200 protein-coding genes, 3 tRNA genes, 2 pseudogenes and 1 riboswitch are annotated in these 227,517 nt (G+C 69.3%); of the genes and pseudogenes, 97 read left to right on the top strand and 108 right to left on the bottom strand.

Annotated features, from left to right (window positions below; all coding sequences use genetic code 11):
* The coding region (locus AC4GY7_RS14495; protein WP_491115389.1) for a transposase at window positions 1-230 on the top strand (230 nt) is incomplete at its 5' end.
* Between the two features lie 114 nt (window positions 231-344).
* Here AC4GY7_RS14495 and AC4GY7_RS14500 read toward each other — a convergent pair.
* The 3 genes from AC4GY7_RS14500 to AC4GY7_RS14510 form a co-directional block, all read right to left on the bottom strand.
* Window positions 345-1,277, bottom strand: a complete 933-nt coding sequence (locus AC4GY7_RS14500) for an MlaA family lipoprotein (RefSeq protein WP_491115391.1) — start codon at window positions 1,275-1,277, stop codon at window positions 345-347.
* A 261-nt stretch (window positions 1,278-1,538) separates the two neighbouring features.
* Window positions 1,539-3,116, bottom strand: a complete 1,578-nt coding sequence (gene serA / locus AC4GY7_RS14505; protein WP_491115393.1) for a phosphoglycerate dehydrogenase — start codon at window positions 3,114-3,116, stop codon at window positions 1,539-1,541.
* Window positions 3,117-3,263: 147 nt separating this feature from the next.
* Window positions 3,264-4,421 carry a phosphoserine transaminase gene (locus tag AC4GY7_RS14510; RefSeq protein ID WP_491115395.1) on the bottom strand — a complete coding sequence of 386 codons (1,158 nt, stop codon included), beginning with the start codon at window positions 4,419-4,421 and terminating at the stop codon, window positions 3,264-3,266.
* A 271-nt stretch (window positions 4,422-4,692) separates the two neighbouring features.
* On the opposite strand from AC4GY7_RS14510, the gene AC4GY7_RS14515 reads away from it, so the two are divergent.
* Window positions 4,693-5,346, top strand: coding sequence for an extensin family protein (locus AC4GY7_RS14515; RefSeq protein ID WP_491115397.1), 654 nt, complete (start codon window positions 4,693-4,695; stop codon window positions 5,344-5,346).
* A 47-nt stretch (window positions 5,347-5,393) separates the two neighbouring features.
* Entirely contained in the window at window positions 5,394-6,269 is an 876-nt protein-coding gene (locus AC4GY7_RS14520) for an LOG family protein (protein WP_443585266.1), read from the top strand.
* A gap of 169 nt (window positions 6,270-6,438) precedes the next feature.
* On the opposite strand, the gene AC4GY7_RS14525 is transcribed toward AC4GY7_RS14520, so the two are convergent.
* Entirely contained in the window at window positions 6,439-7,143 is a 705-nt protein-coding gene (locus AC4GY7_RS14525; protein ID WP_443585265.1) for a c-type cytochrome, read from the bottom strand.
* Between the two features lie 125 nt (window positions 7,144-7,268).
* On the opposite strand from AC4GY7_RS14525, the gene AC4GY7_RS14530 reads away from it, so the two are divergent.
* Window positions 7,269-8,159, top strand: a complete 891-nt coding sequence (locus AC4GY7_RS14530; protein ID WP_491115400.1) for a prephenate dehydratase — start codon at window positions 7,269-7,271, stop codon at window positions 8,157-8,159.
* Window positions 8,160-8,162: 3 nt separating this feature from the next.
* Here the strand turns inward: AC4GY7_RS14530 and AC4GY7_RS14535 are convergent, their stop codons facing one another.
* A complete protein-coding gene (locus tag AC4GY7_RS14535; RefSeq protein WP_443585263.1) occupies window positions 8,163-8,945 on the bottom strand; it encodes a hypothetical protein in 783 nt (260 codons plus the stop codon).
* 94 nt (window positions 8,946-9,039) lie between these two features.
* Between AC4GY7_RS14535 and AC4GY7_RS14540 the strand changes: the two genes are divergently transcribed.
* Window positions 9,040-9,711 (top strand): HAD family hydrolase, encoded by a 672-nt coding sequence (locus AC4GY7_RS14540; RefSeq protein WP_491115402.1) that lies wholly within the window; start codon window positions 9,040-9,042, stop codon window positions 9,709-9,711.
* 150 nt (window positions 9,712-9,861) lie between these two features.
* On the opposite strand, the gene AC4GY7_RS14545 is transcribed toward AC4GY7_RS14540, so the two are convergent.
* The 8 genes from AC4GY7_RS14545 to glpK all read right to left on the bottom strand — a co-directional run bounded on the left by AC4GY7_RS14545 (window position 9,862) and on the right by glpK (window position 18,848).
* Window positions 9,862-10,605 (bottom strand): nucleotidyltransferase family protein, encoded by a 744-nt coding sequence (locus AC4GY7_RS14545; RefSeq protein ID WP_491115404.1) that lies wholly within the window; start codon window positions 10,603-10,605, stop codon window positions 9,862-9,864.
* The gene (locus tag AC4GY7_RS14550; RefSeq protein ID WP_443585260.1) at window positions 10,602-11,516 is read right to left on the bottom strand and encodes a hypothetical protein; all 915 of its coding nucleotides are present in this window, start codon (window positions 11,514-11,516) and stop codon (window positions 10,602-10,604) included. The genes AC4GY7_RS14545 and AC4GY7_RS14550 overlap by 4 nt, the downstream gene beginning before the upstream one ends.
* Entirely contained in the window at window positions 11,513-12,574 is a 1,062-nt protein-coding gene (locus tag AC4GY7_RS14555) for a diacylglycerol/lipid kinase family protein (protein ID WP_491115406.1), read from the bottom strand. The genes AC4GY7_RS14550 and AC4GY7_RS14555 overlap by 4 nt, the downstream gene beginning before the upstream one ends.
* 131 nt (window positions 12,575-12,705) lie before the next feature.
* On the bottom strand, window positions 12,706-14,040 hold the full coding sequence (locus AC4GY7_RS14560) for a lipopolysaccharide biosynthesis protein (RefSeq protein ID WP_491115408.1): 1,335 nt from the start codon (window positions 14,038-14,040) through the stop codon (window positions 12,706-12,708).
* 17 nt (window positions 14,041-14,057) lie between these two features.
* Window positions 14,058-15,200 (bottom strand): CDP-alcohol phosphatidyltransferase family protein, encoded by a 1,143-nt coding sequence (locus AC4GY7_RS14565; protein WP_491115410.1) that lies wholly within the window; start codon window positions 15,198-15,200, stop codon window positions 14,058-14,060.
* A gap of 210 nt (window positions 15,201-15,410) precedes the next feature.
* The gene (locus tag AC4GY7_RS14570; protein ID WP_491115412.1) at window positions 15,411-16,538 is read right to left on the bottom strand and encodes a hypothetical protein; all 1,128 of its coding nucleotides are present in this window, start codon (window positions 16,536-16,538) and stop codon (window positions 15,411-15,413) included.
* Window positions 16,535-17,257, bottom strand: coding sequence for a phosphocholine cytidylyltransferase family protein (locus AC4GY7_RS14575; RefSeq protein ID WP_491115414.1), 723 nt, complete (start codon window positions 17,255-17,257; stop codon window positions 16,535-16,537). Before AC4GY7_RS14575 ends, AC4GY7_RS14570 begins: the two co-directional genes overlap by 4 nt.
* Window positions 17,258-17,348: 91 nt before the next feature.
* Window positions 17,349-18,848 carry a glycerol kinase GlpK gene (gene glpK, locus AC4GY7_RS14580; RefSeq protein ID WP_491115416.1) on the bottom strand — a complete coding sequence of 500 codons (1,500 nt, stop codon included), beginning with the start codon at window positions 18,846-18,848 and terminating at the stop codon, window positions 17,349-17,351.
* Window positions 18,849-18,891: 43 nt separating this feature from the next.
* Here glpK and AC4GY7_RS14585 point away from each other — a divergent pair, with 43 nt between their 5' ends.
* Window positions 18,892-20,370: a glycerol-3-phosphate dehydrogenase gene (locus AC4GY7_RS14585; RefSeq protein ID WP_491115418.1), complete on the top strand. Its 1,479-nt coding sequence runs from the start codon at window positions 18,892-18,894 to the stop codon at window positions 20,368-20,370.
* 12 nt (window positions 20,371-20,382) lie between these two features.
* On the opposite strand, the gene pncB is transcribed toward AC4GY7_RS14585, so the two are convergent.
* The gene (gene pncB, locus AC4GY7_RS14590) at window positions 20,383-21,687 is read right to left on the bottom strand and encodes a nicotinate phosphoribosyltransferase (protein WP_491115420.1); all 1,305 of its coding nucleotides are present in this window, start codon (window positions 21,685-21,687) and stop codon (window positions 20,383-20,385) included.
* A gap of 84 nt (window positions 21,688-21,771) precedes the next feature.
* Between pncB and AC4GY7_RS14595 the strand changes: the two genes are divergently transcribed.
* The gene (locus AC4GY7_RS14595) at window positions 21,772-22,479 is read left to right on the top strand and encodes a FadR/GntR family transcriptional regulator (protein ID WP_443585251.1); all 708 of its coding nucleotides are present in this window, start codon (window positions 21,772-21,774) and stop codon (window positions 22,477-22,479) included.
* A 579-nt stretch (window positions 22,480-23,058) separates the two neighbouring features.
* Here the strand turns inward: AC4GY7_RS14595 and AC4GY7_RS14600 are convergent.
* The gene (locus tag AC4GY7_RS14600) at window positions 23,059-24,858 is read right to left on the bottom strand and encodes an IlvD/Edd family dehydratase (RefSeq protein WP_491115422.1); all 1,800 of its coding nucleotides are present in this window, start codon (window positions 24,856-24,858) and stop codon (window positions 23,059-23,061) included.
* A 12-nt stretch (window positions 24,859-24,870) separates the two neighbouring features.
* Complete coding sequence (locus AC4GY7_RS14605; protein WP_491115424.1) at window positions 24,871-25,974, bottom strand: aldose epimerase family protein; 1,104 nt, start codon at window positions 25,972-25,974, stop codon at window positions 24,871-24,873.
* Window positions 25,975-26,131: 157 nt separating this feature from the next.
* Between AC4GY7_RS14605 and AC4GY7_RS14610 the strand changes: the two genes are divergently transcribed.
* Genes AC4GY7_RS14610 through AC4GY7_RS14630 form a run of 5 tightly spaced genes read left to right on the top strand, consistent with a single transcriptional unit; the run spans window position 26,132 to window position 30,941 of the window.
* Window positions 26,132-27,442, top strand: a complete 1,311-nt coding sequence (locus AC4GY7_RS14610) for a sugar MFS transporter (protein ID WP_491115426.1) — start codon at window positions 26,132-26,134, stop codon at window positions 27,440-27,442.
* A gap of 10 nt (window positions 27,443-27,452) precedes the next feature.
* Window positions 27,453-28,346: a 2-dehydro-3-deoxygalactonokinase gene (locus AC4GY7_RS14615; protein ID WP_491115428.1), complete on the top strand. Its 894-nt coding sequence runs from the start codon at window positions 27,453-27,455 to the stop codon at window positions 28,344-28,346.
* A 32-nt stretch (window positions 28,347-28,378) separates the two neighbouring features.
* Window positions 28,379-29,017 (top strand): 2-dehydro-3-deoxy-6-phosphogalactonate aldolase, encoded by a 639-nt coding sequence (locus AC4GY7_RS14620; RefSeq protein ID WP_491115430.1) that lies wholly within the window; start codon window positions 28,379-28,381, stop codon window positions 29,015-29,017.
* The gene (gene araD1, locus AC4GY7_RS14625) at window positions 29,014-30,003 is read left to right on the top strand and encodes an AraD1 family protein (RefSeq protein WP_491115432.1); all 990 of its coding nucleotides are present in this window, start codon (window positions 29,014-29,016) and stop codon (window positions 30,001-30,003) included. Before AC4GY7_RS14620 ends, araD1 begins: the two co-directional genes overlap by 4 nt.
* A complete protein-coding gene (locus tag AC4GY7_RS14630) occupies window positions 30,000-30,941 on the top strand; it encodes a Gfo/Idh/MocA family protein (protein WP_491115434.1) in 942 nt (313 codons plus the stop codon). The genes araD1 and AC4GY7_RS14630 overlap by 4 nt, the downstream gene beginning before the upstream one ends.
* Window positions 30,942-31,270: 329 nt before the next feature.
* Here AC4GY7_RS14630 and AC4GY7_RS14635 read toward each other — a convergent pair whose 3' ends face one another.
* Genes AC4GY7_RS14635 through AC4GY7_RS14645 form a run of 3 tightly spaced genes read right to left on the bottom strand, consistent with a single transcriptional unit; the run spans window position 31,271 to window position 34,214 of the window.
* Window positions 31,271-32,509 carry an adenosylmethionine--8-amino-7-oxononanoate transaminase gene (locus AC4GY7_RS14635; protein ID WP_491115436.1) on the bottom strand — a complete coding sequence of 413 codons (1,239 nt, stop codon included), beginning with the start codon at window positions 32,507-32,509 and terminating at the stop codon, window positions 31,271-31,273.
* Window positions 32,506-33,123, bottom strand: a complete 618-nt coding sequence (gene bioD, locus AC4GY7_RS14640; RefSeq protein WP_491115438.1) for a dethiobiotin synthase — start codon at window positions 33,121-33,123, stop codon at window positions 32,506-32,508. Before bioD ends, AC4GY7_RS14635 begins: the two co-directional genes overlap by 4 nt.
* On the bottom strand, window positions 33,120-34,214 hold the full coding sequence (locus AC4GY7_RS14645; RefSeq protein ID WP_491115734.1) for an 8-amino-7-oxononanoate synthase: 1,095 nt from the start codon (window positions 34,212-34,214) through the stop codon (window positions 33,120-33,122). Before AC4GY7_RS14645 ends, bioD begins: the two co-directional genes overlap by 4 nt.
* Before the next feature lie 128 nt (window positions 34,215-34,342).
* Between AC4GY7_RS14645 and AC4GY7_RS14650 the strand changes: the two genes are divergently transcribed.
* On the top strand, window positions 34,343-35,242 hold the full coding sequence (locus AC4GY7_RS14650) for an SGNH/GDSL hydrolase family protein (protein WP_491115440.1): 900 nt from the start codon (window positions 34,343-34,345) through the stop codon (window positions 35,240-35,242).
* Between the two features lie 7 nt (window positions 35,243-35,249).
* Here the strand turns inward: AC4GY7_RS14650 and AC4GY7_RS14655 are convergent, their stop codons facing one another.
* Both AC4GY7_RS14655 and AC4GY7_RS14660 read right to left on the bottom strand, forming a co-directional pair.
* Entirely contained in the window at window positions 35,250-36,242 is a 993-nt protein-coding gene (locus tag AC4GY7_RS14655; protein WP_491115442.1) for a lactonase family protein, read from the bottom strand.
* Window positions 36,243-36,291: 49 nt separating this feature from the next.
* Entirely contained in the window at window positions 36,292-39,204 is a 2,913-nt protein-coding gene (locus AC4GY7_RS14660) for a TonB-dependent receptor (protein ID WP_491115444.1), read from the bottom strand.
* A 263-nt stretch (window positions 39,205-39,467) separates the two neighbouring features.
* Here AC4GY7_RS14660 and AC4GY7_RS14665 point away from each other — a divergent pair, with 263 nt between their 5' ends.
* Both AC4GY7_RS14665 and AC4GY7_RS14670 read left to right on the top strand, forming a co-directional pair.
* On the top strand, window positions 39,468-40,811 hold the full coding sequence (locus tag AC4GY7_RS14665; RefSeq protein ID WP_491115446.1) for an MFS transporter: 1,344 nt from the start codon (window positions 39,468-39,470) through the stop codon (window positions 40,809-40,811).
* Window positions 40,808-42,634 carry a DUF8034 domain-containing protein gene (locus AC4GY7_RS14670; protein ID WP_491115448.1) on the top strand — a complete coding sequence of 609 codons (1,827 nt, stop codon included), beginning with the start codon at window positions 40,808-40,810 and terminating at the stop codon, window positions 42,632-42,634. Before AC4GY7_RS14665 ends, AC4GY7_RS14670 begins: the two co-directional genes overlap by 4 nt.
* Window positions 42,635-42,643: 9 nt before the next feature.
* Here AC4GY7_RS14670 and AC4GY7_RS14675 read toward each other — a convergent pair whose 3' ends face one another.
* A complete protein-coding gene (locus tag AC4GY7_RS14675) occupies window positions 42,644-43,450 on the bottom strand; it encodes an inositol monophosphatase family protein (protein ID WP_491115450.1) in 807 nt (268 codons plus the stop codon).
* Window positions 43,451-43,518: 68 nt separating this feature from the next.
* Here AC4GY7_RS14675 and AC4GY7_RS14680 point away from each other — a divergent pair, with 68 nt between their 5' ends.
* Window positions 43,519-44,052, top strand: a complete 534-nt coding sequence (locus AC4GY7_RS14680; protein ID WP_443585235.1) for a peroxiredoxin — start codon at window positions 43,519-43,521, stop codon at window positions 44,050-44,052.
* Window positions 44,053-44,115: 63 nt separating this feature from the next.
* Window positions 44,116-45,186, top strand: coding sequence for a GGDEF domain-containing protein (locus AC4GY7_RS14685; protein ID WP_491115452.1), 1,071 nt, complete (start codon window positions 44,116-44,118; stop codon window positions 45,184-45,186).
* A 440-nt stretch (window positions 45,187-45,626) separates the two neighbouring features.
* On the opposite strand, the gene AC4GY7_RS14690 is transcribed toward AC4GY7_RS14685, so the two are convergent.
* Both AC4GY7_RS14690 and AC4GY7_RS14695 read right to left on the bottom strand, forming a co-directional pair.
* Window positions 45,627-46,247, bottom strand: a complete 621-nt coding sequence (locus AC4GY7_RS14690; RefSeq protein ID WP_491115454.1) for a YbhB/YbcL family Raf kinase inhibitor-like protein — start codon at window positions 46,245-46,247, stop codon at window positions 45,627-45,629.
* A gap of 4 nt (window positions 46,248-46,251) precedes the next feature.
* Entirely contained in the window at window positions 46,252-46,776 is a 525-nt protein-coding gene (locus tag AC4GY7_RS14695; protein ID WP_491115456.1) for an Ivy family c-type lysozyme inhibitor, read from the bottom strand.
* Window positions 46,777-46,817: 41 nt separating this feature from the next.
* Here AC4GY7_RS14695 and AC4GY7_RS14700 point away from each other — a divergent pair, with 41 nt between their 5' ends.
* Complete coding sequence (locus tag AC4GY7_RS14700) at window positions 46,818-47,246, top strand: DUF1810 domain-containing protein (protein ID WP_491115458.1); 429 nt, start codon at window positions 46,818-46,820, stop codon at window positions 47,244-47,246.
* Here AC4GY7_RS14700 and AC4GY7_RS14705 read toward each other — a convergent pair.
* Both AC4GY7_RS14705 and AC4GY7_RS14710 read right to left on the bottom strand, forming a co-directional pair.
* Window positions 47,238-47,585 (bottom strand): tRNA-binding protein, encoded by a 348-nt coding sequence (locus AC4GY7_RS14705; RefSeq protein ID WP_491115460.1) that lies wholly within the window; start codon window positions 47,583-47,585, stop codon window positions 47,238-47,240. The genes AC4GY7_RS14700 and AC4GY7_RS14705 overlap by 9 nt on opposite strands.
* A complete protein-coding gene (locus AC4GY7_RS14710) occupies window positions 47,572-48,246 on the bottom strand; it encodes a glutathione S-transferase family protein (protein WP_443585228.1) in 675 nt (224 codons plus the stop codon). Before AC4GY7_RS14710 ends, AC4GY7_RS14705 begins: the two co-directional genes overlap by 14 nt.
* A 42-nt stretch (window positions 48,247-48,288) precedes the next feature.
* Here AC4GY7_RS14710 and AC4GY7_RS14715 point away from each other — a divergent pair, with 42 nt between their 5' ends.
* Window positions 48,289-48,480 (top strand): hypothetical protein, encoded by a 192-nt coding sequence (locus tag AC4GY7_RS14715; protein ID WP_491115462.1) that lies wholly within the window; start codon window positions 48,289-48,291, stop codon window positions 48,478-48,480.
* Between the two features lie 239 nt (window positions 48,481-48,719).
* Here AC4GY7_RS14715 and gltB read toward each other — a convergent pair whose 3' ends face one another.
* The 4 genes from gltB to AC4GY7_RS14735 form a co-directional block, all read right to left on the bottom strand.
* On the bottom strand, window positions 48,720-53,243 hold the full coding sequence (gene gltB / locus AC4GY7_RS14720; protein WP_491115464.1) for a glutamate synthase large subunit: 4,524 nt from the start codon (window positions 53,241-53,243) through the stop codon (window positions 48,720-48,722).
* Between the two features lie 46 nt (window positions 53,244-53,289).
* The gene (locus AC4GY7_RS14725; protein ID WP_491115466.1) at window positions 53,290-54,723 is read right to left on the bottom strand and encodes an NAD(P)-dependent oxidoreductase; all 1,434 of its coding nucleotides are present in this window, start codon (window positions 54,721-54,723) and stop codon (window positions 53,290-53,292) included.
* A gap of 152 nt (window positions 54,724-54,875) precedes the next feature.
* Window positions 54,876-55,685, bottom strand: coding sequence for an undecaprenyl-diphosphate phosphatase (locus AC4GY7_RS14730; RefSeq protein ID WP_491115468.1), 810 nt, complete (start codon window positions 55,683-55,685; stop codon window positions 54,876-54,878).
* A gap of 79 nt (window positions 55,686-55,764) precedes the next feature.
* Window positions 55,765-56,694, bottom strand: coding sequence for a complex I NDUFA9 subunit family protein (locus AC4GY7_RS14735; protein WP_491115470.1), 930 nt, complete (start codon window positions 56,692-56,694; stop codon window positions 55,765-55,767).
* Between the two features lie 107 nt (window positions 56,695-56,801).
* Between AC4GY7_RS14735 and AC4GY7_RS14740 the strand changes: the two genes are divergently transcribed.
* Together AC4GY7_RS14740 and AC4GY7_RS14745 are read left to right on the top strand one after the other, a co-directional pair.
* Window positions 56,802-56,888: transfer RNA gene (locus AC4GY7_RS14740), tRNA-Leu, on the top strand.
* Window positions 56,889-56,980: 92 nt separating this feature from the next.
* On the top strand, window positions 56,981-59,317 hold the full coding sequence (locus tag AC4GY7_RS14745) for a GH92 family glycosyl hydrolase (RefSeq protein ID WP_491115472.1): 2,337 nt from the start codon (window positions 56,981-56,983) through the stop codon (window positions 59,315-59,317).
* Window positions 59,318-59,320: 3 nt separating this feature from the next.
* On the opposite strand, the gene AC4GY7_RS14750 is transcribed toward AC4GY7_RS14745, so the two are convergent.
* Together AC4GY7_RS14750 and AC4GY7_RS14755 are read right to left on the bottom strand one after the other, a co-directional pair.
* Window positions 59,321-61,132, bottom strand: coding sequence for a DUF885 domain-containing protein (locus AC4GY7_RS14750; protein ID WP_491115474.1), 1,812 nt, complete (start codon window positions 61,130-61,132; stop codon window positions 59,321-59,323).
* Between the two features lie 69 nt (window positions 61,133-61,201).
* A complete protein-coding gene (locus AC4GY7_RS14755) occupies window positions 61,202-63,148 on the bottom strand; it encodes a protein O-GlcNAcase (protein ID WP_491115476.1) in 1,947 nt (648 codons plus the stop codon).
* A gap of 123 nt (window positions 63,149-63,271) precedes the next feature.
* Here AC4GY7_RS14755 and map point away from each other — a divergent pair, with 123 nt between their 5' ends.
* Window positions 63,272-64,042, top strand: a complete 771-nt coding sequence (gene map, locus AC4GY7_RS14760; protein ID WP_491115478.1) for a type I methionyl aminopeptidase — start codon at window positions 63,272-63,274, stop codon at window positions 64,040-64,042.
* 12 nt (window positions 64,043-64,054) lie between these two features.
* On the opposite strand, the gene AC4GY7_RS14765 is transcribed toward map, so the two are convergent.
* Window positions 64,055-65,245, bottom strand: coding sequence for a PQQ-dependent sugar dehydrogenase (locus AC4GY7_RS14765; protein ID WP_491115480.1), 1,191 nt, complete (start codon window positions 65,243-65,245; stop codon window positions 64,055-64,057).
* A gap of 171 nt (window positions 65,246-65,416) precedes the next feature.
* Window positions 65,417-66,469 (bottom strand): NAD(P)-dependent alcohol dehydrogenase, encoded by a 1,053-nt coding sequence (locus tag AC4GY7_RS14770; RefSeq protein WP_491115482.1) that lies wholly within the window; start codon window positions 66,467-66,469, stop codon window positions 65,417-65,419.
* A 128-nt stretch (window positions 66,470-66,597) separates the two neighbouring features.
* Here AC4GY7_RS14770 and AC4GY7_RS14775 point away from each other — a divergent pair, with 128 nt between their 5' ends.
* The 4 genes from AC4GY7_RS14775 to AC4GY7_RS14790 are packed head-to-tail and all read left to right on the top strand — an operon-like array spanning window position 66,598 to window position 72,977.
* Window positions 66,598-67,551 carry a LysR family transcriptional regulator gene (locus AC4GY7_RS14775; RefSeq protein ID WP_443585215.1) on the top strand — a complete coding sequence of 318 codons (954 nt, stop codon included), beginning with the start codon at window positions 66,598-66,600 and terminating at the stop codon, window positions 67,549-67,551.
* Window positions 67,552-67,587: 36 nt separating this feature from the next.
* A complete protein-coding gene (locus AC4GY7_RS14780; protein ID WP_491115485.1) occupies window positions 67,588-69,072 on the top strand; it encodes an ATPase domain-containing protein in 1,485 nt (494 codons plus the stop codon).
* A gap of 4 nt (window positions 69,073-69,076) precedes the next feature.
* Complete coding sequence (locus AC4GY7_RS14785) at window positions 69,077-71,176, top strand: ATP-binding protein (RefSeq protein WP_491115487.1); 2,100 nt, start codon at window positions 69,077-69,079, stop codon at window positions 71,174-71,176.
* Between the two features lie 52 nt (window positions 71,177-71,228).
* Window positions 71,229-72,977 carry a histidine kinase famiy protein gene (locus tag AC4GY7_RS14790; RefSeq protein WP_491115489.1) on the top strand — a complete coding sequence of 583 codons (1,749 nt, stop codon included), beginning with the start codon at window positions 71,229-71,231 and terminating at the stop codon, window positions 72,975-72,977.
* A 41-nt stretch (window positions 72,978-73,018) separates the two neighbouring features.
* Here AC4GY7_RS14790 and AC4GY7_RS14795 read toward each other — a convergent pair.
* From AC4GY7_RS14795 to AC4GY7_RS14830, 8 genes are all read right to left on the bottom strand, one after another.
* Window positions 73,019-73,094: transfer RNA gene (locus AC4GY7_RS14795), tRNA-Val, on the bottom strand.
* Between the two features lie 64 nt (window positions 73,095-73,158).
* Window positions 73,159-74,142: a MarR family winged helix-turn-helix transcriptional regulator gene (locus AC4GY7_RS14800; RefSeq protein WP_491115491.1), complete on the bottom strand. Its 984-nt coding sequence runs from the start codon at window positions 74,140-74,142 to the stop codon at window positions 73,159-73,161.
* Window positions 74,143-74,288: 146 nt separating this feature from the next.
* Window positions 74,289-75,809, bottom strand: coding sequence for an NAD(P)(+) transhydrogenase (Re/Si-specific) subunit beta (locus tag AC4GY7_RS14805; RefSeq protein WP_491115493.1), 1,521 nt, complete (start codon window positions 75,807-75,809; stop codon window positions 74,289-74,291).
* Between the two features lie 111 nt (window positions 75,810-75,920).
* Window positions 75,921-76,220, bottom strand: coding sequence for an NAD(P) transhydrogenase subunit alpha part 2 (locus AC4GY7_RS14810; protein WP_254289026.1), 300 nt, complete (start codon window positions 76,218-76,220; stop codon window positions 75,921-75,923).
* Window positions 76,221-76,231: 11 nt separating this feature from the next.
* Window positions 76,232-76,447 (bottom strand): type II toxin-antitoxin system HicB family antitoxin, encoded by a 216-nt coding sequence (locus tag AC4GY7_RS14815; RefSeq protein WP_443585209.1) that lies wholly within the window; start codon window positions 76,445-76,447, stop codon window positions 76,232-76,234.
* Window positions 76,444-76,689, bottom strand: coding sequence for a type II toxin-antitoxin system HicA family toxin (locus tag AC4GY7_RS14820; protein ID WP_443585208.1), 246 nt, complete (start codon window positions 76,687-76,689; stop codon window positions 76,444-76,446). Before AC4GY7_RS14820 ends, AC4GY7_RS14815 begins: the two co-directional genes overlap by 4 nt.
* A gap of 2 nt (window positions 76,690-76,691) precedes the next feature.
* Complete coding sequence (locus AC4GY7_RS14825) at window positions 76,692-77,813, bottom strand: NAD(P) transhydrogenase subunit alpha (RefSeq protein WP_491115496.1); 1,122 nt, start codon at window positions 77,811-77,813, stop codon at window positions 76,692-76,694.
* Window positions 77,814-77,821: 8 nt separating this feature from the next.
* A complete protein-coding gene (locus AC4GY7_RS14830; protein WP_491115498.1) occupies window positions 77,822-77,944 on the bottom strand; it encodes an aa3-type cytochrome c oxidase subunit IV in 123 nt (40 codons plus the stop codon).
* 155 nt (window positions 77,945-78,099) lie between these two features.
* Between AC4GY7_RS14830 and AC4GY7_RS14835 the strand changes: the two genes are divergently transcribed.
* Window positions 78,100-79,521 (top strand): sigma-54-dependent transcriptional regulator, encoded by a 1,422-nt coding sequence (locus tag AC4GY7_RS14835; protein ID WP_443585339.1) that lies wholly within the window; start codon window positions 78,100-78,102, stop codon window positions 79,519-79,521.
* Window positions 79,522-79,526: 5 nt separating this feature from the next.
* On the opposite strand, the gene AC4GY7_RS14840 is transcribed toward AC4GY7_RS14835, so the two are convergent.
* From AC4GY7_RS14840 to glmM, 7 genes are all read right to left on the bottom strand, one after another.
* The gene (locus AC4GY7_RS14840) at window positions 79,527-80,408 is read right to left on the bottom strand and encodes a bestrophin family protein (protein ID WP_443585205.1); all 882 of its coding nucleotides are present in this window, start codon (window positions 80,406-80,408) and stop codon (window positions 79,527-79,529) included.
* 105 nt (window positions 80,409-80,513) lie between these two features.
* A complete protein-coding gene (gene folP, locus AC4GY7_RS14845; RefSeq protein WP_491115501.1) occupies window positions 80,514-81,569 on the bottom strand; it encodes a dihydropteroate synthase in 1,056 nt (351 codons plus the stop codon).
* A gap of 169 nt (window positions 81,570-81,738) precedes the next feature.
* Entirely contained in the window at window positions 81,739-82,887 is a 1,149-nt protein-coding gene (locus tag AC4GY7_RS14850; protein ID WP_491115503.1) for a site-specific DNA-methyltransferase, read from the bottom strand.
* Window positions 82,888-83,062: 175 nt separating this feature from the next.
* Entirely contained in the window at window positions 83,063-83,743 is a 681-nt protein-coding gene (gene rnhB / locus AC4GY7_RS14855; RefSeq protein WP_491115505.1) for a ribonuclease HII, read from the bottom strand.
* On the bottom strand, window positions 83,731-84,510 hold the full coding sequence (gene thiD / locus AC4GY7_RS14860) for a bifunctional hydroxymethylpyrimidine kinase/phosphomethylpyrimidine kinase (protein WP_491115507.1): 780 nt from the start codon (window positions 84,508-84,510) through the stop codon (window positions 83,731-83,733). Before thiD ends, rnhB begins: the two co-directional genes overlap by 13 nt.
* Window positions 84,511-84,854: 344 nt before the next feature.
* On the bottom strand, window positions 84,855-85,079 hold the full coding sequence (locus AC4GY7_RS14865; protein ID WP_491115509.1) for a DUF1272 domain-containing protein: 225 nt from the start codon (window positions 85,077-85,079) through the stop codon (window positions 84,855-84,857).
* Complete coding sequence (gene glmM / locus AC4GY7_RS14870; protein WP_491115511.1) at window positions 85,079-86,431, bottom strand: phosphoglucosamine mutase; 1,353 nt, start codon at window positions 86,429-86,431, stop codon at window positions 85,079-85,081. The genes AC4GY7_RS14865 and glmM overlap by 1 nt, the downstream gene beginning before the upstream one ends.
* Window positions 86,432-86,491: 60 nt before the next feature.
* Between glmM and AC4GY7_RS14875 the strand changes: the two genes are divergently transcribed.
* Window positions 86,492-87,742 carry a dicarboxylate/amino acid:cation symporter gene (locus tag AC4GY7_RS14875; protein ID WP_491115513.1) on the top strand — a complete coding sequence of 417 codons (1,251 nt, stop codon included), beginning with the start codon at window positions 86,492-86,494 and terminating at the stop codon, window positions 87,740-87,742.
* 90 nt (window positions 87,743-87,832) lie between these two features.
* Here AC4GY7_RS14875 and AC4GY7_RS14880 read toward each other — a convergent pair whose 3' ends face one another.
* Window positions 87,833-89,647: a peptide MFS transporter gene (locus tag AC4GY7_RS14880; RefSeq protein ID WP_491115515.1), complete on the bottom strand. Its 1,815-nt coding sequence runs from the start codon at window positions 89,645-89,647 to the stop codon at window positions 87,833-87,835.
* Window positions 89,648-89,760: 113 nt separating this feature from the next.
* On the opposite strand from AC4GY7_RS14880, the gene AC4GY7_RS14885 reads away from it, so the two are divergent.
* From AC4GY7_RS14885 to AC4GY7_RS14895, 3 genes are all read left to right on the top strand, one after another.
* Window positions 89,761-90,345, top strand: coding sequence for a nitroreductase family protein (locus AC4GY7_RS14885; protein ID WP_491115517.1), 585 nt, complete (start codon window positions 89,761-89,763; stop codon window positions 90,343-90,345).
* Window positions 90,346-90,390: 45 nt separating this feature from the next.
* A complete protein-coding gene (locus AC4GY7_RS14890) occupies window positions 90,391-90,747 on the top strand; it encodes a GntR family transcriptional regulator (protein ID WP_491115519.1) in 357 nt (118 codons plus the stop codon).
* Window positions 90,748-90,829: 82 nt separating this feature from the next.
* On the top strand, window positions 90,830-91,138 hold the full coding sequence (locus AC4GY7_RS14895) for an excalibur calcium-binding domain-containing protein (RefSeq protein WP_491115521.1): 309 nt from the start codon (window positions 90,830-90,832) through the stop codon (window positions 91,136-91,138).
* Here AC4GY7_RS14895 and AC4GY7_RS14900 read toward each other — a convergent pair.
* Together AC4GY7_RS14900 and AC4GY7_RS14905 are read right to left on the bottom strand one after the other, a co-directional pair.
* A complete protein-coding gene (locus AC4GY7_RS14900) occupies window positions 91,135-91,953 on the bottom strand; it encodes an arylamine N-acetyltransferase family protein (protein WP_491115523.1) in 819 nt (272 codons plus the stop codon). The genes AC4GY7_RS14895 and AC4GY7_RS14900 overlap by 4 nt on opposite strands.
* A 373-nt stretch (window positions 91,954-92,326) precedes the next feature.
* Entirely contained in the window at window positions 92,327-94,045 is a 1,719-nt protein-coding gene (locus AC4GY7_RS14905; RefSeq protein ID WP_491115525.1) for an acyl-CoA dehydrogenase family protein, read from the bottom strand.
* 36 nt (window positions 94,046-94,081) lie between these two features.
* On the opposite strand from AC4GY7_RS14905, the gene AC4GY7_RS14910 reads away from it, so the two are divergent.
* Complete coding sequence (locus AC4GY7_RS14910; protein ID WP_491115527.1) at window positions 94,082-95,005, top strand: L-threonylcarbamoyladenylate synthase; 924 nt, start codon at window positions 94,082-94,084, stop codon at window positions 95,003-95,005.
* Between the two features lie 257 nt (window positions 95,006-95,262).
* On the opposite strand, the gene AC4GY7_RS14915 is transcribed toward AC4GY7_RS14910, so the two are convergent.
* Window positions 95,263-96,321, bottom strand: a complete 1,059-nt coding sequence (locus AC4GY7_RS14915) for a flagellin N-terminal helical domain-containing protein (RefSeq protein ID WP_491115529.1) — start codon at window positions 96,319-96,321, stop codon at window positions 95,263-95,265.
* Window positions 96,322-96,608: 287 nt separating this feature from the next.
* Between AC4GY7_RS14915 and AC4GY7_RS14920 the strand changes: the two genes are divergently transcribed.
* The 18 genes from AC4GY7_RS14920 to fliS all read left to right on the top strand — a co-directional run bounded on the left by AC4GY7_RS14920 (window position 96,609) and on the right by fliS (window position 113,657).
* Window positions 96,609-97,925, top strand: coding sequence for a sigma-54 interaction domain-containing protein (locus tag AC4GY7_RS14920; protein ID WP_491115531.1), 1,317 nt, complete (start codon window positions 96,609-96,611; stop codon window positions 97,923-97,925).
* Entirely contained in the window at window positions 97,922-98,281 is a 360-nt protein-coding gene (fliE, locus tag AC4GY7_RS14925; protein ID WP_491115533.1) for a flagellar hook-basal body complex protein FliE, read from the top strand. The genes AC4GY7_RS14920 and fliE overlap by 4 nt, the downstream gene beginning before the upstream one ends.
* A gap of 3 nt (window positions 98,282-98,284) precedes the next feature.
* A complete protein-coding gene (gene fliF / locus AC4GY7_RS14930) occupies window positions 98,285-99,964 on the top strand; it encodes a flagellar basal-body MS-ring/collar protein FliF (RefSeq protein ID WP_491115535.1) in 1,680 nt (559 codons plus the stop codon).
* A complete protein-coding gene (fliG, locus tag AC4GY7_RS14935; protein ID WP_443585185.1) occupies window positions 99,961-100,980 on the top strand; it encodes a flagellar motor switch protein FliG in 1,020 nt (339 codons plus the stop codon). The genes fliF and fliG overlap by 4 nt, the downstream gene beginning before the upstream one ends.
* The gene (locus AC4GY7_RS14940) at window positions 100,973-101,755 is read left to right on the top strand and encodes a FliH/SctL family protein (protein ID WP_443585184.1); all 783 of its coding nucleotides are present in this window, start codon (window positions 100,973-100,975) and stop codon (window positions 101,753-101,755) included. The genes fliG and AC4GY7_RS14940 overlap by 8 nt, the downstream gene beginning before the upstream one ends.
* Entirely contained in the window at window positions 101,749-103,077 is a 1,329-nt protein-coding gene (locus AC4GY7_RS14945; protein ID WP_491115538.1) for a FliI/YscN family ATPase, read from the top strand. The genes AC4GY7_RS14940 and AC4GY7_RS14945 overlap by 7 nt, the downstream gene beginning before the upstream one ends.
* On the top strand, window positions 103,070-103,501 hold the full coding sequence (locus AC4GY7_RS14950) for a hypothetical protein (protein ID WP_491115540.1): 432 nt from the start codon (window positions 103,070-103,072) through the stop codon (window positions 103,499-103,501). The genes AC4GY7_RS14945 and AC4GY7_RS14950 overlap by 8 nt, the downstream gene beginning before the upstream one ends.
* Window positions 103,502-103,537: 36 nt before the next feature.
* Complete coding sequence (locus AC4GY7_RS14955; RefSeq protein ID WP_491115542.1) at window positions 103,538-106,090, top strand: flagellar hook-length control protein FliK; 2,553 nt, start codon at window positions 103,538-103,540, stop codon at window positions 106,088-106,090.
* A gap of 28 nt (window positions 106,091-106,118) precedes the next feature.
* The gene (locus AC4GY7_RS14960) at window positions 106,119-106,742 is read left to right on the top strand and encodes a flagellar basal body-associated FliL family protein (RefSeq protein WP_443585454.1); all 624 of its coding nucleotides are present in this window, start codon (window positions 106,119-106,121) and stop codon (window positions 106,740-106,742) included.
* Between the two features lie 3 nt (window positions 106,743-106,745).
* Window positions 106,746-107,684 (top strand): flagellar motor switch protein FliM, encoded by a 939-nt coding sequence (locus tag AC4GY7_RS14965; protein ID WP_491115545.1) that lies wholly within the window; start codon window positions 106,746-106,748, stop codon window positions 107,682-107,684.
* On the top strand, window positions 107,681-107,971 hold the full coding sequence (fliN, locus tag AC4GY7_RS14970; RefSeq protein ID WP_491115547.1) for a flagellar motor switch protein FliN: 291 nt from the start codon (window positions 107,681-107,683) through the stop codon (window positions 107,969-107,971). The genes AC4GY7_RS14965 and fliN overlap by 4 nt, the downstream gene beginning before the upstream one ends.
* A 4-nt stretch (window positions 107,972-107,975) precedes the next feature.
* Window positions 107,976-108,233, top strand: a complete 258-nt coding sequence (locus AC4GY7_RS14975) for a flagellar biosynthetic protein FliO (protein WP_491115549.1) — start codon at window positions 107,976-107,978, stop codon at window positions 108,231-108,233.
* 137 nt (window positions 108,234-108,370) lie between these two features.
* The gene (fliP, locus tag AC4GY7_RS14980; RefSeq protein WP_491115551.1) at window positions 108,371-109,195 is read left to right on the top strand and encodes a flagellar type III secretion system pore protein FliP; all 825 of its coding nucleotides are present in this window, start codon (window positions 108,371-108,373) and stop codon (window positions 109,193-109,195) included.
* Window positions 109,196-109,302: 107 nt separating this feature from the next.
* Entirely contained in the window at window positions 109,303-109,572 is a 270-nt protein-coding gene (fliQ, locus tag AC4GY7_RS14985) for a flagellar biosynthesis protein FliQ (protein WP_017980132.1), read from the top strand.
* Window positions 109,573-109,798: 226 nt separating this feature from the next.
* A complete protein-coding gene (fliR, locus tag AC4GY7_RS14990; RefSeq protein ID WP_491115554.1) occupies window positions 109,799-110,569 on the top strand; it encodes a flagellar biosynthetic protein FliR in 771 nt (256 codons plus the stop codon).
* Window positions 110,569-111,708: a flagellar type III secretion system protein FlhB gene (flhB, locus tag AC4GY7_RS14995; protein WP_491115556.1), complete on the top strand. Its 1,140-nt coding sequence runs from the start codon at window positions 110,569-110,571 to the stop codon at window positions 111,706-111,708. Before fliR ends, flhB begins: the two co-directional genes overlap by 1 nt.
* 51 nt (window positions 111,709-111,759) lie before the next feature.
* Window positions 111,760-113,259, top strand: coding sequence for a flagellar filament capping protein FliD (gene fliD, locus AC4GY7_RS15000; RefSeq protein ID WP_491115558.1), 1,500 nt, complete (start codon window positions 111,760-111,762; stop codon window positions 113,257-113,259).
* Window positions 113,259-113,657 (top strand): flagellar export chaperone FliS, encoded by a 399-nt coding sequence (gene fliS / locus AC4GY7_RS15005; protein ID WP_443585447.1) that lies wholly within the window; start codon window positions 113,259-113,261, stop codon window positions 113,655-113,657. The genes fliD and fliS overlap by 1 nt, the downstream gene beginning before the upstream one ends.
* Before the next feature lie 141 nt (window positions 113,658-113,798).
* Here the strand turns inward: fliS and AC4GY7_RS15010 are convergent, their stop codons facing one another.
* From AC4GY7_RS15010 to argH, 5 genes are read right to left on the bottom strand one after another with little or no spacing between them, the layout of a single operon-like run.
* A complete protein-coding gene (locus AC4GY7_RS15010; RefSeq protein ID WP_443585446.1) occupies window positions 113,799-114,752 on the bottom strand; it encodes a zinc transporter ZntB in 954 nt (317 codons plus the stop codon).
* A complete protein-coding gene (locus AC4GY7_RS15015) occupies window positions 114,749-115,507 on the bottom strand; it encodes a precorrin-2 dehydrogenase/sirohydrochlorin ferrochelatase family protein (protein ID WP_491115560.1) in 759 nt (252 codons plus the stop codon). The genes AC4GY7_RS15010 and AC4GY7_RS15015 overlap by 4 nt, the downstream gene beginning before the upstream one ends.
* Window positions 115,504-116,784: a diaminopimelate decarboxylase gene (lysA, locus tag AC4GY7_RS15020; RefSeq protein WP_491115562.1), complete on the bottom strand. Its 1,281-nt coding sequence runs from the start codon at window positions 116,782-116,784 to the stop codon at window positions 115,504-115,506. Before lysA ends, AC4GY7_RS15015 begins: the two co-directional genes overlap by 4 nt.
* Before the next feature lie 7 nt (window positions 116,785-116,791).
* A complete protein-coding gene (locus AC4GY7_RS15025; protein ID WP_443585443.1) occupies window positions 116,792-117,031 on the bottom strand; it encodes a hypothetical protein in 240 nt (79 codons plus the stop codon).
* On the bottom strand, window positions 117,028-118,395 hold the full coding sequence (argH, locus tag AC4GY7_RS15030) for an argininosuccinate lyase (RefSeq protein ID WP_491115737.1): 1,368 nt from the start codon (window positions 118,393-118,395) through the stop codon (window positions 117,028-117,030). Before argH ends, AC4GY7_RS15025 begins: the two co-directional genes overlap by 4 nt.
* A 16-nt stretch (window positions 118,396-118,411) precedes the next feature.
* Here argH and AC4GY7_RS15035 point away from each other — a divergent pair, with 16 nt between their 5' ends.
* Window positions 118,412-118,981, top strand: a complete 570-nt coding sequence (locus tag AC4GY7_RS15035; protein ID WP_491115564.1) for a TlpA family protein disulfide reductase — start codon at window positions 118,412-118,414, stop codon at window positions 118,979-118,981.
* 55 nt (window positions 118,982-119,036) lie between these two features.
* Here AC4GY7_RS15035 and AC4GY7_RS15040 read toward each other — a convergent pair whose 3' ends face one another.
* The 3 genes from AC4GY7_RS15040 to AC4GY7_RS15050 are packed head-to-tail and all read right to left on the bottom strand — an operon-like array spanning window position 119,037 to window position 121,683.
* The gene (locus tag AC4GY7_RS15040; protein WP_491115566.1) at window positions 119,037-119,834 is read right to left on the bottom strand and encodes a DUF429 domain-containing protein; all 798 of its coding nucleotides are present in this window, start codon (window positions 119,832-119,834) and stop codon (window positions 119,037-119,039) included.
* Window positions 119,834-120,640: an IclR family transcriptional regulator gene (locus tag AC4GY7_RS15045; RefSeq protein WP_491115568.1), complete on the bottom strand. Its 807-nt coding sequence runs from the start codon at window positions 120,638-120,640 to the stop codon at window positions 119,834-119,836. Before AC4GY7_RS15045 ends, AC4GY7_RS15040 begins: the two co-directional genes overlap by 1 nt.
* A 29-nt stretch (window positions 120,641-120,669) precedes the next feature.
* Window positions 120,670-121,683 (bottom strand): zinc-binding alcohol dehydrogenase family protein, encoded by a 1,014-nt coding sequence (locus tag AC4GY7_RS15050; RefSeq protein WP_491115570.1) that lies wholly within the window; start codon window positions 121,681-121,683, stop codon window positions 120,670-120,672.
* A gap of 92 nt (window positions 121,684-121,775) precedes the next feature.
* Here AC4GY7_RS15050 and AC4GY7_RS15055 point away from each other — a divergent pair, with 92 nt between their 5' ends.
* A complete protein-coding gene (locus AC4GY7_RS15055) occupies window positions 121,776-122,114 on the top strand; it encodes an L-rhamnose mutarotase (RefSeq protein ID WP_491115572.1) in 339 nt (112 codons plus the stop codon).
* Between the two features lie 7 nt (window positions 122,115-122,121).
* On the opposite strand, the gene AC4GY7_RS15060 is transcribed toward AC4GY7_RS15055, so the two are convergent.
* Genes AC4GY7_RS15060 through fucP form a run of 6 tightly spaced genes read right to left on the bottom strand, consistent with a single transcriptional unit; the run spans window position 122,122 to window position 128,417 of the window.
* Window positions 122,122-123,792, bottom strand: coding sequence for an alpha-L-fucosidase (locus AC4GY7_RS15060; RefSeq protein WP_491115574.1), 1,671 nt, complete (start codon window positions 123,790-123,792; stop codon window positions 122,122-122,124).
* A gap of 37 nt (window positions 123,793-123,829) precedes the next feature.
* A complete protein-coding gene (locus AC4GY7_RS15065) occupies window positions 123,830-125,041 on the bottom strand; it encodes a UxaA family hydrolase (RefSeq protein ID WP_491115739.1) in 1,212 nt (403 codons plus the stop codon).
* 5 nt (window positions 125,042-125,046) lie between these two features.
* Window positions 125,047-125,346, bottom strand: a complete 300-nt coding sequence (locus tag AC4GY7_RS15070; protein ID WP_491115576.1) for a UxaA family hydrolase — start codon at window positions 125,344-125,346, stop codon at window positions 125,047-125,049.
* Complete coding sequence (locus tag AC4GY7_RS15075) at window positions 125,343-126,377, bottom strand: aldo/keto reductase (protein ID WP_491115578.1); 1,035 nt, start codon at window positions 126,375-126,377, stop codon at window positions 125,343-125,345. The genes AC4GY7_RS15070 and AC4GY7_RS15075 overlap by 4 nt, the downstream gene beginning before the upstream one ends.
* 4 nt (window positions 126,378-126,381) lie before the next feature.
* A complete protein-coding gene (locus tag AC4GY7_RS15080) occupies window positions 126,382-127,113 on the bottom strand; it encodes an SDR family oxidoreductase (RefSeq protein WP_491115741.1) in 732 nt (243 codons plus the stop codon).
* Window positions 127,113-128,417, bottom strand: a complete 1,305-nt coding sequence (gene fucP, locus AC4GY7_RS15085; RefSeq protein WP_491115580.1) for an L-fucose:H+ symporter permease — start codon at window positions 128,415-128,417, stop codon at window positions 127,113-127,115. The genes AC4GY7_RS15080 and fucP overlap by 1 nt, the downstream gene beginning before the upstream one ends.
* 295 nt (window positions 128,418-128,712) lie before the next feature.
* On the opposite strand from fucP, the gene AC4GY7_RS15090 reads away from it, so the two are divergent.
* From AC4GY7_RS15090 to AC4GY7_RS15100, 3 genes are all read left to right on the top strand, one after another.
* A complete protein-coding gene (locus AC4GY7_RS15090) occupies window positions 128,713-130,638 on the top strand; it encodes a PAS domain-containing sensor histidine kinase (protein WP_491115582.1) in 1,926 nt (641 codons plus the stop codon).
* Window positions 130,639-130,657: 19 nt separating this feature from the next.
* Complete coding sequence (locus AC4GY7_RS15095; protein WP_491115584.1) at window positions 130,658-131,047, top strand: response regulator; 390 nt, start codon at window positions 130,658-130,660, stop codon at window positions 131,045-131,047.
* 478 nt (window positions 131,048-131,525) lie between these two features.
* Window positions 131,526-133,670, top strand: a complete 2,145-nt coding sequence (locus AC4GY7_RS15100; RefSeq protein ID WP_491115586.1) for a TonB-dependent siderophore receptor — start codon at window positions 131,526-131,528, stop codon at window positions 133,668-133,670.
* Between the two features lie 49 nt (window positions 133,671-133,719).
* Here AC4GY7_RS15100 and AC4GY7_RS15105 read toward each other — a convergent pair.
* A tRNA-Gln gene (locus tag AC4GY7_RS15105) sits at window positions 133,720-133,793 on the bottom strand.
* Window positions 133,794-133,948: 155 nt separating this feature from the next.
* On the opposite strand from AC4GY7_RS15105, the gene AC4GY7_RS15110 reads away from it, so the two are divergent.
* Both AC4GY7_RS15110 and AC4GY7_RS15115 read left to right on the top strand, forming a co-directional pair.
* Window positions 133,949-134,992 carry a Ppx/GppA phosphatase family protein gene (locus tag AC4GY7_RS15110; protein ID WP_491115588.1) on the top strand — a complete coding sequence of 348 codons (1,044 nt, stop codon included), beginning with the start codon at window positions 133,949-133,951 and terminating at the stop codon, window positions 134,990-134,992.
* Window positions 134,989-135,669, top strand: coding sequence for an RlmE family RNA methyltransferase (locus AC4GY7_RS15115; RefSeq protein ID WP_491115590.1), 681 nt, complete (start codon window positions 134,989-134,991; stop codon window positions 135,667-135,669). Before AC4GY7_RS15110 ends, AC4GY7_RS15115 begins: the two co-directional genes overlap by 4 nt.
* A 392-nt stretch (window positions 135,670-136,061) precedes the next feature.
* On the opposite strand, the gene rpoZ is transcribed toward AC4GY7_RS15115, so the two are convergent.
* Window positions 136,062-136,406, bottom strand: a complete 345-nt coding sequence (gene rpoZ, locus AC4GY7_RS15120) for a DNA-directed RNA polymerase subunit omega (RefSeq protein WP_443585427.1) — start codon at window positions 136,404-136,406, stop codon at window positions 136,062-136,064.
* Window positions 136,407-136,521: 115 nt separating this feature from the next.
* On the opposite strand from rpoZ, the gene AC4GY7_RS15125 reads away from it, so the two are divergent.
* A complete protein-coding gene (locus AC4GY7_RS15125) occupies window positions 136,522-137,691 on the top strand; it encodes a phospholipase D-like domain-containing protein (RefSeq protein WP_491115592.1) in 1,170 nt (389 codons plus the stop codon).
* Here AC4GY7_RS15125 and AC4GY7_RS15130 read toward each other — a convergent pair.
* Genes AC4GY7_RS15130 through AC4GY7_RS15180 form a run of 11 tightly spaced genes read right to left on the bottom strand, consistent with a single transcriptional unit; the run spans window position 137,625 to window position 148,414 of the window.
* Window positions 137,625-138,236, bottom strand: a complete 612-nt coding sequence (locus AC4GY7_RS15130; protein WP_491115594.1) for a histidine phosphatase family protein — start codon at window positions 138,234-138,236, stop codon at window positions 137,625-137,627. The two genes, AC4GY7_RS15125 and AC4GY7_RS15130, sit on opposite strands and share 67 nt — an antisense overlap.
* Window positions 138,233-139,009 carry an adenosylcobinamide-GDP ribazoletransferase gene (locus tag AC4GY7_RS15135; RefSeq protein WP_491115596.1) on the bottom strand — a complete coding sequence of 259 codons (777 nt, stop codon included), beginning with the start codon at window positions 139,007-139,009 and terminating at the stop codon, window positions 138,233-138,235. The genes AC4GY7_RS15130 and AC4GY7_RS15135 overlap by 4 nt, the downstream gene beginning before the upstream one ends.
* The gene (gene cobT, locus AC4GY7_RS15140) at window positions 139,006-140,022 is read right to left on the bottom strand and encodes a nicotinate-nucleotide--dimethylbenzimidazole phosphoribosyltransferase (protein ID WP_491115598.1); all 1,017 of its coding nucleotides are present in this window, start codon (window positions 140,020-140,022) and stop codon (window positions 139,006-139,008) included. The genes AC4GY7_RS15135 and cobT overlap by 4 nt, the downstream gene beginning before the upstream one ends.
* The gene (locus AC4GY7_RS15145; protein WP_491115600.1) at window positions 140,019-141,479 is read right to left on the bottom strand and encodes a cobyric acid synthase; all 1,461 of its coding nucleotides are present in this window, start codon (window positions 141,477-141,479) and stop codon (window positions 140,019-140,021) included. Before AC4GY7_RS15145 ends, cobT begins: the two co-directional genes overlap by 4 nt.
* Complete coding sequence (cbiB, locus tag AC4GY7_RS15150; protein WP_491115602.1) at window positions 141,467-142,378, bottom strand: adenosylcobinamide-phosphate synthase CbiB; 912 nt, start codon at window positions 142,376-142,378, stop codon at window positions 141,467-141,469. The genes AC4GY7_RS15145 and cbiB overlap by 13 nt, the downstream gene beginning before the upstream one ends.
* Window positions 142,375-143,145: an ABC transporter ATP-binding protein gene (locus tag AC4GY7_RS15155; protein ID WP_491115604.1), complete on the bottom strand. Its 771-nt coding sequence runs from the start codon at window positions 143,143-143,145 to the stop codon at window positions 142,375-142,377. The genes cbiB and AC4GY7_RS15155 overlap by 4 nt, the downstream gene beginning before the upstream one ends.
* The gene (locus AC4GY7_RS15160; RefSeq protein ID WP_491115605.1) at window positions 143,142-144,104 is read right to left on the bottom strand and encodes a FecCD family ABC transporter permease; all 963 of its coding nucleotides are present in this window, start codon (window positions 144,102-144,104) and stop codon (window positions 143,142-143,144) included. The genes AC4GY7_RS15155 and AC4GY7_RS15160 overlap by 4 nt, the downstream gene beginning before the upstream one ends.
* Window positions 144,101-144,910 carry an ABC transporter substrate-binding protein gene (locus AC4GY7_RS15165; protein WP_491115607.1) on the bottom strand — a complete coding sequence of 270 codons (810 nt, stop codon included), beginning with the start codon at window positions 144,908-144,910 and terminating at the stop codon, window positions 144,101-144,103. The genes AC4GY7_RS15160 and AC4GY7_RS15165 overlap by 4 nt, the downstream gene beginning before the upstream one ends.
* On the bottom strand, window positions 144,910-145,521 hold the full coding sequence (cobO, locus tag AC4GY7_RS15170) for a cob(I)yrinic acid a,c-diamide adenosyltransferase (RefSeq protein WP_491115609.1): 612 nt from the start codon (window positions 145,519-145,521) through the stop codon (window positions 144,910-144,912). Before cobO ends, AC4GY7_RS15165 begins: the two co-directional genes overlap by 1 nt.
* Window positions 145,518-146,498, bottom strand: a complete 981-nt coding sequence (locus AC4GY7_RS15175) for an aminotransferase class I/II-fold pyridoxal phosphate-dependent enzyme (protein WP_491115611.1) — start codon at window positions 146,496-146,498, stop codon at window positions 145,518-145,520. The genes cobO and AC4GY7_RS15175 overlap by 4 nt, the downstream gene beginning before the upstream one ends.
* Window positions 146,498-148,414, bottom strand: coding sequence for a TonB-dependent receptor plug domain-containing protein (locus AC4GY7_RS15180; RefSeq protein WP_491115613.1), 1,917 nt, complete (start codon window positions 148,412-148,414; stop codon window positions 146,498-146,500). Before AC4GY7_RS15180 ends, AC4GY7_RS15175 begins: the two co-directional genes overlap by 1 nt.
* Before the next feature lie 134 nt (window positions 148,415-148,548).
* A riboswitch (cobalamin riboswitch) is annotated at window positions 148,549-148,751 on the bottom strand.
* A 25-nt stretch (window positions 148,752-148,776) separates the two neighbouring features.
* Between AC4GY7_RS15180 and cobU the strand changes: the two genes are divergently transcribed.
* The 5 genes from cobU (at window position 148,777) to AC4GY7_RS15205 (ending at window position 156,337) form a co-directional block, all read left to right on the top strand.
* Window positions 148,777-149,331: a bifunctional adenosylcobinamide kinase/adenosylcobinamide-phosphate guanylyltransferase gene (gene cobU, locus AC4GY7_RS15185; RefSeq protein WP_491115615.1), complete on the top strand. Its 555-nt coding sequence runs from the start codon at window positions 148,777-148,779 to the stop codon at window positions 149,329-149,331.
* 175 nt (window positions 149,332-149,506) lie between these two features.
* The gene (locus tag AC4GY7_RS15190) at window positions 149,507-150,847 is read left to right on the top strand and encodes an MFS transporter (RefSeq protein WP_491115617.1); all 1,341 of its coding nucleotides are present in this window, start codon (window positions 149,507-149,509) and stop codon (window positions 150,845-150,847) included.
* Entirely contained in the window at window positions 150,844-152,973 is a 2,130-nt protein-coding gene (locus AC4GY7_RS15195; RefSeq protein WP_491115619.1) for an alpha-galactosidase, read from the top strand. The genes AC4GY7_RS15190 and AC4GY7_RS15195 overlap by 4 nt, the downstream gene beginning before the upstream one ends.
* Window positions 152,970-154,130, top strand: coding sequence for a glycoside hydrolase family 68 protein (locus tag AC4GY7_RS15200; RefSeq protein WP_491115621.1), 1,161 nt, complete (start codon window positions 152,970-152,972; stop codon window positions 154,128-154,130). Before AC4GY7_RS15195 ends, AC4GY7_RS15200 begins: the two co-directional genes overlap by 4 nt.
* Window positions 154,127-156,337, top strand: a complete 2,211-nt coding sequence (locus AC4GY7_RS15205; protein ID WP_491115622.1) for an alpha-galactosidase — start codon at window positions 154,127-154,129, stop codon at window positions 156,335-156,337. Before AC4GY7_RS15200 ends, AC4GY7_RS15205 begins: the two co-directional genes overlap by 4 nt.
* 70 nt (window positions 156,338-156,407) lie before the next feature.
* Here the strand turns inward: AC4GY7_RS15205 and AC4GY7_RS15210 are convergent, their stop codons facing one another.
* Both AC4GY7_RS15210 and AC4GY7_RS15215 read right to left on the bottom strand, forming a co-directional pair.
* Window positions 156,408-158,999, bottom strand: a complete 2,592-nt coding sequence (locus AC4GY7_RS15210) for a TonB-dependent receptor domain-containing protein (RefSeq protein ID WP_491115624.1) — start codon at window positions 158,997-158,999, stop codon at window positions 156,408-156,410.
* Between the two features lie 250 nt (window positions 159,000-159,249).
* Window positions 159,250-160,767: a tryptophan halogenase family protein gene (locus AC4GY7_RS15215; protein WP_491115626.1), complete on the bottom strand. Its 1,518-nt coding sequence runs from the start codon at window positions 160,765-160,767 to the stop codon at window positions 159,250-159,252.
* Window positions 160,768-160,874: 107 nt separating this feature from the next.
* Between AC4GY7_RS15215 and AC4GY7_RS15220 the strand changes: the two genes are divergently transcribed.
* The gene (locus AC4GY7_RS15220) at window positions 160,875-161,147 is read left to right on the top strand and encodes a hypothetical protein (RefSeq protein ID WP_491115628.1); all 273 of its coding nucleotides are present in this window, start codon (window positions 160,875-160,877) and stop codon (window positions 161,145-161,147) included.
* Between the two features lie 32 nt (window positions 161,148-161,179).
* On the opposite strand, the gene AC4GY7_RS15225 is transcribed toward AC4GY7_RS15220, so the two are convergent.
* Window positions 161,180-162,190 (bottom strand): aldo/keto reductase, encoded by a 1,011-nt coding sequence (locus tag AC4GY7_RS15225; protein ID WP_491115630.1) that lies wholly within the window; start codon window positions 162,188-162,190, stop codon window positions 161,180-161,182.
* 88 nt (window positions 162,191-162,278) lie between these two features.
* Window positions 162,279-164,312 (bottom strand): exopolysaccharide transport family protein, encoded by a 2,034-nt coding sequence (locus AC4GY7_RS15230; protein WP_491115632.1) that lies wholly within the window; start codon window positions 164,310-164,312, stop codon window positions 162,279-162,281.
* Window positions 164,313-164,449: 137 nt separating this feature from the next.
* On the opposite strand from AC4GY7_RS15230, the gene AC4GY7_RS15235 reads away from it, so the two are divergent.
* The 4 genes from AC4GY7_RS15235 to AC4GY7_RS15250 are packed head-to-tail and all read left to right on the top strand — an operon-like array spanning window position 164,450 to window position 169,394.
* Window positions 164,450-165,184 carry a polysaccharide biosynthesis/export family protein gene (locus AC4GY7_RS15235; protein ID WP_491115634.1) on the top strand — a complete coding sequence of 245 codons (735 nt, stop codon included), beginning with the start codon at window positions 164,450-164,452 and terminating at the stop codon, window positions 165,182-165,184.
* Between the two features lies 1 nt (window position 165,185).
* Entirely contained in the window at window positions 165,186-166,448 is a 1,263-nt protein-coding gene (locus AC4GY7_RS15240; RefSeq protein WP_491115636.1) for a hypothetical protein, read from the top strand.
* Entirely contained in the window at window positions 166,445-168,088 is a 1,644-nt protein-coding gene (locus AC4GY7_RS15245) for a glycoside hydrolase family 44 protein (RefSeq protein WP_491115638.1), read from the top strand. The genes AC4GY7_RS15240 and AC4GY7_RS15245 overlap by 4 nt, the downstream gene beginning before the upstream one ends.
* Entirely contained in the window at window positions 168,078-169,394 is a 1,317-nt protein-coding gene (locus AC4GY7_RS15250) for a lipopolysaccharide biosynthesis protein (protein ID WP_491115639.1), read from the top strand. The genes AC4GY7_RS15245 and AC4GY7_RS15250 overlap by 11 nt, the downstream gene beginning before the upstream one ends.
* Here the strand turns inward: AC4GY7_RS15250 and AC4GY7_RS15255 are convergent.
* Together AC4GY7_RS15255 and AC4GY7_RS15260 are read right to left on the bottom strand one after the other, a co-directional pair.
* Window positions 169,355-170,287: an NAD-dependent epimerase/dehydratase family protein gene (locus tag AC4GY7_RS15255; protein ID WP_491115641.1), complete on the bottom strand. Its 933-nt coding sequence runs from the start codon at window positions 170,285-170,287 to the stop codon at window positions 169,355-169,357. The genes AC4GY7_RS15250 and AC4GY7_RS15255 overlap by 40 nt on opposite strands.
* Window positions 170,284-171,939 carry an FAD-dependent oxidoreductase gene (locus tag AC4GY7_RS15260; protein WP_491115643.1) on the bottom strand — a complete coding sequence of 552 codons (1,656 nt, stop codon included), beginning with the start codon at window positions 171,937-171,939 and terminating at the stop codon, window positions 170,284-170,286. Before AC4GY7_RS15260 ends, AC4GY7_RS15255 begins: the two co-directional genes overlap by 4 nt.
* A gap of 136 nt (window positions 171,940-172,075) precedes the next feature.
* Here AC4GY7_RS15260 and AC4GY7_RS15265 point away from each other — a divergent pair, with 136 nt between their 5' ends.
* The 10 genes from AC4GY7_RS15265 (at window position 172,076) to paoC (ending at window position 182,946) form a co-directional block, all read left to right on the top strand.
* Window positions 172,076-172,327 carry an acyl carrier protein gene (locus AC4GY7_RS15265; RefSeq protein WP_491115645.1) on the top strand — a complete coding sequence of 84 codons (252 nt, stop codon included), beginning with the start codon at window positions 172,076-172,078 and terminating at the stop codon, window positions 172,325-172,327.
* On the top strand, window positions 172,317-173,528 hold the full coding sequence (locus AC4GY7_RS15270; protein ID WP_491115647.1) for an acyl-CoA dehydrogenase family protein: 1,212 nt from the start codon (window positions 172,317-172,319) through the stop codon (window positions 173,526-173,528). Before AC4GY7_RS15265 ends, AC4GY7_RS15270 begins: the two co-directional genes overlap by 11 nt.
* A 1-nt stretch (window position 173,529) precedes the next feature.
* Window positions 173,530-174,441, top strand: coding sequence for an amino acid--[acyl-carrier-protein] ligase (locus AC4GY7_RS15275; RefSeq protein WP_491115649.1), 912 nt, complete (start codon window positions 173,530-173,532; stop codon window positions 174,439-174,441).
* Window positions 174,442-174,451: 10 nt separating this feature from the next.
* On the top strand, window positions 174,452-176,275 hold the full coding sequence (locus AC4GY7_RS15280; RefSeq protein ID WP_491115651.1) for an alpha/beta hydrolase family protein: 1,824 nt from the start codon (window positions 174,452-174,454) through the stop codon (window positions 176,273-176,275).
* Between the two features lie 101 nt (window positions 176,276-176,376).
* The gene (locus AC4GY7_RS15285; RefSeq protein WP_491115743.1) at window positions 176,377-177,312 is read left to right on the top strand and encodes an XdhC family protein; all 936 of its coding nucleotides are present in this window, start codon (window positions 176,377-176,379) and stop codon (window positions 177,310-177,312) included.
* Window positions 177,309-177,896: a nucleotidyltransferase family protein gene (locus tag AC4GY7_RS15290; RefSeq protein WP_491115653.1), complete on the top strand. Its 588-nt coding sequence runs from the start codon at window positions 177,309-177,311 to the stop codon at window positions 177,894-177,896. The genes AC4GY7_RS15285 and AC4GY7_RS15290 overlap by 4 nt, the downstream gene beginning before the upstream one ends.
* Before the next feature lie 150 nt (window positions 177,897-178,046).
* A complete protein-coding gene (locus AC4GY7_RS15295; protein ID WP_491115655.1) occupies window positions 178,047-179,048 on the top strand; it encodes an XdhC family protein in 1,002 nt (333 codons plus the stop codon).
* A 72-nt stretch (window positions 179,049-179,120) separates the two neighbouring features.
* Window positions 179,121-179,774 (top strand): aldehyde dehydrogenase iron-sulfur subunit PaoA, encoded by a 654-nt coding sequence (gene paoA / locus AC4GY7_RS15300; RefSeq protein ID WP_491115745.1) that lies wholly within the window; start codon window positions 179,121-179,123, stop codon window positions 179,772-179,774.
* A complete protein-coding gene (locus AC4GY7_RS15305; RefSeq protein WP_443585392.1) occupies window positions 179,771-180,721 on the top strand; it encodes an FAD binding domain-containing protein in 951 nt (316 codons plus the stop codon). The genes paoA and AC4GY7_RS15305 overlap by 4 nt, the downstream gene beginning before the upstream one ends.
* Before the next feature lie 5 nt (window positions 180,722-180,726).
* Window positions 180,727-182,946 (top strand): aldehyde oxidoreductase molybdenum-binding subunit PaoC, encoded by a 2,220-nt coding sequence (gene paoC / locus AC4GY7_RS15310; RefSeq protein ID WP_491115657.1) that lies wholly within the window; start codon window positions 180,727-180,729, stop codon window positions 182,944-182,946.
* 43 nt (window positions 182,947-182,989) lie between these two features.
* Here the strand turns inward: paoC and AC4GY7_RS15315 are convergent, their stop codons facing one another.
* Together AC4GY7_RS15315 and AC4GY7_RS15320 are read right to left on the bottom strand one after the other, a co-directional pair.
* On the bottom strand, window positions 182,990-184,276 hold the full coding sequence (locus AC4GY7_RS15315) for an Hsp70 family protein (RefSeq protein WP_491115659.1): 1,287 nt from the start codon (window positions 184,274-184,276) through the stop codon (window positions 182,990-182,992).
* A gap of 84 nt (window positions 184,277-184,360) precedes the next feature.
* A complete protein-coding gene (locus tag AC4GY7_RS15320; RefSeq protein WP_491115660.1) occupies window positions 184,361-185,161 on the bottom strand; it encodes a SirB1 family protein in 801 nt (266 codons plus the stop codon).
* A 105-nt stretch (window positions 185,162-185,266) separates the two neighbouring features.
* Between AC4GY7_RS15320 and AC4GY7_RS15325 the strand changes: the two genes are divergently transcribed.
* From AC4GY7_RS15325 to AC4GY7_RS15340, 4 genes are all read left to right on the top strand, one after another.
* Complete coding sequence (locus AC4GY7_RS15325) at window positions 185,267-185,677, top strand: hypothetical protein (protein ID WP_491115662.1); 411 nt, start codon at window positions 185,267-185,269, stop codon at window positions 185,675-185,677.
* 93 nt (window positions 185,678-185,770) lie between these two features.
* Window positions 185,771-186,277, top strand: coding sequence for a 2Fe-2S iron-sulfur cluster-binding protein (locus tag AC4GY7_RS15330; RefSeq protein WP_491115747.1), 507 nt, complete (start codon window positions 185,771-185,773; stop codon window positions 186,275-186,277).
* Window positions 186,274-187,275: an FAD binding domain-containing protein gene (locus tag AC4GY7_RS15335; RefSeq protein ID WP_491115664.1), complete on the top strand. Its 1,002-nt coding sequence runs from the start codon at window positions 186,274-186,276 to the stop codon at window positions 187,273-187,275. The genes AC4GY7_RS15330 and AC4GY7_RS15335 overlap by 4 nt, the downstream gene beginning before the upstream one ends.
* Window positions 187,272-189,614, top strand: coding sequence for a xanthine dehydrogenase family protein molybdopterin-binding subunit (locus AC4GY7_RS15340; RefSeq protein ID WP_491115666.1), 2,343 nt, complete (start codon window positions 187,272-187,274; stop codon window positions 189,612-189,614). Before AC4GY7_RS15335 ends, AC4GY7_RS15340 begins: the two co-directional genes overlap by 4 nt.
* Window positions 189,615-189,626: 12 nt before the next feature.
* Here the strand turns inward: AC4GY7_RS15340 and AC4GY7_RS15345 are convergent, their stop codons facing one another.
* The gene (locus AC4GY7_RS15345) at window positions 189,627-191,390 is read right to left on the bottom strand and encodes a hypothetical protein (RefSeq protein WP_491115668.1); all 1,764 of its coding nucleotides are present in this window, start codon (window positions 191,388-191,390) and stop codon (window positions 189,627-189,629) included.
* A gap of 115 nt (window positions 191,391-191,505) precedes the next feature.
* A complete protein-coding gene (locus tag AC4GY7_RS15350; RefSeq protein ID WP_491115670.1) occupies window positions 191,506-191,712 on the bottom strand; it encodes a hypothetical protein in 207 nt (68 codons plus the stop codon).
* A gap of 378 nt (window positions 191,713-192,090) precedes the next feature.
* Here AC4GY7_RS15350 and AC4GY7_RS15355 point away from each other — a divergent pair, with 378 nt between their 5' ends.
* Entirely contained in the window at window positions 192,091-193,089 is a 999-nt protein-coding gene (locus AC4GY7_RS15355) for a helix-turn-helix transcriptional regulator (protein ID WP_491115672.1), read from the top strand.
* Between the two features lie 21 nt (window positions 193,090-193,110).
* Here AC4GY7_RS15355 and AC4GY7_RS15360 read toward each other — a convergent pair whose 3' ends face one another.
* Entirely contained in the window at window positions 193,111-193,686 is a 576-nt protein-coding gene (locus AC4GY7_RS15360) for a GDSL-type esterase/lipase family protein (RefSeq protein WP_491115674.1), read from the bottom strand.
* 114 nt (window positions 193,687-193,800) lie between these two features.
* Here AC4GY7_RS15360 and AC4GY7_RS15365 point away from each other — a divergent pair, with 114 nt between their 5' ends.
* Together AC4GY7_RS15365 and AC4GY7_RS15370 are read left to right on the top strand one after the other, a co-directional pair.
* The gene (locus AC4GY7_RS15365; RefSeq protein WP_491115676.1) at window positions 193,801-194,925 is read left to right on the top strand and encodes an SPL family radical SAM protein; all 1,125 of its coding nucleotides are present in this window, start codon (window positions 193,801-193,803) and stop codon (window positions 194,923-194,925) included.
* Entirely contained in the window at window positions 194,922-195,407 is a 486-nt protein-coding gene (locus tag AC4GY7_RS15370; protein WP_491115678.1) for a metallophosphoesterase family protein, read from the top strand. Before AC4GY7_RS15365 ends, AC4GY7_RS15370 begins: the two co-directional genes overlap by 4 nt.
* A gap of 24 nt (window positions 195,408-195,431) precedes the next feature.
* Here AC4GY7_RS15370 and AC4GY7_RS15375 read toward each other — a convergent pair whose 3' ends face one another.
* Window positions 195,432-196,862: a L,D-transpeptidase family protein gene (locus AC4GY7_RS15375; protein ID WP_491115680.1), complete on the bottom strand. Its 1,431-nt coding sequence runs from the start codon at window positions 196,860-196,862 to the stop codon at window positions 195,432-195,434.
* Window positions 196,863-197,073: 211 nt separating this feature from the next.
* Between AC4GY7_RS15375 and mepK the strand changes: the two genes are divergently transcribed.
* Entirely contained in the window at window positions 197,074-197,589 is a 516-nt protein-coding gene (gene mepK, locus AC4GY7_RS15380) for a peptidoglycan L,D-endopeptidase MepK (protein WP_491115682.1), read from the top strand.
* Between the two features lie 21 nt (window positions 197,590-197,610).
* Here the strand turns inward: mepK and AC4GY7_RS15385 are convergent, their stop codons facing one another.
* The 6 genes from AC4GY7_RS15385 to AC4GY7_RS15410 are packed head-to-tail and all read right to left on the bottom strand — an operon-like array spanning window position 197,611 to window position 203,619.
* Window positions 197,611-198,474, bottom strand: a complete 864-nt coding sequence (locus AC4GY7_RS15385) for an RDD family protein (RefSeq protein WP_491115684.1) — start codon at window positions 198,472-198,474, stop codon at window positions 197,611-197,613.
* Window positions 198,452-199,474, bottom strand: a complete 1,023-nt coding sequence (locus tag AC4GY7_RS15390; protein WP_491115686.1) for a stage II sporulation protein M — start codon at window positions 199,472-199,474, stop codon at window positions 198,452-198,454. Before AC4GY7_RS15390 ends, AC4GY7_RS15385 begins: the two co-directional genes overlap by 23 nt.
* Window positions 199,471-200,781 carry a DUF58 domain-containing protein gene (locus tag AC4GY7_RS15395; RefSeq protein WP_491115688.1) on the bottom strand — a complete coding sequence of 437 codons (1,311 nt, stop codon included), beginning with the start codon at window positions 200,779-200,781 and terminating at the stop codon, window positions 199,471-199,473. Before AC4GY7_RS15395 ends, AC4GY7_RS15390 begins: the two co-directional genes overlap by 4 nt.
* Window positions 200,778-201,734: an AAA family ATPase gene (locus tag AC4GY7_RS15400; RefSeq protein WP_491115749.1), complete on the bottom strand. Its 957-nt coding sequence runs from the start codon at window positions 201,732-201,734 to the stop codon at window positions 200,778-200,780. Before AC4GY7_RS15400 ends, AC4GY7_RS15395 begins: the two co-directional genes overlap by 4 nt.
* Complete coding sequence (locus AC4GY7_RS15405) at window positions 201,731-202,951, bottom strand: hypothetical protein (protein WP_491115690.1); 1,221 nt, start codon at window positions 202,949-202,951, stop codon at window positions 201,731-201,733. The genes AC4GY7_RS15400 and AC4GY7_RS15405 overlap by 4 nt, the downstream gene beginning before the upstream one ends.
* Window positions 202,948-203,619, bottom strand: a complete 672-nt coding sequence (locus AC4GY7_RS15410) for a DUF4129 domain-containing protein (RefSeq protein WP_491115692.1) — start codon at window positions 203,617-203,619, stop codon at window positions 202,948-202,950. Before AC4GY7_RS15410 ends, AC4GY7_RS15405 begins: the two co-directional genes overlap by 4 nt.
* A gap of 205 nt (window positions 203,620-203,824) precedes the next feature.
* Here AC4GY7_RS15410 and AC4GY7_RS15415 point away from each other — a divergent pair, with 205 nt between their 5' ends.
* Complete coding sequence (locus AC4GY7_RS15415; RefSeq protein WP_491115694.1) at window positions 203,825-204,634, top strand: hypothetical protein; 810 nt, start codon at window positions 203,825-203,827, stop codon at window positions 204,632-204,634.
* A 191-nt stretch (window positions 204,635-204,825) separates the two neighbouring features.
* On the opposite strand, the gene AC4GY7_RS15420 is transcribed toward AC4GY7_RS15415, so the two are convergent.
* A complete protein-coding gene (locus AC4GY7_RS15420; protein ID WP_491115696.1) occupies window positions 204,826-205,494 on the bottom strand; it encodes a UPF0149 family protein in 669 nt (222 codons plus the stop codon).
* Window positions 205,495-205,522: 28 nt separating this feature from the next.
* Complete coding sequence (locus AC4GY7_RS15425; RefSeq protein WP_443585367.1) at window positions 205,523-205,720, bottom strand: hypothetical protein; 198 nt, start codon at window positions 205,718-205,720, stop codon at window positions 205,523-205,525.
* 139 nt (window positions 205,721-205,859) lie between these two features.
* Between AC4GY7_RS15425 and AC4GY7_RS15430 the strand changes: the two genes are divergently transcribed.
* The 4 genes from AC4GY7_RS15430 to AC4GY7_RS15445 all read left to right on the top strand — a co-directional run bounded on the left by AC4GY7_RS15430 (window position 205,860) and on the right by AC4GY7_RS15445 (window position 209,222).
* Entirely contained in the window at window positions 205,860-206,624 is a 765-nt protein-coding gene (locus AC4GY7_RS15430; RefSeq protein WP_491115698.1) for a glycosyltransferase family 2 protein, read from the top strand.
* 124 nt (window positions 206,625-206,748) lie between these two features.
* Complete coding sequence (locus AC4GY7_RS15435; RefSeq protein WP_491115700.1) at window positions 206,749-207,627, top strand: PEPxxWA-CTERM sorting domain-containing protein; 879 nt, start codon at window positions 206,749-206,751, stop codon at window positions 207,625-207,627.
* Window positions 207,628-207,664: 37 nt separating this feature from the next.
* A complete protein-coding gene (locus AC4GY7_RS15440; RefSeq protein ID WP_491115702.1) occupies window positions 207,665-208,414 on the top strand; it encodes a PEPxxWA-CTERM sorting domain-containing protein in 750 nt (249 codons plus the stop codon).
* 109 nt (window positions 208,415-208,523) lie between these two features.
* Window positions 208,524-209,222 (top strand): DUF6445 family protein, encoded by a 699-nt coding sequence (locus AC4GY7_RS15445; protein WP_491115704.1) that lies wholly within the window; start codon window positions 208,524-208,526, stop codon window positions 209,220-209,222.
* Here AC4GY7_RS15445 and AC4GY7_RS15450 read toward each other — a convergent pair.
* The 5 genes from AC4GY7_RS15450 to AC4GY7_RS15470 all read right to left on the bottom strand — a co-directional run bounded on the left by AC4GY7_RS15450 (window position 209,219) and on the right by AC4GY7_RS15470 (window position 218,301).
* Window positions 209,219-210,703, bottom strand: coding sequence for a tryptophan halogenase family protein (locus AC4GY7_RS15450; protein ID WP_491115706.1), 1,485 nt, complete (start codon window positions 210,701-210,703; stop codon window positions 209,219-209,221). The genes AC4GY7_RS15445 and AC4GY7_RS15450 overlap by 4 nt on opposite strands.
* Entirely contained in the window at window positions 210,700-212,751 is a 2,052-nt protein-coding gene (locus AC4GY7_RS15455) for a glucosidase family protein (protein WP_491115708.1), read from the bottom strand. The genes AC4GY7_RS15450 and AC4GY7_RS15455 overlap by 4 nt, the downstream gene beginning before the upstream one ends.
* 55 nt (window positions 212,752-212,806) lie before the next feature.
* Window positions 212,807-215,464, bottom strand: coding sequence for a TonB-dependent receptor (locus AC4GY7_RS15460; protein WP_491115710.1), 2,658 nt, complete (start codon window positions 215,462-215,464; stop codon window positions 212,807-212,809).
* A 126-nt stretch (window positions 215,465-215,590) separates the two neighbouring features.
* Window positions 215,591-217,822 (bottom strand): glycoside hydrolase family 3 N-terminal domain-containing protein, encoded by a 2,232-nt coding sequence (locus AC4GY7_RS15465; protein ID WP_491115751.1) that lies wholly within the window; start codon window positions 217,820-217,822, stop codon window positions 215,591-215,593.
* A 98-nt stretch (window positions 217,823-217,920) separates the two neighbouring features.
* Window positions 217,921-218,301: a winged helix-turn-helix transcriptional regulator gene (locus AC4GY7_RS15470; protein ID WP_491115712.1), complete on the bottom strand. Its 381-nt coding sequence runs from the start codon at window positions 218,299-218,301 to the stop codon at window positions 217,921-217,923.
* A gap of 93 nt (window positions 218,302-218,394) precedes the next feature.
* On the opposite strand from AC4GY7_RS15470, the gene AC4GY7_RS15475 reads away from it, so the two are divergent.
* Window positions 218,395-219,456: an SDR family oxidoreductase gene (locus tag AC4GY7_RS15475; RefSeq protein ID WP_491115714.1), complete on the top strand. Its 1,062-nt coding sequence runs from the start codon at window positions 218,395-218,397 to the stop codon at window positions 219,454-219,456.
* A 123-nt stretch (window positions 219,457-219,579) separates the two neighbouring features.
* Window positions 219,580-219,957, top strand: coding sequence for a hypothetical protein (locus AC4GY7_RS15480; protein WP_491115715.1), 378 nt, complete (start codon window positions 219,580-219,582; stop codon window positions 219,955-219,957).
* Window positions 219,958-220,011: 54 nt separating this feature from the next.
* On the opposite strand, the gene AC4GY7_RS15485 is transcribed toward AC4GY7_RS15480, so the two are convergent.
* Both AC4GY7_RS15485 and AC4GY7_RS15490 read right to left on the bottom strand, forming a co-directional pair.
* The gene (locus AC4GY7_RS15485) at window positions 220,012-220,392 is read right to left on the bottom strand and encodes a response regulator (protein ID WP_491115717.1); all 381 of its coding nucleotides are present in this window, start codon (window positions 220,390-220,392) and stop codon (window positions 220,012-220,014) included.
* Between the two features lie 4 nt (window positions 220,393-220,396).
* Complete coding sequence (locus AC4GY7_RS15490; protein WP_491115718.1) at window positions 220,397-223,126, bottom strand: PAS domain-containing protein; 2,730 nt, start codon at window positions 223,124-223,126, stop codon at window positions 220,397-220,399.
* Window positions 223,127-223,842: 716 nt separating this feature from the next.
* Here AC4GY7_RS15490 and AC4GY7_RS15495 point away from each other — a divergent pair.
* The 4 genes and pseudogenes from AC4GY7_RS15495 (at window position 223,843) to AC4GY7_RS15510 (ending at window position 226,765) form a co-directional block, all read left to right on the top strand.
* Window positions 223,843-224,397, top strand: a complete 555-nt coding sequence (locus tag AC4GY7_RS15495; RefSeq protein WP_491115719.1) for a hypothetical protein — start codon at window positions 223,843-223,845, stop codon at window positions 224,395-224,397.
* 651 nt (window positions 224,398-225,048) lie between these two features.
* Window positions 225,049-225,143 (top strand): annotated as a pseudogene (locus AC4GY7_RS15500) (IS481 family transposase); the annotation flags it as partial.
* A 191-nt stretch (window positions 225,144-225,334) separates the two neighbouring features.
* Window positions 225,335-226,195, top strand: a pseudogene (locus AC4GY7_RS15505) (RNA repair transcriptional activator RtcR family protein); the annotation flags it as partial.
* A 6-nt stretch (window positions 226,196-226,201) separates the two neighbouring features.
* Window positions 226,202-226,765 carry an AAA-type ATPase lid domain-containing protein gene (locus AC4GY7_RS15510; protein WP_491115753.1) on the top strand — a complete coding sequence of 188 codons (564 nt, stop codon included), beginning with the start codon at window positions 226,202-226,204 and terminating at the stop codon, window positions 226,763-226,765.
* Between the two features lie 306 nt (window positions 226,766-227,071).
* On the opposite strand, the gene AC4GY7_RS15515 is transcribed toward AC4GY7_RS15510, so the two are convergent.
* Window positions 227,072-227,263 (bottom strand): hypothetical protein, encoded by a 192-nt coding sequence (locus AC4GY7_RS15515; RefSeq protein WP_491115721.1) that lies wholly within the window; start codon window positions 227,261-227,263, stop codon window positions 227,072-227,074.
* Window positions 227,264-227,517 lie beyond the last annotated feature (254 nt).

The following is a 227,517-nucleotide window of genomic DNA, read 5'->3' on the forward strand; positions in this document are numbered from 1 at the left end:
GACAAAGCGGCGCGTCCGACGCCTATCGCGCCACCCGCGGCGGCAGACCCGGCGTCAAGCACACCATGTTCATGGCCGCCCTCACCGCCGCACGCCGCCACCCCGACCTCAACGCCTTCTACCGCCGCCTCCTCGCCAACGGCAAAAAACCCATCGTCGCCACCGTCGCCGTCATGCGAAAACTCATCGTCATCGCCAACGCCAGGCTCAGAGACGCAGCCATCTTCTGAGTTGATGACGTAGGATTAAAGAACACCGCCCTCTGGATCAGGCAGTCCATATGCGACGGCCCTGCCCGCCAGGGGGAGGATGAAGAGGATCCCTCATCTCGAATGGCGATCAGCCTAGTGCGCCGGTACCGTGGCACGTGGCGGCGCATCCGCCGCGGGTGCCGGTGCGGGCGAGCGTTCCGGTGCGCGCACGGGCAGTTCCACCGTGGGGGCGCCGCCGCGCTGCTTCAGGCGGATCGGCGCGCTCGGTGCCTCGGTCATGCCGCCGATGCCGGATCCCATCCCCGCCTTGCGCCGGCCGTGCAGCCCGTCGATCTCCGCCTGCCGCCGCTGCAGGTAGAAATCGCGCGCATTGGCATAAGGGTCGCCGGGCGCCGCATCGATCGCCTTGTACGTCTGGTCGAATTCGGCACGATGATCGAGCGCGCCGAGCACCCCGGCGGGCACCGCGAAGCGGGGATCGGTCACCCCCTGCCCCAGCGTGATCGGCAGGATCAGCCGGTCGACCGCTCCGCCGAACAGGTCGCGGATCGTCGTCGGGCCGACCAGCGGCAGGTAGAGGAAAGTGCCGTTGGGCACGCCGTAGAAGCCCAGCGTATTGGCGAAGCCGTTGCTGCGTCGCGGCAGCTTGAACGGCTTGCGGCGGGCGATGTCGAACAGGCCGATCACGCCGACGGTGGTATTGACCACGAAACGCCCGGCGGTTTCCAGCGCCTTGCCGATCTTGTGCTGGAGCAGGAAGTTGAGGAAGACGACCGGTTCGCGCAGATTGTAGAGGAAGTTGTGGATCCCGTCGCGGACCGGCTTCGGCAGCGACTTGCTGTAGGCCGAGGACAGCGGACCGATCAGCGCGCGATCGACCGCCTGCGTCACCTCGAACGATTTGCCGTTGATGTCGGCGAACGGATCGGGCGCTTCCCAGTCGGCGCGCGCGGTGACGAGGATGTCGGTCTGCGTCCCCGCGTCGTCCTGAGGCAGTGCAGGCGGCGGCACCACGGGATCCGGCGTCGCGGGTGGTGCCGGCATCGGTGCGAGCGGCGGCTGCACGGCCGCTGGCCCGTTCGCGGCGTCGGCCGACTGCGGTGAGTCGGATGAAGCCGGCGTCGCACTCTGATCGAAGGGAAACACCGGCGGCGGGGCGACGGACGATGGCTGTCCCAACGACAGCATAATCGCAAGCATCGACACGCCCACTCGTCCCCCCGTTTCACGCCAGGCCCCGCCGGTGTCGCCTGCATAACCGCAACGCACGTGCAACGAAAGAGCGGGGGGGGGGGGCGGCCGGTTGCCCCCCCTTGGTTCAGACGATCAGAACGACAGGCCCATCGCCGTCTTCACTCCCGGCAACGCCTTCACCTTGCCGAGCAGGTCCGCATCCACCGGTTCGTCGACCGACAGCAGCAGCACCGCCTCGCCGCCCGCCTGACGGCGGCCGAGATGGAAGGTGCCGATATTGACCCCCGCCTCGCCCAGCGCGGTGCCGAGCCGGCCGATGAAGCCCGGCGCGTCCTCGTTGACGACATAGAGCATCGGGCCGGCGAGGTCGGCCTCCACCTTGATGCCGAACAGCTCGACGAGCCGCGGCGCCTGGTCGCCGAACAGCGTGCCCGCCACCGAACGTTCGCCGTCGGCGGTCTTAACCGACACGCGCAGCAGCGTGTGGTAATCGCCTTCGCGCTCGGTGCGCACCTCGCGCACCTCCATGCCGCGGTCGCGGGCGAGCAGCGGCGCGTTGACCATGTTGACCGTATCGGTCTGGTTGCGCAGGAAGCCCGCCAGCACCGCGCTGACGATCGGCTTGGCGTTCAATTCCGCCGCCGCGCCCTCGGTATGCACCGAAATGCGCGTGATCGCGCCGGTGGTCAGCTGGCCGACCAGCGACCCCAGCTTTTCAGCGAGCGCCATGTACGGCTTCAGCTTCGGCGCTTCCTCGGCGCTGAGGCTCGGCATGTTGAGCGCGTTGGTGACGCCGCCCGACACCAGGAAATCGGCCATCTGCTCGGCGACCTGGATCGCGACGTTGACCTGCGCTTCGGTGGTGGATGCGCCAAGGTGCGGCGTGGACACGAAATTGGGCGTGCCGAACAGCGGCGAGGCCTTGGCCGGCTCCTCGACGAACACGTCCAGCGCCGCGCCGCCGATATGGCCGCTGTCGAGCCCCTCCTTCAGCGCCGCCTCGTCGATCAGGCCGCCACGCGCGCAGTTGATGATGCGAACACCCTTCTTCGTCTTGGCCAGCGCCTCGGCCGACAGGATGTTGCGCGTCTGGTCGGTCAGCGGCGTGTGCAGCGTGATGAAGTCGGCGCGGGCGAGCAACTCGTCCAGCGTCACCTTCTCGACGCCCATCTCGACCGCGCGTTCGGGCGTGAGGAACGGATCGAAGGCGACGACCTTCATCTTGAGCCCGCGCGCACGGTCCGCGACGATCGATCCGATATTGCCCGCGCCGATCAGGCCCAGCGTCTTGGCGGTCAGCTCGACCCCCATGAAGCGGTTCTTCTCCCACTTGCCGGCCTGCGTCGAGGCATCCGCCTCGGGCAGCTGGCGGGCGAGCGCGAACATCAGCGCGATGGCATGTTCGGCGGTGGTGATCGAATTGCCGAACGGCGTGTTCATCACCACCACGCCCTTCGCCGACGCGGCCGGGATATCGACATTGTCGACGCCGATGCCGGCGCGGCCGACGACCTTCAGGTTGGTCGCGTGCTCCAGGATGTCCCTGGTGACCTTGGTCGAGCTGCGGATGGCGAGGCCGTCATACTGACCGATGATCGCCTTCAATTCGTCCGGCGTCTTGCCGGTGATCTCGTCCACCTCGACCCCGCGCTCGCGGAAGATCTGAGCGGCCTTGGGGTCCATTTTGTCGGAGATGAGGACTTTGGGCATGGGTTGGGTCCTTCCAAACTATCTAGAAATCAGCCCCATCCGTCACCCCGGCGCACGCCGGGGTCCATGCATACGGCCCGCTCCATTGGCGGCCGATCGCTGTCCATGGATCCCGGCTTTCGCCGGGATGACGGGGTGGCAGAGGTGTTAAGCGGCGCTCTTCGCGGTCGCGTAGGCCCAGTCGAGCCAAGGCCCGAGCGCCTCGATATCGGCGGTGTCGACGGTCGCGCCGCACCAGATCCTGAGGCCCGGCGGCGCATCGCGGTAGCCGGCGACGTCGAACGCCGCGCCTTCCTTTTCCAGCGCGGATGCCATGGCCTTGATGAAGCCCTCGTCGGCGCCGGCGACGGTCAGGCAGACGCTGGTCTTCGACCGCGACGCCGGGTCCTCGGCAAGGTGACCGAGCCAGTCGCGGTCGGCGACGATCCGGTCGAGTGCCGCCGCATTGGCATCCGACCGCGCGATCAGCCCGCCGGCACCCAGCGATTGCGCCCATTCGAGGCTCGCGATCGCATCCTCCACCGCCAGCATCGACGGCGTGTTGATCGTCTCGCCCTTGAAGATGCCCTCGGTCAGCTTGCCCTTGGACACGAGGCGGAACACCTTGGGCAGCGGCCAGGCGGGGGTGTAGCTTTCCAGCCGCTCGACCGCGCGCGGGCCGAGGATGATGACCCCATGGCCGCCCTCGCCGCCCAGCACCTTCTGCCAGCTGAACGTCGCGACGTCGATCTTTGCCCAGTCGATGTCATAGGCGAACACGCCCGACGTTGCGTCGGCGAAGCTCAGGCCCTCGCGGGTCTCAGGAATCCATTCGGCATCCGGCACGCGCACGCCGCTGGTGGTGCCGTTCCAGGTGAACAGCACGTCGTTCGACCAATCGACCTGGGTCAGGTCGGGCAGCTGCCCGTAATCGGCGCGGATCACGGTGGGATCGATCTTCAGCTGCTTGACCGCATCGGTCACCCAGCCTTCGCCGAAGCTTTCCCAGGCGAGCGTGGTCACCGGCCGTGCGCCCAGCATCGTCCACATCGCCATTTCGAAGGCGCCGGTGTCCGACCCAGGCACGATGCCGATCCGGTGCGTCTCTGGCAGGTTCAGAAGCTCGCGCATCAGGTCGATGCAATGTTGCAGCCGCGCCTTGCCGATCTTCGACCGGTGCGAACGCCCCAGCGAATCGGTGGCGAGCTTCGCGGCATCCCAGCCCGGAGGCTTGGCGCAGGGCCCGGAGCTGAAGAAGGGGCGTGCCGGCTTCGTCGTCGGCTTCTGCGCACCCGTAACGGCGGATGCGGTGGCGGTATCCGTCAATGTATCTCTCCTCACAGAGAGCGCGCGCCGCGTTGGGACGGCGTGGCCCGCCGACGGCCCTAGAGGCGGTCGGAGGGTTAGGCAAGCCGGATCGTCCGGGGCGGACTTGTTTGTTCTCCATCCGCTGACGCAAGGTAGCTGCCGTGTCCGGTCTGTATCCAGGCGTTTGCCGTCTCTCCTTCGTCACCCCGGACCCGTTCCGGGGTCCACCCGTCCCCGCCTGCATCGGCCAGGGCAGGCGCGGAACCGTGGATGCCGGACCGGGGGCGGCATGACGGGGAACCATCGGCGCGGCGCGCTCCTCCTCCCCCTCGCCCTCGCCGCCTGCGGCCGCACCGAGCGGCCCGCGCCGCAGCAGCGCGAATCGATCGCCACGGTGTCGGTGCGCGAGACGGCGCAATGCCTGGCCGACCTGCGCGCGATGAACGTCGCCTATCGCGTGCTGCCCGACACGGATTACGGCAACGGCTGCGGCCTGTCGGGCACCGTGCAGCTGGTCGAGATCGGCGTGCCGGTGACCGGCCTCGGCGCGGTGCGCTGCGGCGAGGCGCGGGCGTTTTCCGGCTGGATCCGCAATGCGGTGGCGCCGGCGGCGTATCAGATCCTCGGCAGCGAACTCGCCAGCGTGCAGAGCATGGGCAGCTACGCGTGCCGCAACGTCGTCGGCTCCGTGCGCAATGCCAGCCGCCGATCGGGGCATGCCATCGCCAATGCGGTCGACATCGGCGGCGTGACGCTGAAGGACGGGCGGCGGCTGAGCGTGCTCGGCGACTGGTCCTCGCCCGATCCTGCCGTGCAGCGCTTCTGGACGACGATCCACACATCGGCCTGCCGCCGCTTCGGCACGGTGCTGTCGCCGGCGTACAATGCCGCGCACCGCAACCACCTGCATCTCGAGGACGACGGCGCCCGCTTCTGCCGCTGACGATTTCGCCCGTTGAGGCAGGCCCGGCTTTGCTCTAACGCCCTCGGATGACTGACACACGCGTACCAGAGCGGGTCTTTCCCCGCGCCCGCCAGGATGCCGCCAGCGCCCAACAGGCGATCTCCACGCCGCAGACCGAACACCCCGCCTACCAGCTCGCCTTCCAGGACATGGACTTCCTGCTGCGCGAGGATCTGCGCCCGATCCGCTTCCAGCTCGAATTGCTCAAGCCCGAACTGCTGCTGGAGGAGGCGAAGATCGCCTCCACCTTCGTGATGTACGGTTCGGCGCGCATTCCGGAACCCGCCAAGGCGCAGGCGATGCTGGAGCTCGCCACCGACGATACGTCGCGCGCCATCGCGCAACGTCTCGTCGACAAGAGCCGCTATTACGAGGTCGCGCGCGAGCTGGCGCAGATCGCCAGCCGCGTACCGCGCGACCAGAACGGCATGCGCCAGTTCGTCGTCTGCTCCGGCGGCGGCCCGTCGATCATGGAAGCCGCCAACCGCGGCGCGACCGACGTCGGCGCCGAATCGATCGGCCTCAACATCGTGCTGCCGCACGAACAGGCGCCCAATCCCTATGTCACGCCGTCGCTGAGCTTCCAGTTCCATTATTTCGCGCTGCGCAAGATGCACTTCCTCTTGCGCGCCCGCGCCCTCGCCGCCTTCCCCGGCGGGTTCGGCACGTTCGACGAGCTGTTCGAGCTGCTGACGCTGATCCAGACCGGCAAGATCAAGCCGATCCCGGTGCTGCTGTTCGGCCGCGAATTCTGGGAAAAGGTGGTGAACTTCCAGGCCCTGGTCGACGAAGGCGTGGTCAGCCAGCGCGACCTCGGCATCTTCACCTATGTCGAGACCGCCGAAGAGGCCTGGGACGTGGTACGCGCCTTCTACGAGGAACAGGCGAAGAAGGAAGGCTGATCCCCCCACCTCCCTCTCCCCCCAGGAGAGGGAGGGAGGCGCGTCAGCGCCGGAAGGGTGAGGGCAGGCGCGGGACGGCACGAGGGACGCCACAAGCCGCCCCGCACCCAACCCCCACCTGTCGCCGCCTGCGACGGCTCTTCCTCTCCCGTCGGGAGAGGGCGTTACATCACTTCCCCGCCTTGGCGCCTTCGATCGCGGCGTTCGGATCAACCGAGGGTGCGCCCGATGCCGGCGTGCCGGTGTTGCCGAGGTTGTTCGCGGCATCGGTGTTGGTGATCGAATCCTTGGCGGCGTTAGTCGCCGGCTTTTCCGCGCCTTCCTTGGCCGGCGCGGCGCCGGCGGCAGGCGCGGCGGGCAGCGGCAGGTTGGAACCCTGGCTGTTCAGATAGGCGATGACGTTGGCGCGATCCTGCGGGTTGCCGAGGCCGGCGAAGGTCATCTTGGTACCCGGCGCGAACTTGCGTGGGCTGGTCAGCCACGCGTTCATCTTTTCGAAGTCCCAGTTGCCGCCGACGCCCTTCAGCGCGTCGGAGAAGGCGAAGCCGCCCTTGCCCTGGCCGATCGGCTCGCCCAGCGTGCCGTACAGGTTCGGGCCGATGCCGTTCGCCCCGCCCTGGTTGATCGTGTGGCAGGCGGCGCACTTCTTGAAGACCTCGGCGCCCTTGGCGACGTCCGCGGTCGGCAGCAGCGTCGCGATCGGCACGGCCGCGGCCTCGCCGCCGCCACCGGCTTCCTCGACGCCCTCGATCGCATAGCCCATCTTTTCGGGCCGCTCGCTGTGGAAGATCTGGCCGCCGACGATCGACAGACCGAGCGCGAGCCCGCAGGCTGCCAGCGTCCACCCGGCGATCGTATTGGTGCGGTTGTCCATCTGCCTAACGCTGCCCCTGTTTTCGTTGCATCTGCTGCTCGCGCGGCAAACCCATAGGAAACGGCGCCTGCCTTCGCAAGCGCGCGCTTGATGACGCAGCCGCAGCGCTTTACGCCCCCGCGGCCATGGAGACCTACGCCGCACCCGCCCGCCCGATCGTCGCCGCGATGACCGCCGCCGCCGCCGCCGCGCCGGATCGCGCCGTCGCCTTTCAGGGCGCACCGGGCGCGAACAGCCATGTCGCGGCGCTGGAGGCGTTCCCGGACGGCCTGCCGCTCCCCTGTTTCGCGTTCGAGGATGCGATCGATGCGGTGCGCGACGGACGCGCCGACTGCGCCGTCATCCCGATCGAGAATTCGCTGCACGGCCGCGTCGCCGACATCCATTTCCTGCTGCCCGAATCCGGGCTGGTCATCACCGGCGAACATTTCCTGTCGATCCGCCACGCGCTGATGGGCACCGGCCCGCGCGATGGGGTGACGGAGGCGATGAGCCACCCGCAGGCGCTGGGCCAGTGCCGCCACTGGCTGAAGGCGCACGGCATCCGCCAGGTATCCTATCCCGACACCGCCGGGGCCGCCGCCTATGTCGCCGAACGCGGCGATCCCACCGTGGCGGCGCTCGCCCCGCCGGGCGCGGCGGCGATCTACGGCCTCGACCTGCTGGGCGTAGACATCGCCGATGCCGAACACAACACCACCCGCTTCGTGGTGCTGGCGCGCGGCGGCAAGCCGCCGGTCGGCGACGGCCCCTGGATGACGACGCTGATCTTCGAGGTGAAGAACGTGCCCGCCGCGCTCTACAAGGCGATGGGCGGCTTCGCGACCAACGGCGTCAACATGACCAAGCTCGAAAGCTATCAGCGCGGCGGCAGCTTCGCCGCCACCGAATTCTACGCCGATATCCAGGGCAAGCCCGGCGACCCCGCCGTCGATCGCGCGCTGGAGGAACTCGGCTTCCATTCCAAATGGGTCCGCGTGCTCGGTACCTACCGGCGCGCGCGCGAACGGGGTTGAGGCTCAGCCCCCGCCGCCTTTCCTGCCGACGATGTCGTAGTGGATGCGCACCCATGCGCCGATCTGCGGTTTGCCGTTGACGCGGGGCGGGCGGATCTTGAACTGCCACGCCGCCTCGCGGATCGCGCGGGCGAGGCCCAGGCCGGGCCGCGAATCGCCCAGCTGCACGCAATCCTCCACCCGATAGTTCGGCGCGGTGCGGCAGGCGATCTCCGCCCAGGAGCCCGCCGGCACGTCGTGATGCGGCATATAGGGGTCGATCTGCGAGGGCACCGGCTCGATATACCATTCGGCGGCATAGAGCCTTTGCCCGCCCGGCCCGGTGCCGGCCGCGGCCGTGGTCTCGCCGTCGTTGCCGTCACCCTGCCCGTTCGCCGCGGCAAGCTGCTTGCCGGCGCTGCCGCCCGACCGGTCCGACGGGATCTTGCCGACGTCCGTCGCGGCATAATCCTTGCGGCTGAGCATCAGGTAACCGGGAAAGGGCGTATCGACCGGCGGCGTCACCGGCGTCTCCTCCGTCGGCGGCTTGGGCGCGGCGGGCGGCTCGGGCGCTGGGCGGCGGCTGGCGTTGGCCGCACGGGCCGGCGCCTTCTGGCTCTTGGTGGCGGTGGACTGGTTGTCGCCGACCGGCAGCATGTTGACCGTCAGCGACCGGCCCGGCTCCTTGGGCGCATCCAGCGGCGGCGCGAGGCGCAGCAGCAGGAAGACGATGATGAGGTGCGCAAGGATGGTGAGCGCGAGCGAGGTCGCGCGGCGGCGGTCCGACGATGGCTGATAGGACCGCATGGAACTTGCGCGCCTAGCGCGCGCCGCGGCGGGCCGCAACTGCTTCACGACCGCGTCATTCCAGCGCCATCTTCGCCCCCCAAGGCGGCGCGCGATGCAGCACAAAATCGCCTTCTACGATCTCGATCGCACGATCACCCGCGCCGGCACCTGGACGCCGTTCCTGCTGCACGCGGTGATCGCACATGCGCCGTGGCGGCTCGCGCTGCTGCCGGTCGTGCTCGGCGTCGCGGGGTTGCGCGGCATCGGGCTCGTCCACCGCGACACGCTAAAGCAGGTCATGCACCGCGCCGCGCTCGGCACGCTGACGCCCGACCGCGCCGAACGAATCGCGGCGGGCTGGCTGGCGCGCGTTGGCCCGGGCCAGATCCGCCGCGGCGCCCGCGCGCAGATCGCCGCCGATCGCGCCGCCGGCTATCGGATCGTCATCGCCACCGCCGCCTACGCCTTCTATGCCCGCGCCATCGCCACGGAACTGGGTGCGGACGCCCTGATCGCCACCCGCACCGCCACGGATGCGCGCGGCCGCCTGCTGCCGCGGATCGACGGCGGCAATTGCTACGGCCCCGCCAAGCTCGCGATGATCGAGGCCTGGCTCGCCGAGCAGGGGATCGCCCGCGACGCAGCGCACGTCCGCGTCTATTCCGACCATGTGTCCGACGTGCCCGTGCTCGCCTGGGCCGACGAAGGCGTCGCGGTGAACCCGCATGCCGCCCTCGCCCGCGTCGCCACCGCGCGCGGCTGGCCTCAGGTGGATTGGGATTAAACCGATTTGCGAAACGCGCGAGAGCGCGTTTCGAGACGGTGCCGGCCCGCTCCCCCGCCCGACCTCCCATCAAGGATACTCTGTGGGAGGTCGGGCGGGGGAGCGGGCCGGCACCGCGACATGCGCCCACGGCGCATGGCCAGACGAACGCTAGGCGATCAGGCCGCGCACCAGGTCGAGGTCGGCGGGCTTGTCGACATCCACCGCCGCCAGGCCATGCCGCGCCGCCACCGCCGCCGCCTTCACCCCCGCCACCGCACCGAGCCGGGCAAGCGCGTCGGCCAGCGTCAGCCGCCCGCTCAGGTAGCGCAGTAGCGTTCCCGCCCCCAGCCGGCGCACGATCCGCCACGGCCGCTTGCGGTCGCGCTCCACCGCCATCCACAGGCGCACCGCCCCCTCCGCCGCCGGACTGCGCAGCAGGAACAGGTTGCACCCGGACCAGTCGCCATCGGCGAAGCGCAGATAGGTCCGCCGCGTCGGTGGCGCATCGCGCGCGATCACGTCGCGGCGGGCGAGCAGCGCCGCAACATCGGCGTCGGCGGGCGTGTCGGCCAGGAAATCGCGCACCCATTCGGGCCGCAGCAGCGCATGATCCGCGGTGGTGACCAGCAACGGCGTGCCGAGCGCCGACAGGCCGGTGAGCGTGCTGAGGCTCGGCCCGGCGGCGGCATCGATCGGCTCCGCACCGATCCGCAGCGCCTCGGCCCGCACCCCCGGGCTGTTCGCCGATACCGCGATCCGGCCCGCGCCGGCCGCGCGCAAGGCGTCGACGACGCGCGCCAGCATCGTCGCCTCGCCCAGCCGGATCAGCGCCTTGTCATCGACGCCGGCATAGGCCGCGACCGGGTCCGTCCCGCCGCGCGATCCCGCCAGCACCAGCACGTCGAACGTCATGGCTGGCGGTTATGCCACACCCGCCACATCACGCCAGGCGCGGCGAGCACCGGATGCCGCTCGCGCCACGGCGTCAGCGGCAGTGCGACGCCGGTGTGCCGTTGCAGCTTCCACAGCCCATAGCGCGCCGCGCCGTCGAAGGTGAAGGCCGCCTTCACCAGCCGGGCGAGGTTGAGCCATTTGCCGCTGCGCTGGCGCAGCCACCAGGCGGCGAGCGTCGCCCGCCGGTCGGCCTCCTCCACCTGCGGCACATAATCCTCGCCGCGCCGTGCGTGGCCGATCCCCGCCCCCTGCCAGGCGAGCGGCAGCAGCTGCGCGAACCGGTCGGGCGCGAAGGCGATGATCTGCCGCTCGCGCCCCGGCGCCTCGACCCGTAGTTCGGCCGAATAGGTCTGCCGGAACAGCGCCAGCCAGTAATCGGCCGCGCTGCCGTGCTGGGGGCCGAGCACCGCGGCGAAGCGCGATGCGGTCGCCGCGGCATAGGCGACGCTGCGCACCACCCGCATGCGGATCAGCGGATCGGCCGCCCAGACCAGCGCGGCGGGCTGTGCGAAGCGCGTCCAGATCGTCGTATCCACCGTCCGCCCCTCGGCGGCGCGGCAAAAGGTGTCGAGCGGCATCGTCGCCACCTTGGCGCGGATCACCTGCGCGCCCAGCGTCACCTCGTGGAAGCTGACGTCCGGCCACAGCGTCCGCGTCGCCCAGGCGCGCAGTCCCCAGCCCTTGGGAGGGGGGGTGAGCACGTAGAAATCCAGCACGCCGTCGAGGTCGCCGGTGCGCAGCACCGATCCGTAGAACAGCACCGCGCTGCCACCCAGCCGCCGCACCACCTCGCGCGCGACGGCGGCGATGTCGGGGGCGACCGGCGTTTCCAGCTCGTCGGCGACGAACGACAGCAACGTCGCGGTCACGGCACCGCGAACCGGATCGGCGCTCCCGCCCGGATGGTCAGGTCGCCACCGGGATAATGTTCGCCGTCGAGGATGAACCCCTCGTCCGCCTGCACCCGCAGCGTGCGCGGATCGGACCGGGCGAAGCCCGCGGCGACCGCCGGGCTGCCGTCCGTGCCGGTCAGGATCGGCTTCAGCATGCGGAACAGGTGGCGCGGCGGCGCATCCACGGTCAGCATCTTGAGGCCGGCCCGCTGGCGACCGAACGGCTTCAGGCCCAGCGGCATCCGCTCCAGCGTGGAGGCGAGCAGCAGGTAGAGCGGCCGTGCCGTCGCCGGCGCGCCGTCCGCCGCCACCCGGATCGTGGTGCCGCGCCGCCAGGCGTTATCGGCGCCGCCGAACAGCGTCTGCGCGATGCTCCAGCCGAGCGACAGCGCCACGGCGATGCCGTTGAACGCGCCCGCCCGGTGCGTGCTCTGCGCCAGTTCGGTCGCCCGCACGAATCCGCCCATGCCGAGCAGGAAGCCGCGCGCATCAGGCCGCGTCGCCTCGCCGCGCAGGATCTCGACCGGCTCGCGCCGCACGAATCGCCCGGCGCGCGCCGCCGCGATCGCATCGCGCACCGCCCAGTCTTCGGGGATGCCCAGGTCCAGTGCCAGCGCGTTGGTCTTGCCCGACGGGATGATCGCCATGGCAGGCTGCGTATCGAAAATCCGCGACGCTGCCGTCATCACGTCCCGCAGCGTCCCGTCGCCCCCGTTCACCACCAGCAGGTCGATCCCGCGCGCCGCATAGTCGCGCAGCGTGTCCTCCAGCGCCTCGAACGTGTCGGGCGCGGCATAGGCGACGTCCGGCCAGTGATCGAGGCGCATGCCATGGCGCAGGTTGCGGTGGCTGCGGCCGTTGGCGATCACCCCCACCAGCAGCGGTGCGGACGCTGCCGGCGGCGGCTTGGCCACCGGCGGCAGGGCGCGGCTCGCCGGCGCGCGAAACGCCTCGGCGCCGCGGAACAGCGCGCGGCCTGCCGCACCCGTTCCAGCCGCACCGGCCAGCAGCCGTTTATCGATGCGCGTCGCCAACCCTGTCGCCTCCGTCACGCGGTCTTCATCAAACTGTCACAGAGGGAAATTTGGGCAGGATTACGGCCCTAACAAGACTCCTGATCCAGATTGCAACGATTTCGCCCGATCCAGCTGATTTGGAACACAACTCAGGCAGGGACGGATGGTTTCGCCTGCAACAGCGACCAGGTGGCGATCCCCAGCAGCAGCGCGACCACCAGCGCATTGACCAGCACCGCAATCGACACGCCGATCACCTCCAGCGTCGGGCTGAGCCAGAAACTGATGCCGAACAGCGCGATGATGCCGATCACTCGCGCGACGAAGGTGGCGCCGATGCGGTTGGCGGCGAGCAGCAATGGTTCGAACCCCACCGTGACGAGGTCGATGCACCCCGCCGCGGCCAGCCACAGCAGGATCGGATAGGCGCGGCCGAACGCCTTGCCGCCCATCAGCGTCAGCACCGGATGGCCGAACAGCACCACGATCAGGAAGGCGAAGGCGGCGACCACCGTCGCCATCAGGAACGACCGCAGGATCATCTGCCGCACGCGGGCAAGGCCGCCCGCCGCCACCGCCCGCACGATTTCGGGAAAGGCGGCGCGGGCGAGCAATTGCGACACCTTGGTCAGCGCCTGCGCCAGTTGCAGCGCCAGCCGGAACGCGCCGGCGGAGGCGGTGCCGACGGTGCCGCCGACCAGCAGCAGCGGGATCTGCTTGGCGGACAGGCCGAGCGACGAGCTCGCGTTGGTGGCGAGCGAGAAGCGCACGATGCCGGGATGGTCGCGCACCACGTCGCGCACGCCCGTGCCGCGCGCGAACAGCAGCCGCAGGTCGCCGGTCCGCGCCAGCGCCCCCCAATAGGCCGCCGCGGTCAGCACCTCGGCCAGGCCCCAGGCGATCAGGAAGCCGGTGACGCTCGGCAGCACAACCGCCGCCGTCACCGCGCCGATCAGCCGCACCACCGGCGTCACGCTGTCGGCCGCGGCGGCGAAGGAGAAGCGGTCGCGCAGCCGCAGGATGCCGAGTGGCGTCGAGCGGATCGACAGCAGTTGCGCCACGGTGAAGATCATCGTCGCGCGGGCATGGACCGGCCGCACGCCCAGCGCCTCGCCCCAGGTGCGGATGATGACCGCCGCCAGCACGACGCCCAGGATCGCGCTGGCGAGGTCGAGCAGCCCGCACGCCTTGAACAGGCGGGCGAGCCGCGCCTCGCCGCCGGGCTCGACATGCCCGGTGCCGTAGCGGACGATGATCTGCCACGTCTGGAAACCGACCACCGTCGCCAGCGCCTGGCTCGCCCCGGTGATGAGCGCGAAGCGGCCGAAGCCCTCGACGCCCAGCGTGCGGGTGACGATGGCGAGGTAGACGAGGCTCAGCACCGCCAGCACGCCGCGGCTCGCCAGCATCCAGCCGAGATTGCGCGCGATCGCCCGGATCGCGCCGGTCTTGGGCGCGTCCCCGCCCTGCGCCCCGCCGCTCATGCCGGGCGCGCCGCCGCTTACGCCAGCCAGCTGACGATCCTCTGCCCGCGCGCCGCCGCGGCCATCGCCTGGAACAGGCGGACGAGGTGAACGACCAGCGACAGCATCGTCCACACCGCCACCGCGACGATCCCCCAGTCCGGCCGCGTCACCAGCAGCCCGGCGAACAGGATCACCATGTTGGGATTGCGCCGCGCGGTGACCAGGCGGAACCGGCTGTCGAACCGCTGCCACACGTGGATGTGCATCCCGAACCGGGCGATGAACGCGCCCTCGATCAGCCGTTGCGCGACATAGCCGAACAGCATCGCGGCGATCACCGCGACGAAGGTATCGTGGCCGAGCGGCCGGCCGTAGGCGGCACACCCCGTCGCCCACGCCCACCACCAGAAGGGCGGATGGATCAGGTCGACGCCGTGATCCCAGGCATTGCCCAGCGCCGACGAGGTGATCGTGCAGCGCGCCAGCTTGCCGTCGACGGTGTCGAGCACCATGAAGACGAGGCCGATGGCAAGCCCGCTCCAGAACCAGCCATACCAGAAGGCGACCGTGGCGACGATGCACAGCACCGATCCGATCGCGGTCACCTGGTTGGGCGAGATGCCGGCGCGGGCGCACAGCCGGGTGAGCACCAGCGCCCATTCCGGCCAGAGATATTTGGTCAGCAGGTCGGTGACGCCCTTGTAGGCGCCGGTATAGCTCGCCCGCTCGATGGCGGGCACGCTGGCCGCGGTCAGCCGCTCGGCGAAGGGGCGCTCGCGCTTGCGCAGCGCTTCGTTGAAGATGCCGCCTTCGTCCTCCGCCTCGATCACCGCCAGATCCCCCGCCTCCAGCGGCAGGTCCGCCGCCATCGCCGCCGCGATCCGCGCCCGGCTGGCGCCGTCGACATGCGCCAGCACCGGCACGCCGCCGCGGGTCAGCACGGTGCCCGGCCGCGCAACGAGATGCGGCAGCCACGCGGGATCGAAGGCAAAGGCGCTGTTGGCGAGCAGCACGGCCCCCGCGCCCCCCGCCTCATCACCCATCGCGTCCGCAAACGGCAGCTTGCGCGCCGCCGCCAGCCGCCGCAGCCGCTCGGTGGTGCTCATCCCCCACAATGGCGTCGGGTTGCTGCCGACGGGAACCACGGTCGGTCGGGGCGAGGAAGCGGATGCGGCCATGACGCGTGCGATAGCGTCACCTTCGCGTCCGGGATAGTCGGGACGGATCAACCGCTTGGCGAGTCCCCGCCCCTCCCGTCATCCCGGCGAACGCCGGGACCCATGGCCTCGATCCGCCCGCGGTGGACACCCAACCCGCGTTCCGCATCCATGGGTCCCGGCGTCCGCCGGGATGACGACACAGATGTAAGGATCTGCTACCGCGAGGAATTACGTGCGACGCCCCAGCACCCCCAGGATCGCCGCCGCCGCCCGCGCAGGCGCCACCCCGCTCACATCCCCCAGCGATTCCGCCGCGAACGCCCGCTGCGCCGCCAGATAGCCGGCATGATCGCGCCCCGCCCGCTCCAGCGCCGGCAACAGCGTGGCGCGGTCGGTCACCACCTCCCCCGCCCGCCACATCGCGTAGCTCGCGTCCCCCTCCCACGTGACGCCGCGCGGGTCGAGGAACACGCACGGCCGCGGCCGCATCAGGAATTCAACCACCTGGCTCGACGTATCGCCCAGGTACAGGTCGGCGGCGGCGGTATAGCTGCCGTCGACCATCGCGAAGCTGTCGAGGTCGACATGCACGTCCCCCCGCCCCGCGATCGACGCGGCAAAGGCGCGGACCTCGGGCGCCTTCTCCGCCAGTCGCTGGTGCGGCGCGAAGATCAGGTTCCAGCGCCCGCTGGCGAGGATCGCCCGCACCGCCTCCTCGCCCCAGTCCCACCAGGACGAGCGATGCCGCTGCCAGTGCGGCGCATAGAGCAGCACCGGCCGTCCTTCCGCAAAGGCGAAGTCGCGGTGCGTCCGCTGGCGGAACCCCGCCTTGATATAGCCCACCGCCACCGTGCGGTCGCGCGCGACGCCGTGCGCGGCCAGCGCCGCGCGCTCCCGCTCCGCGGCGACGATCGTCAGCGCCGCCGCGCGCCGCCGCCGGTCGTCGCGATTCATCATCGATCCCGCGCCGTGCAGGATGTTCACGAAGCGCGCGCGCGTCGGCAGCACGGTCGGTATCCACAGGCTGGTCTGCTCCGCCGACACCACCACCCGCGTACCCCACAGCCGCGGCGCCAGCCGGGCGAGCAGCGGCAGCTTGGCGGGCAGCGGCGGATTGCGCCCCGCCTCCCACGCGCCGAGATCGCGATAGCCGGGCGCGCGGCGGAACCGCACCTTGGCCCGGTCACCCAGCCAGCCGCGCACCAGCGCCTCGTGCATCGAGGTCGCCACCCACACATCGATCGTCACGTCGGGCGCCGCCCCCGCCCCCGCCCCCGCCAGAGCCTCCAGCACCGGGTAGAGGTGCGGGATCAGCAGCGTCTCGCCGAGAAACAGGAAGGCGACGTCCGCCTTCACGCCTGCTCCGGACCCTGCTCGGCCCAGGCGGCGATATCCTCCGGCCGGTCGATCTCCTGCCAAGCGCCCGGCCCGGCGAGGATCGCGCGCACCGGTGCGTAGCGGGCAAGCTCCGCGATCACCGCATGGTGAAAGGCGTTGAGCCCGCCCGGACGGGCGATCACCGCCTCCAGTGCCTGCGCATAGGCATCGCCGCCGCCCGACACGATCACCCCCAGCGAGCGGTGCGTCGCGACATCGGCCTCCAGGTCCTTGGCCACCGCGCACACCTGCCCGTTGGCGACGGTCGCCAGCATGTCGTCGGTCGCCGCCTCCCGCAGCGGCTCGACCAGCAGGCCGACGCCCGGCCGCTCCGCCGCACCGGCCGCGGCGGCGATCAGCCCCTCGGCGAAGACGGTGTCGCCGTTCATCAGGCAGAACGGATCGCCCAGCAGGTCGCGCGCCATCCACACGCTGCCGATGCTGCTCGCCACCGACCAGAAGGGGTTGAAGACCAGCCGCACCGGCAGCGGCGGCGTCGCCCGGGCAAGGTGCGCACCGATCTGCCGGTAGCGATAGCCGCCGACGATCGTCGCCCGCGCGATCCCCGCCCCCGCCAATGCATCCAGCTGGTGATCGAGGATGCTGCGCCCGCCCACCTCGACCAGGCATTTCGGCATCTCGCGGGTCAGCGGCAACAACCGCGAGCCGATGCCCGCGCTGAGGATCACAGCTTGCATCGCGCGGGCCTTAGCGGTGGCAGGCGTATCGGAAAAGCTTTGGATTGAAGGCGTTCGAACAAGGCCGGCGTGCACCTTCGCGCGGCAAGGATCATCCCGATAGCGTCCGGCGCACCGCATCCTGCCACCCCGCCGCCAGCGCCGCGCGCCGTTCGGCCGGCATCGCCGGCGCAAAGCCGTCCGCCCGCTGCCACAGCCGCGCCAGCGCGTCGCAGTCCGTCCACACCCCCGTCGCCAGCCCGGCGTGAAAGGCCGCGCCCAAAGCGGTCGTTTCGAGATGCACCGGCCGCTCCACGGCCACGTCGACCATGTCGGCGAGGAACTGGCACAGCCAGTCGTTCGCCGCCATTCCGCCATCCACCCTGAGCGTCGCCGGCCGCGCGCCGCCGTCGGCGATCATCGCCGCGGCGAGGTCCATCGTCTGATACCCCACGGCCTCCAACGCCGCGCGCGCCAGATGTGCTGCGGTCGCGCCGAGCGTCAGACCGTAGATCGCGCCGCGCGCCTCCGGGTCCCAATGCGGCGCGCCCAGCCCGACGAAGGCCGGCACCATGTAGACGCCGTGGCTGTCGGGCACCTGCGTCGCCATGTCGCGCGTCTCGCGCGCATGGGTGATGACGCCCAGGCCGTCGCGCAGCCACTTCACCGCCGCGCCCGCGACGAAGATCGATCCCTCCAGCGCATAGGTCATCCGCCCGCCCAGCCGCCACGCCGGCGTGGTCAGCAGCCGATGCTGCGACGCGATCGCCTCGCCCCCGGTGTTGAGCAGCATGAAGCAGCCGGTGCCATAGGTCGATTTGGCCATGCCCCGCGCGAAGCACGCCTGCCCGAACAATGCCGCCTGCTGGTCGCCCGCCATGCCGGCGATCGGGATCGCGGCGTCGAACAGGCCCGGCGCGGTGGTGCCGAACAGGTGGCTGTTGTCGTGCACCGCCGGCAGCATCGCCATCGGCACGCCGAACAGCCGGCACAGCTCCTCGTCCCAGCATTGCCGCCGGATATCGTAGAGCGAGGTGCGCGCCGCATTGGTCACGTCGGTCGCATGCACCGCGCCCCCGGTCAGCCGCCACAGCAGGAAACTGTCGATCGTGCCGAAGGCGAGTTCGCCACGCTCCGCCCGCGCGCGTGCACCGCCGACATGATCCAGGATCCACGCGATCTTGGCGGCGGAGAAATAGGGATCGAGCAACAGGCCGGTCTTGGCACGCACCGCCGCCTCGGCGCCATCGCGCTTCAGCCCGGCGCAGATCTCCGCGGTGCGTCGGTCCTGCCATACGATGGCGCGATACACAGGATCGCCGGTGGCGCGATCCCATACCACCACCGTCTCGCGCTGGTTGGTAATGCCGATCCCGGCGATCCCGCCCGCGCCGACGCCGCTCTCGTCGATCGCGCGGCGCGCGGTTGCCAGCGTGTCGCGCCAGATATCCTCGGGATCGTGCTCGACCCAGCCCAGCGCAGGATAATGCTGCACGAACTCCGCCTGCGCCGTCGCCACCGGCCGCGCCTCGGCATCGAAGACGATCGCGCGCGTCGACGTCGTTCCCTGATCGATCGCGAGGACATGGCGGGGGGAGGATCGCTGTCGCATCGCGCCATGTTGGCGGCGCGGCAGTTTCGGGTAAAGTGCCGCGATGACGGATGTGGACCTGCTCGTCGTCGGCGGCGGCATCAACGGCACCGGCATCGCCCGCGATGCCGCCGGTCGCGGCCTGTCGGTGATGCTGGTCGAACAGGACGATCTCGCCGCGCATACCTCGTCCGCCAGCACCAAGCTGATACACGGCGGCCTGCGCTACCTCGAATATGGCGAATTCCGTCTGGTGCGAGAGGCGCTGATCGAGCGCGAACGGCTGCTGGCCATCGCGCCGCACATCATCTGGCCGCTCGCCTTCGTGCTGCCGCAGGCGGGCTCGCCGCGCCCCGCCTGGATGGTGCGGCTCGGCCTGTTCCTCTACGATCATCTCGGCGGCCGCCGCCGCCTGCCCGCGACCCGCACGATCGATCTCGCCCGCGACCCCCGCGGCGCCGGGCTGAAGGCGGGCGGCGGCCGCGCCTTCGTCTATGCCGATTGCTGGGTGGAGGACAGCCGGCTGGTGGCGCTCAACGCCCGCGACGCAGGCGATCGCGGCGCCGCCATCCGCACGCGCACCCGGCTGACCGCCGCCGCGCGTCGCGACGGCCGCTGGCACGCGACGATCGAGGATGCCGCCGGCAGCCGCACCGTCACCGCCCGCGCGCTGGTCAACGCCGCCGGCCCCTGGATCGCCGACCTCCTGTCGCGGATACCGGGCACGCGCCAGGATCGCGGCGTCCGCCTGGTGAAGGGCAGCCATATCGTCGTCCCGAAACTGTACGCGGGCGACCACGCCTTCCTGCTCCAGAATCCCGACCGACGCGTCGTCTTCGCCATCCCCTACGAGCGCGATTTCACCCTGATCGGCACCACCGACGAACCCTGGCAGGGACCGCCCGGCCGCGCCCGGATCGATGCCGATGAAACCGCCTATCTCTGCGCCACCGCCAGCCGCTATTTCACCAAAAGCATCACGCCCGCCGACGTCGTCTGGACCTATTCCGGCATCCGCCCCCTCTACGACGACCATGCCGCCAGCGCCTCGGCGGTGACGCGCGATTATGTGCTAGACCTCGATGCGGACGGCGGCGTCGCGCCATTGCTCAGCATCTTCGGCGGCAAGATCACCACCTATCGCAAGCTCGCCGAACACGCGCTGGAAAAGCTTGCGCCGACCTTCCCGCAGGCCGGCCCCGCCTGGACCGCGACCGCGCCATTGCCCGGCGGCGCCTTCGCCGATTTCGACGCACTCGTCGCCAGCCTCACCGCCCGCTACCCGGACCTGCCGCCGACGCTGCTCCACCGGCTCGCCCGCGCCTATGGCACCGACACCACATCCCTGCTCGGCGAGGCGCGCAGCATCGCCGACCTCGGCCGTCCCTTCGGCGGCGACCTGTACGCCGCCGAGATCGACTGGCTGATCACGCGGGAATGGGCACTTACCGCCGAGGACATCCTCTACCGGCGCAGCAAGCTCGGCCTCCACCTGCCCGCCGACACGGCCACGGCGATCGATGGCTATCTGGCGGAGCGATGACGATCCGTCATCTCACACGCTGACCGCGCTCACCGCCCGCCCGTCCGCGCCGAAGATGCGCAGGTAGCGTTCGATCTCCGCCGGGTCGCCCGTCGCCTTGGCGGGATTGTCGGACAACTTCACCGCGGGGCGGCCGTTCGCCCGCGTCACCTTGGCGACCAGCGAGATCGGCTCCAGCCCGGCGGCGCCATCGGGGTCGCAGCCGCGGAAGTCGTTGGTGAGGTTGGTTCCCCAGCCAAAGCTCATCCGCACCCGTCCGTGGAAGTGGCGATAGACGCGCTCGATGCTTTCCACGTCCATGCCGTCGGAAAAGATCAGCAGCTTGGTGCGCGGGTCCTGCCCCTTCGCCTGCCACCAGGCGATGATCCGCTCGCCCGCCTCGATCGGCGGCGCGCTGTCGGGACGAAAGCCGGTCCAGCCCGCCACCCAAGGCGGCGCATCGCGCAGGAACGCCTCCGTGCCGAACGCGTCGGGCAGCACCACCAGCAAATTGCCGTCGTAATGCGCCTGCCATTCCTCCAGCACGCGATAGGGGGCCGCCGCGACGCCGGCATCGTCGTCGGCCAGCGCGGCGAGCACCATCGGCAGCTCGTGCGCGTTGGTGCCGATCGCCTCCAGGTCGTTGTCCATCGCCAACAGCACGTTGGACGATCCGATGAAGCGCTGCCCCAGCCCCTCCTTCAACGCCTCGACGCACCAGCGCTGCCACAGGAAACCGTGCCGCCGCCGCGTGCCGAAGTCGGAGATGACGAGGTCGGGCAGGTCGCGCAGCCGCTCCACCTTGTCCCACAATTTCGCCTTGGCCCGCGCATACAGCACGTCGAGCGCGAACCGGTCCTTGCCCTTCAGCGCGGCGCGGGCGCGCAATTCGTTGACGATGGCCAGCGCCGGGATTTCCCACATCGTGGTGTGCGTCCACGGCCCCTCGAACGTCAGCTCGAACTGGCCGTCGACCTTGCCGAGGTGGTAGGGCGGCAACCGGAAATCGGCGAGCCAGGCGATGAAATCGGCCGAGAACATCCGCTGCCGGCCGTAGAAGCTGTTGCCCGCCAGCCAGATCAGCTCCTTCTTGGCAAACCGCACCTCGCGCGCATGGTCGAGCTGCGCGCGCAATTCGCCCTCGTCGATCACCTCGGCCAGCCGTACGGAGGTGGTGCGGTTGATGAGGCGGAAGGTCGCCTCCACATCGCCATGCAGGTGCCGGATCATCTGCAACATCAGCAATTTGTAGAAATCGGTATCGAGCAGGCTGCGCACGATCGGGTCGAGCCGCCAGTGATGGTCCCAGGTGCGCGTGGCGATATCGGTGACGGCCATGGCGGCGGGCGTACAGCGAAGCCATGGGCTTTCCAACCGTCCCCGACCGGCCTAATCGTGAAGCCACGGATCGGGAGAGCGGGATTGGCGAAGGGCGAACGACGGGAACCCTCGCATACGCTGATCGCCCGCGACCTCGGCATCGCCATCGTCACCGGCCAGCATCCGCCCGGCAGCGTCATCCCCGGCGAACTCGATATCGCGGCGGCGCGCGGCGTGTCGCGCAGCGTGGTGCGCGAGGGCCTGCGCATGCTGTCGGCCAAGGGCCTCGTCGAAAGCCGCCCGAAATCGGGCACGCGGGTGCGCGAACGCGCGCAATGGAACCTGCTCGATCCCGATCTGCTCGCCTGGATGTTCGAAGGGGAGCCGCCCGCCACCTTCGTGCGCAGCCTGTTCCAGCTGCGGATGATCGTCGAACCCGCCGCCGCGGAGATGGCGGCGCTGCTGCGCACCGACGATCAGCTGGCGCGGATGGATGCGGCGCTGGCCGGCATGGTCCTGCACGGGCTCGACACGCCGGAGGGGCAGGCGGCGGACCAGGCGTTCCACAACACCATCCTGGAGGCGACCGACAACGAACTGCTCGTCAGCCTGTCGGGCAGCATCGGCGCGGCGGTGCGCTGGACGACGATCTTCAAGTTCCGCGACCGCCGCCGCCCGCGCGATTCGATGCCGCAGCACCGCCGCCTCTACGACGCCATCGCGAGCCGCGACGCCCCCACCGCGCGCGACGCGACCATCGTCCTGCTGCAACAGGCGCACGAGGATACCCAGCGACTGTTGCAGGGCTAGGCCCGGGCCGGCCCCTCCGACCTCCGCGTCATCCCGCCCCCGTCAGCCCGACTTCGTCATCCCGACTTCGTTAACCCGATTTCGTCATCCCGACTTCGTCATCCCGCCCCCGTCATCCCGATTTCGGGATCTCGATTTCGTCATCCCGACGAAAGTCGGGACCCATGGACCCGCCCGGCCGGAGCATCCGGCGACACACCCGCCCCACGCCGCCTCGGTCCACGCCGAACGCGTCGAAAGCTTTCCACACACGGAATGCCGTTCGACAGGCGCGGACCAAACGGATCGGTTCCCATCCCCCGGCGCCATCACCGTCGACCGGCAGCCATCGGCCGGCCGCGTCCATGGATCCCGGCCTGCGCCGGGATGACGGAAAAGGGGGCACCGCAGCATGGGACAGGACGACCTCCGCCCAACCCCGTCACCCCGCGCAGACGAGGATCCCCCGCCACCCCGCGCCGGCGGGATCCATGGGCACTGCGCCAAGCGGGTCCGGGCCGCACCGTCAGCCGATATGGATCCCCGCCTGCGCGAGGATGACGGTCGTGGCGGTGTCGCGCCCTCGCCCGCCAGCCCCCGTCAGTGGTTGTCGCGCGGCAGCCCCATGGTCTGGGCGATGCGCTGGTACTTCTCCGCGCCCTCCAGGATCGCGCCGGTGTTCATCTGGCCCACCACGCTGCGCTGGATCTCCTGCCACGGCGTCTGGCTGGCGGGATAGGCATAGCCGCCCGCCGCCTCCAGCGCGGCGCGCCGGTCCATCAGTTCGGCGTCGGGGATCAGCACGTTGGCGGTGCCGGCCTTGAGGTCGATCCGCACGCGGTCGCCCGTCCTGAGCAGCGCGAGCCCGCCCATCGCCGCGGCTTCGGGCGAAGCGTTGAGGATCGACGGCGAACCGCTCGTCCCCGATTGCCGGCCGTCGCCGATGCACGGCAGCGCATGCACGCCCTCGGTGATGAGGTATGCGGGCGGGCGCATGTTCACCACTTCCGCCGCGCCCGGATAGCCGACCGGCCCCGCACCGCGCATGAACAGCAGCGTCTCGGGCGTGATGCCGGTCGCCGGATCGTCGATGCGGTGGTGGTAATCCTCCGGCCCGTCGAACACGACCGCCGGCCCTTCGAAGGCATCGGGATCGTCGGGATTGGAGAGGTAGCGCTGGCGGAACTCGGGCGAGATCACGCTGGTCTTCATCACCGCCGCGTCGAACAGATTGCCCGACAGCACGATGAAGCCGGCATCCTCCACCAGCGGCTGGCCGAACGGGCGGATGACCTTTTCGTCCTCGATGGCGACGCCGCGGCAATTCTCGCCGATCGTCCTGCCGTTGGCGGTCATCGCGCCTTCGTGGATCAGCCCCTCGCCGATCAGTTGGTTGACCACCGCCGGCACGCCGCCCGCGCGATAATAATCCTCGCCCAGATATTCGCCCGCCGGCTGCAGATTGACGAGCAGCGGCACCTTGTGCCCCTCCGTCTCCCAATCCTTGATCGGCAGATCGACGCCGATGTGGCGCGCGATCGCGGCGAGATGGATCGGCGCATTGGTCGATCCGCCGATCGCCGAATTGACGCGGATGGCGTTGTGGAACGCCTCCCTGGTCAGGATGTCAGAGGGCTTGAGGTCCTCGGCCACCATCTCGACGATGCGCTTGCCGGTGATGTAGGCCACCTCCTGCCGGTCGCGGTACGGCGCGGGGATCGCCGCCGATCCGGGCAGCGACATGCCGAGCGCTTCCGCCAGGCTGTTCATCGTCGTCGCGGTGCCCATCGTGTTGCAATAGCCGGTCGACGGCGCCGACGAGGCGACGAGGCGGATGAACTCGGCATCGTCGATCTCGCCCGCGGCGAGCAGCTGCCGCGCCTTCCACACGATCGTGCCTGATCCGGTGCGCTCGCCCTTGTGCCAGCCGTTCAGCATCGGCCCGACCGACAGCGCGATCGCCGGGATATTCACCGTCGCCGCCGCCATCAGCGCCGCCGGCGTCGTCTTGTCGCAGCCGATCGTCAGCACCACGCCGTCGAGCGGATAGCCGTACAGCACCTCGACCAGGCCGAGATAGGCGAGGTTGCGGTCGAGCCCCGCGGTCGGCCGCTTGCCCGTCTCCTGGATCGGATGGACGGGAAATTCCAGCACGATGCCGCCCGCCTCGCGCACGCCCTCGCGCACCCGCTCCGCCAGCACCAGATGGTGGCGGTTGCAGGGCGACAGGTCGCTGCCGGTCTGGGCGATGCCGATGATCGGCTTGCCCGACTGCAACTCGGCCAGGCTCAGGCCGAAGTTGAGGTAGCGCTCCAGATAGAGCGCCGTCATGTCGATGTTCGCCGGGTTGTCGAACCAGGCGCGACTGCGAAGCTTCGGGGCGGGGGTATCGGTGGTCATCTTGGGCTCCGGTCAGCGCGCCACGGACACGCGGTAGATCATGCGATGGTGATAGGGTTTGCCCGGATCGACCCGCGCCGATCCAAAGGCGGGCTGGTTGGGCGTATCGGGAAACTTCTGCGGTTCCAAGGCGATGCCATCGCCCATGCGATAGACGTGGCCCTGCTTGCCGACGAAGGTGCCGTCGAGGAAATTGCCCGAATAGAATTGCACGCCTGGCTCGGTGGTCAGCACCTCCAGCACGCGGCCCGACGCCGGGTCTTCCACCCGCGCCGCCAGCTGCGGCTCGCTGGTCAGCCCCTTGTCGAGCACGAAATTATGGTCGTAGCCGCGGCCGATCACGATCTGCGGATCGCGGCCGTCGCGGATGCCCGCGCCGACGATGCGCCCCTGCGTGAAGTCGAACACGCTGCCCGCCACCGGCTTCAGCTCGCCGGTCGGGATCAGCGCCTTGTCGACCGGGGTGAAGCGCCGCGCCGGAACGGTCATGCGGTGCGCATAGATGCCGCCCTGCGACCCCTCGCCGGCCAGGTCGAACAGCGCATGGTTGGTCAGGTTGATGATCGTCGGCTTGTCGGTGACGGCGCCCATGTCGATGGTCAGCGCGCCCTTGTCGTCCAGGCTGTAGGTGACGGTGGCGTCGACCTTGCCCGGATAGCCCTGGTCGCCATCGGGGCTGGTCAGCGTCATGGTCACGCTCGCCTGCGCGCCCGATTTCACCTCGGTGATCCGCCAGATCGCCTTGTCGAAGCCCTTGGTGCCGCCGTGCAGCGAATTGGTCTTGTCGTTGAGCGGCAGCTGATAGGTCTTGCCGTCGAGCACGAACTTGCCGTCGGCGATGCGGTTGGCATAGCGGCCGACCGTCTGCCCCCAGAAATTGGGATTGGTGACGTAGCTCGCCGCATCGTCATAGCCGAGCGTGATGTCGGCGAGCGTGCCGTTGCGGTCCGGCGCCTCCAGCGATTGCAGCGTCGCGCCCAGCGTCATGATGCGCGCGCGCACGCCGTTCGCGCCGACCAGCGTCACCGCCTCCACCGCCGTGCCGTCGGGCAGGGTGCCGAACGCCGTGCGTTTCGCCGTCGCCGCCTCGGCCTGCGCACCTGCCAGAGCCGTCATCCCGGCACCTACCATCATCACAGCCTTTCCGACCTTCATCGCACCCCTCCCGACGTGTATCCCGCCATTGACCCGGCGTGTGCCGGCTTTATAGTCTGACAAATGGCCGGGGCGCAAGGCGTCTGACAGGTCAAAGGGTGGAGAGGACACAAGGATCATGGCAGGACCGATCGGGACAGGTACGGGGCCGGTGGCCACCGGCGGCGGTGGACAGACCTATGGCAAGGCGCTCGGCCTGCTCGCCAGCCTGTTCTTCATGTGGGGCTTCATCACGGTCCTCAACGACATTCTGATCCCGCACCTGAAGGCGGTATTCGATCTCAACTACACGCAGTCGCTGCTGATCCAGTTCGTCTGGTTCATCGCCTATGGCGTCGCCTCCTTCCCCTCGGCCAAGCTGATCGAGCGCATCGGCTACAAGAAATCGATGGTCGTCGGCCTGCTCATCATGGCGGTCGGCGCGGTCGGCTTCCTTCCCGCGTCGCAATTCGCCTCCTACGGCTTCTTCCTCGCCGCGCTGTTCGTGCTGGCGAGCGGCATCACCTTGCTGCAGGTCGCCGCCAATCCCTACGTCGCGGTGATCGGCCCGCCCGAAACGGCGTCGTTCCGCCTCAATCTCGTGCAGGCGTTCAATTCGCTCGGCACCTTCGTGGCGCCGACCTTCGGCGCGATGCTGATCCTGTCGCGCTCCGCCTCGGGCACCACCGAGGGCGGCAGCGCCGCGCCGCTCTCCGCCGCGCAGCGCCTCGCCGACGCACAGTCGGTGCAGGTCCCCTATCTGCTCATCGCCGGCGTTCTCGTCCTGATCGCGGTGGTCATCGGCCTGTTCAAGCTGCCGCAGCTCGGCGCCTCGACCAGCCGCATCGCCGCCGCGGATCGCGGTCGGCATTCGCTGTGGCGTCACCGCAACCTGGTGTTCGGCGTTCCGGCGATCGGCATCTACGTGCTCGCAGAGATCTGCGTCGGCTCGCTGCTCATCAGCTTCATCCAGCAGCCGCACATCGCCAATCTCAGCGCCACCGAGGCGAGCCACTATCTTACCCTCCTGTGGGGTGGAATGATGGTCGGCCGCTTCGTCGGCGCCGCGATCATGCGCAAGATCGCACCCGAACGGCTGCTCGCCTTCAACGCGCTCGTCGCCTTCGTGCTGGTGATGACCGCGGTGCTCGGTTCGGGTCATCTCGCCATGTGGGCGCTGGTGCTTGTCGGCCTGTTCCATTCGATCATGTTCCCGACGATCTTCACGCTCGGCATCAAGGGGCTGGGGCCTCTCACCGAAGAGGGGTCCGGGCTGCTCATCATGGCGATCGCCGGCGGCGCGCTGGCGACCGTGCAGGCGTGGATCGCCGACCATTACGGTCTCGGCATCTCCTTCCTCCTGCCGGCGGCGTGCGAACTCTACATCCTGTTCTACGCGGTGTGGGGTGCGCGGGTGACCGCCGATCTCGGCGACGAAACCGTCGCATAAGGCCCCGCCCGTGACGCAAGCCCCCTCCCCCGCCGATGGCGCCGTCATCGCCATCGACTGGGGCACCACCAACCGGCGCGCCTGGCGGATCGAGGCGGACGGCACCGCCTCCGCCATGGTCCGCGACGGGTCGGGCGTGCTGGCGATGGCCGCGGATGATTATGCCTCGGCGCTCGCCGGCTTGCGCGACCGGCTGGGCGACCTGCCGGTGATCGCGGCGGGGATGGTCGGCTCGACGCGCGGCTGGCGCGAGGCGCCCTATGTCCCCGCCCCCGCCGATCTGCCCGCGCTCGCCGCCGCCGCGCTCCGCATCGACGATGCACGCGCGACGATCGTGCCCGGCGTCTCGCTGCTCGCCGATACCCGCGCCGACGTGATGCGGGGCGAGGAGATACAGGTGCTCGGCGCGATCGCCGGCGGCCTCGCACCCGCCGACGCCCTGTTCTGCCAGCCCGGCACCCACAACAAATGGATCGCCTGCGCCGATCGCCACGTCGTCGATGTCGCGACGGTGATGACCGGCGAACTCTTCGCGCTGCTGAAGGGGCACGGCATCCTCGCCGGCATGCTCGACGGACCGGTGGCGGACGGTGCCGCGTTCCGCGACGGCCTCGCCCGCGGTGCCGGCGCCAGCGACCTCGGCACCGCGCTGTTCGGGGTGCGCGCCGCCGTGCTCCTCGGCCGCCGCGCGCCGGAAGAGGCCGCCGCTTATGCCAGCGGCGTGCTGATCGGCTCCGACATCGGCGCCCGCGACGTGACCGCCGGCCCGGTCCACCTGCTCGCCGACGGCGCGCTCGCCGATCTCTACCGCACCGGCATCGAATCGCTCGGCGGCGCGACGATCCCGGTCGACGCCACCGCGGCCTTCCTCGCCGGCATCCACGCCCTGCGGCGGCTGCTGTGATCCGGCCCCCCCGCCCTACCGGAGTATCCAGCATGACCGATCCCGCGGCCCGGTTCGCCGAGGCCTTTGCCGCCTGCCCGCTGGTCGCGGTGCTGCGCGGCCTCACCCCTGCCGATGCCGAGGCCGTCGGCGATGCGCTGGTCGAGGCAGGCTTCACACTGCTCGAAGTGCCGCTCAACTCGCCCGATCCGCTGGTCAGCATCGAACGGCTGGCGCGCCGCTATGCCGGCCGCGCCATCGTCGGCGCCGGCACCGTGCTGACCCCGGCGGATGTCGATGCGGTGGCCGACGCTGGCGGCGAACTGATCGTCTCGCCCAACACCGATGCCGCCGTCATCCGCGCCTCCGTCGCGCGCGGCCTCATCTCGCTGCCCGGCTACTACACCCCGAGCGAAGGCTTCGCCGCGCTCGCCGCCGGCGCGCACGGGCTCAAGCTCTTCCCCGCCGAGGGTGCCTCCCCCGCCTTCCTGAAGGCGCAGCGCGCGGTGCTGCCCAAGGCGGTCAAGGTGCTGGCGGTCGGCGGCATCACGCCCGACACCATGCCGCAATGGCATGCCGCCGGCGCCGACGGTTTCGGCCTCGGCTCCAACCTCTACCGCGCCGGCAAGTCCGCCGCCGACGTCGCCCGCGACGCCACAGCCTTCGTCACCGCCGTGAAAGCTCTCGCATGACCCAGCCACGCCTGCTGCAACAGCGCCTGTCCGACGGCACGCGCCGCCTCCTCCTCGCCGAGAGCGAGGCGCACGTCCTCACCGGCCCCGCCACCACCCGCGAACTCGCCGCCGCCGCGATCGCCGAGGGCGTGTCGCTGCTCGACGCCGCCCGCGCGCGCCGTTCGGACAAGACGGTCGACCTGGGCGCCGCGCTGGCGGACGGCACGCTGCTGCCGGCGATCGACCATCCCGACAACGCGCGGCTGATGCTCGCCGGCACCGGCCTCACCCATCTCGGCTCGGCATCCGGCCGCGACGCGATGCACAAGGCCGCCGCGGAGGGCAAGCAGACCGATTCGATGCGCCTCTTCCTCGAAGGCATGGAGGGCGGCCGCCCCGCCGATGGCGCGGTCGGCGCGCAGCCCGAATGGTTCTACAAGGGCGACGGCCAGTCGCTGGTCGCCCCCGAAGCGCCGCTCACCTCCCCCGCCTTCGCGCAGGACGGCGGCGAGGAGCCCGAACTCGCCGGCATCTATCTGATCGGCGACGATGGCACGCCCTTCCGCCTCGGCCTCGCGCTCGCCAATGAATTCAGCGACCACGTCACCGAGCGGCACAATTACCTGTGGCTGGCGCATTCCAAGCTGCGGCAAGCCTCGCTCGGCCCCGAACTGCTGCTCGGCCAGCCGCCCGCCGACATCCGCGGCACCAGCCGCATCGAGCGCGACGGCGCGACGCTGTGGGAAAAGCCGTTCCTGACCGGCGAGGCCAACATGTCGCACAGCCTCGCCAACCTCGAACACCACCATTTCAAATACGCCGCCTTCCGTCGGCCGGGCGATATCCACGTCCACTTCTTCGGCACCGCCACCCTGTCGTGCGCCGATGCCGTCGAGACGCAGGATGGCGACCGCTTCGTGATCGAGGCGGCGCCCTTCACCCTGCCGCTGCGCAACACGCTCGCCACCGCAGCGCCCGCGCCGGTGACGGTGACGGCGCTGTGAGCACGCCTATCCGCCTCGCATTGGTCGGCATGGGCAAGATCGCGCACGATCAGCATGTGCCCGCTATCGCCGGCAATGCCGACATCGCACTCGCCGCCACCGTCAGCCGCAACGGCGAGGGCGTCGAGGGCGTGCCGCATTTCCGCGAGCTCGCCGATCTGATCGCGAGCGGCATTGCGATCGACGCGGTGGCGCTCTGCACCCCGCCGCAGGTCCGCCGGGCCATCGCCGCGCAGGCGATCGCACAGGGCTGGCACGTCTTCCTCGAAAAGCCGCCCGGCGCGACGCTGGCCGAGGTCGCGCAGTTGCAGGCGGCGGCGGCGGCGGCGGGGATCAGCCTCTTCGCCAGCTGGCATTCGCGCTACGCCCCCGGCGTCGAGCCGGCGCGCGCCTTCCTCGCGGACGCGCGCATCACCTCCGTCACCGTATCGTGGCGCGAGGATATCCGCGTCTGGCATCCGGGGCAGGCCTGGATCCTCGATGCCGGCGGCTTCGGCGTGTTCGATCCCGGCATCAACGCGCTGTCGATCGTCACCCGCATCCTGCCGCAGCCGTTCTTCATCACCGACGCCGAGCTCGATTTTCCCGCCAACCGCGACGCGCCGATCGCCGCCCGCCTCGCCTTCACCGACAATGCCGGCACGCCGATCCGCGCCGACTTCGATTTCCTCCAGACCGGCCCGCAAAGCTGGGACATCGTCGTGGAGACGGACCGCGGCACGCTGACGCTGCACGACGGCGGCGCCCGCCTCGTCCTGCCCGACGGCAGCGAGCCGGCGCAGGGCGATGCCCTCCACGGCGAATATGCCGGCCTCTACCGCCGCTTCGCGAAAATTGTCCGCGCCGGCACCAGCGACGTCGACATCGCCCCCCTGCGCCACGTCGCCGACGCCTTCCTCCGCGGCCGGCGGATCACCGTCGACGAATTCATCGAATAGGCACGCGAACCCAAATATCCGTCATCCCGGCGCACGCCGGGACCCATGGAGGCGATAGGCCGATGGGGGCGCGCCACCGTTGATCGCGTATTGTCCATGGGTCCCGCCGTTCGCCGGGATGACGGAGGCAGAGCGCCGCCTGCCCAGCGCGAACAAAAAGCATTTGGCACTGTTGGACGAACCGTGCCACCGCCTCGGCCATGCCGCACGCGCGCCCCTTCGCTGCGCCCTTCCCCATCCCGGTTCGAATATCGCACCCCCCGCATCCAGGCGCGACGTGTCGTCAACTTCGTAAACTTTGGAACGCCCGGTATGGCGCCACCCGCCGGTCAGACCATCTCCGCCGCCGCCTGGATCGCCGCATAGACCGCGTCCAGATCGGCATCGTCGATGCAATAGGGCGGCAGCACGTACACCGTGTTGCCGAGCGGCCGCAGCAGCAGGTCGCGGTCGCGGAAGAACGCCAGCAGCCGCGGCCCCAGCGCCGACAGATAATCCGCCCCCTCAGGCCCCAGGTCGACCGCCGCGATCGTCCCCAGCGTGCGGCCGTTGCGCACCCCGGACAGGCGCGCCAGCCGCGCCGCCTGCCGCGCCCCCAGATCGGCGACCCGCGCCAGCACCGGCTCCTCTTCCCAGATCGCGATGTTCGCCACCGCCGCCGCGCAGGCGATCGGGTTGGCGGTGTAGCTGGACGAATGGAAGAACATCCGCGCACGATCCTCGCTCAGGTGCGCGGCATAGATCGGCTCGCTCGCCATCGTCACCGCCAGCGGCACCGCGCCGCCGGTCAGCCCCTTGGACAGGCACAGGATATCCGGCACCACGCCGGCCTGCTCGCACGCCAGCAGCGTGCCGGTGCGTCCCCAGCCCGTCATCACCTCGTCGGCGATGAAGAGCACGCCCGCTCGCGCGCAGATCGCCCGCATCTCGGCCAGCACCCACGCCGGATAGGTCAGCATCCCCCCCGCCCCGACGATCAGCGGCTCGACGATCAGCGCCGCCGGTGCCGCACGGCACGCCGCCTCCAGCGCATCCAGCGTCGCCTGCTCCGCACCGGCCATCGGAAAGGGGATGGTCGCGACGTCGAACAGCAAGGGCGCATAGGCCTGGTTGAACACGCCGCGCGCGCCGACCGACATCGCGCCGATCGTGTCGCCGTGATAGCCATGCTCCAGCACCAGCAGCCGGTGCCGCGGTTCGCCGCGGTTGAGCCAGTAGCCGAGCGCCATCTTCAGCGCGACCTCGACCGCCGTGGACCCCGAATCGGAAAAGAACACCCGCGTCAGGCTGTCCGGCATCAGCCGCAGCAGCCCGGCGGCGACCGCCTCGGCCGGCTCATGGCTCCATCCGGCGAAGATGATCTGGTCCATGCTGCCCGCCGCCGCCGCGATCGCCGCCATGATCCGCGGATTGCGGTGGCCGTGCGTCGTCACCCACCAGCTGGAGATCGCATCGACGATGCGCCGCCCGTCGCGGGTGTGGAGCGCCGCGCCCTCCGTCCGCACCACGGTCGGGATCGGCTCGCCCAGGCCGTGCTGGGTGAAGGGGTGCCAGATCGGCGAACTCATGCGAAATCCTCCGTGCGGAAACCGGCGGCGAATGCCGCGGCGAGGGCACCGGCGTCGAGCGACGCGACCCGGTCCAGCCGCCCCAGCCGCCGCACGCCGCCGATCCGCGCGATCGTCGCCTCGCTGTCCTCCTGGCCCGCGCCGTTGAAGGCGATGCCCAGGATGGGCACGCCCCGCGCCCGCAGCGCCTCGATGGAGAGCAGGCTGTGATTGATCGTCCCCAGCGCCGTCCGCGCGACCAGCACCACCGGCGCGCCCCAGCGCGCGAACAGGTCGGCATAGAGCAGGTCGTCCGACAGCGGCACCAGCACGCCGCCCGCGCCCTCCACCACCAATGGGCCATCCACGGTCGGCAACGCCAGCTGGACGGGATCGATCGTCACCCCGTCGATCGCCGCGGCGCGGTGCGGCGAACAGGGCGTCGTCAGCCGATACGCCTCGGGCAGGACCGTGGACACGCCCAGCCGACGCACCGCATCACCGTCGCCGCCCTCGTCCAGCCCGGCCTGCACCGGCTTCCAATAGGTCGCGCCCAATGCCGCGGCCAAGGCGGCGGCGAACACCGTCTTGCCGACATCGGTGTCGGTTCCCGTCACCACGATCGTCCGCATCATGCCAGCACCGTTCCCAATCCAGCGATTCCCGCGTCATCGACGTTGAGCGTGATCGACACGCGCAGCCGCGCCGTGCCCGCCGGCACCGTTGGCGGCCGGATCGCGCGCACGTCATATCCCGCGGCCTGGCAGCGCGCGGCGAGCGCCACCGCCGCCCCGTCCGCGCCGACGATCACCGGCAGGATCTGCGATCCCGTCGCGAGGCCGAGCGCCGCTTCCGCCGCCGCGACCAGCGCCCACAGCCGCGCCTGCCGCTCCGGTTCGTCGACCAGACAGCGCAACGCCTCGCGCGTCGCCGCCGCGACCAGCGGCGACGGCGCGGTCGAAAAGACGAAGCCGCGCGCCCGGTTGACCATCATGTCGCGCAGCACCCGCGGCAGGCAGAGCAGCCCCCCTTGCGTCCCCAGCGCCTTGCCGCACGTGTGCAGCGTCACCACGGACTCGCTGTCGTGAAGCCCCTCCGCCAGCCCGCGCCCGGCGGTGCCGAACACCCCGGTCGCATGCGCCTCGTCGATCAGCAGCATGCCCTCGTGCCGGGCCGCCAGCGCAGCGAGGTCGGCGAGCGGCGCACGGTCGCCGTCCATGCCGTACAGGCTCTCGACGGCGATCCACGGCGTGCCGGTGCCGCCCTCGCCGCGCCACCGCCGGATCGCATCCTCGAACGCATTCACATCGTTATGCGCCGCCGCCACCCGCGGCGCGCGGCCCAGCCGCATGCCGTCATGCGCGCTGGCATGGACCAGCGCATCGTGGATCACCAGATCGCCCGGCTGCGGCAGCGTGGCGAAGGCGGCCATGTTGGCGGCATAGCCGGATGCGAAATACAGCGCCGCCTCGCTGCCGAAATGCGCGGCGGCCTCCGCCTCCAGCGCCTCATGCTCGGGATCGTTGCCGCGCAGCAGCCGCGATCCGCCCGATCCGATGCCGACGCCGCGGTCGAGCGCGCCCGCCACCGCATCGCGCAACCGTGCGGAGGCCCCCAGCCCCAGATAATCGTTGGACGCGAAATCGGCGCCCCGGCGGGGCACCAGTCGCCGCAGCCGGTCGGCGGCGTCGAGGCGGGCAAGGTCGTCGCGGTAGAATTGCAGCATCGCCTGCCCTGTAGCGCCCCTGCGGCGGCGCGTCATGGGCGGCGGCTATGCCTCGTGGCGACGACCGCACTGGCGTTCCACCGCCACGATCCGATACGGGGCGGCGGCAAGACAGGGAGTGCGATACGATGCGAAGGGTGATGCTGGCGGCGCTGTTGGCGGCGGCGCTTCCGACGACGACAGCGGCAACGGCAGGCGCGGCGACACAGCGCACGCCCGCCACGGCCGCGGCCCCGCGGACCATCCTGTTCATCGGCAACAGCTTCACCCAGGGCGCGCATTCCGCGGTGCGCAACTGGCATGCCGAAAGCGTCACCGACCTCACCGGCGCCGGCTATGGCGGCGTACCGGCGCTGTTCAAGGCGTTCACCGAACAGGCGGGGCTGCGCTATGCGGTCAGCCTCGAAACGCAGGGCGGCCAGAGCCTCGCCTTCCATTACGAACAGCGCCGCCACCTGATCGACCGGCCTTGGGACGTGGTCGTGCTGCAGGAATACAGCACGCTCGATCGCGAGCGGCCGGGTGACGCGACGCGCTACATCCGCGCCTCCGGCCAGCTCGCCTCGCTGTTCCGCGCGCGCAACCACGCCGTCCGCGTCGAACTGATGGCGACATGGAGCCGCGCGGACCAGACCTATCTGCCCGGCGGCCACTGGCACGGGCGGCCGATCGCCGCGATGGCCGACGATCTGCGCAGCGCCGCCGATCGCGCGCGCCGCACCAACCGCGCCGTCGCGGGCGTCATCCCGGTCGGCCAGGCGTGGAACCGGGCCTTCGCCGCGGGCGTCGCCGATCCCGATCCCTATGACGGCATCACCTTCGGCCAGGCGAACCTGTGGTCCTACGACCAGTATCACGCCAGCACCGCGGGCTATTATCTCGAGGCGCTGACCGTTTTCGGCGCGATCACCGGCGTCGACCCGCGCAGCCTCGGCCGCGGCGAACGCGCCGCCGACGAACTCGGCCTGTCGCCCGATCTCGCGGTATCGCTCCAGGCGGTGGCCCATGCCGAACTCGCCCAGCGCTGACGTTCGGCTACAGCGCGGCGAAGCGGCCCTTCGCCACCGCAGGGCCGGCGCGCGGCGGCCCCAGCCGGCCGTCACGCCCGACCGGCAGCACCGCCATCGCCGGGCTGCGCTCGTTGCCGACCAGCATATCGCCATGGTCCGGACGCAGCAGGAAAAATCGCGGCCAGTCGCCCCCGCAGGCCGCCTCCTGCACCAGCACCGGCCGGCGCGGATCGGCAAGGTCGAATGCGGCAATGGTATCGGGACCGCGATTGGACACGTAGAGCATCCGCCCCGGCGCATCGACCGCGATATGCCCGGCATACACCTTGGCAGGTCGTGCCAGCGTCGGTCGGCTGTCGATCGCGGTGAACATCCCGTCCGTGCCGATCGCCAGCGTCGTCACCCGGTTGGCCAGCTCGCAGGCGAGATAGGCGAGCGGCAGCGTCGGATGCCAGGCGATATGCCGCGGCCCCGATCCCGGCGGCGCGGCATAGGCGATGCGGGTGTCGACGATCCGCCCACGCTCCACGCGATGCGCGAACACCGCATCCGCCCCCAGGTCCACCGCGTACAGCCAGCGCCCATCGCGGCCGAAGCCCACCCAATGCGCATGCGGTCCCGCCTGCCGTTCCGCGTCGGGGCCGCGCCCTTCGTGCCGCACGACCTGCGCCGGACCGGCTACGCCGCGCGCGAGCCGGTGCAGCGACACGCTGCCCGCGCCGTAATCCGCCACCGCCGCCAGCCGGCGCGCCGGATCGATCGCCAGATGCACCGGTTCGCGACCGCCGGTCGCCACGATCGCGCCGAGCGCCCGCCACTCGCGATCATAGCCGCCGAGCCAGCCGCCGTCGCTTCGGCGGAAGAGCGCGAGCCGGCCCGCCTCGTGATCCACCGTCCACTCCAGCCCGATGCCGATCGCGAGCGGCCGTACCCGGTCGTCCGTGCCCAGTGCAAAGGCGCCGCCGTCGGACGATGCCGCCACGCCGTCGCGCTGCGGCAGGCGCGCCGAGGCCGGCACCGCCGCTCCTGCGGCGATGCCGGCGATCAGCTGGCGCCGGTCGATCCGATCAAAAGGCGTAGCGAGCCCCCAGGATGAACTGCCGCCCGCTGTGCGTCAGCACGTTCAGGCGGTTGGTGGCGTCGACATATTGATCGTTGAACTGGTCGGTCAGGTTGATCATCTCGAGGCTCAGTTTCAGCGCGTCGGTGATGTTGTAGCTCACCTGCGCATCGACGTTGGTGGTTTCGTTGGTGCCATTGTAGCTGTTCCCTTCGGTGCCGGGAACGGCCGTCAGATATTTCGACCGATAGGCGAGCGAACCGCGGATCGAGAAGCGCTTGGTTTCATAGTAAAGCGTCGCATTGGCGGCATTTTTCGACAGGCCGACCAGCGGCTGCGTCACCGTCGCCGAACTGGTGGCGGACAGCAGGTATTTGATGTTCGATTCGACCCGGGTGTAGTTCAGCAGCACGCCGAAATCGCGCAGGAAGCCGTTGAGGAAGGTGAAGGGCTGCTGCACGTTCACTTCGAATCCGCGCAGCTTGCCGCCGCTCGAATTGACCGGCTGGGTCACGGTGAACACGTCGCTCGGCGACGCCGCGCTGCCGGCGAGCAGCGAGGCGGGCAGGCCGAGGTCGGCGAACGGCACGTTGACGCTCAGCGTCTGGACGAAGGTGCCGATATCCTTCTGGAATGCCGACACCGCATAGACCGCGCCCTTGGTCAGATACCATTCCAGGCTGGCGTCGATATTGTTCGATTCGGTCGGCTTGAGATCGGGATTGCCCGAGCTGAAGCCGCGGTTGCCGCCCGAGATGTTGAGGTTGCCGCCCGGCGTCAGCGACGCGATGCCGGCCCGCGCCAGCGTCTTGGCGGCGCCAAGGCGGACGAGCAGCGTGTCGGTCAGATCGTAGACGAGGTTCACCGATGGCAGCCAGCGGTTGTAGCTCCGCGTCGCGGCGATCAGGCTCACCGATGTGCCGACGCCGGTATAGCCCGTCGACAGCTGGTTGGTGTGGACGTAGCGCACGCCCGCATCGCCGCGCAGCCGGATGCCGGCGTCCGCCAGGTTGAACTCGGTCATGCCCCACACGCCGGTGTCGCGCTCGCGCACCGTGATGTACGATCCACGCGCCGTCGCATTGTCGAGCCGCCCGACGGCGTAGAGCGGATTGGTGTAGATGCCGTAGAGTTCGGCGAACTTGTCGATATCCGGCACCACCCAGGCGGTCGGCGTGCCGTTGGGCAGGTCGATACCGCGGCCGAAGCCCGAATACAGCGTCGTCGCTGCCGCCAACTGCGCCGGGGTCAGCGTCTGCACCACCGTCTCGCCGGCGTTGCGGCGCCCTTCGGTGGACGAATAGTCGAACTGGCGCCAGTCGAGCCCCGCCTTCAGCTTGATGAGCGGGCTCGCCGTCCACTCGAGATAGCCCTTGGCGGTCTTGAAGCTGTTGTCGACGGTCTGCGGGCGTACGCGGACTTCGGAATTGCCGTTGGTGAAGGTGAAGTTGCCGGCATTGGTGACGTCGAACCCGGGCCGGATCAGCGGGAAGCGCGTCGAGAAATCGTAGACGAAAGTGTTCGAATTGACCGCGTCGATGGTCACCGTCGTCTGCGTCGGGTTGGTGAACTCCGACTTGGCGTAGCCGACCTCGCCGACGAACTTCAGCGCATCGCCGAACTTCTGTTCGAGGTTGGCGGTGCCTTGGTAGAAATCGGTACGCAGGATGTCGTAGCGGCTTTGCGAGCGTACATCGACGTTGTCGAAGGTGCCGCTGATGATGTTGCGGTTCGAATCCACCGTGCCCGAGCGGATGATCGTCTGCGGCTTGCCCGTGCCCGACCGGCTGAAGCTGATCGCCTGGATCTGCCGCTCGGCACGGGTGCCGTCGAGCCGCGAATAGAGGCCGTCGATCGACAGCAATGTCGCGGGCGTCGGCTGGAACTGAACGGACGCCGCCGCACCCAGCCGCTTCTGGTCGATCGCATAGCTGACGAGGCCGGGGATGCGCGGGTGGAACAGCGCCTGACCGGCATAATCGATCTGGTTCGCCGCGGCGCCGTAGTTGATCTGGCCGATCGTATAGCCGGCGAGCGTCGATGCCGGATTGAAGCCGCCGTTGAACCCGCCATAGGTCCAGCGGGTGATGTTGGCACCCTCTTCGCGCAGCTTGCGCTCCTCATAGGCGACCGACAGCAGCACGCCGAAGCGGCCATCGGCGCTGGTCGCCGTGACGAGGCCGGACAGCCGTGGCGTCGCCTTGCGGGCGAGGTCGTTGTAGCTCGCCTGCGCCGAGATCACCGCCGTCGGCTTCTTGTAGTCGAACGGCCGCGCGGTCTGGAGGTCGACCGTCGCGCCGAGCGAGCCTTCCTCGACGTCCGCGGTTGCCGTCTTGCGGACGGCGAGGCTGTTGAAGAGGTCGGAGGAGAAGATGTTGAAATCGAAGCCGCGGCCGCGGTTGACGCCGCCCGAATTGTCGGTGCCGCCGGTGGTGCCGATCGCCTCCATGCCGTTGATGCGGACGCGGGTATAATCGGGGCCGAGACCGCGGACCGAGATGTTGCGGCCTTCGCCGTTCACCCGGCTGATCGCGACGCCGGGGATGCGTTGCAGCGATTCGGCGAGGTTGAGGTCGGGGAATTCGGCGATGTCCTCCGCCTTGATGACGTCGACGGTCGCGGTCTGGTTGCGCTTGATGTTGATCGCGCTCGACAGGCTCTCGCGGAAACCGGTGACGACGATGTCCTGCGCGCCGCCCTCGTCCAGCGCCGGTGCATCGGCGACCGAGGCTTCGGGCGCGACCGCGGGCGAGGCGGGCGGGCTGGCGGTGTCCTGCTGGTTACCGGCTGCGCGGTTCGCCTTTTCGACGTTGGTCTCGGGCGCCTGCTGCGCAGCGGCGGGCAGCGCCGCCAGTCCGATCGCCGCGGTGGTCAGTCCCAGCGCGATTCGCAGTCCACGGATGCCGGACATGGCCATCATCGATCCCCTCGTCATGTGCGCCCGACCTGCCGTAACCGGTGTCGGTTCTGTCCTATCGGGGTAGCGCCGTGGCCGATGGCAAGGCCAACCTCAATCCGGCATGGATCGTTGCGCGACGTGCATGGGTAGCCCGACCCTCTCCCTCATCCAGCCATGAAGGGACTGGATCATCCCGCTTTTCGACTTGGACCGCCCGCCCGCCCGCCGCTAGCGTCCCGGCTTCGAACCCGCATGAGACGGGTCCCGTGCAAGGAGAGCGCCCGATGACCGCCGCCGCCGTCAAGGCCACCGCTGCCCCCGCCGCAGGCGCGCGCCCGACGCGGGTGCGACACCGGATCATCGCACTGATCTTCCTTATCACCGCGATCAACTATGCCGATCGCGCCACCTTCTCGATCGCCGGCACGCAGGCGTCGGGCGAACTCGGCCTGACGCCGGTGCAGACCGGCTACATCCTCTCCGCCTTCGCCTGGGCCTATGTGCTGGCGCAGATCCCCGGCGGCGCGCTGCTCGACCGGTTCGGCACCAAGCGCATCTATGCGGGCGCGATCGCGCTCTGGTCGCTGATGACCGCGGCGCAGGGGTTCGTCGGCCTGTTTCCGATCGCCTCGGCGGTCGCGACGCTGTTCGTGCTGCGCTTTCTCGTCGGGCTCGCCGAAGCGCCCTCCTTCCCCGGCAACGCCCGCCTCGTCGCCGCCTGGTTTCCCGGGCCGGAGCGCGGCACCGCCTCGGCGATCTTCAACAGCGCGCAATATTTCTCGCTGGTCGCCTTTGCGCCGCTGATGGGCTGGCTCGCGCACAGCTTCGGCTGGCGATCGGTGTTCTGGGCGATGGGGCTGCTCGGCATTGTCGCGACGCTCGCCTTCCTGCGCTTCATCCACAGTCCTGTGCGTCACCCGGCGATCAACCGCGCCGAACTCGACCATATCGAGGCGGGCGGCGGCCTCGTCCGCATGGAAGAGGCCAAGGCAGGGCCGCACACCTTCAAGCTCGCCAATGTGCGGCGGCTGCTCGCCAGCCGGATGATGATCGGCATCTATCTCGGCCAATATTGCATCAACGTGCTGACCTATTTCTTCGTCACCTGGTTCCCGATCTACCTGGTGAAGGAACGCGGCCTCAACATCATGGAGGCAGGCTTCGCCGCCGCCGCGCCGGCGCTGTGCGGCTTCGTCGGCGGCCTGGCCGGCGGTTTCGCCTCCGATGCGATCCTGAAGCGGACCGGCAACCTCGACCTCGCCCGCAAGGGGCCGCTGGTCGCGGGCATGCTGCTCGCGACGCTCATCATCGCCTGCGTCTGGGTAGAGGCGGAATGGCTGGTCATCGTGCTGATGGCGGTCGCCTTCTTCGGCAAGGGCATCGCCTCGCTCGGCTGGGCGGTGATGGCGGACGTCGCGCCCAAGCAGCTTGCCGGCCTGTCGGGCGGCGTGTTCAACATGTTCGGCAATATCGCCGGCATCGTGACGCCGATCGTCGTCGGCTATATCGTCGGCGCGACCGGATCGTTCGACTGGGCGCTGGTGTTCGTCGGCGCGCATTGCCTGCTGACCATCTTCGCCTTCCTGGTCGTCGTCGGGCCGATCCGCCGGCTGGAGCTTGCCGCATGACGATCGACCGCCGCCAGCTGCTCGTCGCCGGAGCCGCAGGCGCGCTGCTGCCCGCCGCCGCCCGGCCGCGCCCCGCCACGCTGCGCCTTGCGACGCCGATGGCGCCACCGCACTGGGCGGTGCTGCAACGCCGGCTGCTCGCCGCCAACGCCGCGGCCTGCGAGGCGTTCTTCGCCAAATATGTCGGCCCCGGCGACGCCTTGCAGGTGTTCGAGCGCTGGGGCGCCAACGATGGCCCCGATGACGCGGCGGAGGCGACCAACGACTGGGTCACCCTGCACGCATTGGGCGCACCCGATCGGCTGCTGACGCTGGCCCAGCGCTTCTGGGAGGGGCACCTCCGGCAATATACCGTCGCGCGCACCGTCGAGGTGCCGATCGCCCGCCAGGGCATGTATTACCGCGAATTCCCGGTGCAGATGGACTGGCAGCACAATAGCGAGGGCCTCACCACCTTCAACGTGATGGGGATGAGCGCGCCGCGCGATACCCGGCTGATCGACCGCACCCGCCGCTACGCCGATTTCTACACCGGCCGCGATCCCACGGTCGCCAATTACGATGCCCAGGCGCGGGTCATCCGCAGCGTCCTCAACGGCAGCCGCGGACCGATGCTGCGCCGGGCCACGCCGCTCGACTGGGCCGGCGACCCGTTCGACACCAGCGCCTTTCACATGGAGCATGGCGAGCAGAATTACGCGCAGACGCTCGCCCATTACGCCGAATATGGCGACGTTGCCGGGGACAATCCGCTCAACCTGCAGGCCACGACCCTTGGCCTCAACGCCTATGCGCTAGGCGCGGGCGAGCGGTATCGCGGCTGGGCGCTGTCCTACCTCGACGCCTGGATGGATCGCGCCCGCGCCAACGGCGACATTGTGCCGAGCTTCGCCGGGCTCGACGGCAAGGTCGGCAAGGACTGGTGGCGCGGCGTCTATGGCTGGGGCTTCTCGCCACAGGTGCCGCAAACCGGCAAGCGCGAGAACCGCAACCGCGTGCCCCGGTCGATCACCGCCTTCTACAACGGCCTGCTGCTGACCGGCGACCGCGAATACCTCCACCTCTGGCGTCGCCAGAATGCCCGCATCAACGCGGCGGCGAAGCGGATCGATGGCGTCCTGTCCGCGCCGACGATGTACGGTGCCGACGGCTGGTACGGGTGGAAGCCCGGCCCCTTTCGGCAGAGCGGGTTCGAGATCTGGTATGCGACGCAGGACTCCGCCGATCTCGCCGCGGCGGGCGAGCATCCGTGGATCGACTTCCTCCACGGCCGCAACCCCGGCTATCCCGAGCAGGCGCTCGCCGCCGACCTCGACCGCGTCGCCGCGCGGATCAAGGTGCGGGAGGAAGATCGCACGACGCGCATGCAGCGCCTCGCCGACTGGACGATCGACATCAACCCGGCGAGCGCGACCGCGCTCATCCAGACGATGACCGGCGGGCTGCATATCGCCCGCCCGCCCTGGTCGCCGACCAGCCCGCCGCAGGGCGGCGTGCCGCTGCATTGCCGCTTGCGCTATTTCGACGCCGATCGCCGCCGCGCCGGCGTGCCGGAGGATGTCGCCGCGCTGGTCCATGCGCTGGGCGACCGCTCGACCGAGGTGACGCTGGTCAACACCGGCGCCACCGCGCGGACATTGGTGATCCAGGGCGGCACCTATGCCGAGCACCGCATCGACACGGCCACGCTAGACGGCGCGACGCAGACGATCGGCGGCCGCGACCTGACCGTCCGTCTGGAGCCCGGCTGCGGCGCCCGGCTGACGCTGGCAATGACGCGCTACGCCAACCGGCCGACGCTCAGCTTCCCCTGGGATCGGTAGGTCCGGCCCTCAATGCTCGTGCGCGGTCGCGCGGATCGCCTCGAGCACGTCGTCGGACCGCGCCGGATCGCCGATCGCCAGCACGTGGCCGGCGCTCGCCGCGGTCAGCGGGTCGCCGTTCCAGTCGCACATCCGCCCGCCCGCGCCCTCGACCACCGGCACCAGCGCGGCGAAGTCGTACAGCTGCAACCCCGATTCCGCGACGATGTCGAGGTGGCCGCTCGCCAGCAGGCCGTAATTGTAGCAGTCGCCGCCATAGACCGGCCCCTGTCGCGGATGGCCGCCGGATGCCGCCGCGACCAGCGCCATGTAATGCGGCACGTCGCCTTCCGCGAACAGATGCGGACTGGTGGTCGCAAGGATCGCGCCCTCCAGCTGCGGGCAGGCGCGCGTCCGGGCAGGCTTGCCGTTGAAGGTCGTCGGCCGTCCGGCGACGCCGACCCAGCGTTCGCGCTGCACCGGCTGGTCGATGATGCCGAGCAGCGGCCAGCCGTCCTCGACCAGCGCGATCAGCGTGCCGAAGATCGCTCGGCCGACGGTGAAGCTGCGGGTGCCGTCGATCGGATCCAGGACCCACTGGCGGCCGGTCACCCCCGTTTTGGTGCCATATTCCTCGCCGATCACCCCGTCGCCCGGCGCCTCGGCATCGAGCAGCCGGCGCATCGCCGCCTCCGCCTCGCGATCCGCCTTGGTGACGGGGGAATGGTCGTCCTTCAGCTCGACGCCGTGCTGGCCGCGGAAATAGGGACGGATGGCGGCGCCGGCCGCATCGGCGAGGCGGCTGGCGAGCTGGATGTCGGCGGGGGTGATCGGCATGTGCCGATGCCCTATCGCGCGCAGGGCAGCCGCGCTAGAGTGAGCGCGTTATTCGAGAAGGATCGTCCATGCGCCTGCTGCCCGCCGCCCTCGCCGCCGTCGTCCTCGTCGCCGCTCCGGCCGCCGCCGCGGGCCTTGCCGTCGGTGCCAAGGCGCCGGCCTTCACCACCCGCGGCGCAGTCGCGGGCAAGGTCATCACCGTCGATCTGGCGCAGCAGCTCAAGAAAGGGCCGGTGGTGCTGTATTTCTTCCCCGCGGCCTTCACCGGCGGCTGCAATGCCGAGGCGCATGCCTTCGCCGAAGCGGTGCCGGAATTCCAGAAGGCGGGGGCGACGGTGATCGGCATGTCGGCCGACGACGTGCCGACGCTGCAGCGTTTCTCCAGCGAAAAATGCGCGGGCAAGTTCGCGGTGGCGAGCGCCGGCCCCGCCGTCATCAAGAACTACGACGTCGCGCTGAACGCAGGCGGCCGGGCGCTGACCAAGCGTACGAGCTATGTCATCGCGCGCGATGGCCGGGTCGCTTTCGTGCATGACGACATGAACCCGGCGCAGCACGTCGCGCTGACGTTGGCCGCGGTCCGCAAACTCGCCCATTCCTGACGCAAGCGCAACGCTACAATAACCTATACGGCATATACCGCAGGCGGGATTGAAGGGTGGGGCATGCGCGGGCCGTTCGCAGCGAGAAAGGAACAAAAGGGCAATCTGTTCTCGCGGATCGGGGCCTTTCTTGCCGATCAGGGCCTCAGCCCGGAGCCGGCGCATTACAACTTCGCCTATGACGTCATCACCAATCCGGACGGTGCCATCGCCCAGGCCGTCGCGCGGCTGACCGATGGCGGCGTCCGGCTGAGCCGGTCCGACATCGAGAAGCTGGGCGGCACCGTGGTCGTCGGTGCCCGTGTCATGGAGGCGCCGCCCGCCCCCCCCCAGCGCGGCGTGCCCGATTACGCGGCGCAGATCGAGGACGAGGCGGTCGAACTCGTCGCCACGACCCAGGCGCACGTCGATGATTTCGCGACCATGATGCGCGCCATGCAGGACGAGACGCGCGGCTTCGGCCGCGATCTGGCGCAGAGCGCCGCGGCGATCGGCCGCAACGTGCCGCAGCCTCAGGCGGCGGCGGGGCTGGACGAGATCGCCCGCATCACCGGATCGATGCTGAGCCGTATCCGCGAGGCGGAGGTGCGGCTGGCGCATGCGACGGACGAGGCGGATTCGCTACGCGCCAAGCTTGCCGAGGCGAACGATACGGCGCGCCGCGATGCGCTGACCGGCCTGCCCAACCGGCGCGCCTTCGACGAGGCGTTCGCGATCCGCCGCGATCGTGACGGCCCCTTCTGTCTCGCCGTTTGCGATATCGACCGGTTCAAGCGGATCAACGATGCGCATGGCCATCCCGTCGGCGATCGCGTGTTGAGCGCCGTCGGCCGCACCCTGGCCGACGAATGCGACGGCCATCTGGTCGTGCGCCACGGCGGCGAAGAATTTGCGGTGCTGTTGAAGGGCATCGATCTCGCCGATGCCGCGGCGCATCTGGACGGCGTGCGCGGCATGATCGCGGCCAAGCGGTTCCGCGTGCGCGAAAGCGACCAGCCGCTCGGTCAGGTGACGCTGTCGATCGGCGTCACCGCGGTGCAAACCGGTGAGATGATCGCCGATGCGTTCGATCGCGCCGACCGGTTGCTCTACACCGCGAAAAGTGGTGGCCGCGATCGGGTATGTGCCGCCTGATCCTGGCGAATATCCCCACCAGCGATGGCGGATTGCGCCAAACTCACGGTGGACGGCATCACTAATGGTGTGATTTCAACGACTTAGCTAAAGTGGCACGATGGCTGCAAAGCCCTTTGCATCGGAGCCGAACGGTTCGCTCCGAAAACCAAAGGGAACCCAATCATGTTCATCCGCTTCGAACTCGCCCAGCGCGCCGCCGTCTCGGTCGTTGCCGCTCTCGCCTTCGCCGCCGTCGCGATCAGCGCCGCCGTTCCCGTGATGCCGATCGCCTGATCGGTCCCGATCAACGGAGCCAACCCATGTATCGCAGCCTCTTCCTCGGTGTCGCCGCCTTCGCGACCACCATCCTCGTGCTCGCCAGCCAGGGCGGCACCATCACCGGCTGACGCCGGTCGACGGGCAGGCCCGGCGCACGATCGCCGGGCCGCCGCCCACCATCACGCCGCCTGTGCCGCCCCGACCGGGCCGACGGGCGCATCCTCACCCCGGCTATAGGTGCCGATCAACACGCCGGCGGCGAGCACATGCCCCGCCATCGCCTCCAGCACCGCCGCACGCCCCGGCGTCTCGCCCGGGTCGCCAGCCTCGCCGTCCAGCGCGAAAAGCTGAAAGGCATAGCGGTGCGAGCCATGCCCCGTCGGCGGGTCCGGCGGCAGCCATCCTTCGCGCAAATAGGAGTTGCGGCCGACATCGCCCTCGGGCGTGCCGGCACCGTTCCCTACGATCGCCCCTTCCGCCAGCCGCAACTCACCGGGCGTCATGCCCCAGACGATGGCATGCACCAGCGGCTGCGGCGCCGGCGCATCGGCGTCCTCCACCAGCAGGGCGAGACGCGCCGTACCGGCCGGCGGCGGCGTCCATAGCAAAGGTGGCGACACCCCCTCGCCATCCGCGGTGAACCGCTCGGGCAGCCTGGCGCCGTCGACAAACGCGGGGCTGGACAGGTCAAGCGCCGGCAGTCCGGCATCGAGTCCGAGCCGCACGATGCCGAGTCCGTCCATGCCGGCCCGTACGTCGCCCAGGGCCCGGCCCAGCCAGGCGGGAAGGTGTTCGAGCATCGGTCTACTCCTGCGGGCAATCGCCGGGACGGGTGACGGGAGCCGCGCCTGCCGCATACCAGCGGCTGCTCCCGCCCATCGTGGCGGCGTCGTGATAGCAAGCCGCGCCCTTAATTCCATCGGGCGCGACGAGGAACGTCCAGTCGTGGTCGCCGCAATTGTGCGGTTCGCAGCCATGCGCGGCGATGCGGCCGTCCGCGGTGCGGAAGATCGGCACCGTCACCGCATCGCGCATCGTGAAGCGGCGACGGATGCCCTCGTCCCCGACCGCATCGATCAGGGCGCGCGCCACCTCCGTCCGATCGTAGAAGCCGACGCCATCGACGGCATCGCCCGGATATTTGCCGACATAGGCGGTGATCGGGTTGCTGTGCTCCTGCCCCGGCAACGGCTTGGGCGGTTGCGTCGGCGGCGGCACGAAGGCCGCGGCGGCGCTGTCATTGGCGGCGGTGTCGGCACGCTTGCCGCTGCCGCAGGCGGCAAGCAGCAGGGCAGGCAGCAGCAACGGGGCAAGGGATAAGGCACGCATAAGGCGGGAACGCCGCTGACGCTCGACGGTTGCCCGCTGCTATGGCCGCAGACCTCGACCGTTTCGTTTCCGCACAGGCGCGCCTCTACCCGCAGGCGCTCGCCGAGCTGCGGCGCGGGCACAAGACCAGCCACTGGATGTGGTTCGTCTTTCCGCAGATCGCCGGCCTCGGCCGCAGCGACACCGCCCGCTTCTACGCCATCCGCGATGCCGAGGAGGCGCGCCGCTACCTTCGGCATCCGCTGCTCGGCCCCCGGTTGATCGAGGCCACTGCCGCGATCGTCGCCGCCACCGGCAGTGCCGAAGCGATCCTGGGCGGCATCGATGCGATCAAGCTGCGATCGTCGATGACGCTCTTCGCCGCCGTCGCCGACGATTCGGCACCGTTCGGCACCGCGCTGGCGCGCTTCTTCGCAGGAGAGGCCGATCCGGCGACCCTGACGCTGCTCGACCGCTCCCGATCAGAATAAACGGCCGCCGTTCGGCACCGGCAGGCTGGGGCCGATCAGCACGACCTTGCCGTCCGCATCGGGAAAGCCGAGCGTCAGCACCTCGGACATGAAGGAGCCGATCTGCCGCGGCGGGAAATTGACCACCGCTGCCACCTGTCGCCCGATCAGCGTTGCGGGCGCATAATGTTCGGTGATCTGCGCCGACGACTTGCGCACCCCGATCGCCTCGCCGAAATCGATGCGGAGCTTGATCGCGGGTTTGCGCGCTTCGGGAAAGGGCTCGGCGGCGATCACCGTTCCGACGCGGATATCCACCGCCTCGAAATCGGCGAATGCGATGCGATCAGAAGTCGACATTGTCGTAATGTGCCGGCGGACCGATCATCTCCATCCGCTCCGACAGCAGCGGCCGGAAGCTCGGACGGCTCTTGAAGCCGCGATACCAACGCGCCGTCTGGTCGTGCCCCTTCCAGTCGATACCGCCCAGATAGTCGGCGACGGAGATCTGCGCCGCCGCCGCCAGATCGGCGAGGCTCATCGTCGCGCCGCCCAGCCAGTTGCGGTGATCGAGCAGGTAATCGGTATAGTCCAGGTGACTGACCGCCGCCTTCATCGCCTCGCGCAGGCCCTTGGCATCGGGCGCGGCGCGGTGCGCCAGCCGCTTGACGACGCGCTCGTGCAGCAGCGGCCCGGTGACGTCGCGATAGAAATGCGTGTCGAACCACGTCACCAGCCGGCGAATTTCGGCGCGGTTGGCGGCCGTGCCGTTGATCATCGCCGCCTTGTCGACCGTTTCCTCGAAATATTCGCAGATCGCCATCGAATCGATCAGCGGTGCGCCCGGACGGCTGGCGTCGACCATCACCGGCGTCTCGCCCGCCGGGTTCATGTCCATGAACTCGTCGCGCCGCTCCCACGGCGATTCGCGCACCAGCTCATAGCCGATGCCCTTCTCGCCGAGCAGCAGCCGCACCTTGCGGCTGAAGGGGCACAGGGGGAATTGGTAAAGCTGCCACATGGCGCCCGTGTTATAAGCATGGGTGCACGGAGGGAAGCAGCGATGGATTCCGAAGACGGTGTTCGGCTGATGGATGGCGTGATTTATATCGACCACCCAGACATCGAAGCGGGGTTACATGCACTTGCAGAGCGATGGAACGTCAGCGTCGAGGATGCGCTCGGCATATCGTTGCGACGGGCACTGGCCGAACATGGAATAGCGTTCGACGCGCTTCCCGAGCTGCCCGGCTGACCGCGGCTCTTCGCGGGCCTCTGTCTCACCTGTGTTTCGACAGGATCCGCCCGAACGAATCGATGTGACGCAATCAAGCGCTAGCGTCGGGGAGAACGGCGGGGGCGTGCAGCGCGGCGGCACGGAACGCGCATTGGCTCGGCGTCGTCCACGCGAACACCAATCTTGTTATTCTACGGGACGCGTCTTCCGCCGTTCGCTCCGATAGATTGGAGCAGGCAGAGGAAGACGCGGCGCGTTTACTCCGCCGCCACCGCCTCCACCGTATCGTCGAGCGGGTGCGTCTGCCGCGACAGCATTTCCTTCGGGATCACCTGCCAGAAATCGCCGGCGATGCGATCCCAGTCGGCGAGCAGGCCCTTCGACCATTTGCTGTCGGTCGCCTTGGCATGGCGCTCGACCAGCGCCTTCAGCACGCCTTCCCAATGCGCCGAGGCGAGGCGCTGCCAGACGATGCTCTCGGGATTGGCGCGCCGTTCGAACGCGCCCTCGGGATCGTAGACGAAGGCCATGCCGCCGGTCATGCCCGCGCCGAAATTCTGGCCCACCTCGCCCAGCAGCACCGCAACGCCGCCGGTCATATATTCGCAGCCATTGGCGCCGCAGCCCTCGACCACCACGGTCGCGCCCGAATTGCGCACCGCGAACCGCTCGCCCGCCTGCCCCGCCGCCAGCAGCGTGCCGGAGGTCGCGCCGTAGAGCACCGTATTGCCGAGGATGGTATTATCCTGGCTCGCCAGTGGCGATGAGACGGCGGGACGCAGCACGATGGTGCCGCCCGACAGCCCCTTGCCGACGTAATCGTTGGCATCGCCGAACACCTCCAGCGTGATGCCGCGGCACAGGAACGCGCCGAGCGACTGCCCGGCGGAACCGCGCAGCCGGATGGTGACGTGACCATCGCTCAGTTTGCTCATGCCGAAGCGCCGCGTGATCTCGCTCGACAGCCGCGTGCCGACCGCGCGGTGCGTGTTGCGCACCGAATAGGTGAGCTGCATCTTCTCGCCGCGGCTGAACACGGCGGCGGCATCCTTGATGATCTGCGCATCCAGGCTGTCGGGTACCTCGTTGCGGAAGGTGCTGAGCGAAAAGCGTCGTTCGGCGTCGGTCGCATCGACCTTGGCGAGGATCGGGTTGAGATCGAGGTCGTCGAGATGCTCGGCACCGCGGCTCACCTGGCGCAGGAATTCGGTCCGCCCGATCACCTCGTCCAGGCTGCGCACCCCCAGCCGCGCCAGAATGTCGCGTACCTCTTCGGCGATGAAGGTCATCAGGTTGATGACCTTTTCGGGCGTGCCGACGAACTTGTCGCGTAAGCCCTGGTCCTGCGTGCAGACGCCGACCGGGCAGGTGTTGCTATGGCACTGGCGCACCATGATGCAGCCCATCGCGACAAGGCTCAACGTGCCGATGCCGAATTCCTCCGCACCGAGGATCGCGGCGATGACGATGTCGCGCCCGGTCTTGAGCCCACCATCGGTCCTCAGGCGGACGCGGCCGCGCAGGCCGTTGAGGGTAAGCACCTGATTGACCTCGGACAGGCCCATTTCCCAGGGCGTGCCGGCATATTTGACGCTGGTCTGCGGGGACGCGCCGGTGCCGCCGACATGGCCGGCGACCAGGATCACGTCGGCATGCGCCTTCGCCACGCCGGCGGCGACGGTGCCGATGCCCGACGAGCTGACCAGCTTCACGCACACGCGTGCACGCGGGTTGATCTGCTTGAGGTCGTAGATCAGCTGCGCCAGGTCTTCGATCGAATAGATGTCGTGGTGCGGCGGCGGGCTGATGAGCGTGACGCCCGGGGTCGCGTGACGCAGCTTGGCGATGAACTCGGTCACCTTGAAGCCGGGCAGCTGCCCGCCCTCGCCGGGCTTGGCGCCCTGCGCGACCTTGATCTCGATTTCCTCGCACGCGTTGAGATATTCGGCGGTCACGCCGAACCGGCCGCTGGCGATCTGCTTGATCGTCGAATTGGCGTTGTCGCCATTCTCGTAGGGCTTGAAGCGGACGGTGTCCTCGCCGCCCTCGCCCGACACCGCCTTGGCGCCGATGCGGTTCATCGCGATCGCCAGCGTCTCGTGCGCCTCTGGCGAAAGCGCACCCAGCGACATGCCCGGCGTGACGAAGCGCTTGCGGATTTCGGTGATCGCCTCGACCTGGTCGACCGGCACGCCTTCGTTGGGGAAGTTGAACTGCAACAGGTCGCGCAGATACACCGGCGGCAGGTCGGCGACGCCGCGGCTGAACTGCAGGTAACTGGTATAACTGTCGGTCGACACCGCCGTCTGCAACAGGTGCATCAGCTGCGCCGAATAGGCATGCGTCTCACCGGTATGACGCTGACGGTAGAAGCCGCCGATCGGCAGCTTCGCGACGCCTTCGTCCCAGGCCAGCTCGTGACGCACCATCGCCGAATGATGCAGCGAGGCATAGCCCTCGCCCGAGATCTTGGCCGGCATGCCGGGGAACAGGTCGTTGACGAGGCTGCGCGACAGGCCCACCGCCTCGAAATTATACCCGCCGCGATAGGAGGAGATCACCGCGATCCCCATCTTGCTCATGATCTTGAGCAATCCCTCCTCGATCGCATGGCGATGCCGCTTCAGGCACTCGTCGAGCGGCAGGTCGCCAAACAGCCCCCGCGCCTGCCGGTCAGCGATGGCGGCTTCGGCCAGATAGGCGTTCACCGTCGTCGCGCCGACGCCGATCAGCACCGCATAATAATGCGTGTCGAGGCATTCCGCCGAGCGCACGTTGATCGACGCATAGGAGCGCAGGCCGCGGCGGACGAGGTGCGTGTGCACCGCCGCCACCGCCAGCACGCCGGCGATGGCGATCCGCCCCTCCGACACATGCTCGTCGGTCAGGAACAGCTCGCTCTTGCCCTGCCGCACCGCCTGCTCGGCCTCGTTGCGGATGCGCTGGATCGCGGCGCGCAGCTTTTCGGGGCCGCCATCGGCGTCGAAGGTGCAGTCGATCTCGGTCGTGGTGCGGGCGAAATGCGCCTTCAGCCGCGCCCAATGCTGGCCCGTCAGTACCGGCGAATCGAGCACCAGCACGCGGTCGCGCTGATCCTCGGTATCGAGGATGTTGGCAAGATTGCCGAACCGCGTCTTGAGCGACATGACATAGCGTTCGCGCAGCGAATCGATCGGCGGGTTGGTCACCTGGCTGAAGTTCTGGCGGAAGAACTGGCTGATGAGCCGCGGCTTGTCGCTGATGACCGCCAGCGGCGTATCGTCGCCCATCGAGCCGACGGCTTCCTTGCCCGTCTCCACCATCGGCGACAGGATCAGCTCCATGTCCTCCAGCGTCTGCCCCGCCGCGACCTGGCGCCGGGCGAGCCCCGCGCGGTCGTAGCGGACCACGGCGTCGGGCACGTCGGGCAGATCGTCCAGCGTGTGGAATTCGCCGATCATCGCCGCATAGTCATGCTCCGACGCGATCCGGTCCTTCACCTCGCGGTCGGAGAAGACGCGGCCTTCGTCCAGGTCCACGGCGATCATCTGCCCCGGTCCCAGCCGCCCCTTGGCGACCACGGTCGATTCGGGGACGACGACCATGCCGGTTTCCGACCCGACGATCAGCAGCCCGTCGGAGGTGCGGGTATAGCGCAGCGGGCGCAGCGCGTTGCGGTCGACGCCGGCCACCGCCCAGCGCCCATCGGTCATGGCGAGCGCGGCCGGGCCGTCCCATGGCTCCATGACGGAGGCGAGATACTGGTACATCGCGGCATGATCGGCGGGGACGTCGGTGTCCTTCTGCCAGGCCTCGGGCACCAGCATGATCTTGGCGGTGGGTGCATCGCGTCCCGAACGGCAGATCGTCTCGAACACCGCATCCAGCGCCGCCGTGTCGGACGCGCCCGCCGGGATCACCGGCTTGATGTCTTCCGAATGTTCGCCGAACGCGAGGCTCGCCATGCGGATTTCGTGGCTGAGCATCCAGTTCTTGTTGCCGCGCACCGTGTTGATCTCGCCGTTATGGGCGAGGCAGCGGAACGGCTGGGCGAGCCACCATTGCGGGAAGGTGTTGGTGGAATAGCGCTGGTGAAAGATCGCGACGCGGCTCTCGAACCGCTGGTCCTGCAGATCGGGATAGAAGACCGACAGCGATTCGGCGAGGAACAGCCCCTTGTAGACGATCGAGCGGCAGCTCAGCGAGCAGACGTAGAAACCCTGAATCTGGGCCGCGATCACCCGCTTTTCGATCCGCCGCCGGACGAGATAGAGATTTTTCTCAAATTCCCCCGCACTCACCTCGTCCGGCAGCGGCCCGGCGATCATGATCTGCTCGATCTCCGGCCGGGTCGCCTGCGCCTTCAGGCCGATGACGGAGACGTCGACCGGCACCTGCCGCCAGCCGTAGATGGTGTAGCCCGCCTCGATGATCGCGCTCTCCACGATCGTGCGGCAGCTTTCCTGCGCGCCGAGATCGGTACGCGGCAGGAAGATCATGCCGACCGCCAGCCGATTCGGCAGCACCTTGTGCCCCGACGCGACCACCGCATCGTCGAAGAAGCGATGCGGCAGATCGATGTGGATCCCCGCGCCATCGCCGGTCTTGCCGTCGGCGTCGACCGCGCCACGATGCCAAACGGCTTTCAGCGCATCGACCGCCGACTGCACGACGCGCCGCGACGCGCGCCCATCGGTCGCGGCGACGAGCCCGACGCCACAGGCATCGCCCTCGGTGTCGGGGCGGTACATGCCATGTTCGGCAAGATACTGGCGCTGGTCGGTTTTCATCGCGTCGGTCATCGGTCCGGTCGCCTTCTTATCTGGCGTCATCATTGAAAGCGGCGTGTCAGGCGGCGACTTTGCCGGCCTTTGCCCGCGCCTTCAGCCACTTGTGCATCGTCGCGGCGACATCGCGGCCGTCGCGGATCGCCCAGACCACCAGGCTGGCGCCGCGGACGATGTCGCCGGCAGCGAACACGCCGTCGAGGCTGGTCATCAGCGTCTTGCCGTCGACCAGCACCGTGCCCCAGCGGCTGACGCCCAGCTCCGGCACGCCGAACAGCGTCGGCAGGTCCTCGGCATCGAAGCCCAGCGCCTTGACGACGAGGTCGGCATGGAGGGTGAAGTCGCCGCTGGGATCGGCTTCCGGCGCGCGTCGGCCGCTCGCATCGGGTGCGCCGAGACGCATCTTGCGTGCGCGCACCGTGCCGTCCGCGTCGAACGCGGCGGGCGCGGAGAGCCAGACGAACTCCGCGCCTTCCTCTTCGGCGTTGGTCACTTCGCGCTGACTGCCCGGCATGTTGGTGCGATCGCGCCGGTAGAGGCACTTCACGCTGGCGGCGCCCTGACGGATCGCGGTGCGCACGCAATCCATCGCGGTGTCGCCGCCGCCGATCACCACGACATGCTTGCCCGCGGCGTCGAGCTGCCCCTGGTCGAACGCAGGCACCGCGTCGCCGAAGCCCTTGCGATTGGAGGCGATCAGATAGTCGAGCGCCGCGACCACGCGATTGTCGTCGCCGCCCGCCACGTCCAGTGCGCGGGCGCGATAGACGCCGGTTGCGATCAGCACCGCATCATGCTGGCGGCGCAGGTCGTCGAGGCTCGCCTGCTCGCCGACGCCAAACCCTTCGTGGAAGACGATACCGCCTGCCTTCAGCCGTTCGACGCGGCGCATGACCACCGGCTTCTCCAGCTTGAAGCCGGGGATGCCATAGGTCAGCAGTCCGCCCGCACGATCGTGCCGGTCGTAGACATGCACCTCGTAACCGTTGCCGCGCAGATATTCCGCCGCGGAGAGCCCAGCCGGCCCGGCCCCGATCACCGCCACCGACTGGCCGCGTGCGGGACCCGGCACCAGCGGCTCCACCCAGCCCTCTTCCCAGGCGGTGTCGGTGATGAACTTTTCGACCGATCCGATCGTCACCGCGCCGTGGCCGGTGAACTCGATCACGCAATTGCCTTCGCACAAACGGTCCTGCGGACAGATGCGACCGCAGATTTCCGGCATGGTCGAGGTGGCGTTACTGAGTTCGTACGCCTCCCGCAGCCGTCCTTCCGCAGTCAGCCTGAGCCAATCGGGGATATGGTTGTGCAGGGGGCAGTGCACCGAGCAATAGGGGACGCCGCATTGCGAGCAGCGACTCGCCTGATCCTCGGCCGCGGGCGGAGCATAGCGCGCGGCGATCTCGCGGAAGTCCTCCGCACGATCGTCTGCGGCACGCTTGGCCGGATAGGCCTGCTCGCACCTTACGAATTTCAGCATAGAATCGTTCGCCATACCCGCCTCCGAAGTGCGGGATATTGCGTTGCCGCCACCCTGTCATCCTAAAAGTGACGTTTATGTCAATAGTGATGTCCTAATAATATCATTGCACAGTCAGTCGAGGACCTCGCTACACCATTCAACCAAAATATACGACCGTATCGGTATTAGTGAGTGGTGAGCAGCGCCAGTGCGACCCCGCCGACGACGATCCGATACCATGCGAAGGGGCCGAACCCGTGACGGCCGACTATCCCGACAAACCAGCGGACCACGAGCAGCGCGACGACGAACGACACGAGGAAGCCTGCGGCGATTTCGATGGGGCCGACGCTGCTGCCGCTGCGGATCGCATCCATATGCCCTGCCGTCTCCACGACGCTCGCGCCGAGCATCGTCGGAATGGCAAGAAAGAAGCTGAATTCCGCCGCGGTGCGCCGCTCGACGCCCAGCGACAGCGCGCCGAGGATCGTCGCGCCCGAGCGGCTGACGCCTGGGATCATCGCCAGGCACTGGATGAAGCCGACCCCCAGCGACGTCTTGGCCGAGACGGCCGCGATGCCGCGCACCGTCCCCGGCTTCACCAGCCGTTCGATCACCAGGATGGCGACACCGCCGACGATCAGCGCCACCGCGACCACCTTGGGCTGCAGCAGCAGCGCCTCGATATGCTTCTTGGCAAGGACGCCGATCACCGCCGCGGGGATGAAGGCGATCAGCAGGTTGCGCACGAACCGCATGGATCCCTCGTCGCGACGGATCAGGCCGGTGATGACGGTCCAGAACGTCCGCCAGTAGAGTACCACCACCGCCAGGATAGCCCCAAGTTGAATCACGATGTTGAACAGCTGCCAGCGCGCATCGTCATAACCGAGCAGCGCACCGGCGAGGATCAGGTGCCCGGTCGAGGAGACGGGCAGGAATTCGGTGACCCCCTCGACGATGCCGAGGATGATGGCGGCGATCAGGTCGTTCACAATGGTCCCCTAACAAACAGGTCCGCCGCCATAAGGCGGCGGACCCGATAGGGAAACGCCTAACCCGCCGCGCCGTGGATCAGGCCGCCAGCGTCTCGCTGCGCCGGCCGAAGCGACCGGATTTGCGGAAACGCACCAGATAGTCCGGCGCGATCGACGACAGCGGTTCGGACACGATGCCCAGGTCGGCCAGCCCCGGCGTACCTGCCGCAACGACGTTGTCGCGCTGGAGCATCAGCCACTGATCCTGCGTGATCGGCGCGAACGGCAGCCTGGCGAGCAGTGCGCCAGCGCCGTCCGGCAGTTCGACGATGGAGGGCGAGCGGCCGAGCGTCGCGGCGATCCAGCGGATGATCTCCCCCATGGACATGACATCGGGACCGCCCAGCTCGAAGGTCTGTCCGGCGAAGCGCGCGTCGGTCGCCGCCGCCACCGCATCGCCGACATCCCCGGCGAACACCGGCTGGAACTTCACGCCCGCGCGCAGCACCGGCACAATCGGCGCGCGCGCGATCATCGCGGCGAAACGATTGATGAACTGGTCCTCCCGGCCGAACACGATCGATGGACGGACGATGGCGGCACCGGGGAAGGCCGCGCGCACCGCCTCCTCGCCGCGCCCCTTGCTGCTGCCATATCCCGACGGCGCGGCAGGATCGGCACCGATCGCGGACACCTGCACCAGCGTCTCGACGCCCAGTGCCGCCGCCGCCTCGGCGACATTGCGCGCGCCGGTGACGTGCAGCCGCTCGAAGTCGCCCGCGAGCACCCCGACCATGTTGATGACCGCATCGGCACCGTTGACCGCGCGGCGCACGGTGTCGGGCAGCGTCACGTCGGCGGCGACGAACTGCGTCTGGCCGAGGCCACCGAGCGGCTTGAGGAACCAGGCGTGGCGCGGATCGCGCTCGGCGATGCGCACTCGCGCGCCACCGCGCAGCAGCGCCTGCACCACGTAGCGGCCGACGAAACCGCCGCCGCCGAAGATCGTAACCAGCTTGTCCTTCATCGCACGGGCCTTTTTTTCGTCGCTTTGCTGACAATCCGCCCATTGCCCCGCGAAACCCGTGTTGACAAGCGTGTGGAACGCCCCCTAAAGGCCGCCGCCTACCCCGTGCCCAGATGGCGGAATTGGTAGACGCACCAGCTTCAGGTGCTGGCGATCGCAAGGTCGTGGAGGTTCGAGTCCTCTTCTGGGCACCATTTTCTTCCCTCCGGATCGATCCGGAGGGGTTTACGGAAAACCCAGTGTTTGCCGCCCTTCCGCAATTGGGAACAGCGGCTTAGGCTGCGGCATGCGCCGATCCCTCCGCCTTGCCGCCGCCGTTATCGTCCTGCCGCTCGCCACCGCCGCGTTTGCGCAGAGCGTGGTTCCGCCGATCGAGGCGGTCGATCCGATGATCGGCACCGGCGGTGAGGGGCATACGTTTCCCGGCCCCACCGCCCCGTTCGGCATGGTGCAACTGTCGCCAGATACCGACACCGGCTGCGAGATCCGCGCCTGTTACGGCCATGCCGCCGGCTATCGGTACGAAGACCCGACGATCCAGGGTTTCAGTCACACGCATTTTTCGGGCGCGGGCCATTCCGATCTCGGCGACGTGCTGGTGATGCCGCAGGCGGGTGATACCGTAACGCTCGATCCCGGCGATCCGGCCAAGCCGGGCTCCGGCTATCGCTCGCGATTCGATCATGCGAGCGAGGTGGCGCATCCCGGCTATTATGCAGTGACGCTGGCCGATCACGGCATCCGCGCCGAGCTGACGGCGGGCACGCGCATCGGCGTCCATCGCTACGCCTTTCCCGCAGGGCGAGCGGCGCATCTGCTGATCGACCTGCGATCGTCGCTTTATAATTATCCCGGCAAGGTGCTGTGGTCGGGGCTGCACCTGCGACCCGACGGCACGCTGACCGGTTTCCGCGAGACGCGTGGTTGGGCGCCAGGGCGCAAGCTGTTCTTCGCGATGCGCTTTTCGGCTCCGCTGGTCGGCCATCGGTTCGTCGATCGCGACGCCGCCGTCACCTACAAGGGATTCCAGGGACCCGGGCGCGGCAGCGATGCCGTGGCGGAGAAGCTTGGTCGTGCGCTTGAGGCGCAGCTCGACTTCGGTACCCTCGCCGCGCCGCTGGAGGTGCGGGTCGCGCTGTCGGGCGTCGATGAGACGGCGGCGGTGGCCAACCTCGATGCCGAGCCGGGCGGCTTCGATGCGGTGCGTGCGAAGACGACGGCGGCGTGGACGCAGGCGCTGGGCGCGGTGGAGATCACCGCCCCTGCCCCGATGCGCCGCACCGTCTACACCGCGCTCTATCATGCCCTGCTCGCCCCGAGCATATGGAGCGATGCCGACGGCCGTTATCGCGGACCGGACGATCAGGTGCACACCGCCGACGGCTTCACCTTCCGGTCTACCTTTTCGCTGTGGGACACGTTCCGCGCCGAGCATCCGTTGCTGACGCTGGTGCAGCCGGCCGAGACGACGCGTGACGTCGTACGCTCCCTGATCGAGAGCCGCCGCGACAGCCCCTATGGCATCCTGCCGGTGTGGCAGTTCGCCGGGCGCGAGACGTGGACGATGATCGGCTATCATGCCGCGCCAGTGATCGCCGATGCCTATCTGAAGGGTATCCGTGGCTTCGACGCCGATGCCGCGCTCAATGCCATGGTCGCAAGCGCCAGCTATGCGCCCTACGGCGGGCTCGGCGACTATATGGCGCACGGCTACGTACCGATCGACAAGGAGCCGGAGGCGGCGTCCAAGACGGTCGAATATGCCTATGACGACTGGACCATCGCCCGGATGGCGCGGGCGATGGGGCGGACGGAAATCGCCGATCGCTTCGAAAAGCGCGCCGGCAACTGGCGCAACAGCTTCGATGCGAAAACCGGCTGGCTGCGCGCGCGCTTGTCCACCGGCGCGTTCCGCACGCCGTTCGATCCGACCGCGATCAACTACGGATCGGATTATACCGAGGGCAATGCCTGGCAATACAGCTGGTTCATGCCGCAGGATCAGGCCGGCCTCATCCGCCTGCTCGGCGGCGACAGGCCGACGATCGCCAAGCTCGACCGGATGTTCGACTTCGACACGTCGAAGCTCGACTACAGCCACGCCGAAGATATCGCCGGCCTGATCGGCCAATATATCCATGGCAACGAACCGAGCCATCACGTCGCCTATCTCTACGCCTATGCCGGTGCACCGTGGCGGACGCAGGAGCGGCTGGCCGAGATCGTCGGTTCGCAATACAAGCCGACGCCCGATGGCCTCGCCGGCAACGACGACCTCGGGCAGATGTCCGCCTGGCTGGTCTTCACCACGCTCGGTTTCTACCCCGTCGCGCCGGGATCGAACCAATATGTGATCGGTCTGCCCTTCGTCGATCGCGCGGTGCTGAACCTGCCGGGCGGCAAGCGCTTCACCGTCGTCGCCGACGGATTGTCGCCGGCCAACCGTTATGTCGGGCGCGTCACGCTGAACGGCGTGGCGCTGACCCGCAGCTATCTTCGCGACGAGGAACTGCGCGCTGGCGGAGAGCTGCGCTTCACGATGGCGGCACGGCCGAACACACGCTGGGGAAGAAGCGCGCGCGCGCGGCCGTACTCCATGTCGACCGAGCGGGCCCCTCGGTAGCGGCTATCGCTTCGCCGCCGCGATATAGCGCGTCACCTGTTCGTCGAGCACGTCGAGCGGCAGCGCGCCCTGGTTCAGCACCGCTTCGTGAAAGTCGCGGATATCGAAGCGGTCGCCGAGTTCGCGCCTGGCGCGGTCGCGCAGGGCGGCGATGCGCAGTTGGCCGACCATGTAGCTCGTCGCCTGTCCCGGCCAGTTGAAATAGCGGTCGACCTCGCGCGCGATATCGGTGTCGGATACCGAGCTGTTGGCGCGGAAATAGGCGATCGCCTGCTCGCGGTTCCAGCGCTTGGCGTGAATGCCGGTGTCGAGCACCAGCCGGATCGCGCGCCACATCTGCAACGACAGCATGCCGAACCGGGCATAGGGGGCCTTGTAGACGCCCATCTCGTTCGCGAGTCGCTCCGAATAGAGGCCCCAACCTTCCACATAGGCGCCATAGCCGCCGTACTTGCGGAACTTGGGCAGACCGACCAATTCCTGCTGGCGGGCGATCTGGAAATGATGCCCCGGCGCGCCTTCATGCGCGGCGATGCCGGCGACCTGCACCTTCTGCGTCTGGTTCATGTCGACCAGATTGACGTAATAGATGCCGGGCCGTGTGCCGTCCGCCGAGGGCGGGTTGTAGAAGGCGGTGGACGCGGTGCGCTCGCGCCATTTCTCCACCGCCCGCACCTCCAACGGTGCCTTGGGCAGGACGCGGAAGTAGCGCGGGGCCGCCGTCATTACCGTCGCGATCACGCCGCGTGCATCGGCGAGATATTGCTGCCGCCCGGCGTCGGTATTGGGATATTTGAACTGCGGATCGGTGCGCACCCGCTCGAAGAACTGCTCCAGCGTACCGGTGAAACCGACCTCGCGCTTGATCGCCTCCATCTCCTGCCGGATCGCGGCGACCTGGGCGAGGCCGAGCGCATGGATCTGGTCGGCGGTGAGATCGGTGGTGGTCGCGTTCTGGAGCTGGTTCGCGTAGAAGGCGGCCCCATCCGGCAGGTGCCAGGCGCCGTAATTGCCGGTGGACAAGGGCTCGATGGCATTGAGCGCGGCGAGCATCGTGTCGTAACCGTGGCGGAACGGCCCTTTCAGCGCGGCGGTGGCGTCGGCGATCAATTGCGCCTTGGTTGCGGCGGGTGCTTCGAGAGCGGCGACCTTCTTGCGCAAATCGGCGAGCAGGGTGGAGTCCGCTCCGCCGTCGAACGGCGCGCCGGTGATGATCGCCTTCGCATCCGCGCGGGCGGGAGCGAAGTTCACCCGGTTGGGCACGATGCCTGCAGCAGCCTGTTCGCGCATCCGCGCCGCGACTTCGCGCATCACGCGATCGGTGTCGCGCAGCCGTGCGATATAGGCGCGGGCGTCGGCGACCGTATTGACCTTGTGGTTGTTGATGAGCAGGGCAGGAATGTTGCCCGCCGGGCTGCCGTTGGTAGAAACGGGGAAATTCAGCCTGCGGAAGCGGGCCGAGCGGCGCGCCCGCTCCGCCTCATATTCGAACAACCGGTAGCTGACGCGTGCGCCTGCGCCGAGCTGGTCGGGGCGGAACTGGGCGTGCATCGCCTGTAGCTGCCGCTCCGTCAGGGCGAGCGAGCGGGCGGCACCCGCATCGGTATAATCATCCAGCCGGTCGTATTGCGTCTTGAGGCCAAGCTGCGTCTGCGATTCCGGGCTGAGGCTCAGCTGTTCCTCGAACGCCGCGTCGAGGAAACGCAGCAGTGCCGCATCGCGCGCCGTGGTATCGGCCGCCGCCAGCGGCACCGGCGCGCTTGCCTGGAGGATCGGCAAGGCCGGCAACAGCAGCAAAGCAACGACGAAACGCATGAAAAGCCCCCTGTTTTCGAACGCCGTCGCGCCCGTGATCCGATCACGCTAGCACGACGGCGCCCGACCTCAAGACGCGATCAGCCCCGGCGCATCGGCGATGAACCGGTCTAGCACGCCATCCGCGATCTTGACCGCCCCGCCGAACCGCGTGGCGCCGGGGATGGTCTGAACCGCCGCCGCCTGTGCCGCCAGTCGCTTGGCATCGGCGAAATAGCGGGCCGCGGCGGCATTGCCCTGATCGGCAGCGCCCAGGCCTGCCGCAGTCAATTGCAACGCCCGCCCCCACAGCTGCAGCGCGTCGAGCCACGGCCGTGCCTGCGTCGCGAAGCCCGGATCGACCACGCCCGACCGGATGATGTCGGACGCGTCGGCGAGGGCATCGGCCTGGGCGGCGAGATCCGTGATCGCCCGGCGCCGCGCATCGGCGTCGCCATCGGCAAGCCGTTCGCGCACGCCGTCCAGCACCGCCTTCAATCGCGGCGCCTGCTCCTGCCACGGATAGCTACCGAAGGTCGGGGCCAGATGCTGCGTGTCGAAGAAGGCGAGCAGCGCCGCCGTCGCCCGCGTGTCCCCGCCGGCAAGGTCGCGCGCCGCGGCATGCCAGGTGAGGTCCGCATCATAGCCGGCATCGTTCCACGCGAAGGCGAGCACGCCCGCCACCGCGACCCGGCTCGGCGCCTCCTGGTTCATCGGGTTGGACAGGATGCCGGTCAATTCGCCGGACAGCCCCGCCTCGCGCTTGGCATAGGGCGCCAGCAGCAGGCGACCGGCGGACTGGGCGTAATCGTTGACCGGATAATTGTCCCACAGCAGCGTCTTGCGCCCGAAGGCCTTGGTCGCGGCCTTGGCATCGGGGATCGAGATCGCAGGCGGCACCACGTCGGTACCGGTCCATTGCACTACGATCCGCGGGTCCAGCGTCTTGCGCAACGCCGCCTTGTAGGGGCTGTCCTTGGCATCGTAATATTCGGTCGGCACCATGATGAGCGGCCGCGCCTTGGGATCCTTGGCCGTCAGGTCGGCCTGCACTGCGTTCAGCAGGCGGGACTGGGCGATCCCCGCCGCCTCCGCGCCCGAGGCACCGAAAGCCGCCTTGTCCGCTTCGCAATTCCACTTGGTATATTCGATGTCGTCCAGCGCGACGTAGAAGCTGCGGATACCGATGCCGCGCAACGCGTCGAACTTGCGCTCAAGCGCCGCCGCATCGGCGGGATCGGAGAAGCAGATCGAGGGGCCGGGGGAGATGGCGTAGACGAAATCGACGTGATCGGCCCGCGCTCGCTGCGCCAGCGTGCCGAGCGCCGTCAACGTCGCCGCCGGATAAGCCTCACGCCAGCGGTCGCGGGCATAGGGATCGTCCTTGGGGCTGTAGACGTAGGTGTTGGCCTTTACGCTGGCGAGGAAATCGAGATGGCTGGTTCGGTCCGCCATCGACCAGGGTGCACCGTAGAACCCCTCGATGGTGCCGCGGATCGGCATGGCGGGATGATCGCGGATCACCAGCGCGGGCACCGCCGGCCGGCGCACCAGCTGGCGGAGCGTCTGCGCGGCATGGAACAGGCCGTCGGCATCGCGGCCAGCGAGCGTGATGAGCCCCCCGCCCCCACCGCCTGCGGTCACGGCGATGGTATAGCCTTCGGGCCGGTCATCGGGCGCCGCACCGCTCTGCGCCAGCGCGTCGCGTACGATCGCGGCGTCGGCGGCCCCGATGACGACGCGCGTCTGCGCACCGCCCTTGGCCACGCGTTGGGCGGAGGTGACCGCCTGCACGCCAGCCTCGGTCAGGATCGCGCGTACCAGTGCCACCGTCGCCGGATCGGTGCCGGGCGCGGCAACCAGGACCACCGATCGGCCGAGCGCCACGCTGCCCTTGCCCAAGGTCATCGAGACGGGTGTCGGGATGATCGCAGGCAGCGTCGTCGGCTGGACCGCCTGCGCTGCCACCGGCTGCGCCAGCGCCACGGCGGCCACCGTCAGTGCGAGCCTGCCGCCTGTTGCGATACGTCGGATCATTCCCCGCCTCCGGTATTAAAATGGTACTATCGACTAAGCCGATGATCCGCCTGCGGCAAGCGCGACGATTGTACCGCCTGCCGGTCGGCGGTAAGGGAGCGGCATGCATAAAGGCTGCCTGACGTGGTGAAGACACCCGACGAACTGGCGCTGATGCGCCAGTCCGGCCGGCTGCTCGCCTCGGTGTTCGAGATGCTGGATCGGCAGGACCTTGCCGGCCTGTCGACGATGCAGGTCAACGACATGGTGGAACGGTTCATCACCGTCGACTGCGCCGCTCGCCCGGCGAGCAAGGGGCAATATGGCTTTGCCTATGTGCTCAACAGCTCAGTCAACCAGGTCGTCTGCCACGGCGTGCCCGACGATGGCGCGATCATCGCTGACGGTGACATCGTCAATTTCGACATCACGCTCGAAAAGAACGGCTACATCGCCGATTCCAGCAAGACCTATGTCGTCGGGGATGCCTCGCCTGCGGCCCGCCGGCTGGTCCGCGTGGCGCGCGAGGCGATGTGGAAGGGGATCGGCGCCGTCCGCCCCGGCGCGCGGCTGGGCGATATCGGCTTCGCGATCGAACGGCATGCGACCAGCAACGGCTATACCATCGTGCGCGATTATTGCGGCCACGGCATCGGCCGGGAGATGCACGAGGACCCGCAGGTGCTGCATTTCGGCCGGCGCGGCACCGGCGCGACATTGCGCGAAGGCATGGTGTTCACGATCGAACCGATGCTGAACCAGGGCACGCGCAAGGTCGACACCGCGCCCGACGGCTGGACGGTGCTGACCGCGGACGGCAAGCTGTCGGCGCAGTTCGAACACACCGTCGCGGTGACCGCCACCGGGGTCGAGGTGCTGACGTTGCGCCAGGACGAAACCGCACCCCGCGGTTAGCCGCCGGACCGATCAGCGCGGGGTCAGTTGCACCAGCGCGCCGCCGCTGCCGTCACGCAATACCCAGATCGATCCGTTGGGGCCTTCCTCCACCTCGCGGATGCGGGCGCCCAGGCCGATGCGGGCGACCTCGCTGGCGCTGTTGCCCGTCACGCGGACGCGCACGATGCCCTGTTGCACCAGCCCGGCGAGCAGGAAGTCGCCGGTCCAGCCGGCAAAGGCGCTGCCCCGATACTGGATCATGCCGCCCGGCGCGATCACCGGTGTCCAGCTGACCAATGGCGGCGTGTAAGCGGGATTGGTGGCGTGACGGGGGATCGGCGAACCATCGTAATTGTCGCCTTCCGATACGCGTGGCCACCCGTAGTTCTTGCCCGGATCGATCAGGTTGAATTCATCGCCGCCGGCCGGCCCCATCTCCGATTCGAACAGGCGCCCGTCGCTGGCGAAGACCAGGCCGTAGGGATTGCGATGGCCGAGCGACCAGATCTCGGCACGCGCGCCCGCGGTGGACGCGAACGGATTGCCGGCGGCCGCGGCCCCGTCGAGCGTGATCCGCACGATCTTGCCAAGCGTGCCCGACAGGTCCTGCGCCGGCGTGCCCTGCTGCCGTTCGCCGCTGCTGACGAACAGCGTCCGTCCATCGGGCGCGAAGGCAAGCCGCGCGCCCAGCTGACCGCCGGTCGTCGCCGGGGTCGCCCGCCAGATCACCGCCAGATCGTCCAGCCGCGGCGTGGCGCCGACGACCAGCGTCGCGCGGGCGACGGCGAGTTGCTGGCCGCCACTCGCCGGCTCGGCATAGCTCAGCCAGATGCGGTTGTTGGTGGCGAAACCAGGGTCGAGCACGACATCCTGCAACCCCAATTGTCCCGAAAAGACGACGCGCGGCACCCCGGCGACCGCCGTCTTGCCCCCCGTCTGCGTCACCAGCTGCAACTGGCCGGATTTTTCGGTCACCAGCATCCGCCCGTCCGGCAGGAACGTCATCGCCCAGGGATTGTCGAAGGTCGCGACGACGCGCTGGTCGACCACCGTGGTCGGGGGCGTCGCGGTGGCGGTGGGCGACGGGCTGGGCGCGGGGGCCGGGGCGGGCGTGGGGGTCGGCGCCGGCGCTGCGACCGGAGGTGCCTCGCCACCGCTCTCTCCACCGCAACCGCTTGCCGCCATTACCAGCAGCACCGGGATGATATTGCGCCTCGTCATGCCGTCACTCCCGCTGCGATCGTCAGGTAAACGCCTGGAATTGCAGCGGGATGCGCGACAAGAAGGGTAAACCCCGCGTTCAGTCCGTTTCGCCTCGCCAAGGCGGTGCCGGACGCTCCAGGGCCGACGGAGGCTGTCCGCGCGCCTCATGCGGCGCGCGGACGGGGACCGTCAGTCTGCGATGGTCGCGATATCGATGACGAAGCGATACTTCACGTCGCTGCGCTGCATGCGCTCGTAGGCCGCGTCGATCTCTGCCATCCGGATCATCTCGATCTCGGCGACGATGCCGTGCTCGGCACAGAAATCGAGCATCTCCTGCGTTTCGGCGATGCCGCCGATCAGCGACCCGGCGATGCTGCGCCGCTTGAAGATGAGCGCCGACACGTCCGGCGAGGGATGCGCGTGCTCCGGCACGCCGACCAGCGTCAGCGTGCCGTCACGCTTCAGCAGGGCGGTGAACGCATCGAGGTTGTGGCTGGCGGCGACGGTGTCGAGGATGAAGTCGAACGTGTTCGCATGCCGCGCCATCTCGTCAGGGTTTTTCGACACTACGACCTCGTCGGCGCCGAGTGCCAGGGCGTCCTGGCGCTTGCCTTCGGAGGTGGTGAAGGCGACCACATGCGCGCCCAGCGCGTGGGCGAGCTTGACGCCCATATGGCCGAGGCCGCCGATCCCGACGATGCCGACCTTCTTGCCCGGGCCGACGTTCCAGTGGCGGAGCGGCGACCAGGTGGTGATCCCGGCGCACAGCAGCGGTGCGACGGCGGCGAGTTGCCCGGCATCGTGACCGACCTTCAGCACGAACGCGTCCTTGACGACGATCGCCTGCGAATAGCCGCCCAGGGTATGACCGGGCGCATCCGGCGTCGGGCCATTGTAGGTGCCGACGAAGCCGTTTTCGCAATATTGCTCCAGCCCGTCGTCGCAGGCGGCGCAATGCCGGCAGCTGTCGACCATGCAGCCGACGCCGACGATGTCGCCGACCGCGACCTTGGTCACGGACGCGCCGACGGCGGTCACGCGGCCGACGATCTCATGCCCCGGCACGCACGGATAGATGGTGCCGCCCCATTCCGAGCGGACCTGATGAAGGTCCGAGTGGCAGACGCCGCAATAAAGGATGGCGATCGCGACGTCGTCCGCGCCGGGCGCGCGGCGCTCGATCTCGATCGGCTCCAGAGGCGTGTCGGCGGCATAGGCGCCATAGGCTTTGGTGGTCATCGCGGGGGGTTCCTGTATCGATCGGTGAGGCGCAACGCGTTGCGGCGCAGCATGATCCCGAGATATGCGTGTCGCCTGCATCCGATTAGCCGCTATGCGCTGCAAACACTCATGACCCGGATTCAACAATGACCCGGCAGGACCTGGCCGACCTTTCGACCTTCATCACCGTCGCGCGCGAACGCAGCTTCACCCGCGCGGCGGCGCTGCTCGGCGTCACGCCGTCCGCGCTCAGCCATGCGATGCGCGGCCTGGAGGAGCGGCTGGGCCTGCGCCTGCTCAACCGCACCACGCGCAGCGTCACGCCGACCGAGGCGGGCGAGCGGCTGCTGCGGACGGTGGCGGTGCATTTCGACGGGATCGAGGACGAGGTGGCGGCGCTAGGCGAGCTGCGCGATCGCCCGGCCGGTACGGTACGGATCACCGCCGACGAACTCGCCCTGCAACTCGACCTGTGGCCGATGCTGCGCGACGTGCTGCGCGACTATCCCGACATCAAGCTGGAGGTGACGACCGATTACGCGCTGACCGATATCGTCGCGGGCCGCTTCGATGCCGGGGTGCGGCTGGGCGGGATCGTCGACAAGGACATGATCGCGGTGCCGATCGGGCCGGAGATGCGGATGATCGCGGTCGCCGCGCCCGCCTATCTCGCCACGGCGGCGATGCCGGCAACGCCGTACGACCTCGTCCAGCACCGCTGCATCAACCTGCGCCTGCCGACCTATGGCGGCATCTATCCCTGGGAGTTCGAACAGGATGGGCGCGAATTCCGCGTGCGGGTGGACGGGCAGCTGACGTTCAACAGCATCTTTCCGATCCTGCAGGCCGCTCTCGACGGGTTCGGCATCGCCTATCTGATGGAGAACCACGTGCGCCCCTATGTCGACAGCGGGCAGCTGGTGACGATGCTGGGCGACTGGTCGCCGCCGTTCGCGGGCCTCCACCTCTATTATCCCTCCCGCCGGCAGCCGACGCCCGCCTTCGCCGCGATCGCCGCGGCGTTGCGCTACCGTGGCGATGCCGCCGCAACCGCACCGATCCCGTCCGATGCGATTGGCGAGGCACGGGTTTCGGGTTAAGTCGTTCGCCACGGGGAGCGATTGCGCGTGGGGCACATGACTGGAACGACGATCTCGACCGGCAATACGGGGCTGGACGTAGTGTTGAAGGGCGGGTTGCCACGCCACCGCCTGTATCTGCTGGAGGGTGCACCGGGATCGGGCAAAACCACGCTGGCGATCGAATTCCTGCTCGCCGGCGTGAAGCAGGGCGAGCGGGTGCTCTACATCACCCTGTCGGAGACTAAGGAGGAAATCTTGGCGGTCGCCCAGTCGCACGGCTGGACGCTGGACGGGATCGATATCTTCGAGTTCAGCTCCGCCGCCGACGTGCTGGGTGACGGACGCGACCAGTCGATCCTGCACAGCTGGGAAATGGAGCTCGGCCAGACGGTGCAGCTGATCGAGGCGGAGGTGGAGCGTGTCTGCCCGACGCGTGTCGTGTTCGACAGCCTGTCCGAAATGCGCCTGCTCGCGCAGGACCCGCTGCGCTACCGCCGGCAGGTGCTGGCGCTGAAGCAGTTCTTCGCCGGCCGCGACACCACGGTTCTGTTGATCGACGACCTGTCCGGCCATGCCGAGGGGCGCGACGCGCACCTGCACAGCCTGTGTCACGGCGTCGTCACGCTGGAACGGCTGACGCTGGATTTCGGCGCGGCACGGCGGCGGCTGGAGGTCCAGAAGCTGCGCGGCGTCGACTTCGTGGCAGGCTATCACGACATGGCGATCCGCCGCGGCGGCATCCATGTCTATCCGCGCCTGATCGCTGCCGACCGCGTGACCACGTTCGGCGGCGAAGCGGTCGGCAGCGGCATCGCCGAGCTCGACGCCCTGATGGGCGGCGGGCCCTTGCGCGGCACCAGCACGCTCATCACCGGTCCGGCGGGCACCGGCAAGACGACCATCGCGCTCCAGTTCCTCAACGCCGCCTGCGCCCGCGGCGAACGCTGCGCCGTGTTCCAATTCGACGAGCGGATCGGCACGTTGCTGCTGCGCGCCAAAGCCTTCGGCATCGACCTGCAAAGCCATATCGACAGCGGCTGCCTCACCATCCGGCAGGTCGATCCCGCCGAGCTGTCGCCCGGCGAGTTCGCGGCGGCGGTATGCGACGAGGTGGAGGACCGCGGCACCCGGATGATCGTGATCGACAGCCTGAACGGCTATCTCGCCGCAATGCCGCAGGAGCAGCAGCTGATCCTGCAGATGCACGAGCTGTTGTCCTATCTCGGCCAGCGCGACGTCGCGACCTTCCTCATCAACCCGCAGCAGGGGCTGGTGGGGACGATGGCGAACGAACTGAACGTCTCCTACATCGCCGATGCCGTGCTGCTGCTGCGGTTCTTCGAGGCGGATGGCCGGATCAGGAAGGCGATCTCCGTGCTCAAGAACCGCGGGGGCCTGCATGAGGACAGCATTCGCGAATTGCGCATCGATCGCGACGGCGTGCGGGTCGGCGCGCCCCTGACCGGGTTCAAGGGGGTTTTGACGGGGACGCCGGAATATGTCGGATCGGCAGCGCCGTTGATGGAAGAACGGGCTTAACCGCGTGCACAGGCCCGCCGGCGAAGGGTATCGCGTCGCCATCGTCGCCCCTTATGGCCGCGACGCGGACAGCGTCGCCGCGCTGCTGCGCGCGCATGACTACCTGCCCGATGCGCAGCCAGACCTGACGACGCTGGCGGAGACGATCGGCGACGATACCGGTGTGGTACTGGTCACCGAGGAGGCGTTGGCGAGCGGCCGCGCCGCACTGGTCGCGGCGCTGGAGCGTCAGCCCGCCTGGTCCGACATCCCCTTCATCCTGCTGGCGCGCGCGTCGCAGGGACGGGCCGTGGGTACGCTGGATATCCGCCATGGCCTGCCGGTCGGCATCACCAATGTCGTCGTGCTGGAACGCCCGCTGGGATCGGCATCGCTGCTCACCGCCATCGCCTCCGCGATGCGGGCGCGGCAGAAGCAGTTCGAGATGCGCGACCGTCTCGCCGAACTGGCGGACAGCGAAGGGCGGCTGCGGCTGGCGACGGGCGCGGCCGACATCGGCACATGGGATTTCGCACCCGGCTCCGGCGCCTTGCGCTGGGATGCGCGATGCCGGGCGCTTTTCGGCGTCTCGCCCGGCGTTCCGGTCAGCTATGATGGCACCTTCCTCGTCGGGCTGCACCCGGACGATCGCGAGGCGGCGGCGGCGGCGGTCGGCGAGGCGCTCGATCCGGACGGCACCGGCGAATATGACATCGAATATCGCACGATCGGGATCGAGGACGGCATCGAACGCTGGATCGCCGCCAAGGGCGGCAGCATCTTCGTCGATGGCACGGCTGTGCGCTTCATCGGCACGGTGATCGACATCACCGCACGCAAGCGCGCCGAGCTGGCGCTGGCCCAGTCGGAACGCGCACTGAAGCACGAAAGCCGCGAACTCGACCATCTCGCCCGCACGCTGGAACAGAAGGTGGCGGCACGAACCGCCGAACTGGAGGCGGAGATGGCGAGCCGCAGCCGCGCCGAAGCCACCCTGCGCCAAAGCCAGAAGATGGAGGCGGTCGGCCAGCTGACCGGCGGCATCGCGCACGATTTCAACAACATGCTGACCGGCGTTATCGGCGCGATGGATATCATGAAGCGTCGGCTGGCGGCGGGGCGAACCGACGATCTCGAACGGTTCATGGATGCCGCCGCGACATCGGCACAGCGCGCGGCGGCGCTGACCGCGCGGCTGCTCGCCTTTTCCCGGCGCCAGTCGCTCGATGCGCGGGCGATCGACGTCAACGCGCTGACCGCGGGGCTGCGCGACCTGCTGGAGCGATCGATCCGCGAGAATATCGCGCTGGAGATCGTCGCCGCGGACGATCTGCCCGCCGCAGTGGCGGATGCGAACCAGCTGGAAAATGCGATCCTGAACCTCGTCATCAACGCGCGTGACGCGATGCCAGAGGGCGGTCGGCTGACGGTGGAGACGGCGCTCGCCACCCGCGACGCGACACCGCGATCGGACCTCAAGGCGGGCCGCTACGTCACCATCGCCGTGTCGGACACCGGCGTGGGCATGCCCGCCGACGTGCTGGACAAGGTGTTCGAACCGTTTTTCTCGACCAAGCCGATCGGCCAGGGCACCGGCCTGGGTCTGTCGATGGTCTATGGCTTCGCGCGGCAATCGGGGGGCGAGGTGCGCGTGCACAGTACCGTCGGGCTCGGCACGTCGGTGACGCTGTACCTGCCGATCGCGGACGAGGCCGATGGCCCAGCGGACGAGAGCACGCCGGTGGCGGCGCAGCAGGGCCGCGGCGAAGTGGTGCTGCTGGTCGAGGACGACGTGTCCGTCCGATTGCTGGTGCGTGAGGTGCTGGAGGAATTGGGCTATGCCGCGCTGGAGGCGGGCGATGCCGATGCGGCGCTGCCGATCATCCGCTCCGGGCAGCGCATCGACCTGCTCGTCTCCGACGTCGGCCTGCCGGGGATGAACGGACGGCAGCTTGCCGAACTCGCTCGTGCGCAGCGCCCCGAACTGCCGATCCTGTTCGTCACCGGCTATGCCGAGAATGCCGCGATCCGCGCCGGATTCCTTGGTACGGGAATGGACATGATCGCCAAACCCTTTGCAATAGAAGCACTTTCCGCCAAGATTGCGGAGATGATGGCGGCGTGAACCCGCGCGTGACCGTTGCCTTATGTTATTCCCTGCGGCATGCAGCGGGGCGATGACGAACGACGACCACGGGCAGGCGCAGGACGTCGACCCCACGGGCCAGGCCGCAGGTGTGCCCGCAGCCGGCACGATCGATAGCGGCCACGACGATCCGATCGGCCGCCCCGGCCTGCATCACTGGCGCGAAAGCACGATCACCCGCCCCGGCCTGGACGATCGCGGCAGCGTGTTCTTCGCCGCGATCGAGATGACGCGGATGCCGATGATCCTGACCGACCCCAATCAGGACGACAATCCCATCGCCTTCGCCAACAAGGCCTTTTTCGACCTGACCGGCTATGAAGAGCATGAGGTGCTGGGGCGCAACTGCCGGTTCCTGCAAGGCGCGCAGACCGATCGCAATGCCGTCGCCGAACTGCGCGAGGCGGTGGAACAGCGCCAGTCGATCGCACTGGAACTGCTCAACTACCGCCGCGACGGGTCGCCGTTCTGGAATGCGGTGTTCATCGGGCCGGTCTATGACGTGAACGGCAAGCTGCTCTATTTCTTCGCGAGCCAGCTCGACGTGACGCGGCGCCGCAACACCGAGCAAAGCTTCCGCCAGGCGCAGAAGATGGAGTCGATCGGCCAGCTGACCGCCGGCCTGGCGCACGATTTCAACAACCTGCTGCAGGTGGTGAACGGCAACCTCGACCTGCTGTCGGCGGTGACCGAGAGCGAGCGCGCCAAGCGCTACGTCGCCGCCGCGCAATCGGCGGCGGAGCGGGGCGCCAAGCTGACCCGCCAGTTGCTCGCCTTTGCGCGCAAGACCCGGCTGGAGCCGCGGCCGATCGACCTCAGCCACCTCATCACCGAATTCGGCGATGTGATGGAAAGCTCGGTGAGCAAGCGCGTCGAGCTGCACCTCAGCCTGCGCCGCGGCCTGTCTCATGTCGTGGTCGATCCCGACCAGCTGGAAATGGCGCTGCTCAACATCGTCAACAATGCGCGCGACGCGATGCCGGACGGCGGCGTGGTGACCATCGCGACGCTGCCGATGCAGCTGAGCGAGGACAATGCCGGCGAACTCGCGCCGGGCAGCTACGTCATGCTGGAGGTGCGCGACGAGGGCGTCGGCATGCCGGCCGAGGTGCTGGAGCGCGCGACCGAGCCGTTCTTCACCACCAAGGGCGTGGGCCAGGGCACGGGCCTGGGGCTTGCGATGGCGACCGGCTTCGTGCGGCAATCCGGCGGCCGTCTCGATATCGAGAGCGAGGCGGGCCGCGGCACGACGGTGCGGATGATCTTTCCGACGGCGCGCGCGACGCTGGCCGCGACGGCGGAGGAGCAGGAAAGCGGGCCGGTGGTCGCCGCCCCCGAGCCCCCCAATGGCTATACCGAGCACGTCCTGATCGTCGAGGATAATGAGGAAGTGCTGGCGATTGCGAGCGAGATCCTGACCAGCGCCGGTTATCGCGTCACTACCGCGATCAGCGGCGAACAGGGGCTGAAGACGTTCGAAAAGGTGCATGCCGACGATCATGTCGACCTGCTGTTCACCGACCTCGTGATGCCGGGCGGGATGAACGGCCTGATGCTGGCCGATGCGGTGATCGAACGCGATCCGAGCGTGTCGGTGTTGCTCACCACCGGCTATAACGAGGAACTGGTGGTGAACGGGCCGCGCAAGCGTGCGACCGACGTGCTGAGCAAGCCCTATCGCCGCACCGAATTGCTCGACCGGGTGCGTCAGGCGCTCAACCGGCGCGGCAGCGGCGGCCCGCGGCGGCAACGATCGGATTTCGGCGCTGCCGAAGCCTGAAGGGCGGCGCCATCGGCTTCGTCGGGTTTCCGGAGATGGGGTGGTGGGCGCTGACGGGCTCGAACCGCCGACCCTCTCGGTGTAAACGAGATGCTCTACCAACTGAGCTAAGCGCCCCCTCGCGGGGTTCGCCTCCCCTGCCAAAGCGGGCGGCGATCCGCAAGGGGGCGTGGGGATCCGATCAGGCGGGATCGGCCTTGCGTGCGGCGACCATATAGCTGCGCATCGCCTCGCTGGCGCGCGGTGCCAGCGCCATGAAGGCGCGGCGGCGGTCGACCGGGTCGGGGTGGCGGACGAACAACCCCATGTCAGACATCTTGGCGATCCAGCGCAGCGCCGTGGTCGGCGCGACGCCGGCGGCGATGCACAGGCTGGAGACGCTGACCCGCGTTCCCTCCAGTTCGGCGGCGAACAGGTCGAGCAGCATGTCCCAGGCCGGATCCTCGAACAATCCGTCGCCGATGAACTGTCCGAAGAATTTGGCGCGCAGGCGGCGCAGCTGGATCATGTGGCGAACCTCCTGCGCGCTGACCGCCTGCGTGCGGACGGCGGGTTCGCTTTCGAAACCGCGGCGGCGGTCGGCGATTTCTCGCGGCATGGCCGATGCCGGTGCGGGGCCGGCGAGGCCGGCGAGCAGCCGGGCGATGTGCGCGACCTCGTTATTGAGGCGCTGGAGCCGCTCGCGGTCGTTCTCCTCGTGCAGCGTGTCGTGGAGCATCGGTGCGTGCACGCGGGCAGCGGCGGCGAGCGCGACCACGCGATCCGCTGGGGTCGGATCGCACAGCAGGACCGCGTGGCTGCCGAGGACGTGGGCGGCGACGAGATCGATCTGGTCGGCGGAGAGCGCGATCACCGCCGACACCGCCGCCTGTTCGACATAGCGTGCGATCCGCGGCAGCTCGGCATCCAGCACGTCGGCCGGCACGCCCGCGGTGTCGCATACGATCACCGGCCAGGTCGCCAGCCGCGGCAGCGTCGCGGCGACGGCGCCCCAATCGATCCGTTGCAGCAGACGACCGCCCGCCAGCCGGATCGCCGCCTCCGCCTCGGCGGCCGATATGTCCGCCGCGATCAGCAGCATCGCCCGGCCCGCCGTCGTATATGCCCCTGCCGAACCGATCGGCTCGTCCCCCGCCGGGCCGCCGCTTCGGCGCCCGCGCAGCATCGTATGTCCCATGGCCGCAGGATAAGGCGTGGCGGGGAAGGTGCGCCCCCTGTTACCTCCATTTCGGGACTGATGCAGGTTTGCGCCATGAACCCCGCAGCCTATCATCTCCGAAACGGACCTACCATCACTATGGCGCGCCGCGTTCAATCGAGCGACTTGACGATCTCCTCCACCATCTTCTTGGCGTCGGCGAGCAGCATCATCGTGTTGTCCATGTAGAAGACGTCGTTGTCGACGCCGGCATAGCCGACACCGCCCATCGAGCGCTTCACGAACAGCACCGTCTTCGCCTTTTCGACGTCGAGCACCGGCATGCCGTAGATCGGCGAGGTCTTGTCGGTCTTGGCGGCGGGATTGGTGACGTCGTTGGCGCCGATGACGAAGGCGACGTCGGTCTGCGCGAATTCGGAGTTGATATCCTCCAGCTCGAACACCTCGTCATAGGGGACGTTCGCCTCGGCGAGCAGCACGTTCATATGGCCGGGCATGCGGCCTGCGACCGGGTGGATTGCATATTTGACGCGGACGCCATGCTCTTTCAGCTTGTCGGCCATCTCGCGCAGCACGTGCTGCGCCTGCGCCACCGCCATACCGTAGCCGGGGACGATGACGACCTGTTCGGCCTGGCTCATCAGGAAGGCGGCGTCCTCGGCGGAGCCGCGCTTCCACGGGCGGTCGACCTTGGCGCCGTCGCCGCCCCCGCCGCCGCTCTCCGCGCCGAAGCCGCCTGCGATGACGCTGATGAAGCTGCGATTCATCGCGCGGCACATGATGTAGCTGAGGATCGCGCCCGAGGACCCGACTAGCGCGCCGGTGATGATCATCGCGCTGTTATGCAGCGTGAAGCCCATCGCCGCCGCCGCCCAGCCCGAATAGCTGTTCAGCATGCTGACCACGACCGGCATGTCGGCGCCACCGATCGGGATGATGAGCAGGAAGCCGATCGCGAAGGAGAGGATCGTGATCGTCCAGAACACCCAGGGGCTCTGATCCTGCGTGAAATACGCCACCAGCAGCAGGATCGCGGCGAGTACGCCCAGGTTGATGACGTGGCGGCCGGGCAGCATGATCGGCTTGCCGCCCATGTTACCGTTCAGCTTCAGGAAGGCGATGACGCTGCCCGAGAAAGTGATCGCGCCGATCGCGACGCCGAGGCCCATCTCGATCCGGCTGACCTGATGGATCGCGGCGAACGGCTGGCCGATCATCGGAATGACCATGTCGGCGATGCCGAAGGCGACCGGGTTCAGATAGGCGGCGCACGCGACCAGTACCGCCGCCAGGCCGACGAGGCTGTGGAAGGCGGCGACGAGCTGCGGCATCGCGGTCATCGCGATGCGGCGGGCGGTGGTGATGCCGATGACCGCGCCGATACCGATCGCGGCGAGGATTTCGACGATGGTCACGAAGTCGATCCGCGCGAACAACGGCCCCGTCGAGGCGACTACGCCCGAGGCGTCGGTCAGCACCAGCCCCACGGCCTGCAGCGGCACATGCGTCACCAGCGTCGTCACGACGGCGATGGTCATGCCGATCATGCCGAAGCGGTTGCCGCGCTGGCTGGAGGTCGGCGACGACAGGCCGCGCAGGGCGAGGATGAAGCACACCCCGGCGATCAGATAGGCGAGCGCCGCGAACGAGCTGCCGGCGGTTGCGTGTTCCATCCTGTCCCCCTGTCCGTCATCCCAGCGAACGCTGGGATCTTTCTCCGCGGGCATATTCCCGTGGCATGAGACCCCAGGCTTCGCTGGGGTGACGCATTAGTGTTTCGTCGTTCAGTGCTTGGCCGGTGCCGGCCGGTCCTTCTTCTTGTACATGGCGAGCATGCGGCTGGTGACCGCGAAGCCGCCGAAGATGTTGATGCTGGCGAGCACCACGCCGAGCAGGCCGAGCCATTTCGAAGAGGCGCTGCCCGCCGCCGCGCCGGCGATCAGCGCGCCGACGATGATGACCGAGGAGATCGCGTTGGTCACCGCCATCAGCGGCGTATGCAGCGCCGGGGTGACGGACCAGACGACGTAATAGCCGACGAAACACGCCATCACGAATATCGACAGGATCGCAACGAAGTCCATCACCGTCTCCTTTATGCTGCAAGCCGCCGCGGCTGCGGCACCGTGCGGCCCATCTCCTCAGCCGCTTCGAGCCAGCAACGCACCGCGTCATACGCATTGTCCAATGCCTCCTGCGGCGTCTCGCCATCGGATCGACAGCCCGGCAGTTCCGGCACGATCGCTGCGAACCCGCCGCCGTCGCTGTGAGTCAGCGGCACGATATCGACTTCGTAATCCTGAGGGTTCATGCGTGCTGCTCCCGGACCGCGTCCACAAACCTGACCAGTTCGCGGATATAGACGGGCTTGATCGGTCGATGCGCCGGTATGGTCAGGATCAGCGGCATCGACGGATGTTTCACCTTGTAATGTGACCCCTTCCGCGGCGGCGTGCAAGCGATGCCGAAGGCGTCACACACCCTTTCAATGTCTGCGATGCGCCAGTCGCGCGGCACGTGCCGCATGCGTTCGAGAAGCGCATCCGCATCCACCGTCAGGCGAGCAGCCGCGCGTTGACGACCTGGCCCTGGCTGGTCAGCCGCACGGCATCGCCGATCTCGGCGTCCAGCACCGGCCTGCCCTGTTCCTTGTCCCAGAAGGTCGAGAGGAAATTGTAGAGGTTGCGGCTGAACAGCGCCGAAGCATCGGCGGGCAGACGGCCGGCGACGTTGCGATGGCCAACGATCTTGACGCCGTGCCGTTCGACGATCTCGCCTGCGACTGCGCCCTCGACGTTGCCGCCCTGTTCGACCGCGAGGTCGACGATGACGCTGCCCGGTTTCATGCTGGCGACCTGCGCGTCGCTGATGAGGCGCGGCGCGGGACGGCCGGGGATCAGCGCGGTGGTGATGACGATGTCCTGCTTGGCGATGTGGGCGGACACCAGCTCGGCCTGCGCCGCCTTGTAGGCGTCGCTCATCTCGCCGGCATAGCCGCCTGCCCCCTCGCCCTCGATGCCCGCGACATTCTCGACGAAGATCGGCTTGGCACCGAGGCTCTGGATCTGTTCGCGCGTCGCCGAGCGGACATCGGTGGCTGACACCTGCGCGCCCAGCCGCCGCGCGGTGGCGATCGCCTGCAATCCGGCGACGCCGACGCCCATCACGAACGCCTTGGCGGCGGAGACGGTGCCGGCCGCGGTCATCATCATCGGAAAGGCGCGGCCATATTCCGCCGCGGCGTCGAGCACCGCCTTGTAGCCGGCGAGGTTGGATTGCGAGGACAGGATGTCCATCGACTGCGCGCGGGTGATGCGCGGCATGAACTCCATCGCCAGTGCTTCATAGCCCGCCGCGGCATAGGCATCGACGCGGGCACGATCGCCGAAGGGATTGAGCCCGGCGACGATCCAGGCGCCCTGCGCCGCACCGGCGAGGCTGGCAGGATCGGGGCCCTGCACGCCGAGGACAATATCCGCGCCGGCCAGCGTCGCCGTGCGATCGCCGACGGCGGCGCCGGCATCGGCATAGGCCTGATCGGCGTAGGTGGCGGCGCTCCCCGCCCCCGCCTCGACCGCGACGCTCGCACCCAGCGCGGCGAATTTCTTTACGGTTTCGGGCGTGGCGGCCACGCGCCTCTCGCCGTCGGCATGTTCCTTGAGGACGGCGATCTTCATGTCTGCGCTTACGCGATCAGCCAGATTACGAACACGGCGATGATCGCGCAGGCGACCGTGCCCCATTTCATCATGGCGGTCACGCTCGAATAGGTCGCCACATGCGCCTTCATGTCACCGTTGCCGGCCATCATCCAACCCCTGCTTGCGTCAGGCATGCGCCATCGTTGGCGGTTACCTGCCCGCAAAGCCGCGCCGCCGTCAAGGCAAGCGATCCGTGTCGCCGCTTAAGTCCGCCTTTACCGGCGCACTGTATCACCTGCCCCGAACCGGGACGGGAATAATTATGACGCGCAATGGCCAGCGGCTGCTTCTGCTGATCGACGACGAACCCGCGCAGCGTCGGCTGGTGTCCGCGCTGGCGGCCCGCGCCGGCTGGCGATCGATCTTCGCCGCCGACGGCGAGATGGCGCTGGCGCAGCTCGGCACGCAGGACGGGATGCAGCTGGATGCCATCCTGCTCGACCATTGGACGCCCGATGCCGATGCGGCGCCGCTGATCGCCGAATTGCGCGAGCGGCGCCCTGCCCTCCCCATCCTGATGCTGACCGCCAACGGATCGGTGGCGCATGCCGTGGCGGCGATGCGGGCGGGCGCGACCGATTTCCTGGTCAAGCCGCTGGCGCCGGAACGGCTGCTCGCTGCGCTGGAGGCGGCGGTCGCCGGCACCGCGGCGGGGGAATTGCGACCGCTGACCGAGAAGATCCCGGCGCTGCTCGCCTTCGACGAGATCGTCGGGTCGTCGCCCGATTTCCGCGCGGCGCTGGCGATCGCGGCCAAGGCGGCGCGGGCGCGGGTGCCGGTGCTGGTCGAGGGCGAGAGCGGCGTCGGCAAGGAAGTGGTCGCCGATGCGATCCACGCCGCCAGCCCGCGCGCCAAGAAGGCGATGGTGACGGTGAATTGCGGCGCCATTCCCGCCAACCTCGTCGAATCGGAATTGTTCGGGCACGAGAAGGGCGCGTTCACCGGCGCCTTCGAACGCAAGATCGGCAAGTTCGCCGATGCCGACGGCGGCACCATCCTGCTCGACGAGATCGGCGAGATGCCGCTCGAGACGCAGGTCAAGTTGCTGCGCGTGCTGCAATCGGGCGAGATCCAGCCGATCGGGGCGCGCCATGCCCGCGAGGTCGACGTGCGCGTGATCGCCGCGACCAACAAGAAGCTGCTCGAAGAGGTGGAGGCGGGCCGGTTCCGCGAAGACCTGTTCTACCGGTTGAACGTGGTGCAGGTGACGATCCCGCCCTTGCGCGAGCGGCTGGGCGACGTGCCGGCGCTGGCCCGGCACCTGCTCGCCCGGATCGCGCAGCAGCCGGGGCTGCGATCGCTCGGCATCACCGACGATGCGCTGGCGCTGCTGGTGCAATATGACTGGCCGGGCAACGTCCGCCAGTTGCAGAACGCGCTGTTCCGCGCGGCGGTGCTGTGCGAGGGCGCGGCGCTGACCCGTGCCGATTTCCCGCAGATCGCCGCGCTGGGCGACCGCCGGCCCGGGCTGGTCGGATCGACGCCCGCATCGGGCGCCGGCGTCACCCTGTTCCGGCCGGACGGCAACCTGCGCCCGCTCGAGGACATCGAGGCGGATGTGATCCGCCTCGCCATCGGTCACTATCGCGGGCGGATGACCGAGGTCGCACGGCGGCTGGGGATCGGCCGCTCGACGCTGTACCGCAAGCTGGGCGAACTCGGCATCGACAACGCGGCCGCTTGACGCCGCTACCAAAGGATTCCCTTCACCGGCTTCAGCGGCGGCGGCGCTTCGTCGCCGATCGACTGGAGCAGATCGATCTCGATCGTCCGGCACATCGCCGACAGCGGCAGATCGTGGACGGTGTTGGCGAACGGATCGACCAGATCGTCGCCGATTGCCAGCACGGCGAGGAACATCAGGCCGGCGAGCGTCGAGCCGAGCGGCGTCGCGAAGCCCAGCGTCTCGACCAGGCCGATCGGCAGCAGCACGCAGAAGATGTGCACGAACAGCGAGGGCAGGAAGCGGTATTGGTTGGGCAGCGGCGTGTTCTTCAGCCGCTCCATGCCGCCTTGCGAATTGGCGATATCGACCAGCACCGATTCCATCTGCGTCTGCTGGATGGTGTCGATCCAGCCCTGGCGGCGCGCATCGTCGATGCGGCGGCCGGTGCCGTCGAGCAGGCCGTTGGCGATGTTGGTGCGCGCGAGCGACGGCGTCGCCTCGCCATGCGACAGGTAGCGCAGCACCTCGTCATCGACCGGCTGGCGTCGCAGCTGGCAGCGCAGCGCGTTCACATAGGCGATCTGGCGCAGGACGATCGTGCGCTTCAGATCGAGCGCCTCGGCGGGCAGGAAATTGCGCGCTTCGCGGCTGAGGTTGCGCGAGGCGTTGATCATCAGGCCCCACAGCGAGCGCCCTTCCCACCAGCGTTCATAGGCGGAATTGCTGCGAAAGCCGAGGAACAGCGCCAGCACCGAGCCGAAGAGGGTGAGCGGCAGCGACGGCGCCTTGAACGGCAGGACGTAATAGGTGACGGTGACCGCGACGTCCCAGACGAACAGGATGGTGAGCGGCTTCCAGACCTCTGAGATGATCTGGCGCAGGCGGGGGGTGGAACTGACGATCATGTTGCCTCTTTGTCGGACCGCGATGTAGCCGCTCAACTTATCCGTCGCGCAATTGCTGCGTTGCAAAACGTTGCCGTTCCGGACTTTATCCCCGGGACGGCGTACTTATCCGCCGACCAGCGCGCGGTCGCGCAGGCCGCGCCATATCTTCAGCGCCTGGACGGTGGCCGCGACATCGTGGACGCGGAGCAGCTGCACGCCCGCCTCCGCTCCCTTGAGGGCGAGGGCGAGGCTGCCGCCGAGGCGGGCCGTTACCGGTGCCTCGTTGTCGAGGGCGCCGATCATCCGCTTGCGGCTGGCGCCGAGCATGATCGGGCAGCCGAGGCCGTGGAAGATCGCCAGCCCGTTGATGAGCGCGAGATTTTCGGCGAGCGTCTTGCCGAAGCCGATGCCGGGATCGACGATGATCCGCCCGCGATCGATGCCGGCCGCGGCGACGGCGGCGATGCGCGCCTCCAGCCAGTCGAACACCTCGGTCAGGACGTCGCGATAGCCGGTGCGGGCGTGGCCGCCCTCCCTGGGATCGGGCGAGTGCATCAGGACGACGGGGCAGCCGGCGCGCCCCACCACCTCCAGCGCGCGATCGTCCCACAGCAGGGCGGAGACGTCGTTGACGAGGCTGGCGCCGGCAGCGAGCGCCGCCTCCATCACCGCTGCCTTGCGCGTGTCGATCGAGACGGGGGTGCCGCTGCGGGCGAGACGTTCGGTGACGGGGACGATGCGGGCGATCTCGTCGCCCTCCCACACCTGCGCCGCGCCCGGCCGTGTTGATTCGCCGCCGAGATCGACCAGCGCCGCGCCGGCCGCCGCCATGTCGACGCCGGCGGCGGCGGCGGCGTGCGGATCGGCATGGTGCTGGCCGCCGTCGGAGAAGCTGTCGGGCGTGACGTTGAGGATGCCGGCGACCAGCGGCTGGTCGAGGCGGAGGATGCGCTCGCCCAGGTGAAGCGGTGCGCGCGGTGCGGTGATCGCGGCGTGGAGGGCCTGGGCGCGGTCGCCGAGCGTGGCGACGTCCGTGACGGGCACGGTGCGGCGGCGGCCGTCCGCGATCACCTCATAGGCGGCGAACCATTGCAGGCCGCCGGCGAGGCGCGCGACCGTATCGTCGGCGTGGGTTACGGGCGTGTCGACGAACTGGACGGGGCGCAGGTGGAGGGTCATCGCCGGTGTGTCCCCGGTTGGGTCCAACATGGCAAGGCTTCAATCCTGCCCGGAACGGGGAGGTGGCAGCGAAGCTGACGGAGGGGGGCTTCCACAGGGCGATCTCGCTTGTGGAGAGCCCCCTCCACCACGCCTTCGGCGCGGTCCCCTCCCCGTGCCGGGGAGGATTTTAGGGTTGCGTGGCCAGGAGATACGTCTGGCGCAGCGTATCGATGGGCTGGAGCTTGCCTTCGCCCTCGTGGTGCCAGAAGGTCCAGCCGTTGCACGCGGGGGCGCCTTGCAGCGTGGCGCCCAGTTTGTGGATCGAGCCGGCGGCGCCGCAGTCGGACAGCAGGCTGCCGTCGGCGCGGACGGTGACGCGGAAGCGGCGCCTGGCGTCGGTGAGCACCGCGCCGGGCGTCAAATACCCGTTCTCGACCAGCACGCCGAACGCGACCTTGGGCTGCTGGCGCGGGCTCTGCATCGTCGACAGGGCCGATTCGTCGAGGGGGAGCGCCGCGGCGATCCGCTCCTGCGCGGCTTCGATATAATCGCCCTCGCGCTCGATGCCGATCCAGCGGCGCCCCAGGCGCTTGGCGACGGCGCCCGTCGTGCCGGTGCCGAAGAAGGGATCGACCACCACGTCGCCCGGCTTGGTGCAGGCGAGCAGGATGCGATACAGCAGCGCCTCGGGCTTCTGGGTCGGGTGGACCTTCACCCCGCCCTTCTTGAGCCGTTCCTGCCCGCCGCAGATCGGGAATTCCCAATCCGAGCGCATCTGCAACTCGTCGTTGAGCGTCTTCATGCTGCGGTAGTTGAAGGTGTATTTGGCGCCTTCGCCCTTTGCCGCCCAGATCAGCGTTTCATGCGCATTGGTGAAGCGGGTGCCGCGGAAGTTGGGCATCGGATTGGCCTTGCGCCAGACGATGTCGTTGAGGATCCAATAGCCGAGGTCCTGCACCGCCGCGCCGACGCGGAAGATGTTGTGATAGCTGCCGATCACCCAAATCGTGCCGTCATCCTTGAGGATGCGGTGCGCTTCCGCGAGCCAGGCCCGGGTGAAGGCGTCATAGGCGGCGAAGGTATCGAACTTGTCCCAATCGTCGGTGACCGCATCGACGTGGCTGCCGTCGGGCCGGAACAGCTCGCCGCCGAGCTGGAGGTTATAGGGCGGATCGGCGAAGATCATGTCGACCGACTTGTCGGGCAGCGCCCGCATCATCGCGATACAGTCGCCGCGCAGGATCGTGTCGAGCGGCAGCACCGGCGCCGGTGCCGGCGTCAGTCCATCCTTGCGCGCCGCGACCCGCGGCTGCCTGACCTTCTCGATAACCGACATCATGTCCCCCTTGCCCGCCTATTCGCGCCAAACACCGGACTCGCGTCAAGTCGGCAATGGTTAACGAGGGGAATTGCGATCGGGTTAACGCGGCCGGCCATGCCCTCTTGCGCGCAAGATATGGGGAGGCCGATTCGCGGGCTGCCCCCAGCCTTGGGGGTGTGACTCAAAAGACTCATGCCGGCGATTGGTGCGGGCCGACCGGGTGGAACAGCGGACCGGCGGCCGCATCGTGGGAATATGGCGGCGTGATTCGGGCAAAGGCGGCGGCGACGGGGGCGAAGCTGCGGCGGTGGATCGGCGTCGGGCCGTGCTCGGCGAGGGCGGCGAGATGGTGCTTGCAGCCATAGCCCTTGTTCGAATGCCAATGGTATTGCGGCCAGGTGGCGGCATGATCGAGCATCAGCGCATCGCGCGTATGCTTGGCGACGACCGAGGCGGCGGCGATCGACAGGCTGTGCGCATCGCCCGACACGATGGCGGTGGCGGGCCAGGACCAGCGCGGCAGGCGATTGCCGTCGACCAGCACATGGCCGGGATCGCAACCCAGCTTCGCGACCAGCGCCTCGACGGCGAGCGTCATCGCCTTCATCGTCGCCCAATAGATGTTGAGCGTGTCGATCTCGGCCGGCTCGACCACGCCGAGGCCCCAGACGGCGCGGGTCTGGATGAGACCGCACAGGCGCGCCCGCTCGGCGGCGGAAAGCTTCTTCGAATCGTCGATGCCGCGCGGAATGCCCCTGGCGGGCAGCACCACGGCGGCGGCGACCACCGGCCCCGCGAGCGGCCCCCGCCCCGCCTCGTCCACCCCGGCGACGGGGGGCAGGCAGGTCTTTTCGTGCTTCAGGCCGGGCATCGGGCGGTCAGTGCGGCAAAGGGCGTGACGCCCAGCGTGTGTCCCATGGGGCCATGCCCTGCGCCAAGGCCGGGGGCCGCGGCAAGCGCCGCCTGCACGTATGCGATGGCCCGCCCCACGGCGTCGGTGAGGTCCAGCCCTTCGGCGAGGCCGGTCGCGATGCCGCTGGCGAGCGTGCAGCCGGTGCCATGGCTGTGGCGGGTGACGATGCGCGGATGGGTCCAGACCGCCTCCGTCCCGTCGGCGGCGATCAACCGATCCTCGATCCGGTCGCCGTCGGCATGGCCGCCCTTGACCAGCAACGCCGCGCCCTTCGCGCGCACCGCCGCCTCCCCGCCGAGCGCGGAGAGTTCGGGCAGGTTGGGCGTGACGACCGCGGCGCATGCCATCAACCGGTCGAAGGCGGAGATCGTCGCTGCGTCGGCCAGCACCGAGCCGCTGGTCGCGACCATGACGGGATCGAAGACGATCGGCACGTCGAGCGCCTCGAGCAGGTCGGCGACCGCCTGCGCGGTGGCGGCGGAGCCGATCATGCCGATCTTCACCGCATCGATGCCGAGATCGTCGATCACGCTCATCATCTGCGCGACGACCATATCCACAGGGATGGCATGCACCGCCTGCACGCCCAGCGTATTCTGCGCGGTGATCGCGGTAATCGCGGTCATGGCGTGGCCGCCGAGCATGGTGACGGTCTTAATATCCGCCTGGATCCCGGCGCCGCCGCCCGAATCGGACCCGGCGATGATGAGGACACGGGGGATCATGGGTGGGTCCGGAAGTTGGCGAAGTTTACACTACGTGCGCGTCGGAATCGCCCTTTGCAGGGGGTTCGGGCGTCTGCGGTGGCGGGGGTTTGGCTGGTGGGGTGAGCCATGGTTTCCTCCATGGCACAAAGCGGGGGGCGTAGGACAGAGGGCTGATTGTTCGCGCGAAGACGCGAAGGCGCGAAGAGGCTGCGCTTGCGGCAGGTGTGGTCTTCATCCCCGTGTCTTGCGTTGGGCGTTGGAGAGAGCTGCCGCGGCAACGGGCGAGCGCTCTTTGCGTCTTCGCGTCTTTGCGTGAACCCGCCTTGGTCATCCCGGCGTTCGCCGGGATGACGGGAAGTGCGTCAGCTCTGGAAGCGGCGCCGGGTGTCCGCCGGGTGCGCCTTCAGCGTCTTGGCCGTGCGGGTGGGGCGGTCGAGGAGTTCGCCGCCGCAATGGGGGCAGCGTTCGTCGAGGTCGTCGGCGCAGGTCGTGCAGAAGGTGCATTCGACCGAGCAGATGAACGCGCCGGGGCTGTCGGCGGGCAGGTCGGCGCCGCAGCGTTCGCAGTCGGGGCGCATCGCCAGCATCAGGCGGCCGCCTCGCGCACCGCGTCGCAGATGCGGTCGACCAGCGTCTCGACCTGGCGGGCGTCGTCGCCCTCCGCCATCACGCGGATCACCGGCTCGGTGCCGGAGGGGCGGATGACGAGGCGGCCGGTGCCGGACAGTTCCGCCTCGGCAGCGGCGATCACCTGCTTGACCGACTCCGCTTCGAGCGGCTTGCCGCCCGAGAAGCGGACGTTCTTGAGCAATTGCGGCAGCGGCTCGAAGCGGTGCAGCACCTCGCTGGCCGGGGCGCCCGACCGCTTCAGTTCGGCGAGGACCTGTAGCGCGGCGACGAGGCCATCGCCGGTGGTGCCGTAATCCGACAGGATGATGTGGCCCGATTGTTCGCCGCCGACATTGTAGCCCGATCCGCGCATCTTTTCGAGCACGTAGCGGTCGCCGACCGCGGTGCGGACGAGGCCGAGGCCCTGCGAGCGGAGGTGCCGTTCGAGGCCGAGGTTGGACATGACGGTGGCGACGAGGCCGCCGCCCGCCAGCCGCCCGGCGCGTGCCCAGCCCGCCGCGATCGTCGCCATCAGCTGGTCGCCGTCGACCACCCGGCCCTTTTCGTCGACGACGATCAGCCGGTCGGCATCGCCATCCAGCGCGATGCCGATGTCGGCGCCCGACGCCACCACCGTTTCCGACAGCGTCTGCGGCGCGGTGGAGCCGACGCCGGCGTTGATGTTGGTGCCGTTGGGGATGACGCCGATCGCGACCACGTCGGCGCCGAGTTCCCACAGCGCCGCGGGCGCGACCTTGTAGGCGGCGCCGTTGGCGCAATCGATGACGATGCGCAGGCCGTCGAGGCGCAGGTTTTCGGGGAAGGTCGCCTTGGCGAAATGGATGTAGCGGCCCTGCGCGTCGTCGATGCGGCGGGCGCGGCCGATCTGCGCCGATGGGGCGAGCGGGACGTCACCCGAATCGGCGCCGTCGATCAACTGCTCGATGGTGAGTTCGGCATCGTCCGACAATTTGTAGCCGTCCGGCCCGAACAGCTTGATGCCGTTGTCGGCGAAGGGGTTGTGGCTGGCCGAGATCATCACGCCGATGTCGGCACGCATCGACTGGGTGAGCATCGCCACCGCCGGCGTCGGCAGCGGGCCGACCATGACCACGTCCATGCCGACGCTGGTGAAACCCGCGACCAGCGCCGATTCGAGCATATAGCCCGACAGGCGCGTATCCTTGCCGATCAGCACGCGATGCTTGTGGTCGCCGCGCTGGAAATAGGCGCCGGCCGCCATGCCGACCTTCATCGCCATCGCGGCGGTCATCGCGCCAGCATTGGTGGCGCCGCGAATGCCGTCGGTGCCGAAATATTTCCTTGCCATTGCCTGCGATCCGTTCCGCTATGCCGCTTCCGTCCGATCCCCGATGCGCCAAGGAACTCGATGTCGCAAGCCACCCGTATCCTGCTGGCGCTGGTCGCCGGCATCGCGCTCGGCATCACCGCGGTCGCCGCCGACCGGCAGGTGGCGCTGGCGGCCGTCACCGTCACCCAGCCGATCGGCGAGGCGTGGCTGCACGCACTCCAGATGGTGATCGTGCCGCTGATCGTCGGGCTGCTCGTCACCGGCATCGCCGCCACCGCGGAAGCGGCGCGGGCCGGACGGATCGCGGGGCGGGCGGTGGCGCTGTTCGTGGTGATATTGTGGTCGACGACGCTGATGTCGGCGGCGGTGATGCCGCTGCTGCTCGACCTGTGGCCGCTGCCGCAGGCGTGGTCGGCGGCGTTGCGCGCGGCGCTGACCGAGGTGCCGGCGACGGGCAAGGTGCCGACATTGGTCGATTTCTTCAACACGATCGTGCCGACCAACATCGTCGCGGCGGCGGCGGGGGATGCGTTCCTGCCGCTGACCGTGTTCACGCTCGCCTTCGCGTTCGCGATCACCCGGCTGGAGGCCGAATCGCGCGAGCGGCTGGTCGGGCTGTTCCGCAGTATCACCGATGCGATGCTGGTCATCATCGGCTGGGTGCTGCGCCTCGCGCCGATCGGCATCTTCGCGCTCGCCTATGGCGTCGGCGCGCGGACCGGCGCGGCGGCGTTCGGGGCGCTGGTCCATTACATCGTGCTCGTCTCGACGATCGGGTTCATCGTGATGCTGGCGGGCTATGGCGTCGCGCGGTTCGCCGGCGGGGTGCCGCTGGGGCGGTTCGCGCGCGCGATCGCGCCGGCGCAGGGGATCGCGGTGAGCACGCAATCCTCGCTCGCCTCGCTGCCGGCGATGCTGAAGGGATCGGAAGCGATCGGCGTCGCGCCGGCGACGGCGGGGATCGTGCTGCCGGTGGCGGTGGCGATCTTTCGCGCGACGAGCCCGGCGATGAACCTGGCGGTGGCGCTGTACGTGGCGCACTGGCTGGGGGTGGCGATCGGGCCGGGACAGCTTGCCGCGGGGGTGGCGACGGCGGCGATCACGACGATGGGATCGGTGTCGCTGCCCGGCACGATCAGCTTCTTCGCCAGCGTGGCGCCGGTCGCCTTCGCGATGGGGGTGCCGATCGAGGCGCTGGGCCTGCTGGTGGCGGTGGAGACGGTGCCGGACCTGTTCCGGACGGTGGGCAACGTGACGATGGATGTGGCGGTGACGAGCGTGGTGGGCAAATCCTCCCCGGCACGGGGAGGTGGCGCGCTGGAAGCGTGACGGAGGGGGGCTTCCACGGGCGATGGCGCTTGCGGAAGCCCCCCTCCACCGGCTGCGCCGGTCCCCCTCCCCGTGCCGGGGAGGATTTGCTTACTTCACGCCGTGCATCCACTTCTTGAGCGGCCAGGAGAGGATCAGCAGGACGATGCCGAGCCCGATCGCCCATTCGGCGATCAGGGTGAAGACGCCGTTGTAGGTGTCGAGGCTGACCTTGAGGTTGGTCACCTGTCCGCCGACCGTCTCGACGCTGGCGACCTGCGCGATCATGCCGGCGAAATATTGCGCGACGGAGATCGACAGGAACCACACGCCCATCATCAGGCCGACGATGCGGGCGATCGACAGCTTGGTGATCATGGAAAGGCCGACCGGCGAGATGCACAGTTCGGCAAGGCTGTGGATCAGGTAGAGGCCGGCGAGCCACCAGATGCCGACCTTGAAATCGGGGCCGACGAAGCTGCTGCCCCAGACGAGGAACAGGAAGCCCGCGCCGACGCCCATCAGGGCGATGCCGAACTTGACCGGGATCGACGGCTCGCGACCCGCCGCGGCGAGCTTCGTCCACATCGCCGCCATCAGCGGGGCGAACAGCACGATAAACAGCGCGTTGAACGTCTGGGTCTGCCCGGCCGAGATCGGATAGCCGAAGACGTGGAGATCGGTGTTGCGATCGGCGAACAGGGTGAGGCTGGAGCCCGCCTGTTCGAACAGGGTCCAGAACACGACGTTGAAGGTGATGAGCACCATCGCGGCCAGCATCATCTGGAATTCGGTGCGATTGCCCGCGACGAAGCTCCAGATGAGGATGCCGGGCACGGCGATGATGAAGGTGCCGAACAGCAATTTGCCCATCAGGGGAAGCGCCAGCACATAAGCAAAGATCGAACCTGCACCCGCGGTCGATTCCGCGCTGTTCATCAGGTTGACGAAGAGGAGGTAGAAGAGCGGCACGCCGATCAGCGCGGCGGCATAGATGCCGATCGTCCGGTTGGCGGGCTGGCCCGCAGGCTGTTCGCCATAGCCGTTGAGCCGGCCGCCGTCGAACTGCACGAGCATCCACGACAGCAGCATGCCGAGCGCGGCGAGGCCGAAGCCCGCCCACCAGCCCAGGCCATCCCACACGCCGGGGATGCCGACCGCGAGCAAGGGGCAGAGGAATTGCGACAGGAGCGAGCCGAGGTTGATGCCCATGTAGAAGATGGTGAAGCCGCTGTCGCGCCGCCGGTCGCCCTGCGCGTACAATTCACCGACCATGGTCGAGATGTTGGGCTTGAAGAAGCCGTTGCCGACCGACACCATGCAGAGCGCGATCAGCATCAAGGTGGTGTAGAAGGCGCTGCGTTCGCCATCCGAAGCGAAGCCGCCCTTCGCGACCGTCCGCTGCGGCTGGCCGTCGGCCCCGAGCAGCGCGACGGTGCCATCGTCGTTGCCCTTGATCGCGAGCTTCTGCGCGCCGTCGACGACATAGCGCGTCTCGACGCCGTTCACCCGTTCGACCGCCACCTCGTAGCGCTGGCCGTCGATCGTCGCATAGGGCTTGGCGGGCTGGCCGCCGAAGGCGAGCGTGAAATAGCCGAGCGCCATCAGGATCGCGCCGAACTTCACCGCCCGCTTGGAGCCGAGATACTGGTCGGCAAGGTAGCCGCCGACCAGCGGGGTGAGGTACACCAGCGCGGTATAGCCGCCGTACAGGCCGGTGGCGGCGCGATCGCCGAACAGGAAATGCTGCGTCAGGTAGAGCGTCAGCAGCGCGCGCATGCCGTAATAGCCGAAGCGTTCCCACATCTCGGTGGTGAACAGCCGGGCAAGCTGGCGCGGATGGCCGAACCACGTCTTTTCGGCCGCTGGATTGACGTGGCTGATGTCGGGCTCGAGGCGGTTGTCCGCCGTCGGAGTGTCGACCATTCGTTACGCTCCCTGATACGCCGGAGCTCGAACGGGCTCCCCGATGATATGGTATCAAGAGTAACGACAAAGCCGCGGCTGTAAATCCCGGGCGGCGTGGCTATGTGGCAGCCATGTTCAACGACACCGCCACGCCGCTATCGCTCCTCGCCACCCGCCGCTCGGGCAAACCGCGCGACCTCGCCGCGCCCGGCCCCGATGCGGAGCAGATCGCCCGGATGCTGGAGGTCGCCGCGCGTACCCCCGATCACGGCAAGCTCGCGCCGTGGCGTTTCGTGGTGGTGGAGGATCGCGACGCGCTGTCGCGGCTCATCACCGATGCCTATCGCGCCGAGCGGCCGCAGGCGGCGCGCAGCGAGATCGACTCGCTCGACCAGTTCGCCCGGCAGGCGCCGGCGCTGGTGGTGGTGCTGTCGTCACCGGTGCTGTCCAGCCATATCCCGCTGTGGGAGCAGGAATTGTCGGCGGGCGCGGCGACGATGAACCTGCTGCACGCCGCGCATGCGATGGGCTTTGCCGGCGGCTGGCTGACCGGCTGGCCGGCCTTTTCCACCGCGGTGCGCGATGCATTCGGTGCACCGCATGAGCGGATCGCGGGCTTCGTCTTCCTCGGCACGCCCGGTCGGCCACTGGACGAACGGCCCCGCCCGGACATGGCACGGATCGTCGCGCGCTGGCCCGATACGGGACGGGACTGAACGGTTGACGGTGGACCTTTCCGCCGGTTGCTGTATTAAGTCAGCATGACAGCGCTCAGCAACGAGGACAGCCCGGTCTATATCCGGCTGCGGGGAACCATCGCGGCGGGCATCCTGCGCGGCGATTATCGTGCCGGCGACCAGCTCCCCTCGGTCCGCGCCTTTGCCGCGGAACATGGCGCCAATCCGCTGACCGTCGCCAAGGCGTACCAGAGTTTCCAGGACGACGGCTATGTCGAGGTGCGGCGCGGGGTCGGCATGTTCGTGCTGCCCGGCGCGGCGGAAAAGCTGCGCACCGCAGAGCGGGCGAACTTCGTCGAGCACCAGTGGCCGCGGATCCGGGGATATATCGACCTGCTGGGCCTGGACGCAGCCGACCTGCTGGAGCGCGAGCGGGTCTGAAGACCGGTCCAAGTCGCTGGCGAAGCTCAACTGCGATTTACCCGACAACGGTTTCGTAACCGTCGCCGGTTCATCAAGCGGCATGGACCGCCGCTTTGCCGCTTTGACCGCCAGCTTGTCGGCGATGATGTTTGCTGGTGTATGGCTCGCCATGACACCGTCCGGCATCAGTCCGGCAGTCGATCTGCGTGAAACGGTCGCAACGGCGGCGCCGATGGAAGCAACATCCGTCTACTATCCTGGATGCGATGCAGTTCGGGCTGCCGGAAAGGCGCCATTGTTTCGCGATCAGCCGGGTTACCGGACCGAAATGGACGGCGACAGTGACGGGATTGCCTGCGAACCGCATCCCGTTGGCGCCTATCAACCGCGACGCCTTTCCCTGCGTTAGAAAAGCTCCAGCGATGCGACCTCGTCGGTGGTGAGGTCGATGCCGAACATCAGCGACATGCGCATGCGGTAGACGCGGGGATCGGTGATCTCGGCGACGGTGTCGTTGTCGCCGGCGCGGCGATGGTAGCGGCGGTCGGTGAGGCCGGCGAGGCCGTGCGGCAGGACGATGCTGGCGAGCGTCAGTTGCGTGAAGCGGCTCTGCGGTGCGGTCGACGTCCAGTGGTTGGCGAGCGCGAGGTCGGCGTCGAACACCGGCGCCTCGGTGAAGCTGTATTGCGGTTGCCAGCCCTCGCCGGTGCAGCGGCCGTCGGTGGAGCCGGCCTCGCCCTTGCGACTCAACATCCAGCCGTAGTCGGCGTGGCGTTCGAGGCGGAACCACGCGCCGTCGGGCGCCTCCGCCTCCCAACCGTCGGCGAGCGCCATCACCGGTGCATAGCTGCCGCCGAAGCCGGCGTCGGCGATCCAGTCCCGCCCGTCGATCGTCACGAGGCTGAGCGTGTGGGTGAGCGGCGGGGTGTCGGCCACGCCGAGCCAGACGCGGGCGAGCAGCGGGCGGACCTGGAAATCCAGCGCGGCGAGCGCGTCCATGAACAATCGGTTGTGTTCGAAGCAATAGCCGCCGCGGCGGGCGGTGACGAGCTTGGCGAAGACGCCGGCGGAATCGATGGCGATGCCGCGGCCGAGGCGGACGTCGAGGTTCTCGAACGGGATCGACAGGCGGTGTTCGCGCTGGAGCCGGCCGAGGCCCTCCGCATCGGGGGTGACGCGGGCGGGAAGGCCGATGCGGGCGAGATAGGCGTCGAGGTCGAACATGAGCGGGTCTCTACACGGGTTTCGGCGCGGAGGTAGGGGTTTGAGATCACGCCTCCCCGGCACGGGGAAGTAGCGCAGCGTGGCGATGTTGGGGGGGCAGCCAAGCGGCGTCATCGCTTGCGGCTGCCCCTCCACCACCCGGCTTCGCCGGGCGGTCCCCCTCCCCGTTCCGGGGAGGAGTGAGGGTCTATTCCTCCCCGGTACGGGGAGGTGGCGCGCCGAAGGCGTGACGGAGGGGGGCTTCCTCGGGTGAGTCGCCCGCGGACAGCCCCCCACCGGCTTCGCCGCGTGGCAGGTCGGATCATCCCCCGGATGATCCTCGAACGCGCGGGGCGCGTTCGACCTGCCGCGCCCTCCCCGTGCCGGGGAGGATTCAGGCGGCGAAGGCTTCGGCCGGGACTGCGTACAGCACCTCCGCGCTGGCGGTGGCGGCGGCCTTGAGGCCTGCGGCTTCGGGGACGATCTGGTCGAGGTAGAAGCGCACCGCGGCGCGCTTGACCTGGGTGGCCGCGTCGTCGCCGCTCGCGGCGCGCCCCTGCCGTTCCATCAGCCAGCCGCAGGTGGCGACCGCGGTCATCGTCAGGAAGGGGTAGCTCGCCGCCAGCTTGTCGTCGGCATCGGCGGTGGCGAGGCGGCGGGCGATGCCCTCCACCGCGTCGATCAGCGCGACGAGTTCGGGGTGCTGCGCCTCCGCGCGCATGTCGGCGACCAGCGCGGCGAAGGCGCCGCCGTTGTCCAGCGACAGCTTGCGGCCGACGAGGTCGGCGGCCTGAATGCCGTTGGTGCCTTCGTAGATCGGGGTGATGCGCGCATCGCGGAAATATTGGGCGGCGCCGGTTTCCTCGACATAGCCCATGCCGCCGTGGACCTGCACGCCGAGGCTCGCCACCTCGTTGCCGATGTCGGTGCCGTGCGCCTTGGCGAGCGGGGTGACGACCTCCAGCCGGTTCTTCGCCGCCGCATCGCCCAGGCCGGCGCGATCGACCTGGCCGGCGGCGTAATAGACTAGCGCGCGGGCGGCCTGGGTCTGCGCCTTCATGCGCAGCAGCATGCGGCGGACATCGGGGTGGTCGACGATGCGGATCGGCGCCTTGTCCGGCGAGCCGGCGCGTGCCGACTGGACGCGTTCGAGGGCGTAGCCGACCGCCTTCTGCGTCGCGCCTTCGGCGATCTGCACGCCCTGCAGGCCGACGTTCAGCCTCGCGTTGTTCATCATCGTGAACATCGCGCGCATGCCGCCGTGTTCCGGACCGATCAGTTCGCCGATGCAATCGTCATGGTCGCCGAAGGAGAGGACGCAGGTCGGCGAGGCGTGGAGGCCCATCTTGTGCTCGATCGACACGACGCGCACGTCGTTGAACTCGCCGGGCGTACCCTCCGCGGTCAGGCGGAACTTCGGCACGAGGAATAGGCTGATGCCGCGCGTCCCGGCCGGCGCTTCAGGGGTGCGGGCGAGGACAAGGTGGACGATATTGTCCGCCATGTCGTGGTCGCCGAACGAGATGTAGATCTTGGTGCCCTTGATCGCCCATTTGCCGTCGCCCAGCGGCTTGGCGGTGGCGCGGAGCGCGCCAACGTCGCTGCCCGCCTGCGGTTCGGTGAGATTCATCGTGCCGGTCCAGGCGCCGGTGGCGAGGTGCGGCAGATAGAGTGCTTGCTGCTCAGGGGTGCCGTGGTGAAGCAGCGCCTCGATCGCGCCGACGGTCAGCGTCGGGCAGAGCGCGAAGCCCATGTTGGCGCTGCCCAAGGTATCGAGCACCGCGGTCTGGATGGCGAACGGCAGGCCCTGCCCGCCGACCTCTTCCGGCACGCCGATCGTGCCCCAGCCGCCCTCGACGTAATCATGATATGCCTTGATGAAGCTTGCCGGCATGTGGACGCCGTCGGGCGACCATTTCGCGCCGACGGTGTCGCCCTCGCGGTTCAAGGGCGCCCATTCGCCGCTCGCGAACTGGCCGACGCCCTCCAGCACGGCATCGACCACGTCGGGGGTGGCGGCGGCGAAGCGATCGGTGGCGGCGAGTTCGTCGAGGCGGACGACATGGTCGAGCACGAAACGCTGGTCGGCCACGGCGGCGGTGAAGGACATCATTCTCTCCTGAAGCTTACCCCGATATAGGCCGCGACGATGGCCGATCCAAACCCGCGCATCTTACCCTACGGCATGGCCGCGATCGACGAGGCGGCGCGGCGAATCACCCGCGGGGAATGCGTCGCGGTGCCGACCGAGACGGTCTATGGCCTCGCCGCCGATGCCGGCGATGCGGCGGCGGTGGCGGGGATCTATGCGGCCAAGGGGCGGCCCGCCTTCAACCCGCTGATCGTGCATGTGCCCGACCTCGCCGCCGCCGAGCGGATCGCGATGTTCGATGCGGATGCGCGCGAGCTGGCGGCGCGGTTCTGGCCGGGGCCGCTCACCTTGGTGCTGCCGCTGCGCGACGATGCGGGGATCGCGTCGCTGGTGACCGCGGGGCTGCCGACGATCGCGCTGCGGGTGCCGCGGCATCGCGCGATGCAGGCGCTGCTGGCGGCGAGCGGGCGGCCGCTCGCCGCGCCGTCCGCCAATGCGAGCAACGGCATCAGCCCGACGCGGGCGGCGCATGTCGCGGCGAGCCTCGGCACCCGCGTGCCGCTCATCATCGACGATGGCCCTTGCGAGAGCGGGCTGGAATCGACGATCGTCGCCGGACGGACCATCCTGCGCCCCGGGCCTATCGCGGCGGCGGACCTGCCGTTCGCGGCGGCGCGGCGGCACGGGGATGCGGCGATCACCGCGCCGGGGCAGCTGGCGACGCATTATGCGCCGGCGAAACCGCTGAGGCTGAACGTGCGGGACGCCAGGCCGGACGAATGGCTGATCGGCTATGACTCTATAATAGGGGACGATACGCTGTCGGCCGACGGCGACCCGGTGGAGGCGGCGGCGCGATTGTTCGACGCGCTGCACCGCGCCGATGCGAGTGACCGGGCGAGGATCGCGGTGGCGCCGGTGCCGATGGAGGGCCTGGGCGAGGCGATCAACGACCGGTTGGCGCGGGCGGCGCATCGGTAGACGCCATATTGTTGCTGCCCCGTCATTGCGAGCGCAGCAAAGCAATCCAAAGCCGGACCAAGACGGCCTGGATTGCTTCGCTGCGCTCGCAATGACGGAAGCAGAGGGCTGGAATAGCCTGTCGATCACGTCGCGGATACGCCGAAACCCCCGGCGGCGCGAAGGCCGTCGGGGGTCTGGCTTGGCTCGTCCTTGGGGGGAAGAGCGCGGTCGGTGCCGGCGCCCTTGGGGGGCGACGCCGGACCGAGAGCGGTGGATTACTGGAGCAGCTTCAGCACGCCCTGCTGGCTCTGGTTGGCCTGGGCGAGCATGGCGGTGGATGCCTGGCTGAGGATCTGCGCCTTGGCGAGCGCGGTCGTTTCGGCCGAGAAGTCGGCGTCCTCAATGCGGCTCCTGGCATCGGACAGGTTGGTCGAGTTGGTCGTCAGATTGTTGACCACCGACTGCAGGCGATTCTGCGCGGCGCCCAGGTTGGCGCGGACGTTGTTCACCTTGCTCTGGAAGTTGTCCGTGAACGAGAGCGTCGCGGTGGCCTTCGAAGCCGAGCTGATGTCGAACTGCGCGGTCAGATCCGCTGCCTTTACCAGGATGGCGTTCGAACCGCCGGTTCCCGCCTGGAACACCTGGTCACCCGTGGTGAGCGTCTTGGTGGAACCGACGTCGGCCGCCGTTACGACCGCGCCGCCCATCGTGGCGCCTGCGGCGAAATCGTCCGCCGTTACGACGCGCGTTCCGGTGGTGAGAGCAGCAAGTGCGCCCGTGGTCGACGTCGCGACGTTAACCGTGCTGAGATTTCCGATGTTCACGTCGACCGTCAGCCCCGAATCCGCGCCGGTCTGAATGGTCGTCTTGATACCACCACCGGTCACACCCGCAGCAGCACCGGGAACCTGAGCCGCCGTTTCGAACAGCGAAACGCCGTTGAACTTGGTATTGGTCAGCGTGTCCTTGATCTGCGAGGTCAGCTGGGTGACTTCCGACTGCAGATTGGCGCGGTCGCTGGCGCTGTAGGTGCCCGAGGCCGACTGGACCGACAGTTCGCGGATGCGCTGCAGCATGTTGCTGACTTCGCCGAGCGCGCCTTCCGCCGTCTGCGCCAGGCTGATACCGTCGTTGGCATTGCGGATCGCCTGGTTCATGCCGCGAACCTGCGCGGTCATGTTCGAAGCGATGGCCATGCCGGCCGCATCGTCCTTGGCCGAGTTGATGCGCTTGCCGGTCGACAGACGCTCCATGGCGGTCGACAGGGCGCTGTTTGCCTGGGTGGACGCATTCGATGCACGGAGCGAGGCGATGTTGGTGCCGATGACGGTCATATGAAAATCTCCATTTGCTGCGGCGCTCCCCGCCGCCCCCAGAGCGGAGGGCCGAGCCGCCAAATGGGGAAACGGCAGGCATCGGGGCGGCTTTAGGAAAAAATGCGTGCGGCGCGGCAAGGTGGCGCCCCCCACTCCCCTATCCGCGCGCGCGTATCGCGGGCGTGGTGCGGGCGCGCGCGTGGTGCGGGCGACGCGCGCCCGGAAATATTTTGCCGGGCGGCAACCGCTTTAACGACGCGTTTACTCTCATTGCCGCATTGGGAAGCTGTCCTTGGGGGATAACCATGCGTTCGATTTTTCCTTCCGCTGCGGTCGTGCAGCGCAAATATGCGCTCGTCTCCGGGCTTCGCGCCCAGGGCTTCGGCGTCGGCTCGTTCGAATCGGGCCAGCCCGGCCCCGCCGACCTCTTCCTGGTCGCCGAGGGCGAGGTGCCGCCGGCACCGGCGCGCACCGTCATCATCGGTGATGGCGATGCCCGCCACGTCGTCCCCTCGCGCGACGGCCATCCGGCGCGAATCGCCTTCGGTGCGGCGGACGCGGCGGTCGGCAACGGCTTCGCCCGCGCGCTCGTCGCCGGTCCCGACATGCCGACCGCGGCCGACCCCGAGAGCCTGGCGCTGATGGCGCTTGCCGAGCGCGTCGCGCAGGCGGACATCACCGTGCTCATCAACGGACCGACCGGCACCGGCAAGGAGGTGCTGGCCCGCGCGATCCACAACAATTCGCCGCGCAAGGCCGGCCCGTTCGTCGCGATCAACTGCGCCGCGCTGCCGGAGACGATGCTGGAGGCGCTGCTGTTCGGCCACCAGAAGGGGGCGTTCACCGGCGCATCGAGCGGCGGCGAGGGCTTCTTCCGCGCCGCGGACGGCGGCACCATCCTGCTCGACGAGATCGCCGAGATGCCGCTGCAATTGCAAGCCAAGCTGCTGCGCGTGTTGCAGGAGCGCGAGGTGGTGCCGATCGGCGCATCCGTGCCGCAGCCGATCGACGTGCGCGTCATCGCCTGCGCCAACCGCGACCTCCAGGCCGAGGTGGCCGCGGGCCGCTTCCGCGCCGACCTCTACTACCGCCTGTCGGTCTTTCCGCTCAGCACCAAGCCGCTCGCCGAGCGGCCGCAGGATATCCCGGCGCTCGCCGCGACGATGATCCTGCGCCACGCCGGCAGCCGCGCGGTGGTGCCGTGGCCGACCGCCGAGGCGATCGAGACGCTAATCCGCCACGACTGGCCGGGCAACGTCCGCGAGCTGGAAAACGTCATCCAGCGCGCGTTGCTGTTCGCCGGCGACGACACGATCGAGGCGAGCCACATCGTGTTCGACCGGCCGATCAGCTTCACCTTCCAGCATCAGTCGGCGTCGGTGACGCCGCTGTTCGCGCCCGCCCCCGCCCCCGCTGCACCGGCCGAGCCCGCCACCTTGGGCAACGTCGTGCAGATGAGCGAATTCCAGGCGATCCGCGAGACGCTGGCGGCGTGCGGCGGCAGCCGGGTGGAGACGGCACGCCGGCTCGGCATCTCCGAGCGCACGCTGCGCTACCGCCTCGCCAAGGCGCGCGAGCAGGGTGACGACCTCGCCCGGCCGAGCATGGCGGCCTCGGCATGAGCGGGGTGTCGGGAGTCGGCGGCGCGATGAGCGTCGACCGGGTGATGCAGCTGCGCGCGCAGATCCTCGAACGCAACCAGGCACTCGCCCGGGCCAGCGCCACCGACAGCGCCGCGCCGACGCAGGGCACCAAGCCCGCGAGCTTCGCCGACACGCTGCAAGACGCGCTGAAGGACGTCAACGCCAGCCAGAACCAGGCATCGGCGCTGTCGGAAAGCTACGAACGCGGCGAGACGGTCGACATCGCCAAGGTCATGCTGGCGCGCCAGCAGGCCTCGGTCGGGTTCGAGGCGACGCTGCAAGTCCGCAACAAATTGCTGTCCGCCTACAAGGACATCATGAGCATGCCGGTGTAATCGATGAGCACTGCCCTCGCCACCACCACGCCCTCCGCCCTGCCGGAGAAGTTCGCCAACCCGCTGCTCCAGATCAAGGGCGTGCTCGCCCAGCCGGCGGTGCGCCGCAGCCTGCCGATGGCAATGCTGGTCGCGCTGATCGGCGCCGCCGCGCTCGCCTGGATGACGCTGTCGACGCCGACGCAGAAGACACTATTCACCGGGCTGAGCGACGCCGACAAGCAGGCGGTCACCGCCGCGCTGACGCAGGCGAGCATCAAGAGCCGCATCGACGAAGGCACCGGCGCGCTGACCGTCGACGAGGACCAGTTCAGCAAGGCGCGGATGCTGCTGGCGGGCCAGGGCCTGCCCAAGCAGGCACCGGGCGGCTATGCCATCCTCGACCAGCTGCCGATGGGCGTCAGCCGCGCCGTCGAGGGCGAGCGGCTGCGCCAGGCGCGCGAGACGGAGCTTGCCCGGTCGATCGAGGATATCGACGCGGTCGCCGAAGCGCGCGTCCACCTGGCGACGCCCGAGGCGTCGGTGTTCGTGCGCGACAATGCCGCGCCGTCGGCGTCAGTGGTCGTCAAGTTGCAGGGGGGCCGCGCGCTTAGCCAGGCGCAGGTGCAGTCGATCGTCAACCTGGTCGCCAGTTCGGTGCCGGGCATGAAGCCCGAAAGCGTGACCATCGTCGACCAGATGGGTGCGCTGCTCTCCAAGCCCGGCGGCGTCGGCGCGGACAACGGCAGCGATGCGCGGCTGGAGATGCAGCGCAAGACCGAGGACAAGGTGCGCCAGCAGCTCGTCCAGCTGCTCACCCCGCTGGTCGGGGCCGGCAACTTCACTGCCGAGGTGCAGGCCGACATCAACCTCGACGAGACGCAGGCGACCAAGGAAAGCTACGACCGCGCCGGTGCGCTGCGCGCGGAGACGGGCAATTGGACCGGCAATCAGGCGACGACGCCGGCGACGCCCGGCGGCATTCCGGGTGCGCTCAGCAACACGCCACCGCCCGCCAGCCAGCTCCAGACGCGGCAGCCCGCCAACGGTGCGAGCGGCGCGCCCGCCGCCGACCCGGCGCCCGTCGCCGGCGGCCCCGCCCCCAATCCCAACAAACAGAGCGACAGCTTCCAGCGCGCCTACGATCTGGGCAAGGAGGTGTCGGTGACGCGCCAGACGCCGGGTTCGGTCAAGCGCCTGTCGGTCGCCGTGCTGCTGCGCGATCCCGACAAGACCCGCCGCACCGCGATGGAGATCAACCAGATCACCGACCTGGTGAAGAGCGCGGTCGGCTTCGACCAGGCGCGGCAGGATCAGGTGACGGTCATCAGCCGCAAGTTCGCCGACACCAATACGGATGCCGGCCCGGCGTGGTACGACAACGCCTGGCTGCCGGTGCTCGCCCGCAACGCCACCGCGATCGTCATCGCCCTACTCGTCCTGCTGCTCGGCGTGCGTCCGCTCGCCAAGGGGCTGATGAAGAAGCGTGACGAGGCGGCAACGCCCGCGCTTGCCGCACCCGACGCCGCGATCGGCGGCGCCAATGCCGAGGGGATCACCGTGCACGAGCCGGTCAGCCTCGACCGGCTGGAAGCCTCGCAGACGGTCGACGACCGCATCGGCGCGGTGCGTGGCTTCACCCGCGACAATCCGGCGCGCGCCGCGCTCGCCATCCGCGACATGATAAAGGCCGACGCCAAGTGAACGCGCTTCCCCCCACCCGCAGCTATACCGGCGTCGAGCGCGCCGCGGTGCTGATGATGCTGGTCGGCGAGGACGAGGCCGCCGCCATCCTCCAGAAGCTGGACCCCGAGGAGGTGCGGCAGCTGGGTTCGGCGATGTTCGCGGTCGCCGACGTTTCCGAGCAGGAGATGGAGGACGTGCTCGACGATTTCGTCGGCAAGGCGCGCGAGCGCACCGGCGTGACCTTCGATCCGCGGCCCAAGATCGAGGCGGTGATGAACCGCGCGCTGGGACCGGAGAAGGCGGAAAGCGTGCTGGCGCGGATCACCCCGCCGGAGGCGAATTGCGAGCTGGAACTGCTCGACTGGCTGGACGCGAGCGAGATCGCGCAGATGATCGAGAAGGAGCATCCGCAGATCGCCGCGGTGATGATCGCCAACCTCGACCCCACCGTCGGCGGCCAGGTGCTGGAGCTGCTGCCCGATGCGGTGCAGCCCGATATCCTCCATCGCATCGCGCGGCTGGGGCCGATCAATCCCGATGCGGTCGAGACGCTGAAAGCGGTGCTCGCCAATCGCCGCGGCGGCGCGACGCGATCGGGCGGCAACGGCATGACGCTGGGCGGCACGCGCGAGGCGGCGAAGATCCTGCAAGGTGCGCGCAAGGCGACCGAACAGCGGGTGATGCCCAAGCTGTTCAAGATCGACAAGGACGTGGCGAAGGCGATCGAAGAGGCGATGTTCGTCTTCGACAACCTGCTCGACATGGACGACAAGAACCTCGGCACGCTCATCCGCAATGTCGACGGCGATATCCTGTCGCGCGCCCTCAAGGGCGTGGACGAGAATGCACGCGGCCGTTTCCTGGGCTGCATGTCGGCGCGTGCCGCCGACGGTATCCGCGACGAGATGGAGGCGCGCGGGCCGATGAAGCTCGCCGAGGTGCTGGAGGCGCAGAAGGCGATGATCGCCATCGCGCGGGGCCTCGCCAAGGACGGCACGATCGTGATGGGCGCGAGCGACGACGATTATGTCTGAGGCGTTCGCGCACGGCACCGCGCCGCTGCCGGCATCGGGGTTCGTGGCGGGCTTCGCCGCGCGGCACGACACCGCCGCGCACCTGCTCCAGGCCGCCTTCGCGCCGCCACCGGTCGGCTTCACCCCGCGCGACATGTGGGCGACGCTGGAGCGCGAGATGGCGGGCGAGGCGCGCGCGTCGGGACCCAAGCATTTCAGCCCCGCCGATCGCGGCGGCGACAAGCCGACGCAGGGCTGGGACCCGCTCGACGCCGATGCCGAGCCGAGCGGCTTCATCGATCCCGTCGAGACGGCGCATGCCGCGGGCTATGCCGAAGGACTGGCGGCGGCCGCGGCCGCGGCACGCGAGAGCGGCGACCGCGACCGGGCGCTGATCGCCGAACTGACGGCGGCGCTCGCCAACGGTCACCAGCTCGACCGCGACCGGATCGCGCACCAGTTGCGCAGCACGGTGCTGTTGCTGGTGAACAAGCTGGTCGGCGAATGCGGCGTGGCGCCCGCGGTGCTGAACGGGCGGATCGAGGCGGCGGCGGAATGCCTTGCCGATGCCAGCGAATCGGCGCTGCTGCGGCTCAACCCCGACGACCTGCCGCTGGTCGACGGTTCGCTGCCCAAGACGATCTTCGCGGCGGGCGACGCCAGCCTGGCGCGTGGCAGCTTCGTGCTCGAAAGCGCCTCGACCCTGGTCGAGGACGGGCCGGACCTGTGGCTCGGCCAGCTGGCCGAGGCGATCGACCGGGTGCCGGTGCCGCCGCTGGATGCGCCGGCATGCTGAACCGGTTCACCGCGGATTACCTGGAGACGCTGGGCGTCGCCGATTTCCGGCCGACGCCCAAGGTGTCCGGCCGGCTCGCCTCCTACGACGGATTGCTGATGGAGGCGGTCGGCCTGTCGCTGCCGGTCGGCACGGTGTGCGAGATCGGCGGGCATGGCGACACCAAGGTCGAGGCGGAGGTGATCGGCTTCCGCAACGGCCGCACGCTGTTGATGAACCTCGGCGGCCCCGCGGCGCTGCTGCCGCGCGCACCGGTGCGCCCCGTGGGCCCGCCGGGCGAGGCGGAGGTCGGCGCGGCGCTGCTCGGCCGAGTGGTCGACGGCGCGGGACGCCCGATCGACGGGCTGGGGCCGATCCGCGGCGCGGCCAAATGGCCGCTCGCCGGCAAGCTGCAATCGCCGCTGGATCGTGGCCGCGTGCTCGAACCGCTCGATGTCGGCGTGCGCGCGATCAACGGATTGCTGACGATCGGCCAGGGCCAGCGCGTCGGCATCATGGCCGGATCGGGCGTCGGCAAATCGGTGCTGCTCGGCATGATGGTGAAGGCGGCCAAGGCCGACGTCATCGTCATCGGCCTGATCGGCGAGCGCAGCCGCGAAGTCGCCGACTTCCTGGAAACCAAGGTGGCGGGCGCCGCCCGCGCGCGATCGGTGGTGGTCGCGGTGCCGGCCAACCATTCGCCGGTGCTGCGCATCCGCGGCGCGCTGCGCGCGACCGCGATCGCCGAAGCCTTTCGCGACGAGGGCAAGAAGGTGCTGCTCATCATGGACAGCCTGACCCGCGTCGCGCATGCCGGGCGCGAGATCGGGCTGGCGCTGGGCGAGCCCGCCTCCGCGCGCGGCTATCCGCCATCCGCCATCGCGATGCTGCCCAATCTGATCGAGCGCGCCGGCACCGACGTCAACACCGGCGGATCGATCACCGCGATCTACACGGTGCTGGCCGACGGCGACGACGGCAACGATCCGGTGGTCGATTCGGCGCGGTCGATCCTCGACGGGCATATCGTGCTCAACCGCCACCTCGCCGAGCGCGGCGTCTATCCGGCGATCGACATCGGCCCTTCGGTCAGCCGTGTGATGACCGATATCGCGCATGCCGATCACCTGCACGCCGCGCGCGTGCTGCGCCGGCACCTTGCCACCTACGAGGAGAACCGCGATCTCGTGCTGATGGGCGCCTATCGCCCCGGTGCCGATCCCGCGATTGACGCCGCCATCGCGGCGCATCCGGCGGTGATGGAATATATCAAGCAGGGTGCGGGCGAGACGGTGGGCCTGGCCGATGCCGTCGCCGAACTGACCGGCGTCTTCGGTGCCTGACGCGAAGAAGCTCGCGCGCATCCATCGCGTGCGGACGCTGCAACTGGGGCTGACCCGCGCCGAGGAGGTGCGGGCGCACGAGAAGTTCGCCAGCGAATCCAACCTTCACCGCCGCATCCAGGCGCTGGCCGATGCGGTGTCGCCGGCGCCCGATACGGTGGCGAGCGCCGCCTCGCTCGGGGCGCAGGCGCATTTCCGCGAGCGGCTGCACCAATCCTCCGCCGCCGCGCAGGCGCGCGTCCAGTCTGCCGAGATGTTCGTCAACCGCGCCGCCGAAGCGACGCGCGCCGCCAAGCGCGACCAGTCCGCGATCGAGAAGCTGCTGGACCGCGCCAGGATCGCCGCACTCGCCAAGGAGATGCGCGCGCTGGAGGAAACGCCGCCGATCTCCCCGCTGAAGGCAAAACGGCACGATCCTTGCTGATCGTCGGGAACAGAGATGTTCCGACGAGACGCCACGATGATCGATATCAGCTTCGCCTTACTGCCTACCGCGCCCGGCCAACCGGCCAAGGGCGCGTCCGCGGGCAGTGGCGAGCTGTTCGCCTCGTCGCTGCTGGCTGCGGTGGCGCCGGCCGACGCGGTGCCGGCGCCGAGCGAAGCCATCCGGCAAACGCTTGCCGCACCCGGCATGGCCCTGCCGACCGACGCTGCCGCCGCGGTCGATCCCGCGCTGGCCTGGTTGCCGGCGGTGAATATTGCGGTTCCTGCCCCGCTCGATGCGCCGGTGCCGGTGCCGGCGGTCGCGGCGGAGCTGCCCGACGCGCCTGCCACCGAACGGACGACGGTCGGCCTGCCGACGCCGATCGCCGCGGCGCCGCTGGCCCGGCCGGCGACGGCGGCTGTCGTCTCCGCAGCGGTTGCGCCCATTACGCCGGAACCGGTTGCTGCGGGCGCGGCGCCTGCGATGCCGATCCGGGGGGCGTCGGCACCAACGCCCGCGCCGCAGCGGCGGCCCGACGAGGCCCTGCCCCCGCCGGCCGGGACGATCGCGACCAACGATCCCGCGCCGAGCGAGGCGAGCACGCCGCCGTCACACGCCGCACCCACGATGAATGCCGCTGCCAAGCCGACGCAGCCGCGGCAGGCGCCGCGATCGGAAGTGGCCTCGCCTGTCGATGCCGAGCGCAGCACCGCACCGGTTTCGCCTCCGGATGTGCAGGCGGCCGCGCGGCCAGCCGACACTGCCGTAACGCCGCCGACCGCGGACGTGCCGCCTGCCCTGCCTGTTACGCCGCCGCTTCTCGCACCGGCGAGCGCAGCGGCCGTCATCGAGATCGCTCCGCCCGCCGAGACGCCGATCCGGACGAGGAGCGGCGAAGCGCGACACGCGTCGATGCGCGCGGCGAAGGATGTACAGCCGGCGCAGGTCGCCGCCTCGCAACCCTCTGCGCCGCAGGACGAGGCACCGGCCGAAACGGAACCTGCGGACATCGATGCAGGCGACGAGGCTCCGCTGCCGGTGCCGTTGTCAGCGCCGATGATCGACACGGCGGTCGCTCCGGCGACGATCGCGCCGCGTGATGCGGCGCCGCCGCCGGTACGGACCGGTGACACGACCAGAGCGATGGTGTCGCCCGCTGCCCCGCGGGCGCGAAGCGCCGCGCCGGTCATGCCAGCCCCGACCGTGCTGGCGGCGGATCCCGTGCAGCCGATGGCCGACGCTGCTGCGCCCGTGCGTCAGACCGCCGCGGTCGAGCGTAACGGGGCTATGACCGTGCCGGCGGATACCGCCGCGCCTGTTCCGTCGCCGACTCCAGCCACGGTCGCAGCGGCTCCGGCGATGCCGGCCGATGTCCTGGCGGCCACGACGGCCCCGACGCCAGCTCAAGTTGCGTCGGCGGCAGCCTCGCCCGATCGCGTCGCCGCGCCCCTGCCGTTCGTTCCGACGGACGGCAGCGCGCCGGCACCCGCACGGCCGGTCGCCGACACGCGCACGGCCCGGCCGGTGCGGGGCAGCGCGAAGGTGGCGGCCGCTGTCGACCAGGCGCCGTCTGCTGCCACTGCATCGCCGGTCGGCGCCGCTGCCGCGCCTCGTATCGCCACGCCAGCGCCTGCCATTGTCACCGCACCCGTGATCGCCGTCTCTGCGCCCGTCCCGGTCGCGCCGGTGGCGGCGGATACCCCGCAGGATGGCGACGCCGTAGCGCCAGCCGCAACGCCCGCCGTGGCGGCGCAGCCCCGCGCCTTCGTTCGCGAGGTGCCGGCCGCGGCGCGGCAGACGGTGGCGCTGGCTCCGCAGGCCGCAGCGCCGTTCCAGCCGGCGGCGGGCGTCACCGCCCCGGCGGCGCAGGTGTTCGGCGCGGCGATCCATGCCGCGCGCGGCAGCGACGAGCGCAAGCCCGCCGAGCCTGCCGAACTCTCGCCCGCGGCCGCGGCCGCACCGGTGGCGCTGCGCAGCACCGCCGCGGTCGCGGATCCCGCGCAGCCGGTGGTCGATACCCGGCAGCAGGCGTGGCCGACCGCGATGATCGATCATATCGAGCGGCTGCGCGATGCGGCGAACGCCAACGACACCCGCATCCGCCTGATCCCCGATGCGCTGGGGCCGATCGACGTCGCGGTGAAGACGGTCGGCGATGCGATCCACGTCCGCTTCGCGGCCCAGGATCCCGCCACGCGCGCGCTGATCGAGGACGCGCAGCCGAAGCTCGCCGCGATCGCCGAGGATCGCGGCCTGCGGATCGCGCAGACCGTGATCGAAGCCGCCCCCGCCGCGCCATCACAGAATCAGGCGCAGAACCAGCCGCAATCCGGCCAGCCTCAGGCGAACGGCCAGCAGCAGTCCGCGTCGAACGCCGGGCAGAACGGCGCCCCGGCCACGCAGGGCCAGTCCACGCAGGGCCAGTCCACGCAGGGCCAATCCGCGCAGGGCCAATCCGCGCAGGCGCAGGCCCAGTCCGGGCAGCAGCAGCCGCGCCAGCAACCCGCGCCCGCGCCGCGCCAGCCCGACCGGCCGGCACGCGCCCGCGCCGACACATCCGATGCCGCCAGCAACGGCCGCATCGCCTGACACCCCTAATCCTTGAGGACCGAACCCGATGAGCGACAAACCCGAAGACACCGCGCCCAAGAAGAAGGGCGGCAAGATGAAGATCATCGTCATGGCCCTGGGGCTGCTGGTGCTGGTCGGCGGCGGCGTGGGTGCCGGCGTCTATGCGGCGAGCAGCGGCCTGGTCGGCGGCGGCCACGGCGCCGCGGCCGAGGACCACGGCCCCAAGCTGGTGCCCAAGTCCGAACAGAAGCGCCCCGCCGCCGGCGGCGAGGGTGAAGGCGGCCATGGCGGCGGCGGCGAATCGTCGGGCAGCGGCGGCAAGCATCCCCCATCGGGCGGCGACGGCGACCGTTATGCCTCCAATTACTACACGATGGACCCGCAGTTCACGTCCAACCTGCAGGAATCGGTGCACGTCATCCAGGTCGGCATCGCCATCTCCACCCCCTATGACGACACGGTCATCGAAAACCTGAAGACCAACGACATCGCCGTGCGCTCGGCGGTGCTGCTGACGCTGGGCGACACGCCGGAGGAGCAGGTGTTCACCTCCGCCGGCAAGGAGCAGATGCAGAAGCGGCTGGCCAAGGCGATCAACGCCGTTCTCGAACAAAAAGAGGGATTCGGCGGCGTCAGTAACGTCTACTTTACCAATTTCGTTGTTCAGTGAGGCATGGTTAACGCCGCAGCAACCACCGACCGACGGACGCGGGATCGCGCACCCGCCGCGCATGCGGCGGGGCTCGGCGCGACCAAGCTCAATCCGTTCGGCGACCTGCATACGCTGCAGCACCTGTCGGCGCGGCTCGCGCGCAGCTTGCGCGGCGTGTTCGAACCGCTGCTGCGGCGCGAGGTGCGGACCTGGGCCGAGCCGCTGGTCGTGCAGCGTTTCGGCGATTATCGTGCGGAGCGGGCCGACGGACTGACCGCCTGGCTGCCGCTGGTGATGGCGCCGCAGGGCGCGACCGGGCTGTGCGTGCTGGACGGCGTGTTCGTGCTCGAACTGCTCGACCTGTTCTTCGGTGGCACGGGCGCCGCGCCTGCGGTGATCCCGGCCGAATTCTCGCCCGCCGCCGAGGCGATGGTGGCGAAGATCGGCACCACGATCGCCGCGCCGCTGCGCGCCGCCTGGGAGCCGCTCGCCCGCATCGACTTCACGCCGACGCGGGTCGAGGTGAATGCCGCCATGCTCTCGGCCGATGCCGAGGATGCGATGATCGTCACCCGCTTCGGCCTGGCCGCGGGCGAGGACCGGCCGGTGTTCATCGACCTGCTCTACCCCGTCACCGCGCTGAAGCCGCATGCGCCGACGCTGACCGGCAAGGTGCTCGACAAGGCGGAGGCGGACCCCGCCTGGCGCAATTCGCTGACCCGTGCGGCGATGAACGTGCGCTTCCCGATCCGCTCGGTGCTCGCCGAGCCGGTGGTGCCGCTGTCGCTGCTGATGAACCTGAAAGCCGGCGACGTGATCCCGATCAGCTTCGGCCCCGAGGTGCCGGTGATGGTCGGCCGCGACTGCCTGGGCCGCGGCACGGTCGGCACCTCCAACGGCCACGCCGCCGTCCGCCTCACCCATCTTGCCCGTATCGAACACGAAGGACCTGACGCATGAACGACATGACCGGCGGATTTCCGGTCGATGGAGGAGTGGCCGCCAATTTCCGGCTGCTCCAGGACGTCGACGTCAAGCTGACCGTCGAGATCGGCTCGACCCAGCTGACGCTGCGCGAGCTGCTGGCGCTGGGTGAATTGAGCGTGATCGAGCTCGACCGGCAGGCGAACGAACTGCTCGACGTGTTCGTCAACGGCACGCTGATCGGTCGCGGCGAGGTGGTGACGGTCGGCGACCGCTTCGGCGTGCGCATGACCGAGCTGGTGTCGCCGGACAAGCGGGGCTGATCCGATGCTCTGGTCCTATATCCTGAAGCTCGTCATCCTGCTGCCGCTGGTCTGCGGCCTGATGATCGGCTGCCTCTACGCCTGGCGCAAGCTGGAGACGCGGATGCCCGGCGCGAAGCCGAGCAACCGGCTGATCGCGGTCAAGGAAACCATGATGATCTCGCCGGGCCTGCGCCTCGCGGTGCTCGATTTCGAGGGCAAGCGCCTGCTCGTCTCAGTCGGCCGCGGCGGCGTCAACCTGATCGACAAGGTGGACCAGTGAGCGTCACCGTCACGCGGTACGGCGAGGGCCCTGCCTTGTTCAAGGCCAGCCGCACGTCCCAGACCAATCGTCACCCCGGCCCGCGTAACCAGCGGCTGGTAGGCATGCGGAACCGTGGATCCCGGACCACGTCCGGGATGGCGGTGGAGACAGGCAGCCGCTCCTACAAATGGCTATGGGCCATGCTCGCCATCGCGCTGGCGCTGCTCGTCGCGATGCCGGCCTTCGCGCAGGCCGCACCCGCCGCGCCGGCGCCCGGCGTCGGCGATGCGGTGGACCGCGCGCTCGGCCAGTTGAGTTCGGGCGCCGCCTCGGGCGGTACGCAATCGGCGCCGCTGTCGCTGTCGCTCCAGGTCCTCATCATCATGGGCCTGCTGACGATCCTGCCGGGCATCCTGTTGATGATGACCAGCTTCACCCGGATCGTCATCGTGCTTGCCGTGCTGCGCCAGGCGCTGGGGCTGCAACAGACGCCGCCCAACCAGGTGCTGATCGGCCTCGCGCTGTTCCTGTCGCTGTTCATCATGGCGCCGACGATCAGCCAGATGAACAGCCAGGCGATCCAGCCCTATGCCGCGGGCCAGCTCGCCGGCACGCAGATGATCGAGCGCGCGGGCGCACCGCTGCACGCTTTCATGGTCAAGCAGACGCGGATCAAGGACGTCACCATGTTCGCCGACATGGCAAAGTCCGGCCCCTATGCCTCGTCCAACGACATTCCGTTCGCGGTGCTGCTGCCCGCCTTCGTCACCTCGGAATTGAAGACGGCGTTCCAGATCGGCTTCCTGATGTTCCTGCCGTTCATCGTCATCGACCTCGTCGTTGCGACGGTGCTGATGGCACTCGGCATGGCGATGCTGTCGCCGACGATCATCTCCTTGCCGTTCAAGCTGCTCTTGTTCGTGCTGGTCGACGGCTGGGCGCTGACCATGGGCAGCCTCGCCAATTCGTTCGCAACGTGAACCCCTCCTCCGTTCGTGCTGAGCCTGTCGAAGCACGGTGAGACTCAGGGCCTTCGACAGGCTCAGGCCAAACGGTGCGGGCTTGGCCACCGCTTCAGGATGTGACGATGGACGCCGATTATTTCCTCACCGTCGCCAACCAGACGATGTGGGTGCTCGCGCTCGCCAGCGCGCCGATCCTGATCCCGGCGCTGCTCGCCGGCCTGATCCTCGGCATGATCCAGGCGGCGACCTCGATCAACGAACAGACGCTGAGCTTCGTGCCGAAACTGCTGGTGGTGGCGTTCTCGATCATGATCTTCGGGAGCTTGATCCTGGGGCTGCTGAGCGATTTCACGGTCGGCATGTTCGAGCGCATTCCGGATCTGGTTAAATGAGGCGCAGGCCGCGAGAGCGCGCGCCTCGCGCGCCACGCGGACAAGCCCGGCCGGCGGGGCGCAGCACCCGTCCGACGACGCGGCTTCGCCGCGGCGTGGCCACAATCGAGACACGCGCAGCGCCGCGGCAAAGCCGCGTCGTCGATCCTCGGCTGTGCCGAGGTCGGCCGGGCTTGCGCCCCGGCTTGCGCCGGCCGCGCGGGCGTAGCCGCGCTGGCGCTGCGCCATGCTAGGATTCGGCTTAGCCATCGAACCCCAGCTCTGGGCGCTCATCTTCGTGATGATCCGCATCGGGGCGGCGTTCGTCGTCGCGCCGGTGTTCGGGGCGGTGTCGATTCCCCTGCCGGTGCGCGTCGGCGTGTCGGGCGCGATCGGCGTGTTCGTGATGTCGGTCCACCCGGTGACGCCGCCGGCGCAGATCTTTGCGGTCGCGACCTTCCTTGCCGTGTTCGCCGAGGCGCTGGTCGGGTCGGCGATCGGCTTCATCCTCCAGATCGGCTTTGCCGCGCCGGCGATCGCGTCCGAGATCATCGGCGGATCGATGGGGATCGGCTTCGCCTCGTCGATCGATCCGCAGAACGGCCGGTCGAGCCCGGCGCTCGGCCAGTTCTTCACGATCATGCTGACCCTGCTGTTCCTGTCGGTCGACGGCCACCTCGTGCTCGTCGAGCTCTTGGTGAAGAGCTATGAGACGATGCCGCCCGGCACCTGGATCGCGCCCGACCGGCTGAAGCAGATCGCATTCTTCGGCGGCTATGCCTTTCTTGCCGGGCTGCTGCTGGCGCTGCCGGTCGGCTTCCTGCTGCTGTGCCTCAACCTCATCGTCGGCATGGTCAGCCGCGCCGCGCCCGCGCTCAACCTGTTCTCGGTCGGCCTGCCCGCCAGCCTCGCCGTGGGCGTGATCGCGCTCGCCGTCGCCTTCCCGGCAATGGGCGACTATATGCTGGTCATCGTCCGCGAAGGGCTCGCCGCCACGCAAGGCCTGGTAGGCGGCTGATGAGCGAGGGTGGCGACAAGACAGAAGCCCCGACAGCCAAGCGCAAGCAAAAGGCTGCCGAAGACGGCAACATCCTCAAGTCCAAGGACTTCGCCACCGCTTTGGTGGTGATGGCGGGCGTCGCCTGGCTGATCTTCGCCGGTCCTTCGCTGATCGCGGCGTGCAAGGCGGTGATGGCGGCGAGCTTCCAGTTCGACCGAGCCGACGTCGAGGATTTCTCACCCTGGCGCCCGCTGCAACAGGCGGGGTGGAAGCTGCTGCCATCGCTCATCACCCTGTTTGCGGTGAGCGTGATCGCCACCATCGTCAGCTCGGCGGGCCTCGGTTCGCTGACCTGGAACAACAAGCTGATCGCCTTCAAGGGCAATCGCATCAATCCCGCCTCCGGCCTCAAGCGCATCCTGGGGCCGCAGGGCTGGATCGAGCTCGGCAAGTCGCTGCTCAAGGTGGTGCTGCTCGCCGTGATCGGCGGCTACATGCTGTGGAAGTCGAGCCGGGCGACGCTGGGCCTCTCCTCGTCCAGCCTGGGCGATGCGGTGGCGGAACTCGGCGGCACCTTCACCGGCATCATGATCGCGATGGCGGCGGGGCTGGTCGCGATCGCCCTGTTCGACGTGCCGATCCAGATCATCCAGCTGCTCGGCAAGCTGCGCATGACGAAGCAGGAGGTGCGCGACGAACATAAGGAAACCGAAGGCTCGCCCGAGGCCAAGGGCCATCAGCGCAGCGTGCAGCGGGCGATGGCCAAGGGCGGCGTGCGCAAGGCGGTGGCGGAGGCGCATGTCGTGCTCACCAACCCGACGCATTTCGCGGTCGCGCTGCGCTACGATCGCGGCAAGGACCAGGTGCCGGTGGTCGTCGCCAAGGGACGCGGCGCGACGGCGCTGGCGATCCGCGAGGTGGCGGGCGAGGCGCGCGTGCCGATCCTCGAATATCCGATGCTCGCCCGCGCGGTCTATTACACCAGCCGCGAAGGCCAGGAGGTGCGCGACGATCTGTATGTCGCCATCGCCACCGTGCTCGCCTTCGTCTTCAACCTCAACGCCGCGGCGGGCGGAACCGCGCAGCCGCCGATCGACGTGCCGGAAAGCGCCCGCTTCGACGAACACGGCATCAAGATCGCAAAGAAAACGGCTTAAGGATTTCCGGCGGCGGCCGTTAACATTCATGAAGCGCGAGGCGAGCGAACCATGGTCACCACCACGTCAACGACGAGCACCCCTACCCCGACGCCGGCGACCACGGCGGCGAGCACCGCCAACGTCACCAAGTCCGCGGCGCAGAGCGTCCTCACCTCGCTGAGCACCGGATCGGGCGTCGACACCGCGTCGCTGGTCACCAACCTCGTCACCGCGCAGTTCGCCGCCAAGAATGCCGCGCTCGCCGCCAAGACCAATGCGCTGACCGCGCAGATCTCCGCGACCTCGACGCTCAAGAACACGATCAGCCAGTTCTCCACCGCACTCGGCACGCTGACCGGCGGCGGCACGCTGCAAACCCAGCCGGTGAGTTCGAACAGCGCGATCGTCTCCGCCTCGGCGATCAGCGGTGCGAAGGTCGGCCAGCTGTCCTCCAGCATCACCGTCAGCCAGCTTGCGACCGCGCAGGGCGCGCGCTCCGCGGCGATCGCCGACCGGACCGCATCGATCGCCACCGGCACGCTGACGCTGACTTTGGGCACCGCGACGTACAGCGGCGACGGCGCCACGATGACCGGCTTCACCGCGGGCAGCGGCACGCCCGTGTCGATCAACGTCACCGACGGCAGCCTGGACGGCATCGCCGCCGCGATCAACGCGGCCAAGAGCGGCGTCACCGCCACCGTCATCGCCGACCAGGACGGCAAGTCGGTGCTGTCGCTGAAGGGCACCACCGGCGCGGCGCAGGCCTTTACGTTGAAGGCGGACGATACGGGTAGCGCGCTCAACCAGTTCAACGTCGGCGTCAACGCCGGCACGCTGACCGGCACCGCCGGCAATGCCAAGCTGACCGTCGACGGCGTCAGCGTGCAGCGCAGCAGCAACACGATCAGCGACCTCGTCCCCGGCGTGAAGCTGCAACTCAACGCCGTGTCGGCGGCGCCGGTGTCGCTCGGCAGCACCCGGCCGACCAGCGCATTGGCACAGGCGGTGAGCGACTTCGTCGACACCTACAACCAGGTCTATGCGAGCGTGAAGAGCGAGACCGACCCGGTCGACGGCGACCTGAAATCGGACACCGCGGCGCGCACGCTGATGCGTTCGCTGCAGGGGCTGACCACCAAGTCGATGGTGTCGAGCGCCACGCCCGGTGCACCGACCACGCTGGCGCAGCTCGGCATCGCCACCAACCGCGACGGCACGCTGAAGGTGGATGCGACCACACTCAACCGGGTGCTCGCCGCCTATCCGGACGAGGTGGAGGCGATGTTCGCGCCGACCGCCAGCAACGCACTGGGCCTGCAAAGCTCGCTGTCCGGCATTTCGCTGGCCGCATCGAGCAGCGCCTACGGCCTCGGAGCTTCGGCCGCGACCTATACCGCGGCGCAGAAGGACCTGTCGAAGCAGCAGGACAGCATCACCTCGCAATCCGATACGATGACCACCCGGCTGACGCAGCAATTCACCAGCATGAACAGCCGGGTCACCGCCTACAAGGCGACGCAGACCTTTCTCGAAAACCAGATCAAGGCGTGGAGCAAGGATAGCTGATGGCCTACGCGACCGCGCTTTCCGGCGATCCTTACGCCACCTACCGCCAGATCGACGTCGTCGGCCGCACCGCCGAGGCGCAGGGCCCGGGCCTCGTGCAGCTGCTGTACGAGGAACTGGTGTCGGCGCTCCGGGCCGCGGCCTGGGCGGTGGAGAACAACCAGCTGCGTACCAAGAGCGAGCGCGTGACCCGCGCCACCGCCATCCTGTTCGCGCTGGAATCCGGCCTCGATTTCGAGCGCGGCGGCGATGTGTCGGCGACGCTGGCGCGGCTCTACGCCGGCATCCGCCGCACCGTGGTGGATGCCTCCGTCGGCACCGATCCCGCGCCGTTCCGCGCGGCGGCGGCGAGCCTCAACGAAATTGCCGACGCCTGGCGCGCCGCGCGGGCGGGGTAAACTGCACTCCTCCCCGGCACGGGGAGGGGGACCGCTCGGCGCAGCCGAGTGGTGGAGGGGCAGCCCCAGGCGATCTCGCTGCTTGGCTGCCCCTCCGTCACGGCTGCGCCGTGCCACCTCCCCGTGCCGGCGAGGATTTAGCTATTTCTGGAACCAGTGCTGCTGGACGAAATAACCCAGCACCAGCACGGTGATCGCGCCGCACAGGCCCATGATCGCATCGAACGCCCAGGGCTCCTGCGCGTAGGGGAGGTGCGCGACGTTCATGCCGTAGAGGCCGGTCAGGAAGGTCAGCGGCAGGAACACCATCGCGACGATGGAGATGATGAGCGAGCGGCTGTCGATCTGCTCGCTCCTGAGGTCGGTCAGCGCCTCGTGCATCAGCGAGGCACGCTCGCGGATCGATTCCACCTCCTCGGCCATGCGCGCGGCGCGGTCGGCGGCGGCGGAGAGGTGGCGGCGATCGTCCTCCGCCAGCCATTCGCCGGGCAGCGCCGCCAGCTTCTCCAACGCGGCACGCTGTGGGGCGAGGAAGCGGCGATAGCCGATCGCGGCGACGCGCACCCGCGTGACGGTGCGGCGCAGGTCGAAGACGCGGTTGGCGTCCAGCCGCTCCTCGCAATCGTCGAGCTCGTCGCCCAAGTCGGCGACATGCGGGTCGAGATCGCTGGTGATCGCGGTGGCGAAGGCGGCGATGAGGTCGCCGGGGTCGACGATGCCGCCCTGCTCCACCTGCTTCTCGACCTCGGCGACGCCGAACAGGTCGCGCCGCGTCACCGAATAGACGCGGCCCTTGATCGCCCAGATCCGCACCGAGGCGAGCGGATCGCCCGATGCCATCTCCTGCGACGAGCGGCCGCGCAGGTTGACCAGCGCGCCATGTTCGAACGCCTCACAGCGCGGCCGCGTCTCCATCGCGGTCAGCGCCTCGACGACATATTCATCGAGCCCGGCGGCGTCGCGCAGCCAGGCCTGGGCGCGATCCTCGTTGGTGCTGAGGTGGACCCAGACGAAATCGGCGGTGCAGGACAGGGCCTCCTTCACCGCGACGCGCTGCGCCTTGCCACCGGTGACGCGATAGCCGAAGCCGCTCATGCCATCTCCACTTCCACCGTCAGCCCGTCCGTTTCGCCCCCGCCCGGCCATGCCGCCCGCACCGCATCGGCGCGGGCGCGGTCGAGGATCGCCGTGGGAACGCCCGGATGATGCAGCACCCGATCGGCGTTGGCGAGCGCGCGCGCCTGTCGCAGCGTCAGGTCGTCCGGGTCGGGGGAGGTCAGCACGATCCGCACATGCCCGCCAGCAGGCGATGCGTCGGCCGCCAGCCATCCGGTGACATCAGGGGTTTCGACAAGCGGGTCGAGCGGGCCGCCGGCGGCCAGTGCCGCACCGAGGGCGCGCCGCCGCTCGGCACCATCGGGATATCGCTGCCGCAAGGCGCCGCGCGCCGCCTGCAATCCGTCCGCCAGCCGCCCCAGCCCGGCAGGCAGCAGCGCCTCCAGCCGCTGGCGCAGCGCCGCGGCGAGGCCGGCCGATACCCCGCCGGTGCCGATCGCGACCAGCACCGGCGCGCGGTCGACGATCGCGGGCGTGGTGAAGTCGCAATGCTCGGGCCGGTCGACGGCGTTGACCAGCACGCCGCGCGCCTTGAGCCGGGCCACCGCCGCCAGCGCGTCGGCCTGATCCTCGATGGCGACGATCGCGAGCGCGGCCGCAGCCTCCTCGCCGACGATCACGGCCCCTGCCCGCTCCAGCAGCCGCCGCTTGGCATCGGCCGCCTCGCCCTCCCCCAGCAGGATCACCGGGCGGCCCGCCAGCCGCACGAACAGCGGCAGGCTGTGGAGGGTCATCCCGCGGCCTTCGCCGGGGTGAGCCATTCCGGCACGCGTTCGGCAGCGAGAATCGTTTCGGCGGCGATCCGGTCGGCGACCACCGCATAGCGATCGCCGTCGACCAGCACCTCGGGCACGAGGTCGCGGCTGTTGTAGGTGGAGGCCATGGTCGCGCCATAGGCACCCGCGGTGCGGAACACGGCGAGGTCGCCGCTCTCCACGCGATCGATCTCGCGCCCCATGGCGAAGGTGTCGCCGCTCTCGCACACCGGGCCGGCGATATTGGCGGTCATCCGCTCGCCGTTCGGCCGGACCGCGGCGAAATCGTGCCACGCATCGTAGAGCGCGGGGCGGGCAAGATCGTTCATCGCGGCATCGACGATGACATAGGGGTTGGTGACGCCGGGCTTCACCCACACCACCTCGGTCAGCAGCACGCCCGCATTGCCGGCGATGACGCGGCCGGGTTCGAACATCAGATCGACGTCCCAGCCCTTCGTCACGCGCGCGACCATCGCGCCATAGTCCGCCGGGCTCGGCAGCGCGTCGCCCTGCTTGTAGGGGACGCCGAGGCCGCCGCCGAGGTCGACGCGGGTGATGGTGTGGCCGGCGCCGCGCAGCTCCTCGACCAGCCGGCCGACGCGGCGGTAGGCCTCCTCCAGCCGCGACAGGTCGGCAAGCTGGCTGCCGATGTGGCAGGCGACGCCGGTGAGGTCGAGGCCGTCGAGCGGCGCCAGGCGATCGAACATCGCCGGAGCCTGGTCGATCGGCACGCCGAACTTGTTCTCGGCGCGCCCCGTCGAGATCTTGGCGTGGGTGCCGGCGTCGACGTCCGGATTGACGCGCAGGGTGGCGCGGGCGCGCTTGCCCCTGGCATGGGCGATCCGGGCAAGGACGGCGCCCTCTTCCTCCAGTTCGAGGTTGAACTGGCCGATGCCTTCATCGACGCCGCGGGCGAGTTCGGCCCGCGTCTTGCCGACGCCCGAGAAGACGATATCGCGCGCCGGGATGCCGGCGGCGAGCGCCCGCGCCATCTCGCCGCCCGAGACGACGTCGGCGCCATAGCCTTCATCGGCGAGGACGCGCAGCACCGCGACGTTCGGATTGGCCTTGATCGCATAAGCGAGGTGGACGCGCGCCCCCAGCGCCTTCAGCCCGTCGCGGAACACCTGCGCATGGCGGCGGAAGGTGGCGGTGGAATAGACGTAGACGGGCGTGCCCACCTCTTCGGCGATGCGGGCCAGGGGCACGTCCTCGCAATGGAGGGCGCCGTCGCGGTAATCGAAATGGTTCATCGGGCGATCAATTCGGAGGAAGGTCGAACTCGTCGCTGCGGCGCTGATCCGAGTTGCGGAGCAGTTCGTCGCTACGCTGCGGGCGCTGCTGCGTCGTCGGCGTGAGCAGCTGGTTGGGCGTCGGCGTCGCGGTCGCGCCGTAGGGCGCGGGCGGCAGCGATGCGCCGGGGGCCGGTTGCAGCTCCTTGGCGGCGCCGCAACCGGCGAGCGCCAGGGCCAGCGCCATCGGCGCAACGAAGCGTTTCATCGCAGGCTCTCCCGCGCAGCGCGGATCGCGGCGCGCACATTGGCGGGCGCGGTGCCGCCGAAGCTCGTCCGGCTGGCGACCGAGGCATCGACCGACAGCACGTCGTACAGGCTCTCGTTCACCCGCGCGTCGATCGCCTGAAATTCCGCATAGGGCAAAGCGTCGAGCCGCACGCCCAGTTCCTCGGCGCGCTTCACCGCGCGGCCGGTGACGTGATGCGCCTCGCGGAACGGCAGGCCCGCCTCGCGCACCAGCCAGTCGGCGAAATCGGTGGCGGTGGCAAAGCCGCTTTCGGCAAGGCCCCGCATCCGGTCGGTGCGGAAGGTGGCGCTTTCGACCATCCCCGTCATCGCCGCGATCGACAGGCCGAGCAGGTCGTGGCATTCGAACACCGGCGGCTTGTCGTCCTGCATGTCCTTGGAATAGGCGAGCGGCAGGCCCTTCATCGTCACCATCAGGCTGGTCATGCAGCCCATGATGCGCCCGGCATGGCCGCGCACCAGCTCGGCGGCGTCGGGATTGCGCTTCTGCGGCATGATCGAGCTGCCGGTCGACCATTGGTCGCTCAGGGCGACGAAGCCGAACGGCTGCGACGCCCAGAGCACGAATTCCTCGGCAAGGCGCGACAGGTGCAGCGCCGCCTGCGTCGCGGCGGTGAGGTAATCGAGCGCGAAGTCGCGATCGCTCACCCCGTCGAGGCTGTTGCGCGTCGGCCCGTCGAAGCCGAGCGCCGCCGCAGTCATCTGTCGGTCGAGCGGGAAGCTGGTGCCGGCGAGCGCCGCCGAACCCAGTGGGCACAGGTTGAGCCGCACCCGTGCGTCGCGGAAGCGCGACAGGTCGCGCGCCACCATCTCGACATAGGCCATCAGGTGGTGGCCCAGCGTCACCGGCTGCGCCGATTGCAGATGGGTGAAGCCCGGCATCACCGCATCGGCATGCTCTTCGGCGCGGGTCAGCAGCGCCTCGGTCAGCCCTGTAAGCGCGGCGAGCACCTGGTCGATCGCATCGCGCACCCACAAGCGGAAATCGGTCGCCACCTGGTCGTTGCGGCTGCGCGCGGTGTGCAGGCGTCCCGCCACCGGGCCGATCGCGGCGGCGAGCTTCGCCTCGGTCAGCATGTGGATGTCTTCAAGGCTGAGATCCTCGGGCACGCCGTTTTCCGCGTAATCGGCGGCGACGGTGTCGAGCCCGGCACGAATCGCGGCGGCATCCTCGGCGGAGACGATGCCCTGTTTGGCCAGCATCGCGACATGCGCCTGCGACCCGGCGATGTCCTGGCGCCACATCCGCTTGTCGAACGGGATGGAGGCGTTAATTTCGCGCATCACCGCAGCCGGGCCTTCGGCGAATCGGCCGCCCCACATCGAATTGGATCCGCTCATGGTTTCGCGCGTCGCGATCGTCTGTCTCCTGGCGCTGGCAGCTGCCGGCTGCGATAGGCAAAGCCAGTCCTCCGGGCAAGCAAACGTCGCCGCGCCCGCGCCCGACGAGGCGGCGGCCCCCGCCGCCAAGGCGCTGACCGGCCTCGATCGCAGCCACAAGGGCGAGGCGGCGCCCGCCACCGCCTTCAAGGGACCGGACGGCAAGCCGACGACGCTCGCCGCCTTCCGTGGGCGTCCGGTGCTGGTCAATCTATGGGCGACCTGGTGCGGCCCCTGCGTCGCCGAACTGCCGACGCTGGAGGCGCTGGCCAAGCGCGGCACGGTGCAGGTCGCCGCGATCAGCCAGGACACCAACGATGCGGCCAAGGTGCCCGCCTTCCTGAAGGCGCATGGCGCACCGTCGCTGGTGCCGTACGTCGACGACCAGATGGCCTTGTCGCTCGGCTGGAACGCCAACCTGCCGACGACGATCCTGTTCGATGCGGCCGGCAAGGAGGTGTGGCGCTGGAACGGCGGCAACGACTGGAACGGCGCGGCCGCGGCGAAGCTGATCGGCGAGGCCGGGTAACGGGCCGGTCGCGCCCCCTCACCCTTCCGCGGCGAAGGGTGAGGATGGCCGCTCGTCAGCCGCGCGGCACCCAGATCGCCGATTCGGCGTCGCCATAGGCGTCCGCCGCCCCGGCCAGCGCTTCCGTGCCGATCCAGGCGCAGACGATCGCATCGAGCATGTCCTCATGCGCCTTGCTCTCGATCCCGGTCGGGCGTTCGCCGAGCGGCGGCAGGCGATCGGCGACGCCGTGGAGGCGCGATGCCAGCAGGCCGGCGATCCGCCGCCATTCGGCCTGCAACAGCTGCTTGCGCGTCGCGAGCGGCTCGCCCGGCCAGTATTTCGCGCTGTTGCCCGCCTTGTAGGGCAGTCGCCGCGCCGCACCGGCCAGCACGACGAGCGCGGGGTGCGGGTAGACCTCGATCAGTCCGCCCGCGGCCGCGTCGTTGGTGCGCAGCGGATAGCCCGCCGCCGCGAAATCGGCGCACAGACGGTCGCTCAACGGCCCCGGTCGCAATGCGCTCGGCGAATGGGTCGCGCAATGACGGTTGCCGAAGGCGCGGGCGATGGCATTGTCCGACGCGCGGCGGCCGGTGATCGGGCGATGCGACAGCGGCATGTCGATCGCCACCAGCGACACCGGGGCACCGGCAATGCGTTCGGCCGCGACCAGCAAGGCGCCGGCATCGGGCAGCGATCCCGCCGGGCGGTCCGGCACCGCCTCGCCGTGAGCGAGCGCCAGGAAGTGACCATAGGAGGGCGCCACCGCGCGCAGCGTCCAGCCGCCCGCCTCCTGCACCGCCAGCGCGACACCGCTGGGCTTCGTCGCGGTCCATGCCGCGTCGATCCCGAGCACCACGCTGGCAGGCGGCATCACGCGGGGTCGTGGCCGAGCTGCTGCCCGATCCGCGCCGTCGCCGCAGCGAGCAGCGTCCGCGCCTCGTCGATCCCGACCGCGTGCGAGGCGTCGATCAGTTCCAGGAACGGGATGGTCAGCGCCGCCATCAACTCGCCGCCGAAGCCATAGACGGGATAGCTGACGTCGGTGACACCCCGCGTCACCGGGCTTTCGCGCAATTCATACCCCTGGCCGCGCACCCGGTCCAGTTCGTGCGCCAGCCTCGCCCGGTCGATCGGCTCGCCCAGCATCGCCTCGGCCCGGTCGATCGTGCGCGCGGCGGCATCGGGTGCGGCAAAGGCGAGCAGCACCTTGCCCGAACAGCTGGCGACGATGTCGATCGACGCACCGACGCGCAACGCGAAACCACGCGTGCCGGGGTTTTCCTCGCGCGCGATGACGAGGCCCGCGCCACCCTGCACCACCACCAGATGGCACGACTGGCCGATCGCCAGCGCCAGCGCCTGCATCTCGGGCAGTGCCGCCGCGGTCAGTCGCCGGGCCGGCGTCGCGCGATAGGCGATATCGAGGAATTTATAGGTGACGCGGTAGCGATCGTCGACCGGCGACTTTTCAAGGTAGCGCGCCTCCTCCATCACCACGACGATGCGGAACAATTCGCCGAGCGACCGGCCGAGCGCGGTCGCCATCTCGCTCACCAGCATGCCTTCCGGGCGGCTGGCGAGCAGTTCGATGATGAGGAACGCCTTGTCGAGGGCGGGTGCGGCATAGCTGCCCTTGCGCGCCCTCGTGGTGGCGGGTTGGCTGTCGGTGGTCGGCATCGTCACGCCATCATGCACCAGGTCGCCGGTCAGAGCGAGACTATCGCCTTGAGGACGCTGTCCGCTTCCTCGATCAGCGCAGGCATCCGTTCGGGCGCCTCGTCAATCGTCAGGCTGTGCGTCTGGATGCGGTCGGTCGGGACGGAGCCGTCGCGGATACAGGCGATGACATGCGCGAAATCCGCCGCCAACGCATTGCGGCTGGCGAGCAGCGTCGTCTCCCGCTTGTGGAATTCGGGATCGGGGAAGACGAGATCGTCCTTGCACACGCCGACCAGCACATAACTGCCGCCGTGCGCGACATAGTCGAGGCCGGCGCGCATCGCGTGGATGTTGCCGGTCGCATCGAACACGCGGTCGAACATCTCGCCATCGGTCAGCGTGGCGAACGCGGCGGCCGCATCCGGCCCGGCGACCACGCCGTCCGCAAACCCCAGCCGGTCGCGCGCATAGGCGAGCCGCTGCGCGCGCGTATCGGCGAGCACCACCCGCTCGACGCCGGCGATCCGCGCGAACAGCGCCACCGCGATGCCGATCGGCCCCGCCCCGACCACCAGCACGCGCTCGCCGCCGGACAGGGCCGCGCGGCGGACCGCATGCGCGCCGATCGCGAGGAATTCCACCATCGCCGCCTGTTCGAGGCTGAGCCCGGCGGCATCGATCACCGCATCCTGCGGCACCGACAGCAGTTCGCACAGGCCGCCATCGGCATGGACGCCGAGCACGCTGATCGCGACGCAGCAATTGGGCTTGCCCTTGCGGCAGGCGATGCACGTGCCGCAGGCGAGATAGGGATTGACGGTCACCACCTGCCCGGGCGCCAGCGACGCCCCCTCGGGCGCGGCGACCACCTCTCCGGCGAGTTCGTGGCCGATCAGCCGCGGATAGGCGAGGAAGGGGTGTTTGCCGGCGTAGATGTGGTTGTCCGTCCCGCAGATGCCGACGCGGCGCATCCGGATCAGCACCTCGTCCGCGCCCCGCTCGGGCGCCGGGCGTTCCTCGACGCGCAGATCGAACGGTGCCGCGCATATCAGGGCCTTCATCGCATGTTCCTCCCGCTTCATGCGATCACACTCTCATATATGCGAGTTGATGGGAAGCTGTTAGACAGCCGTGCCATCAAAGGAGGATTGCCATGACCCGCCGCCTGTGCTTCGCGCTCGATCTCGTCGACGATGCCGATCTGATCGCCGAATACGAGCGGGCGCATGCCGCCGGCGCAGTCTGGCCGGAGGTCACCCAGGGCATTCGCGCCAAGGGCTTCGAGGCGATGGAGATCTGGCGCACCGGCGACCGCCTGTTGATGATCGCCGAAGTTTCGGACGACTTCCCGCGCGCGATCGACGGCGACCTCGCCGAGGTCGATGCGCGGTGGGAGGTGGCGATGGGACGCTTCCAGAAAGCGCTGCCGCACGCCGCGCCGGGCGAAAAGTGGCTGCCGATGACGCGCATCTATTCGCTCGACGAACAATAAGCGGCGATCAGTCCGCCACGCCCTCCCCCGCCAGCACCAGCGCCACCCCGGTGGCATGGCGCGCGCGGTCGGGCAGCGTCACCTCCAGCGCCGCGCCGGTGCGGCGGAACGGCAGCGGCGTGGAGTCGCCGGGCAATGTTACCCGCCGCACGGTGCCACGCAGCGTCGGATCGTCGCTGCCGAGCAACGTCATCCGGGCAATGCCATCGTCCGGCCAGCCTAGCAGCAGCGCGTGGAGGTTTCCGGCTTTGGTGACGTAGCGGACATCGCGGGCGCCATAGGGGGAGGTCGGCCCGCCTTCCGAGAAATTGCCCGCGCCACGCCGGGTCGGGCCTTCGCCGAAGCGACGCCAAGGCCGGCTGCCGTGGATCGCGGTGCCGAACCGCCCCATCCAGTCGGCAAGATCGGCGAGGATCCGCTCTTCCTTGTCGTCGATCGTGCCATCGCCGCGCAGCGGTACCGACAGCATCAGGTTGCCGTTCTTCGCCGCCACATCGCACAGGGTGTGGATGACCAGCGCCGCCGATTTGTACCCGCCCCGTTCGTAGAGGTCGCGGTCATAGTGCCAGTTGCCGAGGCAGGTGTCGGTCTGCCACGGATAACGCTCGATATAATCCTTGCCGCCGCGCTCGACGTCGTCGACGATCCCCATGCGCCGCTGCGGCGCGGTGCCCTTGGCGGTGACCACCGCCTCCAGCCGCCCGTCGTGCCACCGCATCGACTGGTTGTAGAACCAGGCGGTGATATCGAGGCCGTATTGCTCCATCGGCAGATCGAAATCGTCGAAATAGATCATGTCGGGGCGATAGGTATCGAGCAGCTCGCGGCAGCGGGCGAACCAGTTCTGCGCATAGCCGGGGATCGCGGGAACGCCCTCGCTCCACAGCCCGTCGGTGGCGGCGTGCCAGGCGTTGGCCTCCTCCACCGTGCGGATACCGTCGGGCATCGGCATCAGCCGGCCGGTGTAGAGCGCCTGCGGGTCGAGGCCCTGCCACCATTTGCCCGCCCCTTGCGCCGCGGTCAGCCGCCAGGCGTCGTAACGCTGCCCGGCACGCGGCCCCTCGGGATCGTAGCCATAAGCGGGCTGGTTCCAGTGCCAGGCATGCGCCGAATGGTTCGACACGGCAAAGCGCAGGCCCCGTTCGCGCACCAGCTTCGCCCAGGTGCCGATGATGTCCTTCTTCGGCCCGACCCGCGTGGTGTTCCAGGCGTGGTGGCTGGAGGCATAGGTATCGAGATTGTCGTGGTGGTTGGCGAGCGCCATGACATAGCGCGCGCCCGCTTTCTGATAGAGGTCGAGCAGGCGGGCGGGATCCCAGCGTTCCGCCTTCCACAGGTTCTGGATCTCCATGAAACCGGTGTCGGCGGGATGGCCGTAATGCTGGAGGTGGTGCTTGTAGGCGCGGCTGCCCTGCAGGTACATTTCGCGCGCGTACCAGTCGCCCGCCTCCGGCACGCATTGCGCGGTCCAGTGCGCCCAGATGCCGAACTTGGCATCGCGGAACCAGTCGGGAGCGCTGTAGCCGGCAGTGAGGGACGCCCAGTCCGGCGTGAAGCGCGACGGCGGCGGCACCTTCACCGTACGCCCCGCGCCCGGCTGCGTCGGCAGGGTCGCGACCGGCGCCAGCGCCGCCGCCGCCATGCTGCCGCCGAGCATCTCGCGTCTGGTCGTCGTCATGCCGCCCCCTCCCTCCCCTCTGGTTGTCGATGCTGCCCTATGCCGCGCGTGGCAGGCAGGCGGGCCCCGCGGGGGGTCCGCTCGCCTTGTAGGTCAGGACGAATTCCTGATGGCCCAGCGCCTCCGACTTGGTTTGCGCGCCACCGGCCACGGCCTGGATCAGGCCGACGATCTCGGCACCGACTTCGTCCAGCGTCGCCGCGCCGTGGAGGATGCGGCCGGCGTTGACGTCCATGTCCTCGGCCATCCGGTCATAGGTTTCCGGATTGGCGCAGACCTTGATGACCGGCGAGATGGCGGAGCCGATCACCGATCCGCGCCCCGTGACGAACAGGTTGATGTGCGCGCCGCACGCGATCAGCTCGCCGATCTCGGCGCTGTCGACGATATTGGGGAAGCCGAATTTCGGCGCGCCCGGCGGCACCACGTCGAGAAGGTAGAGGCCCGGCCCCGGCGCCTGCTCGGCGGGCAGGATGACGCCGTTGATCGCGCGGCTGCCCGACTTGGCGTAGGCGCCGGCGGATTTTTCCTCCTGGCTGGTGAGGCCGCCCTCGGCATTGCCCGGTGCGAAGCTGCCGTAACCCATCGCGCGGTAATAATCCTCGGCCTGGGCGACGGAGGCGATCAGCGCCTCGGCGACGGCGGGACTGGCGGCGCGTTCGGCCATATGGCCTTCGCAGCCGATCATCTCGCCCGTCTCCTCGAAGATGCAGATGCTGCCGGCATCCACCAGCGTGTCGAAGGCACGGCCGACCGCCGGGTTGCCGGTGATGCCGCTGGTGCCGTCGGAGCCGCCGCAGATGGTGCCGACGACCAGTTCGGACATATGCATCGGCACGCGCACCGCCTGCGCGTCGGCGGCGGCGCGGACCCGCTCGACGGCAGCGATCCCCGCCTCCATCGCACCGCGGGTGCCGCCCGCCTGCTGGATCACCACCGTCTCGACCGGGCGCCCCTGCTCGCGCGCATTGGCGGCGAGCGCCTCGCGGTTGAAGCTTTCGCAGCCCAACGACAGCAGCACGACGCCGCCGACGTTGGGATGCGTGGTCAGCGCCTTCATCATCGCCAGCGCGTAATCGTTGGGATAGCAGCCGGGAAAGCCGATCAGCTGCACGCGCGGATCGTCGATGCGGTCGACGATCCGCCGCGCGACGTGATGCGCGCATTCGACGAGATAGACGACGACGATCGCGTCGCGGATGCCCTTGCGTCCGTCGGGACGCAGCCACGCCTGCCAGCCGGTGTACATATCGGTCACGAATGATCTCCCGCCGCGTCACGCAGGTGCGCGGGCATGTAGTCGCTCTTCATGTTATGCATATGGACCCAGCCGCCCGCCGGAACAGGGGCGGTCATCGATCCGATCGGCATGCCGTATTTCAGCACCTTGTCGCCCGCCGCCAGCGGCAGCAGCGCGAGCTTGTGGCCCAGCGCCACGCGCTCGGCGACCGCGAGCGGGTGGCCATCGACCTCGAACCGCTCGCCGGGCTCGACCGTGCGGCAGCAGACGACGACATTGTCGCTGGGGCTGAGGCGGATCGCAGCGGCGCTCATCCGACGTCTCCGGGCAGCGGCGCATCCTCGCGCACCAGCCGTTCGTGGCGCAGCTCCGCCCAGAAGTCCGCCGGGACGGACTCGCGATACAGATCGACGGTCTGCGCGACGCGTTGCGGGTTGCCGAGGCCGGGAATGACGCTCGCCACCTGGGGATGCGCCAGCACGAACTGGAGCGCCGCGGCGGGCAGCGTCACGCCATGGCGATCGGCCACCGCCTCGATGCCGCGCACGCGGGCGACGATATCCTCGGGCGGCGGGCCGTAATCGTAATGCAGCGGGCCGCCGCGCTTCGTGCCCGTCGCGAGGATGCCGCTGTTATAGGGGCCGCCGACGACGATCGAGGTGCCGGCATCGGCACAGGCCGGCAGCAACGCATCGAGCGCATGCTGTTCGAGCAGGGTGTAGCGCCCGGCGAGCAGGATCACGTCGAGCCGTGCCTCGCGCATCGCATCCAGGCACACCGCGATCTCGTTGACGCCGAGGCCGAAGGCGCGGATCGTCCCCTCCTCGCGCAACCGCTCGAGCGCGCGCAAGCCGCCGCCGGTGGTCAGTTGCTCCCAATAGCGGCCGGCCTCCGCGCCATGCACCAGCCCGCCGATGTCATGGACGTAGAGGATGTCGACGTGCGCGAGGCCGAGCCGTTGCAGGCTGTGTTCGTGGCTGCGCAGGATACCGTCGTGGGTGTAGTCGTAGCGCATGCGGAACGGCATCGGCGAGCGGAAGCCGTCGCGCTCCGCATCGTCGGTGACGCTGGGATCGGGATCCATCAGCCGCCCGACCTTGGTCGAGACGACGACGTCCGGCACCAGCCGCAGCGCATCGCCGACGCGCCGTTCGCTGAGGCCCCGCCCGTAATGCGGCGCGGTGTCGATGTAGCGCAGCCCCGCATCGAGCGCCGCATCCAGCGTCGCGCGCGCATCCGCGTCGGACACGGGCTGGTAGAGGTTGCCGAGCGAGGCGGCGCCGAAGCCCAGTTCGGGAACGGCAAGGCCGGTGGTGCCGATGGCGCGCGTGGGGATCGTTGCCATGGGATCAGGCCATGCTCCAGCCGCCGTCGATGACGTGCAGCTGGCCCGTGGTGTAGGCGCTTTCGTCGGAGGCGAGGTAGAGCGCCAGCGCGGCGATCTCCTCGGCCGAACCGAGACGTCCCATCGGCTGGCGCGCGACGAAGGCGGCGCGCGCGGCATCGGCATCGCCGGTCGCGGCCATGCGTTCGTCGAGGCTGGGCGACTGGACGGTGCCCGGGCAGATCGCGTTGCAGCGGATGCCCTGCCCGACGTAATCGACCGCGACGGAGCGAGTGATCCCCGCCACCGCCGCCTTGGATGCGCAATAGGCGTAGCGGTTGCCGACGCCGATCACCGGCCCCGCCACCGACGCCATGTTGACGATCGAGCCGCCGCCGCCCGCGATCATCGCCGGCAGCAACGCCGTCAGCAGATGGGTGATGGCATGGACGTTGAGGTCGAAGGACAGGCGGTAGCCGGCATCCGCGGTCGCCAGCAGGTCGCCGGCATCGACATAGCCGGCGCAGTTGAACAGCACGTCGACGCGGCCTGCCTCGGCACCAAACGCGGCGATCGCGGCGGTATCGGTAAGGTCGAGCACGCGCGTGGTGCAGCCCGACAGCGTCGACAGTGCGTCGGCGTTGCGATCCACTGCGATCAGCTCTGCACCCTCGCGCACGAAGAGTTCGGCGGCGGCGCGCCCGATGCCCTGGCCAGCGCCGGTCACGATTGCGCGCTTGCCGTTCAGTCGACCCATCATTTCTGCTCCTTATGCCGCGCTGCGGTCAGCGCGAACACCATTACCACCGCAAAACTCGCCGCCGGCACCAGCATCGCCGTCGTGATCCCGGCCTGGTCGGACACCAGACCCATCAGCGCGGTGAGGCCAGCGCCGCCGATGATCGCCATGACGATCAGCGAGGCGCCCGCCCGGCGGAGCGGCCCCAGCCCCTCCATGCCCAGCGCGAAGATCGTCGGGAACTGGATCGACATGAAGAAGCTCGCCGCAACCAGCGCGGCCAAGCCCCACCAGCCGCCGCCGATGCCCGCAAGCGCGGTCAGCACCAGCGCCACACCGGCGAACAGCGTCAGCAGGCGCACCGGCGCGATGCGCGTCATCAGCAGGCTGCCGAGGAAGCGGCCGCTCGCGAACAGCACCAGCGACAGGAACAGCGCATCGGCGCCCGAGCGTTCGCCCATGCCGGCATTCGCCTGCGCGTAGCGGATGGTATAGCTCCACACCCCCACCTGCGCGCCGACGTAGAAGAATTGCGCGACCACCGCCGCGATCAGCCGCGGCCGGCGAAACACGTCGGCGAAGCGACCCGCCGGCTGCCCGGCATCGCTCGCCACGGTGCCCGCCGGAAACGGCACCAGCGCCGCGGCGACCGCGAACAGGAACACGACCGCCGCGATGCCCACATAGGGTCCGGCGATCGCCTGCACCTCGGCGCGGTAGAAGGCCTCGCGCGCCGCCGTGCCCATCGTCGCGAGCGCGCGCTCGTCATGCTCGATGCCCGACAGGATGAAGTTGCGGCCGATCAGGATGCCGGTGATCGCGCCCAGCGGATTGGCCGCCTGCGCCCAGTTCAAGCGCCGCGCCGCGCCGGCCGGATCGCCGATCTCGGTCATCAGCGGGTTGGCCGAGGTTTCGAGAAAGGCGAGCCCCGCCGCGATCACGAACAGCCCGAGCAGGAACAGCTGGTACAGGCTCGCCGCCGCCGCCGGATAGAAGAGCAAGGCGCCCGTGCCGTAGAGCAGCAGCCCGAGCACGATCGACGCCTTGTAGCCATAGCGCCGCATCACCAGCGACGCCGGCACCGCGAGCAGGAAATAGCCGAGGTAGAAGACCTGCTGGACGAAGCTGGTCCCGAAATCGCTGAGCGCGAAAGCCTTGCGGAATTGCGCGATCAGGATGTCGTTGAGGTTGTTGGCCATCCCCCACAGGAAGAACAGGCACACGGTGATGACCAGCGCCGGCAGGTAGCGGCGCGTGTCGCGCGGCTGCCCGGCGGTTGTCGCCACGGTAAGGTCGGGCGCCGGCGCGCCGAACGCCGCCATCAGTGCCGCACCCCGGGCCGCTCGATCGCACGCATGCTCACCATCCGTTCTCCATGAGAGTTATCTTTTATGGATGCAAGCCTATGGGCCAACGCCTGGGATGACAAGCGGCGTGGTGTGCCCGCGCCACGCCCCGTCACTGCGTACGGTCACGGACCGGGCAGCACCTTTCGCAAAGCTGCGTTCTGCTATAGGCAGTTAGCCTGCGCTGGCACTGCCCGGCCGATCGATCCAGCCAATCCAGCCGACGATGACGACAGAGACAGACGCGGTTCAACGCAGCGACGACAGGGGGGTGGATCAGCCGTTGGCCGAGCAGCTGTGCACGCACGACTGGAGCGCGACGCCGCTTGGCCCGCGCGAGACGTGGCCGCAGAGCCTACGCACCGCCATCGACGTGATGATGGCATCGGGCCACGCGATGTGCCTGGCCTGGGGTCCCGATCGCACCTTCCTCTACAACCATGCCTATGCCCCCATGCTGGGCGCCCGCCATCCGACCGCGTTCGGCGCCCGCTTCGAGGATGTCTGGGCGGATGTGTGGGCGGAGATCGCCCCGCTCGTCGATGCGACCTTCCGCGGAGACACCGCGACCTTCCAGAACATGCCGCTGGTGATGACGCGCAACGGCTATCCGGAGGAGACGTGGTGGACCTTCTCCTATTCGCCCGTCCGGGACGAAAGCGGTGAGGTCGCCGGGCTGCTCAACGTCACGCTGGAGACGACCGGCGCCGTGCTGGCCGAGCGCGGGCGCGACGAGGCGGTCGCCGGCCTCCGCCGCAACGAGGCCAAGTGGCGCCGCCTGTTCGAGACGCTGGCGGAAGGCTTCATCCTGGGCGAGGTCGTCCGCGATGCCACGGGGCGGATCGTCGACTGGCGCTACGACGAGGTCAACGACGCCTGGTACGATCTGGTCGGCATCCCGCGCGGTGGCGCGGTGGGACGCACGATCCGCGCGGTGTTTCCCGGCATCGAGGATGCATGGGTGGACGAGATCGCGCAGGTCGCGGATGCCGGGGCATCGCTGCGCTTCACCCGCCAGGTCGGCACGCTCGGCCGGTGGTACGATGGCGTCGCACAGCCTGCCGGCGACGATCGCTTCACCATCATCTTCACCGAGGTGACCGATCGCGTCCTGCGCGAGCGCCGGCAGGCGGCGATGCTGGCGTTGAGCGACCGGCTGCAGCACGAAACGTCGGTCGAGGCGATGGCGCTTGCCGCCAGTGCGGTGCTGGGCGAGGCATTGGGCGCGGACCTAGTCGGCTATGGCGATGTCGATGCCGCGGCGGAGACGATCACGGTGGAGCGCGACTGGACGGCCACCGATGCCGTTTCGCTCGCCGGCACGGTCCGGTTCCGCGATTTCGGCTGCTATGTCGACGATCTGAAGGCCGGGCAGACGGTGGTGGTCGGCGATTGCCGGCACGATGCGCGCACGCGCGACCATGCCGAGGCGCTGGAGGCGCGCAGCGCCCGTGCCTTCATCAACACGCCGGTGATCGAGCGCGGCAGCTTCGTGGCGCTCCTCTACGTCAGCAGCGCCTCCCCGCGCGAATGGACGGAGGAGGAACAGCAGTTCATCCGCGACGTCGCCTACCGCCTGCGCAGCGCGGTGGAGCGGCTGCGCGCGGTGGAGCAGCAAGAGATCCTGAACGGCGAGCTGTCGCATCGCATCAAGAACACGCTGAGCGTCGTGCAGGCGATCGCGATGCAGACGCTGGCCGGCAAGGCGGACGATGCGGCGGTGGAGGAATTCGGCAGCCGCCTGAAGGCGCTGTCCTCCGCCCACGACGTATTGCTGACCCGCAGCTGGTCCGCCGCCACGCTGGCCGACGTGATGCGCGCGGCGCTGGCGAGCTTCGCCAGCGAGCGGGTGCGGCTGGAGGGCCCCGACCTCTGGATCAGCTCGCGCGCGGCGATGTCGCTGTCGCTGCTGCTGCATGAGCTCGCCACCAACGCCGCCAAATATGGCGCGCTGAGCGTCGCCGAAGGGCATGTCGCGATCGACTGGGCCGTGCAGGGCGACGGGGATCAGGCCGTGCTCGCCATGCGCTGGCGGGAGCGCGGCGGGCCGCCGGCGACCGAACCGACCCGCCGCGGCTTCGGCTCGCGGATCATCCGCATGGGCCTGATCGGCTCAGGGGGCGTTAAGCAATGCTATGATACCGATGGTTTGTCGGTCGAGATGAGCGCGCGCCTGGATCAGGTGCAGCAGGCCTGACGCGGAAGAGCCACGAAGGATGGGTCAGTCACAGTCGATATCGCGCCTGCCGGTGCTCATCATCGAGGATGAGCCGGTGCTGCGCGTCGATGTCATCGACATGGTCGAGCGCGCCGGTTTCGAGGCGGTGGAGGCGATGAGCATCGAGGAGGCGATAGGCATCCTGGAACGGCGCACCGATATCCGCATCGTCTACATGGACCTCGACATGCCACGCGGCGTGCGCGGCATCGAAGTCGCCGCCGCCATCCGCCGCCGCTGGCCGCCGATCGAGATCGTGCTGACCGCCGCGGGTTTCCACGAAGCGGACCTCGACCTGCCGGTACGCGCGGAATTCCACCCCAAGCCGATCAACCGGGCCGCCGTCGTCGCGGCGATGCGCCGCATGGCGGGGCACCTGCCCGGCTAAGACCAATCGACATGCAATCCTTCCCCCGCCAGGGGGAGGACGGCTGCCGGCTGCGGGTGAAGGCGCATGCCAACCCGGCATCCTTCGTCACCCCGGACTCGTTCCGAGGTCCACCGTGCCGCAAAACCCATAGCGTATGGGTGTGCGGCACGGTGGATGCCGGACCAAGCCCGGCATGACAGAGGATTGAAGATAACAGACCAGATCGCCCACAGGCGATAGCCCTGCCACCAAGGCGCCAGGCCCGATCGACATCCAAGATGAGGGATCCTCTTAATCCTCCCACGCCAGGGGCGGGATTGGATGTCGATCAGCTCTGGCATACCCGCGGCGCCGGGCGTCGCGCGGTGCGTGGCGGGTCCTCGTCCGGATCGGCCGTATTGACGAGGTTACAACATCACATGCATAGGCGCGGCCATTCCCTGCCCGGCACGACCGCCGGCGGTTTGAGTGAGGATATATCGTTTTGCGTCATGCCATGCGCGCCGCTTCGCGGGTCGCCGCCGTTCCCTTCGCCGTAGCGCTCACCTGCTCGCCGGCACCGGCGCAATTGGCCGAGGACGGCCATCCCGAAGACGAGCGCGAGGAGATCACGGTCACCGGCGTCCGCCAGTCGTACCGGGGCACCTTTGCCCTGCGTGAGATCCCGCAGGCGATCGCGACGATCGACGACCGGGTGATCGAGGAAAACACCATCCTGCGCCTGACCGATGCGCTCGACCTCAACGCCTCGGTCAATCGCCAGAACACGCTCGGCGGCCTGTGGGACAGCTTCTCGGTGCGCGGCTTCGCCGGGGACGAGAACCTGCCGAGCGGCTATCTGGTCAACGGCTTCACCGCCGGTCGCGGCTTCGGCGGGCAGCGCGACGTGGCGGGGATCGAGCGGATCGAGGTGCTGAAGGGGCCGTCGGCGGCGGTGCTGGGGCGCGGCGAGACGGGCGGTTCGATCAACCTCGTGACCAAGCAGGCGCAGCTCGGCCGCACCTTCGGCACGGCGGCGCTGCAATATCGCAGCTTCGGCACCGTGCGGGCGGAGGGCGATGCCAATCTGGCGCTGACCGGCAACCTGACGGCGCGGCTGATCGGCTATGCCGAAGAGGGCGACACCTTTCGCGACATGGTGCACCAGACGCGCTGGGGCCTGCTGCCCTCGTTCGGCCTCGGCCTCGGCAAGGCGACCCGGCTGACCTATGATTTCGAGTGGACGCATGTCGCCGTGCCGTTCGATCGCGGCATCGTGGTGCTCAACAACGATTTCCGCACCGTGCCGCGCTCGCGCTTCCTGGGCGAGCCGGGCGACGGCGACACCGTGACCCGCGCCATCGGCCACCAGTTGCGCCTCCAGCACGATTTCAACGATCGCTGGAGCCTGCTGGTCGGCGCCAGCCATCGCGACACGCGGCTGAACAGCTTTTCCTCCGACGCCGAAACCGCACGCGCGCGGCAGAAGCTGTACGTCGACGGCCATTCGCTGTCGCGCCAGCGCCGCTCGCGCCGCTACACGTCCGAACATAGCGTATTGCGCGCGGAGGTGTCGGGCGAGTTCGAGACGGCGGGGCTGCGCCACCGCCTGCTGGTCGGCGGCGACTTCGACTATTTCGACACCGACCAGCTGTTCACCCGCTATCGCGGGCCGGTGGTGACGGCGACGACGACCGACCGCGCCGGCTATGTGCTCGACCTCGACGACCCGGTGTACGGCCGTTTCCCGCCACCGGTCACCACGCCGATGTTCGACCGGCTCGACGTGCAGCGCACCGCCGGCGCCTATGTGCAGGACCAGATCAGCGTGACGGGGCGGCTGCAGCTGCGTGTCGGCGGCCGCTACGACGATATCCTGCTGCGCGTCGACGATCGCCTGCTGAAGACGCTGGGCCGCCGCCGGAACGGCCGGTTCAGCCCGCAGGCAGGCGTGGTCTATGCGCTGAGCACGCCCGTATCGCTCTATGCGACCTATGGCGAGGGCTATCGCGCCAACATCGGCGCCGATGCGGCGGGCGCCGTGTTCGCGCCGGAGACGAGCCGGTCGATCGAGGCGGGTGCGAAGCTCACCGCGTTGGGCGGGCGGCTGACCGGCACGCTGTCCCTCTACCAGCTCGACAAGTCCAACGTGCTCGCCACCGACACGCTCAACCCCGGCTTCGCGGTTGCGATCGGCAAGGCGCGCAGCCGCGGCGTCGAGCTGGACCTGAACGGGCGGCTGCCCGGCGGCATCGACCTGCTCCTGAGCTATGCCTATACCGATGCCGAGGCGCGGTCGCGGGTGCTCGACCCCAATTTCTCGTTCGAGATCAAGCCGGGCGATCCGCTCATCAACATTCCCGACCACAATCTCAACGTGCAGGCGGCCAAGCACCTGACGTTCGGTACGCGGGGCGCACTGCTGGGCGGCGGCGTGCAATATGTCGGCCGGCGGAACGGCGAGACGGGCACGGCCTTCACGTTGCCCGCGTACACGCTGGTCCGCGTCTTCGGCCAGTTCGACCTGACGCCGCGGCTCCAGCTGTTCGGCGCCGTCACCAACCTGTTCGACAAACATTGGTATGCCAACAGCTACGTGCCCGTGTGGGTGCAGCCGGGCGCACCGCGCACCGGCACGATCGGCCTGCGCGCGCGCTTCTGACGCGCGCGGGAACGGCGATCTGCTGGCTTGATGCAGGAAAAGGAGAGCCTGGATGCCCCGTGAGGATTCGAACCTCAATTGACGGAGTCAGAGTCCGTAGTCTTACCTTTAGACGACGGGGCAACAGGAGGGCGCGCATCTAGGCGGGGGCGCGGGGGCTGTCAACGCGATTCGCACCTCGGCTTGTCGCACGGCCCGGTCCACGCTACCTAGGGGGCAAGCACCGAGCGGGTATCGTCCCGCGACGGCAGAACAGAACAGAGAAAGTCACCACGGCTATGGGGGATCGATCCGCCCGAACGCCGTACCGGCAGGAGCCCCCTGCCCGTCCGGCGCCGATGCGGCCGCAGCGCGGTCGCTGGTCCGATGCGCAGGCATTCGCCGCGCTGGACCTCGGCACCAACAATTGCCGGCTGCTGATCGCGCGGCCGCAGGGCGACGGCTTCGCGGTCGTCGATGCCTTTTCGCGAATCGTCCGGCTGGGCGAAGGCCTGGCGGCGACCGGGCGGCTGAGCGACGCCGCGATCGAGCGGACGATCGCCGCCCTGCGCGTCTGTGCCGACAAGCTGAAGCGGCGCAACGTCACGCTCGCCCGCTCGGTGGCGACCGAGGCCTGCCGCCGCGCCAGCAACGGCCCGGACTTCATCGCCCGCGCCTATGAAGAGACGGGCATCCACCTCGACATCATCTCCGCCGAGGAAGAGGCGCGGCTGGCGGTGCTCGGCTGCCATGCGCTGATCGAGCCGGGCGACGACCCGGCGCTGATCTTCGACATCGGTGGCGGATCGACCGAGCTGGTACTGATCGACACCGCGCGCGGCACGATGCCGCGGGTGCTCGACTGGCATTCGTCGCCCTGGGGCGTCGTGTCGCTGACCGAAAGCGCCGGGGGCGGCGAGGGCGAGGACGGCAGGCTCGCCGCCTATGAACGGATGCGGGCCATCGTCGCCGACAGCTTCGCCGGCTTCGCCGCGCGGCTGCCGCGCAACGTCGCCCGGCCGCGGCTGCTGGGCACCAGCGGCACGGTGACGACGCTCGGCAGCGTGCACCTGGGCCTCAGCCACTACGACCGGACGCAGGTCGACGGGCTGATCGTGCCGGCGGATGCGATGCGGCGGATCAGCACCGACCTGTCGCGCAAATCGGTGCGCGAGCGGGCGCAGCTCGCCTGCATCGGCACCGAGCGCGCCGATCTGGTGGTGGCCGGCTGCGCGATCCTGGAGACGATCCTGGACCTGTGGCCCGCCGAACGGCTGGGCATCGCCGATCGCGGCATCCGCGAGGGCATCCTGCGACGCTTGATGGGGAGTCCCCGACCGTGAGCCGTGATGGTGGAGGCCTGCGCACGCGGGTGAAGACGGCCCGCGGCCGCACCGCGCAATCGACGCGCTGGCTGGAGCGCCAGCTGAACGATCCGTACGTCAAGCGGGCGAAGGCGGAGGGCTATCGCAGCCGCGCGGCCTATAAATTGCTCGAACTCGACGAGCGGTTCGGCATCATCCAGGGCAAGCGGCGCGTCGTCGACCTCGGCATCGCGCCGGGCGGCTGGAGCCAGGTGATCCGGCGCCGCATCCCCAAGGCGAGCGTGGTCGGCATCGACCTGCTGCCGGTCGACCCGATCGATGGCGTGACGATCTTCCAGATGGACTTCATGGACGATGCCGCGCCCGATGCGCTGATGGAGGCGCTGGGCGGCGCGCCGGACCTCGTGCTGTCCGACATGGCCGCCAACACCGTCGGCCATCCGCAGACCGACGCGCTGCGGACGATGGCGCTGGTCGAGACGGCGCTCGCGTTCGCGGTGGACGTGCTGGAGAAGGGCGGCACCTTCGTCGCCAAGGTCTTCGCCGGGGGTGCGGATGCGCAGCTGGTGGCGGAGATGAAGCGCAACTTCGCCAGCGTGAAGCACGCCAAGCCGCCATCGAGCCGCAAGGGATCGGTGGAATGGTTCGTGGTGGCGCAGGGGTTCAAGGGCAGGTCAGCGGATCAGCAGGGCTGATCCGCGCCGCGGACCTACCCCGGCCAGCGTCGCGGCACGCGACGACTGACGACGCGGCTTTGCCGCGGCGGGTACGCGGCCGTCCTTCCGCACCTCAAAGGCCGTGCGAATCCATGGGTCCCGGCGTTCGCCGGGATGACGGTGGCGATCGCTACTCGCTGTGGGGTTACCCACAATGCTGGCGGAAGAGCAGACCAGGCATCAGCGTGGTGCTCGCGGAACCGCCCCCTCCACCATTCGCCTCGGCGAACGGTCCCCCTCCCCCGCTAAAGCGAGGGAGGATTATCCAAACGCAAACGACGCGGCGAAGCCGCGTCGTCAGTCGGGCTTGGCAGCCCACTGGCCGGCATTCGGCGACCGCGGATCAGCCACGCTGATCCGCTGCCTCATGCTTAGCCGTCGTAATCGGCGCCCAAATTCTGGTTGCGCGGCGGCGCGGCGGCGGTCAGGCGCAGTGCTTCGGCCGAGGCCGACAGCGAACCGACGGCATCGACTTCATCATCGTCGTCGATCTGGACGCGCTGCAGGCTGTTCACCACCGCCTCTTCCAGATTGTCCGGCCGGACCAGCTCGTCGGCGATCTCGCGCAGCGCCACGACCGGGTTCTTGTCGCGATCGCGATCGAGCAGGAGTTCCGCACCGCCCGAGATCTGACGCGCGCGCTGCGCGGCGAACAGGACCAGGTCGAAGCGGTTGGGGATCTTGTCGACGCAATCCTCGACAGTTACGCGCGCCATGGACGCTTTCCTTCGCAAATACCGATGCAGTGAAGGCGGGGACCTAAGCGTGGACAGCGGCCAAGTCAAGAAAATCGGCTTGTGCGGCGCCGGCCCAGCCCCCACAGCATCGCCGATGGACGCGCCCGCCACCCAGCCGACCTTCGATGTCGACGGCAATCGGCTGACGCTGCTCGACACCGGGCCGCGGCGACTCGATGCACTGCTCGCCCTGATCGAAGGCGCGAGCGAAAGCCTGCGCATCCTCTATTACATCTACGCCGACGATGCGACCGGCCGGCGCGTCAACGCCGCGCTGATCGCGGCGGCGGAGCGCGGCGTGGCGGTGGCGCTGATCGTCGACGGGTTCGGCAGCGAGACGGACGAGGATTTCTACGCCCCCCTGCGCACGGCGGGCGTCTCGGTGTGCCGCTTCTCGCCGCGATTCGGGCGGCGCTACCTGCTGCGCAACCACCAGAAGCTGGCGCTGTCGGATGCCGGCGCCGAGGGGCAGCGGATCATCGTCGGCGGCTTCAACGTCGAGGACGATTATTTCGGCACGCCGGCCGAGCAAGCGTGGCGCGACCTCGGCCTGCTGATCGAAGGGCCGGCGGCGGGTCGGCTGGCGGGCTATTTCGACGCGCTGCACGATTGGTTGCAGAGCCCCAAGGGCCGCGTCCGCCCGCTGAACAAGGCGCTGGCACGGTGGAGCGAGAGCAAGGGCGCGACGCGCTGGCTGATCGGCGGGCCGACGCGGCGGCTGTCGCCCTGGGCGCGGGCGGTGCGCGACGACCTGAAGCGCGGCAAGCGGATCGACATCATCGCCGCCTATTTCACGCCGTCGCCGACGATCCTGCGCCGGCTGGACAGGGCCGGGCGGCGGCGCGCCAAGGTGCGGGTGGTGACCGCCGCCAAGTCGGACAACAATGCGACGATCGCGGCGGCGCGCTTCACCTATGCCGGGCTGCTGCGCAAGGGCGTGCAGTTGTTCGAATACCAGCCGACCAAGCTGCACACGAAATTGTACGTGATCGACGATGCGGTGCATGTCGGTTCGGCGAATTTCGACATGCGCAGCCTGTTCATCAACCTCGAACTGATGTTCCGCGTGCAGGACCGCGCCTTCGCCGACCATGTCCGCGGCTATGTGGAGGGTGAGATCGCGCGGTCGCAGCCCGTCACCAAGGCGTGGTACAAGGCGCATACCGGCCCGGTGCAGCGGGTGCGGCAGTTCTTCGCCTACCTGCTGATCGCGGTCGTCGATCCCAGCGTGTCGCGCGGATTGAATTTCGGCATCGACGACTGACGGGGCAGCACCACCACCTCGCCCAACTGCGGGATGTGTGCCACCATGCGATCCAGCGGTTCCCCGGCCAGCCAGGTGCGGATCGCCGCGATCGGGCCGCCATGGGCGACGACCAGCGTGTCGCCTGCCGTGGGCAGCGCCTGCCACGCCGCCTGGACGCGGGCGGCCAGATCGGCGCCGGTTTCGCCGCCGCCGGGACGGAAACCCGCGGGATCGGTCATCATGCCATCCATCAGGTCGCCGGTCTCGCGCCAGATCGCATCCCAGCTTCGCCCCTCCCACGTCCCGAAATCGCGTTCGAGCCAGCGTGGATCGGCCGCGATCGGGCAGCCGACCAGGGCGGCGACCCGATCCGCCAGCTGCCGCGTGCGCCGGGCGCCGGAATGGACGATGCACGCCGGCGCCTGCGCAGCGAGCGCGACCGCGAGCGTGCGCGCCAGCGCGGTGCCGGCGCGGCTCCAGCCCATCTCCGATCGGCCGTAGCAGCGCCCCGCCCAGGCTTTAGCCACCGGCGGGTGGCGGACGAGCAGGACCCGTGCGGTCATGCGGCCGCCGTGGCGAGCAGCACCGTCAATTGCCCCATATAGGCGGCGAAACCCAGGCAATCGCCGGTGCTGCCGCCGATCCGGGCGCGCAGGAACCGGGCGAGCCAGAGGAGGAAGACGGCGCCGATCATCGCGCTCGCCACCAGCGCCATCGGCCGCAGCCAGAGCAACGGCAGCACGCCGGGCAGCGTCAGGCCTACGGCGAGCGCCACCCGTGCGCGCGGCAGGCCGCTGCCGATCCGCGCCGCAAGCCCCTCCCCGTCCGCCGGCGGCGGCACCAGCGCGGCGAGCAGCACCGCCCATAATCGCCCCATGCTCGCGGCGGCGACGATGCCAACGAAGGCCCATGCGGGCGGCAGCGCGACGATCGCGGTGAGCCGCACGCCGACAGCGAGCACCAGCCCCGATGTGCCATAGCTGCCGATCCGGCTGTCGCGCATGATGCGCAGCGCATCCGCGCCGCGCGCGGTGCCGCCGAACGCATCGCAGAAGTCGGCAACCGCATCCTCATGGAATGCGCCGGTGAGCAGCGCCTCCACCACCAGCGCCAGCAGTGCGGCGACCAAAGGCGGCCACAGCAGACCGGCGACAGCGAAGATGGTAGCGGTGACGACGCCGATACCGGCGCCGACCAATGGAAACCACGCCATCGCGCGCGACAGGCCGTCGCGCGCCGCCTCCGCCGACAGCCGGTCGAGCCACGGCACCGGCAGCCGGGTGAGGAACTGCACCGCCAGCAGCGGCGGCGCCCAGAGCGGCGCACGCAGGCTCAATCGCGTCGATCCGCGCCGATCGCATCGAGCCGCGCGACATCGCCGAGCAGCGCCGCGGCGGCATCGAGCAGGGGCAGCGCCACCAGCGCGCCGCTCCCCTCCCCCAGCCGCATACCCCAGTCGAGCAGCGGCGCGAGCCCGAGATGCGCCAGGGCGGCGCCATGCCCCGGCTCGGCAGAACAATGGCCGGCGATCACCGCGCGTGCGGTGCCGGGCGCCAGCCGTTCGGCGATCAGCGCTCCGGCGGTCGCGACATAGCCATCGAGCAGCAGCGTCGCGCCGCGTGCGGCTCCACGGGCGAAGAAGCCGGCCATCGCCGCGATCTCGTAACCCGCCACGGCGGCGATGGCGGCGCGGGGATCGTGATCGAGCAACGGACGCGTGCGCGCGACCGCGGCCGCGACGATGCGCGACTTGGTCGCCATGACGGTCGCATCCGCACCGGCGCCGCTGCCGACCGCCTCTGCCGCAGGAGCACCGGCCAGCAGCGCGGTCAGCGCCGCGGCGGGGGTGGTGTTGCCGATCCCCATCTCGCCGGCGATCAGTACGGCGGCCCCATCGTCGACCGCGCGCTCCGCCTCGTCCGCGCCGATCCCCCAGGCGGCATCGAAGCCGGCTGCATCCATGGCAGGCCCATGCGCGAGACTGGCGGTACCCGGCGCTATCCGCGCCGATCGGTAGAAGGCAGGCGGATCGGCGGGTGCCGGGGCGGCGACGCCGACATCGACCAGCCGCAGGTCGCAACCGTGCGCCGCCGCCAGGGCGTTGCTGGTGGCGCGGCCGGCGAGGATGGTCGCGACCATCAGCCCGGTCACATCGGACGGCCAGGCCGACACGCCGTCGGCGACGCAGCCGTGATCGCCCGCGAACAGCACGAGGCGGCGCGGGCGGGTGCGCGGATCGAGCCGTTGCTGCGTCAGGGCAAGTCGCACCGCCAGCGCCTCCAGTCGGCCGAGGCTGCGCCGCGGCTTGGCGAGGGCGTCGAGATGCGTCCAGATGTCGTCTTCGGTCATGCGGCTTCCCCGGCGAGCGCGATCAACGCATCGATATCGACCACGCGGTCCAATGTCGCGGCGATGGCGTCGAGCGCGGCGTCGATCACCGTGACGCGATCGAGCCCGTCCGATGCCGCGCCGAGTTCCGCGACCAGCGCCGCGCGGGCCTCCGCCCGGTCGAACAGGCCGTGGAGGTAGCAGCCGGCGATCCGTCCATCGTCCACCGACGTGCCGTCGACGCGCCCGTCGTCGAGATGCAGCCACGGCGCAGCGCCGTCTGCAACGGTGGTGACACCGGCGTGGATTTCGTAGCCGGCGATGCGCGCACCGGAGGCGGCGAGGCGGCCGGTCACCGCGCGCGTCTGCTTGGCTGCGGTAAGGACGGTATCGACCGGCAACAGGCCGAGCCCGGCGACCGTCCCGGCCGGTCCCTCCAGCCCCAGCGGGTCGGCGATCGTGCGGCCGAGCATCTGGTAACCGCCGCAGATGCCGAGCACGCGTCCGCCGCGGCGGACGTGCGCGGCAAGATCGCCATCCCAGCCCTGCGCGCGGAAGAAGGCGAGGTCGGGGATCGTTGCCTTGGTCCCCGGCAGGATGACGAGCGCCGCGTCGCCGGGCAGCGGCTGGCCCGGCGGGATCATCATGAGGCGCACGCCGGGTTCGTGGGCGAGCGCATCCATGTCATCGAAATTGGCGATGCGCGACAGCATCGGCACCGCGATCAGCGGCCCGGCACCCGTCCCGCCGTCACGCCCAAGCGCCACTGCATCCTCAGCCGGCAGTCGCGCCGCATCGGCCAGCCAGGGGACAACGCCGAGGCTCGGCCAGCCGGTCCGGGCGGTGATCGCGGCGAGGCCGTCGTCGAACAGGCTGAGATCGCCGCGGAACTTGTTGACCACGAACCCGCGGATCATTGCCGCATCCTCGGGATCGAGGACGGCATGGGTGCCGACCAGCGATGCGATCACGCCGCCGCGATCGATATCGCCGATCAGCACCACCGGCACGCCCGCTGCGCGCGCGAAGCCCATGTTGGCGATGTCGCCGGCGCGCAGGTTGATCTCGGCCGGCGAGCCGGCGCCTTCGACCACGACGATATCGGCGGCATGCGACAGGCGGCGATAGGCGGCGAGCACCTCGGCGAGCAATTCGGGTTTGCGGCGGCGGTAGTCGCCCGCCGCCAGCGTGCCGCGCACGCGGCCGGCGACGACCAGCTGCGCGGTGCGGTCGCTCTGCGGCTTGAGCAGGACGGGGTTCATGTCGACGCCGGGGGCGACGCGCGCAGCCATCGCCTGCAACGCCTGCGCCCGACCGATCTCGCCGCCGCCCGCCGCCACGGCGGCGTTGTTCGACATGTTCTGCGCCTTGAACGGGCGGACGGTCAGGCCGCGGTTGGCGAGTGCGCGGCACAAGCCGGCGACGAGCACCGACTTGCCGACGTCCGATCCCGTGCCCTGCAGCATCACCCCAGCCATGCGAGCGCTCCGACCAGGCACCACAGCAGGAGGCAGGCGATGCGATAGACCCGCAGGGCGCGGGCGAGGTCCGCAGCATCGGGCGCGGCGCCGGTGCCGAGGATCGCGCGCGGCGCCGGCTCGCCATCGTAGCATACCGGGCCGCCCAGCCGCCGACCGAGCGCCCCCGCCATCGCCGCCTCCGGCCAGCCGCCGTTGGGCGAGGCGTGATGCGGCGCATCGCGCAGCATCGTCCGCCACCCGCGCCGCCCGGCGCAGCAGATCAGCACGCCCGACAGGCGCGCCGGCAGCCAGTTGACGAGGTCGTCGGCGCGCGCCGCCGCCCAGCCGAAGCGGAGGAGGCGCGCCGTCCGGTGGCCGATCATCGAATCGGCGGTATTGATCGCCTTGGCCGCGAACAGCCCCGGCAGGCCGGCGACGAGGAACCAGAAAGCGGGGGCGACGACGCCGTCGCAAAAGCTTTCCGCCAGGCTCTCGATCGCGGCGGTGGCGACGCCCGCCTCGTCCAGCGCCTCGGTATCGCGCCCGACGATCATCGCCACCGCCGCGCGTGCTGCCGGGAGGTCGCCGCGCGCGAGCGGCACCAGCACGGCGGCGACATGATCGTGGAGGCTGCGCTGGGCCAGGCCGGTGGTGCCGATCGCGACGATGGCGATCGGCCCCCAGCCGTCGCCCGCCAAGCGTTCGATCGCCAGGCCGACCCCGACCGACAGCGCGACCAGCAGCAGCAGCAGCGCCACGCCCCCGCTCCGCTGCCGCCACGCGCCGCCGTGGTTCCAGCCGCGCTCCCCTGCCGCGATCAGCGCGCCGACGGCCATCACCGGATGCGGCCACGCCCGCGGATAGCCGAGTGCAGCCTCCGCGATCAGCATGGCGAGCAGCGGCGCGGCATGGCTCACCGCGCCAGCGGCAGGATGAAGCGCTGCCCCGCCGGGGTGACGCCGATCTCCACCGCGACGCCATAGGCCTCGGCGATGCGCGGCGCGGTCAGCACCTCCGCCGCCGCGCCCGCCGCGACGACGCGGCCATCGCGCATCAGCACCGCATCGTCGGCGATGCGCGCGGCGAGGTTGAGGTCGTGCAGCACCAGCACGACTCCGCCACCCGCCGCCGCGACGGCGCGCAGCCGGTCGGCCACGTCGAGCTGGTGCGCGGGGTCGAGGCTGGCGAGCGGTTCGTCGGCGAGCAGCCAGTCGGGCTCGCCCGCCAGCACGCGCGCCAGCAGCGCCCGACCGCGCTCGCCGCCGGACAGGCGCTCGACACCGCGGCTCGCTAGCGCCGTCATGTCCGTCGCCGCGAGCGCCTGCGCCACCGCGGCGCGATCGGCATCGGTTTCGCCCCAGCGGCCCCGATGCGGCAGGCGGCCGAGGCCGACCAGGGTCGCGACGTCGATGTCCCAATGGACGTCGGCGGCTTGCGGCAGCAGGCCGATCGCCCGCCCGCGCGCACGCCGATCCAGCCCGCGCACCTCTGCGCCATCCAGCGTCGCCCGCCCGCCATCGGGTGCGCGCAGCCCGGCGAGGCAGCCGAGCAGCGTGCTCTTGCCCGCGCCGTTCGGCCCGAGCAGCGCCGTCACCCGCCCGCGCCGGAAGGCGAAGCTGACGTCGTCGAGCACCGGCCTGCCGCCGAGCGACAGGCACAGGCCTTCGGCGGCGAGCACGCTCATGCGAGCCTCCGGCGCATGGCGATCAGCAGATAGAAGAAGAAGGGGCCGCCGAGCATCGACATGGCGATGCCGAGCCGCAACTCGCTGACCGTCGGCGCGATCCGCACCAGGCTATCGGCGATCGTCACCAGCAGCGCGCCGGCCAAGGCGGAGGGCAGCAGGATCGCCGAGGGCCGGCTGCCGGCGAGCGGGCGGACCAGATGCGGCACCATCAGCCCGACGAAGCCGACCACGCCCGCCGCCGCGACCGCCGCGCCGACGGTCAGCGCGATGCCGGCGATCACCACGCCTTGCAGGCGGCCCGGATCGACGCCCATCGACCGCGCCGCCGGTTCGCCCAGCGTCAGCGCATCGAGCGAGCGCCCCGTGGTGCCGAGCAGCACCGCCCCCACCGCCATCAGCGGCAGGGCGACCTCGACATCGTTCCAGCTGCGATCGGTCAGCGCGCCCATCAGCCAGGTGACGATCTGCGATGCGACGAACGGCGTCGGCGCAAGGCTGATCGCGAGCGCGGTCAGCGAGCCGGTGATGCTGGTGAGGATCATGCCGGCGAGGGTGAAGAGGATGAGGCTGCCCGATCGGCCGGCGATCACGGCGAGCAGCGCCATCGTCGCGGCGGCACCGGCAAGCGCGAAGCCGGGCAGCAGCCAGGCCTGCGCCGCATAGCCGAAATAGAGCGACAGCACCGCCCCCAGCGCCGCGCCCGACGACACGCCGAACAGGCCCGGATCGGCCAGCGGATTCCGCAGATAGCCCTGCATCACCGCCCCCGACAGGCCGAGCGCGGCACCGACCAGCAGCGCCAGCGCGGTACGTGGCAGGCGCAGTTCGACGATGATGATCGAGCGCGGGTCGGCGGCGGTCCAGGCATCCCACGGCACCCACACCTTGCCCGCCGCGACCGACAGCGCGGCGGCGAGCAGCAGCAGGACGACGAGCGAAAGATTGAGCCGGGTCATGCTCCCATTCCTTTGCGCACCTGGCGCAGCCGCGCCATCGCCGCGATGATCGTCGGGCCGCCGCAGTTCATCAGCCGGGCGGGATAGGGCGCGATCCTGATCCGCTGCCCCAGCGCCCGCACTGCCGGGTGCGAGGTCAGCCGGTCCTCGCCGACTTCGGCCGCGCCTACCGACAGCAGCACGCGCGGCGGCGTGGCGATCAGATATTCGAGCGGCAGCACGTCCCATTTCTTGAGGCCATAGGTGGCGCTCATGTTGCGGAAGCCGGCGCGGGTCAGCAGGTCGTCGGGCAAAGTGCCGCCGCCCGGCACCAGTCCTCCCGATTGCCAGATCAGCGCCGGCACGCGTGCCCCCCGCACCGGAGTGGCGGCCGCCGCGATGCGATCGGCCAGATCCTCGCCGCGGGCGGGGTGGCCGGCGATCCGCGCGATGTCGCGCACCTGCGCCTCGCTGTCGGCGACCGTATCCGGCACCGGATATTGCACCAGCTTGATATGCATCCGTTGCAGCGCGGCGATCGTCGCCGGTTCGACGTGCGGGCCGGTGATGACCATGTCGGGGGCGAGTGCCACCACCTCCTCGGCGGTGCCCGACGTGGCGCGAAAGCGGCGCGCCTGGGCAAGCGGGATTGAGGTCGCGCGTGGGTCTTGCGAATAGTGGCTGATGCCGGCGATCTGCTCGGGATCGGCGACCTGCATCAGCACGGCGTCGATACATGGGTTGATCGACACGATCCGCGGCAGGTGCGGCTGCGGCGGCGCGGCGGAGAGCAAGGGCAGCGCGGCAAGAGCGAGCAGGCGGCGCATCAATATTCGACCCCCTTCTGCGCCTTGAACCCGGCATGGTAGGGGTGCTTCACCTCGGTGAAGTCGGTGACCAGGTCGGCGATCTCGAGCAGCGCGGGCTTGGCGCCGCGGCCGGTGATGCAGATGTGCTTGGTGAGCGGCCGCTCCTTCAGGAACGCCACCACCTCGTCGATCGGCAGCGTGTCGTCACGCAGCACGATGTTGAGTTCGTCGAGGATGACGAAATCGAACGCGGGATCGAGGATCATCGCCTTGGACCGTTCCCACGCGGCACGCGCGGCGGCGATGTCGCGCGCGCGATCCTGCGTGTCCCAGGTGAAGCCCTCTCCCATCACCTCGAAGGTCGCGAGGTCGGGGTGCGCCTCGAAAAAGGTGCGTTCGCCGGTTTCCCACTTGCCCTTGACGTATTGCAGGATGGCGACCTTCAGCCCCCAGCCGATGCTCCTGATCGCCATGCCGAAGGCGGAGGAGGATTTGCCCTTGCCGTTGCCGGTGTGGACGATCAGCAGCCCGCGTTCGAGCGTGCGACGCGCCTGCATCTTGGCACGGGCGGCGGCAAGGCGCGCCATGCGGGCGTTGTGGCGGGCGTGTTCGTCGGGCGTATCGGTCATCGGGAAAACGACTCCAGGGCAGCGGCGAGACGGGCGAGCGCGGCGGCACCGCGTGGCAGGCCGATGCGCAGCTGGTCGGGCGCGTCGGCGAAGGGACGGGTCAGGATGGCATGCCGCGCCAGTGCCGCAAACAGGTCGTGCGCGCGTGGGTGTGCGACCAGCCGGAACAACGACGCGCTGCCGACGATCGTCAACCCTGCATCGCCGAGCAGGCGGTCGAGCATCGCGCCCGCCTCCACGATCCGCGCCTGCTGCCTGGCGCGCCAGGCGGCGTCGCGATAGGCGGCGGTGCCGATCGCGATGGCGGGCGCGGTGACGGGCCAATCGCCCAGCATCGCGCGCAACCGGTCCGCAACGGTTCGGCCGGCGATGACGAAGCCCAGCCGCAATCCGGGCAGGCCATAGAATTTGCCGAACGAGCGCAGCACCACCAGCCGGTCCGACGCCTGCGCGGCGAGCCCCGGTTCGGGATCGGCATAGGCTTCGTCCACCACCACGATCCTGTCGCGCGCCAGCGTGCGCAACAGTGCCGGATCGGTGACGCGGCCATCGGGATTGGCGGGGCTGGCGAGCACGATGAGGTCGCAACCAGCGACCGCGTCCGGCGTGACGTGCGGGATCGCGGTCGCATGCGGCCACGCCGCGGCGTGACCGGCATAGCCCGGCGTCAGCACGGCAGCACAGGTTGCACCCAGCAAAGGCGCCAGCAGCCGCATCGCGAGGTCGGTGCCCGGCACCGCCACCACGCATGCGGAATCGGCAACGCCGAATGCCTGTGCCGCCGCCGCTTCCAGCGCGGCGAGCTCATCCGGTTCGGGCAGCCGGTCGAGCGCCGGCTGCACCGTCTCGGCCGGCCAGCTCCACGGCGCGATGCCGGTCGACAGGTCGATCCAGTTCTCGCCGCCGAAAGCCGCGCGCGCCGCCGCCACCCGTCCGCCATGGGCGGTGAAGGTGGCGAGGACGGATGCGTCGATCATCAATAGGTCAGCCGGATGCCGCCAAAGGCACCGCGCCCCGGCTGCCCATATTGATAGATCGTCTGATAGCGTTCGTTGAAGGCATTCTCGATACGCCCGTACACTTCCACATGGCGGCCGACCGGGAAGGCGGCGCGCACGTCGGTGATGACGTAGCCGTCGAGGCGGCGCGCATTGGAGGCGTTGTCGAAGCTGTCGCCGACCGCGGTGATCGTCGCGCCCGTGGTTAGGCCGAACGGCCAGCGGTAATCGGCGTTCACCGTGACGCTGTTGTCCGGTCGCCGCGGCAGGGCGCGGTTGAAGTTGGCGGTGCCGGTCGAGCGGTTCCTGGCGTCGAGATAGGTGTAGCTGGCGCTGAAGGTCAGCGCCTCGACCGGGCGCAGCAGCAGCGTCGCCTCGACACCCTGCGCCAGCGCACGCGCGACGTTGTCATAGGTGCCGAACGGCCGTCCGGCGCAGATGCCGGTGAGCGGCGGGGCGCACGAGACGAAGGTGACGAGGTCGAACGAGGTCCGCCGGAAATAGGTCGCGCTCGCCTCGACCGCGCCGCCCAGCGCCTTCTGCGTCACGCCCGCCTCCCAGCCGTGCGAGCGTTCCGGGTCGAGCAGCGCGTTGCCGTATTCGCTCTGCAACTGGTAGAGCGTCGGCGCCTTGAACCCTTCCGAATAGCTCGCGCGGAAGGCGGTGGCGCCGCCGTTGGGCGACCAGACGCCGCTCGCCGACACGGTGGTGGCGCCGCCGAAGATGTTGTGGTCGTCGTGACGGATGCCGCCCGTCGCGGTCAGCCCGGCGACCGGCGTCACCGCCAGCTGGCCATAGACGCTGAAGATGCGCGCCCGGCCGCGTGTCTGCGGACCGCCGTAGCTCGTGGTGGTGAAGCGCGACACCTCGCGCTCGGCACCGAAGGTCGCGAACACCGCGGAGGTGACGTCGGCCGTGCCCTGATATTCGATGCGGTCGTTGCGCCCCTTGCCGTAGAAGGTTTCCTGCGGCGTACCGTCGGGGTCGAAGTTGCGGCGGTTGCTGTCGGTGTGCGCATAGCCGAAGCGGTTGCGCAGGCGGCCGTCGAACAGCGCGGCGTTGAGGCCGGCGTAGCCCGTCCATTGCTCGCTGTCGCCATATTCGCGGCTGTCCCGACCGAAACCGTCGATATCGGTGCGGCCGTTCGAGTAGAAACCGCGCAGATCGACCGATACCGCCGATGCGAGCGCGATGCCGAGGCTGCCGTTGGCGGCATAGTTGCGATAGCCGTCGCGCTCCGTGCCCGGCGCATAGGCGGAGATGCCGTCCGTGGTGTAATAGCCGCCGCCGAGGCTGGCCGAGACGGGACCGGCCTTGCCCGACACGTTGGCGAAGCCCTGCCCCGTCTCGTGCCAGCCGCCTTCGGCGCGGGCGTTGACGCTCAGCTGTTCGGTCGGCTGGCGGGTGATGAGGTTGACGACGCCGCCGATCGCCTGGCTGCCCCACAACACCGACTGGGCGCCGCGCAGCACCTCGATGCGCGCGATGTTGCCGATGAGCAGGTTGCCGAAGTTGAAGCCGCCACCGGGCGAGGAGGGATCGTTCAGCTTGATGCCGTCGATCAGCGCCACCGTCTGGTCGCTTTCCGCACCGCGGATGTTGACCGAGGTCGCGGTGCCGACGCCGCCGTTGCGCGTCACGGTGACGCCCGGCGTCTGACGGAGCAGGTCGGAGACGACCACCGCCTGGCGTTGTTCGATCGTCTGCGTGTCGAGCACCGTCACGGACTGGCCGACGGTATCGGCAGGCCGCGCGGCGCGGTTGGCGGTGACCAGGATGTCGCTGCCGGCATCGGCCGCCTGTTCGAGGCCGGTGGTGGATTGCGCGCTTTGCGCGAATGCGGGCGTCGCCGCCGCGATGCACGGCAGCAGGATCAGATAGGCGTATTTCGTCACGATGGTTTCCCTCGTCGTCGTTCAACAACGGGGACGCGACGCCGCGGCAGCCGGAACCGGTCCGCCCACGCAACGCCCCCAACACCGTCGTCACGCGAGGAACACCTCGATCGCACCGCACACCCCGTCGGCACGAAGGACAACCGCGACGGGCAGGTCTCCTGGCTCCCGGGTCGTCGCCTTGCCCGGCCTTCCCGGATCGTGAGATCCAGTGGCGCGCGGAAGGAGCAAAGGCTCGCCGGTCACAGTTGCGGGGGCAGCCCCGGATGGCGAGCGCGGCTCGCTTCCGGGTTCCCTTTTCATCCCATCTCTGGGAACCTGTCGCGTCGGCGCCCCTAGGGCGATGGGGAGACGAAGGCAAGATGGCGACGATGGTGTTCCTGGGCGGCGCACGCTCCGGCAAGAGCCGGCTGGCGCAAGGTGCGGCGGAGGGGCATGCGGGACCGCTGCACTATCTCGCTACGGCAGAGGCGCATGACGACGAGATGCGTGAGCGCATCGCGCACCACCGCGCGGATCGCGATACACGCTGGACGACGATCGAATGTCCGCTGGCGCTGCCCGAGGCGATCGGCGGTATCGGCGAAGGCGCGGTGCTGGTCGACTGCCTGACCCTGTGGCTGTCGAACCTGATGCTTGGCGAGCATGACATCGCGGCGCGCACCACCGATCTGCTGACGACCTTATCCCGAGCGCCGGTGCCGGTATACGTGGTGAGTAACGAGGTCGGCATGGGCATCGTCCCCGACCACCCGCTCGGCCGCCGGTTCCGCGATGCCGCGGGGCGCCTCAATCAGGCGGTCGCCGGGATGGCGGACGCGACCTATTTCGTGGTCGCCGGCCTGATGCTGCCGTTGCAGCGATTCCAGCACTCCGATCCTCCCCCGCCAGGGGGAGGTGGCGCGCCGAAGGCGTGACGGAGGGGGGCAAGCTACGTCCTGTCCGGTCAATGGCATCGCTGCCCCCCCTCCACCATTTGGCTGCCGTCGGGAGAGGAAGGATAGCTGCAATCGATTGTTGTGTTTGCAGCGGATGATGGTACGATGCCGCACAAGCTCGCCGGAGACGGGCCCATCGCCAGAGAGGACGCCGATGCGCATGCCTGACTCCAAGCCGCAGCTGTCGTTGGGACGGGTGCTTGAGATGAATCTGGGTTTCCTCGGGCTGCAATTCAGTTTCGGGCTGCAGCAGGGCAACATGGCGCCGATCTACAGCTACTTGGGCGCAGCGGAGGCATCGCTGCCGCTGTTGCAGCTGGCGGGGCCGATCACGGGCCTGCTCGTCCAGCCGCTGATCGGCGCGATGAGCGATCGTACCGATTCCCGCTGGGGGCGGCGGACGCCCTATTTCCTGGTCGGCGCCCTGCTGTGCGCGATCGGGCTGTTCTGCATGCCGCTGTCGTCGTCGCTGCTGATGGCGGTGTCGATGCTGTGGATCCTCGATGCCGGCAACAACATCACCATGGAGCCCTATCGCGCCTATGTGTCCGACCGGCTGAACGCCAACCAGCACCAGATCGGCTTCCTCACCCAGTCGGCGTTCACCGGCCTTGCGCAGATGCTCGCGTTCCTGACCCCGTCGCTGCTCGTCTGGGCGGGGATGAACCAGGATTGGGTCGACGCGCACAACATCCCCTATACCGCGCGGATCGCGTTCATGGTCGGCGCCGCGCTGAGCTTCGGGACGATCGTCTGGTCGATCCGCCGGGTCCCCGAGCTGCCGCTGACCACCGCCGAGCGCGCCCGCATCGCCGCCGAGCCCAAGACGCCGGGCGCGGTACTCGCCGAGATCGGTGCGGCGATCCGCGACATGCCGGTGGCGATGCGCAAGCTGGCTCTGATGAGCCTGTTCCAATGGTATGCGATGGCGGCCTATTGGGCGTACGTCATCTATGCGATCGGCCGGTCGGTGTACGGCACCAATGTCGCCACCTCGACCGGCTTCCATTCGGCGGTGCTGACCAATGGCGAGATGGCGGCGTGGTACAATGCCGTCGCCTTCGTCGCCGCCTTTGCGATGGTGCCGCTCGCCAAGCGGATCGGCGCGGCGAGCCTGCATGCGGCCTGCCTGGTGCTCGCCGGGATCGGCATGCTGTGGCTGCCGCACGTCACCGAGAAATGGATGCTGTTCCTGCCCGCGATCGGCGTCGGCATCGGCTGGGCGAGCATCATGGGCAACCCGTACGTGATCCTCGCAGGGTCGATCCCGCCGGAGCGGACCGGCGTCTACATGGGGATCTTCAACATGATGATCGTCATTCCGATGCTGATCTTCTCGGCCACGATGTGGGCGTTCTACGACACCCTGCTCGGCGGCGATCCGCGGCACGTTCTGACGCTGTGCGGGGTGCTGATGTTCGCCGCCGCCGCCGCGGTGTGGAGCGTGCGCGCGCGCAACGCCGAAGGGCTGCCGGTCGGCATGACCGCGGCATGATCGCGCTCCACGGCCCGTCCAGCAGCCTGGTGCTGGAGCCGCGCGGCGAGGCGCCGCCGGTTTGGCGCTGGTGGGGGCCGCGCGTCGCTGCGACGGGGCTGCCGCCGCTGGCGGACGTGCGGCCGGCAGCGTCCTTTTCGCTCGACCACGACCAGCCGCTGACCGTGGCGCCGGCGTTCGGCACCGGCTGGTTCGGCCCCGCGGCGCTGCATGCGCATCGCGGCGGGCGCGCCTTCGCGCAGCGTTTCGTGGTGGAGGCGATCGTGGAGGCGGAGGATACGGTGACCGTCACCCTGGTCGACGACGCCGCCGAGGTCGCCCTGGTACAGCGGATCGCCCTCGCCGGCGATGTGGCGACGCTGTCGGCCAGCGTCGTCAATCGCGGCGACGATGTGCTCGACGTCGCTTGGCTTGCCGCGGGTACGCTGCCGCTGCCCGCCGATTGCGCCGGCATCCGCAGCTTCACCGGCCGCCACAATGCCGAATTCGTGCCCCAAGCGGAGCCGATGCCCGCGCACGGCTGGCTGCGTGAGAACCACCGCGGCCTCACCGGTCATGCCGGGCCGCCGGGGCTGTTCGTGATGGGGCCGGAGGCGGGGTGGCATGGCGGCCGCGTCCATGCCGCGCAGCTCGCCTGGTCGGGCAACCACCGCCTCGCCGTCGAGCGCGACGACGACGGGTTCTGGACGTTGCAGATGGGCGAGGCGCTGGCCCCCGGCGAGATCCGGCTGGCACCCGGCGAGCGGTACGACAGCCCGGAGATGCTGGCGACCTGTTCGCCCGCGGGCCTCAACGGCGCGATCCAGGCCTTCCACGCCGCGGTGCGCGCCCGCGCGCCCTGGCCGGCGGACGGCATGCCGCCGCGGCAGGTGCATGTGAACAGCTGGGAAGGCTTCTACTTCGACCATGACGAGGCGGCGCTGATGGCGCTGGCCGATCGGGCCGCCGCCCTGGGCGTGGAGCGGTTCGTGCTCGACGATGGCTGGTTCCGGGGCCGCGACGACGACACCGCCGCCCTGGGCGACTGGACGGCCGATCCGCGCAAATATCCACGCGGCCTGGGGCCGCTCGCCCGCCACGTCACCGGGCTGGGGCTGAGTTTCGGCCTGTGGGTCGAACCGGAGATGGTCAATCCGGACAGCGATCTTGCCCGCGCGCATCCCGATTGGGCGTTGCAACTGGACGGCGTGCCGCTGCTGACGGCGCGCAATCAGCTGGTGCTCGACATGGGCCGGGAAGCGGTGCGCGATCATCTGTTCGATGCGATCGACGCGCTGCTGCGCGACCTGCCGATCGCCTATCTAAAATGGGACCACAACCGCGATCTCGCCCCGGCCGGCGATGCGCGCGGCCATGCCGGCTACCACGCGCAGGTGCTGGGCGCCTATGCGCTGTTCGACCGGCTGCGCGCGGCGCACCCGACGCTGGAGATCGAGGCGTGCGCCGGCGGCGGCGGCCGGATCGATGCCGGCATCGCCGCCCGCACGCACCGGTTCTGGACCAGCGACTGTATCGATGCGGTGAGCCGCGTCGCGATGCAGCGCGGCTTCCTGCATTTCATGCCGCCCGAGATGATGGGCGCGCACGTCGGCGCTTCGCCGGCGCATTCCACCGGCCGGCGGCAGGGCATGGCGTTCCGCACCGCCGTGGCGCTGCCCGGCCATCTTGGCGTCGAGCTGGATCCCGCCGCTATGGGCGTGCGCGAAGCCGAGGTGCTGGCCGCGGGGATCGCGCGCTACAAGGCGCTGCGCGACCGGCTGCACCATGGCCGCGTCTGGCTGGGCGAAGGACCGGACGGTCTCGTCTGGCAGATGCACGGCGAACCGGGCGACCTGCTGCTGAGCGTCACCCGCGTTGCACCGACCACCCTGCGCCATCCCCCTGCCCTGACGCTGCCGCCGCTCGCCGGCGCGGGCGCGACCCGCGTGCGCCTGATCGACCTCGCCACCGAGGATGGCCACCCCGCCCCCGATGCGCCGCTGTTCGCCGTCATGCGCGGACATGGGTGGGAACAGGGGCGCGAGGGCGGCGTGACGTTCGATGGCGACTGGCTCGCCCAGGCCGGCCTGCCGCTGCCGGCGATGAAGGCGGAGAGCGTCGCGCTCTTCGCGCTGGAGACTCTATGACCCGTCCTGCCCCCTCCGCTTCGTTCGCCGCAGCGCCCGCCCCCGTCACCACCCATTGGCGCGCCGAGGATGCCCGCCGCGCCGCGGACCAGCCCGCCGCCGCGCTGCCCGTCATCGCCGCCGCCGATGTCGTGCCGGTGCTGCCCGGCCACGACGTGTGGGACATGTGGCAGATCGCCTATGCCGACGGACGCAGCGTGCTGCATCAGGGCCGCAGCTGGTGGTTCTTCCTTGCGACGCCGCGCTTCGACGACCCCGACGATCGCCACGATGCCGCGCGTATCCGGCTGACGAGCCACGGTGCCGACGGCTGGCGCGACCATGGCGATGCCTTTCCCGACGGCTTCGCACCGGGCAGCCGGGAATGGTCGGGATCGGCGGTGCTCGACGCGGACGAGACGACGCTGACGATGTATTTCACCGCCGCCGGCCGGCGCGGGGCGCCGCGCACCTTCGAACAGCGCCTGTTCGAGACGCGCGGGCGCTTCGTGGATGGACGGCTGAGCGACTGGACGGTGCCGGTCGAATCCGTCGCGGCGGACGGCGACACCTATCTGCGCGCCGACGAGGCGGCGGCGACCGACGGACGGATCAAGGGCTTTCGCGATCCCGGCGTGTTTCGCGATCCCCATGACGGTGCCGAATACCTGCTGTTCGTCGGTTCGGCCGGTTGGGCGGAGGAGGTGCACGACGGCGTGATCGGCGTCGCCCGCCGCGCGCGTGCCGATGCGCCCTGGTCGCTGGCGCCGCCGCTGGTCGAGGCGATCGGCGTCAACAGCGAACTGGAGCGGCCGCACGTCATCCATCGGGATGGGCGCTATTATCTGTTCTGGTCGACGCAAGCGAAGCGCTTCGCTCCGGGCATCGGTGCGCCGACCGGCCTTTATGGCATGGTGGCCGATGCGATGACCGGGCCGTGGCGGCCGCTCAACGGATCGGGCCTCGTCGCCGCTAATCCGCGCCAGGAGCCGTACCAGGCCTATTGCTGGTGGGTGACCGGCGAGCTGGACGTGCTGAGCTTCGTCGATGCCTGGGGCCTCAACGGCGCCGTGCCCGACACCGCCGCCACCCGCCGCGCGCATTTCGGCGGCACCGCGGCGCCGTGGTTCCGCCTGATCCTCGATGGCGACGCGGCGCGGGTGGAGATGGCGCGATGAGGCACCGCCTGCTGCTCGCCCTTCCCCTCCTCGCCCTGCCCATCCTCACGCACGCGCAGACGGCGGAGGCGCGGGTCACCGCCCCGGCCGGTGCGCGCGTGTTCCGGCTGGACGGCAACGGCGTCACCTATGCGCTGGGGGTCGACGACAAGGGCTATCTGCGCCCCATCCACTGGGGTGCCGCCGTCGCCGAGGGCGACCCGCTGGCGCCGCCGATCGTCGCCGAACCTTCCAGCTTCGATCCCGCGCCGACCGTCACCGCGCAGGAATATCCGGGTCAGGGCGAAGGCCTGGTCACCGATCCCGGCATCAAGGTCGCCTTTGCCGACGGCAATCGCGACCTCGTGCTGAAATATCGCAGCCACCGCGTCGATGGCGAGACGCTGACGGTCGAGCTTGCCGATATCAGCCAGCCCTTCTTCGTCACGTTGCGCTACACGATAGACCCGGCGACCGGCGTGCTCGCCCGCTCGGCAAGCGTGCGCAACGGCGGCAGGCGACCGGTGCGCATCAACCAGATCGCCGCCGCGGTCTTCACCTTGCCCGCCGGCGACGATTACCGGCTGAGCTATCTCACCGGCCGCCACGCCGCCGAATGGACGCTGAAGGATGTGCCGGTCACCCCGGCGCTGACCGCGATCGAGAGCCGCCGCGGCCTGACCGGCCATGCCAACAATCCGTGGTTCGCGATCGGCAAGACCGGGCAGACGGACGAGGCGCACGGCCCCGTCTGGTACGGCGGGCTCGCCTGGTCGGGATCGTTCCGGATCAGCGTCGCGCAGGACGTGCTCGGCCGCGTGCGCATCGCCGGCGGCTTCAATCCCTATGACTTCGGCTGGAGCCTGAAACCCGGCGAGACGCTGGAGACGCCGGTGTTCTACGTCGGCTATTCGGGCCATGGCATGGGCGAGGCGTCACGCGATTTCCACGCCTTCCAGCTGGCGCACATCCTGCCCGAGCATGCCCGCGCAAAGCTGCGCCCGGTGCTCTACAACAGCTGGGAAGCGACCACCTTCGACGTCACCGAGGCGGGCCAGATGGCGCTGGCGGAGAAGGCGGCGGCGATCGGCGCCGAACGCTTCGTCGTCGACGACGGCTGGTTCGGCGCGCGCGACAGCGACCGTGCGGGCCTGGGCGACTGGACGGTCAATCCGCGCAAGTTCCCGCATGGCCTCAAGCCGCTGATCGACAAGGTGAAGGGGCTGGGCATGGATTTCGGCCTGTGGGTCGAACCCGAATCGGTCAATCCGGACAGCGATCTCTATCGCAAGCATCCCGACTGGGTGATCGGCTTTCCCGGCCGGCCGCGGACCGAGGCGCGCAACCAGCTCGTCCTCAACCTCGCGCGGACCGACGTGCGCGACCATATCCTCGGCTGGCTCGACCGGCTGGTGAGCGAGAACGACATCGCCTTTCTCAAGTGGGACGTGAACCGGCGCTGGACCGAACCCGGCTGGCCCGGCGCGTCGCCCGCCGACCAGCAGCGGTTGTATGTCGATTACGTCCGCAACCTCTACTGGATCCTCGCCGAACTGCGGCGGCGCCACCCGGCGCTGGAGATCGAAGGCTGCGCCGGCGGCGGCGGCCGCGTCGACCTCGGCATGCTGCGCTGGGTGGACGAGGTGTGGCCGTCGGACAATACCGATCCCTCCGACCGGCTGGCGATCCAGGACGGCTTCACCCATGCCTACACGCCGGCGGTGATGATGGCCTGGGTGACGGACAGCCCGAACTGGGCGAACACGCGCGTCACCAGCCTCGACTACCGGTTCCTGTCGGCGATGCAGGGCGGGCTGGGCATCGGTGCCAATCTGCTGAAATGGCAGGCGGAGGATGTCGCCACCGCATCGAAATGGATCGCCGCCTACAAGACGATCCGGGCGACCGTGCAGCGCGGCAATCTCTACCGCCTCGTCAGCCCGGAAGCGTCCGCCTCCACTTCGGCGACGATGTATGTCGGCCGGGACGGGCGGCAGGCGGTGCTGTTCCAGATGCTGCATTCGTCGATGTGGCGCGACAATCCGCCGGCGATCCTGCCCCAGGGGCTCGATCCGGCGCGGCGCTATGCGGTGCGGATGCTCGGCGGCGGCGCGCTGCCGGACGGCGTGCCGGCCAGCGCGAGCGGCGCCTATTGGATGGCGACGGGCCTGCGGGCGCCGCTGAAGGGCGATTTCGCGGGTGCGGCCTTCGTGTTCGAGGCCTTGTAGGGTCGCGCGCACAAAAAGGCGGAGCGGCCGAAGCCGCCCCGCCCCTTCCGGGGAAGAACCGGGAAACCCGTCAGAAGCGGTAGCGGACCGAGCCCGTCACCGTGCGCCCGTAGAGCGCGGTGTTGTTGAAGACGGCGGTGGTCGAGGAGACCGTCGGCCCCAGGCTGCCGCCGCCGCGGAAGCCGAGCTTGTCGAACAGGTTGTTGACGTTCAGCCCCAGCTCGACGCGCTCGGTCGGGCGCACGGTCACGAAGCCGTTGACGAAGGTCGAGCCCTTGATCGTGTAGAGGTTGAAATCGTCCGACTTGGTGCTCGTCTGGCCGTTGACGCTGACGCCGAAGGCGACCGGCCCGGCATCGTAGGAGGGCGAGACGACGAACAGGAAGTCGGGCAGGCCGCCCGGCTTGTTGCCGACCAGCGCCGCGGTCGCGCTGCTGACGATCTTCGAGGCAGCATAGGTCGCATCGACCGCCAGGTTGAAGTTGCCCGCGTTGAACCGGCTCGAGAACTCGACGCCATAGGACCGATAGCCGTTCGAGATGTTGGGATTGTTGTTCGGCGCCGGCTGGTTGATGCGGGTGAAGTCGTAGTTGTTCTCGGTCAGCGTCGAGTGGAAGCCGGTGATCTCGACCGAATACGACCCGCCGAGCACGCCGCCGCGCTGCTTCAGACCGATTTCCTGCTGGTTGAGGAAGTTTACCGAGGTCGCCTGCCCCTGCGCGTTGAGCGAACCGTCGGCGTTGAAATTGCCCGACAGCACGCGCCGGTCGGCGTTGAAGCGGCCGCCGCGGCTGGCGCGGGCGAAGACGCTGGTGTTGTTGCTGAACGCATAGAGCGCACCCAGCGACCAGCTGACGTAATGGTCGGTATAATCGATCTTCTCGGGCGTGGCGCTGAGCACCAGCGACGGGATCAGCGCAACGCCCAGCGCGTCGCGGACCTGCGTCGTCGGACCGGCGACGCCGCCCTGCGCGGTGCCTTCGCCATGCACGCTGTCATAGCGGACGCTGGCGTCGAGGTTCAGCCCGCCGACCTCATAGCCGACCTGCAGGAACGGTGCGGCATCGGTATAGGTGAGGTCGACGCGGCGGGCGCAGCAGCTGCCCCAATTGTCGTTGAACCCGGCCTGCCCCGCGGCCGTCAGCTGCGTACCGGTGGTCGAAAACAGATCGAGCGGTGCCGCATTGGTGCCGTTCAGCTCGCTGAACTGGCGGTTGACGTGCCAGTCCTGGACGATGTTCTGCTTCATCACGAACACACCCGCCGTCACCCGCGCCTTGCCGGGGCCGACGTCGAACTTGCCGTTCAGCGTCAGGTTGTTGGCGAAGTTGTTCATGTTCTTCATCAACGTGTTGATGTTCGGATTGTTGTTGATGTAGCTGCCGGTATAGACCTGCCCCGCGTTCGGCCCCGCCGCATAGCGGATCGAGCCCACGATCTGGCCGTTGACGCACGAGCCGATCACGCCGTTCGCGCCCGGCGACGTCGCCGCGCAGGACACGCCTGCGACCGTGTTGACGCGGTTGGTGACGTTGATGAACTGCGTCGTGAAATTGCCGCTGATCCACTGATAGCGGATCGTGTCGTCCAAGGTCAGGTTGTCGCTGATGTCATAGTGGAACTGCGCGCCGATGCTGGTGACGCGAGGATGGATGCCCTGCATCTCGGCCGTCTTGATGCCGCCGCCGTCGTAGTCGAGATACTGGAAATAGCGGTTATAGATTGAATAGGCGGAGCCATCGCGCCCATCGAAGGTCGGCAGCGGCTGGAAGTTGCTGATCGTATTGCCCTTCACCGTCGCCAGCGACGGCGTGGTCGTGTTCGTCGGCGCCTGTTCGTCGAGCCGCTTGAACAGCAGCCGGATGTAGCCGCGGTTGTCGGGCAGATCCTTGGTCAGGTTGGCCTTGATCTGATAGCCGCGCAGGATGTTGAAATTCTCGTTGGTGTAGCCGCCGCCGTTGCGCGCATAGCCGCCGATGTGGAAGCGGGTCGTGTCGTCGATCGGCGCACCGTAATCGAAATCGACGCGGTGTTCGCGGAAGCCGAGGCCGTTGCTGTAGGCGACCTCGCCCCCCGCCTTTTCACCCGTCTTGCTGATGAAGTTGATGACCGCGCCCGGCGCCTGGCTGGCGAAGGTGGAGGCCGAGCCGCCGCGCACCGCCTCGACCGTCTTCACGTTCTGGTCGAAGCGGATCCAATAGTCGTTGTTGCCGAAGTTGATGTCGCCGAACAGCACGTCGGGCAGGCCGTCTTCCTGTAGCGCGACATATTCCGAACCACCGGTCGACACCGGGATGCCGCGCACGCCGATGTTGGCGTTGCCGCCCGGACCCGCCGTGTCGGACGGCTGGAGTCCCGGCACGTTGCGCAGGATCTCGGCGACCGAGCGCGGCGTGAAGTTCTGGATCGCTTCGTTGCTGAGCTGCGACACCGAGATCGAGCTGCGGAAGCGCGAGCGTTCGCCGGTGGAAGCGGTGACGACGATGTCCTCGCTTTGCGCCGCCGCATCGGGGATCGCACCGGCCGCAGCCGCCTGATCCGCAGCGGGTGTCGTGGCGCTCGCGGGCGCAGCCGGCGTCGTCTGGGCGGCGACGGGGGCAGCGGCGAACATCGCAGTCATCGCGATCGTCGAGCCGCAGGTGAGCAGCACCTTCATCGTCATGGCATCTCTCCTCCTCAGGTGCCCCGCTTTGGAGGCTAACAACTGATCCATATCAGACCAGCAATCGTTTGCAACATCGGATTGCAAACGATTGCTGGTGAGAGGAGGTTGTTGCCTTGTTGCAACATCGGCAGGGGGACGGCGTCGGGGTAGATGCTATCGCCTCATACGCCTCCCGCCATTCATTTTGGCCTGAGGCGGCTCAGCGCGAAGGGTTGGTGGAACCGCCCCTTCCCAGCGCTACGCTACGCTACGCTGCAGCGCCGATGCGCTTGAGATAGTCCGCGTGGGTCGGCATCGACTCCGCCATGCCGGCGATCGCACCTGCCAGACGGTCGACGAAGGTGGCGCTCGCCGCCGCTCCGCCGCCATAGCCGAGCAGAGGATCGACCGCGGCGGGGATGTTGAACTGGCCGATATGCACCGCCAGCCAGCTTGCCGGACCGAACAGGTCCATGTCGCGCGCCAGCAGACGGCCCGCCTCACGGAAATGGGCGATCTTGAGCGCGAGCGTATCGGGGATCGGCATCGCCGCGCATTCGCGCCATAGCGGCGCATCGTCGCGCGCGGTCAGCTTGTAATGCAGGATCAGGAAATCGCGGATGCGCTCATATTCGGTGATCGCGACGCGATTATATTCCGCCGCCGCCAGGGGATCGCTGCGCCCCCTGGGGAAATAGGCGAGCAGCTTGGCGATGCCGGCCTGGATGAGGTGGATGCTGGTCGATTCGAGCGGCTCCATGAAACCGCTGGCGAGCCCGATCGCGACGACGTTGCGGTTCCAGAACAGCCGCCGCCGGCCGGTGGTGAAGCGCAGGTGCCGCGGCTCCGCCAATGCCTCGCCGTCGAGGTTCGCCATCAGCGTCGCCGCCGCCTCGTCATCGGACAGGTGGCGGCTGCAATAGACGTAGCCGTTGCCGGTGCGGTGCTGCAATGGGATGCGCCATTGCCACCCCGCGCCGCGCGCCGTCGAGCGGGTGTAGGGCGTCAACCCGTCGCCGCCGGTGACGCACGGCACCGCCACTGCCCGATCGCAGGGCAGCCAATGCGTCCAGTCCTCGTAACCGGTGGCGAGCGCGCCTTCGATCAGCAGGCCGCGAAAGCCCGAGCAATCGACGAACAGGTCCGCCGCCAGCCGCCGCCCGCCGTCGAGCGTGACCCCGGCGACATCGCCGCTCGTCCCGTCGCGGGCGACATCGGCGATCCGCCCCTCGACGCGGATGACGCCGCGCGCCTCGGCATAGCGGCGCAGGAAGCGCGCATAGAGGCCGGCATCGAAATGATAGGCATAGTCGAAGGTCGAGGCGACGCTGCGCGGATCGGCCATCGGCGCGGCGAAGCGGCCGCGCTTCGCTGCGCCCCACGCCATCGACAGATCATCCAGCGGCACCCGCCCGCCCGCCGCCCGCGCCGCCAGCCAATGCTGGTGCACGGCGACGAGATCGAACGGCTTGCCGAAGGTGCCGAAGGGGTGGAAGTAGCGATGGCCCTGCTTCGCCCAGTCGATGAATTCGATGCCGAGCTTGAAGGTGCCCTTCGTCTCGCGCAGGAACTCGGCTTCGTCGATGCCCAGCGTGTCGTTGAACAGCTTGATCGGCGGGATCGTCGCCTCGCCGACGCCGACCGTGCCGATGTCGTCGGATTCGACCAGGGTGATCGTGCACCCGCGCGGCAGGGCATGCGCCAGCGCCGCAGCGGTCATCCACCCCGCGGTACCGCCGCCGACGATCAGGATGGCGCGGATCGCCGCCGCATCGGTATCGCTCATCCTGCCCTCGCCATCATGGACCTATCGTTCGCCCATTGCGAACCGATCCGCAAGCCGTCCGCCGGGCGATGGTACGGTCATTACGCGCCTGACAGGATCGAACGCGCGTGATAGCCCTTGCAACCATGTTCGCCCAATTGCTGACGCCCCCTTATCTGCCGTTCGCGATCGCGTTCGTGGTGATGGTCGGCATCGGCATCATCGAGGCGCTGCCCGCGGTCGCCGCGGCGATGCGCTATCGCGTCGGCGGCCCGCTGATCAACGGGCTGATGGCGGAACTGGGCATGAGCGGTGGGTCGCTGAACGGGATGCTCGCCGGCAGCGGCGGCGCGGTGGCCGCCGAACCGGCGATCCGGGTGGAGCACACCGCGTCGGACTGAACGCAGGTCGGGTCAGGGGTGACGGGCAGTGCCTACGCCCCCTCCGGCACCGCCGCATCCGGGTGGAGGACCCCCTCCGCCCGCAGCGCCTGCCAGAAGGCGGCCGGGATCTTCGCCCGCAGCGCGGCATGGTCGGCGAGCAGGTGCGTCGGCGAGGCGGTGCCGACGATCAGCGAGGCCGCCACGTCCGGCGCCTGCGCGAACTGGAGCGAGGCGGCGACGAGATCGACGCCGTGCTGCGCGGCGATCGTGCGCAACTGCTCCATGCGTTCGCGCTTGTCGGCAGGGATCAGCGTGTTCTCCTCGCCATAGTTATAGCGCGGCGCGCCGCCGAGGAAGCCGGCGTTGAGCGCCGATCCCATCACGAAGCTGACGCCCGCCTCACGCGCACTGGGGAACACCTGCTCCACTGCATTGGCATGATCGACCAGCGAATATTGGCTGGCGAGCAGGTGGACGTCGCTATCGGCGACCTCCAGGCAGCGCAGGATCGGCTGCGGGCAGTTGACGCCCATCCCCCAGCCATCGATCACGCCCTCTTCGCGCAACCGGGTCAGCGCCGGGAAAGCGCCCTGCTCCGCCACCGGCCACAGCGTTTCCCAATCGTCGGGCAGGTAGGGATTGTCCGGCGACAGATCGTGGACGAAGACGATGTCGAGCCGGTCGAGGCCCAAACGCTGCAAGCTGTCCTCGATCGAGCGCAGCACGCCGTCGGCGGTGTAGTCGAAATGCGGCGTGTTGGGGGAAGTGGTGAAGGGGAAATAGCGCTTGGCGTCATGGTCGCGGCTGGCGCGGAGCAGCTTGCCGACCTTGGACGAGAGGACGAATTCGTGGCGCGGCTTGCGGGCGAGGAACCGGCCGAAGCGGCGTTCGGCGAGCCCCAGGCCATACCAGGGCGACACGTCGAAATAGCGCACGCCCGCGTCCCAGGCGGCGGCGAGCGTCGCTTCGGCCTGTTCGTCGGTCGCGAACTGGAATTCGTTGCCGATCGCTACCCCGCCGAGGCCGAAGTCATGGGGCGGACGATAACGCTGCTGAGCCATGCGGGAACACCCTTGCCGTTGAGCAGGGGGAACACGGCAGCACGGGTTCGGTATCCGTCAGCCCCGGCAATCGTACGCTGGCGAACGCTCAGCGCAGGCGCCGCTCGAACAGCAGGCGATAGAGGCGCGGCGGAATGTGCGAGCGGCGGCCGAGCAGGACGGCGCCGAGCATGGGTGCCGCCGCATCGCGCAGCTGCGCCATCATCGCGCGTGCCACCGGGCGCCGCGTCGCCTCCGCCTCGATCACCGCGACGACGCCGTCGACCGACTGGGCGAGCTCGACGCCTTCGAACCCGTCGGCGACCGGCGGGGCGGTGACCACGACATAGCCGTAGCGCAGCTTGAGTTCGCCGATCAGCCGCCGGTCGAGCCGCTGTCCCGAACAGGCGGCGATGCCGAGGACGGCGGTATCCATGTCCTCGAACGCCTCCATCTCGATGGCGTCGGCGCGCTCGGGCACCGGCGCATGATCGGCGAAGCGGACCAGCACGACGCGCCCGCGCCGGCGCCGCACGATCGTGCGGCCGATGCCGAGCGCCGCCTCCTGCAGGCTCATCTTGGCGGTTGGCGCGACGAGCAGCACCGCACGTCCGTCGCGCCCGCCCATCGCGTCGATCGCGCCGACGAGGCGGCCGTAATCGCGCTGCTCGTTCGGATTGACGTCCCCGTCAGGCGCCATGGGCGCCGCCAGCACGGTGAGACCGAGCGCACGCTCCACCTCGATCGGCGACAGGAACACCTCGCGCAGGCTGCCGAGTACGAACACGGTGGTGCCCGCGATCAGGATGGCGGCGACGATGCTGCCCGCGATCAGCAGCAGCGGCGGATTGTTGCGCTTGGCGGGCGGCGTCGGCGCCTCGATCACCCGCACGCTGGGGCTGCCGGCGTCGGACGCCTGGTTGAGCTGCACCCGCGCCTGCGCGACCTGGCCGGCGAGCGATTTGTAGCTGTCGGCGAGCACGTCGCGCTCCAGCTTCATCGCGGTCAGCCTATCGCCGATTGCATTGAGCTGATCGAGCCGCGCCTTGGACTGCGCCATCTGCGTGGCGAGGGCGCCGGCGCGCGCCTGGGTACCGGCAAGGCTCGCCTGCGTCTGCACCACCCGGTCGCGCGTCGTGTCGAACAGCTGGTTGCGCCCGGTGCGGCGCGTCTGCACCATGTTGCGCCTTTGCTGGTCGATCGTGCCCTGCACATTGGCGATCTGCCGGTCGATCTGCGTGACCTGCGGCGAGCCTTTCATGAAGCGCGACGCGAGGTCGGCGCGCTTCGCCTGCAAGGTCAGCAGCGATGCCTGCATCTCGCCCAGGGCGCGGGCGGCTTCGGTGTTGTCGCTGTAGAGTTCGACGTTCGCCGGCATGCCGCGAGTGTCGGCGCGCAGCGAGGACAGGCTGCGGCTGGCGTCGGCGAGCGCGGCGTCGGCATCGAGCTTGTTCTTGCGCAGCAGGTCGTCCTGCGCGACCGCGCCGGCCACCTGTGCGCCGATATCGACGATGCCGTTGTCGCGCTGATAGGTGACGATGCGCGCGTTGGCGGCGTCGAGCTGGCGGCGGACGGCGTCGCGCTGCTGCTCCAGGAACGTCACGCGGCCCGCGGTCAGCACGTTCGCACGCGTTTCCAAATAATGCGCGATCAGCCGCCGCAGCGTCGCCGCCGCCTGTTGCGGATCGCGCGCCGTGTAGGTCAGCTCGATGACATTGGCATCGTTCGCCTTGGTGACGTGGAGGTGCGATTCGAATCGCTCCAGCGCGGCATTCACCTCGGCCGGGGCGGCGTTGGGCGGCAGCTGCTCGCGCACCACGGCGCGGTGCAGTTCCAGGCTGCCGAGCATCTGCAATTCGACATTGGCGACGGCGACCGGATCGAGCACCTGGCCCGGCTGCGGCGCGTTGCCGGTATCCTGCATGTCGTAGATGCCGGTGCTGAGCGGCAGCAGCCGTGCCTCCGCACTGTAGGTCGGCGGCATCAGCAGCGCGGCCAGCACGCCGAGCGCGATCATCACGCCCGCCACGATCAGCGCGACGCGCCGATAGTAGAACAGGCCGTTCAGCAAGTCGCGCAGCGCGAAGGGAGCCGGCGTACGCGACGTTTCGAGCGCCTGACTGGAAGAGGTGAAATCGAGCATGCCCGCCGATCTTGCGTGGGTGAAGGAAAGTCCCGTTCGGTCCGGTCCTTATCGCCGCGCTCGCTTACCGTTCCATTAAGGCTTGTCGGCTAGTCGGAAGGCAGAGGGCGCACCGAACAGGGATCAGGACGACGGCCATGTCGAAACGGGCAGGAACACGATGGGCGACGGCGCTGCTGGCGGGCGCGCTGGTGCAGGGATGCGCCACTGCGCCCCCGCGGGACGCCGGCTTCGCACGCGTCGATACCGCCGCCCCGCCGCCGCCTGTCGAGCAGGTCTATCGCATCGCGCCGGGCGATGAGCTGGCCGTCACCTTTCCCTACAATCCCGAACTCGACCATGCCGGCCCGGTCGGCCCCGATGGTCGATTCGCGATGCCGCTGGTCGGCAACCTGCCGCTCGGCGGGCGGACGGTGGACGAGGTCGCGCGCCTGATCTCCACCGACCTGCGCCGGCTGGGCGTGGTGGAGGATGCGCGGCCGACAGTGGCGATCCGGCAATATGGCGCGGTGATCTACGTCGGTGGCGAGGTGCGCCAGCCGGGCGCGGTGAAGCTGACCCAGGCGATGGACCCGATGCAGGCGGTCATCAGCGCCGGCGGCATGCTCGACACCGCGCGCACCCGGCAGGTGGTGGTGATCCACCGCACGCCCGAGGGCACCATCGTCCAGCGCCACGCCGACCTACGCGACTATACCCGCCGCGGTATCGCCACCGGCATCGCGCTGCAACCGCAGGACATCGTGTTCGTGCCGCGATCGTCGATCGCCGAGGCGGACCTGTGGATCGACCAGCATATCAACCGGCTGCTGCCGTTCAGCCGCAGCCTCAACTACAGCATCGGCAACACCAACGCGGTCTTCACCCGCTAGCATGATCGCGGCGGCCGCCCCGGTCGAACGGCCGTCCCTCCGCGGCGGCCCGATCGCGCGCCTGCGTGCGATCGACGTGCGCTGGGCACGGGTCGCATGCCTCGTCGCGGTGCTGCCGCTGTTCGGGCAGAGCTTTCACTACGTCAAGCTGCTGCCGCCGCTGTGGGCGCTGTCCAAGGCATTTCCGATCCTGTCGCTGCCGCTGTGCCTGTACCTGCTCGCCGGACCGCGGCCGCTCGCCGCGCGGCAGCTGCTCGTCACCTTCGTCTGGCTGCTGCTGGTGCCGACATTCATCTCGCTGGTGACGTTCCAGCAGACCTTTTTCGTCGCGCTCGCCGCGCAGGTGAAGCTGCTGCCGATCCTCTACGCCTTTTCCTTCCTCGCACTGTTGCGCTGGTTGCGGCCGACGATCCGCGAGATCGCGGTCGCCTTCGCGATCTGCGCGCTGCTGACCTTTGCCATCCTGCTGGCGATCTGGGTACTGGCGCCGCAATCGGCCTATGCGGAACATTATGTCGCGGGCGATTCGCCGCTGCTGGCCGCGGACAGCCGGGGCAATCGCATCCGCCTGCCGATGTTCTTCGGCCTGGTCGGCATCCTCTATGCCTGGCGCGTGTTCCTGGTGCGGCGGCGGCCCGGCTGGCTGGGGCTGTGGGCGACCGGGTTCCTGCTCGTCTTCGCGCTCGTCCGCATGCGCACCTATGTGCTCGGCATGGCGCTGATGGCGGCGATCACCGCTTTCCTCGCCGCCAGTGCGCGGATGAAGATGGTGCTGGTCGCGCTGATCCCGTTCGCGTTGGGTGCGCTGTTGCAGGTGCCCTATATGGCGTCGATCTTCAGCACCGACAAAGCCTTCGCCTTCGACGTGCGCTGGATCTCGACGGTGAAGGCGATCGCGTTCCTCGGCACCGACCCGCTGCGCTGGACTTTCGGCGTCGGCACGATCAGCCCGATCGATCCCGCCGGGCTGATGACCTATTTCAACCATTTCTTCTTCCTCGCCGACATCACCTGGATGGGCGTGGTGTTCGAATTCGGCATCGTCGGCGCGATCCTGATCCTCGCCATTCCCGCGCGCGGCATGCTGATCTTCCGCACGGTGCGTAGCTGGCGCGACGATCCGTTCGTTGCCGCGCTGGGCGATTACCTCGGCTATGCGATCCTGATCTCCGAGATGCTGCCGATGACGCTGGCGCCCGGCGAGTTGACGACGATCATCGCGATCGGCGTCTATCGGCTGGAACAGCTGGGCCGCGCGGCGTGATCTGCATCCGCCGCATCGCCATCGTGACCCTGCTCGCCGCGCTGCCGCTGTCGATCGCGGCGGTCGCCGCCCTGCGCACCGCGCCGGTCCGCATCGTGGTGGATGCGGCGGCGGACCGGCATCCGATCAGCCCCTTGATCTACGGCACCAGTTTCGCCGATCCGGCGGCGGCGCGCGATCTCGGCCTCGCGCTCGACCGGTCGGGCGGCAACAGCGCCTCGCTGTACGACTGGCGCAGGGAGGCACGCGGCGCCGGACGCGACTGGTTCTTCGAAAGCCTGCCGATCGCCGCCGACGATCCCGCCCAATATGGCGCGCGCTTCGTCGCCCAGGCGCGGGTCGGCGGCACAGAACCGATCGTCACCGTACCGATGACCGGCTGGGCCGCGACGCTGACGCCCGATGGCGGCAAACAGGCCGCCTTCTCGATCGCCCGCTACGGCGCGCAACAGGCGAACGATCGCGTCGGCCTGCCCGATGCGGGCAACGGCGTGCGGCCGGATGGCACGCCGGTGACCGGCAACAACCCGCACGATGCGGCGCATCCCGTGTCGCCGGCGGAAACAGCCGCGTGGCTGCAAGGACTGGTCGCCCGCTTCGGCCCGGCATCGCGCGGCGGCATCCGCTTCTATGCGCTGGATAACGAGACGACGCGCTGGCACGATATCCACCGCGATGTGCTGCCGGTCGGCCTGCACGCCCGCGAACAGGCGGCGCGCACGATCGCCTATGCGCGGCTGGTGAAGGCGGCCGATCCGTCGGCGCAGGTGATGGCACCGGAGGCCTGGGGTTGGGGCGAATATCGCTACAGCGGCTTCGACCAGCAACAGGGCGATGCGCACGGCTATGACGCCCTGCCCGACCGCACGCACGAAACGGGCGGCATGGACCTGCTGCCCTGGCTGCTGACGCAATGGCGCGCCGCCGGCCATCCGATCGATATCGTCAGCGTCCATTTCTATCCCCAGGGCGGCGAGTTCCATGCGGACGGCGACGACGACGTATCGCCGGCGATGCAGGCCTTGCGCAACCGGTCGACGCGGCTGCTGTGGGACCCCGGCTATCGCGACACCAGCTGGATCGCCGACACGGTGGCGCTGATCCCGCGGCTGCGCGACTGGACGGCGCGCTATTACCGGGCGGGCACGCCGATCGCGATCACCGAATATGACTGGGGGGCGCCGCGCCACATGAACGGGGCCACCGCCCAGGCCGACGTGCTCGGCATCTTCGGGCGCGAGGGGCTCGACATGGCGGCGCGCTGGATGACGCCGCCCGCTGGCAGCCCGGCGTATCTGGCGATGAAGCTGTACCGCAACGCCGACGGCCATGGCCGTGGCTTCGGCGAGACCAGCGTCGCCGCCCGCGCGCCGGACCCGGATCATCTCGCCGTCTTCGCCGCGCTGCGCGCACGCGACGGTGCGCTGACGCTGGTCGCGATCAACAAGGACGCGGACGCCGAGCGGCCGGTGAGCATTGCGCTCGATCATTTCGCAGTCCGCGGCCGCGTCACCGGCGTGCGCCTGTCGCGCGGCAGGCTGGCGGAGATCGCCGGCACGCCCTACGGCGGCGGCACCCTGTCGGCGACCCTGCCGCCGCAAAGCATCACTCTGTTCGAACTGCATCCCGATGGTCGCTGAACTTCTTGGCCGCATGCGGACCCGCCACGGCGGGTCGTTGGTCACCACCGCGACGCGGCTGATCGACATCCCCTGCCGCTATGGCATGCACCTGATGATCGCGCTGCGGCTGCCGCTCGATCAGGTCGGCGCCTTCTACATCGTGTTCGGGACGATGAGCCTCGCCTCCGGCCTCGGCCGGCTGGGGGTGGACCGGGCGCTGACCCGCGAGATGGCGCGGGCGCTGGCACACGGCGACACCGCCGGCGCGCGCGCGGCGCTGTGGCGCGCGCTGGCGCTGGTGCTGGCGCTGTCGGTCGGCCTCGCGATCCTCACCGCCGCGCTCGCCTGGCCGATCGCGCGGCATGTCATGGACAAGCCGGCGATGACGCCGCTGTTCCTGATCGGCGCGCTGTCGATCATCCCGCTCAACCTGTCGAGCCTGACCGCGGGCGCGCTCGCCGGCCTGCACCGCGTGACCGAGAGCCAGATCGTCTACACCTGGCTGTGGCCGGGGCTGTTCTGCGTCATCGCCTTTCTGCTGCCGCTCGACGTCGCCCTGGCGCTGCTCGCCATCGCCGGCGCCATGGCACTGGCGGCGGTGATCGGCACAGCGATGCTGTTCCAGCACCTGCCCGCCAAGCCGGCGGTGCGCGGCACCGCGGCGCCGCTGCTGTCGATCGGCCTGTCGCTGTTCAGCGTCGAGCTGGTGCAATTGCTCATCAGCGCCGCACCGCCGTTCGTCCTCGGTGCGCTGTCGACCACCGATGCGGTGGGCCTGTATGCGATCGCGTGGCGGGTGGTGCTGGTGATCTACATGTTCGTCAGCGGCGTCGCGTCGTTGGTCTCGCCGCGCTTCGCGCGCCTCTACATGCTGCACGACCATGCCGGCCTGCGGCGCGAGGCGCGGCGCGCGCTCGGCTTCGCGCTGGCGCTGGCGCTGCTGCCGATCGCGCTGGTGACGATCGAGCCTACGCGCATCCTGATGCTGTTCGGTGCGCATTTCGCGCCTGCCGCATCGACGCTGCGCATCCTGCTGATCGGCCAGCTCGCCGCGGCGCTCACCACCACCACGCCCGAACTGCTCGGCATGACGGGCTATGCGCGCGCGCTGCTGCGGCTCAACGCGCTGGCGCTGGTGACGCTGCTTGCCGGGCTGGTCGGCTTCGTGCCGTCGCTAGGCGCGGACGGGGCCGGAATCGCGACGGCGGCGACGATGCTGGTCAATGCGATCGGCGGTTCGATCGTCGCGCAGCGCCGGCTGGGGTTCACCCCGATCGGCGAACTCTACGCCGCGCTGAGCCGCCGCCGCTCCGCAATGGCCTGAGCCGCCTCGGCGACGCCCGCCGCCAGCGGCGTCCAGGCGATACCCAATTCGCGCGTCGCCCTCGCGGGATCGAGGCGGATGTCCTGCTGCCACAGCCGCGCCAGCGACGGCGGGATCGGCGGCGGCAGCGCGCCGGTGACGCGGCGCGCCAGCACCAGCGGCACCGCCAGGACCTTGCTGTCCAGCCGCAGCTGCCAGGGGGGCACACGCCGGATCGGCACCGCGCCGAGCGCACGCGCAAATGCCAGGAAATAGCCGTTCCAGTCCGGCGCATCGGGCTGGGCGAGGTTATAGGCCGCGCCGCCCGTGCCGCGGCGCAGCGCCGCCAGGATCGCGGCGACGACATCGTCGACATGGACGATGTTGCTGCATCCATCGCCCGCCGCGCCGAGATCGCCGATCCGGCGCTGCCGGAGCAGGGTGGCGATCCGGTCGGACCATTGCGGGCTGCCTGCGCCGTAGATGCAGCCGGGGCGCAGGATGACCGTGTCCGATCCCGCCGCGGCGCGCTCCGCCTCAGCCTTGGCCGCGGCATAGGCACCGCTGTCGGCGAGCAAGGGTGCGGTTTCGTCGATGCGGCCGGTGGCGCTGCCGTATACCGCCATCGAGCTGAGATGCACGACGCGCCGATCGCCGGCCGCGGCGAACAGTGCGGCGGCGTTGCGGGTGATGGTGTCGGGGCCGCCCGCGACGCAGTTGACGACGGCGTCGATCCCGGCGAGCGCGGTGGTCAGCGCCGCGACGTCCGTCGCATCGACGACGACCCGCTCGGTCACGCCGGGCCGGCCGCGCCGGCCGCCGGCGACCGGGCTCGCCCAGCCGCTCGCCGCGAGCGCCGCCACCACCTTCGTGCCGACGAACCCGTCCGCGCCCAGCACCAATACCCGCATCATGCCCGTCCCTTCCCCGTCTTCAGCCGTTCGGCGAGCCGCAGCGCCAGCGCGACCGCGGTCAGCGTCGGATTGGCCTGGCTCGATGTCGGAAACACCGCCGCGCCCGCGACGTGCAGGTTGGCGATGCCATGGACGCGGCAATGCCGATCCACGACGCTCCGCCGCGGATCGTCGCCCATGCGTGCCGTGCCGATATGATGGCCGGGATAAGCGCCGTAGCGCGTCATCTCCGCCTCCACCGCGTCCGGATCATAGTCGAACCGGCCGCAGCCCGATCGCGCCAGATCCTCGGCGAGCAGCGCCAGCGCGGTGCGCAGCGTATCGATATCGCCCGCGGTGTAATGCCAATCGACCAGCAGCCGCGGCATGCCGTAGGCATCGCGCGCGTCGCCCAGCAGGACGCGGCTGTCACGATTGGGCTGCTGCTCGGCATGCACGTCCAGGCTGTAGGCGCCGTCGCGCGGCTCGACCACAATCGAGGGATATTTGCGTGCGGCGAGCCGCCGGGCAACCAGCATCTGCGCGGCGAAGCGCGCGACCGCCGCCGGCTGACGGGCGACGTTGCGGACGTGCGCCAGCGTGCCGAGCGGTCCGCCCGCGTCGCTGCCGACCAGCCGTCCGCGATAATGCCGCGGCACCAGCAGCCGGCCGAGGAACAGCGCGGACAGGATGCCGGTGCCATGCGCCGGATCGCCGATGCGCGGATGGTGCAGGCGCAGCACGACGTTGCCGATCCGGTGGCGGCGCTGCGCCGCGTCGCTCAGTGCCAGCCGGCGGCGGCAATAGGTGCCGTCGTCGGCGATATCGTAGCCGTGCCACACCGCAGCCGGAGCGGCGGCGCGAAAGGCGCCGATCGTGCCGGCCAGATGGCTCATGTAATAGCGGCCGACCACGTCGTGTCCGTTGCCGACGCCGGCGGCGTGCACGGCGCGGCTCGCCAGCATCAGCCGCGGCGTTTCGAGGCCGCCGAGCGCCAGCACGACCTCGTCCGCCGTGACGGTCAGCGTCCGCCCGCCCGCATCGCGGACGGACAGGCCGGCGACGCGCCCGCCCGCGGGATCGAGGTCGATCGACTGCACCGCCGCGCGCAGCAGCACGCGCACGTTGCCCGCTTGCGCCAACCGATTGCGATACCGCGCGCCGAAATCCGTCGGGCAGCTCAGCCGTTCGAGCGAATCGTCGCTGTAATGGTCGCCGGCGAAGCCCGCGATCATCGGCCGCGTGCCCGGCGGCAGCGCGGTGCCGGCGCGATAGTCGAAGTCGCCGACCTCGCACAGTCGGTTCGCTTGCGGATAATAAGCGGCGAGCGCGTCTGCGCCGATCGGCCAGCCGCTGTCCGGCACCCAGTCGCGCGGCTCGTAGTCGATCGGATCGAGCGGCATGCAGCGGCCGCCCCACACGGTGCTGGTGCCGCCCAGCCGGCGTTCGCGATATTCGACCGTCGGGCTGTGCAGCGCCGGGTCGGCGACCGCGCCTTCGTAAAAGGCCTGTACCGCAGGATCGCGGGCGAGATCACCCGCCTCCAGCAGCAGCACGTCGCGTCCGCCCTCGGCAAGCGACAGGGCCAGGGCAATACCGACGGGACCGCCGCCGACGATGCAGACGCCGGTACGCAGGGCAAGGGTGTCGAGTTCGCTGGCCTGGGCAATCACGAGCGTCGCGGTAACAGCAAAGCGCTGCCCGAGAGTTAATGCGGCAGCGACAATCGGCGTGCCGCCTCGCCTACCAATTCTTAAAGCCTGTGACCTAGATCAGCGACCAATCCCTTCTCGTCCCGAGGAACCTGACTTGGAAGCTACCATCCGCGCCATTCTCGACGATGTCGGCGGGCTCGCCCGCCCGGTCGGCAGCCTGTCGACCCGCGACGACCTGTTCGTCGCCGGGCTCACGTCGTTCGCGACGGTCGGGGTGATGCTGGCGATCGAGGACGAATTCGACGTCGCCTTCCCCGATTCGCTGCTGGTCCGTTCCACCTTCGTCAGCATCGATGCGCTGATGGCCGCGATCACGTCGGTCAAGGGCGAAGCGCATGCTGCATGAACCGGTGACCGAGGGCGAGCCGCTGCCCGGCGGCATCGCCCGCGTGGTCGCCGTCGCGGCGGAGTTCGCCGACGCGGTGGATCGCGACGGGCGCTTCCCGCACGAGGCGGTGCAGGCGCTGCGCGAGGAAGGGTTGCTGGGCGCGATGGTGCCAGCCTCGCTGGGTGGCCAGGGCGCCTCGCTGGCCGATCTGGCGCGGCAGACGCAGGCGCTGGGCCGCGTGTGCGCCTCGACCGCGATGGTCTATGCCATGCATCACAGCCAGCTTGCCTGCATCGTCGGCCACGGGCTGGACCAGGATTGGCACCGCGCCTTCGCCGCGCGGATCGCCGCCGAGCAATTGCTGCTCGCCTCGATCACCTCCGAAGTCGGGATCGGCGGCGACACGCGATCGAGCGCGTGCGCGGTCGAGATCGCCGATGGCCGGCTGACGCTGGTCAAGCAGGCGCCGACCGTGTCCTACGGCGCGCATGCCGACGTGTTCCTGGTCACGGCGCGCGCGCATGCCGATGCGGTCGCGTCGGAACAGGTGATGGTGACGGTGCCGCGCGATCAGGCGGAGATGGAGCCGACCGGCAGCTGGGACGCGCTCGGCATGCGCGGCACCTGCAGCATCGGCTTCACCTTCCGGGCAAGCGGCAGCCCCGACCAGGTGCTGCCCGCATCCTTTGCCGAGATTTCGGCCGAATCGATGGTGCCGGTGTCGCACCTCCTCTGGAGCGCCGCCTGGACCGGCATCGCGATCGAGGCGCTGGCGCGGGCGCGCCGCTTCCTGCGCGCGCAGGCGCGACGCAGCCGCGGTGCGGTGCCGCCGGGCGCGGCGCGACTGGTAAGGGCTTCGGGCGAGATCGATGGCCTGCGCGCGCGGCTGGGGCCGCTGATCGCGCAGTTCGACGCCTGTTCGCCGCTTACCGATGGTCCCCCGGCGATGGCGCCCGACGAGGCGGGCTGGCCGACCGGCATGGCGCGGGCTGCGGCGCTCAACATGCTGAAGCTCGACGTGTCGGAAACCGCCTGCGACGTGGTGATGGAGGCGATGCGTATCTGCGGCATGGCCGGCTACAAGAATGGCACCGAATTCAGCGTCGGCCGCCACCTGCGCGACATCGTGTCGGCGCAGCTGATGATCAACAACGACCGCATTGCCGCGAATACGGGGCAGTTGCTCCTCGCGCAGCGCACCGACCTGGGAACGATCTGACATGGAGATGCATACCAGCTTCCGCAGCCGCCTGGTGGCGGACGGCATCCTCTTCCCGACCGGCATCGACGGCCTGTGGGGTCGCAACGGCACGTTCGAGGCGGTGTACGACGGCCTCGACCGCGCGATCACCCGTGCCGGGCTGGCCGACGGGGCGGAGGTGATGCGCTTCCCGCCCGCTATGGCGCAGAAGACGTTCGAGAAGAGCGGCTACATGAAGAACTTCCCGCACTTCGCGGGAACCGTGCACTGCTTCTGCGGCGACGATCGCGCGCATCACAAGCTGATGGGCCAGATGGAGCGCGGCGAGGACTGGATGGGGAACCAGCAGCCCGCCGATCTCGTGCTGACGCCGGCCGCCTGCTATTCGGTCTATCCGATCGTCGCGCAGCGCGGCGTACTGGCCGAGGACGGCCATCTGGTCGATGTCGCCTCCTATTGCTTCCGCCACGAACCGTCGCTGGAGCCGACGCGGTTGCAGCTGTTCCGCATGCGCGAATATGTGCGGATCGGCACGCCCGAACAGGTGCTCGCCTTCCGCCAGGACTGGATGGAGCGCGGCCAGGCCTTCGCCCGCTCGCTCGCCCTACCGTTCGAGGTCGATGTCGCCAACGATCCGTTCTTCGGTCGCGCGGGCAAGCTGATGGCGGACAGCCAGCGGATGCAGAACCTGAAGTTTGAGCTGCTGGTGCCGGTGAACGACGGCGCCGGGCCGACCGCCTGCGTCAGCTTCAACTACCATATGAGCTATTTCGGCGACACCTGGGACATCCGCACGCCGGACGGCCAGCCGGCGCAGACCGCCTGCTGTGCGTTCGGGATGGAGCGGCTGGTGCTGGCGCTGCTCCGCCACCACGGTTTCGACCTTGCCGACTGGCCGGCGGGCGTGCGCGACACGCTCGGCCTGGACTGAGGGGGCGACGATGGAAGGGAGAGCCATCGCGACGACACGCACGCCGATCTATTTCGACGGCTGCTTCGGCTGGCTGCATGCCGCCGCGGACGGCCCGTCATCCGGCGCCGCCACCCCGCGCGGCGAACGCCCGGTCGGCGTCGTGCTGTGCTCCGCCTTCGCCCAGGAAGAGGTGTGTACGCATTACGGCATGATGGCGCTTGCCGACCAGCTCGCCGCCGCCGGGCTGCCGACGATCCGCTTCGATTATGCCGGCACCGGCGACGGCGACGACCGGGCGGTGACGCTCGCCGGCCTCGCCACCGACACGGTGCATGCCGCGGCGGTGCTGCGCGAGCGGTGCGGCGTCGGCGCGGTGATCCTCGGTGGCGTGCGGCTGGGGGCGGCGGTGGCGATGCAGGCGGCGGCCGGCATCCCGGATGTCGCCGCGCTGATGCTGGTCGCACCGGTCCTGTCGGGCCAGGCCTTCATGCGCGAGACGCGGGCCTCGGCGAGCATCGCCAGCCTTTCCGGCCTCGATCCCGTGCCGGCGGCGGATAGCGACCTGCCGCTCAATACCAACGGCTTCCACTGGTCGGCGGCCTTCCAGCGGGAAGTGGCCGGCATCGACCTCACCACCGCCACCGCTCCCGCCTGCCCCGCCCTGCTGATCCCGGCGCGCGGCGACCGGCGGCCGGGCAAGCTCGCCGCCGCATGGCGCGCGGCGGGCGCTGCGGTGAGCGAGCAGCCCTTCCCCGATTACGAAGGCTGGATGCAGGACCCGACGACCAACGAGACGCCGCAGGCGACCTTCGCCGCCGTCACCGCCTGGGCGGCCGAACAGGGTGCCGGCGCGCACGCGGTTCCCGCCTATCCCGCCGTGCCCGTGGCGCCGATGCTCGCGGCGACGGACTGGGTGGAGGAGCCGGTGCGCTTCGGCGCGGACGAGGCGCTGTTCGGCATCCTGTGCCGCCCGCGTACGCAGGCGCCGGCCTCGGTCGCCGCGCTGCTGCTGCACGAGGGCAGCACCCATCATATCGGCAACGGGCGCGCTTACGTCGCGCTCGCCCGGCGGCTCGCGGCGGCGGGTTTCGCCTCGCTGCGCATGGACCTGACCGGGATGGGCGACAGCCCGGCGGGCGACAATCCGCGCCATCCGCACTACGATCCCGAACGGATCGCGGAAGGCGTGGCGGGGATCGACCGCCTTGCCGCCGCCGGCTTTGGCAAGGTCGTCGCCTTCGGCCTGTGTTCGGGGGCGCACACCGCCTTGCAGGTGACGCTCGCCGACCCGCGCGTGGCAGGGCACGTCATCCTCAATCTCCAGAAGTTCATCTGGCATTACGGCGACGATATCCGCGTCGCGGTGCGCGACAACAAGCGCTCGCTGAAGGGCTATCTGCGCGCGATGCGCAATCCCGGCGAATGGCGGCGGATGTTCGCTGGCGAAGCGGACCTGAAGGGGATCGCCCGCGTGCTGAGCAAGCGCGGCTGGGCGCGCACCCGCCACGCGGTGCGCAGCCTGCTGCCGCCGGCGCCCGGATCGGAAACCGCGCTGGTCCGCGAACAGATGCAGGCGCTCGCCGGGCGGCGGGTGCATGCGACGATGATCTTCAGCGACGAGGATCCGGGCCTTGCCGAAATGACCATGCAGTTCGGCGCCCGGGCGCGGCGCCTTGCCGCTTATGCGCCGGCGCGGATGATCCTGCTCAACCGTGCCGACCATCATTTCAACGGCCGCGAGGCGCGCACGCGCTTCTATGACCTGGCGATCACGACGATGCAGGCGGTGACCGCCGAGCATGGCGTACCGACCGCGCCGGCCGTGGCGCCACCCGCGAGAGCCGCGGCGTGACCGTACACAGCACCTGATCGTACACAGGTGACGCATCCGGCTTGCCCGCCGGCGCGCCGTCGTCCATCGCCCGCGATCTGGACGGCACCGGCGAGGCGGACATGCAGGATTACGACACGATCGACGCCGCATACCGCGCCTGGGGCGATACGCCCATGGCGCTCGCCACCGTGGTGTCGACCTGGGGGTCCGCGCCGCGACCGCGCGGCAGCCACATGCTGGTCGGCGCCGATGGCCGCTTCGAAGGATCGGTGTCGGGCGGATGCGTCGAAAGCGAGGTGCTGGCGCTGGCCGCCCAGGTCATCGCCGGTGGAACGGCGGAGCGGCTGCGCACCGCCGTCGCCGATGCCGACGCCTGGGAGCTGGGCCTGCCGTGCGGCGGCGCGATCGAGGTGCTGGTGCAACCGGTCGGCGACCACGGCTTTCCGCCCGCGCTGTTCGACCTGATCGCGCAAGGGCGGCGCAATGGCAAGCCGGTGGCGGTGTCGAGCGACCTTGCGACCGGGATCAGCACGGCCGGCACCGCCGACGACCCGGCCGCCTTCGTCAACCGCTACCTGCCGCCGCGCCGCCTGTTCATCGTCGGCGCGGTACAGATCGCCCAGAGCCTCGCCGCCATCGCCCGTACGATCGGCGCGCAGCCGGTGGTCATCGACCCGCGCGGACGCTTCCTGACCCCCGCGCGCTTCCCCGGCGTCACGCTCGACGATCGCTGGCCGGACGAGGCGATCGCCGCCTGGGCGCCCGATGCGGCGAGCGCGGTGGTGACGTTGAGCCACGATCCCAAGATCGACGATCCCGCGCTGATCGCGGCGCTGGCGCGGCCGACCGGCTATGTCGCCGCGCTGGGATCGCGGCGCAGCCATGCCGCGCGGCGCGAACGCCTCGCCGCGGCCGGGGTGTCGACGGCCGATCTCGACCGGATCCACGGGCCTGCGGGCATCGACATCGGCGCGATGGGAGCGGCGGAGATCGCCCTGTCGGTCGCGGCCGGCATGGTGGCGGCACTCGCGCCGGGCGCGGTGGAGCGGGGATGAGCAAGCCCATCGCGGCGGTCCTGCTCGCCGCCGGCCGCTCGACCCGCTTCGGCGCCGCCGACAAGGTCACCGCGGGACTGGGCGGCCGCCCGCTGGTGCGGCACGCGGCGGACCGGCTGCTGGCGCTGCGCCTTGCCGCTTATGTGGTGGTGACCGGCCCCGCACCCGCCGCGCCCGATTGCCCCGGCTTTGCCGCGGTCGCCAACGACCGGCCGGAGGCGGGCCTGTCGCGATCGATCGCGCTCGGGGTCGCTGCCGCCCGCGCGTCTGGCGTCGAGGCGGTGCTGATCGCGCTCGCCGACATGCCCTTGGTCACCGCGGACCATTTCGGTGCGCTCGTCGACCGCTGGCAGCAGGTCGGCGGCATCGTCGCCTCGTCGGACGGCACCCTCGCCATGCCGCCGGCGATCTTCGGCGCCGGCTGGTTCGATACGCTGGAGCGCCTGTCGGGCGACCGCGGTGCGCGCGTGCTGCTCGACCGCGCCGATCGCGTCCTCGCGCCGGGGCCGTCGCTGATCGACATCGACTGGGTGGAGGATCTGCACCGCGCCGAACGCCTGCTGCGTGACCACGACGGCCGCTGAACCGCGCCGGCGATGATCGATCTTTGCTGAGCCGCGTTCATCACCGCATCAACCCCGGGGCGCATTGTCGATCCGGGTCGCCCGACCTAGGTAGATGATGTTGCCCGCTTTCCCTCTCCTCGATGCCCTCCCGACGGCCAGGGTGCTGCCGTGAAGCAGGCGCTCTCCATCCTGCGGTTCCTGAGCGCCTGCGCGCAGCGTGGCGAGCCGGCGGCGCTGGTCACGCTGACCGACGTCACCGCCAGCGCGGTGCGGCGGCCGGGCGAGCATATGGCAATCGCTGCGGACGGTAGCGCGATCGGTTCGTTCTCGGGTGGCTGCATCGAGGCGGCGGTGATCGCCGAGGCGCAGGAGGCGCTGGCCGACTGCGCGGCGCGGCTGGTCCGCTATGGCGCGGGATCGCGCTACATCGATATCCGGCTGCCATGCGGCGGCGGCATCGACCTGCTCTTCACGCCCCGGCCAGATCCGGCCGTGCTCGCCGCGGCCATCGCCACGCTGGAGGCACGCAAGCCGCTCGGCCTGCGCCTGACGCGCGACGGCGGCATCGATATCGACGCTGCGGACCGCGGCACCGGCTGGGCAGCGGGCGGCTTCCACATCCGCCACGATCCCGATCCGCGGGTCGCGATCCTCGGCCAGGGTGCGGAACCGCTGGCGCTGCTCGACGTCGCGCGGGCCTATGGTGCGGGCACGCTGCTGCTCAGCCCGCAGGAGGCGATCGTCGCCGAGGCGCAGGCACGCGGCAGCGACGCCGCGCTGCTCCGCGTGCTCGGCCCCTCGCCCGCGCTGGCGATCGATCGGTGGACCGCGGTGGTCGCGCTGTTCCACGATCACGATTGGGAAACCGGGCTGCTGCTGCAGGCGCTCGACCAGCGCCCCTTCTTCATCGGCGCGATGGGCAGCCTGCGCACCCAGGCCGAACGGCGGCGGCGGCTGGCCGCAGCGGGCGGCGAGACGCAGGCGATCGACCGCATCGTCGGGCCGATCGGGCTGATCCATGCGACGCGCGATCCGGCGACGCTCGCCATCTCGATCATGGCGCAGGTCGCCGAGGCCTATGAGGCATTCACCGCCGAACGTGCGGTAACGGACCGTAGCGATGACGGCGTGCAGCGCGCGTGCGACGAATTGTGCGCTTCAAGCGTTTGATATGGTGAAGTTGGGCGCGGTGGCACATGCGTGCCGGTCGCCCGGATGGGAAAGACAGGGATGATCGAGTCGATGGCAGCAACATCGGAAACGGGGGTGTCGCGTCGCGGCGTCCTGGCGGGCAGCACGGCGACCGCGGTCGTCGCCGCCGCCCCCGCAAGCGCGACGCCGCGGCCGCCGGCGCGGGAACAGGCCGCGCCGACCATGCCGGTGCGCTTCAAGGTCAATGGCGAGACGCGCAACCTGTCGCTCGACCCGCGCACGACGCTGCTCGATGCCTTGCGCGAACATCTCCACCTTACCGGCACCAAGAAGGGGTGCGACCATGGCCAGTGCGGCGCGTGCACGGTGATGGTCGACGGCGTACGGATCAATTCCTGCCTCAGCCTCGCCGTGATGCACGAGGGCGATGCGATCACCACGATCGAGGGGCTGGGGAGCCCTGAAAAGCTGCATCCGATGCAGGCCGCCTTCGTCAAGCACGATGGCTATCAGTGCGGTTATTGCACCCCCGGCCAGATCTGCTCCGCCGTTGCCGTGCTCGACGAGATCAAGCGCGGCGTGCCCAGCCACGTCCAGGCCGACCTGATGGCCAAGCCGCAGCCGACCAATGGCGAGCTGCGCGAACGGATGAGCGGCAACATCTGCCGCTGCGGTGCCTATTCCAACATCGCAGAGGCGATGGCGGAGGTAGCCGGGGTGAACGTCGCGGGAGCCAAGGCATGAAGGCCTTCACTTACGAACGCGCCAAGGATGCCGTCGCCGCGGCCCGCGCCGTCTCGGGACGGCAGGGCGCCAAGTTCATCGCGGGCGGCACCAACCTGCTCGACCTGATGAAGATCGAGGTGGAGACGCCGACGCACCTCGTCGACGTGCAGGACCTGGGCTTCGACCGGATCGAGAAGACGCGTGAGGGCGGTCTGCGCATCGGCGCGCTCGTCACCAACACCGATCTCGCCGCCGACGAGCGCGTGCGGCGCGATTATGGCGTGCTGACCCGCGCGATCGTGGCGGGGGCGAGCGGTCAATTGCGCAACAAGGCCACCACCGCGGGTAACCTGTTGCAGCGCACCCGCTGCCCCTATTTCTACGACACCAACATGGCCTGCAACAAGCGCAAGCCCGGATCGGGCTGTGCCGCGATCGGCGGCTATTCGCGGCAGCTGGGCGTGATCGGCGTCAGCAACGCCTGCATCGCCACCTTCCCCGGCGACATGGCGGTGGCGATGCGCGTGCTGGATGCGGTGATCGAGACGGTGGACGGCGCCGGTCAGCGCCGGTCGATCCCGATCGCCGATTTCCATCGTTTGTGGGGCGACCATCCCGAACAGGATACGGTGTTGAAGCCCGGCGAACTCATCACGGCCGTGGTCCTGCCCAAGCCATTGGGCGGCAAGCACCTGTATGAAAAGGTGCGCGACCGCGCCTCTTATGCCTATGCCCTGGTGTCGGTCGCCGCGGTGATCCAGCCGGACGGCACCGGCCGCGTCGCCTTCGGCGGCGTCGCGCCCCGCCCGTGGCGGGTGGAGGCGGCCGAGGCGCTGCTGCCGCAGGGCGCCGCCGCCGTCACCGCCCGCGCCTTCCAGGGTGCGACGCCGACCCGGGACAATGCGTTCAAGCTGCCGCTCGCCACCCGCGCGCTGGCCGCCGTCATCGCCGAAGCGAAGGCCTGAAATCCATGAAGTTTGAAACTCCCGCAGGCGCCAACCCGATCGACCGCATGCAGGTGGTCGGCCGTGCGCAGGATCGCATCGACGGCCCGCTCAAGACGACGGGGCAGGCGCGCTACGCCTATGAGCATCACGCCGACGTGGCGAATGCCGCTTACGGCTATGTCGTCGGATCGGCGATCGCCAAGGGCCGGGTCAACGCGATCGAAACCGCTGCGGCCAAGGCGGCTCCGGGCGTCATCGCCGTGGTCACCGCCGCCGATGCGGGCAAGCTTGGCAAGGGCAAGTTCAACACGGTGAAGCTGCTCGGCGGCCCCGATGTCGATCATTACCACCAGGCGCTCGTCGTCGTCGTCGCCGATACGTTCGAACAGGCGCGCGCCGCCGCCGCGCTCGTCCGCGTCGATTACGCGCGCGCCAAGGGGCGCTTCGACCTCGACGAGGCGTTGAAGACGGCGCCGCTGACCGGCGGCGACAGCGACGAGGGCAGCGGCGCGCCGCCGGTGGACCGCACCGGCGCGTTCGACAAGGCGTTCGCCGCCGCGCCGGTCAAGCTCGACGGCCATTATACGACGCCCGATCAAAGCCATGCGATGATGGAGCCGTTCGCCTCGATCGCGTCGTGGCAGGGCGATCACCTGACGCTGTGGACGTCCAACCAGATGATCGCCTGGGGGCATGGCGACCTGGCCAAGACGCTGGGCATCCCCAAGGAGCAGATCACCTTCATGTCGCCTTATGTCGGCGGCGGTTTCGGTGGCAAACTCTTCCTGCGCACCGATGCGGTGCTGGCGGCGCTCGGTGCCAAGGCGGCGGGGCGGCCGGTGAAGCTGGCGCTCAGCCGGCCGTTCATCCCCAACAACACCACGCATCGGCCCGCGACGCGCCAGCGCATCCGCATCGGCGCGAACAAGGATGGCACGATCACCGCGATCGCGCACGAGAGCGGATCGGGCGACCAGCCGAACGGCGAGCCCGAAACGGCGGTCAATCAGACCAAGTTGCTCTATGCCGGCGCCAATCGCCTGATCGCGATGCGCCTGGCGGTGCTCGACCTGCCCGAAGGCAATGCGATGCGCGCGCCGGGCGAGGCGCCGGGCATGATGGCGCTGGAAATCGCGATGGACGAGATGGCCGAAAAGCTCGGCATGGATCCCATCGCCTTTCGCGTGAAGAACGACACGCAGGTCGACCCCGAAAAGCCCGAACGCCGTTTCTCGCAGCGCCAGCTGGTCCGCTGCCTGGAAGAGGGCGCGGAGCGGTTCGGCTGGGCGCGCCGCAATGCGCGGCCCGCGCAGGTCCGCGACGGCCGCTGGCTGGTCGGCATGGGCGTCGCCGCCGCCTTCCGCAACCATATCAACATGGCGTCGGGCGCCCGCGTGCGGCTGGGCCGCGACGGCGTGGTGACGGTCGAGACGGACATGACCGATATCGGCACCGGCAGCTACACGATCATCGCGCAGACCGCGGCGGAAATGATGGGCGTGCCGCTCGATGCCGTGGTGGTGAAGCTGGGCAATTCCGCTTTCCCCGTGTCCGCCGGATCGGGCGGGCAGTTCGGCGCCGCCAACTCCACCGCCGGCGTCTATGCCGCCTGCGTCAAGCTGCGCGCGGCGGTGGCGCAGCGGCTTGGCTACAATTCGGCGGACGCGGTATTCGCCGACGGCAAGGTGACCAGCGGCAACCGCTCCGCCGCCTTGGCCGAGGCGGCCAAAGCGGGCGAATTGTCCGCCGAGGACAAGATCGAGTTCGGCGACCTCGAAAAGCAGTGGCAGCTGTCCACCTTCGGCGCGCATTTCGTCGAAGTCGGCGTCGATGCCTATACCGGGGCGACCCGCATCCGGCGCATGCTCGCGGTGTGCGCGGCGGGGCGCATCCTCAACCCCAAATCGGCGCGCAGCCAGGTGATCGGGGCGATGACGATGGGCGTCGGCGGTGCGCTGATGGAGGAGCTGGCGGTGGACAAGCGCTTCGGCCTGTTCATCAACCACGACCTCGCCACCTACGAGGTGCCGGTGCATGCCGATATCCCGCATCAGGAGGTGTTCTTCCTCGACGAGGCGGACGACAAGGCCAATCCGATGAAGGCCAAGGGCGTCGGCGAGCTCGGCCTGTGCGGGGTCGGCGCTGCGGTGGCCAATGCGGTCTACAATGCGACCGGCGTGCGCATTCGCGACTATCCGCTCACCCTCGACAAGCATCTGGAAAAGCTGCCCGCGATCGCGTGATCGCGTGACGGCGGCTCCCGCCCCGGACGTACTCCGGGGCGGGTCAGGCCGCCCAGGCTGCCACGTCGTCCTGCTGCGCGATCAGCGCGAGGCCGTGTGCGATCGAGGTGAGTTCGCCGCCGCTCTCGATCCGCGTCGCGCCGAAGCGATCGGTGAAGATCGATCGCACGGCGGGGACGAGCGAGGTCCCGCCGGTCAGGAACACCCGGTCGACCTGCCCCTCGTCCACTCCCGCCGCGGCGAGTGCCTTGTCGACCGTCGCCGCGATCCGCGCGACGTCGTCGGCGATCCAGCCTTCGAACTCGGCGCGCGTCACCTCGGCGGCGATATCCACGCCTGCCCCTTCGAACGCGAACCGCGCCGTATTGGCGCTCGACAGCGCGCGCTTCAGCCGTCCGACCGCATCGTAGAGCGGAAAACCGAGCTCGTTCTCGATCAGCGCGATCAACCGCCCGATCGCCTGCGGGTCGATCGCGCTGCGGCGCAGCCGGTCGAGCTCGGCGAGGGTGCGGCGGTTGCGCATCAGCGCCAGCCGCGACCAGTCGGCGACATCGGCGAAATAGCCGCCGGGAATGTCGAGTACCTTGTCGAACGAGCGATATTGGCTGCCCTTGCCGAGGAACGGCAGCACCAGCCGTTCGACGATCCGCGCGTCGAACCGGTCGCCGGCTAGGCCGATGCCGGCATGCCCCATCGGCACGCAACGGCGCGGCGCGTCGGGTTCGGCGACCCGCACCACCGAAAAGTCGCTGGTGCCGCCGCCGAAATCGGCGACCAGCAGGGTCGCGGGCTCGTTCAGCCCGGCGGCATGGCCGTACGCGGCGGCGAGCGGTTCGTAGACGTAATGCACCTCTCGCGCGATGCCGGAGAACATCGCATCGTAGCGCGTTCGCGCCAGCGCCTCGTCGGGCCGCGCGCCCGCCCAGGCGACCGGGCGGCCGACGACGATCCGGTCGAGCCGGTCGAGCGCGCCGCCGGCATGGCCGGCCAGCTTGCCGAGGAACAGCCGGCCCAGTTCCTCGAACGGCAGCCGCCGCTCGAACACCGGCGCCGTGTCGAACGAGGCGCTGGCGGCGACCGACTTGAACGACTGGAGGAACCGGCTGTCGGAGGGAAATTCCAGATATTCGCGGATCGCCGCCGATCCGGCCTCTACCGCCAGCCCGCCGCGCACATCCTCATCGTGCCAGAAGCACAAGGCGGTGCGGAACACCGCCTCGCCATCGTCGAGCGTGACCAGGGACGGGTCGCCCACGCCCGGTGCCTGCGCCGCCACGGTGTTGGTGGTGCCGAAATCGAGGCCGATGGCACGGCGGGGGGAAAAGGTCATGGATCGGGTCCGGGCAGCGGGCGGGCCGGCGGCCTTAGAGGCCATATGAGCATCGGCGAAGAGCCAATATCCCGCGGGGTGCCCTTATTCAGGCGGCAGCGCCTCCAGCATCTGCGCCACGCGCTGCCGCAGCGGCGCATCGCGCGTCACCTCCAGGATCGCGCCCAGGCTGGCGCGGGCGGCCGCGACCTCGCCGTCGACCAGCTCCAGCCGCGCCCGTTCCCACCAGGCGTGGACGAACGCCGGCGCCATGGTCGTCATGCGGGTATAGAGCGTCAGCGCCCGGCGCCCCTTGCCCGCCTGTTCGGCGCGCGAGGCCTGGTTCTGCAGCAGCCGGACGAGCACCGCGCGATTGGGCATCGCCGCGACATGGGTGACGGCGCGGCCGTCTTGCGCATATTCGGCGACCAGCGCGGACAGGCGTTCGGCCCCGACGCGGATACCGCCGGCGAAGGGATCGACGATCACCGGATCGGCCTGCTCGCCGATCAGCACCAGCACATGCCCCGGCACGTCGAGCGCCGCCGCCTGCCAGCCCAGCCGCCGCGCCACCGCGACCCACAGGATCGACAGGCTGACCGGCAGGCCGCGGCGGCGATCGATGACGCGGATCAGGTCGGCATTGGCCGGATCGTCGTAGCTGTCGGCATCGCCGGTGAAACCGAATTCGCCGTTCAATACCTCGGCGAGCGCATCGGCACGCTCCGCCGGCGTCTCGGCGTCGCCGCCGACGATCTCCAGCCGCGTCTCGATCGCATCGATCAGCTCGCGATACGGCGCCAGATCGGTATCGGGGTGGTCGAGGAGCGCCAGCGACAGCGCCGCCTCATCGAGGTCGATCTCGTCCTCGTCGAGGAGGCCGAGCGTGTTCAGGTCTTCATCCATGCCGCTACAGATGGGGATGCCGCCGCGCGAAATCGACCATCGCCGCGCCGTTCGGTTCGTCGCGGGTCAGCACCGGTTCAGCCACGCCATGCGATAGACGGTGCCATGCTCAAAATGCTTCTCACCGCAGGCGCCACGCTGGCGCTGTCCGCCGCCGCGCCTTCGGTCGCGGCCCCCGCCCGTCCCACACCGGCCCAGCAACTCGACACCGCGCTTGCCGGCCGCGTCGCCGGCCGGCCGACCAATTGCATCAATCTCACCGACATCACCTCGACCGAGATCATCGACGGCACCGCCATCCTCTATCGCAGCGGCGGCCGCCTCTACGTCAATCGCCCGCGCGCCGGCGCGGCGTCGCTGCGCGACGACGATATCCTGGTGACGCAGACGTTCGGTTCGCAATTGTGCAGCATCGACACCGTCCGGCTGGTTGATCGCCTCGCCCGCTTCCCGCGCGGCTTCGTGTCGCTCGGCGAGTTCGTGCCCTATACCCGCGTGAAGCCCGCCGCGTCGTAATTCGACGATCCCACACGGAAAATCGGCTACCGCGTGGGACAATCCATGTTACGCTTCGTTTCCAATACGCTGGTTGGCGATACGGAGACAGGCATGGCGCTCATCATCAACGGGTCGGCGGTCGCTCCACCGGCCGACCCACGCGTGTCGCTGCTCGATCATCTGCGCGAGACGCTGCACCTCACCGGCACCAAGAAGGGCTGCAACCAGGGCGCCTGTGGTGCCTGCACCGTGCTGGTCGACGGCGAGCGCATCCTGTCGTGCCTCGCGCTCGCGGTGCAATATGACGGGCGCCAGATCACGACGATCGAGGGGCTGGCCGAGGGCGACGCGCTCCACCCCGTGCAGGCCGCCTTCATCGCGCATGACGGCTTTCAATGCGGCTATTGCACCCCGGGCCAGATCTGTTCGGCGATCGGCATGGCGGCGGAGGCACAACGCGGCGTCCCCAGCCACGTCAGCGCTGATCTCGTCGCAGACGTCACATTGACCGATGACGAGATTCGCGAGCGGATGAGCGGCAACCTGTGCCGGTGCGGCGCGCATAACGGAATCATCGACGCGATCCGCGACAGCCTGGTCGCGGAGGCTGTGGCATGACCCCCTTCAGCTACGCCCGCGCGGGCGACACGGCCGAGGCGCTGCGGCTCGGCACCGATGCCGCCTCGCCCGATGTCGTCGCCTATCTCGGCGGCGGCACCAACCTTGTCGACCTGATGCGCGAAACCGTGGCCCGGCCGGAACGGCTGGTCGACGTGACCGGCCTGTCCGACCGGATCAAGGACACCGAAGGCGGCGGCCTGCTGATCGGTGCCGGTGTGCGCAACACCGCGCTCGCCGAACATCGTGGCGTGCGCACCCGCTATCCGCTGCTGTCGCGGGCGATCCTGGCCGGCGCCTCGGCGCAGATCCGCAACATGGCGACGGTCGGCGGCAACCTGCTGCAACGCACCCGCTGCACCTATTTCTACGACACCGACGGATCGCGCTGCAACAAGCGCGCGCCCGGCTCGGGCTGCGATGCGCGCGACGGGTTCAACCGCATCCATGCCGTGCTCGGCGCGTCCGAGGCGTGCGTGGCGACGCACCCGTCCGATATGTGCGTCGCGCTCGCCGCGCTCGACGCGGTGGTGCACATCGAGGGTCCGCAGGGCCTCCGGACGCTGCCGTTCGGCGACCTTCACCGGCTGCCCGGCGACCGGCCCGACCTCGATACGATGCTCGCACCCGGCGACCTCATCACCGCGGTCGAATTGCCGCCGCTGCCGCTCGCCGCGCGCTCCACCTACCGCAAGGTGCGCGACCGGGCGAGCTACGCCTTCGCCCTCGTCTCCGTCGCAGTGGCGCTGGAGATGGACGGCGACCGGATCGGCGATGTCCGCATCGCCTTCGGTGGCGTCGCGCATAAACCGTGGCGCGCGCTCCGGGCGGAGGCGGCGCTGCGTGGCGGCCCGGCCGACGAGGCGGCCTTCCGCGCCGCGGCGGCCGAGGAGTTCGCCGACGCGCAGCCCTTGCGCGACAACGCCTTCAAGCCCGCGCTGGCGGCGCGCACCCTCGCCGCCGTGCTGACCGAACTCGCCAAGGGAGAGGCGGCATGAGCATCGTCGATACCGCCAAACAGGCCGCGCAGGGCGTGATGCAGAGCGCCATGGAGAAACTGGTCCCGCTGGCGCCGGACAGCTGGATTCCGGGCGGCGTCCCCGATCCGCTGATCGCGCGCAAGCACGGGCTGATTGGGAAGCCCGTCTCCCGCCTCGACGGGCCGCTGAAGGTGCAGGGCGCGGCGCCGTTCGCCGCCGAATTCCGCTTCGACGGCATGGTCTATGCCGCGCTGCGCCATGCCACCATCCCGCGCGGTCGCATCACCGCCATCGACACGGCGGCCGCCGAAAGCGCACCCGGCGTGGTGCTGGTGATGACTCATCGCAACGCGCCGCGCATGAACACGCCGGCGGTGTTCGGCTCGTCGCCGACCGCGGTCGGCCCCGCCGACCTGCCGATCCTGCAGGACGACCGCGTCCATTGGAACGGCCAGCCGATCGCCTGCATACTCGCCGAAACGCAGGATCAGGCCGATCACGCCGCCTCGCTGCTGCGCGTCACCTTCGCCGAGGAGCCGTCGACCACCACGCTCGCGGGCGCCAAGGCGAACGGCGTCGAACAGGGGCTGTTCATGGGCCAGCCGCTCAAGAACGAGATCGGCGATGCGGCAGCGGCGCTGGCGGCGGCGCCGTACGCGGTCGACCATGTCTACCACACGCCGCGCCACAACCATAACCCGATCGAACCGCATGCGGCGACGCTGGCCTGGGTCGACGGCACGCTGGTGATCCACGATGCCAGCCAGATGGTGACGCAACAGGCGCAGACGATCGGCGAGGTCTTCGATCTGAACGCCGACGGCGTGCGGCTCACCTCGCCCTATGTCGGCGGCGGCTTCGGCAGCAAGGGGCTGTGGGACCATCAGGTCATCGCCGCCGCCGCCGCGAAGCTGGCGGATCGCCCGGTGCGCATCGCCCTGTCGCGCGAGGGCGTCTATCGCACCGTCGGCGGGCGGACGCTGACCGAACAGCGCGTCGCGATCGGCGCGCAGGCGGATGGCCGGTTCGAGGCGCTGATCCACACCGGCCTGTCGGTCATGACGCCCCACAATGCGATGCCCGAACCTTTCATCCTGGGAACGCGCGCCGCTTATGCCTGCCCCAACGTCACTCTGGGGGTGGATGTGGTGCGGATGAACATGCTCGCCAACACGTTCATGCGCGCACCCGGCGAGGCGGTCGGCACCTTCGCGCTCGAATCGGCGATCGACGAACTGGCTGTGGATCTGGCGATGGATCCGGTCGACCTGCGCATCCTCAACGAGCCGGACAAGGATCCGACCTCCGGCCTCCCCTTCTCGTCCCGCCATATCGTCACGGCATGGCGGCAGGGGGCGGAGCGCTTCGGCTGGGCCGACCGCCCCGCCGAACCGGGATCGCGCCGCGAGGGCGAATGGCTGATCGGCATGGGCTGCGCGACCGGCACCTATCCCTATTACCGGATGCCGGGTGCGGAGGCGCGGATCACCCTCACCCGCGACGGCGACACGGTGCGGGCGGAGGTGGAGGTCGCCGCGGCGGAAATGGGCATGGGCACCGCCACCACCACGGCGATGGTCGCTGCCGAACGGCTCGGCCTGCCGCTCGACCAGGTGGCGGTCGGCTACGGCGATTCGGCGATACCCGGCGCGATCATGGCTGGCGGATCGCAGCAGACCGCCGCGATCGGCGCTGCCGTCATTGCCGCCCACAATGCGTTGGTCGACGAGTTGCTGACGCTCGCCGGCAACGATTCGCCGCTCGCCGGCCTTTCGGCGGACGAGGTGGCGAGCGGTGACGGCGGCCTTGCCCGCCGCGACGCGCCGGCCGAGCGCGAAAGCTATGCCTCCATCCTCGCCCGGGCGCAGCGCGACAGCGTCACGGTCACCGCGGCAGGATCGCAGCCGCTCGAACTGATGCACTGGTCGATGCATTCGCACAGCGCCTTGTTCTGCGAGGTGCGGGTCAACGCCGTCACCGGCGAAACCCGGATCGCCCGCTTCCTCGGCGCCTTCGATTGCGGCCGCATCCTCAATCCCAAGACCGCGACCAGCCAGTTCCGCGGCGGCATCATCATGGGCCTCGGCATGGCGCTGATGGAGGAAACGCAGTTCGACGAGCGCAACGGGCGGATCATGAACCCCAGCCTCGCTGAGTATCACGTGCCGGTGCACATGGACGTGCCCGACATCGACGTGATGTGGACCGACATCCCCGACCCGCACACCCCGATGGGCGCGCACGGCATCGGAGAGATCGGCATCACCGGCGTCGCCGCCGCGGTCGCCAACGCCGTCTACAATGCCACCGGCCGCCGCATCCGCGACCTGCCGATCACGCTCGACAAGCTGCTGTAGCGCCCGCCGGCGCTACCGCGCGTCGAGCGACTCCAGCACGGCCTCCGCCTTGGCGCGTTCGGGCGAATCGTACCCGCCGCGGGCGACCGGCATCAGCACCGCTCGCGCGGTCGGCGTCCCGCGCGCCGCCAGCGCCGTTCCGAGCGCCAGCCGCGTCGCCGGCGCGTTCGGCACCACCGTCAGCGCCTTGGCGAGGCCATCCACCGCGATGGCCGGTGCCGTGTCGCCCGCTTCGGCGAAGCTGCGGTAATAAGCGATCAGCGGTTCCGGCGCCTCGGTGTCGGCCCGGTTGGCGCGGGCGATCGTCGCGCGCGCCTTGCGCAGCAACGCCGCGCGCGCCTCGCCGGTCAGCCCGCCCGCCTGCTGCGCCATCGCGACCCCACTCCAGGTCAGCGCGGCGCTGTTCGCCGGGGCCAGTGCCAGCGCGCGCTCGGCGGCCGCGCCACAAGCCGTCGCATGGCCGCTGCGGCATTCCGCTTCGGCGAGCAGCACCTGCGCGCCCTCGTCGCGCGGGAATTTCGCCGCGTCCGCGTGCAGCCGTGCCAGCCACGCATCGCGCTGCGCCAGCGCCGGGGCGGAGCCGCTCGCCGCCGCCTCGATCCGCGACCCCAGTTCCAGCCGTCCTTTCACGAACGCCGCCTCGCCGACCGACAGCCGGCGCACGATCGGCGTCACCGCCCGGTCGGCAGGATAGGTCATCCGTTCGAACGGCTTCTTGGCATAGAAATACTTGCGCAATTCGGCGGCAAGCGTCGCCGGATCACCGAAGACCGCCGCGGCTTGCGCGGGCGGGGTGCCGGCGGCGATCGCCTTCAGATAGGCATGGAACTGGCCGTTCCGCGTTGGCGAGAAGAACAGGAAATGCGTCAGCATCCAGGCGTGGACCGGCGTCCAGCGCGTCTTGTCCGGCGATTCCGACAGATAGGCGCCGCTCAGGATATCGGCGAGGCGCACGTCACCGAAGCGGTGCAGCACCGCCGTCGTGCCGGCCGGCGGCCGCCCATATTCCATCACCGTATCGCCCCGCACCACCAGGGTCGAAAACAGCTGGCCGAACCCGTCGAGATACCAGCGCGGATAGGCGGCGGGGAAGAAGGTGGTCAGGTAATGCTGCGCGAAGCCGGCATAGATCATGCTGTCGGCGGAGAGCGGCACCGCTTCCTCGCCGATCGGGCGGATCAGGTCGTTGCTGCTTTGCAGGCCGAACAGCCCCGCCTGCCCGGTCGCTATCGTGCCGCCGCCGACGCCGCCGGAGCCCGGCTGCGCGCCCGTCGACGCCGACGGCCCGATCTGCACGCCCATCAGCGCATCGGCGACCGCCACCCCCCGGCGCAGCACCGCCCGCTGGTCGATCCGCGTGGTCGCCAGCACCGCGCCGTCCTCGCGCGGATCGTAATAGCGGCGCACGTCGAACGCGGCGTTGAACGGCCCTTGCTGCCAACGCAGGTTGCGCAGGTCCATCCTCTGGAACTCGGCGACGTCGCCGATCAGCGTCACGCGCAGCTTCGCCGTATCATCGGTCCGGGCGGAGCGGTCGAGCAGCACGGACAGCAGGAAATACAGCCGCTCGAGGTTGTGCGCGATCTGCGTCACCTCGCGCTCCGCCCCATCGCTCAGCACGATGACGTGCTGCGTCTCCGCCTCCCGCCAATTGCTCGGGCGGGCGCGTTGCCCCTCGACGACGATATCGCCGCCCGGCGCGGGCGGAACCTGCGCGCCTGCCATCATGGGCCACGCCAGCAGCGCCGGCCAGCCCATCCACCGCATCCTCCGCATCACGCCCCTTCCCTCACGCGTCAGCGCTATCCGGGGCCATCAGATCACGGATGGCGGCAGGCGAACAGTCGAAAAGCGACCAACCCGGCCACTATCATCGCCGCGCGATGGTGCATCAGGATCGCGCCCGCCTGGGAAGGGGCACGGCATCCATCTCGGTATCGGGACGCAGCGATCCCTGCCGGAGCGCCCGCATCTGCTGTTCCCCGACCAGATCGATCGCATGCTGCACATGGCAGGAGGCCACGCCCAAACCCTCGGCATCGATGATGAGGAGCGCTTTGTGCAGGCAGGTCAATGCTTCTTCACGTCGTGTCGGCATCGTTCGATCCTCTCCCCGATCCCCGGGTTCCACCTGTTCTTTCGAAGGGATACAATGCCCTGCTGCATGCATCCCGATCGAATGACGAACGCCATCATAGATCAGTGGAAAAGCACCAACGATATGGTTTTCCTCGATAATTTCAGAATTCCGGTGCGTTGCGCCGTGCCACACGTGACCGATACGGACATTTTACGCAAAATTGCTATTTGGCTGCCATGGCTTCGTATCGGGTTGACGAAAGGCGAGCCGGCGTGTCTTCGCAATTCTTATATGCTACCGAAGTGGACCGTTGCGCGATAGCCACATGTCAATAGGATTGTGGACAACGAAAGCGCGAGTGTCGTTGCCTGACGCACCGTCGTCGGGCCGGTATCGATGAACCCGGCGGACGGCGACCGCCAGGCTGCTGCCGACTGGCGACCGCAGCAGCGCTTCGTCCACAGCATCGTCGATTCGGATCAGCTCGACCAGCTGAACCACGGTGGCGGCATCGCCGTCCGCTTCGCGCCGACGCAGAGCCGCAGCGTCCACCTCGCCTTTGCCGGCAGCCAGAGCGACACGCTCAGCGTCTGGCAGACCCACAGTGCCAAGGGCTTCATCAGCGCGCCCAAATCGGCCGCCGACCTCGTCACGATCCGCTTCGTCGATCAGGGTGCGATGTCGCGGATCGACTGGCGCGGCGCCGACCTCGTCGTCGGGTTCAACCAGGCGCTGCTCTCGTCGTTCGAGGCGATGCGCTGCGAACAGGCGACGCCCGGTTTCTCCGCCATCACCGCGACGGTGCGCCGCGACGCGGTGATCGAAGCGTGCCGGGCGCTCAGCGGTGCCGATGCGCCGATCCTGCCGCAGTTCGACACGGTGGTCGATCTGCGCACCAGCGGCCTGCCCGCGGTGCGCGCGACGCTGCTCGCGCTCCAGCACAAGCTGTCGCAGGACCAGCACGAAGCGGACCTGATGAACCCGCTGCTGGAGGAGGTGCTGCTGTATCAGCTCGTCGGCTGCTGGCCGACAGTCGGCACGACGCCGCCGCCGCGCACCACCGATCTCACCGCACAGGCCGTGCGCCGCGCCGTCGATTATATCGAAGGCAATCTCGGCCGCAGGATCGCGATCCAGGATATCGCCGCCGCCGCCGGCCTCAGCGTGCGCGCGCTCCAGATCGCCTTTAAGCAGCGCGTCGGATGCAGCCCGGTGCATTATCTCATCGGCCGCCGCCTGGACCGCGTCCATTCGCACCTGCAGATCGCTGAAGGCAAGACGATCCGCCAGATCGCCAGCCTGTGGGGCTTCGTCCACATGAGCGACTTCGCCCGCCGCTACCGCGAACGCTTCGGCACCCTGCCCAGCGCACGGGACCCGGCGCTGCGTCATTGAGTGACGGGCGCGACGCGCAGCCTACCCTGCTCTACCCAACCCAAGCATCTCCTCCACTACCGGCGTCATCGCCTCGGCGACCAGGGCGATCGCGCGGGCGTTGGGGTGGACGCGGTCGGCGAGGACCATGGCGGGGTGGCCGAGCACGCCGGGCGGGAAGAAAGGGGACGTCGCGACACCATGCGCGGCGGCTACCTCCTGGTGAATGTGGAGATAGGGGCCGGCGCGCGCGTGCAGGATCGGCGGCGGGGCCACCGTGGTGAGCAGGACGGGCAGGCCGCAGCGGCGCAGCTCGACCAGGATCGTATCAAGGCTGGCGCGCGTCGCGGCGGGCGGCACCTGGCGCAGCACGTCGTTGGGGCCGACCTGGACGATCGCGGCATCGGGCCGGGCCGGCAGCGCCGTCAGCACGCTGGGAAGCCGGCGCAGCACGTCCGCCGCCGTATCGCCGGATCGGCCGGCACCGATCACCCGCGCGGCAGGATGACGGGCGCGAACCCGTCGTTCGAGCTGCATCGGAAAGCTGTCGGTGGCCGCCAGCCCATAGCCGGCGACCAGACTGTCGCCGATGGCGAGGATCAGGGGATGGGAAACCATTCGCTTTGCCAGATAGGATGGCGCCGGCCGGCTTTAAGCCCCGGCAAAGCCACGACATGAACATGTGTGCCGCCCGTCGGTTGTCGTCCTTTGATCCCATGACGAGGCCGATCGATGCGGACGAATGCCGGCCCTCTGTTCGAAACGCCCCCGGCGTCGCCGACCGCGGTGGAGGAGCGGCCGCCGCGTGCATGGCGACCGCGCCGGCTGCTGGTGACACGTGCCGCCCGCAGCTTCGCGCATGGCCGCGCGATCCTGACGCGGGCGGCGGCGCTGGGCGTCGAGATCGTCGAGCTGCCCGGCGACCGGCTGATGCTGCCCGCGATCGACGATCCCCGCCGCGCCTATGCCGAAGCCAAGGCGACGCTGGCGGTGGTCGTCGCGCCGCCGTCCAAGCGCCGGCTGCAACCGATCGCGCCGAGCGCGGACTGGCGGGTCGACCTTGCCGAAGGGTGCCCGGCGCATTGCAGCTATTGCTATCTCGCCGGTTCGCTCAAGGGACCGCCGATCACGCGGGTCTATGCCAATCTGGACGAGATCCTCGAATCGCTGCCCGGCTATCTCGGCCAGGGCACGGTCACGTCGCGCAGCCGCACCCGCGCCGGCGAAGGCACCACGTTCGAGGCATCCTGCTACACCGATCCGCTCGCCCTCGAACCGCTGACCGGATCGCTCTCCGCCGCCATCGCCTGGTTCGGCCAGTGGCAGGCCGATGCCCAGCTGCGCTTCACCACCAAGTTCGCCGATGTCGCAGCGCTGCTGCCGCTCGATCACCAGGGCCGCACGCGGATGCGTGCGTCGGTGAACCCACCCGCCTTCGCGCGGTTCGAGGGCGGCACCGCGCGGACTGCGGAGCGGCTGCGTGCGCTGCGTCGCATGGCGGAGGCGGGCTATCCGGTCGGCCTCACCATCGCCCCCATCATCGCGGCGGAAGGCTGGCAAGACGCCTATGGCGCCCTGTTCGCCGATGCCGCCGCGGCGCTGGCGGCGCTGCCCGGCCTCGACCTCACCATCGAGCTCATCACCCATCGCTTCACCGCCGGGTCCAAGGCGGTGCTCGACAGCTGGTATCCCGGCTCTGCGCTGGACATGACCGATGCCAACCGCACGACCAAGCGCACCAAGTTCGGCGGCGAGAAACAGGTCTACGACGCCAACACGATGCGCGCGCTGCGCAGCTTCTTCGAACGCCAGCTGGCCGACCGGCTGCCGATGGCGCGGCTGCTCTACTGGACATGACCGTCTTCTTCACCGCCGACACGCATTTCGGCGATCATCGCACGATCAACATCTGGCGCCGGCCTTTTGCCGACACCGCGGCGATGGACGCCTGCCTGATCGCGCGCTGGAACGCCGTGGTCGCTCCCGGTGACGTGGTGTGGCACCTGGGCGACGTGGCGCGGCGCCCGGCGGACGTGCCGGCGTTGCTCGACCGGCTGAACGGCACCAAGCACCTGCTGCGCGGCAACAACGATCCGCCCGCCACCTGCGACGCGGCCGGCTGGGCAAGCGTCGGCGATTATGCGGAGCTGGTCGTCGACGGCCACAGCCTCGTGCTGTGCCATTACGCCTTCCGCGCCTGGAACGGCCAGCACCGCCGCGCGATCAATCTGCACGGCCATAGCCACGGCCGGCTGAAGCCCATGCCGCGGCAGTTCGACGTCGGCGTCGACCCGCGGGATTTCACCCCGGTGACGCTCGCCCAGCTGATCGCAGGCTGAGGTGCCGGCGCCGCGGCAGAGCCATCACGGCCCGACGTCCGCAGCCCCCGTCAGGACGCGCAGCGCCTTGCCCGCCTTGAAGCCCAGCGCCTCGCCGACCCGGTCGTCCCAGCCATAGGGATCGTTGCGCACGATCGGCTCGCCGGCATCGTCGAACAGCACCGTCTGGTACAGCATGCGGACGGGGATCTGGCGCGGCAGCTTGACGAACGTCTCCTTGCCGGTGCCGCGCGCCTGATGCCATTGGTCGGTCACGCCCTCGTCCTTGGCGAGCATTTCGGCAAAGCCCAGCGCATCCTCCACCCGGACGCAGCCGTGGCTGCGCTGGCGCTGCACCATCGCGAACAGCGCCTTGGCGGGCGTGTCGTGCAGGTAGATCGCATGATCGTTCAGCATGTCGAACTTCACCAGCCCCAGCGAATTCTGCGGACCGGGCTGCTGCACGATCCAGCCGTCCTTCCACACCATGTTATGCGCCTTCAGATAGCTCGCGCCCTTGCCGGCGATCTCCTTTTTCTGGATCGATCGCGGCACGGTCCAGGTCGGATTGGCCACTAGGCGAAAGATCGGCGAGCCGAGCTGCGGCGTCGCGGTATCGGGTTCGCCCACCACCACCTTGCGGCTGTCGGCGATCTTGCCGTCGCGCCAATAGGTCAGCCGGGCGGCGGCGAGGTTCACGTCGATACGCGTCGCTGGCGGGCTGCGCTCCAGCCAGCGCAGCCGCTCCATCGCGATCGCGATCGCCCGCGCGCGGTCGGCGTCGGACATGTTGAGGATCGCCAGCGCCTCGCTGCCGATGATGCCGTCGGGCTTCATGCCATAATCGGCCTGCATACGGCGCACCGCATCGACCATCGCCGGCGTGTAGCGGTCGCCCGGCGCCGCGTTCGCCGGAAGGTAATCGAGCACCGCCAGCTCGCGTGCGATCGCCGGCAGGCGCGGGTCGCTCGCGCCGGGCTCGATCGCCTCGCCGGTGCTGGCGATACCGGCGACGGGCGCCGGCGGCTGTTTGCGCAAGTCCACATAGGCCTTGGCCAGCCGCTGGTAATTGGCATCCTGCGGCGCCAGGCTATCCAGCCAGCGCGTCAGGTCGCCGCTCTGCAGGGCGGCGGCCAGCCCGGCCTTCAGGTCGGGATCGGGACGCGGAACGGTATAGACGTCGTACAATTTGGTCGGATCGGTGGCGCCGCGCGCCAGCGCCGCCGCATAGCGCAGCGCCTGCGCGGTCACCGCCGCGTCATCGCCCGACGGCGCACCGAAATCGACATGGTCGAGGCCATGCACGGCGCGCGCGTCGATCGCCTTGCGCAGCTGCGCGCGGGTCTGGTCGCTCCACTGCACCGGCCGGGCGGCCTCGTCCGCATTGGCCGTATCGTTGCGGTTCGGCGTCACCTCCACGCTGCACGCCGACAGCAACAGCCCCAGAACCACGGATTTCGCGAAGATCGAACGCACACGCCACTCCCACTGATCGATCGGAATAACGCACCGATACGCGCTGGGCTCCCACGGGGCCGGAACGTTCACAATCGACGGACGGAGCGCGGGGTGCGACGAACGCACCGAAGCGCAAGGAACGTTCAAGCTTTGCCGGTCTAAGGCAGCTTTCTCCCCGACACCGGATCTGCGCCCCTTGCCTAACTCCTTGTTCTCACGTCGCGATTTGATGAGCGGCGGCACCGCTGCGCTGGTCATGGCCGCCCTGTCGGAGCGTGCCTCCGCCCGCGCGCCCGAACGGCGGTTGTCGTTGGTCAACCCGCACAACGGCGAACGCTACGATGCCTGCTTCTATGCCGGCGGACGCTACCGTGCCGACGGCCTCGCCGAACTCAACCATGCGATGCGCGACTGGCGCACCGGCGCGACGCGGACGATGGACCCGCATCTGCTCGACCTGCTGGTGCAGGTGCGCGACCGGCTGGACGTTGCGTCGCGCACGCCGCTGAAGCTGGTGTCCGGCTATCGCAGCCCCAAGACCAACGGTGCGCTCCACGCCCGCTCGCACGGCGTCGCCAGCAAGAGCCAGCATATGCTGGGCAAGGCCACCGACATCGCGATCCAGGGCGTGCCGCTGAACCGGCTGCGCGATGCCGCTTTGTCGCTGCGCGGTGGCGGCGTCGGCTATTACCCGCACGACGGCTTCGTGCATGTCGACACCGGCGCGGTCCGTCACTGGAGCTGACCGCTCCCCGCGCCGGGTGCGTCACCGCCCGGCGGCGCTGAACTTGTCGCGCCGGCGGCGTCCGACCAGCAGCCCGCCCTCCAGCCGGGCGCACAGCGCGGCGTAATAATCGGCGAGGAAGCCCTCGTCGTCGCCATCGTCGGCCAGCCCCGCCTTGCGCCGGATCGCCGCCGCCACCGTGATGCGCGCCAGCGCGTCGCCGCCGCGGATCACATCCTCCAGCGCATGCAGTTCGTGGACGCCGTACAGCGCGAGCGCCGCATCCGGGAACATCCGGCGCGGCCGATCGGCGGCGGCCCCGAGATCGGCCGACAGCGTCCGCCGCGCCGCCTGCACCACCCAGGTCCCCGCGACGAGATCGCCGACCCGCAACCGGTCGCGGTTGAACAGGGGAAAGAACAGGAAGATGCCGCTCCACGCCAGCGCGAAGATGGTGAGGAAGGCGTCGGCCGTCCCGGCCGCGGCCTGCGCGCCCAGGAACGACAGCGGCAGGAACACCTCGATCTCGCGCATCGCGTTGCGCGCCAGCACGGCGCCCGCGGTCAGCCGCGCGCCGTCGCGGGCGATGACGCGCAGGCCCATCAGCCGCTTGCCGGGCGTCGCCCCGCGCTCTCCCATCTCGAACAGCACGAACCAGCCGTTGCGCAGGCAAAAGGCGCCGATCAGCCACAAGATGCCGGCGATGTCGGCGCGGGTCGCCTGATTGAAAGCGAACAGCGCGATCGTCGCCACGATCAGCACGACCAGCATCATCACGACGTCGATCAGGAACGCCGCCGCACGCGTCCCGGCCCCGCCCAGTTCGAGTTGCAGGTCGACGCCCTCCGGCGTCACGAAGCTGCGCCGCAGCGTTGCGGGCGGCCTAGGCCGACGGGCGTGGCGCATGCCGCCTCCCCAGGCCGTAATAATAGACCATCCACGCCGCCAGCATCGCCGCGCCGATCCCGGCCCGCAATCCGTCGCTCGTCACCACCTGTCGTCCGATCCCCTCCAGGATCGCGGCCACGGCCAGCATCAGCACCACACCGGCAACCGCAATTGCGGCGGTCCGCCCGGCATCGACCAGCGCCGCCATCCGCGTCCGCCGGCCGGGAAAGGCGATGGCGGTGCCGATCCGCATCCCCGCCGCGCCCGAGATCACGATCGCGAACATCTCCGTGGTGCCGTGGATCGCCAGCCAGGCGCAGAAGTTCGGCCCCAGCCCCTTGTCCGCGAACACCGCGATCATCGCCCCCAGCATCAGCCCGTTGTAGAGTATCAGCAGCGCGGTCGGCACGACGAAGGCGAAGCCCAGCGCGAAGGCGAAGATCGCGATCTGCGCATTATGCCCGAACAGGAAGCTGGCGAAGATCCCCAGCCCGTCCGCCTTGTTATGGTAGAGCGTGGTGCGCAGCGCCTCGGCCGAGGCCGCCGGATCGCGGCCGCCCGCCAGTCCTTCGGGGATGATGCCGTAGAACCAGGACGGGTCGGCGCGCACCAGCGCATAGGCGACGATGCCGCCCAGCACCGTCAGCACCGCCATCACCAGCGTCTCGCGCCACAGCGACGCCACCGCCCCCGGCCAGCCATGCGTGAAGAAGCGCCGCAGGTCCCGCCACGCCGAATCCGACACGCCGTACAGCTGGAAATAGGCGCGCGCGCACAATTGCTCCAGATAGGCGATCAGCGCGCGGTCCAGCGACGTCTCGCGCGCGACCGACAGCGACGACAGCGTCGCGCGATAGAGCAGCGGCAGCGCGAGCAGGTCGTCGTCCGACAGCACGCGGACCGAGCGCTTCTCGATCCGGCCGAGCAGCGTATCCAGCCGCGTCCACTCCGCCTCATGCGCCGCGCGGAAGCGGCTGGCATTGAGCAGCGGCGGGGCGGCGTCGACGAAGGCGCTCACAACAGGCTCCGGCGCTTGAGGTCCACATAGCCTTCGACCAGCCGCTCGGCGACCGCGTCGTAGGGGCTTTCGATGACGTGCACGCCCAGATGGCGCAGCCGCGTCAGCACCAGCCGCCGGTCGCGCAGCAGCGCGGCCGCGGTCACCGCACGGGTCACGTCGGCAGGCTGCACGGGCGCGGCATCGACGATCGTCTCCAGTTCGTCGTCGCGCAGCACGACGACCAGCACGAGGTGCGTCTTGAGCAGGCGTGCGACCGCGCGCACCAGGAAATCGGCGGAGGTCGGATCGGTGAATTCGGTGAACAGCACGATCATCGATCGCCGCGTCAGCCGCGCCGCGAGCGTCGTCAGCGCAAAGGTGTAATTGGTTTCGTCACCACTGTAATCGATCCCCGCCGCGAGATGCTGCAATTCCGGGAAGGCACCCGCCCCACCGATGAAGCCGCTCGCCAGCCGCGGCCGGGAATCGAAGGCGTTGAGCGACACGCGATCACCCAGCTTCAGCGCCAGCCAGCCGGTCAGCAGCGCCGCCGACACCGCGCGATCGACCCGCGGGATGCCGCCGACCGGGTCCGACATCTGCCGCCCGGCATCGATCGCGAAGACGATCTGGCTGTTGCGTTCGGTGCGATATTCCTTGGCGTAGAGCTTGCGGTGACGCGCCGACTGCTTCCAGTCGATCGCGCGCCGATCCATCCCCGACCGGAACTCGACCAAGGCATCGAAATCGGTGCCGTCGCCGCGGTCGCTCTGCGCCAGCAGGCCCTGCACCGCGTGGCGCTGGAACACCTGCGCGCCGTGCCGCCGCACCGCCTCGACATCGGGCAGGATCGGCAGCATGCGATCCTCGTCGATCCGCACCTGGCGCCAGGCGAGGCCGAGCGGCCCCGCCCAGCGCAGCCAGAGCGTGGCGAAGCGCGCGGTGCCGCGCCGCCAGGGCGTCAACAGCAGCGCCGCCGTGCCGCGGCCGGCTTCGAGCGCCACGTCCAGCCGGCCGTCGCCCGGCATCGTCACCAGCGGATCGCGCGCCAGCGCCACCTGTGCGGCGCCGCCGATGTGGCGGCCGGCGATCGTCACCGCGATCGGCACGCTGAGGTCGACGCCGACCGGGGCGGAGCGTGGCAGCGCCAGCGTCGCGCTCGCCCGCGCGCGGCCGAGCAGCGCATCGGCCGCCACCAGCGCCAGCACAGCGAGCGGCCAGCCGAGCCCGGCATACCAGCGCGCCGGAAACAGCATGGCGACCAGCAGCGCGACCGGAGCCCCGATCGCCGCCGCCAGCACCGCCATGCGGGTCGGATAGATCAACGCGGCGCCTCGATCGTCTCGATGATCTGCGCGACCACGTCCTCGATCGCACGCCCGCCGATCTCGGCGGCGGGCGACAGGATCAGCCGGTGGCGAAGCAGCGCCGGCGCCAGCGTCTTCACGTCGTCGGGAATGACGAAGTCGCGCCCGTCGAGCGCCGCCCGCGCCCGCGCCGCGCCCGCCAGCATCGCGCCGGCCCGCGGCGAGGCGCCGCTTTCGAGGTCGGCGACCCCGCGCGTGCCGCGGATCAGCGCGACGATATAGTCGATCACCTCGTCGACCAGCCGAACGTTCGCCACCGTCGCCACCGCCGCGGTGATCGTCGCCGCGTCGGCACAGGGCGCGACGCCCCAATCGGCGGGCGACATCGCCGCCGGCCGTGCGCCGTGGCCCGCCACGACGCGACGCTCTTCGTCGGCGCTCGGATAGGCCACCACCTGCTTGAACAGGAACCGGTCGAGCTGCGCCTCGGGCAACGGATAGACGCCCTGCTGTTCGATCGGGTTCTGCGTCGCGACGACGGTGAAGCGGTCGCTCAAGGCGAGGCTCTCGCCGTCGATCGTGACGGTGCGCTCCTGCATCGCCTCGAGCAGCGCCGCCTGCGTCTTGGGCGAGGTGCGGTTGATCTCGTCCGCCAGCAGCAATTCGGTGAAGATCGGCCCGCGTGTCAGCGTGAAGGTCGACGTCTGGAAATTGAACAGGTTGGCACCGATGATATCGCCCGGCATCAGGTCGGGGGTGAACTGGATGCGGCCGAAATCCAGCCCCAGCGTCTGCGCGAAGCTATGGGCGAGCAGCGTCTTGGCGGTGCCCGGCGGCCCTTCCAGCAGCACGTGCCCGCCGGCGAACAGCGCGACCAACAGCAGGTCGACGGTGGCGTCGTGGCCGACCACCGCCTTGCCGATCTCGGCACGGATCGCCCGCCCCAACGCCTGGACCTCGTTGACCGTCACCGTGTCTTCTCCCTTTGCCATTGGTGCAGCGCCTGTGCCGCCGCCAGCATGTCGGCGCGATGCTCCGCGCGTGTGGCGTCCGCGACCAGCGCGGTGAACGTCGCCGATCCCTGCAGCCGATCGAGATGGCGATCGGCCTCCGCATCGGTCAGCCGCGCCGGCACGCCGAAGATCGCGCGCGCGCGATCTCGGACCAGCGCGGCATAGCGCGGGCCCAGCCCGCCCTCGCGGCCCGCCTTGCGGACGATCAGCGCGCTGTTGTCGACCAGCGCCGCCTTGCCCAGCGCGATGGCGCGCGCCGGCGGCTGTGCCGGCCCGAAGCGGACCAGCGCCTGCCAGCCGACGAGCGCGAGCGCGACGACGATCGCCAGCGTCATCGCCAGGAACGGCGGCTCGAACGCCAGCTTCAGCGGGCTGTGGCCCCGGCCGAGGCCATTCAGCGTCACGTCGAACGCGATGCCGCGCGCCCCGGTCGCATTGACGAAGTCGAGCAGGTCGAGCGCAGCGCCCGCCCGGTCCAGCCGGCGAATGCCGTGATTGTCGAGCAGGTCGGGATCGGACAGCAGATAGGTGTTGGAACCGTCCACCTGCGCCAGCACGATGCGTCCGGCCTCGTCCGTCACCAGCGGCGTCAGCGCCTTCGACGTCATCACCTGGAGCGGCCGCGGCGCCGACACCGCCAGCGACGGCGGCGCCCAGCGCACCGGGTGCAGCGGCCGGGCGCCGCTCGGGTGGCGGCTGACGGTCATCACCGTCGCGGGCGCGAGCACGGCCGCCGGATCATACGCCGGCAGCAGGCCGCTGACGTCCACCCAGCCCCCGACCGCATCGTCCGGCACGCTCGCCCATTTCGGCAGCACGATCAGCGTGGCGCGTCCGCGGCGGGCGGCCATGAAGCGGCTCATGTCGACCGAGCCATGCTCCGGCGTGGCGACCACCAGATCCTCGGTATCCCAGCCCGCCTCCGCGCGGATCAGGCGGGGATTGCGCCCCGTCGCCCGCGCCAGGTCGACGATCCCGGAAAAGCCGGTGGCGGCGTTGGACAAGGCGTGCGTGCCGGCATCGTGGCCGGACCGCAGGTCGGGCGCATAGGCGCCGAGCAGCAGCGACCCCGCAAAGCCGAGGATGCCGATGACCAGCATCAACGCCACCGTCAGCGGCGAGAACACGCTGTCGGCATTGGGCGTGCCCCGCCCGCCCAGCGCGATCTCGCTCATGCGCGCCACCGCTGCGGCAGCGCCAGATCGGCATAGGCGGCGCGCGCCTCCTGCCAGTCCGCCTCAGCCACCGGCCGGCCGCCGAACAGGCTGCGTTCGACCAGCGCCGCGATACGGGCGAACAGCGGCCGCACCGCCGCGGGCAGTAGGCCGGCGGAGGCGAGTTCGCGGCTGGTCAGCGACGGGCGCCGCAGCGCCGGGCGGCGCCGCGCGATATCGTCGATCGAATGGAACAGCAGGTAGTGGATCGCCTCGGCGAAGCGGCCGTCGGCGGCGAGCCGGTCCGCCTCGCGCAACCAGGCGCGCGCCGGCGCCGCATCGGGCACCCAGCTGTCCTCGTCCGGCGCCGGCGCCGCATCGCGCCGCCGCCGCGCCGGCAGCCGCCATTCGCCCGATCGCACCCGCTCGACGATCATCGCGATCGCCGCCACCGCGACCCCAGCGAGCAGCATCCACAACAGGATGCGGGCATAAGGTGCATCGGGCATCAGGTCCGACAGCCAGCGCAGCAGCCGCCCGACCGGCCGCAACGCATCGGCGATCCAGCGCCCCAGCGTGCGCAGCCATTCCGGCGGCTCGGGCGGCGGCGGCGGGCGCGTCAGGGTGAACTGCACCGACGGATCGGCCCGCAGCGCGGCATGTGCCGCGGCAAGTCGATCGGCCGCCACCGCCGAACCTTGTGCTGATGCCCCGATGGTTCCCTCCCAGCGACGCCGCGCTGCCCCGGCCGGACTGTAAACGGAACGCCCCCACGCGCAATCCGCTATTCGCGCCGGCCCTTCCGACTGTGTCGATATCGGACGATAGGGCATACTAGACAGCGCCTGGTTCACCCGCCACCATCATGGAAACGGGGGATCAAGGGGGAACAGCATGGCAAGCCAATCGATCGCCGAACACGCTGCCCACGGCGTATCCGTGGGCAGCGTGTTCGCGCGCAGCGTGAACGTCATCAAGGCCAATCCGGTCGCGACACTCGGCGTCGCCTTCGTCTTCATGGCGCTGCCGCAGCTGGTGCTGGGGCAGCTTGGCGGCCGGATCGCAATGATCCAGGGTCTGCAAAGCGGCCTGTATGCAGCGGTCGGTGCTTATGGCCTGATCGTCGGCCTGTTGTGGCTCACCGCCAGCGGCGCGCTGGTCCAGGCCGCGGTCGCGCATGACGAGGGGCGCACGGCCGACCTCGGCGAGGTGCTGCGAACCGGCATTCAGCGCGCGCTGCCGCTGTTCGCCGTCTACCTGCTGTTCGTGCTCGGCGTCTGGCTCGGCTGCATTTTCCTGCTCGTGCCGGGGATCATGCTGGCGGTGATGTGGTCGGTGTGCCTGCCCGCGATCGTCGCGGAGCGGCCCGGCGTGTTCGGCGCCTTCGGCCGCAGCCGCGCCCTGACCAAGGGCGCACGCTGGCAGGTCTTCGGCATCATGCTGCTGGCGGCGGTGATCTACCTGCTCGCCTCGGCCGCAGTCGGCGTCGCCAGCGTCGCAGGCTACGGCAGCTTCGGCGCACTGACCGGCGAGGCCGCGGTGCGGGCGATGCCGACGCCGTCGCTGCCCGTCCGGCTGCTCCAGTCGATCGTCACCACCGTGGTGCTGACCTGGTTCACCATGGTCGGCGCCGCGCTGTTCATCGAACTGCGCCATTGGAAGGATGGCCCGAGCACGGACCGCCTCGCCGACATCTTCGCCTGAAGGCAGGAAGGCGCCGCATCCCGCGACGCCCTCTCTCCTATCCGGGGCAGGGCTATCGCCTATGGCGATGATGGCTGCCGGCTTCGGGGAAAGCACCATGCCATCCCGATATTTTCGTCACCCCGGACTTGGTCCGGCATGACGGCGGATCAAGGACAGCCCCTATGCGATAGCCCTGCATTCGGCGGAGATCAGTCCGCCCCGCAGCAGCGCTTGGCCTTCTTGCCCGATCCGCACCGACACGGATCGTTGCGGCCGATCTTCTCCCGCGCGCCCGCCGCCGCCGGGGCAGCGCCGCCATCCCCCCGCACCTGCGCCGCGTACAGGCCCGCCACCGCCGCCATCAGGTCGGCCGGCGCGTGATCCTGCAACGCATTGATCTGCTGGCTGTCGAGGTCACTCTCATTGCGCGCCACCGCAATCAGCAATTCCAGCCGCGCCAGCGCATCGGCGGCCGCGACATCGTCGCCGTCCACCACCCCCGCCCAATGTTCGCCGCGCAGGTCCATCGCCTCGGCAAAGCCGTCGATCCACAACTCCCACAGCACGTCGCCGTTGCGCTCGTCCACGTCGAGGATCGGCCGCGGCTTGCCGCGCGTCAGGTCGCGCAGGATCTCCTGATACCGCGCCATCACCGCATCGACGAACCATTGCACATCGGCCGGATCGTCGAACGCGGGCACGCCCCCATCGTCGACGCCCCACACATTCTGCAACCATTCGGCCGGCGGGATCGGATCGGGGCAGACGATAACGCCGTGCAGGAACCCGTCCAGTTCGGTGAGCAGCATCGGCTCGTCCAGCGGCAGGTCGGCCAGCGCATCGTCCAGGCGGCGCAGGCGGGACGGCAGCTGTTTCATCGGCCGCACGCCGCAGGCAGGGCGCGCGTCACAGGCTGAGGTTCCGCTTCCGCATCTCGGCCGAGGCAAGCTCCCACAGGACCGTGTGCGTATCGCGGGCGAAAATATCGGCGAGGTCGAGCAGGTCGTCGTCGCCCAGCGCCACGATCGATGCCTGGATATCGGTCAGCCGGCCGGCCGCGCGCTCGGCCACGGCCGTCCGCCGCTTGATGCGTGTCTTGAGCATGACCAGTCGATAGCAGCATTGCGATCGCCTGGGCACCTCGTGCACACCCGCAGCGCGCCGCAATCCCGTCTATTTTGGCACACCCGCCGAACCGGCTGATCGCATTGCCCAAATCGCTGATCGCCCTTACATCAAACCCATGCTGCAAACCGAGATCTGCCCGGCTCACGATGTGAGCCGTGGTGCCTATGACGTCGTCATCCCCTGCTACAACCGCGAACGCACCGTCACCCAGGCCGTCGACAGCGTGCTGGCGCAGATGCCGGCGCCGACCCGGATCATCCTGGTCGACGATGGCTCGACCGACGGGACCGCGGACGTGCTCCGCGCGCTCGAGGGACGCCACCCGGCGGTCACCGCCGTCCTGCTGCCCCGCAACGTCGGCGCGTCGGCGGCGCGCAACGCCGGTTTGGCGTTGGTGCGCGAGGAATGGGTCGCCTTCCTCGACAGCGACGATGCGTGGTTGCCGGGTGCGGCGGCGGCGATGCTGGCCGCCGCCATCGGCATGGACGTCGTCGTGGGGCAGTTCCGCCGGGTGTGGCCCTGCGGCTCGGCGGGCGAGCCCGAGTGCGGATGGAGCGGCGGCGACATCCTTTTCGCCCTTGCCCTCACCGGCGCGATCGGCCCGAGCTGGTCGATCGTCAGGCGGTCGGCGGCGATCGCGGTCGCCGGTTTCGATCCGTCCTTCCACAATTGCAACGATTGGGATTTCTACGTGCGCCTGGCGGCGAACGGCGCCCGTTTCGCGCGCATCGATACCGTGGTCGCCTTCTACCATATCGCCGAGGCGAACCGGCTGAGCCACGACAGCGACGCCGGCCTCTCCAACGCCCGCCGCGTCCAGGCCCATCCGATCTTCGATTCCTACTTGCCGCGCAAGGTGACGGCAGACGCCATGGCCTGACCCGCCCGATCGTTGTCCATCAAAGGGTTAACGTCTCTTTACCGTAACAATGCTGACCTATCAGCCTGCCCGCGACGGCGGGATGTTCCCGGCCGTCGCACTCAAGCGCACAGGCGGGGACACGATGATAACGAAGCAGATACTGGCGTTCGGCGCCGTCGCTCTGGGGCTGACGGCCACCGGCGCCCATGCGGCCGATGTGCTGAACGCGGGCACCGGCGCGCCTTATCGCCTGACGACCACGGCCTATGCCCAGACCTTCGACGGGCTGAAATCGATCACGTCCGATCCGACGCCGGCCGACGCGCTGCCGGCCGGCTGGCAGACCTTCGAACGCGGGCCGGGTGCCAACCGCACCTATCAGTTCGGCACTTCGGGCAGCAACACGGCCGGCGTGTGGAGCTTCGGCCTCGGCACCGACCGCGCGCTCGGCGGCCACACCAGCCCGGACGTGTCGCTGATCTACATCGGCGCGATCTTCGAAAACGGCCTCGGCGCCGCCATCGATTCGCTCGCCATCGGCTACACCGGCGAACAATGGCAAAAGGGCTACAATCGCGCGACCCTGAGCTTCCAATATTCGCTCGATGCCACCAGCATCAACGACGGCACCTGGCTGTCCTTCACCCCGCTCGACTTCACCGCACCGAACAGCGCCGCCTATACCGGCAGCCGGTTCGGCATCACCCAGACCAACGGCAATGCCGCGGCCTATCGCACGCCCGTGAACGGCGTGATCGACGGCCTGTCGATCGGCGCCGGCAGCACTTTCGGCATCCGCTGGATGCTGGGCGACATCGATCCGGCCGGCGTCACCTCCGATGACGGGCTCGGTATCGACGATCTGCGGCTCACCGCATCGGTCGCCGCGGTGCCGGAGCCGGCGACCTGGGCGATGATGATCCTCGGGATGGGCGCGGTCGGCTTCGCGATGCGCTCGCCCCGCCGCCGCGCAAGGGGTCGCGCGACCCCCGCCTCATCCACCGCAGCTTTGCCGGCCTGACCAGCGCCGCGTCACGATTTCAACAAGGGAGAACACCATGACGATCCACAAGGCATTCGGCCGCACCAAGGCGGCTCTTCTCGGCGTCACGGCCATCGGCATGCTCGCCCTGTCCGGGCAGGCCGCCGCGGCGACGCTGGTGCAATATGACTTCACCGGCAACGCCGGCAACGAGGCGACGGAAGCCGCGTCGTTCGCCGCCGCGAATGTCGCGGGCGTCGCCTTCAGCCGCGGCGGCGGATTGAGTGCCCCGAGCGGCGCCAACGCCTTTTCGTCGGCCAGCTGGGGCGCTTACGCCACCAACATGACCGATTACCTGACGTTCGGCCTCACCGTCGCGTCCGGCTACACCGCCAGCATCGACCAGCTGATCTTCTCGTCGCGCTCGTCGAACACCGGCCCCGGCAACCTTGCCGTGCTCGCCGCAGTGGATGGCGCCGCATTCCGACAGATCGCCACCTTCGGCCAGAATGGCGACAATGTCGCCAACAACGTGCTCTCCTTCGCGCCGCTGACGGGCGTCTCCAACGTCGTCTTCCGCATCGTCGCGACGAGCAACACTGCGGCGAACGGCGGCACCCTGGCGGGCGGCGGCACCTTCCGCGTCCAGAACTACGCGGGCGCCAATGCCAGCCCGTTCAGCATCAACGGCACCGTCGCGACGGTCACCGCCGCGGTGCCGGAACCCGCCACCTGGGCGATGATGATCGCCGGCATGGGCGCCGTCGGCTTCGCGATGCGTCGCCGTCGCAAGGCAAACGTCACCACCACCGTCCGCTTCGCCTGACCCTGCACGACCGTCGCGCTCTCTCCCGGAGCGCTGCGGTCGTCGTGGCGGCCGGGCGCGCCGGGCGATTGCGCTTGCCGCCGGGGCGCTGCCGTGATGGAAACGGCCCATGATCCATCACCATAGCCGATCGATCGGGGACAGTGGCGGCCGATTGCTGATCGGCGAGGCGGCGACCGGCGATGCCGGCGCCATCGCCGGCATCGCCGCCGCACTTGGCCCGTTCCCGCCCGCGCGCGGCAATGCCTATCCCGGCGTGCGCCGGTTCATCGCTCCGGCGGATCGCGCCGCCGCCGGGTATAGCCGCGACCTGCTCCGGGCGCTGGTGCCGCTCATCAACGCGACGTTCGACGTCGACGGCTTCGACCTGCTGACCGCCAGCTTCTCGATGGTGACCGCGTCCCCCGACCGGCTCACCCCGGTCCAGCGCGCGCCGCATTTCGATTCGACCGATCCGCACTACCTCGCGATCCTCCACTATTTGGGCGGGACGCAAGGCAGCGGCACGTCGTTCTACCGGCAGCGCACGACCGGCATCGATCGCGTGTCCGAGCAGAATCAGCCCGAATTCATCGCCGCCGCCCGGTGCGAAGCGGACAGCTGGAGCGGCTATATCGCCGGTTCGAACCCTTCGTTCGAGCAGATCGATACGGTGGCGGCGGTGCCCGATCGGGTGATCGTCTATCAGGGCAGCCTGCTGCACTCCGGCATCATCCCGCCCGACATGCCATTGAGCGACGATCCGCTGGTCGGGCGCCTCACCGCCAACTTCTTCGTCCTCGGCCGACCGCGGCGACCCCCGGCCTAGGCGCGTCCCGATAGCAAAGGCGGCACCCGCGCTGCCGCATCGCCGATCATCCGCCGCACCGCCTCCAGTTGTCGCAGGTTGTCCGCATCGCTCATCGTGTCGAGCAGCGGCGTATAATCCGCCGCCCGCACCCCCTGCCCGTGCATCACCGCAAACCAGCTGGCATCGCGAAAGAGTTCGTCCGGCGTCAGCATGATCCGCGCGGAGCGGCGGAACTGGTCGATCTTGTAGCGCAAGGTGTCGGGGATCGGCATGGACTGGCAATGGCGCCACAGCGGTTCGTCGCGTCCCTGCGTCAGGTGGTAATGGAGGATGACGAAATCCCGCACCTCCTCGACCTCGCGCGCGGTCAGGCGGTTGTATTGCTCGGCGAGCAGCGGGTCGGCGTCGCGGCGTGGGAACAGCGACAGCAGCTTGCCGATGCCGCTCTGGATCAGGTGGATGCTGGTCGATTCCAGCGGCTCCAGAAAGCCGCTCGACAGGCCGATCGCGACGACGTTGCCGACCCAGGCGCGCCGGCGACGGCCCGGGGTAAAGCGGATCAACCGCGGCTCGGCGAGCGGCGGCGCGGCCATCCGCTCGATCAGCAGTCCTCGCGCCGCCTCGATGTCCTGGAACCGGGTCGAGAAGACGTAGCCGTTGCCGACGCGGTGCTGAAGCGGGATGCGCCAGCGCCACCCCGCCTCCTGCGCGATCGCCTGCGTATAGGGCGTCGGCTCGGTCTCCGCCGCCGAGGGCGCCGCCCACGCCGCGTCGCAGGGCAGCCAGTGCGACCAATTGTCATACCCCGCCTGCATCGTCTGCTCGATCAGCAGCCCGCGCAGCCCCGAACAGTCGACGAACAGGTCGCCCGCGATGCGGTCGCCTCCGTCGGTCGCCAGCGCCTGCACATGGCCGGTATCGCCATCCCGCTCGACTTGCGCGACCTTGCCCTCGTGCCGCACGACGCCCCGCCCCTCGGCCAGCGTCCGCAGGTGCCGGGCATAGCGCATCGCATCGAAGTGGAAGGCATAGCCGAGCGTCGACAGTGGCGAGCGCGGATCGCCGACCGGCTTGGCGAAGGCACGGCGGCGGGCGATCCGCGTCGTCAGCGAAAAATCCTCGATCGGCGCGGTGTCGCCCGCCAGCCACGCCCGCGTCAGCCGCTGCGGCGCCATGGTCGCATCGCCCGGCGTGCCATAGGTGCCGAACGGGTGGAAATAGGCGCTTCCCTCCCCCTGCCAGCCGCGGAACTCGATCCCGAGCTTCCACGTCGCGCCGGTGTCCGCCATGAACCGCGCCTCGTCCAGGCCGACCAGGCTGTTGAACCAGTGGATCGTCGGGATCGTCGCTTCGCCGACGCCGACGGTGCCGATATCCTCCGATTCCACCAGCGTGATCGTGGTGCCGGTCCGCTCCAGCGCCTTGGCCAGCGCCGCCGCGGTCATCCAGCCCGCAGTGCCGCCGCCCAGGATGACGACGCGGCGGACGGGATCGGTCACGGCTGGCGCGCGGCGCAGGCGGGCGAGCCCGTCGGCCGCTGCACCGCCAGATAGACGGTGCTCCACAACTGCGCCGCATTGGATTCGTCGGCATCGCCGCCGCTCGCGCCGAACGGCACGATCCGATAGCCGCCGTCGGCATAGCGCCACGACCACAGCTCCGAACTCTGCACGCTGCGCCCGGCGTCGATCGCGCGCCACAGTTCGGATTGCACCGCCGCCAGCCGCGTGCAGGTCGCCGCCGGCAGATCGCTCCGCTCCAGCTGCCGCGCCAGGCCCGCTGCGACCAGTGCCTGCTGCCACGACCAGACGACCGTGCCATGATAGGCATTCGGCCCGAAGCGCCGCTGCAACGCCGGATCGGCATAGACGGGATCGGCGACCAGCATGCCGATCCCCGTCATCAACCCCGCGGGGAACGGCTGTGCGATGTTCGCCGCGGTCACGCCCAGCGTGTCGGCGGATGGGCGGCCGAACAGCAGCGCGAAGCCTTCGTCCGAATGGATGATCGGCACCGGCCGCCCCTGCCGGTCGAGCGCGATGGCATTGTAGCGGACCGGCGCCGCCGCGACTGCGCGCAGCGCGGGGTCTGCCGGCACGCCCATCGCTGCGGCATAGCGGGTGATCGCCGCCCGTGCGGTCGCCTGCGCCACCGTCTGCGCGAACAGTCCCGGTGCCTTGGCCGACCAGGTCGCCGCCATCGCCTGCACCTGGGCGATCAGCGCGCGATCGGCCGGCTTGGCATAGGGCGCAAGCAGGCCGGCGCGCGCCATCTCGCCGATCGACTGCAGCGCGGCGGGCACCAGCACCGCGTTGATGTCATAGGGATAGCGGCCGCCGCCGAGCCCGTCGTTGCTGTCGCGCCACTCGCCCGCGTCCATCCCCTCGCGCAGCGCGACGAGATTGGCCCAGCGCGGATCGCGGGCGAACGGCGCCGCCCGCGCCACCACGAAGCGCGCATTCGCCATCAGCGCATCGCCCAGCCGCTGGCCACCGTGCCGTTCCGCCAGGAACGCCTTGGCCCGCGCCCGCCCGCGTGCGTCGTCGATCAGCCACGCCCGCGCGACCGGCGCGAGCAGGAACGGGCTGTCGACCATCTTGTAATCGTACACCGGCGCCGCCGAGAGGCCCTGGCCGTCGCGGCGATGATCCAGCACCGCGAATTCGCCGATATCCTCCTCGTGCGCGACATTGCCGTCGGGCGAGAGCCGTTCGAGCACGGAGCGCAGCCCCGTCTCCACCGCCGCCGGCTGCAACGCCGGCATCAGCAGCCGCACCGACATCAGCGTATCCCGCCCGAAATAGGTGAGGAACCGCCACGAACCGGCAAGGAACTTCTCGTGGTAGCTGAGGAACTGGAGCGCGTGCCGAGCCTGGGGGTCGGCTGCGGCTGCCGGCGTCAGCAGCGTACCCGGCGCGAACGGCGTCAGCGGCGTCTCGCCGGTCAGCGCCGTCACCGTCACGCCGATCGTCCCGTCCGGCGCCGCGGTCAGCGTCCTGCCGTCCACCGCACCGCGATCAACCCGCACCGACAGGCGATAGCCCGCCGCGCCGTCCAGCCGATCGCGGGCCCAGGTCAGCGTGTCGCCGTCCGTGCGCAGCGGCGCCTCGATTCCCGCAGGCGCGGTGCCGAGCGCCTGATAGTCGCGCAGCACCCGCACGCTGGTCAGCAGCGCGCGCTTCACCGTCAGCCGCGGCGCGCGGATCGTCGCATGGAACGTGACGCCGTGCAGCGCCCGCCCCCGCGCATCCTTCGTGGACAGCGGCTGCGGCGCCGCCGTCAGCTGCCATTCCGCCGGCGACGGCACCCGGTCGAACCACAGGCCGACCCCGCTGTTGCCGGCAGGGAACGCGACGATCAGCCGCGGATCGTCGCCCGATCGCAGCAGCACATGCGCTGCCACCGGCCCCTGCTGGGTGAAGCTGTTGAGGTTCAGTCCCTCGCGCCGCGCCGGCCCCACATCCGCCGCCTCCTGCGGCGCAGCGACCGAAGCGACGGGCAGGAGCGCCAGCAGTGCGAGAACGGCGGATCGAAGCATGCGGGTCATCCCCGATCGATACAAGGACCGGTCATCGGACGCGAGCGCCCGATGACCCAAGGCATTACAACTTGATCGTCGCGCTGATGATCGCATTGCGCCCGTAGATCGCGCGGCCATAGAAATAGCCGTTGACGATCGTCTGCGTCTGCCCCTGCCGCGGATTGCCCTCGGTAAACCCCTTGGCGTTGGTCAGATTGTCGAGGCTCGCGTTGATGTTCACCCGGTCGCTCAGGTTGAAGCTCGCACCGACCGAGAACACGCTATAGTCGGGCAGCGCGATGCCGTTGCCGGCATCGGCGAAGATCTTGCCGACATATTTCCACCGGCCATAGATCTCGCCCAGCCCCGAAGGCAGGATGAACGACGGTGTCACCGTCAGCAGCTTCTTGGGCGTCCGCTCCGGCACGTTGCCGTCATACGTGCCTGCGATCGGCTGGCTGAACGTCAGGTTGGTCAGCTTGGGGTCCTGGTAGACGCCGATGACGTTCACACTGAAGAAGGTGATCGGCCGGATGTCCATGTCGACCTGAACGCCGTTGGTGCGGCTGTCAGCCAGCGCATTGGTCTGCTGCGCTGCATTGTTGGGGTTGATGATCTGATAGGACAGGTCGTTGATCTCGGTCCGGAATCCGATGACCGACGCGTTGAAGCCCGGCCACTGGAAGCGTGCACCGCCTTCGTACAGAGTCAGGCCCGTCGGCTTGCCGCCGAGGCCGCCCGCGTTGCCGCCGTTGGTCTGGAAGCCATAGGCACCGCGCACGTACAGCGCGATGTTGCGGGTCAGCGTGTAGTTGATACCGCCGGTATAGGCGAGCTTGTTGTAGGAATCCGACACGCGGGCGTACTGGCCGTTGAACGACGCGCCGACGTTGTCGTAGATGCCGGGCGTGCCGGGCTGGACCGGATCGTTGATCGCCGCCTGCTGACCCACGTCGACGCGGACGTGCTGGTGCTCGTAACGCGCACCGAAGTCGATGTGCAGGTTGTCGCCGATCTGCAATTCGTCGTTGAAATAGCCCGAGATCGAATTGACCTCGTCCTTGAACAGGCCCTGGCCCCAGTTGCCGTAATTGACCATGCCGTTGTTGGTCAGCGAGCCGAGCACCTGTCCGCCCGCATTCAGCGCGACGATATCGTAGACGTGGCTGTCGTTGGTGACGTCATTGATGACGGTGGCGACCGCCGACTGGTCGTTCTTGCGGCGGACGTTGTAATACATGCCGCCGACGGTCAGCGAATTCTGGATGCTGCCACCCGTCGCATCCCATTTCGCGCCGAAGTTGCTGCCGAAATCCTTGGTCGACAGCGTCTGGTGGTTCAGCACCGTCTGCTGGAGCAGGCCGTTACCGTTCAGCGCGTTGAGCGCCGCGGTGTTGCTCGCCGGGATCACCGCACCGGTGCGGATATCGCGCAGGCCGTATTGCGCGGTGCCGGGGAAACGGAACTGCGCGACCTGGAAATAGGTGAAGGTGGCAGCGCGCAGCGGCGTCAGCCCGGCGAGCGGCGACACCGCCGGATTGAGGTAATTGACTGCCGAGGTCAGCCCCGCGGTGCCCGCGCCGGAGCCGGGGAAGATGCCGTTGAAGTCGTACTTGCCGTCGAGATAGCGGGCATGGGCGAACAGGCTGATGCCTTCCGACACCGGCTTTTCGATATCGATGCGATAGGTGTTCGCCTTGACGCCGACGCCCTCGCTCGAACGGAACGCCCGCACCGGATTGCCGGTGGCGGCGGCATCGGGAACCAGGAACTGGGTGAAGTAGCGGCCGCCGACGTCGTCACGCTTCAGGTCCAGCCCCGGCACGCTGCTGATATCGCCGCTGGCGCTGACGCGGAACGGCATGTCGGCGTAATAGGGATTGTTCTGGTCGATGCGCTTGTACGTCAGCCGCACGGTGCCGCCGTCGTCGAACCGCTTTTCGATCATCGCCTTCAGATTGTAGCCGAAGAAGGTGAAGGGCGTGTTCCGCACCCCCTTCTGCGACTGGACGTAGCCGCCGACGCCCCAGGCGACGCTGTCGGTGATCGGCGCCGAGAAATAGCCGTCGGCCCGGAAATCGCCATAGGTGGCGCCGGTCAGCCGCGCCGAGGCGACCGCCTTGTCGTAGCTCGGCTTCAGCGAGATGAAGTTGATCGTCGCACCGGCGCCATTGGGTGCCAGCACGCCCGACGTGCCGCCCTGCACCGCTTCCATCCGCGCGATGGTGATGTCGTTCTGGAAGTAGAAATCGGCGCCGCCGCCGCCGTAGAGGATCGGCATGCCGTCCTCTTCCAGCGTGACGAACGTCTGCGCGCCGCCGCGCAGGCCGCGCACCGAATAATTGTTGGAGATCGGCCCCGCCGTGCCCTCGACGAAGATGCCGGGCACCAGTTCCAGCGTCTCGGCGGTCGATCGCGGCGCCTTGCGCTGGATGTCCGCCTGGCTTGCCAGCGTCACGTTCGACGAGCTGTCGAACAGGGTGCGCTTGCCCGAGGTGTTGCCGGTGACGACGATGTCCTGGAGGTCCGCTCCGTCGCTCGCCGGCGGCTGCGCGCCCGGGGGCGTACGCGGCTCGGCGGCGGCCTGCGCCGCGGCAGCGGTGTCGTTGGCAGGCGCGGTGGTGGCGGGCGTCGCTACGGAGGGGTCGGCACTCGTCTGCTGCGCAAGCGCCGGCGCGCAGGCGAAGGACGCACTTCCCGCCAGCAGCGCGGCGCGGATCGACAGTCGAAGGTTCAGCATATCATCATCCCCAGCGGCTCCGGTCTCTGCGCCGGATGTTCCGCGAAAACGTCCATTACGCCTGTGGTTTCCGCACTTCCATTGCACGGGCGAAACAATCGCGCGGCTGTGACTTTCCGGGCACATTTACCCCCATGATGTTGTCGCATGCAGGCCCGTATCGGCGGCGCTGGAGGCGATCCAGATATCCACCACGCCCGGCTCCACCGCCCACCGCCCGTCCGCATCAACGATCGCCAGATCATTGCGTCCCAGCGGCAGCGAGAGCGTCGCGGCGGCGCCGGGATCGAGCGTGACGCGCGCGAAGCCCTTCAGCTGGCGCACCGGCCGCGCGCGACTCGCCACCCGCTGGCGGACGTAGAGCTGGACGACATGGGTGCCCCGCCGCGCCCCGATGTTGCGAACGGTGGCGGTCACCTCCCCCGTCTCGCCCAGCACCGGCGGTACGCCGACGCCCTCGATCGCGAAGCGGGTGTAGCCCAGTCCGTGGCCGAAGGCGTAGCGGGCGGCATCCGGCGCATCGCGCCACCGCCCGGTGCCGCCCTGCGGCTGCGGCTCGGGCGGTGGCGGCCGCCCCGTCGGCAGGCGATCGTAGGACCAGGGCTCCTGCCCGGTCGCGAGGGGGAAGCTGACCGGCAACCGTCCGGTCGGCTCGGCATCGCCGAACAGGATGTCGACGAGCGCCGGCCCCGTCTCGCAGCCCAGGAACCACGTTGCCAGGATCGCCGGCGCCGCCGCCACCGCCCCCTCCAGCGCCAGCGCGCGGCCGTGGCGGAGCAGCACGACCAGCGGTGTGCCGGTCGCCGCGACCGCGTCGGCCAGTGCCTGCTGCGCGGCGGGTACGGTGATGGCGGTACGGCTGTTCGCCTCGCCAGACATATCGGCGCCCTCGCCGATCGCGAGCAGCACCACGTCGGCGTCGCGGGCGGCGGCGACGGCAGCGGCGATGCCGCCCTCGACCGCCGCCGTGATCCCGCAGCCCGGCGCGACGGTCAGCGTCGCCGCCGCGGGCAATCGCTGGCGCAGCGCGGTGGCGAGGTCGATGCCGCGGCGGCGATAGCCGGCAAAGCTCCACGGTCCGTCGAGCTGCGCCGGATCGGCGCCGAACGGCCCGATCAACGCGATCCGCCGCGTCGTCCTGGCCAGCGGCAGCAGCGCGCCCTCGTTGCGCAGCAGCACCACCGCGCGCGTCGCCGCCTCCCGCGCCAGCGCACGGGTCTGCGCGGTGCCGATCCGCGTCCGCTCGGCGGCGGGGTCGAGCGATCGGAACGGCCGCTCGAACAGGCCGAGGCGCGCCTTCAACGCCAGCACGCGCCGCACCGCCGCGTCGACCCGCGACATCGGCACCCGCCCCGCCGCGACCAGCGCCGGCAGATGCGCGTTGTAGAGCCCGCTCTGCATGCTCACGTCGGTGCCGGCCAGGATCGCCCGCCGTGCGGCATCGGCCTCGTCGATGGCGGCGCCATGCGCGATCAGCTCGAGATCGGCCTGATAGTCGGATACGCAGGGACCGCGAAACGCCATCGCGTCGCGCAGGATGCCGGTCAGCAGCGGCCGGTTGGCGGTGGCGGGCACGCCGTCCACATCCGTGAAGCTCGCCATCACCGCCCCCGCCCCCGCCGCGAACGCCGCCGCGAACGGCGGCAGATGGACGCTGCGCAGCGTTGCGGGGGAGATATCGACGGCGGCATATTCCATGCCGCCGGTCACCGCACCGTAGCCGGCGAAATGCTTGGGTGTCGCGCACAGCGCATCCTCGGCCGACAGGTCGTCGCCCTGGAAGCCGCGCACCCGCGCCGCTGCGAGCAGGCAGCCGAGATGGACATCCTCCCCCGCCCCTTCCGCGACCCGTCCCCAGCGCTGGTCGCGCGCGACATCGACCATCGGCGCGAACGTCCAGTGCAGCCCGCCCGCCGTCGCTTCGCGCGCGACGGCGCGTGCGATCCGCTGCGACAGGTCGGGGTCGAACGCCGCCGCCTCCGCCAGCGGGATGGGAAAGATCGTCTCATAGCCGTGGATCACGTCGGCGGCGAAGACCAGCGGAATGCCCAGCCGGCTGCGCAGCGCCGCCCGCTGCGCCCGCCGTGCGCCGGCGACGCCATGACCGTTGAACAGCATGCCGACCTGCCCGGCACGGATCGCCGCCAGCATCGCGGCCGCATCGCGCGCCGCCTCGCCGGGGTTGGTCGGCCGGCCGAGCGGACGGACGGTATCGGAAAAGCAGGACAATTGCCCCGCCTTCTCCTCGATCGTCATCCGCGCGATCAGATCCTCGATACGATCCCGCGCCGCCCGCGCCAGCGTCGGCCACAGCGGCAGCGATGCAAGGTGCAGCAGGATCGACCGGCGCTGGATCATGCGGGACACTGCGCTCCCTTGCGCCGGACGGACCTCTTCCGGATCGCTCGCGATCAAGGGATAGGGATCATGCCGGGGATGTCAAAACGCCGTGGCCGCTAATCGCGCCGCGACGTCGGGCGGGGGCGCAAGGCGTCCAGCGCGTCCGCATTGTCGCGTCCCCAACCGTAGAGCAGCTCGACCGGCTCGACGAACCGCCGGCCGAGATCGGTCAGGCGGTACTCGACCATCGGCGGCATCGTGCTTTCGACATGGCGGCTCAGGAGGCCGCTCGCCTCCATCTCCCGCACCGTCTGGGTCAGCATCTTCTTGGAAATGCCCGGCAGGCTGCGGTGCAGCACGCCCGTGCGTGCGACACCGCCGTGGCGAACGTGCAGCGTGTGGAGCACCATGCTGGTCCACTTGGTCGCGAACAGCTCCAGCACGCGGCGCGGGGCGCAGTCTTCCCGCCATGCATCGTCGGGCGTTCCGGGCCGCATGTGGTTACCTCCTGGTGCCTGGGGATCCAGATGGTGCCGTCTAGAAGAGCGCGCCATCCGTGCCTAGCTCCCTCCGAGACAAGGAGATTTTCATTGAGTAAGACGGCATTGGTGGTGGGTGCGAGCGGGATCGTCGGCAGCGCGACGGCGGCTTTGCTGCGCGAGACGGGCTGGAGCGTGCACGGGCTCGCGCGCAGGCCGCGGGGCGATGCGGGCTTCAACCCGATCAGCGTCGACCTGCAGGACGCCGCCGCGACCGCGGCCGCCCTGCACGACCTGCACCCCGATGCGGTGTTCATCACGACCTGGCTGCGGCAGGACAGCGAGGCGGAGAATATCCGGGTCAATGCGGCGATGGTCCGCAACCTGCTCGACGGGTTGCCCAAGCCGACGGGGCCGCGCCATGTCGCCCTCGTCACCGGGCTCAAACATTACCTCGGGCCGTTCGAGGCCTATGGCCAAGGTGCCCTTCCGCAGACGCCGTTCCGCGAGGAGCAGGGGCGCCTCGACGTCGAGAACTTCTATTATGCGCAGGAAGACGCGCTGTTCGCCGCCGCCGCGCGGGACGGCTTCACCTGGAGCGTGCATCGCCCGCACACGGTGATCGGCCTCGCCGTCGGCAATGCGATGAACATGGGCACGACCCTGGCCGTCTATGCCACCCTCTGCCGCGAAACCGGCCGCCCCTTCACCTTCCCCGGTTCGGCGGCGCAATGGGCGGGGCTCACCGACATGACCGACGCCGGCCAGCTTGCGCGCCACCTGCTGTGGGCGGCGGAGACGGACCGTGCGCATGACCAGGCGTTCAACGTCGTCAATGGCGACGTCTTCCGCTGGCAGTGGATGTGGAGCCGCATCGCCGACTGGTTCGGGGTGGAGGCGGCGCCCTTCGACGGCACCGTACGGCCGCTGGAGCAGCAGATGGCCGGCGATGCGGCGCTGTGGCGCGAGATCGCGATGCGCGAGGGGTTGGCCGAGCCGGACCTCCACCGCCTCGCCTCGCCCTGGCATACCGACGCCGATCTCGGCCGGCCGATCGAGGTGGTGACCGACATGAGCAAGAGCCGGCGGCTCGGTTTTACCCGCTACCAGCCGACCGACGACGCCTTCTTCGCCCTGTTCGACCGGCTGCGCACCGACCGGCTGATCCCCTGACCGACGGCAAGGATCCCGGCCGTAGATGACGGCACGCCGCGTTTATCGAAAAGCGGGGTTCTTTTCGCGTCATGCCTCGTTGAAGAGCGCCGGCATCCGCCGGTAGAGACAGAGGATCATGCGATGGCCGTCAAATTCGCCGGAACGATGAACGCGATCAATCGGGGCCTTGAAAATACCAAGGCCGGCAAGGGCGCGACGATGGTCGAGGATTGGGAAGCCGCGCTGGCCGAGGTGGATACGCCGGGCGCCAAGGGCATTCTTCGCGACCTTGCCTCGCTGCGCAAGCAGCTTGAAAAGGACGATCCCGACGCCGACCGGGTCCACGACCTGCTGCACCGCCTTGGCGCCGCCACGACAAAGATCGCCGACCGGGCGGACAAGTCGCAGGACAAGCTCAAGGCGCTCGGCGAAGCGCTGACCGAAGCGGGCGAGGAACAGCCCGACGAGGAGGAAGATACCGAAGCCGCCGCCGCACCCAAGCGCGCGCGCCGGAAGTGAGCGAGGCGGGGCGGGGTTCCCCCGCCCCGCGGCATCGCGCGGGGCAGACTGCGTTCAAATTCCGGGCTGTTTCGCCTGCCCGGTTCCCAGAAGCTGCTCGACCGCCGCAATCCGCACCGGCTTCATGACGATCGCCACGCGCTGCCATTCGAGCGGGATGTCGGCCGAATTGTATCCGGTCGCGAACAGGAACGGAATCGCTCTCGCTTCCAGCGCTTCGGCGACCGGGAAGCTCCGTTCCGTGCCCAGGTTCACATCGAGCATCGCCGCGTCGATCGTCTCGCTGCCGATCAGGCGCAGGGCCTGGTCGACGGATGGCACCGGGCCGATCACCGTCGCGCCGGCGCCTTCCAATCCATCCTGAATGTCCCTCGCGATCAGATAGTCGTCTTCGACGACGAGGATGTTCAGACCTTGCAACGACGCTGTGCTCACCTGTCTAGTCCGGTTCTGCCATGGCCTTCGCAGCGGGAACGTCGATCGTGCAATGCACGCCGTCGGCCGCCATGGTATAGCTGGTCTTCGCCCCAAGCTGGTAAGGCAGGGCAAGCTCGATCAACTCGCGTCCATAGCCTCCTTGCCGGGGGCGGTCGTCAACATGGGTCATGTCGACGCCCGCCTCGCACCAGTCGACCTGAAGCCTGGGGCCGCCCGGATCGGCATGGGTCACGCGCCAGCGGACGGTGAGATGTCCGCCCGGCACGGCGAGCGCTCCATACTTCAAAGCGTTGGTGGCCAGCTCATGCAGCGCCAGCGAAAAGGTCTGCACGGTCGCCGATTTCAAGGGCACGCCCCGTGGCCCGTCCAGCGTCACCTTGTCGGCGGGCGCGCCGAGCGCCGCCAATTCGGAGCCGAGCAGCGCGTCGAACGTCACCCGCTTTCCGGCTGACAGGTGGGACAGCAGCCCCTGGACACGGGACAAGGCGGAAAGCCGATCCTGGAAATGCCGATCGAAGTCGTTCAGCGACGTGGCGCTGTTCAGCGTCTGCCGGGACAACGCGTTCACGACGGCGATGAGATTGCGGGTACGGTGCTGAAGCTCCTGCACCATCACCTGCTGCCGGTCCTGGAGCAGCCTCAGATCATGGATGTCGGTCGACGTGCCCAGCCATTCGATGATCGATCCCGCCTCGTCGCGGACCGGCGTCGCCCGCGTCTGGAACCAGCGGTAGGCGCAGGACGCCTGGTCGCGGATGCGATATTCGACGTCGATCCCGCCGCGGTCCACCGCCTGGTGCCAGGCGTCGCGGGCGGCGTCCCGATCGTCGGGGTGGAGCGGCTCCAGCCATCCCGACCCGCGGCTATCCGCCTCCTGCTGCCCGGTGAAGGCGGTCCATTGCGGACTGGCCCAGGTCCAGTCCCCGCCATCGACCGCACGCCAGACCAGCTGGGGGATACCCTCGATCAACGCCTGCAAGCGGAGCTCGGTTTCGCGAAGCTCGGTCAGGTCGTGGCCGATGCCGCCGATCAGTGCGATCGCGCCATGCTGGTCGCGGATCGCAAAATCGGTGTTGCGCAGCCAGCGGATCGCTCCGTCGACGGGGCGCCTGACGCGATACTCGAACGCGACGCTCTCCCCCCGCCGGACGCGATCGATGTTCGCCGAGGCGTCGGGCCGATCGTCCGGCACGATGAGGTCGAGCCAGCTGCGGAAATTGTCGCCGGCAAGCGCTTCCTCTCTGCCGAGGCCGTAGATCTGTTCGAAGGCCGGCGTGAGATACTGCCATTGCAGTGTCGCGGCGTCGCGTATCCAGAGGATGTCCTGCGATGCGTCACCGAACTGCCGGAACCGCTCCTCGCTCGCGCGCAGCGCCGCCACGGCGCGAGCGCCCTCCATCGCCGCCCATGTCCGCTCGGCCGCCTCCTCGACGAGCGCGACGTCTCCCGGCGTCCAGTGGCGGACGCGGGACGATACCGCGACGAGGGATGTGAGAGGGTTCTTGTCCCCCTTGCGCACCGTGGACGCCACCATCGCGCGCATGCCCAGCGAGGCCGATGCTGCCCGCTCGCCGTCGGAAAGACCCGGCCTCGCAAGGTCGTCGGCCAGCACGAATGTCTGTTCGCGTATCTGCTCATACGCGTCGGGAAAGTCGGACAGGCGGACCTCCGCCGGAAGCGGGGCAACCGTATCGTTGCCGATCTGGGGGCCGATATCCGCCACGTCGTCGTCCGGTCGATAGGTGGCGATGTAACAGCGATCGAGCTGCATCTGCTCGTGGAGCATGCGGATCGCGCAGGTCGCTATCGCGTCGACATCGGGCTCGGCGCGCAATGCATCCGACAATTTCAGCAGAAAGGCTTGCCGCTCCTGGCTGTCGCGCAACTGTGCCTCGGCACGCTTGCGGTCGGTGATGTCGTCGAACACGACCGCGACCCGATCGCTGCCCCGTTCGCCGACCAGCGAGAAATGCGCGCTGACCCAGCGATCCCCGACAACGATATGATTGTCATGGCGCGCCGGAAGCCCGGTGCGTGCGACCTCCTCATATTGCTCCAGCCAGCGATCGGGCATGGCGATGACGTCTGTCGCACGCCGCCCGACGAAGGGGACGACGCCGCTGTGCCGGGTGTAGTTGCGGTTGAAGTCGACGCCGATGACATCGACGACGCGGCCGTTCCCGTCGCGCAGCAGGTCGGTGAGCGCATATCCGTTGTCTATCGTATCGAAGAGGGTGCGGTATTTCTCTTCGCTGCGCTGGACGGCCGTTTCCGCCGCCTTGCGCCGTTCGATATCGATGTTGATCCCGATCCACTTCTCTATGGATCCTTCCGCATCGAGCAGCGGCGCGGCGCGGACGTTGGTCCAGCGCCAGCTGCCATCGGGCCTGCGCAGGCGGAATTCGACATCCACCACCTCGCGCGCCGCGATCGCCTCTCGCCACCGCCGTTCGACATAGGGCCGATCGTCGGGATGGATCGCATCGAACCAGCCGTCACCCAGCCATTCCTCCAGCGTCTGACCGGTATAGGCTCGCCAGCTCGGGCTATCGGCGGTGACGACCCCCGCAGCGTCGGTTTCCCACACCGCCTGCGCCCAGGTGGCGACGAGCAGGCGGTGGCGGGCCTCGCTCTCCCGCAAGGCTGCATCCAGATCCGCCTTCTCCCGCAGCAGCGCCTCGGCCACCGCCAGTCTGTCCTTCAGCGCGCTGATCTCATCCTGCGGTGTCATGCGCCCTTAACGCATGGATTCGCGGCAGAACCAAACACATGGGCTACTGTACGGGCCGGTCGATCGCTGCCCGTTCCAGCTTCACCTGGCAGTGGCCAGCGATATCGGCTGCTCCTTTCGGCATATCGCCGGACAGACATGGATTGCTTGATCCCTGTATCCGTCTGCTGAGCATCGGCGAGTCCAGCTTCCGGGCCATTGCCGGCGCGGCCTCCCGTGTGTCGAGGGCGATCCGGTCACCTTGAGGGCGGCGCTGGCGGCGGCGATCGCGCGCGGGCCGGCAACGATCAAGCAGCGCGGCCGTGATCGCTATGGTCGCACGCTGGCTCGGGTAAGGATCGATGGCGCCGACCTGTCGGATGCGCAGGTCCGGAGTGGCCACTCGATCTGCGTCCGTCGGTGGAACTGACCTTACAGAACGAAGCCGCAAGCGATTGAAGCGCGTCGCTGGACTGAACAGTCACGGCCGGCCCTGGCGCGCCCGCAACGGAAGTAATACTATTGCGGTATGCCAAGGTCAGGCGGGCTGCATTAGTTTAATGGAACAGCGGCTGGATATGGTCATGTCTATATTCAACACTTTCAAGTAACGCCGGCGCTGTCAGGTAGGTTTGCTTTGCGCTGGTGTAAGCCTGCTCACTCCGTGCTTTACCAGTCACGCACTGGCAGCCGATGATCCCTGGGTGCGGAAGGACGAAGCAGCCGGTTGGTGCACGGTGACCAAGGATTTCGGTTACAAGCATCTCGATTTCACCTACTCGATGGCCGTGGATGTTCATGAGCGGGACGATTTAACGAGTGGACGCTACCAGCTAAAAGCAACATTCTATAGGGATGGGAACGAGCTGGGTTGGCATAAGAATACCACGGCCAATGTCGTGATCGACGGCGGGCCGTCAATGTCCTTGCCGGCGATCACACTCGATACCTACATCACGATCAATCTGCCCGATCAAGAAACCATGATGCGGTTCGCATCAGCTAAGCGGATCGAGATATCGGTGCCGCAGAAAAAGCTGGCTTGGCGAATGGACGGTGCCGCTCCGCTTGTGTCGTCAATGCTCCAAGGCTGCCGACAGACGGCTTTGGCCGTGTTGGCGGCTGAGAGCAAAGCGCGATACGAGGTCTGGAAGGCCAACAGGACGCCCGCGCAGGAGGCAGAAGAAGCAACTTCTCGCCGAAGCTCGGGCCCGCCGCTCGGGCGGATCGTCCCGATACAGCGACGCGGCCGTCATCGTAGGCGCGCTGGGTGCATTTGCGTCCGGGCTTAGCCGGGGAATGGCCCCATTACCTGTGCCTCCTCGCACCTATTCCATGACGCCTGTGCCTTCGTCGCGGCCCGCACCGGTGCCCGGCATTCCCGCCAGCCCGCGTCCTGCCGCCAAGCGGTACGGCGACCTGCCGACCGGCGTCGGCAACGCAGCGCAACGCAACTTTTGGGCGTCGAAGTGTCGCGACCAGCTTCAAGACGGGTCTTCGGCTGCGCAGGGCTGTCAGCAGACTCTTCAGATGCTGCGTGCGGCGCCAAGCGGAGATACTGCAGCCTCCGGCGGTGCAATCGGTGGGGCCGTGACGCCAACGAGCCACTGCATCACCATGCGACCGCAAGGTGGTAAGGGTCTCGGTCTTTGGGAGGTCGTCAACAGCTGCGGGTTCGCAGTGATCGGCAGCTTCTGGTATGGTAACGATCGGTCGCGCAGCAGCGGCTATACGGTTGAACCCGGCGGAACCGAGGGCGTATCGCCACCGCCGAAAGGCGTGACGACCTGGAACGTTTCCTCGTGCAAGCGGGATGAATGGAACAAGGGAGTCTGCCGGTACGACTGACACATGGCGAAACGGTGGCGGGCGAGAGGTATGGCATACGCTTCGGCCATGGACTTTGATGGTGCATGATCGGCGCAGGCCTGGAGGGATGCACTATGGGACAGGTTCTACATGGGAGCGCCCGCACGACAGAGGCAGGCCGTCGAGCGATACAGCGTAGTCGAGAGCTTGAGGGTGCTGGCCAAGCGTAACCGTCCGGTGAGGGTGCGGCGTCAGGCGGGGCGGGAGTTCCAGGGCAGCAGATCGGCAATACGGCGGGCGGGATGGTCCAGCGCCTCGCGGGCGGTGGCCGAGCCGGTTGCGGCATGCAAAAGCGTCCGAAAGCCGACCTTTTTGTACCAAGCGAGCGTCGGCTTTGATGAGCGGATCGACCGGCTGGTCATGATCCATGGGACGCAGCACGCGCGCCTTGCTGCGTTCGTGGCGCAAGACATCGCCTCGGTGTCGCCGGAAACGCGGGTCGAGATGCAGGTGATGGACTTTGTGGATCCGTGGGATTTCGAGGAGGTCTATGGAAAGCTGCTCGACCTTACGGGCCTATCCGTTCGACCCTGATACGGAGGATTATCTCGTCCATATCACGACCCGCACGCACATCGCCCGAATCTGCCTGTTCCTGCTGACCGAGGGCCATTATTTGCCAGGTCGCCTGCTTCAGACGCAACCGGCACGCGGGTCTGGCGGCGCGGCGGGGACGTGGAACATCATCGACCTCGACCTGTCGCGCTATGACAGCATCGCTACGCGTTTCGCCGCCGACAGCGCCGAGAGCACAAGTTTCCTGAAATCGGGCATCGACACGCGCAACGCCGCCTTCAACACGATGATCGACGAGATCGAGCAGGTCGCGGTCCGCAGCCGCGCGCCTTTGCTGCTGATGGGACTGACCGGGGCGGGCAAGAGCCAGTTGGCGCGGCGCATCTGCGAACTGAAGCGGCTCAAGCGCCAGGTGAAGGGGGCGCTCGTCGAGGTGAATTGCGCCACGCTGAAAGGCGATGGCGCGATGTCGGCGCTGTTCGGCCACCGCAAAGGCGCCTTCACCGGCGCCGCCGCGGATCGCGCGGGACTGCTCCGCACGGCGGACGCCGGCGTGCTGTTCCTCGACGAGATCGGCGAACTGGGCTGGACGAACAGGCGATGATCCTGCGCGCGATCGAGGACAAGCGCTTCCTGACGGTCGGCGCCGAACGCGAAGCCCATAGCGATTTCCAGCTGATCGCCGGCACCAACCGCGATCTGGCTGCGTGCGTGGCGGCGGGGACGTTCCGCGACGATCTGTATGCGCGGCTGAACCTCTGGACCTTCACCCTGCCCGGTCTCGCCGAGCGGCGCGAGGATATCGCACCTAATCTCGACTATGAACTCGATCGCCATGCTGAACGCGAAGGCGACCGCATCACCTTCAACAAGGAGGCGCGCGACCGCTATCTCGCCTTCGCGACGGGCGCTGCCGCGCGCTGGCCCGGAAATTTTCGCGATCTCGCCGCCAGCGTCACCCGCATGGCCACCTTCAGCCCATCGGGACGGATCAATATCGAGTGCGTCGCAGCCGAGATCGCACGGCTCAAGCGCCTGTGGACCGGTGGCGCGGATGCGACCGACCCGCTGGACGGATTATTGCCGCCGGAGCAGCTGGACGGGCTGGACCCGTTCGACCGGGTTCAGCTGGCGCATGTCGTCGCGACATGCCGGGCGAGCCGCTCCATGTCCGATGCCGGTCGCGCGCTATTCGCCGCCTCCCGCCGGCAGCGCACCTCGACCAACGATGCCGATCGGTTGCGCAAGTATCTCGCACGTTTCGTTTTGCGCTGAGCAAATCTGAACGCGTTATGTTGCAGTAACGATAAATAATTTAAAATATACTAACACTTTTCATAGCGTTACATATACAAATTCCTTCAAATAACTTACGAAAATTATCTTTTATTTTATCCCTAATTAATATAAATAATGAAAAGGCGATTATAAAATAAACTTTATATGTATATCACCATAGTTTAAATATACGTAACTTCACTATAAATATAACATGATAATGTAGCAATTTGTTAGATGGTTTTAATCATACTAATCGCCATTAACATTAGCGGTCTATTACCAACATATTCTATAGGACAGTTATTTTCGTCGAACGCCAAGCTGGATGATTATCCCATCACTGACGGGTGCAGGCTGGGCGTGACAGGTCGTTTCGCCGGCGTCGTTGCTCCTTTCAAGCGAGCCGATCGAACCGCCACGTCTAGTCCCGATGCAGGAGTGGCTCTCTTCGTCGATCATCATGGCTGAGGCGATCATCGTGATCAACGCCATTCTCGCGCACATTCCGCCTTGAATACGGTTGCAAACGGATACCTATCACACACATAATCAGGGGGCTGTCATATCAATCTTATCGGCTTGGTAATCTGGCTTGCCGCGTCGGCAGCCCACTGTCATCGGACCATCGTTCAGTCAGCGATCCCCCTTCGCCAAGTGTGTATCGTCGCAGAGGGAGGCGCCGTCATTGCCGACACACGCGAACGGGCCGGTCGACTGGCTGAGCATGCCAAGCAAGGAGCCCAGTG

It is taken from the genome of Sphingomonas sp. SP5, from assembly GCF_058313455.1.

Excerpts from the sequence above, each read along its gene's own strand:
- AC4GY7_RS15335 (WP_491115664.1), top strand. The coding sequence starts at position 186,274 with ATGACCCCCTTCAGCTACGCCCGCGCGGGCGACACGGCCGAGGCGCTG.
- AC4GY7_RS14525 (WP_443585265.1), bottom strand. The coding sequence starts at position 7,143 with ATGGACAACCGCACCAATACGATCGCCGGGTGGACGCTGGCAGCCTGC.
- cobT (WP_491115598.1), bottom strand. The coding sequence starts at position 140,022 with ATGACCGAAGACGACATCTGGACGCATCTCGACGCCCTCGCCAAGCCG.
- fliS (WP_443585447.1), top strand. The coding sequence starts at position 113,259 with ATGGCCTACGCGACCGCGCTTTCCGGCGATCCTTACGCCACCTACCGC.
- AC4GY7_RS15095 (WP_491115584.1), top strand. The coding sequence starts at position 130,658 with ATGGGTCAGTCACAGTCGATATCGCGCCTGCCGGTGCTCATCATCGAG.
- AC4GY7_RS15350 (WP_491115670.1), bottom strand. The coding sequence starts at position 191,712 with ATGCCGACACGACGTGAAGAAGCATTGACCTGCCTGCACAAAGCGCTC.
- AC4GY7_RS14610 (WP_491115426.1), top strand. The coding sequence starts at position 26,132 with ATGGCAGGACCGATCGGGACAGGTACGGGGCCGGTGGCCACCGGCGGC.
- AC4GY7_RS14835 (WP_443585339.1), top strand. The coding sequence starts at position 78,100 with ATGACGCGCAATGGCCAGCGGCTGCTTCTGCTGATCGACGACGAACCC.
- AC4GY7_RS15055 (WP_491115572.1), top strand. The coding sequence starts at position 121,776 with ATGACCCGCCGCCTGTGCTTCGCGCTCGATCTCGTCGACGATGCCGAT.
- paoC (WP_491115657.1), top strand. The coding sequence starts at position 180,727 with ATGAAGTTTGAAACTCCCGCAGGCGCCAACCCGATCGACCGCATGCAG.
- AC4GY7_RS14620 (WP_491115430.1), top strand. The coding sequence starts at position 28,379 with ATGACCGATCCCGCGGCCCGGTTCGCCGAGGCCTTTGCCGCCTGCCCG.
- AC4GY7_RS15480 (WP_491115715.1), top strand. The coding sequence starts at position 219,580 with ATGGCCGTCAAATTCGCCGGAACGATGAACGCGATCAATCGGGGCCTT.
- AC4GY7_RS15230 (WP_491115632.1), bottom strand. The coding sequence starts at position 164,312 with ATGCTCGATTTCACCTCTTCCAGTCAGGCGCTCGAAACGTCGCGTACG.
- AC4GY7_RS15275 (WP_491115649.1), top strand. The coding sequence starts at position 173,530 with ATGGAGATGCATACCAGCTTCCGCAGCCGCCTGGTGGCGGACGGCATC.
- gltB (WP_491115464.1), bottom strand. The coding sequence starts at position 53,243 with ATGACCGACGCGATGAAAACCGACCAGCGCCAGTATCTTGCCGAACAT.
- AC4GY7_RS14575 (WP_491115414.1), bottom strand. The coding sequence starts at position 17,257 with ATGCAAGCTGTGATCCTCAGCGCGGGCATCGGCTCGCGGTTGTTGCCG.
- AC4GY7_RS15080 (WP_491115741.1), bottom strand. The coding sequence starts at position 127,113 with ATGGGTCGACTGAACGGCAAGCGCGCAATCGTGACCGGCGCTGGCCAG.
- AC4GY7_RS14840 (WP_443585205.1), bottom strand. The coding sequence starts at position 80,408 with ATGATCGTCAGTTCCACCCCCCGCCTGCGCCAGATCATCTCAGAGGTC.
- AC4GY7_RS14635 (WP_491115436.1), bottom strand. The coding sequence starts at position 32,509 with ATGAGTTCGCCGATCTGGCACCCCTTCACCCAGCACGGCCTGGGCGAG.
- AC4GY7_RS14800 (WP_491115491.1), bottom strand. The coding sequence starts at position 74,142 with ATGCTGCGCGGGCGCCGAAGCGGCGGCCCGGCGGGGGACGAGCCGATC.
- AC4GY7_RS15445 (WP_491115704.1), top strand. The coding sequence starts at position 208,524 with ATGATCCATCACCATAGCCGATCGATCGGGGACAGTGGCGGCCGATTG.
- AC4GY7_RS14560 (WP_491115408.1), bottom strand. The coding sequence starts at position 14,040 with ATGAGCGGCGGGGCGCAGGGCGGGGACGCGCCCAAGACCGGCGCGATC.
- mepK (WP_491115682.1), top strand. The coding sequence starts at position 197,074 with ATGAGCGGCGGCACCGCTGCGCTGGTCATGGCCGCCCTGTCGGAGCGT.
- AC4GY7_RS14885 (WP_491115517.1), top strand. The coding sequence starts at position 89,761 with ATGTTCAACGACACCGCCACGCCGCTATCGCTCCTCGCCACCCGCCGC.
- AC4GY7_RS15250 (WP_491115639.1), top strand. The coding sequence starts at position 168,078 with ATGGTCGCTGAACTTCTTGGCCGCATGCGGACCCGCCACGGCGGGTCG.
- glpK (WP_491115416.1), bottom strand. The coding sequence starts at position 18,848 with ATGCGACAGCGATCCTCCCCCCGCCATGTCCTCGCGATCGATCAGGGA.
- AC4GY7_RS14605 (WP_491115424.1), bottom strand. The coding sequence starts at position 25,974 with ATGACGGCTCTGGCAGGTGCGCAGGCCGAGGCGGCGACGGCGAAACGC.
- AC4GY7_RS14700 (WP_491115458.1), top strand. The coding sequence starts at position 46,818 with ATGGCCGCAGACCTCGACCGTTTCGTTTCCGCACAGGCGCGCCTCTAC.
- AC4GY7_RS15210 (WP_491115624.1), bottom strand. The coding sequence starts at position 158,999 with ATGACGATGAAGGTGCTGCTCACCTGCGGCTCGACGATCGCGATGACT.
- AC4GY7_RS15130 (WP_491115594.1), bottom strand. The coding sequence starts at position 138,236 with ATGACCGCACGGGTCCTGCTCGTCCGCCACCCGCCGGTGGCTAAAGCC.
- AC4GY7_RS15035 (WP_491115564.1), top strand. The coding sequence starts at position 118,412 with ATGGTTTCGCGCGTCGCGATCGTCTGTCTCCTGGCGCTGGCAGCTGCC.
- AC4GY7_RS14955 (WP_491115542.1), top strand. The coding sequence starts at position 103,538 with ATGATCGATATCAGCTTCGCCTTACTGCCTACCGCGCCCGGCCAACCG.
- flhB (WP_491115556.1), top strand. The coding sequence starts at position 110,569 with ATGAGCGAGGGTGGCGACAAGACAGAAGCCCCGACAGCCAAGCGCAAG.
- AC4GY7_RS14940 (WP_443585184.1), top strand. The coding sequence starts at position 100,973 with ATGTCTGAGGCGTTCGCGCACGGCACCGCGCCGCTGCCGGCATCGGGG.
- AC4GY7_RS15025 (WP_443585443.1), bottom strand. The coding sequence starts at position 117,031 with ATGAAACGCTTCGTTGCGCCGATGGCGCTGGCCCTGGCGCTCGCCGGT.
- AC4GY7_RS15280 (WP_491115651.1), top strand. The coding sequence starts at position 174,452 with ATGGAAGGGAGAGCCATCGCGACGACACGCACGCCGATCTATTTCGAC.
- AC4GY7_RS14675 (WP_491115450.1), bottom strand. The coding sequence starts at position 43,450 with ATGCCGATCACCCCCGCCGACATCCAGCTCGCCAGCCGCCTCGCCGAT.
- AC4GY7_RS14900 (WP_491115523.1), bottom strand. The coding sequence starts at position 91,953 with ATGTTCGACCTCGACGCCTATCTCGCCCGCATCGGCCTTCCCGCCCGC.
- AC4GY7_RS14725 (WP_491115466.1), bottom strand. The coding sequence starts at position 54,723 with ATGGCGAACGATTCTATGCTGAAATTCGTAAGGTGCGAGCAGGCCTAT.
- pncB (WP_491115420.1), bottom strand. The coding sequence starts at position 21,687 with ATGGCCGTCACCGATATCGCCACGCGCACCTGGGACCATCACTGGCGG.
- AC4GY7_RS15040 (WP_491115566.1), bottom strand. The coding sequence starts at position 119,834 with ATGCCGCCTGCCAGCGTGGTGCTCGGGATCGACGCGGCATGGACCGCG.
- fliE (WP_491115533.1), top strand. The coding sequence starts at position 97,922 with ATGAGCGGGGTGTCGGGAGTCGGCGGCGCGATGAGCGTCGACCGGGTG.
- AC4GY7_RS15415 (WP_491115694.1), top strand. The coding sequence starts at position 203,825 with ATGGCAAGCCAATCGATCGCCGAACACGCTGCCCACGGCGTATCCGTG.
- fliP (WP_491115551.1), top strand. The coding sequence starts at position 108,371 with ATGGCGGTGGAGACAGGCAGCCGCTCCTACAAATGGCTATGGGCCATG.
- AC4GY7_RS15435 (WP_491115700.1), top strand. The coding sequence starts at position 206,749 with ATGATAACGAAGCAGATACTGGCGTTCGGCGCCGTCGCTCTGGGGCTG.
- AC4GY7_RS15070 (WP_491115576.1), bottom strand. The coding sequence starts at position 125,346 with ATGAGCGCCGCTGCGATCCGCCTCAGCCCCAGCGACAATGTCGTCGTC.
- AC4GY7_RS14750 (WP_491115474.1), bottom strand. The coding sequence starts at position 61,132 with ATGCGTTTCGTCGTTGCTTTGCTGCTGTTGCCGGCCTTGCCGATCCTC.
- lysA (WP_491115562.1), bottom strand. The coding sequence starts at position 116,784 with ATGAACCATTTCGATTACCGCGACGGCGCCCTCCATTGCGAGGACGTG.
- AC4GY7_RS14960 (WP_443585454.1), top strand. The coding sequence starts at position 106,119 with ATGAGCGACAAACCCGAAGACACCGCGCCCAAGAAGAAGGGCGGCAAG.
- rpoZ (WP_443585427.1), bottom strand. The coding sequence starts at position 136,406 with ATGGCGCGCGTAACTGTCGAGGATTGCGTCGACAAGATCCCCAACCGC.
- AC4GY7_RS15110 (WP_491115588.1), top strand. The coding sequence starts at position 133,949 with ATGGGGGATCGATCCGCCCGAACGCCGTACCGGCAGGAGCCCCCTGCC.
- AC4GY7_RS15050 (WP_491115570.1), bottom strand. The coding sequence starts at position 121,683 with ATGAAGGCCCTGATATGCGCGGCACCGTTCGATCTGCGCGTCGAGGAA.
- AC4GY7_RS15255 (WP_491115641.1), bottom strand. The coding sequence starts at position 170,287 with ATGATGCGGGTATTGGTGCTGGGCGCGGACGGGTTCGTCGGCACGAAG.
- AC4GY7_RS15235 (WP_491115634.1), top strand. The coding sequence starts at position 164,450 with ATGTCGAAACGGGCAGGAACACGATGGGCGACGGCGCTGCTGGCGGGC.
- AC4GY7_RS14865 (WP_491115509.1), bottom strand. The coding sequence starts at position 85,079 with ATGCTGGCGATGCGCCCCGACTGCGAACGCTGCGGCGCCGACCTGCCC.
- AC4GY7_RS15425 (WP_443585367.1), bottom strand. The coding sequence starts at position 205,720 with ATGCTCAAGACACGCATCAAGCGGCGGACGGCCGTGGCCGAGCGCGCG.
- AC4GY7_RS14540 (WP_491115402.1), top strand. The coding sequence starts at position 9,040 with ATGCAGCACAAAATCGCCTTCTACGATCTCGATCGCACGATCACCCGC.
- AC4GY7_RS15430 (WP_491115698.1), top strand. The coding sequence starts at position 205,860 with ATGCTGCAAACCGAGATCTGCCCGGCTCACGATGTGAGCCGTGGTGCC.
- AC4GY7_RS14765 (WP_491115480.1), bottom strand. The coding sequence starts at position 65,245 with ATGACGAGGCGCAATATCATCCCGGTGCTGCTGGTAATGGCGGCAAGC.
- bioD (WP_491115438.1), bottom strand. The coding sequence starts at position 33,123 with ATGATGCGGACGATCGTGGTGACGGGAACCGACACCGATGTCGGCAAG.
- AC4GY7_RS14880 (WP_491115515.1), bottom strand. The coding sequence starts at position 89,647 with ATGGTCGACACTCCGACGGCGGACAACCGCCTCGAGCCCGACATCAGC.
- glmM (WP_491115511.1), bottom strand. The coding sequence starts at position 86,431 with ATGGCAAGGAAATATTTCGGCACCGACGGCATTCGCGGCGCCACCAAT.
- AC4GY7_RS15330 (WP_491115747.1), top strand. The coding sequence starts at position 185,771 with ATGGCGCTCATCATCAACGGGTCGGCGGTCGCTCCACCGGCCGACCCA.
- AC4GY7_RS15010 (WP_443585446.1), bottom strand. The coding sequence starts at position 114,752 with ATGAGCGGCTTCGGCTATCGCGTCACCGGTGGCAAGGCGCAGCGCGTC.
- folP (WP_491115501.1), bottom strand. The coding sequence starts at position 81,569 with ATGACCCTCCACCTGCGCCCCGTCCAGTTCGTCGACACGCCCGTAACC.
- AC4GY7_RS15145 (WP_491115600.1), bottom strand. The coding sequence starts at position 141,479 with ATGGCTGGGGTGATGCTGCAGGGCACGGGATCGGACGTCGGCAAGTCG.
- AC4GY7_RS15360 (WP_491115674.1), bottom strand. The coding sequence starts at position 193,686 with ATGGTTTCCCATCCCCTGATCCTCGCCATCGGCGACAGTCTGGTCGCC.
- AC4GY7_RS15200 (WP_491115621.1), top strand. The coding sequence starts at position 152,970 with ATGACCCGTCCTGCCCCCTCCGCTTCGTTCGCCGCAGCGCCCGCCCCC.
- paoA (WP_491115745.1), top strand. The coding sequence starts at position 179,121 with ATGGCAGCAACATCGGAAACGGGGGTGTCGCGTCGCGGCGTCCTGGCG.
- AC4GY7_RS15285 (WP_491115743.1), top strand. The coding sequence starts at position 176,377 with ATGCAGGATTACGACACGATCGACGCCGCATACCGCGCCTGGGGCGAT.
- AC4GY7_RS14690 (WP_491115454.1), bottom strand. The coding sequence starts at position 46,247 with ATGCTCGAACACCTTCCCGCCTGGCTGGGCCGGGCCCTGGGCGACGTA.
- AC4GY7_RS15365 (WP_491115676.1), top strand. The coding sequence starts at position 193,801 with ATGCGGACGAATGCCGGCCCTCTGTTCGAAACGCCCCCGGCGTCGCCG.
- AC4GY7_RS14770 (WP_491115482.1), bottom strand. The coding sequence starts at position 66,469 with ATGACCACCAAAGCCTATGGCGCCTATGCCGCCGACACGCCTCTGGAG.
- AC4GY7_RS15015 (WP_491115560.1), bottom strand. The coding sequence starts at position 115,507 with ATGACCCTCCACAGCCTGCCGCTGTTCGTGCGGCTGGCGGGCCGCCCG.
- AC4GY7_RS15345 (WP_491115668.1), bottom strand. The coding sequence starts at position 191,390 with ATGCGGAGGATGCGGTGGATGGGCTGGCCGGCGCTGCTGGCGTGGCCC.
- AC4GY7_RS14830 (WP_491115498.1), bottom strand. The coding sequence starts at position 77,944 with ATGGCCGGCAACGGTGACATGAAGGCGCATGTGGCGACCTATTCGAGC.
- AC4GY7_RS14875 (WP_491115513.1), top strand. The coding sequence starts at position 86,492 with ATGTCGCAAGCCACCCGTATCCTGCTGGCGCTGGTCGCCGGCATCGCG.
- AC4GY7_RS15455 (WP_491115708.1), bottom strand. The coding sequence starts at position 212,751 with ATGACCCGCATGCTTCGATCCGCCGTTCTCGCACTGCTGGCGCTCCTG.
- AC4GY7_RS14685 (WP_491115452.1), top strand. The coding sequence starts at position 44,116 with ATGCGCGGGCCGTTCGCAGCGAGAAAGGAACAAAAGGGCAATCTGTTC.
- AC4GY7_RS14890 (WP_491115519.1), top strand. The coding sequence starts at position 90,391 with ATGACAGCGCTCAGCAACGAGGACAGCCCGGTCTATATCCGGCTGCGG.
- AC4GY7_RS15470 (WP_491115712.1), bottom strand. The coding sequence starts at position 218,301 with ATGCGGCCCGGAACGCCCGACGATGCATGGCGGGAAGACTGCGCCCCG.
- araD1 (WP_491115432.1), top strand. The coding sequence starts at position 29,014 with ATGACCCAGCCACGCCTGCTGCAACAGCGCCTGTCCGACGGCACGCGC.
- AC4GY7_RS14775 (WP_443585215.1), top strand. The coding sequence starts at position 66,598 with ATGACCCGGCAGGACCTGGCCGACCTTTCGACCTTCATCACCGTCGCG.
- AC4GY7_RS14650 (WP_491115440.1), top strand. The coding sequence starts at position 34,343 with ATGCGAAGGGTGATGCTGGCGGCGCTGTTGGCGGCGGCGCTTCCGACG.
- AC4GY7_RS14905 (WP_491115525.1), bottom strand. The coding sequence starts at position 94,045 with ATGATGTCCTTCACCGCCGCCGTGGCCGACCAGCGTTTCGTGCTCGAC.
- AC4GY7_RS14710 (WP_443585228.1), bottom strand. The coding sequence starts at position 48,246 with ATGTGGCAGCTTTACCAATTCCCCCTGTGCCCCTTCAGCCGCAAGGTG.
- AC4GY7_RS15075 (WP_491115578.1), bottom strand. The coding sequence starts at position 126,377 with ATGGCAACGATCCCCACGCGCGCCATCGGCACCACCGGCCTTGCCGTT.
- fucP (WP_491115580.1), bottom strand. The coding sequence starts at position 128,417 with ATGGCGGCGTTCGGCGCGCCGGCGCCCGACCTTACCGTGGCGACAACC.
- AC4GY7_RS14585 (WP_491115418.1), top strand. The coding sequence starts at position 18,892 with ATGACGGATGTGGACCTGCTCGTCGTCGGCGGCGGCATCAACGGCACC.
- AC4GY7_RS14780 (WP_491115485.1), top strand. The coding sequence starts at position 67,588 with ATGACTGGAACGACGATCTCGACCGGCAATACGGGGCTGGACGTAGTG.
- AC4GY7_RS14645 (WP_491115734.1), bottom strand. The coding sequence starts at position 34,214 with ATGCTGCAATTCTACCGCGACGACCTTGCCCGCCTCGACGCCGCCGAC.
- AC4GY7_RS14665 (WP_491115446.1), top strand. The coding sequence starts at position 39,468 with ATGACCGCCGCCGCCGTCAAGGCCACCGCTGCCCCCGCCGCAGGCGCG.
- AC4GY7_RS15195 (WP_491115619.1), top strand. The coding sequence starts at position 150,844 with ATGATCGCGCTCCACGGCCCGTCCAGCAGCCTGGTGCTGGAGCCGCGC.
- fliF (WP_491115535.1), top strand. The coding sequence starts at position 98,285 with ATGAGCACTGCCCTCGCCACCACCACGCCCTCCGCCCTGCCGGAGAAG.
- AC4GY7_RS14705 (WP_491115460.1), bottom strand. The coding sequence starts at position 47,585 with ATGTCGACTTCTGATCGCATCGCATTCGCCGATTTCGAGGCGGTGGAT.
- AC4GY7_RS14850 (WP_491115503.1), bottom strand. The coding sequence starts at position 82,887 with ATGTCGGTTATCGAGAAGGTCAGGCAGCCGCGGGTCGCGGCGCGCAAG.
- AC4GY7_RS15125 (WP_491115592.1), top strand. The coding sequence starts at position 136,522 with ATGGACGCGCCCGCCACCCAGCCGACCTTCGATGTCGACGGCAATCGG.
- AC4GY7_RS14895 (WP_491115521.1), top strand. The coding sequence starts at position 90,830 with ATGGACCGCCGCTTTGCCGCTTTGACCGCCAGCTTGTCGGCGATGATG.
- AC4GY7_RS14520 (WP_443585266.1), top strand. The coding sequence starts at position 5,394 with ATGACTGACACACGCGTACCAGAGCGGGTCTTTCCCCGCGCCCGCCAG.
- AC4GY7_RS15325 (WP_491115662.1), top strand. The coding sequence starts at position 185,267 with ATGCTCAAAATGCTTCTCACCGCAGGCGCCACGCTGGCGCTGTCCGCC.
- AC4GY7_RS14660 (WP_491115444.1), bottom strand. The coding sequence starts at position 39,204 with ATGATGGCCATGTCCGGCATCCGTGGACTGCGAATCGCGCTGGGACTG.
- AC4GY7_RS14755 (WP_491115476.1), bottom strand. The coding sequence starts at position 63,148 with ATGATCCGACGTATCGCAACAGGCGGCAGGCTCGCACTGACGGTGGCC.
- fliQ (WP_017980132.1), top strand. The coding sequence starts at position 109,303 with ATGGACGCCGATTATTTCCTCACCGTCGCCAACCAGACGATGTGGGTG.
- AC4GY7_RS15515 (WP_491115721.1), bottom strand. The coding sequence starts at position 227,263 with ATGGCGTTGATCACGATGATCGCCTCAGCCATGATGATCGACGAAGAG.
- cobO (WP_491115609.1), bottom strand. The coding sequence starts at position 145,521 with ATGACCGATACGCCCGACGAACACGCCCGCCACAACGCCCGCATGGCG.
- AC4GY7_RS14805 (WP_491115493.1), bottom strand. The coding sequence starts at position 75,809 with ATGGAACACGCAACCGCCGGCAGCTCGTTCGCGGCGCTCGCCTATCTG.
- AC4GY7_RS15490 (WP_491115718.1), bottom strand. The coding sequence starts at position 223,126 with ATGACACCGCAGGATGAGATCAGCGCGCTGAAGGACAGACTGGCGGTG.
- AC4GY7_RS15320 (WP_491115660.1), bottom strand. The coding sequence starts at position 185,161 with ATGGATGAAGACCTGAACACGCTCGGCCTCCTCGACGAGGACGAGATC.
- AC4GY7_RS15240 (WP_491115636.1), top strand. The coding sequence starts at position 165,186 with ATGATCGCGGCGGCCGCCCCGGTCGAACGGCCGTCCCTCCGCGGCGGC.
- AC4GY7_RS15065 (WP_491115739.1), bottom strand. The coding sequence starts at position 125,041 with ATGTACACCGGCTGGCAGGCGTGGCTGCGTCCCGACGGACGCAAGGGC.
- AC4GY7_RS14965 (WP_491115545.1), top strand. The coding sequence starts at position 106,746 with ATGGTTAACGCCGCAGCAACCACCGACCGACGGACGCGGGATCGCGCA.
- AC4GY7_RS15465 (WP_491115751.1), bottom strand. The coding sequence starts at position 217,822 with ATGATCCAGCGCCGGTCGATCCTGCTGCACCTTGCATCGCTGCCGCTG.
- cobU (WP_491115615.1), top strand. The coding sequence starts at position 148,777 with ATGGCGACGATGGTGTTCCTGGGCGGCGCACGCTCCGGCAAGAGCCGG.
- AC4GY7_RS15155 (WP_491115604.1), bottom strand. The coding sequence starts at position 143,145 with ATGAGCGTGCTCGCCGCCGAAGGCCTGTGCCTGTCGCTCGGCGGCAGG.
- serA (WP_491115393.1), bottom strand. The coding sequence starts at position 3,116 with ATGCCCAAAGTCCTCATCTCCGACAAAATGGACCCCAAGGCCGCTCAG.
- AC4GY7_RS15060 (WP_491115574.1), bottom strand. The coding sequence starts at position 123,792 with ATGACGACGACCAGACGCGAGATGCTCGGCGGCAGCATGGCGGCGGCG.
- AC4GY7_RS15370 (WP_491115678.1), top strand. The coding sequence starts at position 194,922 with ATGACCGTCTTCTTCACCGCCGACACGCATTTCGGCGATCATCGCACG.
- AC4GY7_RS14790 (WP_491115489.1), top strand. The coding sequence starts at position 71,229 with ATGACGAACGACGACCACGGGCAGGCGCAGGACGTCGACCCCACGGGC.
- AC4GY7_RS14680 (WP_443585235.1), top strand. The coding sequence starts at position 43,519 with ATGCGCCTGCTGCCCGCCGCCCTCGCCGCCGTCGTCCTCGTCGCCGCT.
- AC4GY7_RS14515 (WP_491115397.1), top strand. The coding sequence starts at position 4,693 with ATGACGGGGAACCATCGGCGCGGCGCGCTCCTCCTCCCCCTCGCCCTC.
- AC4GY7_RS15440 (WP_491115702.1), top strand. The coding sequence starts at position 207,665 with ATGACGATCCACAAGGCATTCGGCCGCACCAAGGCGGCTCTTCTCGGC.
- AC4GY7_RS14600 (WP_491115422.1), bottom strand. The coding sequence starts at position 24,858 with ATGACCACCGATACCCCCGCCCCGAAGCTTCGCAGTCGCGCCTGGTTC.
- AC4GY7_RS14565 (WP_491115410.1), bottom strand. The coding sequence starts at position 15,200 with ATGGCCGCATCCGCTTCCTCGCCCCGACCGACCGTGGTTCCCGTCGGC.
- rnhB (WP_491115505.1), bottom strand. The coding sequence starts at position 83,743 with ATGCCCGGCCTGAAGCACGAAAAGACCTGCCTGCCCCCCGTCGCCGGG.
- AC4GY7_RS15270 (WP_491115647.1), top strand. The coding sequence starts at position 172,317 with ATGCTGCATGAACCGGTGACCGAGGGCGAGCCGCTGCCCGGCGGCATC.
- AC4GY7_RS15290 (WP_491115653.1), top strand. The coding sequence starts at position 177,309 with ATGAGCAAGCCCATCGCGGCGGTCCTGCTCGCCGCCGGCCGCTCGACC.
- AC4GY7_RS15205 (WP_491115622.1), top strand. The coding sequence starts at position 154,127 with ATGAGGCACCGCCTGCTGCTCGCCCTTCCCCTCCTCGCCCTGCCCATC.
- AC4GY7_RS14810 (WP_254289026.1), bottom strand. The coding sequence starts at position 76,220 with ATGGACTTCGTTGCGATCCTGTCGATATTCGTGATGGCGTGTTTCGTC.
- AC4GY7_RS15305 (WP_443585392.1), top strand. The coding sequence starts at position 179,771 with ATGAAGGCCTTCACTTACGAACGCGCCAAGGATGCCGTCGCCGCGGCC.
- AC4GY7_RS15225 (WP_491115630.1), bottom strand. The coding sequence starts at position 162,190 with ATGGCTCAGCAGCGTTATCGTCCGCCCCATGACTTCGGCCTCGGCGGG.
- AC4GY7_RS14530 (WP_491115400.1), top strand. The coding sequence starts at position 7,269 with ATGGAGACCTACGCCGCACCCGCCCGCCCGATCGTCGCCGCGATGACC.
- AC4GY7_RS14825 (WP_491115496.1), bottom strand. The coding sequence starts at position 77,813 with ATGAAGATCGCCGTCCTCAAGGAACATGCCGACGGCGAGAGGCGCGTG.
- AC4GY7_RS14745 (WP_491115472.1), top strand. The coding sequence starts at position 56,981 with ATGCGCCGATCCCTCCGCCTTGCCGCCGCCGTTATCGTCCTGCCGCTC.
- AC4GY7_RS15045 (WP_491115568.1), bottom strand. The coding sequence starts at position 120,640 with ATGCCGACCACCGACAGCCAACCCGCCACCACGAGGGCGCGCAAGGGC.
- AC4GY7_RS15420 (WP_491115696.1), bottom strand. The coding sequence starts at position 205,494 with ATGAAACAGCTGCCGTCCCGCCTGCGCCGCCTGGACGATGCGCTGGCC.
- AC4GY7_RS15175 (WP_491115611.1), bottom strand. The coding sequence starts at position 146,498 with ATGATCGACGCATCCGTCCTCGCCACCTTCACCGCCCATGGCGGACGG.
- AC4GY7_RS14695 (WP_491115456.1), bottom strand. The coding sequence starts at position 46,776 with ATGCGTGCCTTATCCCTTGCCCCGTTGCTGCTGCCTGCCCTGCTGCTT.
- fliR (WP_491115554.1), top strand. The coding sequence starts at position 109,799 with ATGCTAGGATTCGGCTTAGCCATCGAACCCCAGCTCTGGGCGCTCATC.
- AC4GY7_RS15405 (WP_491115690.1), bottom strand. The coding sequence starts at position 202,951 with ATGAGCGAGATCGCGCTGGGCGGGCGGGGCACGCCCAATGCCGACAGC.
- AC4GY7_RS14910 (WP_491115527.1), top strand. The coding sequence starts at position 94,082 with ATGGCCGATCCAAACCCGCGCATCTTACCCTACGGCATGGCCGCGATC.
- AC4GY7_RS14545 (WP_491115404.1), bottom strand. The coding sequence starts at position 10,605 with ATGACGTTCGACGTGCTGGTGCTGGCGGGATCGCGCGGCGGGACGGAC.
- AC4GY7_RS14915 (WP_491115529.1), bottom strand. The coding sequence starts at position 96,321 with ATGACCGTCATCGGCACCAACATCGCCTCGCTCCGTGCATCGAATGCG.
- AC4GY7_RS14975 (WP_491115549.1), top strand. The coding sequence starts at position 107,976 with ATGCTCTGGTCCTATATCCTGAAGCTCGTCATCCTGCTGCCGCTGGTC.
- AC4GY7_RS14670 (WP_491115448.1), top strand. The coding sequence starts at position 40,808 with ATGACGATCGACCGCCGCCAGCTGCTCGTCGCCGGAGCCGCAGGCGCG.
- fliN (WP_491115547.1), top strand. The coding sequence starts at position 107,681 with ATGAACGACATGACCGGCGGATTTCCGGTCGATGGAGGAGTGGCCGCC.
- AC4GY7_RS15160 (WP_491115605.1), bottom strand. The coding sequence starts at position 144,104 with ATGACCCGGCTCAATCTTTCGCTCGTCGTCCTGCTGCTGCTCGCCGCC.
- AC4GY7_RS14715 (WP_491115462.1), top strand. The coding sequence starts at position 48,289 with ATGGATTCCGAAGACGGTGTTCGGCTGATGGATGGCGTGATTTATATC.
- AC4GY7_RS15215 (WP_491115626.1), bottom strand. The coding sequence starts at position 160,767 with ATGAGCGATACCGATGCGGCGGCGATCCGCGCCATCCTGATCGTCGGC.
- AC4GY7_RS14535 (WP_443585263.1), bottom strand. The coding sequence starts at position 8,945 with ATGCGGTCCTATCAGCCATCGTCGGACCGCCGCCGCGCGACCTCGCTC.
- AC4GY7_RS14815 (WP_443585209.1), bottom strand. The coding sequence starts at position 76,447 with ATGAACCCTCAGGATTACGAAGTCGATATCGTGCCGCTGACTCACAGC.
- AC4GY7_RS14920 (WP_491115531.1), top strand. The coding sequence starts at position 96,609 with ATGCGTTCGATTTTTCCTTCCGCTGCGGTCGTGCAGCGCAAATATGCG.
- AC4GY7_RS15355 (WP_491115672.1), top strand. The coding sequence starts at position 192,091 with ATGAACCCGGCGGACGGCGACCGCCAGGCTGCTGCCGACTGGCGACCG.
- AC4GY7_RS15340 (WP_491115666.1), top strand. The coding sequence starts at position 187,272 with ATGAGCATCGTCGATACCGCCAAACAGGCCGCGCAGGGCGTGATGCAG.
- AC4GY7_RS14945 (WP_491115538.1), top strand. The coding sequence starts at position 101,749 with ATGCTGAACCGGTTCACCGCGGATTACCTGGAGACGCTGGGCGTCGCC.
- thiD (WP_491115507.1), bottom strand. The coding sequence starts at position 84,510 with ATGATCCCCCGTGTCCTCATCATCGCCGGGTCCGATTCGGGCGGCGGC.
- argH (WP_491115737.1), bottom strand. The coding sequence starts at position 118,395 with ATGTGGGGCGGCCGATTCGCCGAAGGCCCGGCTGCGGTGATGCGCGAA.
- AC4GY7_RS15460 (WP_491115710.1), bottom strand. The coding sequence starts at position 215,464 with ATGCTGAACCTTCGACTGTCGATCCGCGCCGCGCTGCTGGCGGGAAGT.
- AC4GY7_RS15385 (WP_491115684.1), bottom strand. The coding sequence starts at position 198,474 with ATGCGCCACGCCCGTCGGCCTAGGCCGCCCGCAACGCTGCGGCGCAGC.
- AC4GY7_RS14735 (WP_491115470.1), bottom strand. The coding sequence starts at position 56,694 with ATGAAGGACAAGCTGGTTACGATCTTCGGCGGCGGCGGTTTCGTCGGC.
- AC4GY7_RS15315 (WP_491115659.1), bottom strand. The coding sequence starts at position 184,276 with ATGACCTTTTCCCCCCGCCGTGCCATCGGCCTCGATTTCGGCACCACC.
- AC4GY7_RS15190 (WP_491115617.1), top strand. The coding sequence starts at position 149,507 with ATGCGCATGCCTGACTCCAAGCCGCAGCTGTCGTTGGGACGGGTGCTT.
- fliD (WP_491115558.1), top strand. The coding sequence starts at position 111,760 with ATGGTCACCACCACGTCAACGACGAGCACCCCTACCCCGACGCCGGCG.
- AC4GY7_RS15100 (WP_491115586.1), top strand. The coding sequence starts at position 131,526 with ATGCGCGCCGCTTCGCGGGTCGCCGCCGTTCCCTTCGCCGTAGCGCTC.
- AC4GY7_RS15165 (WP_491115607.1), bottom strand. The coding sequence starts at position 144,910 with ATGCGCCGCCTGCTCGCTCTTGCCGCGCTGCCCTTGCTCTCCGCCGCG.